217 protein-coding genes, 5 pseudogenes and 1 riboswitch (1 of these 223 cut by a window edge) are annotated in these 223,201 nt (G+C 71.0%); of the genes and pseudogenes, 106 read left to right on the top strand and 116 right to left on the bottom strand.

Going from position 1 to position 223,201, the window contains the following annotated elements:
• Positions 1-182 precede the first annotated feature (182 nt).
• The 3 genes from ACFY1E_RS29910 to ACFY1E_RS29900 all read right to left on the bottom strand — a co-directional run bounded on the left by ACFY1E_RS29910 (position 183) and on the right by ACFY1E_RS29900 (position 3,149).
• Positions 183-1,565 (bottom strand): L-serine ammonia-lyase, encoded by a 1,383-nt coding sequence (locus tag ACFY1E_RS29910; protein ID WP_389081041.1) that lies wholly within the window; start codon positions 1,563-1,565, stop codon positions 183-185.
• A gap of 70 nt (positions 1,566-1,635) precedes the next feature.
• Entirely contained in the window at positions 1,636-1,971 is a 336-nt protein-coding gene (locus tag ACFY1E_RS29905) for a hypothetical protein (RefSeq protein WP_389081039.1), read from the bottom strand.
• A complete protein-coding gene (locus ACFY1E_RS29900; RefSeq protein ID WP_389081037.1) occupies positions 1,968-3,149 on the bottom strand; it encodes an NAD(P)/FAD-dependent oxidoreductase in 1,182 nt (393 codons plus the stop codon). Before ACFY1E_RS29900 ends, ACFY1E_RS29905 begins: the two co-directional genes overlap by 4 nt.
• Positions 3,150-3,465: 316 nt before the next feature.
• Here ACFY1E_RS29900 and ACFY1E_RS29895 point away from each other — a divergent pair, with 316 nt between their 5' ends.
• Positions 3,466-4,263 (top strand): IclR family transcriptional regulator, encoded by a 798-nt coding sequence (locus ACFY1E_RS29895; RefSeq protein WP_389081034.1) that lies wholly within the window; start codon positions 3,466-3,468, stop codon positions 4,261-4,263.
• Between the two features lie 178 nt (positions 4,264-4,441).
• Here ACFY1E_RS29895 and ACFY1E_RS29890 read toward each other — a convergent pair.
• Positions 4,442-4,605, bottom strand: a pseudogene (locus ACFY1E_RS29890) (Rieske 2Fe-2S domain-containing protein); the annotation flags it as partial.
• A gap of 61 nt (positions 4,606-4,666) precedes the next feature.
• Positions 4,667-7,138 (bottom strand): SpoIIE family protein phosphatase, encoded by a 2,472-nt coding sequence (locus tag ACFY1E_RS29885; protein ID WP_389081082.1) that lies wholly within the window; start codon positions 7,136-7,138, stop codon positions 4,667-4,669.
• A gap of 253 nt (positions 7,139-7,391) precedes the next feature.
• Here ACFY1E_RS29885 and ACFY1E_RS29880 point away from each other — a divergent pair, with 253 nt between their 5' ends.
• Both ACFY1E_RS29880 and ACFY1E_RS29875 read left to right on the top strand, forming a co-directional pair.
• Positions 7,392-9,458 carry a SpoIIE family protein phosphatase gene (locus ACFY1E_RS29880; RefSeq protein ID WP_389081032.1) on the top strand — a complete coding sequence of 689 codons (2,067 nt, stop codon included), beginning with the start codon at positions 7,392-7,394 and terminating at the stop codon, positions 9,456-9,458.
• A 76-nt stretch (positions 9,459-9,534) separates the two neighbouring features.
• Positions 9,535-9,789 (top strand): EF-hand domain-containing protein, encoded by a 255-nt coding sequence (locus tag ACFY1E_RS29875; RefSeq protein WP_389081029.1) that lies wholly within the window; start codon positions 9,535-9,537, stop codon positions 9,787-9,789.
• An 11-nt stretch (positions 9,790-9,800) separates the two neighbouring features.
• Here ACFY1E_RS29875 and ACFY1E_RS29870 read toward each other — a convergent pair whose 3' ends face one another.
• From ACFY1E_RS29870 to ACFY1E_RS29860, 3 genes and pseudogenes are all read right to left on the bottom strand, one after another.
• The gene (locus ACFY1E_RS29870) at positions 9,801-10,724 is read right to left on the bottom strand and encodes an RNA polymerase sigma-70 factor (RefSeq protein ID WP_389081027.1); all 924 of its coding nucleotides are present in this window, start codon (positions 10,722-10,724) and stop codon (positions 9,801-9,803) included.
• A gap of 166 nt (positions 10,725-10,890) precedes the next feature.
• Positions 10,891-11,541 (bottom strand): DUF6629 family protein, encoded by a 651-nt coding sequence (locus ACFY1E_RS29865; protein WP_389081025.1) that lies wholly within the window; start codon positions 11,539-11,541, stop codon positions 10,891-10,893.
• 62 nt (positions 11,542-11,603) lie between these two features.
• Positions 11,604-11,798, bottom strand: a pseudogene (locus ACFY1E_RS29860) (MerR family transcriptional regulator); the annotation flags it as partial.
• 124 nt (positions 11,799-11,922) lie between these two features.
• Here ACFY1E_RS29860 and ACFY1E_RS29855 point away from each other — a divergent pair.
• Both ACFY1E_RS29855 and ACFY1E_RS29850 read left to right on the top strand, forming a co-directional pair.
• Positions 11,923-13,155, top strand: coding sequence for a PP2C family protein-serine/threonine phosphatase (locus ACFY1E_RS29855; protein WP_389081023.1), 1,233 nt, complete (start codon positions 11,923-11,925; stop codon positions 13,153-13,155).
• 218 nt (positions 13,156-13,373) lie between these two features.
• Complete coding sequence (locus ACFY1E_RS29850; protein WP_389081020.1) at positions 13,374-14,750, top strand: alpha-lytic protease prodomain-containing protein; 1,377 nt, start codon at positions 13,374-13,376, stop codon at positions 14,748-14,750.
• A gap of 124 nt (positions 14,751-14,874) precedes the next feature.
• Here ACFY1E_RS29850 and ACFY1E_RS29845 read toward each other — a convergent pair whose 3' ends face one another.
• The 10 genes from ACFY1E_RS29845 to ACFY1E_RS29800 all read right to left on the bottom strand — a co-directional run bounded on the left by ACFY1E_RS29845 (position 14,875) and on the right by ACFY1E_RS29800 (position 30,461).
• Positions 14,875-15,477: a sarcosine oxidase subunit gamma gene (locus ACFY1E_RS29845; RefSeq protein ID WP_389081018.1), complete on the bottom strand. Its 603-nt coding sequence runs from the start codon at positions 15,475-15,477 to the stop codon at positions 14,875-14,877.
• Positions 15,470-18,706: a sarcosine oxidase subunit alpha family protein gene (locus ACFY1E_RS29840; RefSeq protein ID WP_389081016.1), complete on the bottom strand. Its 3,237-nt coding sequence runs from the start codon at positions 18,704-18,706 to the stop codon at positions 15,470-15,472. The genes ACFY1E_RS29845 and ACFY1E_RS29840 overlap by 8 nt, the downstream gene beginning before the upstream one ends.
• 12 nt (positions 18,707-18,718) lie before the next feature.
• Positions 18,719-19,951 carry a sarcosine oxidase subunit beta family protein gene (locus ACFY1E_RS29835; RefSeq protein WP_389081013.1) on the bottom strand — a complete coding sequence of 411 codons (1,233 nt, stop codon included), beginning with the start codon at positions 19,949-19,951 and terminating at the stop codon, positions 18,719-18,721.
• Complete coding sequence (gene glyA, locus ACFY1E_RS29830) at positions 19,948-21,234, bottom strand: serine hydroxymethyltransferase (protein ID WP_389081011.1); 1,287 nt, start codon at positions 21,232-21,234, stop codon at positions 19,948-19,950. The genes ACFY1E_RS29835 and glyA overlap by 4 nt, the downstream gene beginning before the upstream one ends.
• On the bottom strand, positions 21,231-22,091 hold the full coding sequence (locus ACFY1E_RS29825; RefSeq protein ID WP_389081009.1) for a bifunctional methylenetetrahydrofolate dehydrogenase/methenyltetrahydrofolate cyclohydrolase: 861 nt from the start codon (positions 22,089-22,091) through the stop codon (positions 21,231-21,233). Before ACFY1E_RS29825 ends, glyA begins: the two co-directional genes overlap by 4 nt.
• A 147-nt stretch (positions 22,092-22,238) precedes the next feature.
• A complete protein-coding gene (locus ACFY1E_RS29820; RefSeq protein WP_389081006.1) occupies positions 22,239-24,677 on the bottom strand; it encodes an FAD-dependent oxidoreductase in 2,439 nt (812 codons plus the stop codon).
• Positions 24,678-24,906: 229 nt separating this feature from the next.
• Positions 24,907-25,869, bottom strand: a complete 963-nt coding sequence (locus tag ACFY1E_RS29815) for an ABC transporter substrate-binding protein (RefSeq protein WP_351479179.1) — start codon at positions 25,867-25,869, stop codon at positions 24,907-24,909.
• A gap of 13 nt (positions 25,870-25,882) precedes the next feature.
• A complete protein-coding gene (locus tag ACFY1E_RS29810) occupies positions 25,883-27,883 on the bottom strand; it encodes an ABC transporter permease (protein ID WP_389081004.1) in 2,001 nt (666 codons plus the stop codon).
• Positions 27,883-28,971 carry a glycine betaine/L-proline ABC transporter ATP-binding protein gene (locus ACFY1E_RS29805; protein WP_389081001.1) on the bottom strand — a complete coding sequence of 363 codons (1,089 nt, stop codon included), beginning with the start codon at positions 28,969-28,971 and terminating at the stop codon, positions 27,883-27,885. The genes ACFY1E_RS29810 and ACFY1E_RS29805 overlap by 1 nt, the downstream gene beginning before the upstream one ends.
• Before the next feature lie 20 nt (positions 28,972-28,991).
• Entirely contained in the window at positions 28,992-30,461 is a 1,470-nt protein-coding gene (locus ACFY1E_RS29800; protein ID WP_389080999.1) for an aldehyde dehydrogenase family protein, read from the bottom strand.
• A gap of 218 nt (positions 30,462-30,679) precedes the next feature.
• Between ACFY1E_RS29800 and purU the strand changes: the two genes are divergently transcribed.
• Positions 30,680-31,552 (top strand): formyltetrahydrofolate deformylase, encoded by an 873-nt coding sequence (purU, locus tag ACFY1E_RS29795; RefSeq protein ID WP_389080997.1) that lies wholly within the window; start codon positions 30,680-30,682, stop codon positions 31,550-31,552.
• A 70-nt stretch (positions 31,553-31,622) separates the two neighbouring features.
• On the opposite strand, the gene ACFY1E_RS29790 is transcribed toward purU, so the two are convergent.
• From ACFY1E_RS29790 to betA, 3 genes are read right to left on the bottom strand one after another with little or no spacing between them, the layout of a single operon-like run.
• Complete coding sequence (locus tag ACFY1E_RS29790; RefSeq protein ID WP_389080994.1) at positions 31,623-32,048, bottom strand: hypothetical protein; 426 nt, start codon at positions 32,046-32,048, stop codon at positions 31,623-31,625.
• 6 nt (positions 32,049-32,054) lie between these two features.
• A complete protein-coding gene (locus ACFY1E_RS29785) occupies positions 32,055-32,891 on the bottom strand; it encodes a methylenetetrahydrofolate reductase (protein WP_389080992.1) in 837 nt (278 codons plus the stop codon).
• 6 nt (positions 32,892-32,897) lie between these two features.
• Complete coding sequence (gene betA / locus ACFY1E_RS29780) at positions 32,898-34,565, bottom strand: choline dehydrogenase (RefSeq protein WP_389080989.1); 1,668 nt, start codon at positions 34,563-34,565, stop codon at positions 32,898-32,900.
• A 202-nt stretch (positions 34,566-34,767) separates the two neighbouring features.
• Here betA and ACFY1E_RS29775 point away from each other — a divergent pair, with 202 nt between their 5' ends.
• Positions 34,768-35,514, top strand: a complete 747-nt coding sequence (locus ACFY1E_RS29775; protein WP_389080987.1) for an IclR family transcriptional regulator — start codon at positions 34,768-34,770, stop codon at positions 35,512-35,514.
• 1 nt (position 35,515) lies between these two features.
• Here the strand turns inward: ACFY1E_RS29775 and ACFY1E_RS29770 are convergent, their stop codons facing one another.
• From ACFY1E_RS29770 to ACFY1E_RS29750, 5 genes are all read right to left on the bottom strand, one after another.
• Positions 35,516-36,646 (bottom strand): aromatic ring-hydroxylating dioxygenase subunit alpha, encoded by a 1,131-nt coding sequence (locus tag ACFY1E_RS29770; protein WP_389080984.1) that lies wholly within the window; start codon positions 36,644-36,646, stop codon positions 35,516-35,518.
• Between the two features lie 166 nt (positions 36,647-36,812).
• Positions 36,813-37,973, bottom strand: a complete 1,161-nt coding sequence (locus ACFY1E_RS29765; protein WP_389080982.1) for an NAD(P)/FAD-dependent oxidoreductase — start codon at positions 37,971-37,973, stop codon at positions 36,813-36,815.
• On the bottom strand, positions 37,970-38,332 hold the full coding sequence (locus ACFY1E_RS29760; RefSeq protein ID WP_030928447.1) for a bifunctional 3-phenylpropionate/cinnamic acid dioxygenase ferredoxin subunit: 363 nt from the start codon (positions 38,330-38,332) through the stop codon (positions 37,970-37,972). The genes ACFY1E_RS29765 and ACFY1E_RS29760 overlap by 4 nt, the downstream gene beginning before the upstream one ends.
• A gap of 199 nt (positions 38,333-38,531) precedes the next feature.
• Positions 38,532-39,161, bottom strand: a complete 630-nt coding sequence (locus tag ACFY1E_RS29755) for an MBL fold metallo-hydrolase (protein WP_389080979.1) — start codon at positions 39,159-39,161, stop codon at positions 38,532-38,534.
• A complete protein-coding gene (locus ACFY1E_RS29750; RefSeq protein ID WP_389080976.1) occupies positions 39,161-40,246 on the bottom strand; it encodes an S-(hydroxymethyl)mycothiol dehydrogenase in 1,086 nt (361 codons plus the stop codon). The genes ACFY1E_RS29755 and ACFY1E_RS29750 overlap by 1 nt, the downstream gene beginning before the upstream one ends.
• 79 nt (positions 40,247-40,325) lie before the next feature.
• On the opposite strand from ACFY1E_RS29750, the gene ACFY1E_RS29745 reads away from it, so the two are divergent.
• The gene (locus tag ACFY1E_RS29745; RefSeq protein WP_389080974.1) at positions 40,326-41,066 is read left to right on the top strand and encodes an amidohydrolase family protein; all 741 of its coding nucleotides are present in this window, start codon (positions 40,326-40,328) and stop codon (positions 41,064-41,066) included.
• A gap of 10 nt (positions 41,067-41,076) precedes the next feature.
• On the opposite strand, the gene ACFY1E_RS29740 is transcribed toward ACFY1E_RS29745, so the two are convergent.
• The 4 genes from ACFY1E_RS29740 to ACFY1E_RS29725 form a co-directional block, all read right to left on the bottom strand.
• Positions 41,077-43,008 (bottom strand): glycosyltransferase family 2 protein, encoded by a 1,932-nt coding sequence (locus tag ACFY1E_RS29740; RefSeq protein ID WP_389080971.1) that lies wholly within the window; start codon positions 43,006-43,008, stop codon positions 41,077-41,079.
• A gap of 94 nt (positions 43,009-43,102) precedes the next feature.
• On the bottom strand, positions 43,103-46,477 hold the full coding sequence (locus ACFY1E_RS29735) for a pyruvate carboxylase (protein WP_389081079.1): 3,375 nt from the start codon (positions 46,475-46,477) through the stop codon (positions 43,103-43,105).
• A gap of 113 nt (positions 46,478-46,590) precedes the next feature.
• Positions 46,591-47,052, bottom strand: coding sequence for a (2Fe-2S)-binding protein (locus ACFY1E_RS29730; protein ID WP_389080968.1), 462 nt, complete (start codon positions 47,050-47,052; stop codon positions 46,591-46,593).
• A gap of 32 nt (positions 47,053-47,084) precedes the next feature.
• Entirely contained in the window at positions 47,085-49,172 is a 2,088-nt protein-coding gene (locus ACFY1E_RS29725) for a molybdopterin cofactor-binding domain-containing protein (protein ID WP_389081077.1), read from the bottom strand.
• A gap of 295 nt (positions 49,173-49,467) precedes the next feature.
• Between ACFY1E_RS29725 and ACFY1E_RS29720 the strand changes: the two genes are divergently transcribed.
• The 5 genes from ACFY1E_RS29720 to ACFY1E_RS29700 all read left to right on the top strand — a co-directional run bounded on the left by ACFY1E_RS29720 (position 49,468) and on the right by ACFY1E_RS29700 (position 53,281).
• The gene (locus tag ACFY1E_RS29720; RefSeq protein WP_389080966.1) at positions 49,468-50,745 is read left to right on the top strand and encodes a YhgE/Pip domain-containing protein; all 1,278 of its coding nucleotides are present in this window, start codon (positions 49,468-49,470) and stop codon (positions 50,743-50,745) included.
• A 306-nt stretch (positions 50,746-51,051) separates the two neighbouring features.
• Positions 51,052-51,225: a GNAT family N-acetyltransferase gene (locus tag ACFY1E_RS29715; protein ID WP_389080964.1), complete on the top strand. Its 174-nt coding sequence runs from the start codon at positions 51,052-51,054 to the stop codon at positions 51,223-51,225.
• A 40-nt stretch (positions 51,226-51,265) separates the two neighbouring features.
• A complete protein-coding gene (locus ACFY1E_RS29710; protein WP_389080962.1) occupies positions 51,266-51,529 on the top strand; it encodes a hypothetical protein in 264 nt (87 codons plus the stop codon).
• Positions 51,530-51,577: 48 nt separating this feature from the next.
• Positions 51,578-51,937 carry a DUF779 domain-containing protein gene (locus ACFY1E_RS29705; RefSeq protein ID WP_389080960.1) on the top strand — a complete coding sequence of 120 codons (360 nt, stop codon included), beginning with the start codon at positions 51,578-51,580 and terminating at the stop codon, positions 51,935-51,937.
• Between the two features lie 192 nt (positions 51,938-52,129).
• Positions 52,130-53,281, top strand: coding sequence for a phosphodiester glycosidase family protein (locus ACFY1E_RS29700; protein ID WP_389080957.1), 1,152 nt, complete (start codon positions 52,130-52,132; stop codon positions 53,279-53,281).
• A gap of 30 nt (positions 53,282-53,311) precedes the next feature.
• On the opposite strand, the gene ACFY1E_RS29695 is transcribed toward ACFY1E_RS29700, so the two are convergent.
• From ACFY1E_RS29695 to ACFY1E_RS29660, 8 genes are all read right to left on the bottom strand, one after another.
• The gene (locus ACFY1E_RS29695; protein WP_115914139.1) at positions 53,312-53,506 is read right to left on the bottom strand and encodes a hypothetical protein; all 195 of its coding nucleotides are present in this window, start codon (positions 53,504-53,506) and stop codon (positions 53,312-53,314) included.
• A gap of 111 nt (positions 53,507-53,617) precedes the next feature.
• Positions 53,618-54,478 (bottom strand): phosphatidylinositol-specific phospholipase C/glycerophosphodiester phosphodiesterase family protein, encoded by an 861-nt coding sequence (locus tag ACFY1E_RS29690; RefSeq protein WP_389080955.1) that lies wholly within the window; start codon positions 54,476-54,478, stop codon positions 53,618-53,620.
• Between the two features lie 181 nt (positions 54,479-54,659).
• Entirely contained in the window at positions 54,660-55,742 is a 1,083-nt protein-coding gene (locus ACFY1E_RS29685) for an acyl-CoA dehydrogenase family protein (protein ID WP_389080952.1), read from the bottom strand.
• Positions 55,739-56,920, bottom strand: a complete 1,182-nt coding sequence (locus ACFY1E_RS29680; RefSeq protein ID WP_389080950.1) for an acyl-CoA dehydrogenase family protein — start codon at positions 56,918-56,920, stop codon at positions 55,739-55,741. The genes ACFY1E_RS29685 and ACFY1E_RS29680 overlap by 4 nt, the downstream gene beginning before the upstream one ends.
• Positions 56,917-57,894 (bottom strand): NADPH:quinone oxidoreductase family protein, encoded by a 978-nt coding sequence (locus ACFY1E_RS29675; protein WP_389080948.1) that lies wholly within the window; start codon positions 57,892-57,894, stop codon positions 56,917-56,919. The genes ACFY1E_RS29680 and ACFY1E_RS29675 overlap by 4 nt, the downstream gene beginning before the upstream one ends.
• Positions 57,895-58,004: 110 nt before the next feature.
• The gene (locus ACFY1E_RS29670) at positions 58,005-58,247 is read right to left on the bottom strand and encodes an Lrp/AsnC ligand binding domain-containing protein (protein ID WP_389081074.1); all 243 of its coding nucleotides are present in this window, start codon (positions 58,245-58,247) and stop codon (positions 58,005-58,007) included.
• Positions 58,248-58,291: 44 nt separating this feature from the next.
• Entirely contained in the window at positions 58,292-59,578 is a 1,287-nt protein-coding gene (locus ACFY1E_RS29665) for an RNA-guided endonuclease InsQ/TnpB family protein (RefSeq protein WP_389080946.1), read from the bottom strand.
• A gap of 306 nt (positions 59,579-59,884) precedes the next feature.
• Positions 59,885-61,600: an IlvD/Edd family dehydratase gene (locus ACFY1E_RS29660; RefSeq protein WP_389080943.1), complete on the bottom strand. Its 1,716-nt coding sequence runs from the start codon at positions 61,598-61,600 to the stop codon at positions 59,885-59,887.
• A 47-nt stretch (positions 61,601-61,647) separates the two neighbouring features.
• Here ACFY1E_RS29660 and ACFY1E_RS29655 point away from each other — a divergent pair, with 47 nt between their 5' ends.
• The 6 genes from ACFY1E_RS29655 (at position 61,648) to ACFY1E_RS29630 (ending at position 67,674) form a co-directional block, all read left to right on the top strand.
• Positions 61,648-62,472 (top strand): IclR family transcriptional regulator, encoded by an 825-nt coding sequence (locus ACFY1E_RS29655; protein WP_389080940.1) that lies wholly within the window; start codon positions 61,648-61,650, stop codon positions 62,470-62,472.
• Positions 62,473-62,527: 55 nt separating this feature from the next.
• Entirely contained in the window at positions 62,528-63,388 is an 861-nt protein-coding gene (locus ACFY1E_RS29650) for a fumarylacetoacetate hydrolase family protein (protein WP_389080938.1), read from the top strand.
• A gap of 11 nt (positions 63,389-63,399) precedes the next feature.
• A complete protein-coding gene (locus tag ACFY1E_RS29645) occupies positions 63,400-64,416 on the top strand; it encodes a zinc-binding dehydrogenase (RefSeq protein WP_389080935.1) in 1,017 nt (338 codons plus the stop codon).
• Positions 64,417-64,549: 133 nt separating this feature from the next.
• Positions 64,550-66,178, top strand: a complete 1,629-nt coding sequence (locus ACFY1E_RS29640; protein WP_389080933.1) for a serine/threonine-protein kinase — start codon at positions 64,550-64,552, stop codon at positions 66,176-66,178.
• 122 nt (positions 66,179-66,300) lie between these two features.
• Positions 66,301-66,444, top strand: a complete 144-nt coding sequence (locus ACFY1E_RS29635; RefSeq protein WP_389080931.1) for a hypothetical protein — start codon at positions 66,301-66,303, stop codon at positions 66,442-66,444.
• Between the two features lie 120 nt (positions 66,445-66,564).
• Entirely contained in the window at positions 66,565-67,674 is a 1,110-nt protein-coding gene (locus ACFY1E_RS29630; RefSeq protein WP_389080929.1) for a LacI family DNA-binding transcriptional regulator, read from the top strand.
• A gap of 124 nt (positions 67,675-67,798) precedes the next feature.
• Here the strand turns inward: ACFY1E_RS29630 and ACFY1E_RS29625 are convergent, their stop codons facing one another.
• Positions 67,799-68,578: a hypothetical protein gene (locus ACFY1E_RS29625; protein WP_389080927.1), complete on the bottom strand. Its 780-nt coding sequence runs from the start codon at positions 68,576-68,578 to the stop codon at positions 67,799-67,801.
• 107 nt (positions 68,579-68,685) lie between these two features.
• Positions 68,686-69,267, bottom strand: coding sequence for a helix-turn-helix domain-containing protein (locus ACFY1E_RS29620; protein ID WP_389080925.1), 582 nt, complete (start codon positions 69,265-69,267; stop codon positions 68,686-68,688).
• Positions 69,268-69,347: 80 nt separating this feature from the next.
• Between ACFY1E_RS29620 and ACFY1E_RS29615 the strand changes: the two genes are divergently transcribed.
• The 5 genes from ACFY1E_RS29615 to ACFY1E_RS29595 all read left to right on the top strand — a co-directional run bounded on the left by ACFY1E_RS29615 (position 69,348) and on the right by ACFY1E_RS29595 (position 74,096).
• Positions 69,348-70,289: an NAD(P)/FAD-dependent oxidoreductase gene (locus ACFY1E_RS29615; RefSeq protein ID WP_389080923.1), complete on the top strand. Its 942-nt coding sequence runs from the start codon at positions 69,348-69,350 to the stop codon at positions 70,287-70,289.
• A gap of 51 nt (positions 70,290-70,340) precedes the next feature.
• Positions 70,341-71,879, top strand: a complete 1,539-nt coding sequence (locus tag ACFY1E_RS29610) for an ATP-dependent DNA ligase (protein WP_389080920.1) — start codon at positions 70,341-70,343, stop codon at positions 71,877-71,879.
• Positions 71,876-72,361: an NUDIX domain-containing protein gene (locus ACFY1E_RS29605; protein ID WP_389080918.1), complete on the top strand. Its 486-nt coding sequence runs from the start codon at positions 71,876-71,878 to the stop codon at positions 72,359-72,361. Before ACFY1E_RS29610 ends, ACFY1E_RS29605 begins: the two co-directional genes overlap by 4 nt.
• Positions 72,362-72,439: 78 nt before the next feature.
• The gene (locus tag ACFY1E_RS29600; protein WP_389080915.1) at positions 72,440-73,834 is read left to right on the top strand and encodes an NADP-dependent succinic semialdehyde dehydrogenase; all 1,395 of its coding nucleotides are present in this window, start codon (positions 72,440-72,442) and stop codon (positions 73,832-73,834) included.
• A 25-nt stretch (positions 73,835-73,859) separates the two neighbouring features.
• Positions 73,860-74,096: a DUF6213 family protein gene (locus ACFY1E_RS29595; protein WP_389080913.1), complete on the top strand. Its 237-nt coding sequence runs from the start codon at positions 73,860-73,862 to the stop codon at positions 74,094-74,096.
• A 61-nt stretch (positions 74,097-74,157) separates the two neighbouring features.
• Here ACFY1E_RS29595 and ACFY1E_RS29590 read toward each other — a convergent pair whose 3' ends face one another.
• Positions 74,158-74,823, bottom strand: coding sequence for a transcriptional regulator (locus ACFY1E_RS29590; protein WP_389080910.1), 666 nt, complete (start codon positions 74,821-74,823; stop codon positions 74,158-74,160).
• A 171-nt stretch (positions 74,824-74,994) separates the two neighbouring features.
• Here ACFY1E_RS29590 and ACFY1E_RS29585 point away from each other — a divergent pair.
• From ACFY1E_RS29585 to ACFY1E_RS29575, 3 genes and pseudogenes are all read left to right on the top strand, one after another.
• Positions 74,995-76,071 (top strand): annotated as a pseudogene (locus ACFY1E_RS29585) (type III polyketide synthase); the annotation flags it as partial.
• Positions 76,072-76,078: 7 nt separating this feature from the next.
• A complete protein-coding gene (locus ACFY1E_RS29580; RefSeq protein ID WP_389080908.1) occupies positions 76,079-77,293 on the top strand; it encodes a cytochrome P450 in 1,215 nt (404 codons plus the stop codon).
• Positions 77,294-77,300: 7 nt separating this feature from the next.
• The gene (locus ACFY1E_RS29575) at positions 77,301-77,822 is read left to right on the top strand and encodes a cupin domain-containing protein (protein ID WP_389080906.1); all 522 of its coding nucleotides are present in this window, start codon (positions 77,301-77,303) and stop codon (positions 77,820-77,822) included.
• A 66-nt stretch (positions 77,823-77,888) separates the two neighbouring features.
• On the opposite strand, the gene ACFY1E_RS29570 is transcribed toward ACFY1E_RS29575, so the two are convergent.
• Positions 77,889-79,118: an acyl-CoA dehydrogenase family protein gene (locus tag ACFY1E_RS29570; protein ID WP_389080903.1), complete on the bottom strand. Its 1,230-nt coding sequence runs from the start codon at positions 79,116-79,118 to the stop codon at positions 77,889-77,891.
• A gap of 184 nt (positions 79,119-79,302) precedes the next feature.
• On the opposite strand from ACFY1E_RS29570, the gene ACFY1E_RS29565 reads away from it, so the two are divergent.
• Entirely contained in the window at positions 79,303-79,947 is a 645-nt protein-coding gene (locus ACFY1E_RS29565) for a TetR/AcrR family transcriptional regulator (protein WP_115914117.1), read from the top strand.
• Between the two features lie 95 nt (positions 79,948-80,042).
• On the opposite strand, the gene def is transcribed toward ACFY1E_RS29565, so the two are convergent.
• Entirely contained in the window at positions 80,043-80,582 is a 540-nt protein-coding gene (gene def / locus ACFY1E_RS29560) for a peptide deformylase (protein ID WP_389080900.1), read from the bottom strand.
• 113 nt (positions 80,583-80,695) lie between these two features.
• Between def and ACFY1E_RS29555 the strand changes: the two genes are divergently transcribed.
• The 7 genes from ACFY1E_RS29555 to ACFY1E_RS29525 all read left to right on the top strand — a co-directional run bounded on the left by ACFY1E_RS29555 (position 80,696) and on the right by ACFY1E_RS29525 (position 88,548).
• Positions 80,696-81,934 (top strand): MurT ligase domain-containing protein, encoded by a 1,239-nt coding sequence (locus tag ACFY1E_RS29555; RefSeq protein ID WP_389080897.1) that lies wholly within the window; start codon positions 80,696-80,698, stop codon positions 81,932-81,934.
• Positions 81,935-81,948: 14 nt separating this feature from the next.
• Entirely contained in the window at positions 81,949-82,677 is a 729-nt protein-coding gene (locus ACFY1E_RS29550; RefSeq protein ID WP_344399302.1) for a glutamine amidotransferase, read from the top strand.
• 180 nt (positions 82,678-82,857) lie between these two features.
• Positions 82,858-83,883 (top strand): 6-phosphofructokinase, encoded by a 1,026-nt coding sequence (locus ACFY1E_RS29545; RefSeq protein ID WP_351479347.1) that lies wholly within the window; start codon positions 82,858-82,860, stop codon positions 83,881-83,883.
• A gap of 120 nt (positions 83,884-84,003) precedes the next feature.
• Positions 84,004-84,954: a cytochrome c oxidase assembly protein gene (locus ACFY1E_RS29540; protein WP_389080895.1), complete on the top strand. Its 951-nt coding sequence runs from the start codon at positions 84,004-84,006 to the stop codon at positions 84,952-84,954.
• 67 nt (positions 84,955-85,021) lie between these two features.
• The gene (locus ACFY1E_RS29535; protein WP_389080893.1) at positions 85,022-86,500 is read left to right on the top strand and encodes a DUF6777 domain-containing protein; all 1,479 of its coding nucleotides are present in this window, start codon (positions 85,022-85,024) and stop codon (positions 86,498-86,500) included.
• Between the two features lie 28 nt (positions 86,501-86,528).
• The gene (locus ACFY1E_RS29530) at positions 86,529-88,364 is read left to right on the top strand and encodes a septum formation family protein (RefSeq protein ID WP_389080890.1); all 1,836 of its coding nucleotides are present in this window, start codon (positions 86,529-86,531) and stop codon (positions 88,362-88,364) included.
• A 13-nt stretch (positions 88,365-88,377) separates the two neighbouring features.
• Positions 88,378-88,548: a hypothetical protein gene (locus tag ACFY1E_RS29525; RefSeq protein ID WP_030928253.1), complete on the top strand. Its 171-nt coding sequence runs from the start codon at positions 88,378-88,380 to the stop codon at positions 88,546-88,548.
• 18 nt (positions 88,549-88,566) lie between these two features.
• Here ACFY1E_RS29525 and ACFY1E_RS29520 read toward each other — a convergent pair whose 3' ends face one another.
• The 4 genes from ACFY1E_RS29520 to ACFY1E_RS29505 are packed head-to-tail and all read right to left on the bottom strand — an operon-like array spanning position 88,567 to position 92,615.
• Positions 88,567-89,781: a sensor histidine kinase gene (locus tag ACFY1E_RS29520; RefSeq protein ID WP_389080887.1), complete on the bottom strand. Its 1,215-nt coding sequence runs from the start codon at positions 89,779-89,781 to the stop codon at positions 88,567-88,569.
• On the bottom strand, positions 89,778-91,490 hold the full coding sequence (locus ACFY1E_RS29515; RefSeq protein WP_389080884.1) for a cation acetate symporter: 1,713 nt from the start codon (positions 91,488-91,490) through the stop codon (positions 89,778-89,780). The genes ACFY1E_RS29520 and ACFY1E_RS29515 overlap by 4 nt, the downstream gene beginning before the upstream one ends.
• A 10-nt stretch (positions 91,491-91,500) precedes the next feature.
• Positions 91,501-91,869, bottom strand: coding sequence for a hypothetical protein (locus ACFY1E_RS29510; RefSeq protein ID WP_389081072.1), 369 nt, complete (start codon positions 91,867-91,869; stop codon positions 91,501-91,503).
• Entirely contained in the window at positions 91,866-92,615 is a 750-nt protein-coding gene (locus tag ACFY1E_RS29505) for a LytR/AlgR family response regulator transcription factor (protein WP_389080882.1), read from the bottom strand. The genes ACFY1E_RS29510 and ACFY1E_RS29505 overlap by 4 nt, the downstream gene beginning before the upstream one ends.
• A 78-nt stretch (positions 92,616-92,693) precedes the next feature.
• Between ACFY1E_RS29505 and ACFY1E_RS29500 the strand changes: the two genes are divergently transcribed.
• The 6 genes from ACFY1E_RS29500 (at position 92,694) to ACFY1E_RS29475 (ending at position 100,237) form a co-directional block, all read left to right on the top strand.
• The gene (locus tag ACFY1E_RS29500) at positions 92,694-93,179 is read left to right on the top strand and encodes an Lrp/AsnC family transcriptional regulator (RefSeq protein WP_389080880.1); all 486 of its coding nucleotides are present in this window, start codon (positions 92,694-92,696) and stop codon (positions 93,177-93,179) included.
• 154 nt (positions 93,180-93,333) lie between these two features.
• On the top strand, positions 93,334-94,146 hold the full coding sequence (gene ddaH, locus ACFY1E_RS29495) for a dimethylargininase (RefSeq protein ID WP_389080877.1): 813 nt from the start codon (positions 93,334-93,336) through the stop codon (positions 94,144-94,146).
• A complete protein-coding gene (gene rocD / locus ACFY1E_RS29490; protein WP_389080875.1) occupies positions 94,143-95,363 on the top strand; it encodes an ornithine--oxo-acid transaminase in 1,221 nt (406 codons plus the stop codon). Before ddaH ends, rocD begins: the two co-directional genes overlap by 4 nt.
• 120 nt (positions 95,364-95,483) lie before the next feature.
• Positions 95,484-97,946 carry a SpoIIE family protein phosphatase gene (locus ACFY1E_RS29485; protein WP_389080872.1) on the top strand — a complete coding sequence of 821 codons (2,463 nt, stop codon included), beginning with the start codon at positions 95,484-95,486 and terminating at the stop codon, positions 97,944-97,946.
• A 69-nt stretch (positions 97,947-98,015) separates the two neighbouring features.
• Positions 98,016-99,245 carry a PP2C family protein-serine/threonine phosphatase gene (locus ACFY1E_RS29480; protein ID WP_389080870.1) on the top strand — a complete coding sequence of 410 codons (1,230 nt, stop codon included), beginning with the start codon at positions 98,016-98,018 and terminating at the stop codon, positions 99,243-99,245.
• Between the two features lie 260 nt (positions 99,246-99,505).
• Positions 99,506-100,237, top strand: coding sequence for a lysophospholipid acyltransferase family protein (locus tag ACFY1E_RS29475; RefSeq protein WP_389080868.1), 732 nt, complete (start codon positions 99,506-99,508; stop codon positions 100,235-100,237).
• Between the two features lie 79 nt (positions 100,238-100,316).
• Here the strand turns inward: ACFY1E_RS29475 and ACFY1E_RS29470 are convergent, their stop codons facing one another.
• The 8 genes from ACFY1E_RS29470 to ACFY1E_RS29435 all read right to left on the bottom strand — a co-directional run bounded on the left by ACFY1E_RS29470 (position 100,317) and on the right by ACFY1E_RS29435 (position 107,389).
• Positions 100,317-101,912: an alpha/beta hydrolase gene (locus tag ACFY1E_RS29470; RefSeq protein ID WP_389080866.1), complete on the bottom strand. Its 1,596-nt coding sequence runs from the start codon at positions 101,910-101,912 to the stop codon at positions 100,317-100,319.
• 139 nt (positions 101,913-102,051) lie between these two features.
• Entirely contained in the window at positions 102,052-102,819 is a 768-nt protein-coding gene (locus ACFY1E_RS29465) for an urease accessory protein UreD (protein WP_389080863.1), read from the bottom strand.
• Positions 102,807-103,484, bottom strand: a complete 678-nt coding sequence (gene ureG / locus ACFY1E_RS29460; RefSeq protein WP_389080861.1) for an urease accessory protein UreG — start codon at positions 103,482-103,484, stop codon at positions 102,807-102,809. Before ureG ends, ACFY1E_RS29465 begins: the two co-directional genes overlap by 13 nt.
• Positions 103,485-103,638: 154 nt before the next feature.
• Complete coding sequence (locus ACFY1E_RS29455) at positions 103,639-104,313, bottom strand: urease accessory protein UreF (RefSeq protein ID WP_389080859.1); 675 nt, start codon at positions 104,311-104,313, stop codon at positions 103,639-103,641.
• On the bottom strand, positions 104,313-106,034 hold the full coding sequence (locus tag ACFY1E_RS29450) for an urease subunit alpha (RefSeq protein ID WP_389080857.1): 1,722 nt from the start codon (positions 106,032-106,034) through the stop codon (positions 104,313-104,315). Before ACFY1E_RS29450 ends, ACFY1E_RS29455 begins: the two co-directional genes overlap by 1 nt.
• Entirely contained in the window at positions 106,027-106,338 is a 312-nt protein-coding gene (locus ACFY1E_RS29445; RefSeq protein WP_389080855.1) for an urease subunit beta, read from the bottom strand. Before ACFY1E_RS29445 ends, ACFY1E_RS29450 begins: the two co-directional genes overlap by 8 nt.
• A gap of 10 nt (positions 106,339-106,348) precedes the next feature.
• Positions 106,349-106,651, bottom strand: coding sequence for an urease subunit gamma (locus ACFY1E_RS29440; RefSeq protein ID WP_133931874.1), 303 nt, complete (start codon positions 106,649-106,651; stop codon positions 106,349-106,351).
• Between the two features lie 87 nt (positions 106,652-106,738).
• Positions 106,739-107,389: a TetR/AcrR family transcriptional regulator gene (locus ACFY1E_RS29435; protein WP_389080853.1), complete on the bottom strand. Its 651-nt coding sequence runs from the start codon at positions 107,387-107,389 to the stop codon at positions 106,739-106,741.
• Positions 107,390-107,502: 113 nt separating this feature from the next.
• Here ACFY1E_RS29435 and ACFY1E_RS29430 point away from each other — a divergent pair, with 113 nt between their 5' ends.
• The gene (locus ACFY1E_RS29430; protein ID WP_389080851.1) at positions 107,503-108,516 is read left to right on the top strand and encodes an ABC transporter permease; all 1,014 of its coding nucleotides are present in this window, start codon (positions 107,503-107,505) and stop codon (positions 108,514-108,516) included.
• 65 nt (positions 108,517-108,581) lie between these two features.
• Here ACFY1E_RS29430 and ACFY1E_RS29425 read toward each other — a convergent pair whose 3' ends face one another.
• On the bottom strand, positions 108,582-108,869 hold the full coding sequence (locus tag ACFY1E_RS29425) for a type II toxin-antitoxin system Phd/YefM family antitoxin (RefSeq protein ID WP_389080849.1): 288 nt from the start codon (positions 108,867-108,869) through the stop codon (positions 108,582-108,584).
• 63 nt (positions 108,870-108,932) lie between these two features.
• On the opposite strand from ACFY1E_RS29425, the gene ACFY1E_RS29420 reads away from it, so the two are divergent.
• From ACFY1E_RS29420 to ACFY1E_RS29410, 3 genes are all read left to right on the top strand, one after another.
• Positions 108,933-109,568, top strand: a complete 636-nt coding sequence (locus ACFY1E_RS29420; protein ID WP_389080847.1) for an ATP-dependent Clp protease proteolytic subunit — start codon at positions 108,933-108,935, stop codon at positions 109,566-109,568.
• Between the two features lie 7 nt (positions 109,569-109,575).
• The gene (locus ACFY1E_RS29415) at positions 109,576-109,884 is read left to right on the top strand and encodes a hypothetical protein (RefSeq protein ID WP_389080843.1); all 309 of its coding nucleotides are present in this window, start codon (positions 109,576-109,578) and stop codon (positions 109,882-109,884) included.
• 338 nt (positions 109,885-110,222) lie between these two features.
• A riboswitch (cyclic di-AMP (ydaO/yuaA leader) is annotated at positions 110,223-110,434 on the top strand.
• 3 nt (positions 110,435-110,437) lie between these two features.
• Positions 110,438-110,911: a C40 family peptidase gene (locus tag ACFY1E_RS29410; RefSeq protein ID WP_389080841.1), complete on the top strand. Its 474-nt coding sequence runs from the start codon at positions 110,438-110,440 to the stop codon at positions 110,909-110,911.
• 101 nt (positions 110,912-111,012) lie between these two features.
• On the opposite strand, the gene ACFY1E_RS29405 is transcribed toward ACFY1E_RS29410, so the two are convergent.
• A complete protein-coding gene (locus ACFY1E_RS29405) occupies positions 111,013-111,471 on the bottom strand; it encodes an ATP-binding protein (protein WP_389080839.1) in 459 nt (152 codons plus the stop codon).
• Positions 111,472-111,684: 213 nt separating this feature from the next.
• Here ACFY1E_RS29405 and ACFY1E_RS29400 point away from each other — a divergent pair, with 213 nt between their 5' ends.
• Positions 111,685-112,545: a helix-turn-helix domain-containing protein gene (locus ACFY1E_RS29400; RefSeq protein ID WP_389080836.1), complete on the top strand. Its 861-nt coding sequence runs from the start codon at positions 111,685-111,687 to the stop codon at positions 112,543-112,545.
• 9 nt (positions 112,546-112,554) lie between these two features.
• Positions 112,555-112,782: a DUF397 domain-containing protein gene (locus ACFY1E_RS29395; RefSeq protein WP_389080834.1), complete on the top strand. Its 228-nt coding sequence runs from the start codon at positions 112,555-112,557 to the stop codon at positions 112,780-112,782.
• Positions 112,783-112,853: 71 nt separating this feature from the next.
• On the opposite strand, the gene ACFY1E_RS29390 is transcribed toward ACFY1E_RS29395, so the two are convergent.
• Positions 112,854-113,990: an 8-amino-7-oxononanoate synthase gene (locus ACFY1E_RS29390; RefSeq protein ID WP_389080831.1), complete on the bottom strand. Its 1,137-nt coding sequence runs from the start codon at positions 113,988-113,990 to the stop codon at positions 112,854-112,856.
• A 147-nt stretch (positions 113,991-114,137) separates the two neighbouring features.
• Between ACFY1E_RS29390 and bioB the strand changes: the two genes are divergently transcribed.
• Genes bioB through bioD form a run of 3 tightly spaced genes read left to right on the top strand, consistent with a single transcriptional unit; the run spans position 114,138 to position 117,328 of the window.
• A complete protein-coding gene (gene bioB / locus ACFY1E_RS29385; RefSeq protein ID WP_389080829.1) occupies positions 114,138-115,331 on the top strand; it encodes a biotin synthase BioB in 1,194 nt (397 codons plus the stop codon).
• The gene (locus ACFY1E_RS29380) at positions 115,324-116,604 is read left to right on the top strand and encodes an adenosylmethionine--8-amino-7-oxononanoate transaminase (RefSeq protein ID WP_389080827.1); all 1,281 of its coding nucleotides are present in this window, start codon (positions 115,324-115,326) and stop codon (positions 116,602-116,604) included. The genes bioB and ACFY1E_RS29380 overlap by 8 nt, the downstream gene beginning before the upstream one ends.
• Before the next feature lie 7 nt (positions 116,605-116,611).
• Positions 116,612-117,328, top strand: a complete 717-nt coding sequence (gene bioD / locus ACFY1E_RS29375) for a dethiobiotin synthase (RefSeq protein ID WP_389080824.1) — start codon at positions 116,612-116,614, stop codon at positions 117,326-117,328.
• Positions 117,329-117,521: 193 nt separating this feature from the next.
• Here bioD and pqqE read toward each other — a convergent pair whose 3' ends face one another.
• From pqqE to ACFY1E_RS29345, 6 genes are read right to left on the bottom strand one after another with little or no spacing between them, the layout of a single operon-like run.
• On the bottom strand, positions 117,522-118,658 hold the full coding sequence (pqqE, locus tag ACFY1E_RS29370; protein ID WP_389080821.1) for a pyrroloquinoline quinone biosynthesis protein PqqE: 1,137 nt from the start codon (positions 118,656-118,658) through the stop codon (positions 117,522-117,524).
• Positions 118,655-118,927: a pyrroloquinoline quinone biosynthesis peptide chaperone PqqD gene (gene pqqD, locus ACFY1E_RS29365; protein WP_389080819.1), complete on the bottom strand. Its 273-nt coding sequence runs from the start codon at positions 118,925-118,927 to the stop codon at positions 118,655-118,657. Before pqqD ends, pqqE begins: the two co-directional genes overlap by 4 nt.
• Entirely contained in the window at positions 118,924-119,676 is a 753-nt protein-coding gene (gene pqqC, locus ACFY1E_RS29360) for a pyrroloquinoline-quinone synthase PqqC (RefSeq protein WP_389080816.1), read from the bottom strand. Before pqqC ends, pqqD begins: the two co-directional genes overlap by 4 nt.
• Positions 119,673-120,572, bottom strand: coding sequence for a pyrroloquinoline quinone biosynthesis protein PqqB (gene pqqB, locus ACFY1E_RS29355; RefSeq protein ID WP_389080814.1), 900 nt, complete (start codon positions 120,570-120,572; stop codon positions 119,673-119,675). Before pqqB ends, pqqC begins: the two co-directional genes overlap by 4 nt.
• Positions 120,573-120,580: 8 nt before the next feature.
• On the bottom strand, positions 120,581-120,721 hold the full coding sequence (gene pqqA, locus ACFY1E_RS29350) for a pyrroloquinoline quinone precursor peptide PqqA (protein ID WP_389080811.1): 141 nt from the start codon (positions 120,719-120,721) through the stop codon (positions 120,581-120,583).
• Between the two features lie 45 nt (positions 120,722-120,766).
• Positions 120,767-121,903 (bottom strand): PQQ-dependent sugar dehydrogenase, encoded by a 1,137-nt coding sequence (locus tag ACFY1E_RS29345; RefSeq protein WP_389080809.1) that lies wholly within the window; start codon positions 121,901-121,903, stop codon positions 120,767-120,769.
• A gap of 326 nt (positions 121,904-122,229) precedes the next feature.
• Here ACFY1E_RS29345 and ACFY1E_RS29340 point away from each other — a divergent pair, with 326 nt between their 5' ends.
• A complete protein-coding gene (locus ACFY1E_RS29340; RefSeq protein WP_389080806.1) occupies positions 122,230-122,388 on the top strand; it encodes a hypothetical protein in 159 nt (52 codons plus the stop codon).
• Positions 122,389-122,593: 205 nt separating this feature from the next.
• Positions 122,594-123,289 (top strand): class I SAM-dependent methyltransferase, encoded by a 696-nt coding sequence (locus ACFY1E_RS29335; protein ID WP_389080804.1) that lies wholly within the window; start codon positions 122,594-122,596, stop codon positions 123,287-123,289.
• 10 nt (positions 123,290-123,299) lie between these two features.
• Here the strand turns inward: ACFY1E_RS29335 and ACFY1E_RS29330 are convergent, their stop codons facing one another.
• Together ACFY1E_RS29330 and ACFY1E_RS29325 are read right to left on the bottom strand one after the other, a co-directional pair.
• A complete protein-coding gene (locus ACFY1E_RS29330; RefSeq protein WP_389080801.1) occupies positions 123,300-123,674 on the bottom strand; it encodes a fic family toxin-antitoxin system, toxin component in 375 nt (124 codons plus the stop codon).
• A gap of 4 nt (positions 123,675-123,678) precedes the next feature.
• Entirely contained in the window at positions 123,679-123,918 is a 240-nt protein-coding gene (locus ACFY1E_RS29325; protein ID WP_389080799.1) for a toxin-antitoxin system HicB family antitoxin, read from the bottom strand.
• 198 nt (positions 123,919-124,116) lie between these two features.
• Here ACFY1E_RS29325 and ACFY1E_RS29320 point away from each other — a divergent pair, with 198 nt between their 5' ends.
• The 4 genes from ACFY1E_RS29320 to ACFY1E_RS29305 all read left to right on the top strand — a co-directional run bounded on the left by ACFY1E_RS29320 (position 124,117) and on the right by ACFY1E_RS29305 (position 128,566).
• The gene (locus ACFY1E_RS29320) at positions 124,117-124,962 is read left to right on the top strand and encodes an ABC transporter ATP-binding protein (RefSeq protein WP_389080796.1); all 846 of its coding nucleotides are present in this window, start codon (positions 124,117-124,119) and stop codon (positions 124,960-124,962) included.
• A 4-nt stretch (positions 124,963-124,966) separates the two neighbouring features.
• On the top strand, positions 124,967-127,534 hold the full coding sequence (locus ACFY1E_RS29315) for an ABC transporter permease (RefSeq protein WP_389080794.1): 2,568 nt from the start codon (positions 124,967-124,969) through the stop codon (positions 127,532-127,534).
• A gap of 46 nt (positions 127,535-127,580) precedes the next feature.
• Positions 127,581-127,829, top strand: coding sequence for a hypothetical protein (locus tag ACFY1E_RS29310; protein ID WP_389080791.1), 249 nt, complete (start codon positions 127,581-127,583; stop codon positions 127,827-127,829).
• Between the two features lie 95 nt (positions 127,830-127,924).
• The gene (locus tag ACFY1E_RS29305; RefSeq protein WP_389080789.1) at positions 127,925-128,566 is read left to right on the top strand and encodes a hypothetical protein; all 642 of its coding nucleotides are present in this window, start codon (positions 127,925-127,927) and stop codon (positions 128,564-128,566) included.
• A gap of 40 nt (positions 128,567-128,606) precedes the next feature.
• On the opposite strand, the gene ACFY1E_RS29300 is transcribed toward ACFY1E_RS29305, so the two are convergent.
• Together ACFY1E_RS29300 and ACFY1E_RS29295 are read right to left on the bottom strand one after the other, a co-directional pair.
• Positions 128,607-129,545 (bottom strand): hypothetical protein, encoded by a 939-nt coding sequence (locus ACFY1E_RS29300; protein WP_389080786.1) that lies wholly within the window; start codon positions 129,543-129,545, stop codon positions 128,607-128,609.
• Positions 129,546-129,732: 187 nt separating this feature from the next.
• A pseudogene (locus ACFY1E_RS29295) lies at positions 129,733-130,056 on the bottom strand (MFS transporter); the annotation flags it as partial.
• A 252-nt stretch (positions 130,057-130,308) separates the two neighbouring features.
• Between ACFY1E_RS29295 and ACFY1E_RS29290 the strand changes: the two are divergent.
• From ACFY1E_RS29290 to ACFY1E_RS29270, 5 genes are all read left to right on the top strand, one after another.
• Positions 130,309-131,955, top strand: a complete 1,647-nt coding sequence (locus ACFY1E_RS29290) for a serine/threonine-protein kinase (RefSeq protein WP_389080784.1) — start codon at positions 130,309-130,311, stop codon at positions 131,953-131,955.
• 114 nt (positions 131,956-132,069) lie between these two features.
• Positions 132,070-132,495 (top strand): GNAT family N-acetyltransferase, encoded by a 426-nt coding sequence (locus ACFY1E_RS29285; RefSeq protein WP_389080781.1) that lies wholly within the window; start codon positions 132,070-132,072, stop codon positions 132,493-132,495.
• Positions 132,496-132,663: 168 nt separating this feature from the next.
• Positions 132,664-134,010 carry a hemolysin family protein gene (locus ACFY1E_RS29280; protein WP_389080778.1) on the top strand — a complete coding sequence of 449 codons (1,347 nt, stop codon included), beginning with the start codon at positions 132,664-132,666 and terminating at the stop codon, positions 134,008-134,010.
• Positions 134,007-135,029, top strand: a complete 1,023-nt coding sequence (locus ACFY1E_RS29275) for a hemolysin family protein (RefSeq protein WP_389080776.1) — start codon at positions 134,007-134,009, stop codon at positions 135,027-135,029. The genes ACFY1E_RS29280 and ACFY1E_RS29275 overlap by 4 nt, the downstream gene beginning before the upstream one ends.
• Before the next feature lie 67 nt (positions 135,030-135,096).
• Positions 135,097-135,879, top strand: a complete 783-nt coding sequence (locus ACFY1E_RS29270; RefSeq protein WP_389080773.1) for an SGNH/GDSL hydrolase family protein — start codon at positions 135,097-135,099, stop codon at positions 135,877-135,879.
• Positions 135,880-136,215: 336 nt separating this feature from the next.
• Here the strand turns inward: ACFY1E_RS29270 and xerC are convergent, their stop codons facing one another.
• Together xerC and ACFY1E_RS29260 are read right to left on the bottom strand one after the other, a co-directional pair.
• On the bottom strand, positions 136,216-137,403 hold the full coding sequence (xerC, locus tag ACFY1E_RS29265; protein ID WP_389080771.1) for a tyrosine recombinase XerC: 1,188 nt from the start codon (positions 137,401-137,403) through the stop codon (positions 136,216-136,218).
• Entirely contained in the window at positions 137,396-138,040 is a 645-nt protein-coding gene (locus ACFY1E_RS29260) for a helix-turn-helix domain-containing protein (RefSeq protein ID WP_389080768.1), read from the bottom strand. The genes xerC and ACFY1E_RS29260 overlap by 8 nt, the downstream gene beginning before the upstream one ends.
• A 52-nt stretch (positions 138,041-138,092) precedes the next feature.
• On the opposite strand from ACFY1E_RS29260, the gene ACFY1E_RS29255 reads away from it, so the two are divergent.
• The 13 genes from ACFY1E_RS29255 to ACFY1E_RS29195 all read left to right on the top strand — a co-directional run bounded on the left by ACFY1E_RS29255 (position 138,093) and on the right by ACFY1E_RS29195 (position 150,126).
• Complete coding sequence (locus ACFY1E_RS29255) at positions 138,093-138,296, top strand: helix-turn-helix transcriptional regulator (protein ID WP_389080765.1); 204 nt, start codon at positions 138,093-138,095, stop codon at positions 138,294-138,296.
• Positions 138,293-138,514 carry a DNA-binding protein gene (locus ACFY1E_RS29250; RefSeq protein ID WP_389080763.1) on the top strand — a complete coding sequence of 74 codons (222 nt, stop codon included), beginning with the start codon at positions 138,293-138,295 and terminating at the stop codon, positions 138,512-138,514. The genes ACFY1E_RS29255 and ACFY1E_RS29250 overlap by 4 nt, the downstream gene beginning before the upstream one ends.
• Before the next feature lie 107 nt (positions 138,515-138,621).
• Positions 138,622-138,792, top strand: coding sequence for a hypothetical protein (locus ACFY1E_RS29245; RefSeq protein ID WP_389080760.1), 171 nt, complete (start codon positions 138,622-138,624; stop codon positions 138,790-138,792).
• Positions 138,789-138,989, top strand: coding sequence for a hypothetical protein (locus ACFY1E_RS29240; protein WP_389080758.1), 201 nt, complete (start codon positions 138,789-138,791; stop codon positions 138,987-138,989). The genes ACFY1E_RS29245 and ACFY1E_RS29240 overlap by 4 nt, the downstream gene beginning before the upstream one ends.
• A complete protein-coding gene (locus ACFY1E_RS29235) occupies positions 138,986-139,864 on the top strand; it encodes a bifunctional DNA primase/polymerase (RefSeq protein ID WP_389080755.1) in 879 nt (292 codons plus the stop codon). The genes ACFY1E_RS29240 and ACFY1E_RS29235 overlap by 4 nt, the downstream gene beginning before the upstream one ends.
• The gene (locus ACFY1E_RS29230; protein WP_389080753.1) at positions 139,861-141,270 is read left to right on the top strand and encodes a phage/plasmid primase, P4 family; all 1,410 of its coding nucleotides are present in this window, start codon (positions 139,861-139,863) and stop codon (positions 141,268-141,270) included. Before ACFY1E_RS29235 ends, ACFY1E_RS29230 begins: the two co-directional genes overlap by 4 nt.
• A gap of 603 nt (positions 141,271-141,873) precedes the next feature.
• Positions 141,874-142,044, top strand: a complete 171-nt coding sequence (locus tag ACFY1E_RS29225) for a hypothetical protein (protein ID WP_389080751.1) — start codon at positions 141,874-141,876, stop codon at positions 142,042-142,044.
• On the top strand, positions 142,041-142,238 hold the full coding sequence (locus tag ACFY1E_RS29220) for a hypothetical protein (RefSeq protein WP_389080749.1): 198 nt from the start codon (positions 142,041-142,043) through the stop codon (positions 142,236-142,238). The genes ACFY1E_RS29225 and ACFY1E_RS29220 overlap by 4 nt, the downstream gene beginning before the upstream one ends.
• Before the next feature lie 549 nt (positions 142,239-142,787).
• The gene (locus ACFY1E_RS29215; RefSeq protein ID WP_389080747.1) at positions 142,788-144,212 is read left to right on the top strand and encodes a phage major capsid protein; all 1,425 of its coding nucleotides are present in this window, start codon (positions 142,788-142,790) and stop codon (positions 144,210-144,212) included.
• Between the two features lie 494 nt (positions 144,213-144,706).
• Complete coding sequence (locus tag ACFY1E_RS29210) at positions 144,707-144,910, top strand: hypothetical protein (protein WP_389080744.1); 204 nt, start codon at positions 144,707-144,709, stop codon at positions 144,908-144,910.
• Complete coding sequence (locus ACFY1E_RS29205) at positions 144,907-145,197, top strand: hypothetical protein (RefSeq protein WP_389080742.1); 291 nt, start codon at positions 144,907-144,909, stop codon at positions 145,195-145,197. Before ACFY1E_RS29210 ends, ACFY1E_RS29205 begins: the two co-directional genes overlap by 4 nt.
• Positions 145,194-145,493, top strand: a complete 300-nt coding sequence (locus ACFY1E_RS29200) for a hypothetical protein (protein ID WP_389080739.1) — start codon at positions 145,194-145,196, stop codon at positions 145,491-145,493. Before ACFY1E_RS29205 ends, ACFY1E_RS29200 begins: the two co-directional genes overlap by 4 nt.
• Positions 145,494-145,608: 115 nt before the next feature.
• Entirely contained in the window at positions 145,609-150,126 is a 4,518-nt protein-coding gene (locus tag ACFY1E_RS29195) for a phage tail tape measure protein (RefSeq protein ID WP_389080737.1), read from the top strand.
• Positions 150,127-150,252: 126 nt separating this feature from the next.
• On the opposite strand, the gene ACFY1E_RS29190 is transcribed toward ACFY1E_RS29195, so the two are convergent.
• From ACFY1E_RS29190 to ACFY1E_RS29180, 3 genes are read right to left on the bottom strand one after another with little or no spacing between them, the layout of a single operon-like run.
• Entirely contained in the window at positions 150,253-150,438 is a 186-nt protein-coding gene (locus tag ACFY1E_RS29190; RefSeq protein ID WP_389080734.1) for a hypothetical protein, read from the bottom strand.
• Positions 150,435-150,665 carry a hypothetical protein gene (locus ACFY1E_RS29185; protein WP_389080732.1) on the bottom strand — a complete coding sequence of 77 codons (231 nt, stop codon included), beginning with the start codon at positions 150,663-150,665 and terminating at the stop codon, positions 150,435-150,437. Before ACFY1E_RS29185 ends, ACFY1E_RS29190 begins: the two co-directional genes overlap by 4 nt.
• Positions 150,662-151,054: a DUF6415 family natural product biosynthesis protein gene (locus ACFY1E_RS29180; protein ID WP_389080729.1), complete on the bottom strand. Its 393-nt coding sequence runs from the start codon at positions 151,052-151,054 to the stop codon at positions 150,662-150,664. Before ACFY1E_RS29180 ends, ACFY1E_RS29185 begins: the two co-directional genes overlap by 4 nt.
• Positions 151,055-151,222: 168 nt before the next feature.
• On the opposite strand from ACFY1E_RS29180, the gene ACFY1E_RS29175 reads away from it, so the two are divergent.
• Positions 151,223-152,074 carry a helix-turn-helix domain-containing protein gene (locus ACFY1E_RS29175; RefSeq protein ID WP_389080727.1) on the top strand — a complete coding sequence of 284 codons (852 nt, stop codon included), beginning with the start codon at positions 151,223-151,225 and terminating at the stop codon, positions 152,072-152,074.
• Positions 152,075-152,097: 23 nt separating this feature from the next.
• On the top strand, positions 152,098-152,652 hold the full coding sequence (cyaB, locus tag ACFY1E_RS29170) for a class IV adenylate cyclase (RefSeq protein ID WP_389081069.1): 555 nt from the start codon (positions 152,098-152,100) through the stop codon (positions 152,650-152,652).
• 227 nt (positions 152,653-152,879) lie between these two features.
• On the opposite strand, the gene ACFY1E_RS29165 is transcribed toward cyaB, so the two are convergent.
• From ACFY1E_RS29165 to ACFY1E_RS29125, 9 genes are all read right to left on the bottom strand, one after another.
• Complete coding sequence (locus ACFY1E_RS29165; protein WP_389080724.1) at positions 152,880-155,006, bottom strand: cell division protein FtsK; 2,127 nt, start codon at positions 155,004-155,006, stop codon at positions 152,880-152,882.
• Between the two features lie 87 nt (positions 155,007-155,093).
• A complete protein-coding gene (locus tag ACFY1E_RS29160) occupies positions 155,094-155,270 on the bottom strand; it encodes a DUF6257 family protein (protein ID WP_389080722.1) in 177 nt (58 codons plus the stop codon).
• Positions 155,271-155,283: 13 nt separating this feature from the next.
• Entirely contained in the window at positions 155,284-155,454 is a 171-nt protein-coding gene (locus ACFY1E_RS29155; RefSeq protein ID WP_389080720.1) for a hypothetical protein, read from the bottom strand.
• A 14-nt stretch (positions 155,455-155,468) separates the two neighbouring features.
• Positions 155,469-155,789 (bottom strand): hypothetical protein, encoded by a 321-nt coding sequence (locus ACFY1E_RS29150; protein WP_389080717.1) that lies wholly within the window; start codon positions 155,787-155,789, stop codon positions 155,469-155,471.
• Positions 155,786-155,959, bottom strand: coding sequence for a hypothetical protein (locus tag ACFY1E_RS29145; protein ID WP_389080714.1), 174 nt, complete (start codon positions 155,957-155,959; stop codon positions 155,786-155,788). Before ACFY1E_RS29145 ends, ACFY1E_RS29150 begins: the two co-directional genes overlap by 4 nt.
• Positions 155,956-156,696 (bottom strand): hypothetical protein, encoded by a 741-nt coding sequence (locus tag ACFY1E_RS29140; protein ID WP_389080712.1) that lies wholly within the window; start codon positions 156,694-156,696, stop codon positions 155,956-155,958. The genes ACFY1E_RS29145 and ACFY1E_RS29140 overlap by 4 nt, the downstream gene beginning before the upstream one ends.
• Positions 156,693-156,890 carry a hypothetical protein gene (locus tag ACFY1E_RS29135; RefSeq protein ID WP_389080710.1) on the bottom strand — a complete coding sequence of 66 codons (198 nt, stop codon included), beginning with the start codon at positions 156,888-156,890 and terminating at the stop codon, positions 156,693-156,695. Before ACFY1E_RS29135 ends, ACFY1E_RS29140 begins: the two co-directional genes overlap by 4 nt.
• Entirely contained in the window at positions 156,887-157,666 is a 780-nt protein-coding gene (locus ACFY1E_RS29130) for a DUF6907 domain-containing protein (RefSeq protein WP_389080708.1), read from the bottom strand. Before ACFY1E_RS29130 ends, ACFY1E_RS29135 begins: the two co-directional genes overlap by 4 nt.
• Positions 157,667-157,781: 115 nt before the next feature.
• Positions 157,782-158,300 (bottom strand): DUF6907 domain-containing protein, encoded by a 519-nt coding sequence (locus tag ACFY1E_RS29125; protein ID WP_389080705.1) that lies wholly within the window; start codon positions 158,298-158,300, stop codon positions 157,782-157,784.
• A 281-nt stretch (positions 158,301-158,581) separates the two neighbouring features.
• Between ACFY1E_RS29125 and purB the strand changes: the two genes are divergently transcribed.
• Positions 158,582-160,024 carry an adenylosuccinate lyase gene (gene purB / locus ACFY1E_RS29120; RefSeq protein ID WP_389080703.1) on the top strand — a complete coding sequence of 481 codons (1,443 nt, stop codon included), beginning with the start codon at positions 158,582-158,584 and terminating at the stop codon, positions 160,022-160,024.
• Complete coding sequence (gene mug / locus ACFY1E_RS29115; RefSeq protein WP_389081067.1) at positions 160,021-160,566, top strand: G/U mismatch-specific DNA glycosylase; 546 nt, start codon at positions 160,021-160,023, stop codon at positions 160,564-160,566. Before purB ends, mug begins: the two co-directional genes overlap by 4 nt.
• 3 nt (positions 160,567-160,569) lie before the next feature.
• Here mug and ACFY1E_RS29110 read toward each other — a convergent pair whose 3' ends face one another.
• From ACFY1E_RS29110 to ACFY1E_RS29100, 3 genes are read right to left on the bottom strand one after another with little or no spacing between them, the layout of a single operon-like run.
• Entirely contained in the window at positions 160,570-160,971 is a 402-nt protein-coding gene (locus tag ACFY1E_RS29110) for a hypothetical protein (RefSeq protein WP_389080700.1), read from the bottom strand.
• A 58-nt stretch (positions 160,972-161,029) separates the two neighbouring features.
• Positions 161,030-161,752: an ABC transporter permease gene (locus tag ACFY1E_RS29105; protein ID WP_389080699.1), complete on the bottom strand. Its 723-nt coding sequence runs from the start codon at positions 161,750-161,752 to the stop codon at positions 161,030-161,032.
• 2 nt (positions 161,753-161,754) lie between these two features.
• A complete protein-coding gene (locus ACFY1E_RS29100) occupies positions 161,755-162,675 on the bottom strand; it encodes an ABC transporter ATP-binding protein (protein WP_389080697.1) in 921 nt (306 codons plus the stop codon).
• Positions 162,676-162,783: 108 nt separating this feature from the next.
• On the opposite strand from ACFY1E_RS29100, the gene ACFY1E_RS29095 reads away from it, so the two are divergent.
• From ACFY1E_RS29095 to ACFY1E_RS29085, 3 genes are all read left to right on the top strand, one after another.
• Positions 162,784-163,941 carry a sensor histidine kinase gene (locus tag ACFY1E_RS29095; protein WP_389080695.1) on the top strand — a complete coding sequence of 386 codons (1,158 nt, stop codon included), beginning with the start codon at positions 162,784-162,786 and terminating at the stop codon, positions 163,939-163,941.
• A gap of 14 nt (positions 163,942-163,955) precedes the next feature.
• Complete coding sequence (locus tag ACFY1E_RS29090; RefSeq protein WP_389080693.1) at positions 163,956-164,618, top strand: response regulator; 663 nt, start codon at positions 163,956-163,958, stop codon at positions 164,616-164,618.
• A 188-nt stretch (positions 164,619-164,806) separates the two neighbouring features.
• Positions 164,807-165,964, top strand: coding sequence for an ROK family transcriptional regulator (locus ACFY1E_RS29085; RefSeq protein ID WP_389080692.1), 1,158 nt, complete (start codon positions 164,807-164,809; stop codon positions 165,962-165,964).
• Positions 165,965-166,031: 67 nt separating this feature from the next.
• Here ACFY1E_RS29085 and ACFY1E_RS29080 read toward each other — a convergent pair whose 3' ends face one another.
• Together ACFY1E_RS29080 and ACFY1E_RS29075 are read right to left on the bottom strand one after the other, a co-directional pair.
• Positions 166,032-166,793, bottom strand: a complete 762-nt coding sequence (locus ACFY1E_RS29080; RefSeq protein WP_389080690.1) for a GntR family transcriptional regulator — start codon at positions 166,791-166,793, stop codon at positions 166,032-166,034.
• Between the two features lie 190 nt (positions 166,794-166,983).
• The gene (locus tag ACFY1E_RS29075; RefSeq protein ID WP_389080689.1) at positions 166,984-167,868 is read right to left on the bottom strand and encodes an RNA polymerase sigma-70 factor; all 885 of its coding nucleotides are present in this window, start codon (positions 167,866-167,868) and stop codon (positions 166,984-166,986) included.
• A gap of 113 nt (positions 167,869-167,981) precedes the next feature.
• On the opposite strand from ACFY1E_RS29075, the gene ACFY1E_RS29070 reads away from it, so the two are divergent.
• Positions 167,982-168,635, top strand: a complete 654-nt coding sequence (locus ACFY1E_RS29070; protein ID WP_389080687.1) for an NADPH-dependent F420 reductase — start codon at positions 167,982-167,984, stop codon at positions 168,633-168,635.
• 107 nt (positions 168,636-168,742) lie between these two features.
• On the top strand, positions 168,743-169,603 hold the full coding sequence (locus tag ACFY1E_RS29065; protein ID WP_389080686.1) for an alpha/beta fold hydrolase: 861 nt from the start codon (positions 168,743-168,745) through the stop codon (positions 169,601-169,603).
• A gap of 63 nt (positions 169,604-169,666) precedes the next feature.
• Here ACFY1E_RS29065 and ACFY1E_RS29060 read toward each other — a convergent pair.
• Positions 169,667-170,455 (bottom strand): annotated as a pseudogene (locus ACFY1E_RS29060) (EamA family transporter); the annotation flags it as partial.
• Positions 170,456-170,502: 47 nt separating this feature from the next.
• Here ACFY1E_RS29060 and ACFY1E_RS29055 point away from each other — a divergent pair.
• The 4 genes from ACFY1E_RS29055 to ACFY1E_RS29040 all read left to right on the top strand — a co-directional run bounded on the left by ACFY1E_RS29055 (position 170,503) and on the right by ACFY1E_RS29040 (position 177,118).
• Positions 170,503-171,924 carry a PLP-dependent aminotransferase family protein gene (locus ACFY1E_RS29055; RefSeq protein WP_389080685.1) on the top strand — a complete coding sequence of 474 codons (1,422 nt, stop codon included), beginning with the start codon at positions 170,503-170,505 and terminating at the stop codon, positions 171,922-171,924.
• Between the two features lie 172 nt (positions 171,925-172,096).
• The gene (locus tag ACFY1E_RS29050; RefSeq protein ID WP_389080684.1) at positions 172,097-173,677 is read left to right on the top strand and encodes an alkaline phosphatase D family protein; all 1,581 of its coding nucleotides are present in this window, start codon (positions 172,097-172,099) and stop codon (positions 173,675-173,677) included.
• Positions 173,678-173,850: 173 nt separating this feature from the next.
• Complete coding sequence (locus tag ACFY1E_RS29045; protein ID WP_389080682.1) at positions 173,851-175,287, top strand: GNAT family N-acetyltransferase; 1,437 nt, start codon at positions 173,851-173,853, stop codon at positions 175,285-175,287.
• Positions 175,288-175,426: 139 nt separating this feature from the next.
• On the top strand, positions 175,427-177,118 hold the full coding sequence (locus ACFY1E_RS29040; protein ID WP_389080681.1) for a DUF885 domain-containing protein: 1,692 nt from the start codon (positions 175,427-175,429) through the stop codon (positions 177,116-177,118).
• Between the two features lie 12 nt (positions 177,119-177,130).
• Here ACFY1E_RS29040 and ACFY1E_RS29035 read toward each other — a convergent pair whose 3' ends face one another.
• The 3 genes from ACFY1E_RS29035 to ACFY1E_RS29025 all read right to left on the bottom strand — a co-directional run bounded on the left by ACFY1E_RS29035 (position 177,131) and on the right by ACFY1E_RS29025 (position 179,127).
• Positions 177,131-177,976: an SDR family oxidoreductase gene (locus ACFY1E_RS29035; RefSeq protein ID WP_389080679.1), complete on the bottom strand. Its 846-nt coding sequence runs from the start codon at positions 177,974-177,976 to the stop codon at positions 177,131-177,133.
• 79 nt (positions 177,977-178,055) lie between these two features.
• A complete protein-coding gene (locus ACFY1E_RS29030) occupies positions 178,056-178,574 on the bottom strand; it encodes an immunity 21 family protein (protein ID WP_389080678.1) in 519 nt (172 codons plus the stop codon).
• A gap of 70 nt (positions 178,575-178,644) precedes the next feature.
• Complete coding sequence (locus ACFY1E_RS29025) at positions 178,645-179,127, bottom strand: rhodanese-like domain-containing protein (protein ID WP_389080676.1); 483 nt, start codon at positions 179,125-179,127, stop codon at positions 178,645-178,647.
• 127 nt (positions 179,128-179,254) lie between these two features.
• Here ACFY1E_RS29025 and ACFY1E_RS29020 point away from each other — a divergent pair, with 127 nt between their 5' ends.
• Positions 179,255-179,701 carry an Lrp/AsnC family transcriptional regulator gene (locus ACFY1E_RS29020; RefSeq protein ID WP_389080674.1) on the top strand — a complete coding sequence of 149 codons (447 nt, stop codon included), beginning with the start codon at positions 179,255-179,257 and terminating at the stop codon, positions 179,699-179,701.
• Here ACFY1E_RS29020 and ACFY1E_RS29015 read toward each other — a convergent pair.
• The 5 genes from ACFY1E_RS29015 to ACFY1E_RS28995 form a co-directional block, all read right to left on the bottom strand.
• Positions 179,695-182,703, bottom strand: coding sequence for an AAA family ATPase (locus ACFY1E_RS29015; RefSeq protein WP_389080673.1), 3,009 nt, complete (start codon positions 182,701-182,703; stop codon positions 179,695-179,697). The two genes, ACFY1E_RS29020 and ACFY1E_RS29015, sit on opposite strands and share 7 nt — an antisense overlap.
• Positions 182,700-183,863, bottom strand: a complete 1,164-nt coding sequence (locus ACFY1E_RS29010) for an exonuclease SbcCD subunit D (protein ID WP_389080671.1) — start codon at positions 183,861-183,863, stop codon at positions 182,700-182,702. Before ACFY1E_RS29010 ends, ACFY1E_RS29015 begins: the two co-directional genes overlap by 4 nt.
• A gap of 107 nt (positions 183,864-183,970) precedes the next feature.
• Positions 183,971-184,597: a YigZ family protein gene (locus ACFY1E_RS29005; protein ID WP_389080670.1), complete on the bottom strand. Its 627-nt coding sequence runs from the start codon at positions 184,595-184,597 to the stop codon at positions 183,971-183,973.
• A gap of 213 nt (positions 184,598-184,810) precedes the next feature.
• A complete protein-coding gene (locus tag ACFY1E_RS29000; RefSeq protein WP_389080669.1) occupies positions 184,811-185,383 on the bottom strand; it encodes a SixA phosphatase family protein in 573 nt (190 codons plus the stop codon).
• Positions 185,380-186,144, bottom strand: coding sequence for a hypothetical protein (locus ACFY1E_RS28995; RefSeq protein ID WP_389081064.1), 765 nt, complete (start codon positions 186,142-186,144; stop codon positions 185,380-185,382). The genes ACFY1E_RS29000 and ACFY1E_RS28995 overlap by 4 nt, the downstream gene beginning before the upstream one ends.
• A gap of 260 nt (positions 186,145-186,404) precedes the next feature.
• On the opposite strand from ACFY1E_RS28995, the gene ACFY1E_RS28990 reads away from it, so the two are divergent.
• The 3 genes from ACFY1E_RS28990 to ACFY1E_RS28980 all read left to right on the top strand — a co-directional run bounded on the left by ACFY1E_RS28990 (position 186,405) and on the right by ACFY1E_RS28980 (position 190,015).
• The gene (locus tag ACFY1E_RS28990; protein WP_389080668.1) at positions 186,405-186,812 is read left to right on the top strand and encodes a CoA-binding protein; all 408 of its coding nucleotides are present in this window, start codon (positions 186,405-186,407) and stop codon (positions 186,810-186,812) included.
• 270 nt (positions 186,813-187,082) lie between these two features.
• The gene (locus tag ACFY1E_RS28985) at positions 187,083-188,720 is read left to right on the top strand and encodes an APC family permease (RefSeq protein WP_389080667.1); all 1,638 of its coding nucleotides are present in this window, start codon (positions 187,083-187,085) and stop codon (positions 188,718-188,720) included.
• 125 nt (positions 188,721-188,845) lie between these two features.
• Positions 188,846-190,015 (top strand): 4-hydroxybenzoate 3-monooxygenase, encoded by a 1,170-nt coding sequence (locus tag ACFY1E_RS28980; protein WP_389081062.1) that lies wholly within the window; start codon positions 188,846-188,848, stop codon positions 190,013-190,015.
• An 11-nt stretch (positions 190,016-190,026) separates the two neighbouring features.
• Here ACFY1E_RS28980 and ACFY1E_RS28975 read toward each other — a convergent pair whose 3' ends face one another.
• Positions 190,027-190,386: an ArsR/SmtB family transcription factor gene (locus ACFY1E_RS28975; protein WP_389080666.1), complete on the bottom strand. Its 360-nt coding sequence runs from the start codon at positions 190,384-190,386 to the stop codon at positions 190,027-190,029.
• Positions 190,387-190,446: 60 nt separating this feature from the next.
• Here ACFY1E_RS28975 and ACFY1E_RS28970 point away from each other — a divergent pair, with 60 nt between their 5' ends.
• Complete coding sequence (locus ACFY1E_RS28970) at positions 190,447-191,544, top strand: cation diffusion facilitator family transporter (protein WP_389080664.1); 1,098 nt, start codon at positions 190,447-190,449, stop codon at positions 191,542-191,544.
• 124 nt (positions 191,545-191,668) lie between these two features.
• On the opposite strand, the gene ACFY1E_RS28965 is transcribed toward ACFY1E_RS28970, so the two are convergent.
• On the bottom strand, positions 191,669-192,223 hold the full coding sequence (locus ACFY1E_RS28965) for a YbaK/EbsC family protein (protein WP_389080663.1): 555 nt from the start codon (positions 192,221-192,223) through the stop codon (positions 191,669-191,671).
• Between the two features lie 32 nt (positions 192,224-192,255).
• A complete protein-coding gene (locus ACFY1E_RS28960) occupies positions 192,256-192,828 on the bottom strand; it encodes a helix-turn-helix domain-containing protein (RefSeq protein ID WP_389080661.1) in 573 nt (190 codons plus the stop codon).
• A gap of 114 nt (positions 192,829-192,942) precedes the next feature.
• Between ACFY1E_RS28960 and ACFY1E_RS28955 the strand changes: the two genes are divergently transcribed.
• Positions 192,943-193,800, top strand: coding sequence for an EamA family transporter (locus ACFY1E_RS28955; protein WP_389080660.1), 858 nt, complete (start codon positions 192,943-192,945; stop codon positions 193,798-193,800).
• Between the two features lie 6 nt (positions 193,801-193,806).
• Here the strand turns inward: ACFY1E_RS28955 and ACFY1E_RS28950 are convergent, their stop codons facing one another.
• Positions 193,807-194,571, bottom strand: coding sequence for an acyltransferase (locus ACFY1E_RS28950; RefSeq protein ID WP_389080658.1), 765 nt, complete (start codon positions 194,569-194,571; stop codon positions 193,807-193,809).
• Between the two features lie 128 nt (positions 194,572-194,699).
• Between ACFY1E_RS28950 and ACFY1E_RS28945 the strand changes: the two genes are divergently transcribed.
• The 3 genes from ACFY1E_RS28945 (at position 194,700) to ACFY1E_RS28935 (ending at position 196,402) form a co-directional block, all read left to right on the top strand.
• On the top strand, positions 194,700-195,311 hold the full coding sequence (locus ACFY1E_RS28945; protein ID WP_389080657.1) for a hypothetical protein: 612 nt from the start codon (positions 194,700-194,702) through the stop codon (positions 195,309-195,311).
• On the top strand, positions 195,308-195,751 hold the full coding sequence (locus ACFY1E_RS28940; RefSeq protein ID WP_389080655.1) for an RDD family protein: 444 nt from the start codon (positions 195,308-195,310) through the stop codon (positions 195,749-195,751). Before ACFY1E_RS28945 ends, ACFY1E_RS28940 begins: the two co-directional genes overlap by 4 nt.
• Before the next feature lie 120 nt (positions 195,752-195,871).
• Complete coding sequence (locus ACFY1E_RS28935; RefSeq protein ID WP_389080654.1) at positions 195,872-196,402, top strand: gamma carbonic anhydrase family protein; 531 nt, start codon at positions 195,872-195,874, stop codon at positions 196,400-196,402.
• Between the two features lie 33 nt (positions 196,403-196,435).
• Here ACFY1E_RS28935 and ACFY1E_RS28930 read toward each other — a convergent pair whose 3' ends face one another.
• From ACFY1E_RS28930 to ACFY1E_RS28915, 4 genes are all read right to left on the bottom strand, one after another.
• The gene (locus ACFY1E_RS28930; RefSeq protein ID WP_389080653.1) at positions 196,436-197,080 is read right to left on the bottom strand and encodes a DedA family protein; all 645 of its coding nucleotides are present in this window, start codon (positions 197,078-197,080) and stop codon (positions 196,436-196,438) included.
• Between the two features lie 85 nt (positions 197,081-197,165).
• Positions 197,166-198,725, bottom strand: coding sequence for a carboxylesterase/lipase family protein (locus ACFY1E_RS28925; RefSeq protein WP_389080651.1), 1,560 nt, complete (start codon positions 198,723-198,725; stop codon positions 197,166-197,168).
• On the bottom strand, positions 198,722-201,187 hold the full coding sequence (locus ACFY1E_RS28920; RefSeq protein ID WP_389080650.1) for a beta-glucosidase: 2,466 nt from the start codon (positions 201,185-201,187) through the stop codon (positions 198,722-198,724). The genes ACFY1E_RS28925 and ACFY1E_RS28920 overlap by 4 nt, the downstream gene beginning before the upstream one ends.
• 314 nt (positions 201,188-201,501) lie before the next feature.
• A complete protein-coding gene (locus tag ACFY1E_RS28915; protein ID WP_389080648.1) occupies positions 201,502-203,286 on the bottom strand; it encodes a ricin-type beta-trefoil lectin domain protein in 1,785 nt (594 codons plus the stop codon).
• Between the two features lie 360 nt (positions 203,287-203,646).
• Here ACFY1E_RS28915 and galU point away from each other — a divergent pair, with 360 nt between their 5' ends.
• Positions 203,647-204,585 (top strand): UTP--glucose-1-phosphate uridylyltransferase GalU, encoded by a 939-nt coding sequence (gene galU, locus ACFY1E_RS28910; protein ID WP_389080647.1) that lies wholly within the window; start codon positions 203,647-203,649, stop codon positions 204,583-204,585.
• A gap of 133 nt (positions 204,586-204,718) precedes the next feature.
• Here galU and ACFY1E_RS28905 read toward each other — a convergent pair whose 3' ends face one another.
• The 5 genes from ACFY1E_RS28905 to ACFY1E_RS28885 form a co-directional block, all read right to left on the bottom strand.
• Positions 204,719-205,171: a DUF4442 domain-containing protein gene (locus tag ACFY1E_RS28905; protein WP_389080645.1), complete on the bottom strand. Its 453-nt coding sequence runs from the start codon at positions 205,169-205,171 to the stop codon at positions 204,719-204,721.
• Positions 205,172-205,306: 135 nt separating this feature from the next.
• Entirely contained in the window at positions 205,307-206,152 is an 846-nt protein-coding gene (locus ACFY1E_RS28900) for a spermidine synthase (RefSeq protein ID WP_389080644.1), read from the bottom strand.
• A gap of 54 nt (positions 206,153-206,206) precedes the next feature.
• Positions 206,207-207,046: a patatin-like phospholipase family protein gene (locus ACFY1E_RS28895; protein ID WP_389081059.1), complete on the bottom strand. Its 840-nt coding sequence runs from the start codon at positions 207,044-207,046 to the stop codon at positions 206,207-206,209.
• A 492-nt stretch (positions 207,047-207,538) separates the two neighbouring features.
• Positions 207,539-208,708, bottom strand: a complete 1,170-nt coding sequence (gene tuf / locus ACFY1E_RS28890) for an elongation factor Tu (RefSeq protein WP_389080642.1) — start codon at positions 208,706-208,708, stop codon at positions 207,539-207,541.
• 280 nt (positions 208,709-208,988) lie between these two features.
• Positions 208,989-209,711, bottom strand: a complete 723-nt coding sequence (locus ACFY1E_RS28885) for a DNA alkylation repair protein (RefSeq protein ID WP_389080641.1) — start codon at positions 209,709-209,711, stop codon at positions 208,989-208,991.
• Positions 209,712-209,760: 49 nt separating this feature from the next.
• Between ACFY1E_RS28885 and ACFY1E_RS28880 the strand changes: the two genes are divergently transcribed.
• A complete protein-coding gene (locus ACFY1E_RS28880; protein ID WP_389080639.1) occupies positions 209,761-210,531 on the top strand; it encodes a TVP38/TMEM64 family protein in 771 nt (256 codons plus the stop codon).
• Between the two features lie 7 nt (positions 210,532-210,538).
• On the opposite strand, the gene ACFY1E_RS28875 is transcribed toward ACFY1E_RS28880, so the two are convergent.
• Entirely contained in the window at positions 210,539-211,708 is a 1,170-nt protein-coding gene (locus ACFY1E_RS28875; protein ID WP_389080637.1) for a thiolase family protein, read from the bottom strand.
• 124 nt (positions 211,709-211,832) lie between these two features.
• Between ACFY1E_RS28875 and ACFY1E_RS28870 the strand changes: the two genes are divergently transcribed.
• Both ACFY1E_RS28870 and ACFY1E_RS28865 read left to right on the top strand, forming a co-directional pair.
• Complete coding sequence (locus tag ACFY1E_RS28870) at positions 211,833-212,303, top strand: winged helix-turn-helix transcriptional regulator (RefSeq protein ID WP_389080636.1); 471 nt, start codon at positions 211,833-211,835, stop codon at positions 212,301-212,303.
• 196 nt (positions 212,304-212,499) lie between these two features.
• Positions 212,500-213,087, top strand: a complete 588-nt coding sequence (locus ACFY1E_RS28865; RefSeq protein ID WP_389080634.1) for a DUF4328 domain-containing protein — start codon at positions 212,500-212,502, stop codon at positions 213,085-213,087.
• A gap of 19 nt (positions 213,088-213,106) precedes the next feature.
• Here ACFY1E_RS28865 and ACFY1E_RS28860 read toward each other — a convergent pair whose 3' ends face one another.
• The 3 genes from ACFY1E_RS28860 to ACFY1E_RS28850 are packed head-to-tail and all read right to left on the bottom strand — an operon-like array spanning position 213,107 to position 215,930.
• The gene (locus ACFY1E_RS28860; protein WP_389080632.1) at positions 213,107-213,826 is read right to left on the bottom strand and encodes a cupin domain-containing protein; all 720 of its coding nucleotides are present in this window, start codon (positions 213,824-213,826) and stop codon (positions 213,107-213,109) included.
• Complete coding sequence (locus ACFY1E_RS28855; protein WP_389080630.1) at positions 213,820-214,746, bottom strand: PmoA family protein; 927 nt, start codon at positions 214,744-214,746, stop codon at positions 213,820-213,822. Before ACFY1E_RS28855 ends, ACFY1E_RS28860 begins: the two co-directional genes overlap by 7 nt.
• Positions 214,743-215,930: a Gfo/Idh/MocA family protein gene (locus ACFY1E_RS28850; protein WP_389080629.1), complete on the bottom strand. Its 1,188-nt coding sequence runs from the start codon at positions 215,928-215,930 to the stop codon at positions 214,743-214,745. The genes ACFY1E_RS28855 and ACFY1E_RS28850 overlap by 4 nt, the downstream gene beginning before the upstream one ends.
• Positions 215,931-216,193: 263 nt before the next feature.
• Here ACFY1E_RS28850 and ACFY1E_RS28845 point away from each other — a divergent pair, with 263 nt between their 5' ends.
• Together ACFY1E_RS28845 and ACFY1E_RS28840 are read left to right on the top strand one after the other, a co-directional pair.
• Positions 216,194-217,069, top strand: a complete 876-nt coding sequence (locus tag ACFY1E_RS28845; protein WP_389080627.1) for an undecaprenyl-diphosphate phosphatase — start codon at positions 216,194-216,196, stop codon at positions 217,067-217,069.
• A 160-nt stretch (positions 217,070-217,229) separates the two neighbouring features.
• Positions 217,230-217,409: a hypothetical protein gene (locus ACFY1E_RS28840; protein WP_030927711.1), complete on the top strand. Its 180-nt coding sequence runs from the start codon at positions 217,230-217,232 to the stop codon at positions 217,407-217,409.
• Positions 217,410-217,433: 24 nt separating this feature from the next.
• Here the strand turns inward: ACFY1E_RS28840 and ACFY1E_RS28835 are convergent, their stop codons facing one another.
• Positions 217,434-218,414, bottom strand: coding sequence for an LLM class flavin-dependent oxidoreductase (locus ACFY1E_RS28835; RefSeq protein WP_389080625.1), 981 nt, complete (start codon positions 218,412-218,414; stop codon positions 217,434-217,436).
• A gap of 152 nt (positions 218,415-218,566) precedes the next feature.
• Between ACFY1E_RS28835 and ACFY1E_RS28830 the strand changes: the two genes are divergently transcribed.
• Both ACFY1E_RS28830 and lnt read left to right on the top strand, forming a co-directional pair.
• Positions 218,567-219,052, top strand: a complete 486-nt coding sequence (locus ACFY1E_RS28830) for a nuclear transport factor 2 family protein (RefSeq protein WP_389080623.1) — start codon at positions 218,567-218,569, stop codon at positions 219,050-219,052.
• 70 nt (positions 219,053-219,122) lie between these two features.
• The gene (lnt, locus tag ACFY1E_RS28825; protein WP_389080621.1) at positions 219,123-220,712 is read left to right on the top strand and encodes an apolipoprotein N-acyltransferase; all 1,590 of its coding nucleotides are present in this window, start codon (positions 219,123-219,125) and stop codon (positions 220,710-220,712) included.
• Here the strand turns inward: lnt and ACFY1E_RS28820 are convergent.
• A complete protein-coding gene (locus tag ACFY1E_RS28820) occupies positions 220,636-221,541 on the bottom strand; it encodes a Gfo/Idh/MocA family protein (protein WP_389081057.1) in 906 nt (301 codons plus the stop codon). The genes lnt and ACFY1E_RS28820 overlap by 77 nt on opposite strands.
• A 394-nt stretch (positions 221,542-221,935) precedes the next feature.
• Here ACFY1E_RS28820 and ACFY1E_RS28815 point away from each other — a divergent pair, with 394 nt between their 5' ends.
• A complete protein-coding gene (locus ACFY1E_RS28815) occupies positions 221,936-222,448 on the top strand; it encodes a DinB family protein (RefSeq protein ID WP_389080620.1) in 513 nt (170 codons plus the stop codon).
• 112 nt (positions 222,449-222,560) lie between these two features.
• Positions 222,561-223,034 carry a hypothetical protein gene (locus ACFY1E_RS28810; RefSeq protein WP_389080618.1) on the top strand — a complete coding sequence of 158 codons (474 nt, stop codon included), beginning with the start codon at positions 222,561-222,563 and terminating at the stop codon, positions 223,032-223,034.
• A gap of 27 nt (positions 223,035-223,061) precedes the next feature.
• Here the strand turns inward: ACFY1E_RS28810 and ACFY1E_RS28805 are convergent, their stop codons facing one another.
• A protein-coding gene (locus ACFY1E_RS28805) for a hypothetical protein (protein WP_389080616.1) crosses the window boundary here: on the bottom strand, positions 223,062-223,201 show its end. 382 nt of this gene lie beyond the right edge of the window; only the last 140 of its 522 coding nucleotides appear in the window; the start codon falls outside the window, past its right edge; its stop codon occupies positions 223,062-223,064.

The following is a 223,201-nucleotide window of genomic DNA, read 5'->3' as shown; positions in this document are numbered from 1 at the left end:
TCACGTGCCGCGAACCCGCAGGTCAAGAGCCCCTTCCATGGGAGCTTCCCAGGGACTTTTCAGGGACTTTTCAGGGACTTTCACGTCTGTCCCAGGGAGTTGCCAGGGACTTTCCACCGCGTAAGAAGGGAAGGCCCCGACAGCGCTGAAAGAAACGAACGCGCAGGTCAGGGCCTGTTCCCTCAGCACTCGATGACGTTGACCGCCAGCCCGCCCCGCGCCGTCTCCTTGTACTTGACCTTCATGTCGGCGCCGGTCTCCTTCATGGTCTTGATGACCTTGTCGAGGGAGACGTGGTGGCGGCCGTCGCCGCGCAGTGCCATCCGGGCGGCCGTGACCGCCTTGACCGCGGCCATGCCGTTGCGCTCGATGCAGGGGATCTGGACCAGGCCGCCGACCGGGTCGCAGGTGAGGCCGAGGTTGTGTTCCATGCCGATCTCCGCGGCGTTCTCGACCTGTTCGGGGCTGCCGCCGAGCACCTCGGCGAGGCCGCCCGCGGCCATCGAGCAGGCGGAGCCGACCTCGCCCTGGCAGCCGACCTCGGCGCCGGAGATGGAGGCGTTCTCCTTGAAGAGCATGCCGATGGCGCCTGCCGCGAGGAGGAAGCGGACGATGCCGTCCTCGTCGGCGCCGGGCACGAAGTTGAGGTAGTAGTGCAGAACGGCCGGGATGATACCCGCCGCGCCGTTCGTGGGGGCGGTGACGACGCGGCCGCCCGCCGCGTTCTCCTCGTTCACCGCCATCGCGTAGAGCGTGACCCACTCCATCGCACGGGCCAATGGGTCGCCCTCGCTGCGCAGTTGGCGGGCCGCCGCCGCGGCCCGGCGCCGCACCCTCAGACCACCCGGGAGGATGCCCTCCAGGGCCAGGCCGCGCGACACACAGCCCTCCATGACCCGCCAGATGTCGAGGAGCCCCGAGCGGATCTCCCCCTCCGTCCGCCAGGCCTTCTCGTTCTCCAGCATCAGCGCGGAGATCGACAGGCCGGTCTCCCGGGCCCGTCGGAGCAGCTCGTCGCCGGTGCTGAACGGGTGGGCGAGCACCGTGTCGTCCACCTTGATCCGGTCCGCCCCGACGGCGTCCTCGTCGACGACGAAGCCGCCGCCCACCGAGTAGTACGTCTTCGACAGCAGCGGCACGCCGTCGGCGTCACAGGCGAAGAGGATCATGCCGTTGGCGTGGTACGGCAGCGAGCGCCGGCGGTGCAGGACCAGCTGGGTCGAGACGTCGAAGGCGATCTCGTGGGCCGGGCCGATCTGGGCGCCGAGGAGGCGGATGCGCCCGGTGGAGCTGATGCGCTCGACATCGAGGTCGGCCTGGGCGACGTCGACCGTGTGCGGCTCGTTGCCCTCCAGGCCGAGCAGCACCGCCTTGGGCGTGCCGTGACCGTGGCCGGTGGCGCCGAGGGAGCCGAACAGCTCCGCCCGTACCGCGGTGGTCTGGGCGAGCAGGCCGTCCTGCTTCAGCCGGGCGGCGAACATCGCGGCGGCGCGCATCGGGCCGACGGTGTGCGAACTGGACGGGCCGATGCCGATGGAGAACAGGTCGAAGACGCTGATTGCCACGCCATACTCCGGTGGATTGGCGGGGCGTGCCGACGCGGGTCACGGGCACGCCCTGCGGGCTGGTTGTCGGTCAGAGACCTGCGTAGAGGGAGTGCTTGTCGGCAAGCTCCTTGACCCGGGCCTTGAGCGCCCCCAGGACCTGGCCCGGGGAGGGGGCGTACAGGTCGCTGACAGCCGTCAGTGACCGGATCTCTCCGCAGCTCTCGCCCGCCTCGACGCGGCTGCCGACCTCGGGCAGCCGCAGGTGGACGACGTCGCCGAGGGCCTCGGCCGCGAACACGGTGATGCCGACGGTGGCGTTGCCCTCGTCCACGGCCAGCCCCTCGTGGTCCCAGGTGTGGCGGAGGTGCCGCCGGACGGCGGTCGTCTGCGCGTCCGTCGGGGGCGGTTGAGGCGTGGGGCTCATGACACGGCGGCCGCGGTGGCAGGGGCGAGGGTGCGGCGGAGCCGGTTGAACAGCTTCGGCTGGTTCAGGGAGAGCACGGCGACTGGGGTGCCCTCGCGGAGATAGACGGAGACGAAGGAGCGGCTGCCGAGGCTGCCCTCGACGAGTTCGGGGCGGTCGCCGGGGGCGACGTGTCCCGCGAGCTGGATGCGCACCTGGTACTGGTCGGACCAGAAGTACGGCGCGGTCACCCGGGCGGGCGCGGCCGACTCGCCGGTGAGCAGCGTGCGGGCGGCGGTCTTCGCCTGCTCGGTGGCGTTGGTCCAGTGCTCGATGCGGGCGTGGCGTCCGGTGAACGGGTTGGGCCAGCGGGCGACGTCGCCGACGGCGACCACGCCCGGGACGCTGCTCGCGCCGCCCGCGTCGCACACGACGCCGTCGTCCACCTGCACCCCGGAGCCGACGAGCCAGTCGGTGGCGGGCCGTACGCCCACCCCGACCACGACGATGTCGGCGGGCAGCAGACGCCCGTCCGCCAGCCGTACCCCGGTGACGCGGTCCTCTCCGGTGAGTCCCACCACGCCCGTTCCGCACAGCAGGCGCACTCCGTGGTCGGTGTGCAGGGAGGAGACCACCAGGCCCATCTCGCGGCCCAGTTGGCGTTCGAGCGGGACGTCGACGGCCTCTACGACGGTGACGTGCAGGCCGAGCCGGTGGGCGGTGGAGGCCACCTCGGCGCCGATGAAGCCGGCGCCGATGATGACGACCCGGGGCAGTCCGTCGCGCAGTTCGGTGCGCAGGGCCTCGGCGTCGTCGAGGGTGCGCAGGGTGTGGACCCCGGCCGGTCCGTCCATGCCGGGGAGCAGGCGGGGACTGGCGCCGGTCGCGACGACGACTCCCTCGCTGCGCAGCCGGCGTCCTCCGGCGAGGGTGACGGAGCGGTCCGCGGGGTCGAGGCGTACGGCGCGCTCGCCGAGCAGCCAGGTGACCTGGAGGGCCTCGTACTCGTCGGTGTCGCCGAGCGCGAGCGAATCGGCGTCGATGTCCCCCTTGAGGAAGTCCTTGGACAGCGGCGGGCGGTCGTAGGGAGTGTGGCGCTCCTCCCCCACGACGACGATCTCGCCGTCGTAGCCCTCTGCGCGCAGCGCGCGGACCGTGCTCAGGCCTGCCAGCGACGCGCCGACGACGGTGATGCTCATGAGGAACCTCCGGGTTGCGGGCGCCCGACCGGGTGTCTCGAATTGCACAACGAAGCTCGCTATACGCAACATGCTTGGGGTGGGGTCGGGCTCTTGTCAATAGACGGACGACATCGGTGCGCAATAGCGCAGAAGGTTGCACGATGCGCAACCTGGAGTCAGGGTTGGATCCAGGCCCGCCCAGCCGCCGACGCCTGGGCCACGGCGCGGCACGTCGCCCCCGGTCTCGACGACGGCCCGAACATCGAGCAGGGCGCGGTCCGCGTGCACCGTCGTCTTCCGCTGACGGCCGCCACGAAATGCGTATAGTTGCGCCATGAGCAACTACCCGGCAGACGGCGAAACAGCTGCTCCCGCGGTGAACGGGGTGCAGTCCGTCGACCGTGCCGTCAGCGTCCTGGAGATCCTCGCCCAGCGCGGCGAGGCGGGCGTCAGCGAGGTGGCCGGCGAGATCGACGTCCACAAGTCGACCGCGTTCCGTCTGCTCGGCGCACTGGAGGCACGCGGTCTGGTGGAGCAGACGGCCGAGCGGGGCAAGTACCGGCTCGGCTTCGGGATCGTGCGGCTGGCCGGTGCCGTCACCGGCCGGCTCGACATCACCCAGCAGGGCCGGCCGGTGTGCGAGCGGCTCGCCGAGGAGATCGGCGAGACCGTCAACATCGCGGTCCTGCAGGAGCATTACGCCGTCAACCTCTACCAGGTACGCGGTCCGGGCGCGGTCGGCACGCACAACTGGGTCGGTCAGCTCACCCCGGTGCACGCCACGTCCAGCGGGAAGATCCTGCTGGCGCATCTGTCGCCGGAGGAACGCGCCGACGTACTCGCGGCGTCCGGGCTGCAGAAGCTCACGCCCCACACGCTGACGGTCCGGGCGAAGCTGGAGAAGGACCTCACTACGGCGCGGGAGCGCGGGTACGCGGTGACGCTGGAGGAACTCGAGCTCGGGCTGCACGCCATGGCGGCGCCGATCCGTTCGCGTGACGGCGAGGTCATCGCGGCGCTGAGTGCGTCCGGGCCTGCGTACCGGTTCACCGAGGAGCGGATGGGTGAGGTGGCGCCGGTGCTGCTCAAGGGGGCGGAGGAGATCAGCCATCGGATGGGGTATCTGGGCTAGGCGCCGCGCTGCTTGGTTGCTGTCAGGCCGACGGCGCCGGGTACCCGGGCCGGACCCGCCGACCGGCCATCCCGGACGCACGACGACACTCGCCGCCAACGGCCGCGCCCCTCGCGGACCGCAACCGAACACCACGTCCGGCGCGAAGGGCGAAGCCCAACCGGCCCCCCGTCGCCACGGACAGCTCGACGTAGATCGTGCCGTCCTCGACGAGGACCCGGTGGGTGCGGACGGGAAGCCGGGCCGGTGGGGCGGCGACGGCGCCGGTGCGCAGGTCGAACTTCGCGGCGTGCAGCGGGCATTCCACCTCGCAGCCCCCAGCCAGCCCTCGGAGAGCGAGGCGTAGGAGCCGCCCGGCGGCTGCCACCACGGAGCACCGTGCAGCGGCCCCCGCCGCACCCCGTCAGGGAATCTCCTGCTCCGCCCAGATGATCTTTCCGTCGGGCGTGTACCGGGCGCCCCAGCGATCGGTCAGCTGGGCGACCAGGAAGAGGCCGCGGCCGCCCTCGTCCGTGCTGCGGGCATGCCGAAGCCGGGGGGCCGTGCTGCTGGCGTCGGCGACCTCGCAGGTCAGGTGGGAGTCGCGGATGAGCCGTAGCCGGATGGGCGGTTCGGCGTAGCGGATCGCGTTGGTGACCAGTTCGCTCACGACGAGTTCCGTCGTCATCGCCAGGTCCTCCAGCCCCCAGGCGGCGACCTGGCGGGTGGCGCGGGCCCGGACGTCGGCCACGGCGGCCGGGTCCACCGGCACCTGCCACGAGGCGACGTGGTCTGCGTCGAGGGCGTGGGTGCGCGCCAGGAGGAGGGCGATGTCGTCGGGCTGCGGCACGGGCACGAGTTGCCGTACCGCGGAGGTGCACAGCGTGGAGAGGTCGAGGTCGGATCGGGCGAGCAGCTCGCCGAGCCGGGACATGCCCAGCTCCATGTCGCCGTCGGCGCCCTCGATGAGGCCGTCGGTGTAGAGGCCGAGCAGGCTGTTCTCGGCGAGTTCGATCTCGGTGGCCTCGAACGCCATCCCGCCGAGGCCGAGCGGCGGCCCGGCCGGCGGCTCCGGGAAGGACACCTGTCCGTCGGGAGTGACGACGACCGGCGGCGGGTGTCCGGCGCGGGCCATCGTGCACCGCCGGGTGACCGGGTCGTAGACGGCGTACAGGCAGGTGGCCCCGAGGAAGGCGGTGCTGCTGCGGTGGGCCGCCTCGTCGCCGTCCCGCTCGGCGCTCAGCCGCAGCACGAGGTCGTCGAGGTGCGCGAGCAGTTCGTCGGGCGGCAGCTCCATGTCGGCGAGGGTCTGCACCGCCGTGCGCAGCCGGCCCATGGTCGCCGCGGCGGTGATTCCGTGCCCCACCACATCGCCGACGACCAGGCCGACCCGGCCCCCGGACAGCTGGATCACGTCGAACCAGTCGCCGCCCACACCGTCCGTCGGATCCGCCGGCAGATAGGCCGAGGCCACCTCCACCGCGTTCCCGCCGGTCAGGGCCTGCGGCAGCAGACTGCGTTGCAGGGTGACGGCCGCGGTGTGCTCCCGGGTGTAGCGGCGGGCGTTGTCGACGCATAGCGCCGCCCGCGCCACCAGCTCCCGGGCCAGCAGGACGTCGTCGGGCTGGAACTGGACGGGATTGAGCGACCGCATGAACGTGGTCAGGCCCAGGATCGTGTTCCGTGCCCGCATCGGCACGGCGATGAAGGAGTGCAGCCCGAACTCCTTGATCTTTGCTGCTCGTTCGGGCTGTTCGGTGATCCACCGCTCGTCGGACGGATCGAGGACAGGCAGCAGGACCGGCTCGCCGTCGACGAGCAGGTTCACGTCGTGCGCGGGAGGCAGGAAACCCGCCAGGTCCCCGACCCGTACCACGGCCTCCGGGCAGCCCTCGCGCACGGAGCTCATTCCGGCGCGGCGCATCACGGGTCCGACGGAGGCCGGCCCGGCGTCGGTCAGCCATGCGCCGTGCCCTTCGGTGCTGAGCACGGGCTCCAGCAGGTCCACGACGACGAAGTCGGCGAAGCGGGGTACGGCGAAGTCGGCGAGTTCCTGAGCCGTCCGCATCACGTCCAGGGTGGTGCCGACGCACGTCCCCGCCTCGTTGACCAGGGTCAGCAGTCGGCGGGCGGTCCACCGCTCGGTGACGTCCTGGACCATGTAGCAGATTCCGGTGACGGACTCGTCGGCGTCCACCAGCGGGAAGAAGGATGTCGAGTAGGCGTGCTGGCGGTGCGGGTCGGCCCAGCTCCAGCCGAGGTACTCGTAGTCGGTGACCGGGACCCCGGTGTCCAGGACCTTGCGCATCAGTCCCTCGATGGCGGCCGCCTGCAGCCCGGGCAGCAGCTCGCTCAGCCGGCGTCCCAGTCGCTGTGCGCGGGGCACTCCGCCGAAGCGTTCCAGGGTGTCGTTGAGCCAGACGTAGCGCAGTTCCTGGTCCATCACGGCCATGCCGATCGGGGAACGGGTCAGGAACCCGTCGAGGACGGACTCGCCGACGGACCACTGCTGCCGCCGCTCCCGCGCCGACAGCAGGAAGCACTCGCCCTCGCCGATCCGGAAGGACGCGGAGACCCGCAGGTCCACCTCGAGGCTCCGGCCGTCGCGGTGCCGCACGGAGATGAGGCCGCTCCAGCCCATTCCGGCGCGGCACCGTTGGGCCACGGCGGCCACCCGGGCCGGGTCGGCGGGCATCGCCACCAGGCGCGCGGCGGAGCCGCCGACCACCTCGGACGCGGGGCGGCCGAGCAGCGCTTCGGCGCCCCGGGTCCAGCCGAGCACGACGCCCGCCGCGGACACGACCGCCGCCGCGTCGGTGGACGCGTCGAGGAATTCGCGCGGCCCTGAGGGCGTCGGCCCGTCGGATGTTTCTCGCGCAGGATCCATGGGTGCCATCCGGGTGCCGTCCTCGTACAGGACCATGTTCCTGCTTGTCCGCCCGATCCGCACGGCCCTGGCGGATCTGCCCCCGCCCCGCTCGCAGCGCTTCCGCCCTTCCCGGACCGGAGGGAGCATGGAAGTGCCGCTGGTCGGAACCCGGAGGGCGCTACTGCACCATTCCGGGAGACGACCCCCGGACCCCGGCAGAAAAGCAGGTCAGCAGCGGCGGACGTCGCGAGACCCCCCGAACGGTGGAGGTGGTTGCGGGATGACAGCCGAATCCTTCCGGTCCGACGGTGATGCGGACGATTTCGAGTCGCCCCCGCCGACCGGTCTGCTGGATGTCCTGAGCGTGGCCGCGACGGTCGTCGACGCCGATGGACGCATCGTGTTCTGGACCCCGCAGGCCGAGGAGCTGTTCGGATACAGCGCACAGGAGGCGCTCGGCAAGTACGCGGCCCGGCTGTTCATCCACCCCGAGCATCTGAAGTCGGTGGTCAAGCTGTTCACGGAGGTGCTGGAGACCGGGCGGAGCTGGGCGGGCGCCTTCCCCATCCGGCACAAGGACGGCAGCACCCGTCTGATGGAGTTCCGCAACATGCGGCTCCAGGACGACCTCGGGGACATGTACGCCCTCGGCATCGCCGCCGACCACAATCTGCTGCAGCGTGTGGAGACCGACCTGGCCCTGTGCGAGCGGCTGATCAACCAGTCCCCGATCGGCCTGGCCCTCCTCGACCCCGATCTGCGGTACCTCCTGGTCAACCCGGCGCTGGAGCGCATCGACGGCATCCCCGCCGAGGACCATGTGGGCCGCGCTCTGCGGGAGACGCTGCCGCTGCCCGACGTGGGCACCATCGAGAGTGCGCTGCTGCAGGTGCTCACCACCGGCACCCCGCTGCTCGACCAGTACCACGTGGGCCGCCCGCGGACCGATCCCGACCACGAGCACGCCTGGTCGCTGTCCTTCTACCGTCTGGAGGACCCCGGCGGGCGGGTGCTGGGTGCGGCGGCCTCGGTCGTCGACGTCACCGAACGGCACCGGGCGGCCGCCGAGGCCGACCGGGCCCGGCGCCGCCTCGCCCTCATCGCAGACGCCTCGGTGCGGGTGGGCACCACGCTGGAGGTGGAGGAGACCGCCCGCGAGCTGGCCGAGATCGCCGTGCCGCAGCTCGCCGACGTGGTCGCCGTGGACGTCCTCGACTCAGCCCTGGCCTGCCGCCGCTCACGCCGGCCGGACGACGGCCCGGAGCTCTTCCGTGCCCTGGCGCTCAAGGCGGCCCAGCCGACCGTGGCACTGCGCGCCGCCGATCCGCCCGGCGGCCTCGCGGCCTACGAGGGGGACCGCCTGGTCACCCTGTGCGTGCACACCGGCCGACCGGTCCTGGTACGGCACGTCGGCGAGCGCGATCTGCCGCGCATCGCGCGGGACGCCGAAGCCGGCTCGCTGCTGGCCCGGGCGGGCGTCCACTCCTATCTGGCCGTACCGCTGATCGCCCACGGCGAGATACTGGGCGCCCTGGACCTCAAGCGCACCACCAACCCGCTCCCCTTCGACGAGGACGACGTCGTCCTCGCGAGCGAGCTGGCCGGGCGCGCGGCCGTGGCCATCGACAACGCCCGCTGGTTCCAGAGCGTGCGCAACACCGCCCTCACCCTCCAGCGGAGCCTGCTGCCCGACCACCCGCCGCAGCACTCGGGGCTCGAACTCGCCTCCCGCTACCAGCCCGCCCAGGCCACCAGCGAGGTCGGCGGCGACTGGTACGACGTCATCCCCCTCAGCGACGACCGGACCGCCCTGGTCGTCGGCGACGTCATGGGCAACGGCATCGACGCCGCCGCCACCATGGGCCGGCTGCGCACCGCCACCTGTGCCTACGCGGACCTCGACCTCGCCCCCGCCGCCGTGCTCCAGCACCTGGACAAGATCACCTGCGATCTGGAGCACTACATCGTCACCTGTCTCTACGCGGTGTACGACCCGCGCACCCGGCGGTGCCAGTTCGCCAACGCCGGCCACATGCCACCCGCCCTGGCCGGCCCCGGCCGCGCCCCCCAGCTGCTCGACCTGCCCTCCGGCGCGCCGCTCGGCGTGGGCGGGATCTCCTTCGAGACCACCACCGCCCGGCTCGCCCCCGGCGACCTGCTGGTCCTGTACACCGACGGCCTCGTCGAGACCCGTCACCACCCCATCGACGACCGCCTCGGCGTCCTGCTCGGCTTCCTCGACGAACCCCAACGACCCTTGGAGGAAACCTGCGACCTGCTGCTCTACGGCCTGCGCCACCCCGACGACCACGACGACGTCGCCCTGCTCGTCGCCCGGGCCCTCTAGGCGGGCACGCCGGCCACCGGGGTGACGGGAAAGGCGTTCTCCTTCGTGATGGGTGAAAGGAAACGGGGGCGACAAGATGAGTGACAAGGCACGGAAGCTGTTCGAGGCGCTCGACCTCGACCACAGCGGAACACTGACCCGCGAAGAGGTGATCATCGCCCTGCGGACCAAGGGCCCGACCCTGGCCGCGTCGGGAGATCTGCCGTTCTGGGCCCTGGGGGACGCCGAGGCCTCCTCCGCCCTCTTCGACGCCGCCGACCAGAACGGCGACGCCATCCTGACCCTGGAGGAGTTCGCGGCCCTGGTGGACCGCCGCTTCGGCTGGCAGTGACACGGCCGAGGTCAGTTGCCCTGGCGGCGGGCCTTCTTCACCTCGCGGTCGACGGCCCAGGCGTCGCCGACCGGGCCGAGGTGGCCGAGTTTGTCGGGGTTGAGCACCGCGCGGACGGTCTGGATCCGGCCGTCGAGGACATCGAGGGTCATGGTCTGCAGGATCCTGCCGTCCCGGTCGCGGAAGATCGCGCCGGGCTGGCCGTTGACCTCGTGCAGCTCGAACGTCACGTCGATCCGGATCAGCCAGGGGAACACGGTGCCCAGCAGCCGGGCCACGTTCTCCGCGCCCGTGACCGCCCTGGCCAGCTGCGGGGCCTTGCCGCCGCCGTCCCCGACCAGCTGGACGTCGGCGGCCAGCAGGTTCTGCAGCCCGCCCACATCGCCGTTCTTCAGCGCGTCGAAGAACCGCGTCGCCAGCTCCTCGCGGTCCTCACGGTCCGCCGCGAACCGGGGCCGTCCGTCCTGCATGTGCCGCCGGGCCCGTACCAGCAGCTGCCGACAGGCCGCCTCCGAACGCCCCACCGCCGCCGCGATGTCGTCGAAACCGAAGGCGAACACCTCGCGCAGCACGAACACCGCCCGCTCCAGCGGGCTGAGCCGTTCCAGCAGCACCAGCGCCGCCATCGACACCGAGTCGGCCAGCTCCACCGACCGCTCCGGATCCTGGTACGGGTCGCTGAGCAGCGGCTCGGGAAACCACGGCCCGACATACTCCTCCCGCCGCACGCGCGCGGAACGCAGCACATCGATGGAGATCCGGGTCACCACGGCCGACAGATACGCCTTGGTCGACGTGGGCCGGGTCGCCGAGCCGTCGAACCGCAGCCACGCCTCCTGCACCGCGTCCTCGGCCTCACTCACGCTGCCCAGAATCCGGTAGGCGATCGAGAACAGCAGCGGCCGCAGCTCCTCGAACTCCTCGACCTTGCTCACGCCGGTCCCCTTCCCCCGTGAGGTGCTCCCCCGTAGCGCGTCCATGGTGTGCTCCTCTGCCGTCGTCACCGACCACACCCTCTGAGACGGCGCGGCCCGACACCCTGTGACATGGCCGAATGTGACCTGCGTCTCCCGGCCGCCGCAGCGTCTTCAGGGCGCCGATTCACACCCTGTCGGGCGTGGGCCGAACGCTGCTGCGAGTCCTCGGCCGCCGGCCCGCCACCCACCCGAACACCACCACCGAGCACGCCGCCGCGAACGCGCACCAGGTCGAGACGAACTCCAGCCGCCACAGCGCCCAGCACACCAGCGCCCCCACCCCGGCCAGCGCGCCGAGCGCCATCAGCCAGCGGTCGCCGGACAGCAGCAACGCGCCGACCGTGGCCAGCAGATAGCCCGCGATGAGCACGCCCGCATACGGCAGCCCGATGACGTAGCCGACGGTGTGCCCGCGGATCTCGGCCCGCACGGGACGGGTGGCGACGGCGTACGCCAGCACGGCCGCGGTCGCGAGGCCGGAGACCACGGGAATCGTCAGCCGGGCTGCGGCATCCCGCGGAACGGCGCCGAGCACGGCCAGCGGCACCCACACCGCAAGCAGAGGAAGTGCGATCACGGCCCAGGCGACGGTGGCCCATCCGGTGCCGCCCCCGACCTGCCAGACCCGTGCCTCGACCAGCTGATGGACGCCGAGCAGCACCGGCAGCGCGGCAAGGGGGAGATCGCCGACCCGGTGCACACGCGTCACACAGGCCACACCGACGCAGGTGATCCCGGCACCCGCCACGAGATCAGCCGTCGCACTCCAGCACATGACACCCACCTTGGCGGCGACCGCTCGCCGATTCCAGCGAGGCCTTCGGCGACCCGGGAGTCTCAGCCACGTGTGCAGAGGTACGCCTCCAGCTCGGCGGCGCCGGTCAGCATCGCCCGCACCTGGGCGATCAGCGGGGCGGCCTGCTCCAGCAGATGACCGCCCCGTCTGAACTGGTGGGTCAGCCGGGTCGCGGGCCGGATCCCGAGCCTGCCCGCCGGCGGACCGATGAGCGTGCCGCCGGGCCCGGCGCCCTCATCCGCCCTGGAGCGCCGCCGCGCCCCGTATGACCGCCTCTCCGCCCTCTGTCTGAACGGCCGCCTGCCGCATTCGCTTCTATCGTGGGAACCCACTGATGGTTGGCGCCAAGGCAGGCAGCACATGAGGAAACCGCAACCGATCGACTACGCGGCGGTCTTCCAGGCCCTGCCCGGCATGGTGGCGCTGCTGACGCCCGAGCTGGTGTACGTCGACGTCAACGACGACTTCGCGCAGCTGGCCGGGCGCCCACGGGAGCAGCTCCTCGGCCGCTACATCTTCGACGTCTTTCCGGAGAACCCCAACGATCCGGCCGCCGCCGGCATGCGGGAGACGAGGGAGTCGATGCTGCGCGTGGTGGCCACGGGCGAGCGGGACACCATGGCGGTGCTCCGCTACGACATCGAGGACGCCCAGCGGCCCGGTCACTGGCAGGAGCACTTCTGGAGCCCGGTCAACGCCCCCGTCCTCGGCCCGGACGGGAAGGTGGTCCTCGTCGTGCACCGGGTGGAGGAGGTCACCGAGCTCCTGCGCGCCCGCGGCAGCCTGACCGACAGCGACCGGGCGAGCGTGCTGGAGGCCGAGCTCTACACCCGCGCCCGGGAACTGCAGGAGGTCAACGAGCGGCTGCGCCGGGCCCACGCCCATGAGCGTGAGGTCGCCCTGGCCCTGCAGACGGCGATGATGCCCACCCCGAGGCATCTCGGTCCTCATCAGGCGGCCGTGCGCTACCGGCCCGCCATCGGTGACCTGAACGTGTGCGGCGACTGGTACGACCTGGTGGACCTGCCGGGCGACCGGATGGCGGTCGCGGTCGGCGATGTCGTCGGCCACGGACTGGCGGCCGCCTGCGCCATGGGGCAGTTGCACAGCGCGCTGAGCGCGGCCACGCGGGTCGCCGACGGCCCGGCGCAGGCCCTTGAGGCCCTCGACATGTACGCCGGCTCCGTCGACGGGGCCGAGTCCGCCACGGTGGCGACGACCATCATCGACTGGGGCGGGCACACCATCACCTACAGCTGCGCCGGCCATCCACCGCCCGCCGTGCTGCACCCGGACGGCAGCGTCTCCTTCCTCGACCAGGCCATCGACCCGCCGATCGACGCCCGACCCGGCCGCTTCGCCCGACCGCAGGCCCGTGTGCCCTTCGCCGAGGGCGACACCCTGGTGCTGTACACCGACGGTCTTATCGAGCGCCGCAGCGAGGACATCGACACCAGCCTGGGCCGCCTCGCCGACTGCCTGGCCCGCCACCGCCGGACCGCTCCCGAGGCCCTGGCCGACGCCCTTCTGGCCGACCTTCTCCCCGCCACGGGCAACACCGACGACACCGCGCTGGTCGTCGTCAGCCTGTAGCCGACAGGCCCGTTCCGCACGAAGCCTTCCCACCGGGACGGCCGCTTTCGCACTGCCTCCGGCCGACGCTCACCCATGCCCGTCGTACTGCACATGGCACCCCAGGCGTCCCCCAAAGCGCGAAAGACCCTCGCCTTTGACATCGTTCCGGGCCTTTGCGGCAAGGCCGCCTACGGATTCGCCTCAGTCTCCCCCGTACTCAGCAGGAGGTACACCGCATGGTCGGCAGACATGCAGCGGGCAGGCACCGCGCCGCCCTGGCCACACTCGGCACCCTCGTCCTCACCGGGATCCCCACGGGCGCGGCGGCCGCCCCGCCGCCCGCACCAGGGCCCCTGCCCGCCGGGGCCCGGTCACTCGGCGCCGACAAACCGTCCGCGCAGATCCTCAGCGCGATGCAGCGCGACCTGCATCTGACGCGGGCGCAGGCGGCCACCCGGCTGGTCAACGAGGAGGAGGCGGGCACCCGTGCGGGCCGGCTGCACAACGCCCTGGGCGGGCACTTCGCCGGCGCCTGGGTGAGCGGGAAGACCTCCGCCGAGCTCACCGTCGCGACCACCCATGCCGAGGACGTACCCGCCATCAAGGCACAGGGCGCCAAGGCCGTGGTCGTCAAGGCGCCGCTCAGCGCCCTCGACGCCGTCAAGGCGAAGCTGGACGCTGCCGCCGTCCGTGTGAAGACGCACGACACCCCGGTCTGGTATGTGGACGTGCCGGCGAACCGGGTCGTCGTCGAGGCGACCAGGCAGTCGGCGGCCGCCGCCTTCCTCAAGGCCGCCGGGGTGGAGGACCGCGGTGTGGCGGTCCGGCTGACGAAGGACCGGCCGCGGCTGATGGCGGACCTCGTCGGCGGCGAGGCCTACTACATCAACAACGCCGCCCGCTGCTCGATCGGCTTCTCCATCACCAAGAGCCAGCAGCAGGGCTTCGTCAGCGCCGGCCACTGCGGCAAGGCCGGCGACAAGACCACCGGCTACAACAAGGCCGACCAGGGCACCTTCCAGGCGTCCACGTTCCCTGGCAAGGACATGTCCTGGGTGGCCGTCAACAGCGACTGGACCGCCACGGCCGACGTCAAGGGGTCGGGCGGCAGGAACACACAGGTCGCCGGCTCGGTCCAGGGGCTCGTCGGGGCCTCGGTCTGCCGCTCGGGCTCCACCAGCGGATGGCACTGCGGCACCATCGAGCAGCACAACGCGTCGGTCGACTACGCCCAGGGCACCGTCGACGGACTGACCCGCACCACGGTGTGCAGCGAACCAGGCGACTCCGGCGGCCCGTTCCTCTCCGGCGCCCAGGCGCAGGGCGTCACCTCCGGCGGCTCCGGCGACTGCACGGCCGGCGGGACCACCTTCTTCCAGCCGGTCAACCCGATCCTCAGCACCTTCGGCCTCACCCTGAAGACGGCGTCCGTGCAGACCGGCCCGCCCGCCCCGCAGGGCGCCGGCACGGCCAACGCCTGGGCCGTCGGCCGGGTCTACGAGGTCGGCGCCACGGTGACCGTCGCGGGCGTGCGTTACCAGTGCCTGCAGACCCACCAGGCGCAGGGTGCCTGGTCGCCGGAGGGCACACCGGCCCTGTGGCAGCGGATGTAGCGGCCGCTTGGGCCCCGGTGCGGGGGCGCGGCCCCCGCACCGCCCGCTCAGCGGACGAGTTCCGCGGCCCTGATCGCCTTGTCCAGCAGCCACTCCAGCCGTCCACGCCGGAATGGGTGTGCATCTAGATGTATTCGGTCGCCGCGTCCAGCAACCAGTCCGTCAGGTAGCCGGCGAAGGACGAACGGACCAGGACCCAGAATCCGGCGCCGGGTTCGTCCCGGGCGACCAGGACGACCTGGGTGCGGCCCAGCGTCGTCTGGGCGCAGCGGCCGGTGCCGAAGGCGCCCGGGTGCAGGTCCAGTGCGCAGCCGTGGGCCAGCAGCTCGCGGGCGCTGGGGCCGGAGACGAGGAGGGTGGTGCGCTGGGCGGAGACGTCGGTGACGGAGACGGGCTCCTCTCCGACGGCCGCCCTGATCCGGGTCTCCAGGTCCCGCTCGCTGCCCGGCGGGCCCACCACCAGCCATTCGTCCGGACCGAGCCACAGCGCGGTCAGCTCGCCGGCACGGATGGCCGTGTTGGGTTCGAGCGGCAGTTGCAGGCCCAGCGCGAGCCCGACCGCGTCGGCCGCTCCGCCCTTGGCGTCGAGGCGGACGTTCACCTGGGCCAGGAAGGGGAGTTCGGCCAGCCGGACCGCACCCCTGGAGGTGCGGGTCGCGGCGGCCAGGCGGTCGGCGTAGGGCGCCAGGGGGCTGCGGGGCGGGGCGGTGAGTGCGGTGTCAGCCATCGCGGCGGGCTCCCTCGGGGTCGTAGAGGACAGGGCTGGCGACGGTCACGGGGACCAGGCGGTCGCCCACGGGTGCGTACAGCCGCTCGCCGATCCGCTCCCGGCCGCCCTTGATCAGGGCCAGCGCGAAGGTCCGGCCGAGGGCGGCGCTGCGGTAGCTGGAGGTGACGTGGCCGAGCATCGGGACGGGCGGAGCGGGCAGCTCGCTGTCGGCGACCAGCTGGGTGCCCTCCGGGAGGAAGGTGCCGGGGTCCTCCGGGAGGAGACCGACCAGGTGCTTGCGGTCGGGGCGGACGGTGTCGGCGCGGGCGAAGGAGCGCTTTCCGATGAAGTCGGGCTTCTTCTTCGACACCGCCCAGCTCATGCCGAGGTCCTGCGGGGTGACCGTGCCGTCGGTGTCCTGCCCGATGATCGGGTAGCCCTTCTCGGCGCGCAGGACGTGCATGGTCTCGGTGCCGTACGGGGTGATGCCGTACGGGGCACCGGCCTCGTACAACGCCTCCCACAGGGCGAGGGCCTGCCACGGCGACACGTTGATCTCGTAGGCGAGTTCACCGGAGAAGCTGATCCGGCAGACGCGCGCCTCGATGCCCGCCACGGTCGTCTCCCGCCAGGCCATGAACGGGAAGTCGTCGTTGGAGACGGCGAGTCGGGGAGCGAGCGAGGCGAGGACGTCGCGGGACTTCGGGCCGACCAGGGCGACGGTGGCCCACTGCTCGGTGACCGAGGTGCAGTGCACCTTCAGCTCCGGCCACTCGGTCTGCAGCCACTCCTCCATCCAGTCCAGTACGGTCGCCGCGTTGCCGGTGGTCGTGGTGACCAGGAAGCGGTCCGGGGCGAGACGGATGACCGTGCCGTCGTCGAAGACCATGCCGTCCGGCTTGCACATCACGCCGTAGCGGATCATGCCGACCTTCAGGGTGCTCATCATGTTGGTGTAGAGCAGGTCGAGGAAGACGCCGGCGTCCGGGCCCTGTACGTCGATCTTGCCGAGGGTGGAGGCGTCCATGAACCCCACGCTCTCGCGGGTGGCCTTGCACTCGCGCAGCACGGCCGTCTCCATGTCCTCGCCGTCCTGCGGGTAGTACCAGGGGCGCTTCCACTGGCCGACGTTCTCGAACAGCGCGCCGTGTTCGACGTGCCATCCGTGCAGCGCGGTGGTGCGGACCGGGTCGCTCAGCACGCCCCGGTCCCGGCCGGCCAGGGCCGCGAAGGAGACGGGCGTGTAGGGCGGCCGGAAGGTGGTGGTGCCTAGCGCGGAGATGTCCACGCCGAGCAGGTCGGCGACCACGCCGCCGGCCAGGACGCCGGAGGTCTTGCCCTGGTCGTTGGCGGTGCCGGCCGTGGTGTAGCGCTTGGTGTGCTCGACCGATCGCATGCCCGCGCCGGTCGCGCGGGCCAGGTCGTCGACGGTGACGTCGCGCTGGAGGTCGACGAAGCGCGGGGCGCCCTCGCGGCCGGGGACGGTGAAGACCTGCATGGGCGGCGTGCCCTGCGGCTGGGCGGGCACGGCCGGGAGCGCCGGGGCGTTTGGGGTGTAGCCCTCGGCCTCGACCGCCCGGGCACCGGCGGCGGCTCCCTGGGCGAGCACGGCGGCCAGGTCGAAGGTGCCGTTGGCGCTGCCCGCGACCTCGACGGCCTGCCGGACGACGTCGGGCACGAAGGTGCCGAGCGCCTCGTCGTAGCGGAGCTTGCCACCCGCCTGGCTGAACAGGTGCGCCACCGGGTTCCAGCCGCCGGAGACCAGCAGCAGGTCCGCGGCGAACTCCCGCTGCGCCACGGTCTCCCCGAACGGCGCCACGCTCACGGCTGTCAGCCGCGCCTCGCCCTCGGTCCCGGTCACCGCGTACCCGGCGAGCACCTCGATGCCCGCGGCGCGGGCGCGGTCCGCCCACTCGCCGGGTGCGGGGCGGGTGTCGACGATCGCCACGATCTGGACGCCCGCCGCGGCGAGGTCCAGTGCGGCGGCGTAGGCGCTGTCGTTGGTGGTGAACACGACCGCGTGACGGCCGGGCAGGACGCCGTGGCGGTGCAGATGGGTGCGGGCCGAGGCGGCCAGCATGATGCCGGGGCGGTCGTTGTCCGCGAAGGCCAGCGAGCGCTCGTGGGCGCCGGTGGCGAGGACGACGCGGCGGGCGCGGATGCGGTGGACGCGTTCGCGGGAGACGTTCTCGGGGGCCGCGGCGCCGAGGTGGTTGGTGCGGCGCTCCACTGCGAGGAGGTGGTTGTCGTCGTAGTAGCCGAAGACGGTGGTACGGCGCAGCACGCGCACCTCGGGGGCGGACTCCAGCCGGGTGCCCGACTCCTCTGCCCAGCCGGGGAGTTCGCCGGTGCCGAGGAGGCTGCCGCCGAGTTCGGGGCGGTCGTCGGCGAGGATGACGCGGGCGCCGCTGCCCGCCGCGGCCGCTGCCGCCGCGAGGCCGGCCGGGCCGGCGCCGACGATCAGCAGGTCGCAGTGGGCGTGTACGGCGTCGTAGCGGGCGGGGTCCGGTCGGGTGGCCAGGCGGCCCTGGCCGGGGAGGCTGGTGGCGACCAGGCCGTCGTAGAGCTCGACGGTCGTCGCCGGGAGCATGGGCTCGGGGAAGGGTTCCTCGATCTGGATGACGGCGTTGGGTTCCTCGACGCCCGACGAGAAGATGCCTCGGGGGCGGCCCAGCTTGATGCTGGTCGACGCCTGGATCACGCCGTTGGCCAGGAGGGCCGAGGCGAGGGTGTCGCCGCGGAAGCCCTGGTATTCGGTGCCGTCGAAAGTGAACGTGAGGGGCTCGGCGCGGTTGATGCGACCGCCGGTCGCGAGGCGGAAGCCCGTTGCCGTGGACGTCACCGGGGGCTCCGCCCCCAGGCCCCCGGTCGGCCCCGAAGGGGCCTCGTCGTCAAACGCCGGACGGGCTGGTTGTGCCGGCCGGGGCTCGACAGTGGCCGCAAGCGAGGCTGGAGTGACCGGCCGGGGCTCGACCGTGGCCGGACGCTTCTCCCCTGCCCGGTATATCGCCAGGATCTCGTTGGTCGACGTGTCCCGTACCGCGTTGAACCAGCGGCGGCAGCCCGCCGAGTGGGTCCAGCGTTCGGCGAAGGGGCCCTTCGGGTTGTCGCGGAAGAACAGGTACCTGGCCCACTCCTCGTCGGTCAACGCCGACGGGTCCTGCGGGTACGCCACATGCGCCTGGCCGCCGTAGTGGAACTCGGCCTCGTCGCGGGGCCCGCACCACGGGCATGAGATCAACAGCATGGTTCGGGCTCCCTAGTGGGCCACCGCGGCAGCGCCGTGCTCGTCGACGAGCGCGCCGGTGGTGAAACGGTCGAGCGAGAAGGGGGCGTTGAGCGGGTGGGGCGTGTCGTGGGCGATGGTGTGGGCGTAGACCCAGCCGACGCCCGGGGTGGCCTTGAAACCGCCCGTTCCCCAGCCGCAGTTGAGGTAGAGACTGTCGACGGGGCTGAGACCGACGATCGGCGAGGCGTCGGGGCTGACGTCGACGATTCCTCCCCAGGTGCGCAGGACGTGGGCGCGGGCGAAGACCGGGAAGAGCTCCAGGGCCGCCGCCATCTGGTCCTCGATGATGTGGAAGGCGCCACGCTGGGTGTAGGAGTTGTACGCGTCGATGCCCGCGCCCATCACCAGCTCGCCCTTGTGCGCCTGGCTGACGTACACGTGGACGGCGTTGGACATGACGACGGTGGGGTGCACCGGTTCCAGGAGCTCCGAGACCAGCGCCTGAAGCGGGTGGCTCTGGACCGGGAGGTCGATGCCGGCCATGGCGGCGAGGACCGAGGTGTGGCCCGCGGAGCAGAGGGCGACCTTGCCGGCCGCGATCGGGCCGAGGTTGGTCTGGACGCCCACGACCCGGCCGCCGACCACGTCCAGGCCGGTGACCTCGCAGTTCTGGATGATGTCGATGCCGGCCGCGTCCGCGGAGCGGGCGAAGCCCCAGGCCACGTAGTCGTGTTTGGCGATGCCGGCGCGGGGCTGGTAGGTGCCGCCGAGGACCGGGTAGCGCACGTCGGGTGAGATGTTGACGATCGGGCAGACCTCTTTGACCTGCTCGGCGTCGAGCCACTCGGCGTCCACGCCGTTGAGCCGGTTCGCCTCGACGCGGCGGACGCTGTCGCGGACGTCCTGGAGGCTGTGGGCGAGGTTGAGGACACCGCGCTGGGAGAAGAGGATCGGGTAGTCCAGCTCCTCGTCCAGGTGCTCCCAGAGTTTGAGCGCGTGCTCGTAGATGCCCGCGCTCTCGTCCCACAGGTAGTTGGAGCGGATGATCGTGGTGTTGCGGGCCATGTTGCCGCCCGCGAGCCAGCCCTTCTCCAGTACGGCGACGTTGGTGATGCCGTGGTTCTTGGCCAGGTAGTGGGCGGTGGCCAGGCCGTGGCCGCCGCCGCCCACGATCACGACGTCGTACGACCGCTTCGGCTCGGGGTTGCGCCAGAGGAAGTCCGGGTGGTCGGGGAGGTCGGCGCCGGGGGTGGTGGGGCTCATCGGGCGTCTCCTGAGGTACCGGAAAGGTGCGGGTAGAGCGGGTGCTTGGCGGCCAGGGCCGCGGTGCGGGCGCGCAGGGCCGCGATGTCGGGCTCCGGCTGGAGGGCCAGTGCGATCACGTCGGCGACCTCCGTGAAGTCCTCCTCCGTGAAGCCGCGGGTGGCCAGGGCCGGGGTGCCGATGCGCAGGCCCGAGGTGACCATCGGCGGGCGGGGGTCGAAGGGGACGGCGTTGCGGTTGACCGTGATGCCGATCTCGTGGAGCAAATCCTCGGCCTGACGGCCGTCGAGCGTCGATTCCCGCAGGTCCACGAGGACCAGGTGGACGTCCGTGCCTCCGGTGAGGACCTTCACCCCGGCCGCCGCCGCGTCCGGCTGCGTCAGACGCTCGGCCAGGATGCGGGAGCCGGCCAGCGTGCGGGCCTGGCGTTCGGCGAACTCCGGGGACGCCGCGACCTTGAAGGACACCGCCTTCGCGGCGATGACGTGCTCCAGGGGGCCGCCCTGCATACCCGGGAACACCGCCGAGTTGATCTTCTTGGCGAGGTCCGCCTCGTTGGTGAGGATGACTCCGCCGCGCGGGCCGCCGAGCGTCTTGTGGGTGGTCGTGGTGGTGACGTGGGCGTGCGGGACCGGGTTCGGGTGGAGCCCCGCCGCCACCAGGCCCGCGAAGTGCGCCATGTCGACCATCAGCAGCGCGCCGACCTCGTCGGCGATCCGGCGGAAGGCCGCGAAGTCCAGCTGCCTGGGGTAGGCCGACCAGCCCGCGATGATCATCTTGGGGCGGTGTTCCTTGGCGAGCTGCTCGACCTCGTCCATGTCGACCAGGTTGTCGGCCTCGGACACGTGGTAGGGCACCACGTTCAGCATCTTGCCGCTGTAGTTGATGCGCATGCCGTGCGTGAGGTGGCCGCCGTGCGCGAGGTCCAGGCCGAGGATGGTGTCGCCGGGCTGGAGCAGCGCGAAGAACACGGCCGTGTTCGCCTGGGCACCGGAGTGCGGCTGGACGTTGGCGTAACCGGCCCCGAACAGGGACTTGATGCGCTCGATCGCGAGCCGCTCGGTGACGTCCACGTGTTCACAGCCGCCGTAGTAGCGGCGGCCGGGGTAGCCCTCGGCGTACTTGTTGGTCGCGACCGAACCCTGCGCCTCCATCACGGCGGTGGGCGCGAAGTTCTCGGAGGCGATCATTTCGAGGGTGGACTGCTGACGGTGGAGTTCTGCGGCGAGCGCTTCGTGGACCTCGGGGTCCAGCTCCGCCAGGGGGGTGTTCAGCGCGTTCATACGGCGTTCGCGTTCCTCTCGGCGGCCTCGACGACGTTGGCGAGCAACATCGCGCGGGTCATGGGGCCCACGCCCCCGGGCATCGGCGCGAGCCGGCCGGCGACTTCGGCGGCCTGCGGGTGGATGTCGCCGACCAGCCCGTTCTCGGTGCGGGTGATGCCGACGTCCAGGACGGCCGCGCCGGGGCGCAGCATGTCCTTGGTGATCAGTCCGGGCGAGCCGGCCGCCGCGATGACGATGTCCGCCTCGCGCACGTGCCAGGCCAGGCCCTTGGTGCCGGTGTGGCAGAGGGTGACGGTGGCGTTCTCGGAGCGGCGGGTCAGGAGCAGGCCGATGGGCCGTCCGACCGTGATCCCGCGTCCGATGACGCACACCCGGGCGCCCGCGAGGGGCACGTCGTAGCGGCGGAGCAGTTCGACGATGCCGCGTGGTGTGCAGGGCAGCGGCGCCTCGGTGCCCAGGACGAGCCGGCCGAGGTTGACGGGGTGCAGTCCGTCGGCGTCCTTGGCCGGGTCCATACGGGCCAGTACGGCGTTGGCGTCCAGGTGCCCCGGAAGCGGCAGCTGGACGATGTAGCCGGTGCAGGCCGGGTCGGCGTTGAGTTCGTCGATGACGTCCTCGACCTGCTGCTGGGTCGCGTCCGCGGGAAGATCCCGGCGGATGGAGGCGATGCCCACCTGCGCGCAGTCCCGGTGCTTGCCGCCGACGTAGGCATGACTGCCGGGGTCGTCACCGACGAGGACGGTACCGAGCCCCGGCGGCCGTCCGCCGTTGGCGGTCAACTTGGCGACCCGCTCGGCGAGTTCACGGCGGATCTTGGCGGCGGTCGCCTTCCCGTCCAGCACTTGGGCAGTCACCGACGGCACTCCTTCCAACGAGGCTCAGCTGCAGCGCCCCAAAGGGGCGCGGGACTGTTTCGATCAGCGGCTCCGCCGCGGGGCGCGACCAGCCACAACGAACCAGCAGCCGATCGACGACCAATCGGGGCACCCCCTACGAACCACTCACCCACGGAGACGGGACATCGTCGGGTCGAACAGAGGCTCCTCGGCCACGACCGCCTCGATGCGCTGATCGAAGTACCCGATCTGCAACGCGGTCCCAGGAGCGGCCAGCTCACTCGGCAGCCACGCATAGGCAATCCCCTTGCCGATCGTGTAGCCGTACGCCGCGCTGGTCACATAACCAACCGCCCGCTCACCGTCGAACACCGGCTCCTTGCCGAGGACGACGGACCGCGGGTCGTCGATGGTGAGACACGTCAGCTTCCGCCGCACGTCGGCCTTACGGCGCTCAAGCGCTGCCTTGCCGATGAACTCACCCTTGTCGAGCTTCACCGCGAACCCGACCCCGGCCTCGTAGGGGTCGTGCTCGTAGGTCATGTCGGTCCCGAAGGACCGATACCCCTTCTCCAGACGGAGGCTGTTGAAGGCGCCGCGGCCGGCGATGATGCCGCCGAGCGGCCTCGCCGCCTCCCACAGGGTGTCCCAGAGCTTCTGGCCCTGGTCGGCGGTGGTGTACAGCTCCCAGCCGAGTTCACCGACGTACGACAGGCGCATCGCGGTCACGGGCACCGAGCCGATGTAGGCGCGCTTGGCGCGGAAGTACTTGAGGCCGTCGTTGGAGAAGTCCTCGTCCGTCAGCGGCTGCAGGACCTTGCGGGCCAGCGGGCCCCACAGGCCGATGCAGCAGGTGCCGGGGGTGATGTCGCGGACCTGGACGGTGCCGTCGGCGGGGAGGTGGCGGGTGAACCAGTCGAGGTCCAGGTTGCCGTTGGCGCCGACCTGGAAGAGGTCGCGGGCCAGGCGGGCGACGGTGACGTCGCTGCGGATGCCGCCGTCGTGGTCGAGCAGGAGGGTGTACGTCACCGAGCCGACGGACTTGGCGACCTTGCCGGTGACGAGCTTCTCCAGGAAGTCGGCAGAGCCGGGGCCGCTGACCTCCAGGCGCTTGAGGGCCGTCATGTCGTACATCGCGACGGTCTCGCGGGTGGCCTGCGCCTCCGCGCCGACGATGGGCGACCAGTACTGCGCCGCCCAGTCGCCCGGAGTGGGGATGTTGCGGCCCTCGACGAGGGAGGCGTTGGCCTCGTACCACTGCGGGCGCTCCCAGCCGTTCGCCTCCAGGAAGAAGGCGCCGTGCTCCTGCTGGCGGGCGTGGAAGGGGCTGGTGCGGATCGGGCGCGGCTTCCCGGACGGCTGGAGGGGGTGGAGGATGTCGTAGACCTCGACGAAGTTCTGGCAGTCGCGGGCCAGGACGTACTCCGGGGAGAGCTGGTGCGGCTCGAAGCGGTTGACGTCGCACTCGTGCAGGTCGAAGGAGGAGCAGTAGCCGTCGACCAGCCACTCGGCCATGGCCCGGCCGACGCCCGCGGAGTGCGTGACCCAGACGGCCTCGGCGACCCAGAAGCCCTTGACGTCGCTCGACTCGCCGAGCAGCGGGAAGTTGTCGGTGGTGAAGGAGAACAGGCCGTTGATGCCCTCCTCGACCTTGGCCTCCTGCGTCGCGGGCAGCAGGGACTGGGTCTCGGCCCAGGCGGGCTCGAAGTCCTCCTCGGTGAACTTCAGGACCGACGGCATGGGCGCGGCCTCGTCGAAGGAGAGGATCTCGTCGGCGGTGACGGGCATGGGGCGGTGGCCGTAGTAGCCGATGCCGATGCCGTCGAAGCGGTCGCGGTAGTAGAGGTCGGCGTCCTGGTGGCGCAGGATCGGGCGGACCGCCTCCTCGGTCTGGCCGGCGAGCGCGGGCACGGGCCCGGTCCATGCGAGCTGGTGGGCCAGCGGGGTCAGCGGGAGGTTCATGCCCACCATGCGGGCGATCTTCGGGCCCCAGATGCCGGCGCAGCACACCACGATGTCGGCCGCGATCTCACCCTGGTCGGTGAGGACGCCGGTGACGCGGCCGTCGGCCTGCTGGACGTCCAGGACCTCGTGGCGGGCCAGGAAGGTGACGCCGCGCTCGGTGGCGCGGCGGATCTGTGCCTCCACCGCGAGGACCGCCTTGGCCAGGCCGTCGGTGGGGACGAGGAGGCCGCCGAGGACCTTGTCCCGGTTGACCAGCGGGTGCTGCTCGACGCACTCGTCGGCGCTCAGCAGCCGGGCCTCGATGCCCCAGGCGGTGATCCAGCCGTGGCGGCGGTGCAGTTCCGCGAGGCGCTCGGGGGTGGTCGCCACTTCGAGGCCGCCGACCTGGAGGAAGCAGGGCTTGCCGTCGACGTCGAGGGAGCAGAACTTCTCGACGGTGTAGCGGGCCAGCTCGGTCATGGTCTTGGAGGAGTTGGTCTGGAAGACCAGGCCCGGCGCGTGTGAGGTGGAGCCTCCCGTGGCGGGCAGCGGGCCCTGGTCGACCACGGTCACTTCGGTCCAGCCGCGCGCGGAGATCTCGTCAGCGAGGGCCGCTCCCACGACGCCCGCTCCGATGATCACCACTCGGGGTCCCGCCATCGCCGCACCTCCGAAATTCAAACCGTCGAGTTGCTTTCTGCGCAACGTGATTCAGGTTGCGCAACTCAGCGTGCCTGTCGCGGGAGGGGGTGTCAAGGGGTCCGTGACGTCGGAAAACGGGCTGGAACACCCGCCGGGACATGGCGATGCCCGGCGGGCGGCGCACATCTGTGCACGCCGCCCGCCGGGCATGTTCGACCGTCCGCCCGGTCCGGCTGTCAGGGCCGGGCTACTTGATCCAGGCGTCCACCTTGTCCTTGTTCGCCTCGACCCACTTCTTGGCCGCCGCGTCGTCCGTCATCTTGTCCTGGGCGATGTACTTGGCGACCTCGTTCTGGTCGTCGTTCGTCCAGTTGAAGTTCTTCACCAGGTTGTAGGCGGGGCTGCCGGCCTTGGCGAACTTCGCGCTGACGATCTTGTTGAGGTTGTAGACGGGATAGTCGCAGGCGACCTTCGCCGCATCCGCGTCGCAGCCCGTCTTGTAGGCGGGCAGGCTGACCTTCTTCAGCGGGACCTCGGACAGGAACCACTGCGGCTCGTAGAAGTAGCCGATCACCCACTGCTTGTTCTTCTCGGCGGTACGGAAGGCCTGGATGAGCGCCGTCTCGCTGCCCGCGTACACCACCTTGAAGTTCAGCTTCAGGTTCTTGACCAGCGCCTCGTCGTTGGTGACGTACGACGGGTCGCCGTCCAGGAGCTGGCCCTTGCCGCCCGACTCGGACGTCTTGAACTTCGAGGCGTACTTGTTGAGGTTCTTCCAGTCGAGGATGTCGGGGTGCGCCTTGGCCAGCCACGGCGGCACGTACCAGCCGATGATGCCTTTGTTGCCGGTCTGGCCGGCGTCCACGGCGGTCTTCTGCTGGTCTATGTACTTCTTCACCAGGTCGGGGTGGCCCCAGTTCTCCAGGACGGCGTCGACCTCGCCGGTGCCGAAGCCCTGCCAGGCGATCTCTTCCTTGAGGTTCTTCTTGGTGACCGTACAGCCGAGGTTGTGCTGGGCGACGTACGCGACGACCGCCGCGTCCGCCTCGTAGCCCACCCACGGGTTGACGGCCAGGTTGAAGGTGCCGCACTTGCCCGAGCTTCCCGAGCCCGCAGAGGAGCTGTCACCGACCTTCGCCCCGCCGCACGCGGTGAGGGTGAGGCCGAGGACGGCCAGGCCGGCCGCGCCGGCTCGCCAGTGTCTTGCCATGGTGTCGTGCTCCTTAAGCGCTGGCGCGGCGCGCCGCGGCCTGAGTGATCCGGTCGAACATGACTCCGAGAAGGACGATGGCCACACCCGCGGCAAGCCCCTTCCCGTACAGCTGCCCCTGTGAGAAACCGGCCACGACGTCGTAGCCGAGAGCGCCTGCCCCTACCAGGCCGCCCACAACAACCATCGACAGCACGTAGATCAGGCCCTGGTTGGTCGCAAGCGTCAGGGCACTGCGTGACATCGGCAGTTGAACCTTGGTGATGATCTGCCAGGTGTTGCACCCGGCGGAGGTGGCCGCCTCCACGGTGGTCTCGGGCACGGCCCGGATCCCGTCCGCGATGATCTTCATGGCGACCGGGGCCCCGTAGACGATCGCGGCGACGATGGCCGTGAAGCGCGTGGGGCCGAACAGCGCGAGGAACGGCACGAGGTAGACGAAGGGCGGCATGACCTGGGCGGCGTCCAGCGTGGGCCGGATCAGCCGGTCCGCCATCATGCTGCGCCCCATCCACACCCCGAAGACGATGCCGAGCACCATCACCAGAACCGTCGCGACGAGCGTCGAGGCCAGCGTGGTCATGGCGTCCGACCACAGACCGGTGCCGACCAGCAGGCCCACGCACACGGCCGTGGTGAGACCGGACTTCCAGCCGCCGAGCACCACGCCCAGCGCCACCAGCACCGCGGCGACGAGCCACCATGGGGAGTCGGTGACCAGCGTCTGGAACGGGTTGAGCAGACCGTTGGTGATGACGTCACGGATGGCGTTGGTGATGCCCGAGAGGCTGTCCTGCGCCCAGTTCGTCGCAGTGTCCGCCGCGCTCGCGATATGGCTGCCGACCGTGCCGTCACCGGGGAACTCGGCCGCCCACAGGTAGGTGTGCGACAGATAGATCAGGACCGCAGTGACCGCGGCGCCGGCTCCGAGCAGAGGCCGCCGCCACTTCGCGAAGTCGTGCTTGGCGTTTCGCGCGTTCTCCTCGCGTGCGGCGGCCGCGGTGGTCACCCGGTCCAGGACGATCGCCATGACGACGATGGCGAGACCCGCATTGAAGGCCGTGCCGACGTCGAGCGACTGCAGCGCCTGGAGGACAACCGGGCCGAGCCCGGGGGCGTTGATCAGGGCCGCGATGGTCACCATGGCCAGGGCGGCCATGATGGTCTGGTTGACGCCCATCACCACGGTCCGCTTGGACATCGGCAGCAGGACCTTCAGCAGCGACTGGCGGCGGGTTGCGCCGAGGGAGTCGGCCGCCTCGACCGTCGTCTGGGAGACGTTGCGGATGGCGTGCGCGGTGATGCGGATCGTCGGCGGGGCCGCGTAGATCACGGTGGCGATGGTGGCGGAGGCGCCGCCGATGAGGAAGAACAGGGTCAGCGGTGCCAGGTAGACGAAGGTCGGCATCGTCTGCATGAAGTCCAGGAAGGGCGCGACGATCCGGTTGAACCGGTCCGACAGCCCCGCCCACACCCCGAGCGGGATCGCGAACAGCAGCGCCACGAACACCGCGGAGAGCGTGAGGGAGAGGGTGTCCATGCTCTGCTGCCACAGCCCCTGCAGCCCGAAGAAGGTGAACCCGGCCACGGCCAGCAGCGCGACCCGCCAGTTGCCCACCGCCCAGGAGACATAGCCGGCGATGCCGACGACACCGAGCCAGCCGATCTCCGGGACCGGGCGGGCCCCGGACGGCTGGGAGATCAGGTGCTGGATGAAGGTCGCCAGGTTGTCGACGACCAGCCGGATCTCGTTGAAGAAGTACAGGAAGAGCGGGTTGGAATTGCGGTTGGCGCCGATCGAGTCGTTGAGGTCGTTGATCCACCGGTGCAGATCGGTAAGGTCGGCCGCCGCCAGCGAGAGCGTCTGCTTGCCGCGCAGCACGGCGAAGAGCACCAGCCAGACGACGAGGATCGCGCCGAGCACCATGGTCCGGCTGATCCTTCGCGCCGCCTTGACGGGCGCGACCGGTTCCACAGCCTCCGTTTTCTCGGGCTTTTCTATGGCGACGGTCATCACGCGCCGCCTTCCTGCCCGGCGACCACCGCGAGGATCTCCTCGTCGCCGACGATGCCGAGCAGCTTGCCGTCCTCGACGACCTTGATCGGCTTGTCGGCCGCGAGCACCGCCCTGGTGGCCTCCTTCACCACGACGTCCGGGCCCAGTTCGGGGCCGTCAAGCTCGTCGCCGTCCTCCGGCGCGCGCATGATCCAGCGCAGGGTGAGGACGTCGCCGCGCGGCACGTCCTTGACGAACTCGCGGACGTAGTCGTCGGCCGGGGCGCCGACCAGTTCGTCGCCGGTGCCGCACTGGACCATCTTGCCGTCGCGCATGATCAGGATGCGGTCGCCCAGCTTCAGCGCCTCGGAGAGGTCGTGGGTGATGAACACCATGGTCTTGCCGACCTCGTGGTGCAGGCGGATGACCTCGTTCTGCATGTCACGGCGGATCAGCGGGTCGAGCGCGGAGAACGGCTCGTCGAAGAAGAGCACGTCCGGGTCTCCGGCGAGCGCCCGGGCGAGGCCCACGCGCTGCTGCATACCGCCGGAGAGCTGATCGGGGTAGGAGTTCTCGTAGCCGGACAGGCCGACCAGCTCGACGACCTCCAGGGCGCGCTTGGTGCGCTCGGCCCTGCTCATGCCGCGGATCTCCAGGCCGAAGGCCACGTTGTCCACGACCCGGCGGTGCGGCAGCAGCCCGAAGTGCTGGAAGACCATGGAGAACTTGCGGCGGCGCAGGTCGCGCAGTCGGGCCGCGTCCGCCCCGCGGATGTCCTGGCCCTCGAAGACGACCTCGCCCGAGGTGGGCTCGATCAGCCGGGTCAGACATCGTACGAGGGTGGACTTCCCGGAGCCGGACAGTCCCATGACCACGAACACCTCGCCCTTGCGGACGTCGAAGTTCACGTCGCGGACCGCGGCGGTACAGCCGGTGCGGTCCATCAGCTCGCGGCGGGAGAGACCGCACAGCTCCTCTGAGCCCGGCACCCGGTCGGCCTTCGGCCCGAACACCTTCCACAGATTGCGCACGGATATGACGGGCGTGTCGTCCGAGTCCTGGGGGGTGCCACGCCGCTGCGGCACCTCTGTCTGTGTGGGGGTCACGATCGACCTCATTTCGGCGTTCAGCCGCGGAACCAGCGCTGCGGCCGGGGTTGGATGTTCTGCCAGATGTGCTTGGGCTCTCGGTACTCGTCAAGGCCGGTCGGTCCCAGCTCCCGGCCCGTGCCCGAGTGCCCGAAGCCACCCCATTCCGCTTGCGGCACATAGGGGTGGTAGTCGTTGATCCAGACCGTGCCGTGGCGCAGCCGCCGGGCGACCCGCTGGGCCTTGCCGGCGTCCTGGGTCCAGACGGCGCCGGCGAGTCCGTACTCGGTGTCGTTGGCGATGCGTACGGCATCGTCCTCGTCGGTGAAGCGTTCGATGGTCAGCACGGGTCCGAAGGACTCCTCGTGCACCACCCGCATGTCCTGGGTGCACTCGTCGAGCACGGTCGGCGGGTAGTAGTGGCCGTTCGCCAGGGTCGGGTCGTCGGGCCGCCGACCGCCGCAGCGCAGTACGGCGCCCTCTTCCAGACCTGCCGCGACATACGCCTCGACCTTCGCCAGGTGCTGCGCGGAGATCAGCGCTCCGGTCTCGGCGTCGGCGTCGAAGGGCCCGCCCAGCCGGATCAGGCGCGCACGCCGCACCACCTCGTCGACGAAGCGGTCGTGCAGCGAGTCCTCGACGATCAGCCGGGCGCCGGCCGAGCAGACCTGCCCGGAGTGCAGGAAGACGGCCGTGAGAGCCATGTCCACGGCCGTCTCGAAGTCGGCGTCGGCGAAGACGACGTTGGGGTTCTTGCCGCCGAGCTCCAGCGCCACCTTCTTCACGGTGGCGGCCGCGGTGGCCATGATCCGCTTGCCGGTCTCCAGGCCTCCGGTGAAGGAGACCATGTCGACGCGCGGGTCCTCGGACAGGGGTGCGCCGACCTCCGGGCCGGTGCCCAGGACGAGGTTGGCGGCGCCGGCCGGGAGTCCGGCCTCCTCCAGTGCCTTCATCAGCAGGACGGAGGTGGAGGGGGTGAGCTCGCTGGGCTTCAGGACGATCGTATTGCCGGCGAGCAACGCCGGGGCGACCTTCCAACTGGCCTGCAGCAGCGGGTAGTTCCAGGGGGTGATCAGTCCGCACACCCCGACCGGCTCGTAGACGACGCGGCTGATGGCATCCTCGCGGCCGGTGTCGATCACCCGTCCGGCGTCGGTGCCGCCGATCCCGCCGTAGAAGCGGAAGCAGGAGACGACGTCGGCGATGTCGTACTCGCTCTCCACCAGCCGCTTGCCGGTGTCCAGCGACTCGGCGCGGGCGAACTCCTTGGCGTCGCGCTCGAGGATGTCGGCGGTGCGCAGCAGCAGGGCGCCGCGCTCACGCTCGGGGGTGCGGGGCCAGGGGCCCTCGTCGAAGGCCCGGCGGGCGGCGGCGATCGCGGCCTCCGTGTCGGCACGCGTCCCCTCCGCCACCGTCGCCGAGAGGGTGCCGTCGGCGGGGCAGCGGATTTCGCGGCGCCCGCCGGCCACCGGCTCGCGCCACTCTCCGTCCACATACAGATCTGCCACGCGCCAAGCCTTTCAGCCGAAATTCGTTGCGCATCGTGCATTCAATTGCTTGTGGTGGAACACCCTGACGAATGTCCAGACAGACGTCAAGAGGTTGACGGATGACGATTTCGCAAGGGGGCCAATGCCCCTTCCTCTCTTGACCGAGGGGCCCACCGGCCCGACCATGTTGCGTATCGCTCACCTTGTTGTGCAATACGCACCGACGGAGGCCGCACATGTCCCCTCGCCCACAACCTGGCCGTGAGTTCGTCCTCACTCTCTCGTGTCCCGACAGCGCGGGACTGGTCCACGCCGTGAGCGGCTTCCTCGTCAGGAACTCCGGCAACATCCTGGAAAGCCAGCAGTTCGATGATCGACTCCAGGGCCGCTTCTTCATGAGGGTGCACTTCGACGTTTCCGATCCAAACGCAGATCTGGAAACTCTGCGTTACCGGTTCGGTCCCGTCGCCGAGGCCTACCGCATCTCCTGGAAGCTGTGGGACGCCTCGACCCCGACCCGGACGCTGATCATGGTGTCCAAGTTCGGCCACTGCCTCAACGACCTGCTCTTCCGCCGCCGCACCGGCGCCCTCAACATCGAGATCCCCGCGATCGTCTCCAACCACCGGGACTTCGAGGGCCTGGCGGAGACCTACGGCATCCCCTTCCACCACGTCCCGGTGACCAAGGAGACCAAGCCGGAGGCGGAGGCGCGGCTGCTGGAGCTGGTGCGCGAGCTGGACATCGACCTCGTGGTGCTCGCCCGCTACATGCAGGTCCTCTCCGACGACCTGTGCAAGCAGCTGGAGGGCCGCGCGATCAACATCCACCACTCCTTCCTGCCCAGCTTCAAGGGCGCACGCCCGTACGTCCAGGCCTACGACCGCGGAGTGAAGCTCGTCGGCGCGACGGCGCACTACGTCACCTCGGACCTGGACGAGGGCCAGATCATCGAGCAGGACGTGGTCCGCGTGGACCACTCCCTGGACCCCGGCGAGCTGGTCACGGTCGGCCGGGACGTGGAGGCACAGGTGCTCGCGCACGCCGTGAAGTGGCACAGCGAGAGCCGTGTGATGGTGGACGGCAACCGGACGGTGGTCTTCCGCTGAGCGGTACCACGACAGTGGGCGGGCTGGATCTCCAGCCCGCCCACTGTCGTATACGGCGATCGTGTACGGCTCAACCGCGCCCGCTTCCGGACTGCCGGGCCCAGCGCCGCAGTCGTGCCAGGCACTTTGCCTTCGCCTCCCGCAGCGACGCGAGCTCGCCCGCACTGCTCATGAACGCCGTCACCGGTGTCCACCGGCTGCGGCCCGCGGCCGTCTGCCAGCGGACCGCCGGAAAGGCCGTGACCGCCCGAATCCGCTGCCGCGGTATCACCCGGGTCCGCAGCAGGCCCCGCACCACCAGCCGGTCGGCCTCACAGCGCACGCCGATCCGGTAGCCGCGGACGGTGAGCATCACGCTGCGCGCGAGGACCGCCCCGGCGGCGCTCCACGACAGCGCATCCGCGCTCCCGGCGCCGAAGACGACCGCGCCCGCCCCGGGCACGACCCACGGCGCCGCGCAGGCCACCCGGGCCGGTCTCGGCGGCAGTATCTCCACGGCGCCTCAGCCTACGAGTCGGTCCAGCAGCGCGCGGCGCCAGGCTTCCGTCTCGGCGATCTGGTTGAAGGTGAACAGGTGCAGTCCCGCCACTCCGGACGCAGGCCCGCGCAGGGCCTCCTCGGTGCGGGTCAGGAGCTTCTCGGGTGAGTAGCCCCCGGGCGTCGCGAACCGCAGGAACCACGACGCGTGCTTGGTCAGGAAGCGCGTCGACTCCCCCACTCCGATCTTCGTGGCCATCGCGAGCAGCTTCGCCCGCTGCACGGGCCCCGCGACACCAAGATGAACGGGCAGCGTGACATCCCGCCGCCGTATCCGCGCCACCCACTCCGCCAGCACCCGCGGGTCGAAGCACAGGTTGCTCACGATGTACGTGGCGTGCGCGCGCTTGTCCCACATCGCCTGGATGGTGAGGTCGTCGTGGATGAGGGGGTGGCTCTCGGGATAGCCGGTGATGCCGACGTCGGCAAACGGCCCGCCCAGTTCGCTCAGGCGGCGCAGCACCGGCAGGGCACCGTCGTAGGACCCGGCCGGAGGGTCCGCGTCGCCCGCGGGAACGAAGACGTCGTCCACGCCCGCCTCGCGGAGTCGGTCGACGACCTCCTTCAGGTGGGCGTCGTCCCGCAGCAGCCGCGCGGGCACGTGCGGCACCACGCGGTAACCGTGCGCCGCGAGCCGCCCCGTCAGCTCGAGGGTCGGCTCCAGGCCCTTGACCGGCGACGCCGTGACGGTGACCACGACGTCGCGCGGGACATGGGCGAGGACCTTGTCCTCGGTGGCCTTCGCGGGCAGCACCTCGTAGCGGACGCTGTCCAGCAGCGCCCTCAGCCCGGTGGCGTCCAAGGCGTGCTACCCGGCCTGCTTCTGGGCGTCGCGGTGCCGGTAGTACGCGGCCTTCGACGGCGCCAGGGGCTCCTTGCCGAGGATCAGGTCGGCGGCCTTCTCGGCGACCATCATCACCGGCGCGTAGATGTTGCCGTTGGTGACGTACGGCATCACCGACGCGTCGACGACCCGCAGGCCCTCCACGCCGTGCACCCGCATGCTGGTGGGGTCGACGACGGACATCTCGTCGGTACCCATCTTGCAGGTGCAGGACGGGTGCAGGGCGGTCTCGCCGTCCTTGGCGACCCAGTCGAGGATCTCCTGGTCCGTCTCCACGGACGGGCCGGGCGAGATCTCGCCGCCGTTGAACGGCGCGAGCGCGGGCTGGTTGAGGAGCTTGCGGGCGACGCGGATCGCCTCGACCCACTCGCGGCGGTCCTGCTCGGTGGAGAGGTAGTTGAAGCGCAGCGCCGGGTGTTCGCGCGGGTCCTTGCTCTTGATCTTCACCGAGCCGATGGCGTCGGAGTACATGGGCCCGACGTGGACCTGGTAGCCGTGGCCGCCGGCGGGCACGGAGCCGTCGTAGCGGACCGCGATCGGCAGGAAGTGGAACATCAGGTTGGGGTAGTCCACGTCCTCGTTGCTGCGGCAGAAGCCGCCCGCCTCGAAGTGGTTCGTGGCCGCGGGGCCCTTGCGGAACAGCCACTGCAGGCCGATGAAGGGGGCCCGCCACTTTGCCAGATACGGCTGCATGGAGACGGGCTGCTTGCAGGCGTACTGGATGTACACCTCGAGGTGGTCCTGCATGTTCTCGCCGACGCCCGGCAGGTGGTGCACGACGTCGATGCCGAGTGCGCGCAGCTCCTCCGCGTTGCCGACGCCGGACAGCTGCAGCAGCTGCGGGGAGTTGATCGCGCCGCCGCACAGGATGACTTCCTTGGCCCGGACCTGCTGCAGGGCGCCCTTGCCGCGCTGGTACTCGACACCGACGGCTTTCTTGCCCTCGAAGAGGACGCGGGTGACCAGGGCGCGGGTGGTGACGGTGAGGTTGGGCCGCTTCCTGGCGGGCTTGAGGTACGCCTTCGAGGCCGAGAGACGGCGTCCGCGGTGGACGTTGCGGTCGAACTTGGCGAAGCCCTCCTGCCGGTAGCCGTTGACGTCGTCGGTGGGGGCGTAGCCCGCCTCCTGGGTGGCCTTGAGGAAGGCGCCGAAGAGGGGGTTGTCGGCGGGGCCGCGCTCCAGGACGAGGGGGCCGTCGTGGCCGCGGAACTCGTCGTCCGGGTCGGCGGCCAGGCAGTTCTCCATCCGCCGGAAGTAGGGCAGACAGTGCGCGTAGTCCCAGGTCTCCATGCCGGGGTCGGCCGCCCAGCGCTCGTAGTCCATGGGGTTGCCGCGCTGGAAGATCATGCCGTTGATGCTGCTGGAGCCGCCGAGCACCTTGCCGCGCGCGTGGTAGATGCGCCGGCCGCCCATGTGGGGCTCGGGCTCGGACTCGTACTTCCAGTCGTAGAAGCGGCTGCCGATCGGGTACGTCAGTGCCGCGGGCATGTGGATGAAGACGTCCCAGGGGTAGTCGGAGCGGCCTGCCTCCAGGACCAGCACCTTGTTCGCCGGATCAGCCGAGAGTCTGTTCGCCAGTGCACTGCCGGCCGAACCGCCGCCGACGATGACGAAGTCGTATTGGGGAGCCATGGTGCCTCGTCTCGCTCGCGCCGTAGATACGCGAGGCATGCTAGTACCAGTAGCGCTATACGCACTAGGTTGCGAGCCACGCAACTTACGGGCTGTTGATTTCGCCACGGTTACTTGCAGCGGTGTTGTTTACTGCGCGTATAGTTTCGGAGTGAGCAACCACAGCCAACACACCGAAACGTCAAATTCGCAGGCCGGCGGAGTGCAGTCGGTCGACCGAGCCATCAGCGTCCTGGAGATCCTCGCGCAGCGCGGTGAGGCGGGCGTCAGTGAAGTGGCCGCCGAGATCGATGTTCACAAGTCCACCGCCTTCCGCCTGCTCGGCGCCCTGGAGGCGCGCGGTCTGGTGGAGCAGGCGGGCGAGCGCGGCAAGTACCGGCTCGGCTTCGGCATCGTACGCCTGGCCGGCGCGGTGACGGGACGCATCGACATCACCCAGCAGGGCCGCCCGGTCTGCGAGCGGCTCGCCGAGGAGATCGGTGAGACGGTGAACATCGCGGTGCTGCAGGAGCACTACGCGATCAACCTGTACCAGGTGCGCGGGCCCGGAGCGGTCACCGCGCACAACTGGGTCGGCCAGCTGACGCCGCTGCACGCGACGTCGAGCGGCAAGATCCTGCTGGCGCACCTGCCCGCCAAGGAGCGCGCCGCGCTGCTGGCCGAGGCGGGCCTGAAGAAGGTGACTCCGCACACCATCACCTCGAAGGCCAAGCTGGAGAAGCACCTCGCCGAAGCGCGGGAGGCCGGCTACGCCTGGACCATGGAGGAGCTGGAGATCGGTCTGCACGCCATGGCCGCCCCGGTCCTGGACCGGGACGGAGAGGTCATCGCGGCGGTCACCGCCTCCGGACCCTCGTACCGCTTCACGGAGGAGCGGATGCGCGAGCTCGCGCCCGTGCTGATCAAGGGTGCGGAGGAGATCAGTCACCGCATGGGCTACCTGGGCTGAGTCACCCCTGGGAGAGGCCCAGGCGCTCGTTCACCCAGTCGTGGAACGCTCCGATGTGGTGCTCGCTGGGCACCAGCACGCCGCCCTTGGCGTACATCCGGGAGCTCATGCCCGGCTGTGTGCGCTCGCAGGCGTCGAAGTCCTGGCGGTTGACGCGGTCGAAGAGCTCCACGGACCGGCTGACGTCCTTGCCGCTCTCGACGACGTGCGGGAGGTAGAGCCAGTCGCACTCGACGATCGTGCGGTCCACGGCCACCGGGTACATCCGGTGGAAGATCACATGGTCGGGGACAAGGTTGATGAAGACCTGCGGCTTGACCGTGATCGCGTAGTAGCGGCGGTCCTGGTCCTCGGCGACCCCGGGAATGCGGTCCAGGCCCTCGGAGCCGTCGACGGTGAAGCCCTGCACCTCCTCACCGAACTCGGCGCCGTGCCCGACGTAGTACTGGGCGGCGTAGCCGTCGGCGAACTCCGGGAGCACCTCGGTGAGTTCGGGGTGGATCGTGGCGCAGTGGTAGCACTCCATGAAGTTCTCGATGATGAGCTTCCAGTTCGCCTTCACGTCGTAGACGATCCGCTTGCCCACGGAGAGGTTCTCGATGTCGTAGTGCTCGATCGACTCCACGTCGCCGAGTCGGGCGACGACCTCGCCGATGACGTCCTCGTCGAAGGAGGGCGGGTTCTCCGCCAGGCACACCCAGACATAGCCGAGCCATTCCCGCACGGCCACGCTGACCAGGCCGTACTCGGTGCGGCCGACGTCGGGCATCTTGGTGAGGTTGGGGGCCGCGACCAGCTTGCCGTCCAGGCCGTAGGTCCAGGCGTGGTACGGGCACTGGAAGGCTCGCTTGACCTCGCCGGTCTCCTCGGTGCAGAGCTTGGCGCCGCGGTGGCGGCACACGTTGAAGTAGGCGCGGATCGAGTTGTCCCGGGCGCGGGTGACGAGGATGCTCTCGCGGCCCACGTCGACGGTGCGGAAGGCACCGGGCTTGGCCAGCTCGGAGGAGCGTGCGACGCAGAACCACATGGTCTCGAATATGCGCTCCTGCTCCTGGGCGAAGATCGCCGGATCCGTGTAGGAGGAGCCGGGAAGGGTGGCGATCAGGCTGTCCGGCAGGCTGGTCGAGGTCACGGTGCACTCCTCGGGAACGTCGTGGTAGGGGCGCCCCGAAGGGGCGCGGGCCTGTATCGATATGCGGCTCCGCCGCGATGGGGGTCCCCCCGCTCGAGCGAAGCCGAGAGTGGGGGAGCGACAAGCCACAACGGTGCCGCGGACGAACAACAACCCATCTCGGTGCTCACAGCGGAGCGCCAAGCTGCTTGCGCCAGCGGGTGAACAGCCGCGGCTGGTTCATCCCGAGCACGGCGACCGGCTGTCCGGCACGCCGGTAGACGGCCAGGACGTTGCGGTCGTCCGCAGCGCCCTCCTCGACCGTCACGCTGTCGGCGCCGGCCGCATGACCGGCGAACTGGATCTTCACTCCGTACTGGTCGGACCAGAAGTACGGCGGCCGGGGCACACCCGGCTCCACCGCACCGCCCGCCAGCAGGGTGGCGACGGCCGCGTCGGGGCGCTCGCGCGCACCGGTCCAGTGCTCCACGCGGCGGTGGGCGCCCGCGCGGGGGTCGTACCAGTTGGCGCAGTCGCCGACCGCGACCACGCCGGCGAGGCTGGTGCGGCCGTCCGCGCCGCACTTCACGCCGTTGTCGAGCGTGACGCCGGAGCCTTCCAGCCACTCGACGCACGGGCGTGCACCCACGCCGACGACCACGATGTCGGCGGGGACGCTGCGGCCGTCCTCCAGCAGGACGGCATCCACCTGCCGCTCACCGCTGAGCCCCTTGACGCCCACCCCGCACAACAGCCGTACGCCGTGATCCGCATGGAGCGCGGAGACGATGGCGCCCATGGTCTCGCCGAGCGGCCCTGCGAGCGGCGTCGGAGCCGCTTCGATCACCGTCACGTCGAGCCCGAGGGCGTACGCCGTGGAGGCGACCTCGGCGCCGATGAAGCCGCCGCCGATCACCACGAGGCGTCCGCCGCGGGCCAGTTCGTCCCGCAGGGCGCGGGCGTCGTCCAGGGTGCGCAGGGTGTGCACTCCGGAGAGGCCCTCCGCACCCGGCAGGGTGCGTGCGGCGGCGCCGGTCGCGATGACGATGCCGTCGGCGCGGAGCTCACCGCCGCCGGCGAGCCGCACGGCACGGCGGTCGCGGTCGAGACCGCTCGCGCGGGCGCCCAGCAGCCACTCGGCCTGCAGGTCCTCGTCGTCCGTCTCCAGCACGAGGTCGGCCTCGCCGATCGTGCCGGCCAGGAACTCCTTGGACAGCGGGGGCCTGTCGTACGGGCGGTGGGTCTCGTCGCCGATGACGACGAGCCGCCCGTCGTAGCCCTGCTTGCGCAGTGAGCGCGCCGCCGACAGGCCGGCCAGCGAGGCGCCGACCACGGCGACCGTTCTCACGCGGGACCTCCGGCGAGGCGGGAGGCGATGCAGGGCGGCAGGTTGGGCGCGTCGGTCGACACCTGGACGTAGATCATGCCGTCCTCGACGACCACCTCGTGCGTCCGCACCGGCAGCTTGGCCGGCGGGGCGTCGACGGCGCCGGTGCGCAGGTCGAACTTGGAAGCGTGCAGCGGGCATTCCACCTCGCAGCCCTCCAGCCAGCCGTCGGCGAGCGAGGCGTCCTGGTGGGTGCAGGTGTCGTCGATGGCGAAGACCTCGCCGTCATCGGTATGGAACACCGAGACCGGCGGATCGATGTCGAGCCGGAAGGCCTCACCTCGCGGGAGATCCGCGAGACGGCACACGGGAATCATCATGACACCTCGGTGCGTATAACGAAACGGATTGCGGTAAGCGCAACATCAGTCTGAGGTCGCCCTGAACCCTTGTCAAGGAGTTCAGGGGCCCCGATGACCCCTGCCTGATGTTGCATTCCATGCAACAGAGAGCACATTGAGCAACTCTTCATGGGCAGGGGTCGACACCGGAATCAGTGCCTTCGAGCAGGTCAGCAGGTCAGTGACCGCGTGCGATCCAGTCCTGCAGATGCGGGGCCTCCGCACCGATGGTGGTCGTGTCCCCGTGACCGGTGTGCACGACGGTGCCGCCGGGCAGGGACAGCAGCCGTTCCCGGATGGACTCGATGATGGTCGGGAAGTGGCTGTACGACCTTCCCGTGGCCCCCGGTCCGCCCGCGAAGAGCGTGTCACCGCTGAAGAGCGCGCCGAGCGCCGGCGCGTACAGGCAGACCGCGCCGGGGGCGTGGCCGGGTGTGTGCAGCACGGTCAGGTCGACGCCCGCCACCGTCAGGACCTGGCCGTCGGCCAGCTCCGCGTCCGGCGTCCTCTCCGGGTGCGTCTGCTTCCACAGCGGCAGATCCTCGGGCTGGAGGAGGACGGGGCCGCCGGTGCGCGCCGCGAGGTCGGGCGCGGCGTCGATGTGGTCGTTGTGGGCGTGGGTGCACACGATCGCCCGCAGGGTCCGGCCGCCGACGGCCTCGGCGATGGCGTCGGCGTCGTGGGCCGCGTCGATCACGATCACCTCGTGGTCGTCGCCGACGATCCACACGTTGTTGTCGACGTCCCAGGTGCCGCCGTCCAGCGAGAACGTGCCCGAGGTGACGAGGTGTTCGATGCGGGCGGCCATCAGAACACCACCACCGAGCGCAGGACGTCGCCGCCGTGCATCCGCTCGAAGGCCTTCTCGACCTCGTCCAGGGCGATGGTCTCGGTGACGAAGGCGTCCAGGTTCAGACGGCCCTGCAGATAGAGGTCGATGAGCATCGGGAAGTCGCGGGAGGGCAGGCAGTCGCCGTACCAGGACGACTTCAGCGATCCGCCGCGTCCGAAGACGTCCAGGAGCGGCAGCTCCAGTTTCATCTCCGGGGTCGGCACTCCGACCAGCACGACCGTGCCGGCGAGGTCGCGGGCGTAGAAGGCCTGCTTGTACGTCTCCGGGCGGCCGACCGCCTCGATGACGACGTCGGCGCCGTTGCCGCCGGTCAGCTCGCGGATCGCCTCGACGGGGTCGGACTCCTTGGAGTTGACGGTGTGGGTCGCGCCGAGCTTGCGGGCGGTCTCCAGCTTCCGGTCGTCCAGGTCCACCGCGATGATCTTCGCGGCGCCGGCCAGGTTCGACCCGACGATCGCGGCGTCGCCGACGCCACCGCAGCCGATGACCGCCACGCTGTCGCCGCGGCCGACGTTGCCGGTGTTGATCGCGGCGCCGATGCCCGCCATCACACCGCAGCCGAGCAGGCCGGCGGCCGCCGCAGAGGCGGACCGGTCGACCTTGGTGCACTGCCCCGCCGCGACCAGCGTCTTCTCCGCGAAGGCGCCGATGCCCAGCGCCGGGGACAGCTCGGTGCCGTCCTCCAGGGTCATCTTCTGCTTGGCGTTGTGGGTGTTGAAGCAGTACCAGGGGCGCCCGCGCAGACAGGCCCGGCACTGCCCGCACACGGCACGCCAGTTGAGGATCACGAAGTCACCGGGGGCGACATCGGTGACGCCCTCCCCCACCGACTCCACCACGCCCGCGGCCTCGTGGCCCAGCAGGAAGGGGAAGTCGTCGTTGATGCCGCCCTCGCGGTAGTGCAGATCGGTGTGACAGACCCCGCAGGCCTCGACCTTCACCAGCGCCTCGCCCGGTCCGGGGTCGGGCACGATGATCGTCTCCAGGCTGACGGGGGCGCCCTTGCCCCGCGCGACGACTCCACGGACCTGGTGCGTCATGGCCACTCCTCGGCTGGTACGAGACTGAGTCAGATGTTGCTCAATACGGCACACATCTCATGTGTCGCAACACAGCATCGTGGAGCACAGACCCCGGGTCAAGGCTCTCGGAGGCGGGCGGTCGACATCGGCGATCCCAGGGATTGACGCCTTCTCCGCCGCACTCGCCGCCGAGCACCCCGGGCGCTTCGGGTACTTCGCGACCCTGCCCATGCCGGACGCCGCGGCCTCAGCGGCAGAGGCCTGGCGGGCGCTGGACGAACTGGGCGCCGACGGGGTCACCCTGCTCGCCGACAACCAGGGCGCGTATCTCGGCACGGGCGGCCAGGAGAACGTCCAGCCATTCGCCGCGGACTTCCTGCTGGACTCGACCCGCGCCGCCTACCTCCTGGTCCGCAGCGGCATCGTCCGGCGCCACCCGTGCGGCTTCGCGCCGTACGCCTCGCACCGGACGGCCGTCGCGATCGCTGGCGAGACCGGACGCAGCCCGCTGGACATCCTGGACGACCTGCGCGGCCCTGCTTCGGCACCGCCCTGCCCACCCTGCCGGCCTCCACCCGCCCCGGCCACGTCCTCTTCGGCAGCGACCGACCCTTGGCCCCGACCGCGGTCGGGCGGTACTTCGCGAACGGCCTGGACGGCGGGGCCGATCCCGGCACGCTGGCGGGCGTCAACCGCACCAACGTCGAAGCCTGTTCCCGCCCCTGGGCGGCGCCCGGAGTCGGCTCCGGTTCGATTCGCCGCCGTCCGCCTGCGTCAATCCGCCCAGCGAGCCGGGGCGCGGCTCTTCTTCAGGCTCGTCCAGTCGGGCACCCGGTAGAGCCGGAGACTCAGCGGCCCAACCGTCGCCGTACCCGCCGTATCTGACCGTTGTCCGCGACCGAGTCGAGGAGTCGACGGCCGGTGCCGGGCTCGTACGCCGGGCCCTCCAGGCGGAGCAGGGCGCCGTCGCGGACCACGGCGTGAGCGAGCGGGGTGTCCGTCTTCGGGAGGGTGACCGGGTGGCGGCCGGCCGGGAGGGCGAGACGGGCGGGCAGGCGCAGCTCGGCCGTTGTGCCGTCGGGGGCGGGGATCAGCTCGGCGTCCAGGGTCAGGGAGGAGACCGTGACCTTGATGCGGGCCGGGGCTCCGCCTGCCCCCGCCGCCACGTACGGCAGCGGGAGCGAGCGTCCGCCGCGTGCCGTGTTCGCCGCGGCGGCGCCGGCCGTGTCGGGGCCCAGCCTGCGCTGCCGCTGGTCCACGTCGAGAGCGAGCTGGCCGGCGGCCGTCCAGTACGGGAGCGCGAGGCGGCCGCCGGTCAGTGCCGGGCCCGTGGCCGGGGCGCCCGGGGTGCCGTCGCCGGTCACGCGGACCATCCGGTCGATGCCGAGGAGCTGGACGTATGCCCACACGTCGTGCACCCCGCGCTCCAACGGACGGCCGCCCGCCAGGCGCTCGGGGTCGAGGAGCAGCCGTCCGGAGGCGACCAGCCGCGAGCGGCCCTCGCCGAGCGGCTCCAGGCGCACCTCCAGGTCACCCTCGGGGTACCACCAGTCGTCGCGGTCACGGTCCTTGACCACCAGTTCCGCGTACGCCAGCCGGAACGGGTCGCGGACCTCCCAGCCCTCCTCCGTGCCGGGCACGCCGGCCAGCAGCTCGGGGTCCAGCCATCGCTTGCCGTCCCGCTCGACGAGGGCCAGGGGCTCGCCGTCCCCGCGCAGCAGGTCGAGGGTGACGTCGGCAACCAGCCGGCCGCCCTCCCAGCGCAGTGCGCCGACCTCGCTGCGGGCCTTCACCTCGCGGACCCGCTCGGCCAGAGCCGACGCGCCGTCGAAGTCGCCGCGCTCGAGGAGTTCGGCACGTAGCCGGGACACGGTGGGCAGGCCTTCGCGTACGGCCGCCGGGAACTCCGTCAGCGCCAGTTCGCGGGCCGCCTCGAAGCGCTGCCGCTGCTCGGCCGGGTCCTCGCGGAGGATCTCGGGCTCGCGGGTGCGGGAGAGAATCTCGACGTGGTAGAGGCGGTGCAGGAGCCGGTTCTGCAGAGCGTCGATGTCGTCGGAGGCCTCGGTGCCGTCCTTGATCTGACGGACGATGGTGCGGCAATTGGCCCAGAAGCCGTGCCGGGGGCTGAACCGGTGCTGGGTGTTGTTGCCGCCGTCGTCCCGCTTCATCCAGTAGTAGCAGGGGTAGTCGGCGAGGATCGAGATCCGCTCCGCCTTGAGGTAGGCGGCGCTGACGAAGAGCAGGTCCTCCAGGATCCAGGGGCCCTCCGGAAAGCGCAGGCCGTGCTCCTCGACGAAGGCGCGCCGGAACATCTTGTGCGGCGACATGCTCTGCATGAGCTCGTCGTTCTCGATGGTGCAGGCGTCCACCGTGTGCCGGAACAGCCGTCGGGGCCGGACCATGGTGGTGGACATCTTGCCGAGCACCACGTCGGCGTCGTTGCGCTTGGCGAACTCGTAGAGCCGCTCCAGCGCCTCGGGGCCGAGGGTGTCGTCGTGGTCGACGAACTGGATGTACTCGCCCCGGGCGTGGCTCATGCCCAGGTTGCGCGGTGCACCCGGCCAGCCCGAGTTGGGGCGGGTGTGCACCTGCACGTTCGGGTGCTTTGCCGCGATCTTCTCCAGGCGGGCCAGGGTGTCGTCCGTCGAACCGTCGTCGACGTAGATGACCTCGTACTCGTCGGCGGGCAGGGACTGCCCCAGCAGCGACGGCGCGCACTCGTCGACGTACTTCCCGGTGTTGTACACGGGCACGACGACGCTGACCTTGACTCTCGGCATCCCAGAGACTTTACCCGCCTCCTGACCGGACAGCACCGGGGCTGGGGGCGACGCCGTCGCTGTCGACCCCGGCCCCACCGCGCGGGTATCCGGCTCAGCGGATCTCGACGAGCAGGTCGCCGCCCTCCACCTGCTGGATCTTGTTGATGGCCAGCCGGCCGACGGTGCCCGCCTTGGAGGCGGTGATCGCGGCCTCCATCTTCATCGCCTCGATGGTGGCCACCGTCGCACCGGCGTCCACCTCGTCGCCCTCGGCGACCGCGAGGGTGACCACGCCGGCGAACGGGGCGGCGACATGGCCCGGGTTGGTGCGGTCGGCCTTCTCCGTCACCGGGACGTCGGAGGCGGCCGCCTTGTCACGCACCTGGATCGGGCGGAGCTGGCCGTTCAGCGTGGACATCACGGTCCGCATGCCGCGCTCGTCGGCCTCGCCGACCGCCTCCAGCTCGATCAGCAGCCGGACACCGGGCTCGAGGTCGACGGCGTACTCCTTGCCCGGGCGCAGCCCGTAGAAGAAGTCCTTGCTGTCCAGCACGCTGGTGTCGCCGTAGGCCTGGCGGTGGGTCTCGAAGTCTCGGGTCGGCCCCGGGAACAGCAGCCGGTTGAGGGTGGCGCGGGGCTCCTTGGCCAGGCCCTCGCGGTCCTCCGCGCTCAGCTCCTGCACGGGCCTGGGCTCGGCGCGGCCCTCGAGTGCCTTGGTGCGGAAGGGCTCCGGCCAGCCGCCGGGCGGGGTGCCCAGCTCGCCGCGCAGGAAGCCGATGACGGAGTCCGGGATGTCGTACCGGTTCGGGGTCGCCTCGAAATCGGCCGGGTCCACCCCGGCCCCCACCAGGTGCAGGGCGAGGTCGCCGACCACCTTCGAGGACGGGGTGACCTTGACCAGGCGGCCCAGCATCCGGTCGGCTGCGGCGTACAGATCCTCGATCTCCTCGAAGCGGTCGCCGAGGCCGAGCGCGACGGCCTGGGTGCGCAGGTTGGAGAGCTGGCCGCCGGGGATCTCATGGTGGTAGACGCGGCCGGTCGGGGAGGCGAGGCCCGCCTCGAAGGGGGCGTAGACCCTGCGGACGCTCTCCCAGTACGGCTCCAGGTCGCCGACCGCCTGGAGGTCGAGGCCGGTCGGCCGGTCGGAGTGGTCGGTCGCGGCGACGATCGCCGAGAGGGAGGGCTGGGAGGTCGTGCCCGCCATCGACGCCACCGCGCCGTCCACCGCGTCCGCGCCCGCCTGGATCGCCGCCAGGTAGGTACCGAGCTGGCCGCCCGCCGTGTCGTGGGTGTGCAGGTGGACCGGGAGGTCGAATTCGCGGCGCAGCGCGGACACCAGCTTGGCGGCGGCCGGGGCGCGCAGCAGGCCCGCCATGTCCTTGACGGCCAGGACGTGGGCGCCCGCCTCGACGATCTGCTCCGCGAGGCGAAGGTAGTAATCCAGCGTGTACAGGCGCTCGTTCGGGTCCGACAGGTCCGAGGTGTAGCAGAGGGCCACCTCGGCGATCGCCGTGCCCGTCTCGCGAACGGCGTCGATGGCGGGGCGCATCTGGCCGACGTCGTTGAGGGCGTCGAAGATGCGGAAGATGTCGATGCCGGTGGCGGCGGCCTCCTGCACGAAGGCGTCGGTCACCTCGGTCGGGTACGGGGTGTAGCCGACGGTGTTGCGGCCGCGCAGCAGCATCTGCAGACAGATGTTGGGGACGGCCTCCCGGAGAGCGGCCAGGCGCTCCCAGGGGTCCTCGGCGAGGAAGCGAAGTGCGACGTCGTACGTCGCTCCGCCCCAGCACTCCAGGGACAGCAGCTGCGGCAGGGTCCTGGCGACCATCGGGGCGACCGCCAGGAGGTCCTTGGTGCGGACGCGGGTGGCGAGCAGCGACTGGTGGGCGTCGCGGAAGGTGGTGTCGGTGACGCCGATGGTCGGCGACTCGCGCAGCGCGCGGGCGAACCCCTCCGGGCCGAGCTCGACCAGCCGCTGACGCGAACCGGCGGGCGGCTCACCCGCGGGCAGCACCGGCAGCTTGCTCACGGGCTCGATCAGCTCGGGGCGCTCGCCGTTCGGCTTGTTCACGGTCACGTCGGCGAGGTACGTGAGCAGCTTGGTGCCGCGGTCGGCGGAGGAGCGGGAGGTGAGCAGGTGCGGGCGCTGCTCGATGAACGAGGTCGTCACCCGCCCGGCCTGGAAGTCCGGGTCGTCGAGCACCGCCTGCAGGAACGGGATGTTGGTGGCCACACCGCGGATGCGGAACTCGGCGACCGCGCGCCGGGCCCGCCCGATCGCGGCCCTGAAGTCCCGGCCCCGGCAGGTGAGCTTGACCAGCATGGAGTCGAAGTGGGCGCTGATCTCCGTACCGGCGTGGGTGGTTCCGCCGTCCAGGCGGATGCCGGAGCCGCCGGGCGAGCGGTAGGCGCTGATGCGGCCGGTGTCCGGGCGGAAGCCGTTGGCCGGGTCCTCGGTGGTGATACGGCACTGCAGGGCCGCGCCGTGCAGCTTCACCGTCTCCTGGGACAGCCCGAGGCCGGCGAGGGTCTCGCCCGAGGCGATGCGCAGCTGCGACTGGACGAGGTCGACGTCGGTGACCTCCTCGGTGACCGTGTGCTCGACCTGGATGCGCGGGTTCATCTCGATGAAGACGTGGTTGCCGTCGCGGTCCAGCAGGAACTCGACGGTGCCCGCGTTGCGGTAGCCGATCTCGCGGGCGAAGCGGACCGCGTCGGCGCAGATGCGGTCGCGCAGCTCCGGGTCGAGGTTGGGCGCCGGGGCCAGCTCGATGACCTTCTGGTGGCGGCGCTGCACCGAGCAGTCGCGCTCGTAGAGGTGGATGACGTTGCCCTCGCCGTCGGCGAGGATCTGCACCTCGATGTGACGGGGGTCGACCACGGCCTTCTCCAGGAAGACCGTGGAGTCGCCGAACGCGGAGGCCGCCTCACGGGACGCCGCCTCGATGGACTCGCGCAGCTGCGCCGGGTTCTCGACGCGGCGCATACCGCGCCCGCCGCCGCCCGCGACGGCCTTCACGAACACCGGGAAGCCGATCTCGTCGGCCGCACGGACGAGTTCGTCGACATCGGTGGAGGGCTGGGAGGAGCCGAGCACCGGGACACCGGCCGCGCGGGCGGCGGCCACGGCGCGGGCCTTGTTGCCGGTCAGCTCCAGGGTCTGCGCGCTCGGCCCGACGAAGGTGATGCCCGCTTCCTCGCAGGCCTTGGCCAGCTCGGGGTTCTCGGACAGGAATCCGTAGCCGGGGTAGACGGCGTCGGCGCCCGCCTGGCGCGCCGCACGGACGATCTCCTCGACGGAGAGGTACGCGCGGACGGGGTGGCCCGGCTGGCCGATCTCGTACGCTTCGTCGGCCTTGAGCCGGTGCAGTGAATTTCGGTCCTCGTGCGGGAAGACGGCGACGGTCCTTGCGCCCAGCTCGTAGCCTGCGCGGAACGCCCTGATCGCGATCTCACCACGGTTGGCTACCAGCACCTTGCGGAACATCGCCGCTCCCTTCAGCCTGCGGATGACGTCCCCCATGGTGTCGGTGCCATGCCCTTCTGGCCATGTGAGCCGGGCCACTCACCCCGCGTGTCGTCCTGCAGACCGAAGAATCGTCAGGAATGCAGGTCGGCCGCCGCCTTTTTGATGGCTTCTCGGATGCGGGAGTAGGTGCCGCAGCGGCAGACGTTCTCGATGCCGTCGATGTCGGCGTCGGTCGGCTCGGGCGTCTTCTTCAGCAGGGCCGCGGCGGCCATGATCTGGCCGGGCTGGCAGAAGCCGCACTGCGAGACGTCGCAGTCGATCCAGGCCTGCTGCACGGGGTGCAGCGTCTCGCCGTCGGCCAGGCCCTCGATGGTGGTGACCCTGCGGTCCGCGCAGTCCTTGACCTTCACGACGCAGGGCTGGATTTCCTCCCCGTCGAGATGGCTGGTGCAGGCGCGGCAGACGCCGACGCCGCAGCCGTACTTGGGGCCGGTGACGTGCAGCAGGTCGCGCAGCACCCACAGCAGCGGCATGTCGGCGGGGGCCTCGACGGTGACCGGCTTGCCGTTGAGGGTGAAGGAGTAGGAGGGCATCGATACCTTCTCGGAGGCTGGTCCGGCGGCGGTCAGAAGTTGAGCGGGAAGCGGCGGGGCTTGGTGCCGGTGGCGCGGGCGTAGGCGTTGGCGACGGCTCCGGAGGCGGCCGGGACCCCGAGTTCGCCCGCGCCGCCGGGCTCCCCCGTGGACGGCATGATGTGTGCCTCGAAGTGCAGTGAGGCATGGCGTTGGCGGGCCCACTGGAAGTCGGCGAAGCTGCCCTCCCGCACGGCGCCGCGGTCGATGTGCAGGCCGGCCTGCAGCACGGTGGAGATCCCGTCGACGGCGGTGCCCATGAGCTGGGCCTCGAGGCCACGCGGATTGACGGCGGTGCCCACGTCGGCCGCCATCACCACCTTGGTCACCCGGGGGTGCTTCGGATCGGTGGCGTCGATCTCGGCGAGACAGGCCACGCAGGAGCCGTACTCCTCGTGGACCGCGACGCCCTGCGCGTGCCCGTCCGGCATGGCCCGCCCCCAGCTCCCGGCGGCGGCCACCTTGTCGAGGACCGCTTTGACGGCCTTGCTGCGCAGTGTCGAGCGGCGGAAGGCGACGGGATCCTTGCCGAGACTCCTGGCGACCTCGTCGACGACGATCTCCTCGGCGGCGCGCACCATCCCGGAGTCCACCGACCGCCAGGCGCCCAGCGGCATCGCCAGTTCGATACCGCCTGCATCTCTGGAGATGCGCCCGAAGTTGTACAGCCCGGAGTCGCTGGGCCGCGGCCCCGCCGTCCGCACGCGCCCCGGCCGTACGAAGGCCGCCTGGCTCGCGGTTCCCTTGTTGCCGGACGACTCGCCCACCCCGGCCATCGCATGGCTGAAGGCGACCACCCTGCCGTCGGCGTGGCTGGCGCGGAAGCGGTGGTGGGTGGCGGGGCGCATCCGGCCGTGACGGGTGTCGTCGTTACGGCTCCACATCAGCTTGACCGGCCGCTTGGCCGCCTTCGAGATCAGCGCCGCCTCGATGGCCGCGTCGAAGTTCAGCCGCCGTCCGAACGAGCCGCCGCCGCGCAGCACATGCACGGTCACCGCGGACGCCGGCAGTCCGGTCGCCGAGGCGATGCTGTCCCGGGCGTCCGTGGGCGTCTGCGAGGAGAACCAGATCTCGGCCTTGTGGGCGCGTACGTCGGCGATCGCGGTCAGCACCTCCATCGGGGCGTGGCTGACGAAGGCGAACTCGAACTCGGCCTCGACCTGCGTCGATCCACGCGGCGGAGACCCCAGGTGCGGTACCGCAGCCTTCAACCGGGAGCGGATCTGCGCGTCGGACAGCGAGGCCAGCGGGCCCGGCGCCCACTTGATCTTCAGGGCGTCGCGGGCCTGGAAGGCGTGGTGGAAGGACTCGGCGACCACGGCGACCCCGCCGGGGACCTTGACGACGGCGTGCACACCGGGCAGGGCGCGGGCCGCCCGGTCGTCGACCGAGACGAGCCTCCCGCCGAGCGTCGGCGGCCTGGCCACCACGCTCGGCTTCGCCCCTGCCACGGACAGGTCCCCGGTGTACTGCGCCTTGCCGGTGACGATGTCCCGGGCGTCGACACGGGTCGTGGGCCGGCCGATCAGCTTGTGCCGGGAGGCCGGTTTGGGCTCGGCGGAAACGGCCGTACGGCGGATCCGGGCGGCGCTCGCGCTCAGTGAGCCGAAGGTGGCGGTGCGGCCGTCCGGGGCGATCACCGTCGTGTTCCCGGTGCGCAGGCTCCAGGCGGGCAGATGCCAGCGTCTGGCGGCGGCGGTGACCAGCCTGGCCCGTGCGGTGGCCGCGAGCCGGCGGGCCGGGCCGTACAGGGAGACGACCGAGTTCGAGCCGCCGGTGTACTGATTGCCCTTGGTCCGGGCGTCCGCCAGGGGGATGTCGACGTCGGCGAGGCGGGCGTCCAGCTCCTCGGCGATCATCATGGCGACGGCGGTCGTGATGCCCTGGCCGACCTCGACCCGCGGCAGCCGTACGACGATCCTGTTGGCGTGGGTGACCTCCAGGACGAGCATCTCGGCGTCGGCACCGGTCACCAGGACGTCGGAGGGGCCTCGCGTGGGCTCGGAGCCCTGCGCCGGGGAGGTGTCGCAGGCGAGCGGGGCGGCGATGGTGAGCGTCGACGCCGCCAGGGAGTACACCATGAACCGGCGGCGGGACACCGCGTGCCGTGGGGCGCCCGTCTCCTGGGCCGGGCCGGTGGGTGCGGCGGAGGACTCGATGCCGTCCAACAGACACTCCTCGCGGGTCGTCCGACTGATGGGTCAACAGGTATGAGGGGCCGGTGGGGCCGTGGGTTGCCTGCGAGCCGTCACGCCGCCGTGCGTCACGGCCTGTCGCGCGCGGCCTGGCCGCCCCCGCGCCCGCTCCTCCGTAGGCTCTGCTTGCAGTACAGGAGCCGTGAGGTGGACGTCCCGTCCCCACAACCTACGGAGAACCATGGCCGACGCCAGCCCCCGGGCCCGTGCCGTCACACTGCTGGGCCGCCCCAAGCTGTGGCTCATGCCCACCGTCCTGACCGGACTGCTCGCCTTCCTGCTGGCCCTGCTCTACATGGGCGGCATCGTCAACCCGCAGCGCGATCTGCACCATCTGCCCATCGCCCTGGTCAACGCCGACACCGGCAAACCGCCGGCCGGGCAGCAGCAGAACGCGGGCACGCAGATCGCCGCGGCCATCACCGCCGACAAGTCGAACGACAAGGCCCGGTGGCGCATCCGCAGCCTCGCCCAGGCCCAGGACGACCTCGACTCCGGCAGGGTCTACGGCGCCCTGGTCATCCCCTCCGACTTCACCGCGTCCATCACCGCGCTGACCACGCCCGGAGCCACCGCCCGGCCGACGATGACGGTGCTCACCAACCCCGGCAAGGGCAGCCTGGGTTCGTCCCTCGCCAGTCAGATCACCACGGCGGCGGCGCACCAGGCCTCGCAGACCATCGGCAAGCAACTGACCGCGGCCGTGGGGACGCGGGCCAACTCCACGACCAAGCTGCTGCTGGCCGACCCGGTGAACGTCGTCACCCAGGTCGGCCACCCGATCGGCAGCCACAGCGGCCTCGGGCTGAGTGCCTTCTACTACACGCTGCTGCTCGTGCTGGCCGGCTTCCTCGGCGGCAACGTCATCAGCAACGCCGTCGACACCGCCCTGGGCTACGCCGACAACGAGATCGGCCCCTGGCACACCCGCCGCCCCACCGTCCCGATCAACCGCACCCAGACGCTGCTGCTGAAGATGGTCATGACCGCGGGCATCACCGTCATCAGCGTCTCCCTGATCATGCTCGCGACCATCAGCGTCCTCGGCATGGACGCCGGCCACATCCCGCTGCTATGGATCTACTCCTACTGCGCCTCGCTCGCGGTCGGCCTGGGTGTACAGGCCATCAACGCGGCATTCGGCGGCATCGGCCAGCTGGTGTCCATGTTCGTGTTCATCGTCCTGGGCCTGCCGTCCTCGGGCGCGACCGTCCCCCTCCAGGCCGTGCCCGGCTTCTACCGCTTCCTGTCCCACTTCGAGCCCATGCGCCAGCTCAGCGACGGGGTCCGCGCCATCCTGTACTTCGAGGCCCGCGGGGACGCCGGCCTCACCCGCTCCTGGATCATGATCGCGATCGGCGCGGCCCTTGGCCTGCTCTTCGGCTTCGCGATGACGCGGTACTACGACCGCACGGGCCACGAACGGCTGACGCCGCAGCCGGCCCGAGCCCATACCTGATACCGGCTGATCATGAGGACCACCGACCCGTCCCATCTCGTCCGGCCGCGAACGGACGCTGACCTCGCCGCCTGCGTCGAGGTGTTGGCCGCCGTGCACCGGCACAGCGGCTCTCCGTCAACTGGCCCGACCACCCGGCCGACTTGCTGACCACACGCTCTCAGCCGACGTCCTGGTTGGCCGAGCTCGACGGCTCCGTGGTCGGCCATCTCAGCCTGTCCCGGGCCACCGAGGGGGAGGCGGCGGCCGCGGTGTGGGCCCACCCGCAAGGGGGTCGGCGTCGATGTCACCGCCGTGGTCGGCCGGTTGTTCGTCCCACCGGCCGCACGCGGACACGGGCTGGGCGCCGCGCTGATGGCGCGGGCCGTCGGGGAGGCCCGGTCGCCGGGGCTGCACCCCGTGCTGGACGTCGTCGAACAGCGCTGGGCACCGGAACAGGTGGTGTCACTGCGCCGCCATGCGGCGCCTGGGCAGCCGTAATCGTCTTGCTGCGGTGAGGGGCGCCGACGATGCTGGTCCGATGCCAGGGCAGCGAAAGCGAAAACACCGGCAACGGGAAGAACAGCGGCGCGCCGCCGAACGTCTCGCCCTCGAGGCCGGCCACTGGAAAGCCGTCTTCGAGACCCACGACGAGTCCGAATGGCGGACGCATCTCCGGCATCTGCAGGCCACGGACCGGCGGATCGACTGGTCGACAGTACGCCTGGACATGCTCTGCGGACGGCTGAGGCAGCCGACCACCTACCGGCTCAGTGTGTTCGTGCCGGATCGCCGCCCCAAGTGAGGGCCGCGTGCAACCCTCTCGCAACCTCCGCCGTGCTGCCCTGAACGCATGCATGAGGAGACCCCGCGCGTCGAACTCACCCCCGCCGCCGCCGACCTGCTGCGCCGGCTGCGTGCCACGCACGGTCCGTTGATGTTCCACCAGTCCGGAGGCTGCTGCGACGGCAGCGCGCCCATGTGCTACCCGGCGGGCGAGTTCCGCACCGGCGGCTCGGATGTGCTGCTCGCGGAGCTGCAGGTCGACGGGGTGCCGGAGCAGGTGACGTTCTGGATGTCGCGCAGCCAGTACGAGGCCTGGAGCCACACCCGGCTGATCGTGGACGTCGTAGCAGGCCGCGGCAGCGGTTTCTCGCTGGAGGCACCCGAGGGGGTGCGTTTTCTCACTCGTTCTCGCGTAGTCGGCGCATAGCCGTCCCGCGGACCACCACGATCTGGTGCACTTCCCCTGAGACCCGAGACAGTTGACGATCCCTCAGGGGGAACTGTGACGCGTCATCAGAAGCGTTTCGCAGCAGGCAGATCCGAGGCAACGGTTCGGACGTCGGTCAGATCGACACTGGCGTTTCTCACGGCATTCGGCGCGCTGGCCGGTGCGGCCCTGGTGGGGGCGGCACCGGCCAGCGGTGTGGAGAGCGGCACCGCGCTCGCGCCGGGGGTCACCTACAAGCAGTTCGACGTCCAGGGGGCGAAGGGCGTGACCCACGCCCATCTGCTCACCGTGGACCTGCGCAACAAGCACGTACGCCTCGGTCTGCTGTATCCGGGAGCCGTGGCCGCACGTGCCGCCGTCTCCAGGATGGCCGACGCACAAGGGGCCGTCGCGGGCATCAACGGCGACTTCTTCAACATCTCCGAGTCCCAGCACCCGGGCGTCGAGGTGACGGGCTCGACCGACGGTCCGGCGATCGTGAACGGCCATGTGCTCAAGGCGTCGGTGCCGGACGGCCAGCGCTTCGGGCCGGCCCTGCCGCCCGGGACCACCACCCGGGACGTGTTCGGCGTGGGCGTGGACCGCAGGGCCCGGCTGGACCGTCTGACCCTCGCCGGGTCGGTCCGCACTCCGGCGGGACGGCTGCCGCTCGGCGGGCTGAACCAGTACGCGCTGCCGGAGAACTCGGTCGGCGCCTTCACCTCCGACTGGGGCAGCGTCTCCCGGGTCCGCGCCACCTGCGGCACGGACACCGACCGGGCGGCCGCCTGCAGCACGGACACCTACGAGGTGACGGTCCGCAGGGGCCGGGTCGTCGCCATGTCCGGCACCCCCGGCAAGGGCGCCATCGCCGCGGGGACCACGGTGCTCGTCGGCCGGGAGGCGGGCGCGCAGCGGCTGCGGAAGTTCTTCAAGGGCGAGCCGGTGACGGTGACGCACCGGCTGGTCTCCGCCACCACCCGCAAGGCGTACCGCTTCGCGCTCGGCGGCTATCCCGTCCTGAAGGGCGGCCAGCCCCTCTCGGGCCTGGACGACGCGACCGGGGCCGTGCGCACGGCCGTCGGCATCGCGGGCGGCGGAAAGCGGCTGCTGCTGTTCGCCCTGGACGGTGCGCCCGCCTACCGCAAGGGCCTGACGATCGCCGAAGTGGCCGACACCATGCGGGCGTTGGGCTCGACCGACGCCTTCAGCCTGGACGGCGGCGGATCGACGACCCTGGTCGCCCGCGTGCCCGGGGAGGCCACCGTCTCCGTACGCAATCATCCGTCCGGCGATGCGGAACGGCCGGTCCCGAACGGCATCGGGGTTTTCTCGGCGTCATGACCGGCGTCAGCAGCCTCAGGCCCGTGAACCTCAGGGGCGGAGGCTGCTGACGATGCCCGCCGTCGCCGTCACGCCACTGTGAATGGTGGGCGCGATGTTCGTGCCCGCCAGGTAGAAGCCCAGCAGTGTGCACACCAGGGCGTGGGAGATCTTCAGCCCGCCGTTGCGGGTGAAGATCACCGCCAGGACCAGCAGCAGCACCACCACTGAGATGGAAATCGCCATTGTCAACCTCCTCCGCTGCGCCGCCACTTCCGGTTCGCGGCGTTCGGCCGCAAGTGTGGCGTAGCGGAGGGTTCGTCCGTGCGGCTGACCTGTCCGCCGAACGTGTGGTGTCTACGCCACCCGGTGGGCGTCCAGGAACGCCTCGAGGCCGGCGAGGTCGTCGGTGTTGAAGTAGTCGACACCGGCGTCGAACAGTTCGGCCCACAGGGCGTCCCGGGCGGGACCGGCCAGGTCGGGGGTGTTCCAGAAGCGCACCGTCTGCCCGCGTGCGTGCGCCTGGCCGATGATTCCGCGCAGCTTCTGCCGCTCGGCGTCGGGGAACGTGCCCTCACCGAGCCAGGTGAAGTTGAGCTGCCAGTTGTCGCTGATCAGCGGGATGAAGGAGGCGGGCGCCGAGGTGCCGAGGTCGCTGAGCCGGCCGTCGTAGAAGGCCCGCCGTACGGTCTGGGTCTCCATGGGGACACGGGCGGCACGGTCACCGGAGATCACGTTGGTGACCGCGCCGGGGACCACACGGCCGTGGGCATACGTCGTGAACAGGTGCTTGTAGCGGCGGAGATGGCGGTCGAGTTCGAGGTAGGTCGACGAGCCCTCGGTCTTGATGTCGATGAGCAGCTGGAGCGGCCTGCGGTAGCCGCGGTACACGGAACCGTGGTTGGCCTTCACGAGCGCGGCCAGGGGGTCGAGGTAGAGGGACTCCAGGGTCCGCTTCGGGTCGAGCTCGTCCGCGGTGTGGCCGACGAGGAGCTGGTCGCCGACGAGGAAGATGTCGGCCTCGACGCTGCCGAAGCGGTGGTCGAGGGCGTCGAAGAGGGGGCGCGGATGCTCGTAGTCGTTGTGGGCGTGGGCGCGCCACAACGGGGCAGGGTGCTTGTGTTCGTCGGCGAACGCGCTGCCGGCGGGCGGGGCGAGCACTGCCGCGAGCGTGGCGCCGAACGCGGTGAGGGCGCTGCGACGGGTGACGAGGGCCATGTTCTGCCTCCCTGTGGGGCGGGTCTGAACCACAGGGAGTATCGGACGGAAAAAGCCCCAATGGACCTGCACATGCCAGGAGTTGGCCGGACTGCCGTTGTCCGTTCACTCCTGCCGCACGGCGGCATGGAAAAGCCCGCCCCAGGTGGGGCGGGCTTCACCGGGTGACCGTCAGGGGGCGTCAGGGTGCCTGGAGGTCGACCAGTTCGGCCACGGCGGACCGGTGGGCGCCGGCCGTGCCGTACGCGATCGAGTCGGCCTTGGCCCGCTTGAGGTTGAGGTGGATGGGGTGCTCCCAGGTCATGCCGATGCCGGCGTGCAGCTGAAGCGCCTCCTCGGCGGCGTGCACCGCGACCGGCGCCGCGTAGGCCTGCGCCACGGCCACCGCCACCTCGACATCCTCTCCTGTGGCGAGCGCGTCTGCCGCGTTGCGGGCGGCCGCGCGGAGGTTGACGACCTCCAGCCACAGCTGGGCGAGGCGGTGCTTGAGCGCCTGGAAGCCGCCGACTGGCCGGTTGAACTGCTTGCGCTCCTTCAGATAGCGCACGGTCTCCGTCAAAGCCCAGTCGGCGAGCCCGAACTGCTCGGAGGCGAGCAGCCCGGCCGCGGCCCGCAGGGCACGTCGTACGGCGGGTTCGGCGTCACCGAGCCTGCGCGCCCGCGCCCCGTTCAGGGTGACGCTTGCGAGCGGCCGGGTGAGGTCGAGGGACACCTGAGGGGTGATGGTGGCCTCGGAGGCGTCCACCGCGTACAGCCCGCCGTCCTCGGCCGGTACGAGCAGCACGTCCGCGGCAGCCGCGTCCGCGATGCCGGTCAGCTCCCCGTGCAGGGTGCCGTTCTCCAGTCGTACGGCGGGAAAGGCCGTGCCGGGGGCGCGGTGCAGCGCCACCGCGAGCACGCCGATGGCCCGCCCGGAGGCCAGCCGCCCGAGCAACTCCTCGTCCCCGCACTCCAGCAGGGCCTCGGTGGCGACGACGGCGCTGGAGAGGTAGGGCACGGGGGCGACCGCGCGTCCCAGCTCCTCCAGTACGACGGCGACTTCGCGGTGCGTGGCGCCCTGGCCGCCCTGCGCCTCGGGCACCAGCAGGCCCGCCAGGCCCATGCCGTCGGCGAGGGCCTTCCAGGCGGCGAGGTCGTGCGGGGCGTCGGACTCGGTGCGCGCGATGACGCCGGGGGCGTCGCAGTGGTCGGCGAGGAGGTCCCGTACGGCGGACCGCAGCGCCTCTTCCTCCTCGGAGTAGAGAAGATCGGGCTGTGCGCTCATCGGGCGAGGTCCTTCCATGCGACGTCCTTGTCGGTGCGCGGCTCGGACGGGAGGCCCAGGACGCGTTCGGCGACGATGTTCAGCAGGACCTCGCTGGTCCCGCCCTCGATGCTGTTGCCCTTGGCGCGGAGGTAGCGGTAGCCGGCCTCGCGGCCGGTGAAGTCCACCAGTTCGGGGCGGCGCATGGTCCAGTCGTCGTACAACAGGCCCTCCTCGCCGAGGAGTTCGACCTCCAGGCCGCTGATCTCCTGGTTGAGACGGGCGAAGGCGAGCTTCATGCCGGCACCCTCGGGGCCGGGCTGCCCGGCGACGAGCTGCTGGCGCAGGCGTTCGGCGGTGAGCCGGGCGACCTCGGACTCCACCCACAGCTTCAGCAGCCGCTGGTGCAGGTCGTGGGTGCGCAGTTCGGGGCGCTCGCGCCAGGTCTTCGCGACCGGCGCGATCATGCCGCCCTCGCGGGGCAGCCGCATACCGCCGATCGCGACACGCTCGTTGTTCAGCGTGGTCTGCGCGACCCGCCAGCCGTCGCCGATCTCGCCGAGGCGGCGGGAGTCGGGGATGCGGACGTCGGTGAGGAACACCTCGTTGAACTCGGCCTCACCGGTGATCTGACGCAGCGGACGGACGTCGACACCCGGGTCGGTCATGTCGCAGATGAAGTACGTGATGCCCGCGTGCTTGGGCACGTTCGGGTCGGTGCGGGCGATGAGGATGGCCCAGCGGGCGTTGTGCGCGCCGGACGTCCACACCTTCTGCCCGTTGACGACCCACTCGTCGCCCTCCCGTACGGCCCGGGTGCCGAGGGCTGCGAGGTCGGAGCCGGCGCCGGGCTCGCTGAACAGCTGGCACCACACCTCCTCGCCGATCCACAGGGGCCGCAGATAGCGCTGCTTCTGCTCCTCGGTGCCGTACTTGAGGATCGTCGGGGCGGCCATGCCGAGCCCGATGCCGTTGCGGCGCGAGTCGTTGTCGGGGGCGCCGGCGGCCTCCAGCTCGGCGTCCACGACGGCCTGGAGGGAGCGGGGTACGCCGAGGCCGCCGAGGCCCTCCGGGTAGTGCACCCAGGCCAGACCCGCGTCGAAGCGGGCCCCCAGGAAGTCCAGGCGGTCGGTGGTCGCCGGTGGGTGGGCGGCCAGCAACTCCTGTGTGCGGCTGCGCAGTTCGGCTGCGTCGGTCATGCGGCGGCTCCGTTCTCCAGGGACGGCAGGACGGCCACCCGGCCGGTGGTCACGCCGTCGGCGACACGCTGCACGGCGGCCGCGGCCCCGGCCAGCGGCACGCGCTCGCTGACCAGCGGCTTGATGGCCCCCCGGGCGGCCAGCTCGGTGAGCTGCTCGTGGCAGTGCGCGATCAGCTTCGGGTTCTTGGTGCCGTACAGGCCCCAGTGCAGTCCGAGGATCGAGTAGTTCTTCACCAGGGCGTGGTTGAGCCCCGGGCTGGGGATGACCCCGCTGGCGAAGCCGACGACCACGATCCGGCCCTCGAAGGCGACGACCTTGGTCGACTGGGCGTAGGCCTCGCCGCCGACCGGGTCGTAGATGACGTCGGCGCCGCGGCCGCCCGTGGCCTCCTTGACGGCGGCGATGACGTCCTCGCTCTTGCGGTCGATGACGACGTCGCAGCCCGAGTCCCGGGCCGCGGCCACCTTGTCGGCCCCGCCGACGACCCCGATCACGGTGGCCCCGGCCGCCTTGCCGAGCTGCACGGCCGCGCTGCCGACCCCTCCTGCGGCAGCGTGGACGAGCAGCGTCTCGCCCGCTTCCAGGTGAGCGCGACGGTGCAGACCGAACCAGCCGGTCTGGTAGCCGATGTGCAGGGCGGCGGTCTCGGCGTCGTCAAGCGAGTCGGGCGCGGGCAGCAGGGTGGCGGCGTCCGCGAGGGCGTACTCGGCGAAACCGCCGTGCGGCAGGGCGGGGTTGGCGATGACCCGACGCCCGTCCTCGGTCTCCCCGCAGATCTCCACGCCCGGCGTGAACGGCAGCGGCGGGCGTACCTGGTAGTGGCCCCGGCACATCAGCACGTCCGGGAAGTTGATGTTCGCGGCACGCACCTTCAGCAGCACCTGGCCGTCGCCGGGCGTGGGGCGCTCCACCTCCTCGAGCCGCATCACCTCGCTCGGCTCGCCGTTCTCGTGCACTTGCCATGCCTGCATGCGGTGCCTCCAGGGGACTGCTCTGTCTGACCGGGGTCCATCGCATACTAAGCGGTCGCTTGCTCATGAGGAAACACTTCACACGGACAAGACTCTCGGTAGCCCTGGGCTCACCCGGGCAGCACGCCGCGGCCGTCGCGGACCTCGAAGACCAGCTGGGTCTCGGTCTGCCGGACCATCGGATGGACGGTCACGTGCTCCAGGATGAGGTCCCGCAGCTCCTCCGGGCTCGCCACAGCCACATGCAGAAGAAAGTCGTCGTCACCGCCGACGTGCCACACCGTCAGGGCTCCCGGCACCTTGACCAGCCGGTCGTAGAGGTTGCGGACATGTTCGCGGCTGTGGCTGCCCAGGCGAGCGCGGGCGGACCTTGATGATGGCTTGACATCCTCCCCCTCTAAAAGAGGGAGATTCCAACCCAGGTGAGTTGAGGTTCACGGACGTTCGAGCGGCCGGTGGCCGCTGTCGTCCCTCCGGCACCGGCTGACCGCCAGGGGCGGGGACACCCGCCCTGTCCTGCCGCGACATTGGTTGCTGCATTGTGATCGGCGTTGCAGGTGAACCCGCAGGACACGCAGACGAAGTCGGCTTGGCTCTTGCGCGACTTCTTCTCGATCCACCCGCAGGCGGAGCAACGCAGAGACGTAAAGGGTGCGGGGACGTCCTCGACCCGGCCCGGAGCCTTGTGCTCCGTGCGCTGCCGGAGAAAGCCCCAGCCCTGGGCGAGGATCGCCCTGTTCAACCCGGCCTTCTGCCTGACCTTCTTGCCAGGCTGCTCGACCGTCCCCTTCGCGGAGGCGGTCATGTTCTTGATGTTCAGTTTCTCGAACCGCACCAGGCGATAGGTGCGGGCAAGCATCGTGCTGGTCTTCTCGCACCAGTCCTTACGCCGGTCGGCTTCGCGCGCCTTGAGCTTGGCGATCTTGGCGTACTCGGCAGTCTTGGCCTCGCTGGCCTTCGGTGCGCGGGCGGCCCGCCGCTGGTGCTTGCGGATCTGCGCCCGTTCCTTCGTGGTGAGCTGCGGGCAGTTCAGTTTCCGGCCGTCCGAGAGGGCGGCGGTGATCTTGACGCCCCGGTCGATGCCGATGACCTCACCCGTGCCGGGCGCGTCGATCGGCTCGGGGACGACGGCGAACGCGATGTGCCACTGGCCGTTGCGGAAGGTGACCCGGAACGTCTTCGCACTGGGCAGCTCGGCGCGGGTGAGCCGGAAGCGCACCCAGCCGCAGCCGGGCACCTTGACCTGGGCCCATCGCCGGTTGAGCTTGTGCACCACCACCGAGCGGCCCATGACCTGCTTGCCCTTGGCGTTCAGCTGCGGCGAACCGTCCGCCTCGAACTCCGGTACTCGGTCGGTGCCGATGACGCGGAATCCCTCGTGCACGTACTTCTTGCGCCAGGTCGGCTCACCGAAGCCGGAGATGAACTTGGCATTCTTGGCCTTGGCGAAGTCCTTCAGGGCCTGCTGTTGCACGTCGGCGTTTCCGGCACGCAGCCATTCGTTGTCACGCCGGGCTCCGGTGAGCTGGCGGCACTGCTCGGCGAACCCGGGCGCTGCCTTGCGGCCCTTGTACCAGTGCGAGTGCTGCTCCACGGCGAGGTTCCACACGTACCGGGCGTGCGCGCAATGGCCGAGCATGATGCTCGCCTGCTCGCTCGTCGGGTACATCCGAAACCGTGCCATGCCGTGAATCTAGCTCGCGCGTTCCCCGGCCGCGCACGCCATCGATCAACATCACCCGGGTGAGTGACCGCTCCCGGTCGCCGACCAGGCCGGCCACCGGTTCACAGGCCCTCAACACCCGGTCACCATCGCGTGTTTGCGGTCGCCCTCAGCGCCGTACCTTTCGGAAGGCTGAATCGCCCTGGCGGCGATTCGGCTTCGCCTGCTCCGCTCCCCGGGAGCGGGCATCAACCCCGGCCCTGAAGGACCGGGCACCTTGGCCGCAAAACCGGTAGACCGCTCAGGAGAGCCGATCCGAGGCACGGCTCAGTGCGACTCGCGGCTCACCTCCGAGCCGCTGGAGCCGACGAGGAAGTCAAGGTCGGCGCCCGTGTCGGCTTGCAGGACGTGGTCGACGTAGAGGCGTTCCCAGCCGCGGCGGGGGTTGGCGAAACCGGTGACGGTGGCCTTGTTCGGCGTGCGGCGGGCGAGTTCGTCGGCGGGTACCTCGACGTCGATGCGGCGGGCTTCGACGTCGAGGGAGATGACGTCCCCGGTGCGCACCAGCGCGAGGGGGCCGCCGGCCGCGGCTTCCGGGGCCACGTGCAGGACGACGGTCCCGTACGCCGTGCCGCTCATGCGGCCGTCGCAGACGCGGACCATGTCGCGGACTCCCTGTTCGAGGAGCTTCTTCGGGAGCGGCATGTTCGAGACCTCGGGCATGCCGGGGTAGCCCTTGGGGCCGCAGCCGCGCAGGACCAGCACGCTGTCGGCGTCGACGTCGAGGTCCGGGTCGTCGATACGGGCATGGAAGTCCTCGATCGAGTCGAAGACGACCGCCCGGCCGCGGTGGCGCAGCAGGTGCGCTGAGGCGGCGGCCGGTTTGACGAGGGCACCGTCGGGGGCGAGGTTGCCGCGCAGGACGGCGATCCCGCCCTCGGCGACGAGCGGCTGGGCACGGGGGCGGATGACGTCCTCGTCCCAGATCGGGGCGTCGTCGAGGAATTCGACCAGGGGGCTGCCGGTGACGGTCAGGGCGTCGGGGTCGAGCAGGTCGCGGACTTCGCGCAGGACGGCGAGGAGGCCGCCGGCGCGGTGGAAGTCCTCCATGAGGAAGCGGCCGGCCGGCTGGAGGTCGACGAGGACCGGTACCCGGGAGCCGATGCGGTCGAAGTCGTCGAGGGTCAGGCCGATGCCGAGGCGGCCCGCGACGGCGAGGAGGTGGACGACCGCGTTGGTGGAGCCTCCGACGGCGGCGAGCGCGACGATCGCGTTGTGGAAGGAGGCCTTGGTGAGGAAGGAACTGGGCCGCCGGTCGTTGCCCACCATGTCCACCGCCAGCCGGCCGGTGCGGTGCGCGGCCTTCAGAAGCCGGCTGTCGGGGGCGGGAGTTCCGGCCGTGCCCGGCACGATCGTGCCCAGGGCCTCGGCCACCACCGCCATCGTCGAGGCGGTGCCCATGGTGTTGCAGTGGCCCCGGCTGCGGATCATCGACGACTCGGAGCGGGTGAACTCCTCCTGGGAGAGCGTGCCCCCGCGGACCTCCTCGGACAACCGCCACACATCGGTGCCGCAGCCCAGAGGTGTGCCGCGGAAGGTTCCGGTGAGCATCGGACCGCCGGGTACGACGACGGCGGGCAGGTCGACGGAGGCGGCGGCCATCAGCAGCGAAGGGATCGTCTTGTCGCAGCCGCCCAGCAGGACGACGCCGTCGACGGGGTTGGCCCGCAGCATCTCCTCGGTGGCCATCGCCGCCATGTTGCGCCACAGCATGGCCGTGGGGCGGACATTCGTCTCGCCGAGCGACACCACGGGCAGGTCCAGCGGGATCCCGCCCGCCTCGTACACGCCGTTGCGCACGGACGCCGCCACCTCGTTCAGGTGGGCATTGCAGGGGGTCAGGTCCGAGGCGGTGTTGGCGATGGCGATCTGCGGCCGCCCGGTGAAGGCGTCGTCCGGTGCGCCCCGCCGCATCCAGGCCCGGTGGATATAGGCGTTGCGGTCCTGGCCCTCGTACCACTGCGCGCTGCGGAGCGTCACCATGGAGCCTCTTCCAATAGTCGGTACGCCGCTCTAGAGTCCGGAACATCATGAAGCGTACGCAGACGTACGAGGGTGCGACAGACCCCGGCGCGGACGGCTCGACCGGCGTCGACGGCGGCCGGCTCGTGGGGTCGGACCGGGTGCTCGCCGTCCTCAAGGAGCTTGCCCGGTATCCCGAGGGCGTGGGTCTGGAGGAGTTGACCCGGGTGATCGGCAGTCCCAAGCCGACCGTGCACCGGGCGCTCGCGGCCCTGCGCCGGGCGGGGCTCGCCGGGCAGGACGCCCGCGGCCACTACGCGCTCGGGGACGAGTTCCTGCGGATGGCCTTCGCCCACCACGAGGCCCGGCCCGACCATGTCCGCGTCCGCCCGGTCCTGGAGGCGCTGGCGCAGCGGTTCGGTGAGACCGCGCACTACGCGGTCCTCGACGGCCGTGAGGTCGTCTACCGCGCCAAGGTCGATCCGCCCAGCGGTGCCGTCCGGCTCACCTCGATGGTGGGCGGCCGCAACCCCGCGCACGCCACCGGAGTCGGAAAGCTGCTGCTGGCCCGCCACTTGGAGACCTTGGCGGAGGTCGAGGCATGGATCGGCGGCTCCGCCCTGGTGCGCCGCACCCCGCGGACGTTGTGCACCGCCGACGCCCTGCACCGCGAGCTGCAGTCCATACGGGAGCGGGGATACTCCCTCGACGACCAGGAGAACGAGCCGGGCGTCAACTGCCTCGCCCTGCCCGTGTACGCGACCTCGCCGAGGACGCCTTCCGGAGCCGTCAGCGTGAGTGCGCTGACCTACCGGACACCGCTGAGCACCCTGGTCGAAGCGGCCGACGAGATCCGTGCGCTGCTCGGTCCCCTCGGCGAGCCCCACCGCTGAAGGCCCGCCGGGGCCGCCCACCCACCCCGCCGAACCCACCCTGGAGACTGAGCTCGTGTACCTCATGCGCATCGGCGCCGTCGGCGCCGAAAAGCCCGTCGCCCGCCTCGACGACGAGACCTATGTGGACCTCTCGGACGTCGTCACGGACTTCGACGAGGCGTTCTTCGGCGCAGGCGGCCTGGACCGCGTCCGCCCTCTCGTGACGGAGCGGGCGGCGGCCGGGCAGGTGTCCCGCTTCGCCGGGGAGCGCATCGGCGCGCCCGTCGCCCGCCCGCACCAGATCCTGTGCATCGGCCTCAACTACCGCGACCACGCGGCCGAGAGCGGTATGGTCGTGCCCGACGAGCCGATCCTGTTCACCAAGTCGCCCAACACCCTGGTAGGCCCGAACGACGACGTGCGGATCCCGCGCGGGTCCACCAAGACGGACTGGGAGGTGGAGCTCGGCATCGTCATCGGAAGGCGCACGAGCTACCTGGACTCGGTCGAAGAGGCGCGCGAGGCCATCGCCGGCTATGTGGTCGTCAACGACGTCAGCGAGCGCGCCTTCCAGCTGGAGCGGGGCGGGCAGTGGGCCAAGGGCAAGTCCGCGGAGACCTTCAACCCCGCGGGCCCGTGGCTGGCCACCACCGACGAGATCGAGGACGTCCTCGCGCTCGACATGTGGCTGGACGTCAACGGGGTGCGCCGGCAGACCGGCAACACCAAGACGATGATCTTCGACCCGTACTTCATCGTGCACTACCTCAGCCAGTTCCTCGTCCTGGAGCCAGGCGATCTGATCAACACCGGCACCCCGCCCGGCGTCGGCATGGGCCTCACCCCGCCTGTGTATCTCCGGCCGGGCGACGTGATGGAACTCGGGATCCAGCAGCTCGGCGCCCAGCGTCAGCGCGTCCTCGGGCCCCGGTGAGCAGTCGCCCCATGCGCGCCTTCGTCCTGACCGGCCCGGGCAAGTACGCCGTGCAGGAGGTCCCCGCGCCCATGGCGGCACCCGGCGAAGTCGTCGTCGAGGTCGAACGGGTCGGCGTGTGCGGCACCGACGTGGAGTTCTTCACCGGCGCGATGGCCTACCTCCACCAGGGCCACGCCGCCTACCCGATGCGGCTCGGTCATGAGTGGGCGGGGCGGGTGGCGGCGCTCGGCGAGGGTGTCGACCCCGGCTGGCTCGGGCGCCGCGTCATGGGCGACACCATGCTCGGCTGCGGGGTGTGCCGCCGTTGTCTGCGCGGCCACCAGCACGTGTGCGAGAAGCGGCAGGAGGTCGGCATCCGCGGGAACCGGCCCGGGGCCCTGGCCGAGCAACTCGCGGTCCCCGCCTCCTCGTTGCACACCCTGCCCGACTCCGTCGACGCCGTGCTCGGGGCGCTGGTGGAGCCGGGCGGCAATGCCCTGCGGGCCGCCGAGGCCGCCGCCCCACGCCCCGGGGACCGGGCGCTGGTCCTGGGACCGGGGACCATCGGACTGCTGGCCGCGATGTTCCTCCGTACGACCGGTGCGGAGGTCCACCTCATGGGCAGCACCGACAGTTCCCTCGCCTTCGCCCGCGCCCTGGGCTTCGCACACGTCTGGGCCGAGGACTCTCTGCCGGACCTGCCCTTCGACGCGGTCGTCGACGCCTCGAACGCCGCCCATCTGCCGGAAAGAGCACTGGAGTTGGTCGAGCCGTCCGGCCGGGTCGTGTACATCGGGCTGGCCGGCGAGCCCAGCAGGATCGACACCCGCACGCTCGCCCTCAAGGACGTCACCGCGGTGGGCATCCTCTCCGCCTCCCCCGGCCTCGACGCCGCCATCCGCGCCTACGCCACCGGATCGGTCGACCCCAGGCCGCTCGTCGCCGCCACCGTGGGCCTCGACGAGGTGGGCCCGGTACTCGCCGGCGAGCGCCCGCCCGGCTCCGGGCCAGGCCCCAAGATCCATGTCGATCCCCGCTCGGGCTGAGGCATGAAACCCGGACACTCGGGCTGAGGCATGAAACCCGGACAAGAGCCCTGTCACGGCCCAAGTGGGCCGATACGCTGGAGAACGGCCATGGACCGGGGGCGGGGCTGGGGGCGGGGGCATGGATCCACGGATGCAGCTGTCGGTGGGCGGATACGTCTGCGAGCGTGAGCTGGGCCGGGGCGGGCAAGGGGTGGTGTGGCTCGCCCGGGACCGGGCCGGGCGGCAGGTGGTGGTGAAGTTCCTGCTGCCGGGCAAGGAGTACGACGAGGTCGCGCTCGCCCGCGTACGGCGGGAGTTCGGTGCGGCGAGCCGGGTCGGCGAGCTGGCCACCGCACGGGTCCTCGATGCCGACCTGACCGGGCGGAATCCGTACATCGTGAGCGAGTTCGTGCCGGGCCCCACGCTCCACCAGCATGTGACCGCGGGTGGCCCGCTGTCCTCCGGGCGGCTGCAGTCCGTGGCGCTGGCCGTCGCGCACGCGTTGGCGCAGGTGCACCGGGTGGGTGTCGTGCACCGGGACATCAAGCCGTCCAACATCCTGCTCTCCCCGGACGGGCCGCGGATCATCGACTTCGGTATCGCCCGCGACGACCGGCTGCTCGAGTCGGCGCTCACCACCCCGGGCAGTGTGCTCGGCTCACCCGCGTACATGTCGCCCGAGCAGGTCAGATCGATGCGGGTCAGCGGCGCCACCGATGTGTTCTCCCTCGGCGGCACGCTGTACTTCGCCGCCACGGGGCGGCATCCCTTCGAGGGGGAGAGCGGCTACGAGGTGCTCGTCGCGGTGTGCGAGCGCGACCCGGATCTTTCGGCGGTGCCGGAGCCGGTCCGTTCGGTCATCGCCGACTGTCTGCGCAAGGACCCGGCCGAGCGGCCCACCGCCGCCCAGCTCGTCACCCGGCTCGCAGGGACGGCGGAGGGCGCGCAGTCGCAGTCGCGGACGCCACAGCCGCCGCTGCCGGCGGCCGGAGGCGGGAAGGGCGGCTCCCGCCTGGGCACGAGCGCCAGGCAGCTGCGGCTGTGGGGGTTCGCGGCCGGCAGTGCCGCGGCGGCCGTGCTGCTCGCCGTCGTGCTGAGCACCACCTCCTCGGGGGGAGCCCATGGCTCCAGCTCCCCGTCCTCGCCCGGCAGGCCGAACAGCTCCGCGGGCTCCCCACCCCTCTCGTACACCGACGACCTGACCGATTCGGGCGACTGGACGCACAAGGACCCCGCCCTGGCGAGCATCACACACCAGGGCGGAACCATGCTGGTGGACCCCAGGACCGAGCTGGAGGTGTGGCCGCAGGCGCCCTTCGAGCCGTCGTCGTTCGCGGTACGGCTCAGCACCCAGACGGAGTGGTACGGGGGCGAGGGCGGGGTCGGGCTGTGGTGCAACGGCTCGGGGGACTACCGGAAGGGCTCTCGCTGGGCGACCTACCTGACAACAGGACAGGAGGCCCTGATCGTGCGGGAGTTCCGGTTCAAAGGCGCTTTCCAGCATGACCGGGTCGTCGAGGTCGACCTCGCGGATGCGGGCCTGAAGGTCACGACCCGGCGGCAGGTCGACATGTCGATGACCTGTTCCCCGGCCGGTGCGGGCCGGATCAGGGTCGAGCTCGGCGTGGACGGCACCCGGGTCGCCTCGTACACCGGAGCCGCCTTCGACGCCCGGGGCTGCGGTGTGGCCGCCTTCCACTACAGCGCGACCGACCCGCGGGGCACGGCCTTCCACGCGGGATTCGAGCGCTTCACCGCCTCCGAGCTGTCGGGGAGCTGACGGCCGGCGAGAGCGGTGCCGCCACCGAGCGGCTGATTCCTCGGGCCGCGCGGCGTGTCCGGAGCGGCGCGGCTGCCGGTCCGGAGCAGGGTGGGCGGCACTGCCGTAGCGGAGGAGGAACCGTGAAGCGTCGTGTCGCCGCCGTCCTGACCATCGCCGTCGCCGGGCTGATGCTGTGTGCGGGACCAGCTACGGCTCAGGACGGCCGTGGTGACGTCGAGAGCAACGACTGGAACATCCCGCTCACCAACATCGGCATCCTGTAGAGGTCGGGAGGCGTTCCGGACCCTTGACGCCGCTTCTATGACTACGTAGACGTGACAGCGCTGTCAGCCGATCTGCGAAGGGCATGACGGCGCTCGACCGAACGGCCGCCGGGAGGCACCATGACGCGAGGGACAGGGCGGGGCGCAGGCTCCGCCGCACCGCGCAGCGTGGACGTCGCCCGGCTCGCGGGGGTCTCGCAGAAGACGGTCTTCCGGGTCTTCAACGACGAACCGTACGTCTCGGCAGACGTACGCCGACGGGTGCTCGACGCCGCCGGGCAACTCGGCTACCGGCTCAACAACGCCGCCCGCGCGCTGGCCTCCGGACGCACCCGCTCGATCGGCGTGGTGACGCCGGGCACGGCGCTGTACGGACCTGCCTCGCTGCTCATGGGTGTCGAGAGGATCGTCCGGGACACCGGTTACGCCCTTCGCGTGGTCAATACGATGGAGGGCGACCCGGCGGGCGTCGCTGGTGCCATGGACGCGCTCCTCGATCAGGGCGTGGACGGCATCGTCATCTCGGAACCGATCGACGAGCAGGCCGACGGCAAGGCACCCTCGCTCCGCCTCGGCGTTCCGGTCCTCGTCTTCGGCGCACCGCCGCCCGTCACGGGGCCCACGGCGCTGACCGCGGGTCACGGCGCCGACCTGATGGCCCGGACCGCCACCGAACACCTGCTGGACCTCGGCCATATGACGGTCCATCACCTCGCCGGTCCCCAGCGGTGGTACGCCGCCAGGGACCGGCTGGAGGGATGGCAGGCGGCCCTCACCGCGCAGGACCGGGAGGTGCATCCGGTCGTCAGGGGCGACTGGTCGGCCGCCTCCGGCTACCGGGCGGGACGGGAGCTGGCCGAGGACGGCGGCGTCACCGCTGTCTTCGCCGCCAACGACGACATGGCGATCGGACTGATCCGCGCGCTGACGGAGGCCGGCCGGCGTGTGCCGGAGGACGTCAGCGTCGTCGGCTTCGACGACATCCCGGTCGCCGCCTATGTGACTCCTCCCCTGACCACCGTGCGGCAACCGTTCGACGCGGTGGCCCAGGAGGGGCTCAAGCGCTTGGTGCATGCCATCGAGAACCCGGAGGCAGAGCCCTTGCCGCCGAGTGACCCGCCGGTCGACCTCGTCGTCCGTGCCTCGACCGCGCCGCCACCGCCGAGCCGGAAAACCCCGGCCCGCGGACGGCGCACCGCCTCCCGTGCCGCGAAGAGCCAGCAGGAGTGACCGCCGAGCACGACCCGGCGCCGGTCCTCGCAGGCCGCGGCCCGCACGACGGTGCGCAGATCGCCACGGTCCTGGCCGGCCCCCGGCCCCGTACGACGGCAGCCGGCAGGCGACGGACGCCCCGTCATGAGCCGCAACCGCCGATCCGCTCGCTGCTCAGCGCCACGTCGTCCATGTGCATGTCGTAAGAGGAGGGGGTGGGGTCGGCCTGGTACAGCTGCCAGCCCAGCTTGAGCTTGTCGAAGTGCGGGAAGACGAAGTCGTCCGCCGTGCCGCCGTGTTGCTTCGTCGACACCGTCAACTCGGGCTGCTCCGCGCCGTCCAGGTAGACGGTGACGCGGTTGTCGGTCGCGTCGAGGTGGAATTCGACGCACTGCCAGGTTCCGGCCGTGGCGGGAGCGCAGGTCTTCCAGGCGGTCCAGTCGCCGGTGGGGCCGAGATCGGAGCCCACCCCCCAGAAGTTGCCCTTCGAGCTGGGAACGTACTGGCCGCCCAAGGGCCGTACCAGCGTGGGGACATCGGATCCGGAAGCCTCCGCGATGGTCCAGTGCGCCCAGTCGGGAGCCGTGGGGAGGCGGTCCACACGCAGTCGCAGCCTGGCCCAGAAGCTGTTGCCGACGGGTGCGAGACCGGACAGGGCGAGGAAGGCGCGGCCGTTGCCTTCCGTGTGGAGCCGCAGTTCGTGCCCGTGGCCGGTGGCGCCGGGCTCGACGGTCAGCGAACCGTCGGAGGTATCGGCACTCCAGTCGCGGCCCGCGGTGACCGGCCCGAGGGGAAGACGGTCGAAGTTCTCCCTGAAGAAGGTCTTGTGCGCGGTGGGGGTGGCGGAGGCGGTGGGGGGTATCGCGAGCAGCGTGGCCGATGCGGCCAGCAACGCGGCTGCGATCTTCCTCATGCGTGTCATGGGCTCAGTGTGCAACACCCGTCACAGCAGGCACACAGGCCGGGGCGGACGAGATGAAACGGCCAACCTCCATACGGGTTCGTGGAGTTGACGTATCAGTGTCACCGTCATGACCGCTTCGGCCGGGCCCGCACATGCATCCGCTCCCCTTGCGGCCCGAACAGGCTCAGGAACTCCACCGGCCCCTCTCCCGTCGACCCGAACCAGTGCGGCACGCGGGTGTCGAACTCGGCCGCCTCGCCCGCCGCCATGACGACGTCGTGCTCGCCCAGCACCACCCGCAGCCGACCGGACAGCACGTACAGCCACTCGTAGCCCTCATGTGTGCGCGGTTCGGGCTCCTCGGTGCTTTGCGGCACCAGCACCTTGAAGGCCTGGAGGCCGCCGGGCTGGCGGGTGAGCGGCCAGAAGGTGCGGCCGTGGAGCACCAGGGGCTTGCCGCGTACCCGCGGGTCCCCCGCCGGTGGGGCGCCGACCAGCTCGTCCAGCGGCACCTGGTGCGCCCGCGCGATCGGCAGCAGCAGCTCCAGGCTGGGCCTGCGCAGTCCGGATTCCAGCCGGGACAGCGTGCTGACCGAGATGCCGGTCGCCGCCGACAGTCCGGCGAGCGTGGCACCCCGTTCCTTGCGGATCCGGCGCAGCCGGGGGCCGACCTCCGCGAGGACCTCGTCCGTGGCGTCGTGATTCATGGACGTCATTGCAGTTTCGGCAAACAGGTTTGTCAATGCGGCAGGGGTGGGGCGACCGTCGGTCGTGGAGGTGGTCTTCCATGACCGAGAAGCACAGCGAGCAGTACGAAGTGATCGTCGTCGGAGGGGGCGCGGCCGGACTCTCCGCCGCGCTGGTCCTGGGCCGGGCCCGGCGCCGCACGCTCGTCGTCGACGCGGGCGAACCGCGCAACGCGCCCGCCGCGCATATGCACGGCTATCTGTCGCGGGACGGCATGCCACCCGCCGAGTTCCTGGCGATCGGCCGGGACGAGATCGCACGGTACGGCGTGGAATTCGTCCGCGACCGGGCCGTGGACGTCACGAAGGGCGAGGAATTCGCGGTCGCCCTCGCGAGCGGCCGGACCGTGCGCGCACGGCGCCTCGTGATCGCCACGGGCCTGCGGGACGAACTGCCTGCCGTGCCCGGCGTGGCCGAGCGCTTCGGCCGGGACGTGCTGCACTGCCCGTACTGCCACGGCTGGGAGGTCCGCGACCAGGCCTTCGGCGTACTGGCCACGACCGCGCTGAGCGTCCACCAGGCCCTGATGGTGTCCCAGTGGTCGAAGGACGTGACGCTCTTCCTGCACACCGTCGCCGAGCAGGAACTGTCGGACGACGACCTGCGCAGGCTCGCGGCGGCCGGGGTGAAGAGGGTGCCCGGCGAGGTCGCGGAGCTGGTGGTGGAGGACGACCACCTCTCAGCCGTACGCCTCACGGACGGCACGACACACGCCCGCGAGGTCGTCTTCACGGCACCCCGCGCTGTCCCGCAGACGGACCTGTTGCAGCGGCTCGGCGCCGAACTCCACGAGACACCGTTCGGCGCGTACCCCGTGGTCGACCCGACCGGCCTGACGACCGTCCCCGGCGTCTGGGCGGTCGGCAACGCCATGGGCTTCGCCGAGCAGGTCGTGAACGCGGCGGCGGGCGGCTACCGGGCGGGGGCCTTCATCAACGGTGAGCTGCTGATGACCGACCTCGACGCGGCCGTACCGGCATAGAACCCCCGCCGTCCGGGTGTGGAGCGCCCACCTCCGTTGGAGGATGGCTGCATGCTGCTCGTCCGCCTGGCCCAAGTCTCCCAGGAGGTCGCCGCCACCTCGGCGCGGTCCCGGAAGATCGCTCTGCTCGCCGAGCTGTTCCGGGACGCCGAGGCGGACGACGTGCCGATCGTGATCCCCTATCTGGCAGGACGGCTGCCGCAGGGGCGGCTCGGTGTCGGCTGGAAGGTGCTCAGTCGCCCTGTCGCCCCGGCCGCCGAACCCACGCTCACCGTGCGGGAGGTGGACGCCCTCCTCGGCGAGCTGGGCAAGGTCTCGGGCACCGGCTCGCAGGCCGAACGGGCCCGGCTGGTCGGCGAGTTGATGGGCGCGGCCACCGAGGACGAGCAGCGGTTCCTGCTCGGGCTGCTCACCGGTGAGGTGCGGCAGGGCGCCCTGGACGCCGTCGCCGTCGAGGGCCTGGCACAGGCCACCGGGGCGCCGTCCGCGGACGTACGCCGGGCGGTGATGCTCGCGGGCTCCCTGCAGACGGTGGCGCAGGCGCTGCTCGCCGAGGGCCCGGCGGCCCTGGACCGCTTCCGGCTCACCGTCGGCCGCCCGGTCCTGCCGATGCTGGCGCACAGCGCCTCCTCGGTGGCCGAGGCGGTCGACAAGCTGGGCGCGTGCGCGGTCGAGGAGAAGCTGGACGGCATCCGGGTGCAGGTCCACCGGGACGGCGACAGCGTACGGATCTACACCCGCACCCTCGACGACATCACCGACCGCCTCCCCGAACTCACCACGGCCGCCCTGGAGTTGAAGGTCCGCCGGTTCATCCTGGACGGCGAGGTGATCTCCTTCGGGGCGGACGGGCGGCCCCGGTCCTTCCAGGAGACGGCCGGGCGGGTCGGGTCGCGTGTGGACGTGGCGACGGCCGCCGAGACCGTCCCCGTCTCCCCCGTCTTCTTCGACGCGCTGTCCGTCGACGACCGCGACCTGCTCGACCTGCCCTTCGCCGAGCGGCACGCCGAACTGGCCCGGCTGGTCCCCGAGCCGATGCGGGTACGGCGCGCCCTGGTCTCCAGGCCGCAGGACGTGCGCGCGGCCGAGGACTTCCTCGCCGAGACCCTGGAGCGCGGCCACGAGGGCGTCGTCGTCAAGGCCCTCGACGCCGCCTACAGCGCGGGACGGCGCGGCGCGTCCTGGCTGAAGGTCAAGCCCGTCCACACCCTCGACCTGGTGGTGCTGGCCGCCGAGTGGGGCCACGGCCGGCGCACCGGCAAGCTCTCCAACCTCCACCTCGGAGCCCGCAACGCCGACGGCTCCTTCGCCATGCTCGGCAAGACCTTCAAGGGCATGACCGACGCGATGCTCACCTGGCAGACCGAGCGCCTCCAGGAGCTCGCCACGGGCACCAACGGCTATGTGGTGACCGTACGCCCCGAACTCGTCGTCGAGATCGCCTACGACGGCCTGCAGAAGTCCACCCGCTACCCGGCCGGTGTCACCCTCCGCTTCGCCCGCGTGGTCCGTTACCGCGAGGACAAGCGCCCGGAGGAGGCGGACACGGTCGAGGCGCTGCTCGCGGCGCACCCGGAGGTGAGGCCATGAGCGGCAGGCGCAGCGCAGGCCTGCTGTTGTTCCGGCACACCGGTGACGGTCTGGAGGTCCTGCTCGGCCACATGGGCGGGCCGTTCTTCGCCAAGCGGGACGCAGGAGCGTGGACCGTCCCCAAGGGCGAGTACGAGCCCGAGGAGGAGACCGCCTGGGAGGCGGCCCGGCGCGAGTTCCAGGAGGAGCTGGGTCTTGAGCCGCCCTACGGGGAGGCGGTGGCACTGGGCGAGGTCCGGCAGACGGGCGGCAAGACCGTCACGGCCTGGGCGGTCGAGGCCGACCTGGACCCGGCGACGATCTCCCCCGGCACCTTCCGGATGGAGTGGCCGCCGAGATCCGGGCAGACCCAGGAGTTCCCCGAGCTGGACCGGGTGGAGTGGTTCGGGCTGCAGCGCGCCCGGGATGTGATCGTCAAGGCGCAGGCCGCGTTTCTCGACCGGCTGGCGGAGCACTCGGAGGACTCCGAGCAATCGGATTAACCGCACAGCCGCCCACGCGTTGCGGTCACAGGCAGCGCGCGGGAAGGTCGAATCAAGCCCGCCCCCAGGAGGTCAGCCATGCCCATCGCGACGGTGAACCCGGCGAACGGCGAGACGCTCAAGACATACGAGGCCATGGGCGAGGAGGAGCTCGAGCGCCGGCTCCAGCTCGCGGAGGCGACGTTCCGCACGTACCGGACGACGCCCTTCGCCGAACGCGCCCGCCTCATGCACAGGGCCGCCGGTCTCCTCGACGACATCCAGCAGGACATCGGCCGCGTCATGACCACCGAGATGGGCAAGCCGATCAAGCAGGCGCGCGCGGAGGCCGCCAAGTGCGCCAAGGCGATGCGCTGGTACGCCGACCACGCCGAGGAACTCCTTGCCGACGAGGAACCGTCCGAGTTCGACGTCAAGGACTCGGGTGCCTCCCGTGTCCGGGTCCGCTACCGGCCGCTCGGCCCCGTTCTCGCGGTGATGCCGTGGAACTTCCCGCTGTGGCAGGTGATCCGGTTCGCGGCGCCCGCGCTGATGGCGGGCAACGTGGGCCTGCTCAAGCACGCCTCGAACGTCCCGCAGACCGCCCTGTTCCTGGAGGACCTGTTCCACCAGGCGGGCTACCCGGAGGGCTGCTTCCAGACCCTGCTGATCGGCTCCGGCGCCGTCGACGACATCCTGCGCGACGAACGCGTCAAGGCGGCCACCCTCACCGGCAGCGAACCCGCCGGACGGGCGGTCGCGTCCACCGCCGGGGACATGGTCAAGAAGACGGTGCTCGAGCTGGGCGGCAGCGACCCGTACGTCGTCATGCCGTCCGCCGACCTGGACCGGGCCGCGCAGATCGCGGTCACCGCGCGCGTGCAGAACAACGGGCAGTCGTGCATCGCCGCCAAACGGTTCATCGTGCACACGGACGTCTACGACGCCTTCGCCGAGCGCTTCGTCGAGGGCATGAGGGCACTGAAGGTCGGCGACCCGATGGAGGAGGACACGGACGTCGGGCCCCTCTCCAGCGAGCAGGGGCGCGACGACCTGGAGGAGCTGGTCGAGGACGCGCGGCGGAGCGGGGCCCAGGTGCTGTGCGGCGGCCATCGGCTGCGCCGGCCCGAGCTGCCCGGCTGGTACTACCCGCCGACCGTGCTCACCGGGATCACCCGTGAGATGCGCATCCACCGCGAGGAGGCCTTCGGGCCGGTCGCCACGCTGTACCGCGCGTCCGATCTCGACGAGGCCGTGCTCATCGCCAACGATTCGCCGTTCGGGCTGAGTTCGAACGTATGGACGCGGGACGAGGCGGAGGTGGACCGCTTCGTACGGGACCTGGAGGCGGGCGCCGTGTACGTCAACGGGATGACCGCCTCCCACCCGGCGTTCCCGTTCGGCGGGGTCAAGCGGTCCGGTTACGGGCGTGAGCTGTCCGGGCACGGAATCCGGGAGTTCTGCAACATCACGACGGTTTGGCACGGTGCGTGAGTGCTGCGCGGCTAACATCCCGGTTGTGAACCGCGAAGTGACTCTGCCTCTGATCGTCGATGACCGCGGTGTCTTGCAGGTGGCTGCGGCCGATGTGAGCAAGTTGTTGCGGACGGTGGGCGGACGATGGCTGCACCTTGTCGAGGCCGGGGAGGGCGGGCTCGATGAGGACACGGTTGCGGCGCTGACGATCGAGCTTGCGAAGCTCGCCGATCGGATCGATGTGGCGTGTATTGCTCACAGCAGCGGGACTGCGCCGTAGGGGTTGCGTTTTGACGCCGTCTGCGGGCCGGATGTGGTTGCTCGTGCAGTTCCCCGCGCCCCTAAGAGGCCAGCTGCAGCAACGTTGACCAGAAAAGGGACTCGTAGCTTTGGAGTAGGCGGCCGTAGCCGTGTGCTCGGTCCTCGCTCAGGAACCCCGAGTCCAGGCCCGCCTGGACTGCCTCCGTCGCCCTTCGTTCCAGCTCCGGGGCCGGCTGGGCGAAGAAGTCGAAGAAGGCGCAGGCATCGTCACTGAAGCCGTAATGGACGCGCAGGGACTGGGCAATGGTGGCGCAATAGCCGCCCCACGCCGAGAAGTTGGCGGTGATCGCCAGGACCGCGTCGGTCGGGGAGGCGTTGAGGGCGAGCCAGGCGACGTAGGACGGATAGGCCTGGCAGCCCGGCAGCGGCTCGTAGGCGAGCGTCCTTGGCTCGTCGATGCCGCATGCTCGCGCGAACGGCTGCAGCCGTTCGGCTGCCAGCGCCTCGCCGTCGGCGAGCAGCTCGAAGAACGCGGCGGCCTCCGGTTCTTCCGTGGCCCGTTGGGCCAGATGGAGGAACGCCCGGCGGTCCGCCGGGATCACCCGGTGCTGCTCCAGTGCCAGCGTGGCGAGTGTGTCGCCGGAGGCCTCGCCCCGGGCGATGAGGGGCACGAGCGGGTTGGCCTGCGGGTCCGGGGCGAGCTTCGCGGTGGTCGTCTCCAGCAGTTCCGTGGCCGTACGCGTCATTGCGTCCTCCATGGGATCGGATGCGGGGCTCCTGCTTCGACCTTGGCACGGGGTCCCCGATACGGAGTAGTCCGGCGCGAGATCGTCGCCTCGTCGGGTGATCGTGGGTGAACCACCCCCAGAGGTGAACCCTTTTCGACCCGGGGGCCGAAAGCCTTCCGGACGGCGAAAGCAGGACGGTTCATGGCGACTTTGTGCAGACCCTCGGTGTCCGTCCCAGAGCATGTGATCACGATGGAGGAGACGCTGGAGCTCGCACGCTCCCGCCACGCCGACCATCCACAACTGCCGCTGGCCCTCCGGCTGATCGCGAACACCGGCGTTCGCACCCGGCACATCGTGCAGCCCATCGAAGAGACCCTCAAACATCCCGGTTTCGAGGAGCGCAACAAGGTCTACCAGGCCGAGGCGAAGGCCCGGGTCCCCGCCGTCGTACAGCGGGCGCTCGACGACGCGGAGCTGCTGACCAAGGACATCGACGTGATCATCTACGTGTCGTGCACGGGCTTCATGATGCCCTCGCTCACGGCCTGGCTGATCAACGAGATGGGCTTCGACAGCACCACCCGCCAGATACCCATAGCCCAGCTCGGTTGTGCGGCAGGCGGAGCCGCGATCAACCGGGCGCACGACTTCTGTTCCGCCTATCCCGACGCCAATGCGCTGATCGTGGCCTGCGAGTTCTGCTCGCTCTGCTACCAGCCCACCGACCTGGGCGTCGGATCCCTGCTCTCCAACGGCCTGTTCGGCGACGGGATCGCCGCCGCGGTGGTGCGCGGACGGGGCGGCGAGGGCATCGAGCTGGTGCGCAACGGCTCGTACCTGATCCCCAAGACCGAGGAGTGGATCATGTACGACGTCCGGGCCACCGGATTCCACTTCCTGCTGGACAAGCGGGTGCCGGGCACCATGGAGCCGCTCGCGCCGGCGCTCCAGGAGCTGGCAGGTCTGCACGGCTGGGACGCCTCCGACCTCGACTTCTACATCATTCACGCCGGCGGCCCCCGCATTCTCGACGACCTCAGCAAGTTTCTGCAGGTCGATCCGCACGCGTTCCGGTTCAGCCGGGCCACGCTCACCGAGTACGGCAACATCGCCAGCGCCGTCGTCCTCGACGCGCTGCGCCGGATGTTCGACGAGGGCGGAGCGCAGCACCGGGCGCGCGGGCTGCTGGCCGGGTTCGGGCCCGGCATCACCGCGGAGATGGCGCTGGGCCACTGGCACAGCCCCCACGACAGGACGGCATGAGTACGGCATGACTGAAGAAACCCTCACCGAGACCCTCCCCCCGATCCGGCACTGGCCGGCCCTCGACCTGACCGGCGTCGACTTCGACCCGGTGCTCGCCGAGCTGATGCGTGAGGGCCCCGTCACCCGCATTCAGCTGCCCAACGGCGAGGGCTGGGCCTGGCTGGTCACGCGCTACGACGATGTGCGCATGGTGACCAACGACCCCCGCTTCAGCCGCGAGGCGGTCATGGACCAGCCGGTCACCCGGCTCGCCCCGCACTTCATCCCGCAGCGCGGCGCGGTCGGTTTCCTCGACCCGCCGGACCACACCCGGCTGCGCCGCTCGGTGGCCGCCGCGTTCACGGCGAAGGGCGTGGAACGGGTGCGCGAGCGGTCGCGGCGGCTGCTGGACGAACTCATCGACGAGTTGTTGCAGGACGGACCGCCTGCGGACCTCACCGCGACCGTCCTCAGCCCCTTCCCCATCGCGGTGATCTGCGAGCTGATGGGCGTCCCGGCCGCCGACCGGCACGGCATGCACACCTGGACCCAGCTGATCCTGTCCTCCTCGCACGGCGCCAAGGTCAGCGAGAAGGCCAAGAACGAGATGGGCGCCTACTTCGCCGATCTCATCGGCCTGCGGGAGGGCAGCTCCGGCGAGGACGTGACGTCCCTGCTCGGTGCCGCCGTCGGCCGCGAGGAGATCACCCTGGAGGAGGCCGTGGGTCTTGCCGTGCTCCTGCAGATCGGCGGCGAGGCGGTCACCAACAACAGCGGCCAGATGTTCTACCTCCTGCTGACCCGCCCGGACCTGGCCGAACGGCTGCGTACCGAGCCGGAGATCCGTCCGCAGGCCATCGACGAGCTGCTGCGCTACATCCCCCACCGCAACGCGGTCGGTCTCTCGCGCATCGCGATGCAGGACGTGGAGATCAGAGGTGTACGGATCCGCGCGGGCGACCCGGTCTATGTCTCCTACCTGGCCGCCAACCGCGACCCGGACGTCTTCCCGGACCCGGAGACGATCGACTTCACCCGCGCCCCGAACCCCCATGTGTCGTTCGGCTTCGGCCCGCACTACTGCCCGGGCGGCATGCTGGCCCGACTGGAGTCCCAGCTGCTCGTCGACGCGCTGCTGGACCGGGTTCCGGGCCTGAAGCTCGCCGTACCGCCGGACCAAGTGCCCTTCAAGAAGGGGGCGTTGATCCGCGGTCCCGAAGCACTGCCGGTCACCTGGTGAGCAGCCGGTGACGGCGACGGAGGGGCTGCTGGTACCGCCGGGCCACGGCCGGGTCGTGGAGACGCCGGCCCAGCGCGTGACGTTCAAGGTGACCGGCACGCACTCACGCACGGCGTCCACCTTCGAGGTGGAGGTACCGCCCGGCTTCGACGTGGGCGCCCATGTGCACACGCGCAGCGAGGAGTTGTTCTACGTGCTCGAAGGCGAACTGGACGTCCTCGCCTTCGAGCCACGGGTACGGACACCCGACAACTGGCAGCACTGGGAGTCCGGTTCGGGCAGCCGCGTGGTCCGGGCAACCCCCGGCACGGTCATCGTCGTACCCCCGGGCTGCCCGCACGCGTTCGCCAACCCGACGGACACCCCGGCAAAGATGTTCTTCCAGGCATCCCCGCCCCCGGACCACGAGCGCTACTTCGAGGAACTGCTCGAGATCCTGGGCGGCGGGGGCCCACCGGACCACCAGGCCATCGAGGACCTGCGGCGCCGCTACGACATCGAACAGCTGACGCCGTTGAAACACCGGTGAGGGAAGCGCCCCTATTCGGGCGCGGGGAACGGCGCGACCAGCCCCCACATGCCCGCAGCCCGCGTACTACCGAATAGACATTCCTGAGAGCGTCCTGGCGATGACCAGGCGCTGAATCTCACTCGTCCCCTCAAAGATCGTGTAAATCGCAGCATCCCGATGCATCCGCTCCACGGGGTACTCCCGCGTATAGCCGTTCCCACCGAGAATCTGCACCGCCTGGGCGGTCACCTTCTTCGCCGTCTCGCTCGCGAACAGCTTCGACATCGACCCCTCGGCGGCCGTGAACTGCTTGCCGTTGACGGCCATCCACGAGGCCCGCCACACCAGCAGCCGCGCCGCATCGATCGACGTCCGCATGTCCGCGAGCTGGAAGGCAACACCCTGGTTGTCGATGATCGGCCGCCCGAACTGCTCACGCGTCTTGGCGTAGTCGAGAGCCACCTCGTACGCGGCGCGGGCGGTACCGACCGCCATCGCACCGACCGCCGGACGCGAAGCTTCGAACGTGGCCATGGCGGCGTTCTTCACGCGCTCGCCGTTGCCCGCCTTCGCCCGCTCCCGGGCCCGGGCGAGGCGCTCGTCGAGCTTCTCCTTGCCGCCGAGCAGGCAGGAGCCGGGAACCCGGACGTTCTCCAGGACGACCTCGGCGGTGTGCGAGGCGCGGATGCCGTGCTTCTTGAACTTCTGCCCCTGGGACAGGCCCGGCGTGTTCGGCGGGACGATGAAGGACGCGTGGCCCTTGGAGCCGAGTTCCGGGTCGACGACCGCGACCACGACATGGACGTTGGCGATACCGCCGTTGGTCGCCCAGGTCTTGGTGCCGTTGAGCACCCACTCGTCCTTGGCCTCGTCGTAGACGGCACGCGTACGCATGGAGGCCACGTCGGAACCGGCGTCGGGCTCGGAGGAGCAGAACGCGGCGACCTTGACATCGTTCACATCGCCGTACATCTGCGGGATCCAGGTGCCGATCTGTTCCTCGGTTCCGTTGGCAAGAACGCCCACGGCGGCGAGCCCGGTGCCTACGATCGACAGGGCGATGCCCGCGTCGCCCCAGAACAGCTCCTCCATGGCCATCGGAATGCCCAGGCCGGTGGGGTCGAAGTACTGCTGGGCGTAGAAGTCGAGGGAGTAGATGCCAACCTTCGCGGCCTCCTGGATGACCGGCCAGGGAGTCTCCTCACGCTCGTCCCATTCGGCGGCCGCAGGGCGGATGACATCGGCGGCGAAGCCGTGCAGCCAGTCCCGGACCTCCTTCTGTTCGTCGTTGAGCTCCATGGTGAACTCGGCCATGTCCCCTCCAGCGGCGGCGGTGCTCTTGCATGTTACTAGCGGTAACTCCAGTGTGTTACTCGCGGGTAGGGAAAGTCAACTCCTGATGACGGTCGGGACGGGTCGGCAGCCTGTTCGATGCAGGGGCCATGTTGAGTGTTAGTTTGCGCAGGCGTCACCGAACAAGCACGGGTGGGGAGAGCTCATGGACACCACACAGCGGACCGAGCAGCAGCGGTCCGCCGACCGACGTCGGCGCGAGCTGCTGGAGGCCGCCGACAGGGTGGTGCTGCGCGACGGACCGCAGGCCTCGATGAACGCCATCGCCGCGGAGGCCGGCATCACCAAGCCGATCCTGTACCGGCACTTCGGCGACAAGAGCGGACTGTACGCCGCGCTGGCCAAGCGGCACACCGACGCGCTGCTGAACTCGCTCCGCGCGGCTCTGGACGCCCCGGCGGACCGGCGGGAGCGGGTAGAGGCCACCCTCGACACCTACCTCGCGGCGATCGAGGCACGTCCGCAGGTGTACCGGTTCCTGATGCATCCGGCGGAGGGCAGCCCCGGCGGGGAGCAGGGCTTCGACGTCGGCAAGCATTCGATTCCGCTGCTTCGGCGTATGGGCGAGGAGTTGGCACAGGTCATCGAGGACCGGCTGGATCTCGGGCCCGGGGGGCAGCAGCTGGCTCGGGTGTGGGGGCACGGGATAGTCGGCATGATGCATGCCGCCGGGGACTGGTGGCTGGGGGAACGGCCTTGTTCCCGGGGGGAGTTGGTGCGGAGTCTTGCCGACCTGCTGTGGGGGCGCCTGGCTGCCGCCGGCGACAGGATAGGTGGGCCTGGGTTCTGACGGTTGTGTCCCGTCCTCGGGCCGGTGGGGGTTGATCGCGCCCGCGCGGCGGAGCCGCCGATCGACACCGCCCCGCGCCCCTGGGGAAGCCGAAGTCACCGGCGCCACGACGCTCGCGTCACCTGGCGCATCAAGCGTCGGTGGCGCCATCCGGTCAAGTGGTCCGCGTACACCCTGCCGTCCACGTGGTCGCACTCGTGTTGCAGGCAGCGTGCAAAAAAGCCCGTGCCGTGCACCGTCACCGGCTCTCCCGTCACCGTGACCCCCTCCACCACCGCATGGTCGTAACGCTCCGTCCCCGCCTCCAGCCCCGGCAGGGACAGACAGCCCTCCGGGCCGCGTACGACCACGCCGTCCTTCTCGACGAGTCGGGGGTTCACCACATGGCCCACGTGGCGGACGTCCTCGTCGTCGGGGCAGTCGTACACGAACACGCGCAGAGGTTCACCGATCTGGTTCGCTGCCAGACCGACGCCCTGCGCCGCGTACATCGTCGCGAACAGGTTCTCCACGAGAGCGGCGAGTCCGGGGCCGAAGTCGGTGACCTCCTCGCACGGGGTGTGCAGGACCGGGTCCCCGAGCAGGGTGAGGGGCCGGACGCGCCCTCGGGCGCCCGGAATGGAGCTGTTTCGCATGGCCGTCAGGGTACGGCGGTTCGGGACTGTGAATGGATCTCGATAGGCTGAGGTCCACACCACGTTGCCGTCAGGCAGAGGCGCGGCGCGTACGCAAGGAGGATCGAGAACTCATGGCAGGCAACTCGGACCCGCTCACGCCGCGGGCCAAGCTGGCCGTGACCGCGGGCAAGGCGGTCGCGGCGGCATCGCGCGCCGCGGGGCGCGGGAGCGGTTCGGTGATCGGTGGCCGGGTGGCGCTCAAGCTCGACCCCGACCTCCTCGCGCGGCTCGCCCAGAACCTGGACGTCACGCTGGTCTCGGCGACCAACGGCAAGACCACCACCACCCGGCTGATCGCCGAGGCGCTGCGCGCCGCGGGCCCGGTCGTCTCCAACGCGCTCGGCGCCAACATGCCGGCCGGCATCACCTCGGCCCTCGCGGGCAGCTCGGACGCCCGTTTCGGGGTCATCGAGGTCGACGAGAAGTACCTCGCAGGGGTCGCCCGGGACACCGACCCGAAGTGCATCGCGCTGCTGAACCTCTCTCGCGACCAGCTCGACCGCGCCGCGGAGACCCGCATGCTCGCGGAGAACTGGCGCGAGGGTCTTGCCGGGTCGAAGGCGGTCATCGTCGCCAACGCCGACGACCCGCTGGTCGTGTGGGCCGCGTCCTCCTCCCCCAATGTGATCTGGGTCGCCGCCGGGCAGATGTGGAAGGACGACGCCTGGTCCTGCCCGTCCTGCGGTGGCGTGATGCAGCGCCCGGGCGACGACTGGTTCTGCGGTGAGTGCGGTTTCCGCCGGCCCACGCCGAGCTGGGCGCTCTCCGGGGACCACGTCCTCGACCCGCACGGGTCCGCGTGGCCGATCCACCTCCAGCTGCCCGGGCGTGCCAACAAGGCCAACGCGGCCAGCTCCGCCGCCGTGGCCGCCGTCTTCGGTGTGCCGCCGCAGGTCGCCCTGGAACGCATGTACCAGGTGCAGGCCGTCGCCGGCCGCTACGACGTGGTGCAGTTCCAGCAGCGCGACCTGCGGCTGCTGCTCGCGAAGAACCCGGCGGGCTGGCTCGAAACGTTCAGCCTGATCGATCCTCCGCCCACCCCGGTGATCCTCTCCGTGAACGCGCGCAGCGCCGACGGCACCGACACCTCCTGGCTGTGGGACGTCGACTACACGCGTCTGACCGGCCACCCGATCTGTGTGATCGGCGACCGGAAGCTGGACCTCGCGGTACGTCTGGAGGTCGCGAACCAGCACTTCCAGGTCTGCGACGACCTCGACCAGGCGGTGCAGATGAGCCCGCCGGGGCGGATCGAGGTCATCGCCAACTACACCGCCTTCCAGGACCTGCGCCGCCGCGTCGGCAACTGACCCAGGGGACTTTTGTGAGCGACAACCAACTGCGGATCGTCTGGATCTACCCCGACCTGCTCAGCACGTACGGCGACCAGGGCAACGTCCTCGTCGTGGAGCGCCGCGCCCGGCAGCGCGGCCTCGACGTGGCACGTCTCGACGTGCGCAGCGACCAGGCGATCCCGACCTCCGGCGACATCTACCTGATCGGCGGCGGCGAGGACCGTCCGCAGCGGCTCGCGGCAGAGCGGCTGCGCCGGGACGGCGGACTGCACCGGGCCGTGGAGAACGGCGCGATCGTCTTCTCGGTCTGCGCCGGCTACCAGATCCTCGGCCACGAGTTCATCAACGACCTCGGCCAGCGCGAGCCCGGCCTCGGTCTGCTGGACGTGGTCTCGGTACGGGGTGAGGGCGACCGCTGCGTCGGTGACGTGCTCGCCGACATCGACCCGCGCCTCGGCCTGCCGCCGCTGACCGGCTTCGAGAACCACCAGGGCGTCACCCACCTGGGCCCGACGGCCCGCCCGTTCGCCAAGGTCAAGTTCGGCAACGGCAACGGCACGGGGGACGGCACGGAGGGCGCGTTCAACGACACCGTCTTCGGTACGTACATGCACGGGCCGGTGCTGGCGCGCAACCCGCTGATCGCCGACCTGCTGCTGAAGCTGGCGCTCGACGTGAACGCGCTCCCCCCGACCGACGACCGCTGGTACGAGGCGCTGCGCAACGAGCGCATCGCGGCAGCCCAGCAGCCTGCCTGACACCTGGCCGCAAGGTCCGCTCCAGCAGCCCGTCTGACGCCCCGTCCGCACAGGTGAGCGGGGCCGTCCAGCAGGCGGACGCACGGTGCGATCCCGCCCCCTTCTGACGCTAGGGTGGCGGGGTTCGTGCCGGACGACGGGGTCCGGTCCCGGCCCACGTTGAGAAGGTTCTTTCGGGCTATGCGCATTGGTGTCCTCACGTCCGGCGGCGACTGCCCCGGCCTGAACGCCGTCATCCGGTCCGTCGTGCACCGCGCCGTCGTCGACCACGGCGACGAGGTCATCGGCTTCCGGGACGGCTGGAAAGGCCTCCTGGAGTGCGACTACCTCAAGCTCGACCTCGACGCGGTGGGCGGCATCCTGGCCCGCGGCGGTACCATCCTCGGCTCCTCCCGGGTCCAGCCCTCGCATCTGCGCGACGGGGTGGAGCGGGCCAAGGGCCATGTCGAGGAGCTCGGCCTCGACGCGATCATCCCCATCGGCGGTGAGGGCACGCTGAAGGCGGCCCGGCTGATGTACGACAGCGGGCTGCCGATCGTCGGCGTCCCGAAGACCATCGACAACGACATCGCCGTCACGGACGTGACCTTCGGCTTCGACACGGCCGTCGGGGTCGCGACCGAGGCCCTGGACCGGCTCAAGACCACCGCCGAGTCCCACCAGCGCGTCCTGGTCGTGGAGGTCATGGGCCGGCACACCGGCTGGATCGCACTGCACTCCGGGATGGCGGCCGGCGCGCACGCCATCGTCGTCCCCGAACGGCCCTTCGACATCGAGGAGTTGGCCAGGAGGGTCGGCGAGCGGTTCGAGGCGGGCAAGCGGTTCGCGATCGTCGTGGCGGCGGAGGGCGCCAAGCCCAAGGCCGGATCCATGGAGTTCGACGAGGGCGGCAAGGACATCTACGGCCACGAGCGCTTCGCCGGGATCGCCCGCCAGCTCTCCATCGAGCTGGAGGAGCGGCTCGGCAAGGAGGCACGGCCGGTCATCCTGGGTCACGTCCAGCGGGGCGGCACGCCGACGGCGTACGACCGTGTGCTCGCCACCCGCTTCGGCTGGCACGCGGTGGAGGCGGTGCACCGGGGTGAGTTCGGCAAGATGACCGCGCTGCGGGGGACCGACATCGTCATGGTCCCTCTGGCAGAGGCCGTCGAGACGCTGAAGACGGTTCCGTCGGAGCGGTACGACGAGGCGGAGTGCGTTCTGTAGTGCGCATTTGATCTCGTACGGAATTGAAGAGTCCGCCCCCGGTCGCAGCAGCGGCCGGGGGCGGTTCTACTCTGGGTCCGGACAGACAGCGCACAACCCCCACGAATCAGGAGCCGTTGGATGGATCACAGCGGGCACGGCATGACCATGGATCTGCCGCCGTTCACGCTGGGGCGGGGTCTTCAGTGGTCGGCGGACCCGTTCTTCCTCGTGGCCTGCGTGGTGGGGCTCGGACTCTACGCGTACGGCGTGGTGCGGCTGCGGCGGCGCGGTGACAAGTGGTCGGCGGCGCGGACGGTGTCGTTCGTCCTCGGTGTGCTGACCATCGGGCTCGTGATGTGCACGAAGCTCAACGACTACGGCATGGTCATGTTCAGCGTGCACATGGTGCAGCACATGGTCATCAGCATGCTGTCGCCCATCCTGATCCTGCTGGGCGCGCCCGTCACGCTCGCCCTGCGCGCACTGCCGACGGCGGGCAACGGCCGCAAGGGGCCGCGCGAGCTGCTGCTGATGCTGCTGCACAGCCGGTACATGCGGATCATCACGCATCCCGCGTTCACCATTCCGCTGTTCATCGCGAGCCTGTACGCGCTGTACTTCACACCGATCTTCGACTTCCTGATGGGCTCCAAGACGGGGCACATCGCGATGATGGTGCACTTCCTCGCCGTGGGTGTCGTGTTCTTCTGGCCGATCATCGGGGTGGACCCCGGGCCACAGCGGCCGGGCTATCTGATGCGGATGCTGGAACTGTTCGCGGGCATGCCGTTCCACGCGTTCTTCGGCATCGCCCTGATGATGGCGTCGACGCCGATGGTGGAGACGTTCAAGAACCCGCCCGCCTCGCTCGGCATCGAGGCGCTCTCCGACCAGACGGCGGCCGGCGGAATCGCCTGGGCGTTCAGCGAGATTCCCTCCGTGCTGGTGCTGATCGCCCTGCTGTTCCAGTGGTACGGCTCCGAGCAGCGGCAGGCCCGGCGCAAGGACCGGGCCGCCGATCGTGACGGCGACAAGGAACTCGAGGCATACAACGCCTATTTGGCCTCATTGAACGCACGCGGGCAATAAAGGCTTCGCCATTCGGAAGCATTCAGTAGCATGAAGTGCATCGGGGGAACCGCCGGGGGGAGCGGTGATGACACTTCGCGCATTTATGCAAGGTGCCGGGAAATCGGCGATTCGCAAGGTCGCCGTCCTGCTCGTTTTCGTACTGGCGCTCAGCGGTTGTGATCGAAGTACACCGCTGCTCGTCGTGAAGGCGGTGGCCGCGGGGGTTCCTTCTCTCGCGCCTTTCTTCGACGAGGACAGCGGGCTGGGCCACGACGCCGCGATCAGGCCGCAGACGGTGCGGGGCAGTCTGCAGCAGGGTGACACGCCCGGTCTGTACGGGGGCACGAGGAAACCGACCATCTGCGACATCAAGCAGCTCAAGGAATTCCTCACGGATCCCAGGAATCATCAGAAGGCGCAGGCGTGGGCGACTGCGCTGAACATGACCACGGATGAGATCCCGGGATACCTGGACCGGCTCACTCCAGTGCTGCTGCGTCACGACACGCTCGTGCAGAATCACGACTACAAGAAGGGAAAGGCTGTTCCCTTCGACTCCCTGCTGCAGGCGGGAATCGCCGTACTCGTCGATGAACAGGGACTTCCGGCTGTGAAGTGCTCGTGCGGAAATCCACTGCGTCCCTTCACGGGTGACACGAACAGGATTTCGGTCAAGTTCGGGGACGGGAACAAGAAGTGGAGGGGATATCAGCGTTCCTCCGTGGTGGCCGTGCAGCCGGCGCCCCGGAAAATGCAGCGGCTCGTTCTGGTCGACGTCGGCGATCCCGCCCTGGGCATCGAGCGGCCGGTCGGCACGGCGGGGGCGCACGACAGGACCTTCGACACACGTAAGCAACGAGCCGTGCCCCGGCTCACCGGGACGACGTTCGGGGACGCGAGCCGACGGCTGAGCGACGCGGGGCTCGCGGTCGGGTACGACGGGACAGCGCGACCGCCCGAGGACGCACGGGTGACGGCGTCGGACCCGCCGGCCGGGAGCAGTCTGGGGTTCGGGGCGTACGTGACGCTGAGCGTGGCCGGGGGGACGTCCCACGAGGCGACCGCTCCCCCGCCGCCCTCGACGTCCGGGCCGTCCACAGCGCCGCCGTCCTCAGCGTCGCCGTCCCGGTCGTCACCAGCGTCGCCGTCGCCGTCGTCGCCGTCGTCGCCCCCGTCGGGCATCGGCCCCGGGCCGTCGTCCTCCGCGCCGTCGTCGAGTGCGCCGCCCGGTTCCAAGGTGCCCCCGTCGAGTGCGCCGCCCGGTTCGCCTTCGACGACGACCGGTTCGCCCGCGCCGACCAGCGCCCCCGTCACCAGCAGCGCCCCAACGCCCAGCAAACCGGTGACCAGCAGCGCCCCACCGCCCAGCAAACCGGTGACCAGCAGCGCCCCACCGCCCAGCAAACCGGTGACCAGCAGCGCCCCACCGCCCAGCAAACCGGTCACCACGAGCGCCCCGCCGCCCGGGACCACGAGCGCTCCCGCCACCGGCGCGCCGGTGAGCAGCGCACCTGTCACCGGTGAGCCCGCGAGCACCGGGCCGGCCTCGATCGCGATCACGTAGCGCCTCCCCAGAACCCGGGAGTCACCGGATGCATTCAGGATCACCCACGTCGGGAGTGGGCCGGGTCATCGCCGGCCGTTATCTGCTGCTGAACCGGCTCGGCGGCGGTGGCATGGGCCATGTGTGGCTCGCCCACGACCAGAGACTCGCCTGCGAGGTCGCGCTCAAGGAGATCGTGTTCCGCGACCCGGACCCGACCGGGGACGAGCGGGAGGCCAGGGTCGCGCGGGCGCGCGCGGAGGCCCGGCACGCGGCGGGGCTGCGCGGCCATCCGCATGTGGTGACGGTGCACGACGTGCTGGAGCACGAGGGGCTGCCGTGGATCGTCATGGAGTACGTGGCGGGCGCCGTCGACCTGAAGGAGCTGGTCGAGACGCGCGGCCCCCTCGCGCCCGCGGAGTGTGCCCGCATCGGGCTGGCGGTGCTGGACGCGCTGACCGCCGGGCACGAGCGGGGCGTCATGCACCGGGACGTGAAACCGGCGAACATCCTGCTCGCCCCGGACCGCTCCGGGGCGCCGTACGGACGCATCCTGCTCACCGACTACGGCATATCGGTGCAGCCGGACGGCGGCGAGACGCGGTACACGCTGGCGTCCGTGCTGGTGGGGACGTCCGGCTATCTGGCGCCGGAACGCGCCACTGGCGGGCCGCCGACCCCGGCCGCCGACCTGTTCTCGCTGGGCTGCACGCTCTACCACGGCGTCGAGGGCCACGGCCCCTTCGAGCGCGAGTCGCATCTCGCCGAGGTCACCGCGGTGGTCATGGAGGAGCCGCGTCCCGCCGTGCGCGCCGGTGCGCTGGGCCCCGTGCTGCAGGCGCTGCTGGTGAAGGACCCGGGGCGGCGGCCGTCCGCGCCGGAGGCCGAGGCGGCGCTGTCGCGGATCGTCACACCGCAGGCCGAGGGGTACGCCCGTACCCGGTCCGACCCGGGTTCGCAGCCGCCCTGGGCCGGGCCTGCGGCCGCTCCCCCGCCGCCCGGGCCCGGCACGGACGGCTTCGGGCCGGTCGTCGCCTCCTCGTCCGGTCCCGCCCACCGTCGCCGTGAGCTCCCGCGGGCGCTGCGGGCCGTCCTTGCCGTCTCGCTCGGTCTGGTCCTGGCGCTGGGAGGGGTCTGGTACGCCATGGCGCACCAGAAGAGCGGCGGCGACGGGGCGGCCTCGCCGTACGGTTCGGCCGTGGGGCTTTCCGCGCCGCTCAAGGACGGGGAGTGCGTGCTCGCGGACTGGCCGGGCGACCGTTTCCAGGGGGTACCGCGGCTGACGCCGGATCCGTCCTGCCGGGGCCAGGCCCCCGACGGGCAGGTGATGGCGCTCGTACCGGCCGCATCCGCCGACGAGGCCCGCAAGCTGGGGCCGGCCCGGTGCGAGGAGCGGACGCAGGAGATGCGGGAGCGGCTGGCGGACGTCCGCAGCGTCGCCGTCGTGCCGACCGGGTCCGGGTTCGAGGCCGCGGGACGGCGCACCGCCTGTCTGGTGCTGGGCGCGCACGGGCCGGTGTACGGGCCGCTCGGCGATCGGCGCAAGGTCGGCTCGGACTTCACGGACACGGCGAACATGCAGCGCCGTGACTGCCTGGAGACCCGTTCCGACCGGGACGCCCGGCTGGTGTCCTGCAGCGGCCCGCACGACGAGCAGGTGCTCGGATTCACCCGGCTGGGCGACGACGTCACGCTCACCGAGGCCCGTACGAAGTCGGATGCGGCCTGCGCGAAGGACGTGCCGCCGCGGGACTACGGCTTCGACCCGTCCGTCTACACCTCCGGTTCCTGGAGCAGTCAGGGCGCCTGGAGGTCGGGCACGCATTTCGTCGTCTGCACCGTACGGAAGCAGAACGGGGGCACCATGGAGGGGGACGAATCCTGAGGAGGGTGTTGCGATGCCCGGTTCTACGGACGGTTCTACGAAGGCGATGGGGGCGATCACGGTCGGCGGCCTGGTCGTGGTGACCGCCTACACGGTGGCCCTCGGCTCCAACGGCTGGCTGTGGTTCGGCTGGGTCGTGCTGGGTCTGCTCACCCTCGGGATGGTCGCCTCCCGCAGCACGTGACGCATCCGCACGTGTCGTTCATTCCTCGCTCAGCCGCCCGGCCGAGTGCACCCCCGGCTGGTATTTCGGCAGCCGGGCGGTGATCTTCATGCCCGCTCCCACGGCGGTCTCGATGACGAGCCCGTAGTCGTCGCCGTAGACCTGGCGGAGGCGGTCGTCGACGTTGGACAGTCCGATGCCGCCCGAGGGGCTGACCTCGCCGGCGAGGATACGGCGCAGCAGGCCGGGGTCCATTCCGGCGCCGTCGTCCTCGATGACGACCAGGGCCTCGGCGCCGGCGTCCTGCGCGGTGATGCTGATGTGGCTCTTGCCCACGGGCGCCGTTTTCCCCTCCAGGCCGTGCTTGACGGCGTTCTCGACGAGCGGCTGCAGGCACAGGAAGGGCAGGGTGACCGGGAGGACCTCGGGGGCGATCTGCAGGGTGACGGAGAGGCGGTCGCCGAAGCGTGCCCGCACCAGCGCCAGGTAGTGGTCGATGGCGTGCAGTTCGTCGGCCAGGGTGGTGAAGTCGCCGTGCCTGCGGAACGAGTAGCGGGTGAAGTCGGCGAACTCCAGGAGGAGTTCCCGGGCGCGCTCGGGGTCGGTGCGCACGAAGCTCGCTATCACCGCGAGCGAGTTGAAGATGAAGTGCGGGGAGATCTGGGCGCGCAGTGCCTTGATCTCGGCCTCGATCAGACGGGTGCGGGACTGGTCGAGATCGGCCAGCTCCAGTTGGACGCTCACCCAGCGGGCGACCTCCCCGGCGGCCCGGACCAGGACGGCGGACTCGCGGGGCGCGCAGGCGACCAGTGCGCCGTGCACACGGTCGTCGACGGTGAGCGGGGCGACGACCGCCCAGCGCACCCGGCAGTCCGGGTCGGGGCACTTGAGGCGGAAGGCCTCGCCGCGGCCGGTCTCCAGCGGTCCGGCGAGGCGTTCCATGATCTCGCCGCGGTGGTGGCCGCCCACGCCGTCCCAGACGAGGACCTCCTTCTGGTCCGTCAGACACAGGGCGTCCGTGCCGAGGAGGGTGCGCAGCCGGCGGGCGGACTTGCGGGCGGTCTCCTCCGTCAGCCCGGCCCGCAGCGGGGGTGCGGCCAGGGAGGCGGTGTGCAGGGTCTGGAAGGTGGCGTGCTCGACGGGGGTGCCGAGGCCGCCGAGGCTCTCGGGGCGTGCCGTGCGCCGGCCGAGCCAGAACCCGGCGGCCAGCAGCGGCAGGACGGCCACGCACAGCCCGGCGAGGAATCCGCTCATGTCTTCACCTCCGCGCGCAGTTCCTCCGGCAGATGGAACCTCGCCAGGATCGCCTCGGTCCCGCCCGGCACGCGGCCCGGGGTGGCCAAGGACACCAGCACCATCGTGAGGAAGCCCAGCGGCACCGACCAGAGGGCGGGCCAGGCCAGTAAGGCGTGCAGCGAGCCCGTGCCCGGGAAGCCGGCCATCGTCGCGGCCACCGCCAGGAACGCCGAACCGCCGCCGATCAACATCCCGGCGGCCGCGCCCGGCGGGGTCAGCCTGCGCCACCAGATGCCGAGGACGAGCAGCGGGCAGAAGGACGACGCGGACACCGCGAAGGCCAGCCCGACCGCGTCGGCGACGGGAAGCCCGCCGACGATGAGGCTGGCGGCGAGCGGCACCGCCATGGAGAGCACGGTGCCGAGCCTGAAGTGCCGTACGCCGCGCGTCGGCAGGACGTCCTGGGTGAGCACTCCGGCCACCGCCATGGTCAGTCCGGACGCCGTGGACAGGAACGCGGCGAAGGCGCCGCCCGCCACCAGCGCACCCAGCAGGTCGCCGCCGACACCGCCGATCATGCGGTCGGGCAGCAGCAGGACGGCGGCGTCCGTGTCGCCGGTGAGGGTGAGTTCGGGGGTGTACAGGCGGCCGAGGGCGCCGTACAGGGGCGGCAGGAGGTAGAAGGCGCCGATCAGGCCGAGCACGGCGACGGTGGTGCGGCGGGCGGCGACGCCGTGCGGGCTGGTGTAGAAGCGGACGACGACGTGCGGCAGGCCCATGGTGCCGAGGAAGGTGGCGAGGATCAGCCCGTACGTGGCGTACAGCGGGCGTTCCTCACGGCTCGAGGCCAGCGAGGTGGACATGCCGCCGTTGGTGCCGCGGTCGGCGGTCGGGACGGTGGCGCCCTTGGCGAAGGTCAGCCGGGTGCCCCGCTCGACGTGGTGGGTGCCGGAGGGCAATTGGATCCGCGCTCCGTCGTGGGGGCGGCCGTCGACCGTGCCGGTCACGGTGACGGTCAGCGGCCGGTCCAGTTTCAGGTCGAGGCTGTCGTCGACGCGTACGACGCGCTGCTCGCGGAAGGTCGCAGGCTCCTCGAAGGCGCGGCGCGGCGCGCCGTCGCCCTGCCAGGCGAGGACCAGGAACAGCGCGGGCACCAGCAGGGCGGTGAGCTTGAGCCAGTACTGGAAGGCCTGGACGAAGGTGATGCTGCGCATCCCGCCGGCGGCCACGGTGGCGACCACGACGACGGCCACGATCAGCCCGCCGAGCGAGCCGGGCGCACCGGTCAGCACCGTCAACGTCAGCCCCGCGCCCTGTAGTTGGGGCAGCAGATACAGCCAGCCGACGCCGACGACGAAGGCCCCGGCCAGCCGCCGTACCGCCTGCGAGGCCAGCCGGGCCTCGGCGAAGTCGGGCAGGGTGTAGGCGCCGGAGCGGCGCAGGGGGGCGGCGACGAACAGCAGCAGGACCAGATATCCGGCGGTGTAGCCGACCGGGTACCAGAGCATGTCGGGGCCCTGGACCAGGACCAGGCCCGCGATGCCCAGGAAGGAGGCGGCGGAGAGGTACTCGCCGCTGATGGCGGCCGCGTTGAGGCGGGGGCCGACGGTGCGGGAGGCGACGTAGAAGTCGGAGGTGGTACGGGAGATGCGCAGACCGAAGGCGCCGACCAGGACGGTCGCCACGACCACGAGGGCGACGGCGGGGACGGCGTAACTGGAGTTCATCGGTCCTCGTTCATCGGTCTTCCACGAGCCGCACGAAGTCCCGTTCGTTGCGCTCGGCGCGCCGGACGTACCACAGGGCGAGCAGGACCATCGGGGCGTAGAGGCAGAAGCCGAGGATCACCCACTGCAGGCGGCGGGCGTCCGGTGTGGCGGCGAAGACCAGGGGCAGCGGGCCGATCAGCAGGCCGAGGAACGCGAACACCGCGAGGGCGGCGCGGAGTTGGGTGCGCATGAGGGAGCGGACGTAGGTGTGGCCGAGGGTGGTCTGCTCGTCGATCTCGGTGCGCGGGCGGTAGTAGCCGGAGGCGCGGCGGGTGCGGCGCGGCGGGCCGGTGACGACGACGCGCCGCTCGGCGGGGTCCTGGTGGGGCACGGTCAGGGCCTCCTCATCAGCAGGTCCCGCAGTTCGCGTGCGTGGCGGCGGCTGACCTGCAGTTCCTCGGCGCCGACGAGGACGCTCACCGTGCCCGCGTCCAGGCGCAGTTCGCCGACGTGCCGCAGGGCCACCAGGTGGCGGCGGTGGATGCGGACGAAGCCGCGGGAGCGCCAGCGTTCCTCCAGGGTGGACAGCGGGATCCGTACGAGGTGGCTGCCCCTGTCCGTGTGCAGACGGGCGTAGTCGCCCTGGGCCTCGACATGGGTGATGTCGTCGACGGCGACGAAGCGGGTCACACCGCCGAGTTCGACCGGAATCTGGTCGGGGTCGGGCTCGTGCACAGGGATGAGCGGGGTGTTGCCGGTGAGTTCGGCGGCCCGGCGGACCGCCTCCGCGAGGCGTTCCTTGCGGACGGGCTTGAGGACGTAGTCGACGGCCTTGAGGTCGAAGGCCTGGACGGCGAAGTCCTCGTGGGCGGTGACGAACACGACCAGCGGCGGCTTGGCGAACCCGGTCAGCAGCCGGGCCAGGTCCAGTCCGTCGAGGCCGGGCATGTGGATGTCGAGGAAGACGACGTCGATCGCCTCGGGACCGCCCGGACCGGACTGGAGCGCCCGGTTGATGCGGCGCAGCGCCTCGGTCGCGTCGCCTGCGCCCTCCGCGCTGCCGATGCGCGGGTCCGCGTTCAGCAGATACAGCAGTTCCTCCAGCGAGGGGCGTTCGTCGTCGACGGCGAGGGCGCGCAGCATGAACCCGGAGTGTAGGTGGAATCCGCACGGGTGGACATGTGCCGTGGTGTGGACGTCCGTGCTGGATACAGTGCCGACATGAGCAGCAGGCCGGCCCCCTTCGACGAGCTCGACCGGAAGATCATCACCGCGTTGATGGCGAACGCCAGGAAGAGCTTCGCCGAGATCGGCGCGGCCGTGGGGCTGTCGTCGACGGCGGTGAAGCGGCGGGTGGACCGGCTGCGGGAGACCGGCGTGATCACCGGGTTCACCGCGACGGTGCAGCCGGCCGCGCTGGGCTGGCGCACGGAGGCGTACGTCGAGGTGTACTGCGAGGGGGCGGCTCCGCCACGGCGGCTCGCGGAGGTGGTCCGCAACCATCCGGAGATCACGGCGGCGATGACGGTGACCGGCGGCGCGGACGCGTTGCTGCACGTACGGGCGCGGGACGTGGAGCACTTCGAGGAGGTGCTGGAACGCATCCGTGTGGAGCCCTTCATCCGCAAGACGATCAGCGTGATGGTGCTGTCCCATCTGCTCCCGGAGAGCCCGGAGGCGGGCGCCACCCAGCCCGCCCCCGAATAAACATCCGAACACGCAGCAGCACTGCGCGGAACCCGCTCAAGACGCAGCATTCCTGCGCGGACACGCAATTCTCGTTCCTTGTCGCCCTACTCCGTCACTTCCTACCTTGGTGTCAACCCACCCTCGACACCGCAGGAAGCGGAGGAACCCCTCTGTGTCCGATTCCCGTGTGCCGCGCCGGCGGCGCTTCCTCGTCTGCGAACCCAGACATTTCGCCGTGCAGTACGCGATCAACCCCTGGATGCACCCTGATGTCCGCGTCGACGTGGATCTGGCCCAGGAGCAGTGGCAGGCGCTGATCGGCGCCTACCGGGCCCATGGCCACACCGTCGACACCCTGGAGCCGGCCCCCGGTCTCCCGGACATGGTCTTCGCCGCGAACTCGGCGGTCGTCGTGGACGGCCGCGTCTTCGGCTCCCTCTTCCACGCGCCCGAGCGGCGCCCGGAGTCCACCCACTACGACACCTGGTTCAAGGCGGCCGGCTTCGACGTCCACCGTCCCGAGGCCGTCTGCGAGGGCGAGGGCGACCTGGTCTGGACGGGCCGTTACGTCCTGGCCGGCACCGGGTTCCGTACGACCCGCGAGGCGCACCGCGAGGTGCAGGAGTTCTTCGGCCACCCGGTGATCAGCCTGACGCTGGTGGACCCGCGCTTGTACCACCTGGACACCGCGCTGTTCGTCCTGGACGACGACAACATCTCCTACTACCCGGAGGCGTTCTCACCGGGCAGCCGCGAGGTGCTGGCCCGGCTGTACCCGGACGCGGTGATCGCCACCCTGGACGACGCGCTGGCCTTCGGCCTCAACTCCGTCTCCGACGGCCGCAACGTCTTCATTGCGCCCCAGGCCGAGTCCCTCGCCACCGCTCTCGCCGACCGCGGCTATGTCCCCGTGCCCGTCGACCTGTCCGAGTTCCGCAAGGCAGGCGGCGGCATCAAGTGCTGTACTCAGGAGATCCGTTCATGACCGCTCCCGTGACCACGCGTTCGTCCGCCGAGCTGATCCGCGCCGAGGAACCGGTCCTGGCGCACAATTACCACCCGCTGCCCGTGGTCGTCGCCCGCGCCGAGGGCACCTGGGTGGAGGACGTCGAGGGCCGCCGCTACCTCGACATGCTGGCCGGCTACTCGGCCCTCAACTTCGGCCACCGCCATCCGGCGCTCGTCCAGGCGGCCCACGACCAGCTGGACCGCCTCACGCTCACCTCGCGCGCCTTCCACAACGACAGGCTCGCGGAGTTCGCCGAGCGGCTGGCTGAGCTGACCGGCCTGGACATGGTGCTGCCGATGAACACGGGCGCCGAGGCGGTCGAGTCCGGCATCAAGGTGGCCCGCAAGTGGGCGTACGAGGTCAAGGGCGTCCCTGCCGACCGGGCGACGATCGTGGTCGCGGCGGAGAACTTCCACGGCCGTACGACGACGATCGTCAGCTTCTCCACGGACGAGACCGCACGGGCGGGCTTCGGCCCGTTCACGCCGGGCTTCCGGATCGTGCCGTACAACGACCTGGCGGCGCTGGAGGCGGCGGTCGACGAGACCACGGCCGCGGTGCTGATCGAGCCCATCCAGGGCGAGGCGGGTGTCGTCATCCCCGACGACGGCTATCTGAGCGGGGTGCGCGAGCTGACCCGCCGCAAGGGCTGTCTGTTCATCGCGGACGAGATCCAGTCGGGCCTCGGCCGCACCGGCCGCACCCTCGCCGTCGAGCACGAGGGCGTCGTCCCGGACGTCCTGCTGCTCGGCAAGGCGCTGGGCGGCGGCATCGTCCCGGTCTCCGCGGTGGTCGCTCGCCGGGACGTGCTCGGCGTGCTGCGCCCGGGCGAGCACGGTTCGACGTTCGGCGGCAACCCGCTGGCCGCCGCGGTCGGCACGGCCGTCGTGGAGCTGCTGGAGACGGGCGAGTACCAGCGCCGGGCGGCCGAGCTGGGCGTGATCCTGCGCGGTGGTCTGGCCGCCCTGGTGGGCAAGGGCGTCGCCGGCTTCCGCGCCCGCGGCCTGTGGGCGGGCGTCGACGTCGACCCGGCGATCGGCACCGGCCGCGAGATCAGCGAACGCCTCCAGCGCGAGGGGGTCCTGGTCAAGGACACCCACGGCTCCACCATCCGGCTGGCGCCGCCGCTGACGATCACCGGCGAGGAGCTGGAGTCCGCGCTCGGGGCTCTGGAGAAGGTCCTGGGTTCCTGACCGGCGTGGGGGGCGGCCGGATCCCGCCCCCCACTTTTCTCTGCGCCCTCACCGGTTGCCCGGAGGGTGAAGATGGGGACAAGAGGTGGTAGACCACTCTCAGCGACAGAGAGGTCGGCCGTGGGCACTGACGAGGAGCAGGACCTTGCCCGGCAGCGGTTCGACGTGGCCGATGCCGCGCCTCTGCTGCTCGACGCCCAGGGCGTGGTGACCAACTGGACCCGGGACGCCCGGCGGCTGCTGGACTACACCGCCTCCGAGGTGGTCGGCACCCCGGTGGCCGGCCTGCTGGCCACGGAGGACGCCGCGCGGGTGCCCGAGGTGGCCGAGCGGTGCCGTCGGGACGGCGGCTGGGCCGGGCTGCTGACCGCCCGGCACAAGGACGGGCACCAGGTCCGGGTGATGGTCCGGATCACTCCGGCGGTGGGGACGGGCGGCGGGGCGCACTGGCTGGTGCTGCTCTCCGACATGGCCGGGGCACGCGGCTGGGACATGAGCCGTGCGGTGCTGGAGCAGATGGTGACCGGCTCGCCCGTCGGCATAGCGGTCGTGGACGCGAATCTGCGGTGCGTCTGGTCGAACGCGGCCCTGGAGCGGTTCGGCGGCGGCTCCCCAGGGGAGCGGCTGGGCCGGCGGCTGGCGGAGATCCAGCCGGGCCTCGACTCCGAGGGCATCGAGGCACAGATGCGGCGCGTGCTGGAGACCGGACAGCCGGTGGTCGGCTACGAGCACGTCGGCCATGTGCGCTCCGCACCGCTCCGGGAGACGGCGCACATGATGTCGTTCACCCGTCTCGAGGACGACAACGGCCACCCGATGGGCGTCTACTACACGGTCGTCGACATCACCGAGCGGCACCGCGCCCGGCAGCGGCTGGCCCTGCTCGACCGGGCCGGCGAACAGATCGGCCGCAGCCTGGACATCGTGCGGACCGCTCAGGAGCTGGCCGACGTGGCCGTGCCGGGCTGCGCCGACTTCGTCTGCGTCGACCTGCTGGAGTGGGTGCTGCGCGGCGCGGAGCCCCCGGCCGGACCGCTCAGCCCCGCGGAGGCGGTGCCCCTGCGGCGGGCCGGACACCAGTCGGTGAACCCGGGCGTCCCCGAAGCCGTCGTGGAGATCGGCGCGGTGGCCCACTATCTGCCCGGATCGCCCCCGATCCGCTGCCTGGCCACCGGCCTGTCCTGGCGCGAGGAGCGGCTCGACCCGCTGGCCCGGGAGTGGGCCACCGACCTGCCCGGCGACCGGACGGCCACGTTCCTGGAGCTGGGGCTGCACACCGTGATGGTCGTGCCGATCCGCGCGCGGGGCGTCACCCTCGGCGTCACCACGTTCTTCCGGCGCCGGCGTCAGGAGCCCTTCGACGAGGACGACCTCAGCCTGGCCGAGGACCTGGTCTCACGGGCCGCGGTCTGCGTGGACAACGCCCGCCGCTACGCCCGCGAACGCAATGCGGCGCTGGTGCTGCAGCGCAGCCTGCTCCCGCACCGGCTGCCCGAACAGGACGCCGTGGAGGTGGCAGCCTGCTACCGGCCGGCCGACGAGCTCACCGGCCTGGGCGGCGACTGGTACGACCTCATCCCGCTGTCGGGCGCCCGCGTGGCGCTCGTCGTGGGTGAGGTGCCGGGGCACGGCATCGACGCGGCCGCTGCCATGGGGCGCCTGCGGACTGCCGTACGCACCCTGGCGGCGCTGGATCTGCCGCCCGAGGAGGTGCTTGCGCACCTGGACGACCTGGCCGCACTCACCGGCCGCGAGGAGGGCGGCGACCCGGACACTCCGGAGGACGTCGACGTGCAGGTCGCGGGGTCCGGCTGCGTGTACGTCGTCTACGACCCCGTCGACGGACAGTGCACGATGGCCGCCGCGGGCCATCCCGCGCCCGCCGTCGTCATGCCCGACGGCACCGTCACCTTCGTGAACCTGCCGCAGGGCCCGCCTCTCGGCGTGGGCGGGCGGCCCTTCGAGGCGGTGGAGCTGGCCCTCGCCGAGGGCAGCATGCTCGCCCTGCACACGGACGGGCTGCTGGCCCGCGAGGCCGACGACCGTCCGGTCGACGCGGACCGCGAGCGGCTGCGCCGGGCCCTGGAACGGATCGCATCCTCCCTCGACCTGCGCTGCCGGGCCGTGGTCGACGCACTGATCCCGGACCGTCCGGACGACGACGTGGCGCTGCTGATGGCACGCACCAAGCTGCTGGGCGCCGACCAGGTCGCCGACTGGGACCTGCCCGCCGACCCGGCCGTCGTCGCCGACGCCCGCAAGGAAGCCGCCCGGCAGCTGACCGAGTGGGGCCTGGAGGAGCTGGCCTTCACCACGGAACTCGTGGTCAGCGAGCTGGTCACCAACGCCATCCGGCACGCCGAAGGCCCCATCCGGCTCCGCCTGATCAGGGAACGCGCCCTGATCTGCGAGGTCTCCGACGGCGGCGCCACCGCTCCCCATCTGCGCCATCCGCGCACCACCGACGAGGGCGGGCGCGGGCTGCTGCTGGTGTCGCAGTTCACCCAGCGGTGGGGCACCCGCTTCGTCCCCGAGGGGAAGGTCATCTGGGCCGAGCAGTCCCTGACGGATCCCCCGGACTGACACACCAATACCGCACATACGACGCATCGCGTGGGAAAATTGCGTGAACCCGGCGGTGAGGCGGCAGCCATGAACGATGGGGCGATCGACTACGCGGCAGTGTTCCAGTGCCTGCCGGGGATGGTGGCGCTGCTGACGCCCGAGCTGGTGTTCGCGGACGCCAACGAGGAGTTCCTGCGGTTGGCCGGGCGCGCCCGCGAGCAGGTCGTCGGCCGCTATCTGTTCGACGTCTTCCCCGACAACCCGAACGACTCCACCGCCTCCGGCATGCGCAATCTGGAGGCGTCGCTGCAGCGGGTGCTGGAGACCGGTGAGCGCGACGCCATGGCCCTGCAGCGCTACGACGTCGAGAACCCCGACCGGCCCGGCGAGTGGGAGGAGCGCTACTGGAGCCCGGTCAACGCTCCGGTGCTCGGCCCGGACGGCAAGGTGGTGCTGATGGTGCACCGCGTCGAGGAGGTCACCGAGCTGATCAAGGCCAGGGGCAGCCCACGCAGCAGCCGGGCCCGGGTGCTGGAGGCCGAGCTGTACACCCGCGCCCGCGAACTGCAGGACCTCAACGAGCGGCTGCGGCAGGCCCACGCCCGCGAGCGCGAGGTGGCCATCGCACTGCAGGAGGCGATGCTGCCCGCCCGCCGGCAGGCCGGCCACCAGCATGCGGCCGTGCGCTACCGGCCCGCCGTCGGCTCGCTCAACGTGTGCGGGGACTGGTACGACCTCGTCGACCTGGTGGGCGGCCACCGCATCGGCGTGGCGGTGGGCGACGTGGTCGGGCACGGGCTCGCGGCCGCCGGGGTCATGGGCCAGCTGCGCAGCGCGCTGAGCGCCGCCTCCCGGGTCGCCGAGGGCCCGGCCGAGGCGCTGAACGTGCTGGGCCGCTATGCGCACGTGGTCGACGGCGCCGAGTCCGCCACCGCCGTCACGACGTTCATCGACTACGACGAGCACACCATCACCTACAGCAGCGCCGGGCACCCCCCGCCGGTCCTCGTCCACGCCGACGGCCGTATCGAGTTCCTCGACCAGGCCACCGACCCGCCGCTCGACGCCCGCCCCGACCCGATCCCCAGACCCCAGGCCTGCACCCGGTACGCCGCGGGCGCCACGCTCGTCCTGTACACCGACGGCCTGATCGAACGAAGACGGGAGGACATCGACACCGGCCTGGCCCGCCTCGCCGACTCCCTGGCCCGCCACCGCACGGAGGACCCCGAACGGCTGGCCGACGCGGTCCTGCTGGAGCTGCTGCCGCCGGGGGGTGCGACCGACGACACCGCCCTGGTCATCGTGCGGCTGTGAGCGAGCAGAAGGCGCGGTGCGCCGCAAGGGCCGGGCGTTCGCCAGCAGTTGAACGCGATCGCGCCATGATGTGTCATCAGGTTGCTGTCTACCAGTCGGTAACTGGAGGCTGGTGCGGCAGTTGTCCCCACGCGCGCGACGCGGCGTCCGCCGTGTTCCGGCGAACTGCGCCTGCACATAGACTGGCGATCCCACGACACGCCGGTTGACCTGCTGGAACGCGGCGGCACAGGCGATCCGCCGGAGTGAGGAGCGACCCTTTGTTCTACTACGTGCTCAAATACGTGTTGCTGGGACCTCTGCTGAGACTGGTCTTCCGGCCTCGCATCGAAGGCCTCGAACACGTGCCGGCCGAAGGCCCGGCGATCGTCGCCGGCAACCATCTGTCCTTCTCGGACCACTTCCTGATGCCGGCCATCCTCAAGCGCCGCATCACCTTCCTCGCCAAGAAGGAGTACTTCACCGGTCCCGGCATCAAGGGCCGCCTCACCGCGGCCTTCTTCCGCAGCGCCGGGCAGATCCCGGTCGACCGCACCGGCAAGGAAGCGGGCCAGGCCGCCATCCGCGAGGGCCTCGGCGTGCTGAGCAAGAACGAACTGCTCGGCATCTACCCGGAGGGCACCCGCTCGCACGACGGCCGCCTGTACAAGGGCAAGGTCGGGGTGGCGGTGATGGCGCTGCGGGCCCAGGTGCCCGTCATCCCCTGCGCGATGATCGGCACCTTCGAGGCACAGCCGCCCGGCAAGGTCATCCCGAACATCCACCCCGTCGTCATCCGCTTCGGCAAGCCCCTCGACTTCTCGCGCTATGCCGGAATGGAGAACGAGAAGGCCGTCCTGCGCGCCATCACCGACGAGATCATGTACGCGATTCTGAAGCTGTCCGAGCAGGAGTACGTCGACGAGTACGCGGCCGTGGTCAAGGCACAGCAGGCCGAGGCGGCCGGGGCCGCGGAGAAGGAGCGCCGCTTCCCGCGGATGCCGCTGGGTTAGGACAGGCCTGAGCCAAGGTGAGCACGAGGAAGGGGCGGCCGGAGTGTTCCGGCCGCCCCTCACTTCGTAGCGCTGCCGGTTACGGCTTGGGCGTGGCGTGCGGGGTGCAGGTCACGTCCGCGGCGTCCAGCTTGCCGCTCAGGAGGTAGTCGTCCACCTTCTGGTTGATGCACGGGTTGACCAGGCCGGTCACACCGTGCGAGCCCGCGTCCTTCTCGGTGATCAGGCGGGAGCCCTGGAAGCGGTTGTGCAGTTCGACGGCGCCGTCGTACGGGGTGGCGGCGTCATGCGTGGACTGCACGATCATGACCGGCGGCAGACCCTTGTGGGTCTTGACGTTCACCGGGGTCCGCTGCTTGACCGGCCAGGTGGCGCACGGCAGGTTCATCCAGGCGTTGGCCCAGGTCATGAACGGGTAGTTCTTGTTGAGCTCGGTGTTGTCCTTGTCCCACTTCTTCCAGCTGGTGGGCCACTTGGCGTCGGTGCACTCGACGGCCGTGTAGACGGCGTTGCCGTTCTCCGCGGTGATGTTGCCCGCGGTGTCGGACATGTCCGGGGCGGCCGCGTCGACCAGCGCCTTGGTGTCGCCGGCGAAGTACTTGCTGAACGCCGTGGCGACCGGCACCCACGAGGAGTCGTAGTACGGGGCGCTCTGGAAGAAGGAGATCAGCTCGGCCGGGCCGACGACCCCGCCGAGCGGGCTCTTCTTGGCGGTGGCGCGCAGCTCGAGCCACTTCGCCTGGACGGCGTCGCGCGTGGTGCCGAGGTGGAAGGCGGCGTCGTTGGCGGCGACCCAGTCCTCCCAGTCCTTCCAGCGGCCCTCGAAGGCGACGTCCTGGTCCAGGTTGGCCTGGTACCAGATCTTCTCCCGCGACGGGTTGACGACACTGTCCACGATCATGCGGCGCAGATGGCCCGGGAACATGGTGCCGTAGACGGCGCCGATGTAGGTGCCGTAGGAGACGCCCAGGTAGTTGAGCTTCTTCTCGCCGAGCGCGGCACGGATCACGTCCAGGTCGCGCACCGTGTTGGGCGTGGTCATCTGCGAGAGCATCGCCTTGCCGGTGCGCTCGGCGCAGCCCTTGGCGTACTCGGCGGCCAGCTTGCGCTGGGCCAGCTTGTCGGCCTCGGAGTCCGGCACCGGGTCCGCCTTGGGCGCCTTCACGAACTCCTGCGGGTCGATGCAGGAGATCGGCGCGGAGTGGCCGACACCACGCGGGTCGAAGCCGACGAAGTCGTACGCCTTGGCCACGTTGGCCCACACCGGGTTCTTGGTCGTGACCCGGCGCGGGAAACGCATACCGGAGGCGCCGGGGCCGCCCGGGTTGTAGACGAGGGCGCCCTGGCGCTCCTCCTTCGTCCCCGTGTTGCCGATGCGGTCGACGGCCAGCTTGATCTGCTTGCCGTACGGATGCGCGTAGTCGACCGGGACGCTGACGTACCCGCACTGGATGGGCTTCTCGAAACCCCAGTCGGCGGGGCAGTCCTGCCAGTCGATGCCGGCCTTCGCCGCCCGCTCGGCCGCGATGGCGGCGCCGCGGGCCTCGCGGTCCTTGGCGGGCCGCGCGCCGGCGGTCGCGCTGGCACTCGGCGCCGCGACCGCGCCGGCTATGAGCGTCGCCGCGGCGAGCACTCCGGCCGAGCCGAGCGCGGTGGCCCGCTTCTTTCGTCTCATATCCCTCAAGTGGGACCTCCCCCAACGTCATTGCGATTGTCAGGGGCGATCCTTTCGGCTGTGTACATGCCGAGAACAGGGGTCGTTGACCTTCTTTACCAATCCGATAAACGGTGACCTTGTTCCGCTCAGCGGAACCTCACGCCACGGCGGCCAACGCCTCGTCCAGTACCCGCCGCAGCCGCAGGGCATCGGCCGCCACCGCGCTGACGAGCACGGCGGGCCCGGCGAGCGGCATCACCACGGCGCCCTCCCGCACCACCCGGGCCGCCACGGGCTCCACCCCGAACTCGGGCCGTACGACGACCAGTTGCCCCACGGCCCGGTGCCCGCCCAGCACGGCCGGACCGTCCCACCCGCCCGGCGCTCCGGGCCCGCAGGCCAGCTCCTGGTCGAGGACCACCCGCCCCTCGACACAGACCGTAAGACGACTGGTCAGCCGCCCGGGTTGCTCGCCGACCCGTCCGAGCACCTGTTCCTCGCGCAGCACGAGCCGAGCGGTACCGCCGAGCTCGACCCGCGTCCTGACATGGAGGTCGCTCCCGTGCGCGGAGATCAACTGCTCGGGGAGCCACTCCAGTTCACCGCCGTCGGCGACGTCGAGCCGCACGTCGTAGCGTGCCTCGCCCTTGGCCTGCCCGGGCAGCGCGATGGTGGCGGCGGCCGACCCGACCCGCAGCCGTGCCCCGCTCCCCACCTCCGCCTCGACGGCGAACTCGTCGCCGCCGAGCGGTCCGCTCATCGCCCCGACGAGCATGACCCGCGCCTCGGCAGCACCGCTGCGCGTCCGCCGCAGCGCGAGCGGCCCCTCCCCCTGGAGCACCGGCAGGGCCGTACCGCCCCTGCCGTCCTCGCGGGCGACGATCCGAGCGGTGGCCCGCACCCCGCTCACCGTCACGCCGTCCACGCGGCGAGCTGCGCCCGCACCCACCCGGCGACGTCGGTCACCCCGGCCTCGCTCCTGAGCGACTGGAAGACGACGGGCAGTTCGGCACGCTGCGCCTTGGCGTCGGCGGCCATCCGCTGGAGATCGGAGCCGACGTACGGCGCGAGGTCGGTCTTGTTGACGACGAGCAGATCGGCCGTGGTCACCCCCGGCCCGCCCTTCCGCGGAATGTCGTCACCACCGGCCACATCGATGACGAAGATCTGGGCGTCGACGAGCCCCTTGGAGAAGGTCGCGGTGAGATTGTCCCCACCGGACTCGACCAGGATCAGATCCAGCGGCCCGACCTCGTCCTCCAGGTCCTCCACCGCCTCCAGATTGGCGGAGATGTCGTCCCGGATCGCGGTGTGCGGACAGGCCCCCGTCTCCACGGCGGTGATCCGCTCGGGAGGCAACACGGCTTCCCGGAGCAGAAACTCGGCGTCCTCGCGGGTGTAGATGTCGTTGGTCACGACGGCGAGGGACAGCTCGTCACGCAGGGCCCGGCACAACGCCGCAACGGTGGCGGTCTTGCCCGAGCCGACAGGCCCCCCGAGCCCGATCCGCAGGGCCCGCCGCGATCCGTCGGGACGGCGAGCGTCGGCGCTGACGGCGGCAGGCCCGTCGTGGCTGTGATCCAGATGCATGACTACGGCTCCAATACTTCAGCACGATTTCAGCCCGTCCGGCGCATCTCAGCCCGTCCGGCGTTTGAGGACGAGGCCGTTCAGGCCGAAAAGGGGGTCTGGGGGAAAAGCCCCCAGGTTCGGGAACGGGAAGGGGCGGCGGGGGCGAAGGAAACTACGAGGCGAACAGCCGCACAGCCCATGCGGCATGCACCTCCGCGGAAATCTCCAGCAACGGCCCGGAAGCCGCAGGCACCGCATCGACTCCCTCGTCGACAACGACCCGCGCCGCCTCCACCGCCCGATCCGCGACACGATCGACCTCCGGCGCCAGCCGAGCCAGCACCCCCGTCGCATCGAACGGATCAAGACTCAACAACCGCACCGTCGCACCGGCCGGCCCACTGACGCTCTCGTACGCCGCACAGTAGGCCGCATCCACGGCCTCCAAGCCCGCCGCCCGAGCGGCCACCCCGAGCACCACCGGCTGATGCGCGCCCTTGGGAAACTCCCGTGCCAGGGCGTCGAGTTCACCCGAGGGCCAGGCAGCGCGAGCGGCCCGCATCAACTGCCGGCCCAGCTTCCGCCCGGCGACCCGCAAGGCAGGCGACGGCGTCCGCGCATCCGCCGCCGCATCCAGGGCCACAGGATCCACGCCGAGCACGGCGGCGGCCGCGAGCGAGGCCGCGACCAGCCCCGCCGTGTGCAGCCGCCCCCGGCAGAAGGACTCCAGGCTCGCGGCCCCACTGATCCGCCCGGCCTTCACGGCCGCCTCGGCCCCGCCGGAGTGCGCATGCCCTCCGGCGGGAAAGCGCCCGTCGGCCAGAACGAGAAGAGCTGCCCTGGACATCAGAAGAGGAAGTACCGCTGAGCCATGGGCAGTTCGGCGGCCGGCGTAGCCTCGACCAGCTCCCCGTCGATGTGCACGGCGAAGCTGTCGGGGTCGACCTGCACCCGGGGCCGCGCGTCGTTCTCCCGCATGTCGGCCTTGGTGACCCCGCGCGTCGACTCGATCGCGACGAACCGCTTGCCGAGCGAGAGCCGCTCCGGCAGCCCGTCCTCGATGGCGAGGGGCGCCACGAAGTTGAAGGAGTTCGAGGCGGGCGCCCGCCCGATCGCCCCGTACATCGGCCGCGGAAGGATCGGCTGCGGCGTCGGGATGGACGCGTTGGCGTCGCCCATCTGCGCGTAGGCGATCTGCCCGCCCTTGACGACCAGTTGCGGCTTGACCCCGAAGAACGCGGGCTCCCACAGCACGAGGTCGGCGAGCTTGCCGGTCTCCACCGAGCCGATCTCCCGCGCAAGTCCCTGCGCGAGCGCCGGATTGATCGTGTACTTGGCCACGTAACGCCGCACCCGCCGGTTGTCGGCGCGCCCGTCGCCCGGCAGCGCTCCACGCCGCCGCTTCATCACGTGTGCCGTCTGCCAGGTCCGCATGATGACCTCGCCGACGCGCCCCATGGCCTGGGCGTCGGACGAGATGATCGAGATGGCGCCCAGGTCGTGCAGGATGTCCTCGGCCCCGATGGTGGACGGCCGGATCCGCGACTCGGCGAACGACAGGTCCTCGGGCACCGCCGGGTTGAGGTGGTGGCACACCATCAGCATGTCGAGGTGTTCCTCGGCGGTGTTGACGGTGAACGGCCGCGTCGGGTTGGTCGAACTCGGCAGCACATGCGGCTCGGAGACGACGGTCATGATGTCCGGCGCGTGCCCGCCGCCCGCACCCTCGGTGTGGTACGCGTGGATGCCGCGCCCGGCGATCGCGGCGAGGGTGTCGCCCACGAACCCGGCCTCGTTGAGCGTGTCCGTGTGAATGGCGACCTGGATGCCCGTCTGGTCCGCCACGGTCAGCGAGGCGTCGATGACGGCGGGCGTCGAGCCCCAGTCCTCGTGCAGTTTGAGGCCCAGCGCCCCGCCGCGGATCTGCGACAGCATCGCCTCGTGCGAGACGGTGTTGCCCTTGCCGAGGAAGCCGATGTTGAGCGGGTACTGCTCCATCGCCTCCAGCATCCGCGCGAGGTGCCAGGGGCCGGGCGTGACCGTGGTGGCCTTGGAGCCCTCGGCGGGTCCGGTGCCGCCGCCCACCAGCGTGGTGATACCGGCGGACAGCGCCTCGTCGGCGATCTGCGGACAGATGAAGTGGACGTGCGCGTCGATGGCGCCGGCGGTCAGGATCCGCCCGTTGCCCGCGATGACCTCGGTCTCGGGGCCGATGACCAGGTCGGGGTGGACGCCGTCCATGGTGTCGGGGTTGCCGGCCTTGCCGATCCCGGTGATCCGGCCGTCGCGGATGCCGACATCGGCCTTGACGATGCCCCAGTGGTCGATGATCACCGCACCCGTGATGACCGTGTCCGGGGTGCCCTCCGCGCGCGTGGCACGCGACTGGCCCATGGACTCCCGGATGACCTTGCCGCCGCCGAACACGGCCTCGTCACCGGCGAGTCCGGGTCCGCCGGAACGATCCTCCTCGATCTCGACGACCAGATCGGTGTCGGCGAGCCGGATGCGGTCGCCGGTGGTGGGGCCGAACAGGTCGGCGTACGCGGCACGCGAGATCTCAGGCATCGAGGGCACCTCCGGTCTCCCCGCGCAGCCCGGGCACCACACGGGCGCCGGCCAGCGGGACGAGTTCGACGTCGACGGGGATCCCGGGCTCGAAGCGCACGGCCGTACCCGCGGCGATGTTGAGCCGCTTGCCGCGGGCGGCTGCGCGGTCGAAGTCCAGGCCGGGGTTGGCCTCGGCGAAGTGGTAGTGGGAGCCGACCTGGACGGGCCGGTCGGCGGCGTTGAGGACGGTCAGCCGGGTGACCTCGCGGCCCTCGTTGTACACAACGGACTCGTCCGCGAACAGGATCTCGCCGGGAATCATCGAGGCCCCCTCAGACGATCGGGTCGTGGACGGTGACGAGCTTGGTGCCGTCCGGGAAGGTCGCCTCGACCTGGACGTCGTGGATCATCTCGGGAATGCCCTCCATGACGTCGTCCCTGGTCAGGAGCTTGCGCCCGGAGGCCATGAGCTCGGCGACCGTACGGCCGTCACGGGCGCCTTCGAGGATGTGCGCGGTGATGAGGGCGATCGCCTCGGGGTGGTTGAGCTTGAGCCCGCGGGCCCGGCGCTTCTCGGCGACGTCGGCCGCCACATGGATGAGCAGCCTCTCTTGCTCGTGCGGGGTCAGTTGCACGTCCCACCTCACAGTCCTCGCCCGGACCGTGCGGGGTCCGGTTGCCGCAGCCACGGGGCAAAGTCCCTGGTGGCGTGGATCGGCAGGCTAGTTGGACCGAGTTTCAAGCAAGTTAACCGAGCTGTGATCCTGCACGCTCATCAACGCCCGTAGACCGTCTCGCAGGACGTCGCTCGAAGCCGGCCCGAACAGCGCCTGCTGCGCGAGGAAGCCCATCGCGGCGGCCATCATCGTGCGGGCCACGTCGTCCGGGGACACGTCCGACCGCATCATTCCGGCTTCCTGGTACGACTCGGCGATCCGCCCCCAGGTCTCCCGCACCGCGCCGTAGCCCTCACGCAGCAGGGCCGCGAGCTCCTCGTTGCGGAGGGTCTCCGCCCATACCTGGACGACGAGCCCCGGAAAGGCGGGCCGCCCGTCCACGGTCAGCGACTCCTTGGCCGCGAGCACGCGGCCGAGCACCGACGACACCAGGAGGTCCGGAGGCGGGGGCGGGCTGTTGCGGGCCTCCTCCTCGAAGGCCTTGTGCACCTGGCCGAGCACCTCCGCGACGATCGCGGCGATCAGCTCCTCCTTGCCGCTGAAGTAGCGGTAGACGGCACCCGCGGACAGGTCCACCTCCTTCAGGACGTCCTGCATGGACGTGGCGTGGAAGCCGTTGCGTGCGAAGCACAGCGCGGCGCCGTCGAGGATCTGCCGGCGGCGGGCGTCGAGGTGTTCCTGGGATACACGGGCCATGGTCACAAAGTAAAACGAACGTTCCTTCTTGACAAGCACCCCCGGACGGCAGGACGGTGGTGACACACCTAAAACGAACGATCCTTCTTTTTACTCCGTCTGGAGAGGAAGCCATGTCCGCCACGTCCGCCACCCCCGCAAGGACACGGACCCGCCGCCTGATCGCGGTCGTCGTCCTCGTCCCGCTGCTCGCCGCCCTGGCACTGTGGGCCTTCGCCTGGCCCGCCGCGCGCACCGCGCCCCGCGACCTGCCGCTCGGCGTGGCCGGCCCCACGGCCGCGACGGCCCAGGTGGAAAGGCAGCTTGAGCAGAAGAAGGGCGCGTTCGAGATCCACCGCTACGCCGACGAGGCCGCCGCCCGGAACGCCATCGAGGACCGGACCGTATACGGCGCTGTCGTCGTCACGGCCCAGGGCCCCGAGCTGCTCACCGCCTCGGCCGCGAGCCCGACGGTCGCCCAGCTGCTGCAGCAGGCAGTGGCCCGGCAGGCGTCCGCCGAGGGCGCACAGATCCGTACGGTCGACGTCGTGGCCACCCCGGCGAACGACCCTCGCGGCGCCGCCCTCAACGCCGGCGTGCTGCCGCTGGCGCTGGCCGGGATCGCGGCCGGCTCGGTGGTGACCATGACGGGACTGCGCGGTCCGCGTGCCGTGGCCGCGCTGATCGGGGCCGCCACGCTGGTCGGCGCGACCGCGGCCGGTATCGCGCACAGCTGGCTCGGGGTGCTCACCGGCGACTGGTGGGCGGAGGCCGGCGTACTGGGCCTGGCGACGCTGGCCGTGAGTGCCGCGGTCGCAGGGCTCGGCGCCCTGTTCGGACGGGCGGGCACCGGGATCGCGGCGGGCACCGTGATGCTGTTCGGCAACCCCTTCTCCGGCGCACCCTCGGCCCCGCAGATGCTGCCCGAGCCGGTCGGCACCATCGGCCAGTGGCTGCCGCCGGGCGCGGGGACGACCCTGCTCCGCTCGGTGTCGTTCTTCGACGGCGCGGCGGCGACCGGCCCCGCCCTGACCCTCACCTGGTGGGCCCTCGTGGGCCTGGGCGCCGTGCTGCTCGGCCATGCACTCAGGTCGCGGGCGAAGACCACCGAGCCCGCCGCCGAGCGGACCCTCGCCGCGGTCGGCTGATCCGGCGCAGCGAACCGACCGTGCATCCCCGCCGTAGCGGACGGGGGTGCACGGTCTTTGCGTTCCTACGAGGCGCCGGTCCCGCGGTGGTGCGCCGCGATGCCGAAGCGCTGCTGTTCGCGGGGAGCGGACGCCACCTCGCGGACGGTGGAGACCGAGCTGATCACCTGCTCCTCGGCGGGCTCCGGGACTTCCTGCAGCTCCTCCAGCCGCTCCAGGTCGGCGGCGGAGACCAGGGCGACGAGGGGCTTTCCGTGCCGTGTCACGACGACGCGCTCACCGCCGTACACCACCCGGTTGATCAGATCGGCGAGCTCAGCCCTGGCTTGCGTCACCGGAATCTCGTAGGCCATACCCCCATCATAACGTCATGTACGTCCTGTACATTTTTTACAGACGCAGAAGGAGGGGTACCGATGACCCGACCGTCCGCCCGTTACGTCCTGCCCGAGTTCACCGAACGCACCAGCTCCGGCACCAAGACGATGGATCCGTACTCCAAGCTGCTGGAGGAGCGGATCGTCTTTCTCGGGACGCCGATCGACGACACCTCGGCGAACGATGTGATGGCCCAGTTCATGCACCTCGAGTACCAGGCGCCGGACCAGGACATCTCGCTCTACATCAACTCCCCCGGCGGCTCGTTCACCGCCATGTCGGCGATCTACGACACGATGCAGTACGTCGGCTGCGACGTGGAGACGATCTGCCTGGGGCAGGCCGGCTCGTCCGCCGCGGTGCTGCTCGGGGCGGGCACGCCCGGCAAGCGGTTCGCGCTGCCGGGCGCGCGCATGGTGATCCACCAGCCGCTCCTGGCCGAGCCCATCGAGGGACAGACCAGCGATCTGGCCATCCAGGCCGAGGAGTTGGGCCGGATGCGGGCCCGGCTGGAGCAGATGCTCGTACGGCACACGGGACGCAGCCCGGAGCAAGTCGCGGCGGACATCGAGCGGGACAAGATCCTGAACGCCCAAGAAGCCGTGGAGTACGGCCTGGTGGACCGGATCATCCCCAGCCGCAAGGCCACCCTCGCCCCGCCCACCGGGCGGTGAGCGGCCGGTGCTCCCACCCGAACTTCCGCCGCTGCCCGCCCTCACCCGCGCCGAGGGCGAGTTGATCGACCGTTACCTCGACGTGGTCGACCTGCTCGGCCGCATCAATCCGGCGCAGCCCGGCGACACGTATCGCGGGCTGCGGGCGGCGCAGGCGCTGGTGAGCAAGGCGGCCCTGCTGCGCGACGCCCTGGCGCTGATGCACCAGCGGGGCGAGACCGAACTGCACGCCCCGACACTGGGACGCGCCCTTCGGGTGCTCGACGGGGAGCGGCGCACCGCCCGGGTCACGGTGCCGCCGCAGTCCGAAAGTTGACGCACGTACAACCGGTCCGGACCTTCCGTCCTGTGGGCGCAACGTCCGGACCGGAGTTCAAACGGACCAAATGAGGTACCCCCATTCGGCGTAGTCGCGGCTCCTTTTTCGCGACCGTCAGGGTTGCGCAACGCGCCTGCCCCGAGGGCGGTTTCCGGTGCTCCGGTGCTGGTCCGAGCCTCCTCGGGGGCCTCAACGCTCCCTCGAACACAGGGGTGTCCACCCGAACGGGTGAGTGGTGAGTAACGACACAAACCCCCGGTTCCATTGGGATTTTCGGACTTGTATGGGTGAAGATCCCTGTCTGACGACAAGCCCCCGCCGCAGCGGCGGGGCGATCCGGGCGGACGCCGAGTCCTGCCGCCGCCCGGATGACCGGTCGACAGGAGTGGATCGGCAGGAGTGGAGGACCCAAGCAAGACGGGTCGCCGGAACGGTCACGCCATGACCGGGTCGAGCAGCCCTTGGGGTGAAGCCGCGTCAGCGGCCGGGCAACTTCGCCAGCCCGAATCCGACAGGTCATCCTTCACAGGCGGCTGACGAAGGGTTGCGCATGACTGCGCTCAATCGTGTCCCGTCGCTGATGGTCCGGGCCGGTACGGCCTCGGCCCTCACCATCGCCGCAGTGGGCGGCTCCATCGTGGTCCCGGGTGTCGCCTCCGACGCCTCGGCAGCCACCATGGCGACGAAGGCACTTCAGATCGCGGCTTCCAAAAAGGGTTCCCCGTACAAGTGGGGCGCCTCGGGACCGCGCCGGTTCGACTGCTCCGGGCTCACGCTGTACTCGTTCAAGAAGGCGGGCAAGACCCTGCCCCGTACGGCGGCCCAGCAGTACAACAAGACCAGGCACATCTCCGCGAAGAGCCGGAAGGCCGGAGACCTGGTGTTCTTCCACTCGGGCTCCAACGTCTACCACGTCGGCATCTACGCCGGGAAGGGGAAGATCTGGCACGCCCCGAAGACCGGGGACGTCGTAAAGCTGCAGAAGATCTGGACGTCCAGCGTCTGGTACGGCCGGGTCAGCTGACTCTCCCGCGGGGGCGACGGCAACCTGACACGCCGCCGCCCCCGCGGGGCATTACGCGGCACCAGAGCGCCCCGGCGCGGTTGCGCGGCACGGTTGAGCGACTACGGCTCCTGCTGCCCCGCTGCCGGCACCGGCTGGGCCGGTACGGTCCACGGGAGCTCGATGGTGACCGTCTTGCCGCCCTCACGGGTGGGGCGGACATGCAGTCGGCCACCGCATTCGGCGGCCAGCCAGCGGATGATCACCATGCCCCGGCCGTTGTCCTGCTGCACGGCGGCGGGCAGGCGCTTGGGGAAGCGGGGGTGGCTGTCGGTGACACCGATGCGGAGCTGCTCGTCACGGTGGAGTTCGATGTCCACCGTGAAGGTGGGTGACTGACCGAAGGTGTGCTGTACCGAGTTGGTGGCGAGTTCGGAGACGATGAGGCGGATGGTCTCGGCGGCCTCCGTGTCCGCAGGCAGTCCCCACTCGGCCAGCGTGGTGACCACGAAGCCGCGGGCCGCGGAGACCGAGGCGGGATCGCTCGGCAGAGTGACGGATGCTTCCAAATGGTCTGCCATGGCGCGGTCGTCCCTTTCCCACGGGACCGGAGTCCGACACGGAGCGGTTGGTTCGAGTACGGTCCCGGACTGGTGCTTCGTCGCCAGACTGCCATTACCGCGCCCGTCACGGGTGGCGATCCACCAAGATATGCATATATCTGTCGCTCAAAGCGGTGAACTCTGCGACGGGAGACCGTATTTGGGTGGCACGGAAGGAGTAAGGAGAAGCGCATGCAACACGGTCCCGCGGTGCGCCGCCGTAAGCTGGGCGCCGAACTGCGTGCGCTGCGCACGAGCGCGGGGCTCACCAGTGGTGAGGCCGCCCGGCTCGTCGGCTGGCACCAGTCGAAGGTGAGCCGGATCGAGACCGGCGCCAGCGGGGTGAAACCGGCCGATGTTCGGTTACTCCTGGACGCCTACGCCGTGTCGGACGCCCAACTCCGTGAATTGCTGCTGGTGTTGGCGGGCTCCGACGAGGGAGGCGGCCGGCATCACTGGTGGCACGCCTATCGTGGCGTACTGCCGCCGACCTACCGCGATTTCATCAGTCTGGAGTCCCAGGCGAGAGCGATGAGCACGCTGGAGACGTCTGTCGTACCCGGCCTTCTGCAGACGCCCGCTTACGCACGAGCGGTGACCCGGGCAGCGGTCGGCGGACTGGACGACGAACGGCTCGACGCCCTGGTCGAGGTGCGGCTGGCCAGGCAGGACGTGCTGCGTTCGGACCCGCCGCTGGAGCTGAGCGCGGTACTGGACGAGGCGGTACTACGCCGGGAGATCGGCGGACCCGACGTCATGGAGCAGCAGCTCGAACGGCTCCTGGAAGCGGCGCGGCTGCCTCAAGTGCGGCTTCAGGTACTGCCGTTCGCTGCCGGGGCGCACGTCGGTGTCACCGGACCTTTCGTAATCTTCTCATTTTCGAGCACTTCTGATCTGGACGTGGTTGTTCTCGACCACTTGACGAGTAGCCTCTACCTCGAACGGAAAGAAGACCTCCGGGCCTACACCGAGGCCTTCAACGCCCTTCAGTTCCACGCCCTTTCGCCCGAGGACTCGTTGGATTACATCGCCGGGATAGGTGACGGCGCGTAAGGAGGCACCATGTCAGCACTGCCTCGGAACGTACCTTCCAGTACCGATCTGCACGGCGTGCAGTGGCTGCGCAGCAGCTACAGCACGGGTGCGAACAACTGCGTCGAGACGGCTCGGCCGCACTGCGGCCCCTGGGCCGGGCTGCTCGCCGTGCGCGACTCCAAGGACCCGGCCGGGCCCGCCCTGCTCATCTCCCCCGAGAGCTGGACGGACTTCACGGCCACATTCAGGTCCTGATCAGTCCCGATCGGCCCTGACCAGTTCCGATCAGTTCCGCATCGTGCGGCACACGGCCGTGTCACGCCGACTCATGGTCGCGTCTCGCCGATCACTCGTACAGCGCGTTCGATCTGCGCCTCGGAGAGGTCCGCGCGCGCGGTCAGCCTGAGCCTTGAGATGCCGTCGGGCACGGAAGGAGGACGGAAGCAGCCCACGGCGAGGCCTGCCGTACGGCAGTCGGCCGCCCATTGCACGGCCCCCTCCGGGGACGGAGCCCGCACGGAGACCACCGCGGCGTCCGGGCGCACCGCCTCGTGACCCGCGGCGGTCAGGCGTGCGTGCAGTTCGGCGGCGACCGCACGCGCGCGTGCCGCACGCTCCGGCTCGCGGCGCAGCAGTCGCAGCGCCGCCAGGGCCGCGCCCGCCGCGGCGGGGGCGAGGCCCGTGTCGAAGATGAAGGTGCGGGCCGCGTTGACGAGGTGGTCGATGACCCGGGCGGGGCCGAGGACGACTCCGCCCTGGCTGCCGAGCGACTTGGACAGCGTGGCGGTCACGACCACGTCGTCGGCGCCCGCGAGGCCCGCCGCGTGCGGGGCGCCGCGGCCGCCGTCACCGAGGACGCCGAGGCCGTGCGCGTCGTCGACCAGCAGTCCCGCGCCGCGCTCCCGGCAGGCGGCGGCCAGTTCGGCCAGCGGGGCCGCGTCGCCGTCGACCGAGAAGACCGTGTCGGAGACGACGACCGCGCTCGCCGCGCTGTCCTCGTGGGTCTGCAGCGCCTTGCGCACCGCCTCCGGGTCGGCGTGCCCGACGACCTGGGTGGTGCCCCGGGCCAGCCGGCAGCCGTCGATGAGGGAGGCGTGGTTGCCCGCGTCGGAGACGATCAGCGAGCCGTGCGGGGCCAGTGCGGTGACCGCGGCGAGGTTGGCCGCGTAGCCGGAGGAGAAGACGAGTGCCGCCTCGAAGCCGCAGAAGCCGGCCAGCTCGTGCTCCAGTTCGGTGTGGAGTTCCGTCGTGCCGGTCACCAGTCGAGAGCCGGTCGAGCCGCCGCCCCAGGTCCGCGCGGCCACCGCCGCGCCCTCGGCGACGGCCGGATGGTGGGCCAGCCCGAGGTAGTCGTTGCTCGCGAGGTCCAGCAGCGGGGAGTCGGCCGGGCGCGGGCGCAGGGTCCGTACGAGTCCGGCGCGACGGCGCAGCCGCGCCTGTTCGTCGATCCAGCCGAACGCCATGGCTCCTCCGGGGCTTTTGTAGGCAGTGGACAGACACTAGCCGGACGAGCCGCACCCCATGGTGTGGCAATACACACACGACGAAGTGTCCCTGTTGTTCATTCTCTCCTTGGCCGGGAGCGCTTCCGTAAGACAGGATCGGCTTTCATGGACCTGCTGAACACGCTGGTGGACAAGGGGCTTCGGCGCGAGCTGCCGACCCGCGAGGAAGCTCTGGCCGTCCTCGCCACTTCCGACGACGACGTGCTCGATGTGGTGGCCGCGGCCGGAAAGGTGCGCCGGCACTGGTTCGGCCGACGGGTGAAACTCAACTACCTCGTCAACTTGAAGTCCGGACTGTGTCCGGAGGACTGCTCGTACTGCTCCCAGCGGCTCGGCTCCAAGGCCGACATCCTGAAGTACACCTGGATCAAGCCGGACGAGGCCTCGCAGGCCGCGGCAGCCGGTCTGGCGGGTGGCGCCAAGCGGGTGTGCCTGGTGGCGTCCGGGCGCGGGCCGACCGACCGGGACGTGGAGCGGGTCGCCGGCACCATCAAGGCGATCAAGGAGCAGAACGAGGGCGTCGAGGTGTGCGCCTGTCTCGGTCTGCTCTCCGACGGCCAGGCCGAGCGGCTGCGCGAGGCGGGCGCGGACGCCTACAACCACAACCTGAACACGTCCGAGGCGACGTACGGGGACATCACGACCACGCACACGTACGCCGACCGGGTGGACACCGTGACCAAGGCGCACGCGGCCGGTCTGTCCGCCTGCTCCGGTCTGATCGCGGGCATGGGTGAGAGCGACGAGGACCTGGTGGACGTGGTCTTCTCGCTGCGTGAGCTGGACCCGGACTCGGTGCCGGTGAACTTCCTGATCCCGATGGAGGGCACCCCGCTCGCCAAGGAGTGGCACCTCACCCCGCAGCGCTGTCTGCGGATCCTGGCGATGGTGCGGTTCGTGTGCCCGGACGTCGAGGTCCGCATCGCCGGCGGTCGCGAGGTCCACCTGCGGACCATGCAGCCCCTGGCGCTGAACCTGGCCAACTCGATCTTCCTCGGCGACTACCTCACCAGCGAGGGCCAGGCCGGCAAGGCCGACCTGGAGATGATCGCGGACGCCGGCTTCGAGGTGGAGGGCGCCGGCGAGGTGACGCTGCCGGAGCACCGGGTCACCTCGGGCGGCGGCTGTGGTTCGCACGCCGGGACCGGCTGCGGCTCCCACCAGGACGGCGGGTGCGGTTCGCACGCGGACGGCGGTGTCTGCGGTACGGCGGCGCCGGCGCCGTCGGCCGAGCCCCGCACCGACCTGGTCGCCATGCGCCACCGCGGTGTCGGCACGGATCTCGCGCCCAATGCCTGACCTGCCCGTGTCCGAGCTGCTGGAGCTCGACCGGCGGCATGTCTGGCATCCGTACGGGCCCATGCCCGGCCGGGTCGAACCGCTCGTCGTCGAGTCGGCGAGCGGGGTGCGGCTGCGGCTCGCGGACGGCTCGGGCGAGCTGGTCGACGGCATGTCGTCCTGGTGGTCGGCCATCCACGGCTACAACCACCCGGTGCTCAACGAGGCGGCGCGCGAGCAGCTCGGCCGGATGAGCCATGTGATGTTCGGCGGGCTCACCCACGAGCCTGCTGTCCGGCTCGCAAAGCACCTTGTCGACATGTCGCCCGAGGGTCTGGAGCATGTCTTCCTCACGGACTCCGGGTCGGTGTCGGTCGAGGTCGCGGCGAAGATGTGTCTGCAGTACTGGCGTTCGCTGGGCCGCCCCGGCAAACAGCGGCTGCTGACGTGGCGCGGCGGCTATCACGGCGACACCTGGCAGCCCATGTCGGTGTGCGACCCCGAGGGCGGGATGCACGAACTGTGGAGCGGGGTACTGCCGCGCCAGGTGTTCGTGGACGCGCCCCCGGCCGGGTACGAGGAGTCGTACGCGGAGCAACTGCGCTCGGCGATCGAGCGGCACGCCGGTGAACTGGCCGCGGTGATCGTCGAGCCGGTGGTGCAGGGCGCGGGCGGGATGCGCTTCCACTCCCCCGCATATCTGCGGGTGCTGCGGGAGGCGTGCGACGCGCATGACGTGCTGCTGGTGTTCGACGAGATCGCGACCGGGTTCGGCCGCACGGGCGCCCTGTTCGCGGCCGACCACGCGGCCGTGACGCCGGACGTCATGTGCGTGGGCAAGGCGCTGACCGGCGGCTATATGACGATGGCGGCGACCTTGTGCACATCCCGCGTGGCCGACGGCATCTCGCAGGGCGAGGTGCCGGTCCTGGCCCACGGCCCGACCTTCATGGGCAACCCCCTGGCCGCGTCCGTGGCCTGCGCCTCGATCGAGCTGCTGCTCGGCCAGGACTGGCTGGGCGAGGTCAAACGGATCGAGACGGGACTGCAGGAGGGGCTCGCACCGGCTCTCGACCTCCCGGGCGTGCAGGACGTACGCGTCCTCGGCGCCATCGGGGTCGTGCAGCTGGACCACTCCGTCGACATGAAGGCGGCGACGGACGCGGCCGTGCGCGAGGGCGTGTGGCTGCGGCCGTTCCGCGATCTGATCTACACGATGCCGCCGTACGTCACCGGGGACGCCGACGTGGCACGGATCGCGCGCGCGGTGTGCGCGGCGGCGCGAGAGGGATGACAACGGCATGACGATCCTGGTGATCACGGGCACCGGCACGGAGGTCGGCAAGACGGTCACGACCGCCGCGGTCGCCGCCTGCGCGCTCGCGGCCGGCCGGTCGGTGGCCGTGCTGAAGGCCGCGCAGACGGGCGTGGGGCCGGACGAGCCCGGGGACGCCGCCGAGGTCGCCCGCCTCGCGGGTGGCGTGACGGCGACCGAAATCGCCCGTTATCCCGAGCCGTTGGCGCCGGGGACGGCGGCCCGGCGGGCGGGGCTGCCCCCGGTGCGCCCGCAGGACGTCGCGGAGGCCGCCGCCAAGCTGGCCGCCGAGCACGACCTGGTGCTGGTCGAGGGGGCGGGCGGGCTGCTCGTCCGCTTCGACCCGGCGGGCGGGACGCTCGCGGACGCGGCGGAGCTGCTGAAGGCGCCGGTGCTGGTGGTGGCGTCGGCGGGCCTGGGGACGCTGAACACGACGGAGCTGACGGCACGTGAGCTCCGTTCCCGCCGGCTCGACCTGGCCGGAATCGTGATCGGCAGCTGGCCCGACTCCCCCGACCTCGCCTCCCGCTGCAACGTGGCGGACCTGCCGGACGTGGCCGACGCGCCACTCCTGGGCGCCCTGCCCGCCGGGGCGGGTTCACTGCCGGCCACCGACTTCCGCGCGAGTGCGACGAGTTGGCTGGCACCCCGACTGGATGGGGTCTGGGACACGGAGGCGTTCCGGCGACGGCAGGCACCGTAGGCGTTTTTCGCCCCCGCCGCCCCTACCCGTCCCGACCCGGGGGCCGGCCCCCGGACCCCCGCTCCTCAAACGCCGGAGGGGCTGAGTTTTTCAGCCCGTCCGGCGTTTGAGGACGAGGCCGTTCAGGCCGAAGCGGGGGTCTGGGGGCGGAGCCCCCAGGGGACGGGAATGGGAAGGGGCGGCGGGGGCGAGATCACGTTCTTGCCCCTGGGCGGACCGGTGCCCGCCGTCTGATCGCCGGTCGGCCGTCCGTGCGGTCGTCGGTCAGTGCGCGGATCAGTGCGTGGTCCGGGGAGAGCCGGCAGGCGGGGTCCGTGCGGGCGGCGTCGCCCGTGAGGGCGTACGCCTGGCAGCGGCAGCCGCCGTGGTCCTCCTCTCGGCGGGAACAGCTGCGGCAGGGGTCGGCCATCCAGTCGGTGCCGCGGTAGCGGCTGAAGGCCGGGGAATGGTCCCAGATCCAGGCCAGCGGATGGTCCCGGACGTTCGGCGGGTCCAGGTCCGGCAGCGAGGCCGCGGCCGGGCAGGGCAGGACGGTGCCGTCCGGGGCGACGGTGAGCGAGATGGCGCCCCAGCCGCCCATGCACGGCTTGGCCGCACCGTCGAAGTAGTCGGGGACGACCCAGACCAGCTCGGGGCCGTCCGGCGTGAGCCGCTCCCGCCACCGCTCGACGGCGTCCCGGGCCCGGGCCAGCTGCTCGCGCGTGGCGAGCAGGGCGGCGCGGTTGAGCAGGCCCCAGCCGTAGAACTGTGCGTTGGCCAGTTCGATGCGGTCCACGCCCCAGGACAGGCCCAGTTCGACGACGGCGTCGACGGCGTCGAGGTTCTCGTGGTGCAGGACGACGTTGAGGCCCAGGGGCAGGCCCGCGGCCCGTACGAGTGCGGCGGCCCGTTCCTTCTCGCCGAAGGAACGGCGTCCGGCGATCCGGTCCGAGACGCGCGGGTCGGCGTGCTGCACGGACAGCTGGACGCTGCGCAGCCCGGCCGCGGTGAGCGCGCCGAGCCGCTCCCCATCCAGGCCCACACCGCTGGTGACCAGCTGCGTGTAGATCCCGGCTGCCTCGGGCGCGGCGACGATCTGCTCCAGGTCCCGGCGCAGCAGCGGCTCACCGCCCGAGAGATGGGTGTGGACCACGCCGAACTCGCCCGCCTGGCGCATCACGTCCGCCCACTGCCCGGCGGTCAGCTCGCGTGAACGCCGGGTCAGCTCCAGCGGGTTGGAGCAGTACCCGCAGTGCAGCGGGCAGGCATGGGTGAGCTCGGCCAGCAGCGCCCAGGGCCGGGCGGGCGCGGGCGCCGGAGGGGCGGGTGCGGTCGGATCGGTGAGGGTCATCGCAGCCAGCCCTCCTTGCGGAGCCGTTCGAGGAACGGAGGGACGTCGGCGGCCACGGCGGCGCCCGGGAATCGTTCGGACAGTTCATCGACGATGTCGCGCACGCTCCGGGCGCCGTCGCACAGCGCGACGACCGCGCCGGCCCCGCCCTGCAGCACGACGACACGTTCGGGAAGGAGCAGCAGATCCATGTCCCGGGTGTGGTCGTGCCGCAGGAGAACGGCTGATGCCGGCACGGGCCGCCAGTCGGTCACCGACGTCGTACTCACCCCTGCTCCCGGCGTCCCGCCTGGTCCACGGCGTCCAGCAGCGACCACAGGACGTCGCACTTGAAACGCAGCGCCGCCAGGGCCCGCTCCTGGTCCTCCCGGCTGCGGGCCCAGCCGAGCACCAGGTCGAGTGCCTCGCGGCTGTCGCGCCGGCCCTGGGAGACCCGGGTGCGGAAGTAGGCGAGGCCCTGGGGTTCGATCCACCGGTAGTGGCGCTGGAAGGCCTCGATGCGGGTGCGCATCAGATCCGGAGCGGACAGTTCCGTCAGCGACGCGGCGACGGCTTCGAGGGGCGTGCGCAACCTGCAGAAGTTGACGTATCCGTCGACCGCCAGTCGTACGCCCGGCAGTACGCCGTCTCCGGCGAGCAGCGTCTCACGGGGCAGGCCGGCCGCCTCACCGAGCCGCAGCCACCGGTCGAGGCCGCCCTCGCGGTCCTGCTGGCCGTCGTGGTCCTGGATGCGGCGCAACCACATCCGGCGCAGCACCGGGGTGTCCAGCTTGGCCGTGATCAGGGCGTCCTTGACGGGGATGTGGCGCTGGTAGTGGAAACGGTTGACGATCCAGCGGCGCAGTTCGTCCTGGCTGAGATCGCCGCTGTGCATACGGAGGTTGAAGGGGTGGCTGTCGTGGTACCGCTCCTCCCCCACCGCGCGCAGTCGTGCCTCGAACTCGGCGGGGCGCCAGGGCTCCGCGAGCGGGTCGGGTGCCGTGTTCCGTGCGGTCGTGTTCAGTGCTGCCGTGGTCATAGGTCGATCACCATCCCGTCGTACGCCACCTCGAGGCCCAGCCGTGCGAGCCGCTTGTGCTGGGGCGCGGCCGGGTCGACGAGGGGGTTGGTGTTGTTGAGGTGGGTGTAGAGGCACCGGGCGGAGAGGCGTGCCAGGCGTTCGGCGGTTCCGTCCGGTCCCTCGATGGGCAGATGGCCCATGCCGGTGGCGGTGCGTTCGGAGATTCCCGTGCGGCGGGGCTCCTCGTCGTCCCAGAACGTGCCGTCCACGATGACGCAGTCGGCCTCGGCGGCCGCTTGCTGGAAGCGGTCCGGCCAGGCGGCCAGGGCGGGTGCGTAGAGCGCGGTGGCGCCGGAGGCCGGGTCATACAGACGCAGCGCCACCACCCATGCGTCGTCGTCCGGGGCGTCGGCGGCGTACCGCGGGCGCTTGCCCGACACCGGGATGCCGCTGATCTGCAGGCCCGAGGCGTCGCGGTCCAGCGGTTCGGCACCGCGCGGCGGTAGCTCCCGCCAGGTGAGGGAGGTGTACGGGGCCAGTACGTCGCCGAGGTGCAGTCGGTCCAGGAGCGCCCGCCGGACCGGGGCCGTGGAGATCACCTGGAGGGCGTCCGCCTCGCGCAGCCGTGCGATGCCCAGGGTGTGGTCGAGTTCGGCATCGGTGAGGACCAGTCCGGCGAGCGGTGTCTGCCGGGGGCCCGGCCCCGGGTGGAGTTCGGGCCGGGCTTCGATCTGGTCGCCGAGGTCGGGGGTCGCGTTGACGATGTACCAGCGGCCGTCGTCGGTCCGTACGGCGAGGGAGGCATGACGGCGGCGGCGGCCGGGGTGGGCGCGTGCCCCGGAGCATCCGGGGCACGCGCAGTTCCACTGGGGGATGCCGCCGCCGGCGGCGGTGCCGAGTACCAGCAGTTGCATGGCGTCGGTCAGCGGGAGCTGAGCGAGTAGGCGGTGACCTCGAGCGCGGTGTCGACGACCTCGTAGGCGGGCGTCTGCCAGATGACCCCGTCCGTGTCCTGCGAGGCGATCTGCTCGACCGGCTTGAGCTGTTCCGTGGCTTCGTTCATGGGTGATACGTCCTCTCCGGTGGGATTTCTGGGGGGCAGGGAGGGTCACTTGAGGGAGACGCGGAGGATTTTGTCCTTGCCGTATCCGAGGTCACTGGTGCCCACCCACAGTTCGTCCGCGCCGGGCACCTTGGCAATGGCGCGCAGGCGACCGAACCGGCCCGGGTAGAAGTCGACCGGCGTGCCGGTGAACTCGCTGTCCCCGTCGATCGGGATGCGCCACAGCCGCTTGCCGCGCAGTGACGTCACGTACATCACGTTGTCCACGATGGTGAGTTGGGCGGGCACGCCCCACTCCGGGTGGAACACGACCCTCGGGGTGGTCATGCCCTTGACGTCGCAGGCGCCCTCACAGGCGGGAAAGCCGTAGTTGGCGCCCGGTTTGATCAGGTTGATCTCGTCCCAGGTCTGGTCGCCGACCTCCGTCTCCCACAGGCGGCCGGTGCGGTCCCAGGCCAGGCCCTCCGGGTTGCGGTGACCGTAGCTGTAGACGCGGGTGCCGAACGGGTTGCCGGGGGCCGCGGCGCCGGACCTGGTGATGCGGAGGATCTTTCCGTTGAGCGACTTCTTGTCCTGCGCGAGCTTCGGCTGGTAGGCGTCGCCGGTGGAGACGTAGAGGTAGCCGTCGGGGCCGAAGGCGATCTGGCCGCCGTTGTGGTTGCCGACCCGTTTGATTCCGCCGAGCACCACCTTGTAGTTCGACAGCGAGCTGCCGTCGTAGTCCATGCTGACGACCTGGGTCCGGGTCCTGGTGGTGTGCACGAAGAACACCTGCTTGTCGGTCGTGCCGTTCCAGGTCGGGGACGGGGCGACGCCCAACAGGCCGCCGGGGCCGTCGTCATAGGGCTCGGGGACAGTGTTCGGCACTTCGCCGACCCGTGTCTTACGCCCGTCCCGGTCGAGGCGGTAGACCTGGTAGGTGAGCCGCTCGGTCACCAGCGCCGAGCCTCCGTCCGGCATGAACTTGATCTCCCAGGGCGTCTGCCATCCGGTGGAGAGCGTGCTGACGTCGTCCGTCGGATTACCGCCGTCCGCGGCGGCAGCCGTGAGCGCGGAGGTGGACGGCGCCGCGGCGGCGGGCGCCGACGGCGGCAGGCCGGCCGCGAGCAGTGCGGCCGCAGCGGCGAGCGAGCCCAGAACGATCCGGGATGGACGCCGCAGTGAGCGGCCTGGGTCTGTCATGTCGACGCCCTTCGTCGTTCCTCGAGTGAACCGTCGTCACGCGGCGTGTCCACACGCTCGCGAAGGGCAGCGTATTTCGCGGACATGGCCACAGCCTGTATTGAAATCATGACAATTGGCATCTTGTAGGCCATTCGGGTGAGCCTTGGGTGCGCGGGCCGAGGGTGCGGTGCAGGGCACGGCTGCGGGACGGGCCGACTGCTGCGGTGCTGCCCCACCGCGGGTCCGGACCAAGCAAATGCCATACAGCTCACGGGACTTGACGATGATCTGGAAGGCCGCGGCGGCAGCGGTCGTCATGGACCTGGACGCGCGGGTCCGGGTCGGTGCCGACCTGGACGGCGCCTTGTCCGGGCCGGGTGGTCGAGCGCGGTCTCGACCGGCCGTTCCTGCTGATGGACACGGCGGTCCACGAGGGCCTGAACAAGGACGCGTCCTGGTCCGCCTTCTGGGACTACCTAGCTGCTGGGCCGTCAGGCGTGTGACGGGATCGTCGGCGCGGCCGCGAGCGGGCGTGGCGGGAGATGCAGACCGGCAGCTCGTACCCGACCGCGCTGAACTCGGGCGACGAGACACCGGGCGCAAACAGGTGTGCGCCTTCGTCTCGTGAGCCGCGCCTGAACCGCGGGGGGTGCGCGGGGCCCGTACGGGGGAGAATCGCGGTAGGCCCGTCCTGCCGAGGAGGTCCTCATGCCGCTACGGTTCCCCGGTGCCGCCAAGCCGGCGCGGGATCCCGTGCACCATCCGCTGTTCGCCCGCTACTACGCCCGGATCGGTGTGACCGCCGAGACCCGGATGGGCATGGGCGGTGTCCGCGACCGGCTCCTGTCCGGACTGTCCGGGCGGGTGATCGAGATCGGCGCGGGCAACGGACTGAACTTCGCGCACTATCCAAGGACCGTCTCGGAGGTCGTGGCGATCGAACCGGAGCGCCGGCTGCGGCAGTTGGCCCTCGACGCCGCCCTCCGCTGCGAGGTGCCCGTGGATGTCGCTCCGGGCGCCGCGGAGGCACTGCCCGTCAAGAGCGAGGCCTTCGACGCGGTGGTGATCTCGCTGGTGCTGTGCAGCGTGCGGGACGTGCCGCGGGCGCTCGCGGAGATACGGCGGGTGCTGCGGCCCGGCGGCGTGGTGCGGTTCTTCGAGCACGGCCGCGGCGGCGGACCGGCGATGAGCTTCACCCAGCGCGCCCTGGACCGCACCTTGTGGCCGCCCCTGAACGGCGGCTGCCATCTGGCCCGCGACCCGATCGCCGCGCTGCGTGAGGCCGGGTTCGAACTCGGCCCGTACCGGCGGATGCTGATGCCTCAGAAGGGGCCGAGGCTGCCCACCTCGTACTGCGTGCTGGGCACGGCGTGGCGGCCGGACACCGGCGGGGCGGCCACCTGAAGCGCCCTGCTCACATGGTCCAGCCGCGCAGTTCCGCCGCGATGTCGTACACCGTGGCGTTGCCCCTCTTGACCAGGCGGGCCAGATCGCGCACCTGCACCGGCGAAGTGGTGACCCTGAGACCGCTGGCGACGAGGTAGGCGTACGCGACGGCCGAGGCGAAGAGGGCGTTCGAGCGCTCCAGCGCGGGGACGTGGATGAGGAGTTGGAGCAGGGCCGCCGCGCGTGCGTGCGGGTTGTCGTAGACGGGGACGTCGAAAATCTCGGCCTCGTGGCGCGCGACGGCCGCGACGAGGGCACCCCAGTCGGTGACCTGCGGGTCTCCGGGCGTCTTCTGTTCGGCGAGCATGAGAAGCCAGGCGAGATCGATGCTGAGGTTGCTCAAGGGATCAGTGGCGGGCTTCTCGGGTGTTGTCGTCCTCGCTGCCGAACTCCTCGGCGAAGACCGTCTCGTACTGCTTCATGAAGTCTGCGGCGGCCTCGACGAAGGTCTGGCCGACCTCTCCGGTGTCCTGTTTCACGAGTTCCTCGATGTAGCGGTTGACGCTCATGCCACGGGCGAGGGCGCGCTCGCGGGCGGCGCGGGCCGTGCCCTCGTCCACTCTCACGTTCAGCTGGGTCTTCGCCATACTTCGAAGCTAGCGCCGAAGTGCTAGCACGACAAGGGCTCCTCCCCCGGGTGGAGTGTGTCCCTTACATCGGAATCGGGGACCCGACCTGCGACGGAGACCGTCCCCGACCTTCGGCGGATATCCGGTGTGGGCGGTATCACACTACGCTCGGCCGGGACGGAGGAGTCGACACTCCATGCGAGCGAGGAGGCAGCGTTGTCCACAGCAGCTGCGGAGCACGCCCCCGGCCATGCGTCGGCCGACGGGATCGCGGCCCGCGCCCGCGGTCTGACCAAGGCCTACGGCTCGGGCGAGACGACCGTGCTGGCCCTGGACTCGGTGGACGTGGACATCGCGCGCGGCCGTTTCACCGCGGTGATGGGGCCGTCGGGCTCCGGGAAGTCCACCCTGATGCACTGCCTGGCGGGACTCGACTCGGTGTCGGCCGGCCAGGTGTGGCTCGGCGACACGGAGATCACGGGGCTGAAGGAGCGCGAGCTGACCCGGCTGCGCCGGGACCGGATCGGGTTCATGTTCCAGTCCTTCAACCTCATCCCGACACTGAACGCGGCCGAGAACATCACCCTGCCCATGGACATCGCGGGCAAGAAGCCCGACGAGAAGTGGCTGGACCAGGTCATCGACACCCTCGGGCTGCGGGACCGGCTCAAGCACCGGCCCTCGCAGCTGTCCGGCGGACAGCAGCAGCGCGTGGCGTGCGCCCGGGCGCTGGCCTCCAGGCCGGAGCTGATCTTCGCGGACGAGCCGACCGGCAACCTCGACTCACGGGCCGGACTCGAAGTGCTCGCCTTCCTGCGCGAGGCCGTCGACAGCCTCGGCCAGACCGTCGTCATGGTCACCCATGACCCGGGCGCCGCCGCCCACTCCGACCTGGTGCTCTTCCTAGGGGACGGACGGATCGTCGACGAGATGGAGCGCCCGACGGCGGAGGCGGTACTCGAACGAATGCGCCTCTTCACTGGGGGAAACACCCAGGCCCCCGGCTTCGACGTGATCCGCAGCCAGTTCGACGAGAGCGCCGCTCCCACCGAGGAGGACTGACACCGTGCTCAAGGCGACGCTCCGCAGCTTCCTCGCCCACAAGGGACGGCTGCTGCTCTCCGCGCTGGCGATCATCCTGTCCGTGGCTTTCGTCGCGGGCAGTCTGATCTTCTCCGACACGGTCACCCGCACCTTCGACCGGCTCTTCCACTCCACCTCCGCCGATGTGACGGTGGAGCCGAAGCAGGACCTCAAGTCCCGCGTGCCGACGGGCGCAGCCGAGACCGTGCCCGCCTCGCTCGCGGCGCGGGTCGCGAAGGTCGACGGGGTCGCCTCTTCCCACGCGGACGTCAGCGTCCAGAACATCACCGTCGTCGACAGCAGGAACAAGTCGGTCGGCCCCACCACCGGGGCGCCCACGATCGCCTCCGACTGGTACCTCACCGACCGCAGCCCCGTGAAACTGACCTCGGGCCACGCCCCGCAGGGCGGGGGCGAGGCGCTCCTGGACGCCGACACCGCCGACAAGAAGCATGTGAAGATCGGGGACACCCTGACGGTGCTCGCCCAGCCGGGCACCTTCAAGGTCAGGGTCGTCGGTATCGCGACCTTCACCACGACCAACCCGGGCGCGGCGCTGGTCTTCCTCGACCCTAGGACGGCGGCGACCCAGCTGCTCGGCTCTGCGGACAAGGCCACCAGCATCCAGGCCGACGCGGCGAAGGGCGTGAGCGACGCCCAGCTGAAGAGCCGTGTCGCAGCCGTGGTCGACACCGGAGCCTACGACGTGAAGACCGCCGACGAGCAGGCCAAGTCGGCCGCCTCGGACCTCGGCGGCTTCCTCGACGTCATCAAGTACGTGATGCTCGGCTTCGCCGGGATCGCCGTCCTGGTGGGCATTTTCCTGATCGTCAACACCTTCTCCATGCTGATCGCCCAGCGCACCCGGGAGCTGGGCCTGCTGAGGGCCCTCGGCGCCGACCGCCGGCAGGTGCGGCGCTCCGTGCTCACCGAGGCGATCCTGCTCGGCCTGGTCGGCTCGACGCTGGGCCTGGCGGCGGGCATCGGGCTCGCGGCCGGGCTGATCAAGCTGATGAGCGTGTTCGGGATGAACCTGAAGACCACGGAGATGGTCGTCGGGTGGGGCACCCCTGTGGCGGCGTACGTCGTCGGGGTCGGCGTCACGTTCGTGGCCGCGTATCTGCCGGCCCGGCGCGCGGCGGCCGTCTCCCCGATGGCCGCGCTCGCGGACGCCGAGATCGCCGGGATCGGCAAGCCGCTCAGGACGCGGGCGATCGTGGGCTCGGTCGTGGGAGCGCTCGGTGCGGCGGCCCTGGTCGGCTGCGCCACGGCGACGAAGACCGCCTCGTCGGCCTCGCTGCTGGGGCTCGGCGTCGTCCTGACCCTGATCGCGACGGTGATCGCGGGCCCGCTGCTCGTCCGCCCCGTCATCCGGGTCCTCGGCGCGGCCTTCCCCGCCCTGTTCGGCTCGGTCGGCCGCATGAGCCAGCGCAACGCCCTGCGCAACCCCCGCCGTACCGGCGCCACCGCGGCCGCCCTCATGGTGGGCCTCGCGCTGGTCGGGGGCATGTCCGTGGCCAGCGCCTCCATGTCGAAGTCCTTCGACCAGCAGATCGACAAGACGCTGGGCGCCGACTTCATCGTCCAGAACACCAACTTCGTGCCCTTCAACAAGGAGGTCACCGACGCGGTCCGCGCCACGCAGGGCGTCGGCCTCGTCGTACGGCAGCGGTTCGCACCGGTGGCCGTACGGCTTCCGGACGGCAAGCGCATCGAGACCACCGCCGCGGGTTACGACGACGGGGTCGACGACGTCGCACACGTGACGTACGCGGCCGGGGACACGGCGGCGGCTTTGGCCGGCGGCAACATCGGCATGGACGTCAAGTTCGCGAAGAAGCACGACGTCAGGATCGGCAGCACGATCCCCGTCGAGTTCCCGGCCGGACGGAGGACCACGCTGAAGGTCGGCGCCCTCACCGACCAGGACCAGGCCGAGGGCTTCGGCATGCAGGGCGGGCTGTTCTTCGGCATCGCGACGGTCGAGAAGTACGTACCCGGCGGACAGGACTCCGCGCTGTACGTCAACAAGGCCGCCGGCACGAGCGCCGACCAGCTGCGCAAGAACCTGGAGCACACGCTCAAGCCGTATCCCCAGGTCCAGGTCCGCGACCAGGCCGACTACAAGAAGCTGGTGCACGACCAGATCGCCGTGCTGCTCTACCTCGTGTACGCGCTGCTGGGGCTGGCGATCATCATCGCGGTGCTCGGCGTGGTCAACACCCTCGCCCTGTCGGTGGTGGAGCGGACCCGGGAGATCGGGCTGCTGCGGGCCATCGGGCTCGCCCGGCGGCAGTTGCGCCGGATGATCCGGCTGGAGTCGGTGGTGATCGCGGTGTTCGGCGCGGTGCTCGGGCTCGCGCTCGGTCTGGTGTGGGGTGTGTGCACCCAGCAGGTGCTGGCGCTGCAGGGCATGAAGGCGCTCGCGATCCCGTGGACCACGATCGTCGCGGTGGTGATCGGCTCCGCGGTGGTGGGCATCGTGGCGGCCCTGCTGCCCGCGTTGCGTGCATCTCGCATGAATGTGCTGGCAGCCATCGCGCACGAGTGACGGAATCGCGGCAGAGGCTCAAGTCCCGTGCAGGTGAGGAGAGTTCATGCCGCGTCCGTTCCGTTTCGGTGTCAATCTGCAGGCCGAACACGACCGGGCGGGGCTGCCGTTCGGCTCCCGCGGAAGCGCGTGGACCATCTGCAGCGCACGACCGAGGAGTTGGACCGGCTGCCCGGCTCCGACGGACTCCCCCACTCGGGCCGAACTGAACCTGCTCATCCAAAAGGTGCTGACGGTTCTGGAGCCGTACATGGAGGCGTTCGCGCCGGTCGTCGCGGAGCTGGGCGGGCACTGACCTGAAAACGTCCATGCCGGACGTACAGCCACCCGCCGTCAACTGCCCATATCATCGGCCCGGTTCGCGCGTGCCGCGTGCGGGGAGGGGTGGGGATGAGAGAGCTGGAGCTGCTGGGTCTGGTCGTGGTGCCCTTTGCCACCTACTACGGTGTGGCCCGGCAACGCCGCTGGCGCATCCTGGTGTCGGCGTTGTACTCCCTGGTCGGCGTGCTGCTTTACGCCAACGACGACATGCACGGCTGGCGCATGGCGTGGTATCTCGCCGACCTGGTCGCGATGCTGCTGATACTGCGCTTCCTGAACAGCCCCGAGCGGGTGGACCGGCTGGTGGAGAGAATCTGGGCGCTGACACCGCCCGAGGAGTCCGACAGAACCCGGGTGGAGCAGGAGCTGCACCGTCTGTCCCACGAACCTCGGCTGCACTGGATGTGCCTGGAACTCGACACCGGTGGCGACCTTTTGGTCACCACGAACCTGAACGGCCGGTCGGCGCGGCGCCGGTTCCGTGTGGCGGAAGAATGCCCCCATTGCCTCCTGGAAGGGCTTGTCGCGTCATTCGTCGCCGTCGAGCCGGTCGAAGAAATCGCGTTCTACCGCACCGGAACTTCTCAGGGCGAGGGATACGCCGCGTACGTCTACTTCGACAGGTCAACGGCAGGCGTACGCATCGACGTCGCTCAGACCACCCGTATGGTGGCCCTGCCGGCCGGCGAGTGTTCCGTTCACGCCCTGTGAGCCGCGCAGCGCCGCGGCGGCCGGTTTCCGGGCGCCGGTGTCAGCTGCCGCCGAGAGTCCGGTGCCGGTGCGCGAGGTGCCGCAACCGGGCGACCTCGACCTGCTCCCGCAATCGGGCCTCGACACGCTCTCGGGCGGCCGGGTCCTGGTTCTCCTCCCACCACGCCTCGCCTGTCTCGAGCCGCCGCTCCTCCGCTGCGTCCGGCTGTGCCCCCAGACGAAGACGTTGGCAGCGGCAAGGGCGGTAGCGCAACCGGTCGGCATGGTCCGTGTCCGGATCCCATCGGGCCAGGAGGAGGGCGACGTCCGTTGCGTCGTGGTGCTCGGCCAGACCGCGCACGCGATCGGCGTACCTCAGCACCTCCAACTCCCGGCACAGCGCGCAGCACCGGCACCAGGGCACCAGTTCCCCGTTGGCGCGGACCAGGTCTGCGATGGCGTCGGCCAGTGGCCGGGGCAGATGGCTGTGCGCAGCGAGGTGGGCCAGTTGCAGGAGGTCCCTGACGGGATGGGGTGCCTCCCAGGCCGCTGTGATGTGTCCGGCGGCCAGGACCGTCTCGTCGGCGTCGCGGCGGCGGGCCAGGAGACGAACGTCGAACAGGGCCCGCTCCTCCCCCGCGGCCCCGGCCTCCCGTTCCGACGGATCCATGTCCCACCAGAGGTGATACTCCAACGCGTCGTCGGCAGCTGACCCGGCTTCGAGCGGCAGATGGAGGACGTGTGACGACTCCGCACGCAGGTGTGGGGCCATGTCCTCCCACAGGCCACCGGGCGGCAGAGCCGACGAAGGTGGCAACCGGCGGCGCAGTGAGGTGATGCGAGCGCGGAACAGCCGCAGCCGCAGCCGCAGAGCGGTCTCGGAGGCGGGGGCGAGGTCGGCCGGGGGCCGCACGACGATCACGGCGTGCCCTGCCAGGACACCGGCCGGCTGCTCCGACTCGAATCGCAGGTCCAGCACCCCGGCTCCGCTGTCGGACATCACGGGCACACCCTCCTCGGTCGGAACGCGCCATCGGAACACCTGGTACACCCGTGTTCCCTCCGGGCGAAGCTACGGGTCGGCTGCCCGGGTCGGCAATGCCGCGACAGCGCCCGGGGGTTGCCGCGGTCCATGAGGCCGGCGGTTCGGCGCCGGCGCCGCAACAGGACCCCACAGCACGTGATCGTCAGCCCGCGCTACACGCCCGGACACCGGGTCGTGTTCCTTGGTCCTTCTCGGTGGCGACGGCGGACGCGGACAGGAGCGTCGCAGCCGCGAGGCTGCCCCAGAGCGCGGTCGGGCCGAGCGGTGCGAGAGCCGTCATGACCGCCGGGGAGACGGCGAGGCCGAAGCTCGTGGAGAGCTGGAAGCGAGCGAGGGCGCGTCCCAGGACACGGGCCGGGGCGAGCGCGGTGACGAGCGCGGTGGCGCTGCCGGCGTAGATGATCTCGCCGATCGTTCAGACCACGGCCACCATGGCCACTGCCGGGGCACCCCAGTCGTGTCCCATCCGCTCACGACTCGGCGGCACGGCCGTTACGTCCGGTACACCCTCAGCCTGCCCGCTCTGACGACGTGGGCGCCGACCTGCCGGCGGCCGTACTGCGCTGATCGACCGGTCAGGCCCGCTCCGCCCACCGCATCGGAACTGATGTGAACGTGTCACGCTTGGCTTAAACTCACGGCGATACGGGGCGGGTTCGTGTGCTCTCCGCCCAAGATGTCCCGCCCTGCTGCGGCCCGAGTACCGCCCGGAGACAACATGAGGCCCCTGGATCCCGGGGATCCGTCGGCCGTCGGCGGCTACCCGCTGCTGGCGCTGCTCGGCGCCGGCGGCATGGGACAGGTCTTCCTTTCCCGTACGGCTTCCGGGCGGCTGCTGGCGTTGAAGACGCTGCGGCCCGAGTTCGGCCTGAACCCCGGCTTCGAGGAGCGGTTCGCCCGCGAGATCGCCAGCAGCGACCAAGTGCGCTCCGCCTGGACGGTGTCGGTCGTCGACTACAGCCCCGCCGGGCAGCGCCCGCAGTGGCTGGCCACGGAGTACGTCGCCGCCCCCTCCCTCGCCGACTGGGTCGGGCGAACGGGACCCTTGCCCGAAGGCACCGTCCGGGCCCTGGCCGCGGAACTCGCCGAAGGGCTGCGGGCCGTGCACCGGGCCGGCCTCGCCCACCGTGACGTGAAGCCGTCCAACGTGCTCCTGGCCCGCCGTCACCCCCTGCTCATCGACTTCGGCATCGCCCGCGCCGCCGATGACACCCGCCACACAGGCACGGGCGGCGTCATCGGGTCGCCGGGATACATGGCGCCGGAGCAGGCGACCGGCGGGATATCGGCCGAGCCCGGCGACGTCTTCTCGCTGGGGGCGACGCTGGTGTACGCCGCCACCGGCATCGGCCCCTTCCTGCACCCGGGCGAAAACCCCTCGGCGGCGCAGCTGCTGTACCGGATCGTGCACGAGGAGCCGACGCTGCACGGCGTGCCGGAGACGCTCGCGCCACTGCTCGCCGCCTGCCTTCACAAGTCGCCGCAGGCCCGCCCGACCGCGGGCGAGCTGTTGGACCGCGTCGGCGCCTGTCCCGGCGGCTGGGCAGCGGCCCTGCCGCCGGACCTGTCCGCGGACATCGCCGCGAGGGAAACCGCGGCGCAGGCGGTGCTGCAGCGCCCGGTGCCGCCGCCCCCGCACCCCGCGCAACCGGCCGGGTTCGGACCGCCAGGTGAGGGCATCGGTTCCCCGTCGCCCGCCGCCTACGGGCCGCCCGCCGCCCCCATGCACGCCCCGGCCTCTACGGCCGGAACCGCTCGTGGCCTCGCCCCGGACGGGGCCGCCCCCGCGCGCGGTCGGCGTGCCGCACGGCTGCGCACGGCCGCCGTGGCCGCGGGCGTGGCGGCGACCGCAGCCGTCGTCGCCGCCCTGTCCTGGCCGCACGGCACCGACGACGGGACGGGCGGCGGGCACACCTCCGCACCGACATCCCCTGCTCCGTCCTCGTCCGGCGCGACCGCCACGGACGCCCTGCCCACCTCCTGGGTCGGCACCTGGAAGGGAACAGGGCCCGGCAGTGCCTCCGGCGACGGCGTCGTGAACGCACGCACGAGCAAGGTGTCCGTGACCGTCACCCTGCACGCCGCTTCCCGGGGCGACATCGTCGGCCGACAGGTCAGCCACGTGACCGACGCCGACAACGGCCAGGACATCGGCTGCACCGAGACCCTGCGCCTGCGGGAGACGCACACGTCGTCGATGGTTTTCGAGGCAGCCACGAGCACTCCTACGGACCCGTCCAACGCCGTGCTGTGCGTGCGGGGCAACATCTACACCCTGACGAAAACGGGCGCGAACACCCTGTCCCTGGGCGACGAGGGCAGCCAGACTGCGGGCGCACCCTCACGGCTGACCCGCTCCTCCTGATCCACGGCCGGCACCGACCGAGTCGGCAATCCGAAGGGCCAGCGCGTCGGAATGCCGACTCCCCGGCACAGAAACCGATCGCCAGAGAGGCGAACCATCTGCTTGGCTCGCCCCATGAGTGATCTTCGCATTCGTAGCGCGACGCCGGACGACCTCGACGACGTCCTGGCCTTCTGGAAGACGGCCGCCGAGGGCACGAGCATCAGTGACGACCGGGACGGGGTGGAGCGGCTGGTGGCGCGCGACCCGGAGGCGCTACTGCTGGCCGAGCAGGACGGGCAGCTGGTGGGCACGGTGATCGCGGGCTTCGACGGCTGGCGCTGCCATCTGTACCGGCTGGCGGTACGCCCGGACCGCCGCCGCCAGGGCATCGGCTCGGCACTGCTGGCTGCGGCCGAGGAACGCTTCGTACGGCTCGGAGGGCGCCGCGGGGACGCGATGGTGCTGGTGCGCAACGAGACCGGGCAGCATGCCTGGCGGGCGGCCGGGTACACGCCCGAGGAGCACTGGCGGCGGTGGGTGAAGCACCTCACACCCTGATCACCTTTGCCGATCCTTTACCATTGGAGGACCGTGTCCGGATCCCTTCCGGCCCTCCGATGAAAGGTGTGAGCGTCCGCCCATGGGCGAGCCTCCCAGTAGTGCGCGCAGTAGACGACATCGCGCGTTCCTCCCGCCCCTGTCCGACGATGGGACGGAGGTGACCCGATGACCGAAGTGCTCCTCCTGCTGGTGGCGATCCTGCTCTCGCTCGCCTGCGGCGCCTTCGTCGCGGCCGAGTTCTCGCTGACCACGGTCGAGCGGGCTGAGCTCGAACGGGCCGTGGAGCGCGGCGAGCGGGGCGCGGCGGGCGCCCTCAAGGCCGTCCGGAGCCTGACCTTCCAGCTCTCCGGCGCGCAGCTCGGCATCACCGTCACCAACCTGGTCGTCGGCATGCTCGCCGAACCGTCGATCGCCAAGCTGATCGCGGGCCCGCTGGAGGCCCTCGGCATCTCGTCCTCGGCGGCGAGCTCGCTCGCCCTGGTGCTGGGTACGGCCCTGTCGACCGTCTTCCTGATGGTCGTCGGCGAACTGGTGCCCAAGAACTGGGCGATCTCCTCGCCGCTGGCCGTGGCCAAGCGGGTGGGCAATGCGCAGCGCCTGTTCAGTGCGGTCTTCCGCCCCTTCATCAGCCACCTCAACAACACGGCGAACCACGCGGTGCGCCGCTTCGGCCTGGAGCCCACCGAGGAACTGGCCTCGGCGCGCGGCCCCGAGGAGCTGGCCGCTCTCGCCCGGCACTCCGCCAAGGAGGGCGCCCTGGAGGCGGACACCGCGGAGCTGTTCGTACGGACCCTGAACCTCGCCGACCTGACCGCTGAGAACGTGATGACGCCCCGCGTCCAGGTCATCGCCCTCGAGGTCCAGGCCACCTGCGAGGACGTGGCGAACGCGACCCGGGCCACCGGGCTGTCCCGCTTCCCGGTCTTCCGCGGCAGCCTCGACTCGGTCGTGGGCACCGCGCACATCAAGGACGTCCTGGCGATACCTGCCCACCGTCGCACCCACACCCGGGTCGCCGAGCTGATGCGGGAGCCGCTCCTCGTCCCCGAGACCCTCACCGTCGACCGGCTGCTGGACCGGCTGTCCGGCAAGCGCACCATGGCCGTCGTCATCGACGAGTACGGCGGCACCGCGGGCGTGGCCACCCTGGAGGACATCGTCGAGGAGGTCGTCGGCGAGGTGCGGGACGAGCACGACCCGCACGAGACGCCCGACCTGGCCCCCGCGGGCAGCGACGACGCGGGTCGCGCCCTGTACTCGGCCGACGGCTCGGCCCGGGTGGACCAGCTCGTGCGCGTCGGTCTCAGGGCGCCGGAGGGGCCGTACGAGACGCTGGCCGGACTCGTCGCGACGGAGCTCGGCCGCATCCCGGCCGTGGGCGACTTCGTCGAGGTCGGCGGATGGCGGCTCGACGTGGTGGACGCCTCGGGGCGCAGGGCCGCACGGGTGCTGATGCACGCGCCCTTCGATGACCAGGCGGACGGTACGACGAACCGGGAGGCCACGAAGTGACCGCCGTACAGCTGCTGATCGGCCTTGCGACCCTCGTCGTCAACGCCTTCTTCGTCGGCGCCGAGTTCGCGTTGATCTCCGTACGACGTTCGCAGATCGAGCAGTATGTGGAAGGGGACGCGGAGGGCGACCGGCGGGCCAAGAGCGTGCTGTGGGGCCTGGAGCACGTGTCCGCGCTGATGGCGGCCGCGCAGCTCGGCATCACGCTGTGCACGCTGGTCCTGGGTGTGGTCGCGGAACCGGCCATCGCGCATCTGCTGGAGCCGGTGTTCCACGCCGTGGGCGTGCCCGAGTCGGCGGGACATGCGGTGTCCTTCGTGATCGCGCTGACCCTGGCGACGTATCTGCACATGCTGCTCGGCGAGATGGTGCCGAAGAACATCGCGCTCGCGGAGCCGGTGCGCAGCGCGCTGCTGCTCGGGCCGCCGCTGGTCGCCCTGGCGCGGGCACTGCGCCCGGTGATCTTCGCGATCAACGCCTTCGCCAACGCCCTCCTGAAGCTGTTGCGGGTGGAGACCAAGGACGAGGTCGCGGCCACCTTCTCGGACGCCGAGCTGGCCCGGATCGTGCGGGACTCGGGCGAGGCGGGGCTGATCGACGACCGCGCGCTGGAGCGGCTGCACGACGCGCTGGAGCTGGGCCGCCGTCCGGTGCGCGACGTGGTGCTCCCGCTGGAAGGCGTCGTCTACGCGCGCGTGGGCGTCACCCCGGAGGAGCTGGAGCGGCTGTCGGCCCAGTCGGGCTTCTCCCGCTTCCCGGTGGTGGACGAGGGCCGTCGTATTGTCGGCTATCTGCACGTCAAGGATGCGCTGGACGCCTCGCCGCGGGATGTGCCGTTCCGGGTGCGGGACATGCGGCCCATCGCGCGCGTGCGGGAGGGCACACCGCTGGACGACGTGCTCACGGCGATGCGCGGCAGCCGCACACACCTGGCGGCCGTGCTCGGCAGGGACGGCCGGCTGGCCGGTCTGGTGACCATGGAGGACGTGCTGCAGGAGCTGTTCGGACAGCGGGCCTGAGCCGTCCGGCGGGAGCGCAGGGCCGACCGACCGGCGGGTATGGAACCGGGATACCATCTCTTCCGCCATGCACAAGAACCCCATACACACCAGCCTGGTCGCGGTCGGCGACTCCTTCACCGAGGGCATGTCGGACCTGCTGCCCGACGGCTCCTACCGGGGCTGGGCCGATCTCCTCGCCGGCCGGATGGCGGCCGTCACCCCCGGCTTCCGGTACGCCAACCTCGCGGTGCGCGGCAAGCTGATCGGGCAGATCGTCGACGAGCAGGTCGACGTGGCGGCCGCCATGCAGCCCGACGTGATCACGCTGGTGGGCGGCCTCAACGACACCCTGCGGCCCAAGTGCGACATGGGGCGGGTACGGGGGCTGCTCACCGAGGCCGTGGAGCGGCTGGCCCCCGCCTGCAAGCAGCTCGTGCTGATGCGCAGCCCGGGCCGCCAGGGGCCGGTCCTGGACCGCTTCCGGCCGCGCATGGAGGAACTGTTCGCCACGGTCGACGAGCTCGCGGCGCAGCACGGCGCGGTCGTCGTCGACCTGTACGGGGCCCCGTCGCTCTCCGACCCGCGCATGTGGGACGTCGACCGGCTGCACCTGACGGCGGAAGGGCACCGCAGGGTCGCCGAGGCCGTCTGGCAGACGCTCGGCTACGACCCCGAGGACGCCGACTGGCACGCGCCCATGGCGGCGACGCCGCCTCCGGGCTGGACCGCGCGGCGGGTGGCGGACGTCCGCTTCGCCCGGCAGCATCTGCTGCCGTGGATCGGCCGCCGCCTCACGGGCCGCTCCTCGGGCGACGGCCGCCCGGCCAAGCGCCCGGAACTCCTGCCGTACGAGGGCCCGGCGACGTAGGGTCTCGCCCCCGCCGCCCCTTCCCGTCCCGATCCGGGGGCCAGCCCCCGGACCCCCGCTCCTCAAACGCCGGAGGGGCTGAGTTTTTCAGCCCGTCCGGCGTTTGAGGACGAGGCCGTTCAGGCCGAAAGCGGGGGTCTGGGGGCGGCAGCCCCCAGGATCGGGACGGGTAGGGGCGGCGGGGGCGAGAACATTCGTAGGTTCCGCCGAACGCACCCGCGGCGCTGGCCTGCATGAATCGCCAGTAGAATCCGTACACTGTTCTACAGTGCCACAGATCTGTGCAGGTCATGCGGCATGAGCGACGTTCCAAGAGAGATCGAATCTCACAATTTCTCACCCCAGGGCTTTTTGATCTAGGCCATGGAACGCGTCCAGGGCCGCCGCCGCGCCTCTCATGTCCTCGGCCTCGATGGATACGTATTTCCGCTTGGTGAAAGCCGCGTTCGTGTGGCCCGCCCAGGCCGCCAGGATGACGTCAGGGACTCCGCTCAGGGCGAGCGCCTTGAGCACAGCATGCCGGGCGTCGTACAGACGCACCTGACGCAGCCCGAGCCGGCGCATGAGCCGGTAGGCGTGCTCCCGCAGCTGGCGCGTGTTCAGCGGGATACCGAGCTCGTTCACGACGACGTACCCGGTGTCGGTGTACGCCTCCCCCGCAGCCTCCCTCTCGGCCAGCTGGCGCCGCTGGAACGCCAGCAGGGCGTCCCATGGGCCGCGCGGGAGCGGCAGTGAGCGCTCGCCGGATGCGGTCTTGGTGTCCTTCTCCAGTACGCGCACGTTGCCGATCATCGTCCGGGTGATGGTGATGGAGAGCAGACCAACCTCGAGGTCGAGATCCTTCCAGCGCTGCCCGCACACCTCCGCAGGCCTTAGCCCCATCAAGCTCAGCAGGAGGGGCGCGAACAGGCGGTCGCCCTCGATGCCCCGGATGTACGTCTGCACCTCTGGGACCGTCCACGGCTTCGGCCGGTCCCGCTCACGCTTGTCGGTCTTCTTGTCGGCGAGCGACGGCCGCACCTGGGAGGCGACATTGACGCTGACCAGCTTGCGGACGACGGCCCGCGCGAGGGCGCCGCGCAGACGGATGAGGACTCCCTCGACCGTCGATATCGCCAGCCGGGTGCCCTTCTCGCCGCCCGCGCGCCGGCCGCTGGCTACCAGCTCGTCGACGAACTCGCGGACGTGGTCCTCGCTGAGCTCCTGCAGCCGGATGTGCCCGAGCCCTTCGTAGACGTGCACCAGGGCGAGCCGGTAGGAGCGGATCGTCGTTTCCTCGACGTCCCGCCGCTTGTACTCCAACCACTGGTCAAGCCACTCCCCCACCGTGATCTTGTTGGGGACGATCAGCGTGCCAGCGGCCCGCTGATGCAGGATCCGGTCGCGTTCCTCCCGGCACTCCCTCGCCGTGTTCCTGGTGACCGTGATCTGGATACGCTTGCCGTTCTCGTCCCGGCCGGCCTCAACCATCAGCCGGTAACGAACCTTCCCGCTCGCCAGGACAATCCGCTTCGGCTCAGCCATCGGTACTCCTGGCCGGCGGGTACTTCCACACCGGCTCGCCCTTCTCGTCCCAGTTGAACGAGCCCTGCACCTTGCCTTCTTCGCGGTACGCCTTCATCTGCTCGGCGCTGTACTGCTCACCCCCAGGCCGGAGCGGGCGCAGCCATGCCGGCCGCCCATACAGGGTGTACTCCATCCACTGATCCTCGGGATGGCGAGAGGGGTCGAACTTCAAGGGAGTGCGGCCATCTGCCCACTCCCAGGCCGCTAGCGCCGGCACATCACCGGCGCCCGTGACGGCGACTGGACTGTCGGGCCCATCCGTGAAGGGGAGCATCAACGCTGACGGACTGACGCCGAGCACGATGGCAAGAGCGGCCAGCTCATCGACGGTCACCTGTCGCTCGCCACGCTCGATCTTCGAGACCGCAGAGGGCGCGATCGGACGCCCCACCTTGGTCAGTCGGCCCGCCAACTCGTAGGTAGACCATCCACGGACGTCGTCCCGAATGCGGCGGACGTTGGCGGCCACCGCCAGCGCCGTGGGTCCCATCTCTACGGCGCCCCGGCGCCTCTTCTGCTCCTCAGCCATGCGCAACAGAGTACGGGTCAGATGAATCTTTCCTGACCCCGAACTGTCTGATACTTTCGTCTCCATGGGAGAAGTCTAGGTTCACGTGAACCTAAATTCAACGCGCATGGAGGTATAAATGACCGAGGAGTTCCTAACTCCACGGCAGGTGGCAGAGCAGTACCCGTTCACCCCGAGCCAGCTCGCCACCTGGCGCTGGATGGGGCTGGGGCCGGACTACATCAAGACCACGCCCGGCAGGGGTGGCCGCATCAAGTACCGCCGCAGCGCCATCGAGCGCTGGCTGGACGAGCACACCATCAGCCCTCAGGAGGCCGCGTGAGCAAGTCATCTCAGCCCACGCTCGCCGAAATCCGGAAGTGGCCAGCCACGGTCAGTGTGCCGCTCGCCGCTCAGGCCCTCGGCTGCAGCAAGAGCCACCTGCACGAGCGCATCAAGGCTGGCGACAGCCCCGTAAAGATCATCCCGTTCGGTAGCCGCTACGTCGTCATCACCGCCGACCTCGTGCGCCTGCTCAGCGGAGGAACCGAGGCCGCCTGATGACCCAGAACGCAGAAACGCCCCGGGCGGAATCCGGGGCGTTTCCAGAAGACCGAACGGCGGCACGCAGCAGGTCTGTCCATGCCACCGTAGCGCAGCCCTCAGACATGCCGGTAGCTCGCCCCGTTCCCGTACAGACCTCCGGCCGGACCGAATTCGCGGCCCGCTGCCCCAACTGCCGCGATTGGCACCGGCACGTCGGCCTCGGCGAACGCCGCGCCCCCTGCGGAGTCGTCTACCTGCTCGAATTCGCCAGCAAGGCCAAGGGGGCGGCATGAACGACAGCACCACGCCGCCGAACACCCAGTGCGGCCACTGGATCGGATCCGAACAGCGGTACTGCCGCAGCGATGACACCATCCGCCGGTACCTCCAGGGCTGCCGCTCCCCGATGCACACGCCTCGCGCGCTGCAGGGACTCCCCGAGATCCCACCCGGGCCCGGAATCCCCGCACTCCGGGAGGCGACCGCATGAACAACTGGCAGAACGCCCTCGACAACGCCCTGCAAGCCGCAGAGCGCGGCTTCGGTGTCTTCCCCTTGTCCCGCAACAAGGTGCCCGCCATCCCGTCCCCGCACGACAAGGACCACCGCTGCAGCGGCCTGCACGAGTGCGGAGCCTTCGGCCACGGCGTCGGCGACGCCAGCACCTGCCCCGACATCATTCGCATGGGGTTCGAACAGGCCCGCCACGCAGCCGGATACGGCGTCGCCTGCGGCGCCGGACCGCTCCCGCTCATCGGCATCGACCTCGACCGGAAGAACGGCGTCGACGGAGTCGAGCAGCTGCTGCAGCTGGCAGCCAAGCATGGGTTCACGATCCCCCAGACCGTGACCGTCTGCACCCCGTCCGGCGGCCTGCACCTCTGGTTCACGGGTCCCGCTGGGACCTCTGTCCCGAACTCGGCAAGCAGAGTCGCCCCCGGAATCGACGTCCGCGGCACCCGCGGATATCTCGTCGGACCCGGCAGCCGAGGCAGGACCGGCGAGTACGTCATCCACCACATCACCACGACGGAGCCGACCGTTCACCCCATCCCCGAGCAGCTGCTACAGCTGCTCATCCCTCCGCCAGCACCCACCTTCCGGCAGCCACTCCCACGGCGCGTAGCCAGCCCGCGCGGCAGCGTCCTCGACGGCCTGGTCAACTTCGTCGCCACATCCGCCCAAGGGGCCCGGAACGACCGCCTGTTCTGGGCTGCCTGCCGGGCATGGGAGCACGTGCGGAATGAGCATCTCGCGGCCGACGAGGTGGAGGGTGCCCTCATCTCGGCGGCTGTCGGGGTGGGACTGGGTGAGCGCGCGGCAGAGAACACCGTTTCGTCAGCCCGAAAGAAGGTGGGCGCGTGACCGAGCCGTACACCCAGCCGGCCGCAGCCCCCAGGCTGCGCGTCGTACCGCTGCCGAGAAACTCCCACGGAGGACACCTCGGCATGGCTGAACGCTTCCTGGAGCAGCACTCCGACGCCCTGCGGTACGTCCACGGAATCGGCTGGCACCACTGGGACGGTGCCCGCTGGAAGCTCGACGAGGAACGCATCGACGTCGAGGCCGCCATCAGCACCACCAAGCGAGCCCTCGCCGAAGTCCTCCGCATGGACAAGTCCCCGCAGCGGGACGCCCTGTACGCCGACGTGAAGAAGTCGGAGAGCGCCTCCGGCATCGAAGGCATGCTGAAGCTGGCCAGCGCGCTAAAGCCGATCTCAACTGCCTCGCGGGCGCTGGACGCTGACCCGTACTTCTTCAACACGCCGGCCGGAACGGTCGACCTGCAAGAGGGCACGATCAAGGACAACGACCGCAACGACCTGATCACCAAGGTCGCCGGTGGCGCCATGGGCGAGGACCGCAACGAGGAGTGGGAAGCGTTCCTCAAGCGGATCCTGCCCGACGAGGACGTCCGGGCCTTCGTGCAGCGGCTGTTCGGCTACGCCATGCTCGGCAAACAGACCGAACACGTCATGCCGATCTTCACCGGCACCGGAGCCAACGGCAAAGGCACCCTCCGCGACGCCCTCATGGCCGCGTTCGGCGACTACTGCATCGAGGTCGACCCCGCCCTGCTCATGGAGTCCAAGCACGAGCGGCACGGAGCCTTCAAAATGCGGCTCCGAGGCGCCCGCCTGGCCTTCTGCTCCGAGACGGAGAAGGGCCGCAAGTTCGCCGAGGCCACCATGAAACGCCTCGTCGGCGGCGACCAGATCGAAGCCAACCTCATGCACAAGAACCCGATCACCTTCGACCCGTCACACACCCTGGTCATGCTGACGAACCATCTGCCGGCCGTCAGCGGCGACGACCCCGCTGTATGGCGGCGCATCCTCGTCGTCCCCTTCGACGTCGTGATCCCGGAGGAGGAGCGCGACGGCGAACTCCCCGAGCGGCTGAAGCGGGCGACGGAGGCCGTACTCGCATGGGCCTACGCCGGATGGATCGACTACCAGAAGCAGGGCCTCAACCCGCCCGAGGCGGTACGGGTCCGCACCGAGCAGTACAAGGCCGACAGCGACACCCTCGGCCGCTTCCTGAACGAGCGGACCATCCCCGGAGCGCACGGCTACGTCCGCGCCAGGGAGCTCTTCCAAGCGTGGTCCAAGTGGTGCCACGACAGCGGCATCAAGCCCGACGAGATCGGCTCCGAAGTCGCATTCGCGACGTCCATGAAGGCCCGCGGCTTCGAGAAGAAGGCCCGCAACATCGGGGCCGTCTGGCTCGGTCTGATGCTCGCGGGCGACGAGGAGGACGAAGCGGCGTGACCTGCGGAAACGTGGTGAGAGTGGTGGGTTGTTGTGGGTCTCCCTAAAACCTTCCATGTGTGCGCGTATAGGAGTTTCGGAAAACCCGCCACAACCCACCACCCACCACCCGGCAACCGGCCTCGGGCCACCCCACCCCTCGCCCGTAGATGCTCAACCCCACCCACCCCAGCCACCCACCGGGAGCAACTGTGGTCAGTCACGTCGAGCAGGCGGTCGCGGCGCGGATAGCCGCGGCCAGGCGCCGGACCGAGGACATGCGACGGCAGCGCGCCGACCTCGCCGCCGCACGCAGGCGCGGGCTAGCAGCACGCCACGCACAGAAGCTCGCCAACCTGCGTGGTGCAGACGGCAACGCAGGTACGGGGCAGAGCCCCACGGCTGAGCCGAACCGTGGCGATACGACCACGGTTGCCGAGGATCAGGCGTGAAGCGCGTACAGCGGCGCTGCGCCGTATGCGACCGCCCACTGCCGTCAGGCAAGGGCCGGCCCTGCGTGCGCGGGTGCGGCGCCTGGCTCTGCCGCATCCGACGACAGCCCCAGTGCAGTGACGTACACGGTGGGCAGTGCGCCCACCTCCAACTACCAGAGGACACGGCAGCATGACGAACCAGCAGCGCATGCGCGCCCTACTCGACCAGCGGGCGCAGCAGAGCAGGCGACGAGACGAGCAGCGCAGCAGCAGGCAGGCCAACGCCCTCGCCCGAGGGCAGTGGTGGGCAACGAGGCGCAGCAGCAAGATGCGCAGCCGAGTACGACGGACCGCGACATGAAGCGCCGGCACGTCGACGTCGAGATGGCCGGCAGGGACATCCTCGCCGCCGTCGCCAGCATCGCCATCGACCCGCGATGCCCGGAGTGCGGAGGACCCGCGCAGCTGGACACCGACGACCGCGGGCACGTCCTGGTCGCCATCGAGCACAGGGCGGACTGCGAGCACGCCCGGGATGGGCAAGAGCGCAGGTGAACGCACCACAATGGAGCGAATTGGGCATTTTTGACATAGGTCTCTTTTGACCCGCCCACACCTAAAAATCCTCTCCCCCCGCGCAAAAAACGCCACGGGCGGATGATCATGAACATCGGAATTTTGCTGGTGGATCTTCCCTGACCCCGCCCACACGCCGCTCGCAACCTGTACGGGTTTGAGAATGCGGCTGGAGCCCTTCGGGGCTTCTCGGGGATCTTCGGGAGGGATTCGCTGGAAGTCGCTCTCATCCGGTGGCTTTCGCCTCGCCGGGGGCGTTCTCTTCCTTGCTGAATAGCCTCTCACCTGCGGGTTTTCCCGTCAAGCGGTTCGGCGGAACGGTTCGCACTTCCGTTGTTGCGATCTCGGGCGTACCTTGATCTCAGCTCCATCTGAGCAACTCCCCTGGCACTGGGGGTTGCTGGCAGGCCTGGCACTGGCCGCACGGATGTTGAGCGAGTCCTGGCACTGGACGACGAATCCGTCTATCCAGCATCACCGAAGCCCTGGCACTGGGAACCGCGATGCGCGTCCCATCTGGGGTTTTCCGTGCCTGTCAAGAATGACCCGTACACCGACGCGATGTTCAAGCGGCTCGTCGCGAAGCGCGAGCAGACCGCGAAGAACCGCGAACGCGCCCTCGCGAAGCGCAAGGCCATCACGGACCTGGCGGAGGAGGAGCGCCGCGACTACCTGCACCCCGAAGAGGATGCCGAGTTCCGCGAGTTCACCGTGCACATCAAGCACCTCGACTCCGAACTCAAGCACCTCGACGAGCGTATTCAGGAGCTGTCCGAGGAGGCGGAGCGGTCCGCCACGCTGACGGACGGCGCACTCGCGGTGCAGCGTGCCCGTACCCGTGTGGAGTCGGTTCGTGAGGGCCGCACCTACGAGCAGGGCAACGGCCGCAGCTACCTGCAGGATCTGGCTCGCCTGCAGCTCAACATGGACACGACCGGGGAGGCCCGGGAGCGTCTGATGCGGCACGCCCGCGACGTCGCCGAGGCCGCTGCGAGCCCCGAGTACCGCGACCTGTCCCGCACCGACGGGGCTGGCGGCTACGCGGTTCCGCCGCTGTGGCTGATGAGCCAGTACGTCGAGCTGGCGCGCGCCGGCCGCGCCTACGCGAACCTGTGCAACACGCAGCCCCTTCCGGCCGGTACGGACTCCATCAACATTCCGAAGATGGCGACTGGCACGGCGACGGCGATCCAGACGGCCGACAACGGCGCGGTCGCCGAGACCGACCTCACCGACACTTCGGTGACCGCTCCGGTCCGCACGATCGCCGGTCAGCAGGACGTGGCGATCCAGCTGCTCGACCAGTCGCCGATCTCGTTCGATCAGATCGTGTTCCGTGACCTGGTCGCCGACTACGCGACGAAGCTGGATCTGCAGGTCATCAGCGGCAGCGGAAGCTCCGGCCAGGTGACTGGTGTCCGGAGCACGTCCGGGATCACGACGATCACGTACACCTCGGCGACGCCGACCGTGTCGCAGCTGTATTCGAAGATCGCCGATGCGGTGCAGCGGATCCACACCCTGCGGTTCGCCCCGCCGTCGGTCATCGTGATGCATCCGCGCCGGTGGGCCTACCTGCTCGCTGCGTCCGACTCCAATGGCCGGCCCCTCGTCGTCCCCGACAGCGGCAACCCGCAGAACGCGGCGGCCACGCTCGGCGCGGTGGCGGCCCAGCAGGTCGTTGGCCAAATGCACGGCTTGCCCGTGGTGACGGACCCGTCGATGCCGACGGCGCTCGGCGCGGGCACCAACGAGGACGTCGTGCACGTCGTGCGTGCGAGCGACCTGCTGCTCTTCGAGTCCGGTATCCGCTCCCGCGTCCTGCCGGATGTGGGCTCCGGGACGCTGACTGTACGACTCCAGTGCTACGGCTATCTGGCCTTCACCGCTGCGCGCTATCCCGCAAGCGTAGTTGAGATCACTGGCTCCGGATTGGCGGCTCCGAGCTTCTGACCTGCGGGTTTGGGTGTCGAGGATTGGGCATTCTCGCGCCGCTGGCGTGCCCCCGGGATGGCACTTCTCGGGTCCGGCGGCAGCACCCGTTCCCGTATGGCCGCGACGCCTTTCGCGCGGCCTGTGCCGGCCGGGTTTCTCGTCCTGGCGGGATCCCCGGCCGGCACCCACCCAACTGAATTTGCGCATGTTGTCGGAGTGACGGGGCGTGTTACCGTCAACTCAGTTAGGCGTTCTCGGTCTTGGACCGCGTAGCCGAATTGCCACGGCACCGACTTGGGGCACCGGTCGGTAGCCGCTCTGGATTCGGTGAAGCACACAACGGACTGTGGCGTAACGCGGAAGTTGATATTGCTCGGCCGCCGGTAGCGACAAGGCGCCGGCCGGCAGGTGAAACCTTTGGTTCACCTGAGGCACCTTCGGGTGTGGTGGCGAGCGGGCTCCCGTCGAGACAGCAGCGCACATTGCGCGGTCTTCGATGAGGAGCCTTTCTCATGTCCGACGTTCCCCGAACAGCAGCAGCCACGGCGGCCGTACAGCGGCACGCCGCAGAGCGCGCGCTCGACAACCCCGCCAAGCTCGACAGGGCCGTCCGTGTCGTGCGCCTGGCCCTCGAGCGCGGCCGTCTCCGCATCCCCGACGTCCTGCCCGCCGCCGCTCCCGTGGAGCTGCGTTCCTGCGATGGGGGGCGGCCGTGACGGAATGGCAAGAGTTCCTCGACGCGTGCCGAGCGTGGGAGGCCGCCCGGAAGAAGGCGGTGTCCGAGGCCCACATGGCCATGCGCTACAAGGCGGGAAACACCAATCACGTCCTGGAGTACGAGGACTTGGGCCGCCGGGCCGGGATTGCCGCGGGTGCGGAGTTCGAGCGGACGGTTGTCCGTCCGGCGTGGGAGGGCGTTCCCGGGTTCGGCAACAACTGCCGTCTCTGGTACGTCAGCGAGGCGGATCTGCCGCCCGCCGCACGATCGGACGCAGTGTCATGAACCGGGTCGAGTACGCGGCCGGCGACGACCCTTTGTACGGGCCGAACCCGCTCACGCTGCGCGGCATGTTCCCGCCGCACTGGGGCGAAGCGCCCGACAGTCCTGCGGCTCTGCCCGACTGGATCCAGGCGAATGCGGTCCGGGACGGCGCCGCCAAGGGTCATCCGTCCGCCGTTCAGGTCGTGCTGGAGAAGCGCCGTGAGGATCCCTCGGCTGTGCGGGAGCGTGCGGCGGTCGCCGAGGCCCACCGGCAGCGCCGCGACCACCTTCAGCAGCTCCGTCTGAACTGCCCCTGATCTTGGGGCGGGTGTCAAACGCGCTTCAACCATCGCGCGCAAGGTCCGCCAAGACCCCGTTCTCGGCGAGCGGTACCTGCACCCGCCCCTCACAGACTTCCGAAAGTGAGGCGGCATGGCTTCCACGGCCATCGTCTACAGCGTCATAGCCCGTGATGCGGCGTCGAGGACGTTCCACAGCATCGGCCGGGCCGCGGGCCGAACGGACAGCACGCTGGCCAAGCTCGGTCGTACCGCGAAGATTGCCGGCGAGGCCCTCGCGGTGGGTCTGGCCGTGGGGTTGGGCGAGTCGGCGAAGCAGGCGGCTGAATTCCAGTCGTCGATGACGAAGATCTCCACGCAGGCGGGCGGCACTGCGAAGGACGTCAAAGTCCTCTCCGATCAGGTGCTGAAGCTGGGAAGGGTCACCCAGCAGGGCCCGCAGCAGCTGTCGGAAGCCCTGTACCACCTGAAGTCGGTCGGCATGGACAACGTCGACGCGATGAAGGCGCTGAAGCAGGCCTCGGATCTGGCGGCGGTGGGCGGTTCGTCGTTGGAGGAGACGACGAACGCCTTGGCGGGCGCCTGGCGGACGGGCATCAAGGGCGCGGGCAGCTTCCACGAGGCCGTGTCCACCGTGAACGCCATCATCGGCGCCGGCAACATGCGCATGGAGCAATTCACTGAGGCCATCGGCACGGGCATCCTGCCGTCGGCCAAGACGTTCGGTCTCAGTCTGAAGCAGGTCGGTGCCGCTCTCGCCCTCATGACCGACGAGGGAATCCCCGCCGTTGACGCGGCGACCCGGCTGCGCATGTCGTTCTCGCTGCTGGGTGCCCCGTCGGGGGCGGCGGAGAAGCAGCTGAAGAAGATCGGCCTCAGCGGTATCCAGCTGGCGAATGCCATGCGGTCGAAGGACGGTCTGATTGGCGCCATTTCCCTGCTGAAGACCCACCTCGACAAGTCGGGGATGTCCGCCGCGCAGCAGTCTCAGGTGCTCTCGCGGGCGTTCGGTGGCGGCCGTTCCTCGTCGGCGATCCTCACCCTCATCAACAACTTGGACGTGTTGCGCAAAAAGCAGGACCAGGTCAACCGGACAACGGGCCGGTTCGACGACGCGGTGAAGATGCAGCGGAGGACAGCGGAGGCTCAGTGGCACCTGCTCACCTCCAATCTTGAGGTGATGGGCATTCGGGTCGGCACGAAGGTGCTGCCGCCGCTGACGCGCTTCGTGCAGTTCCTGTCCGGCACGGCGATGCCCGCGGCCGGCAGGTTCGGCCGGGCGATCGGCAAGCTGATCCCGGTCGAGGACATCAAGCGCCGTTTCGGCGAGGCGAAAGGCCTCGTCTCGGACTTCTTCGGCGGTCTGCACGGCCAGAAGGCGGCGGTGCTGCCGACGCCGATGCTGAAGGCGCCCGCAGTGCCGAAGATGCTGGCCGCGCCGAAGTCGGACGCCGCGCAGCTCGGTTCCCAGGTTCACGACGCGATCGCGGGCGGCTTCAAAGACATCGACTGGAGCCATCTCGGCTCCGTGCTCGGCAAGGGCCTCGGCTCCGCCTTTCAATGGATCGTCTCGCACGGCGCCGAACTGGCGAAGAAGCTGGGTCAGGCCATCGGCGCCATCGACTGGGTCGACGTCGGCAAGCAGTTCGGCACGATCGCCCTGCCCCTGGCGATCGGCTTCGTCAACAACCTCTTCGAGCCCCTGTTCCACAAGGACTTTTGGAAGAAGCACTGGCTCGACACGATCCTCGCCGCGATATCGGTTGTGCCGATCGGCAAGGTCGTCGGCGTCACCGGCAAGCTCCTGTCGAAGGTGCCCTGGGGCAAGGTGGGCGAGGCGCTCGACCACATCCCGTGGGGCAAGCTGATCCCGTTCGCAGAGAAGCTCGCCAAGGCGGCCGGACCCATCTTCCTGAAGATCAACGAGTTCGTGGGCAAGCTGGCCCTGCGGTTCATCGAGGCGTTCGCCCGCAGGTTCCCGCGGATCGCCCGGTTCTTCTATGAGCAGATGCTTCTGCTGCCCGTCCGCCTCGGCGACCTCGGCCGGCTCCTGGCCCGCAAGGGCGCCCAGGCAACCGCGAAGATGGGCCAGGCCCTGATCGAGCACATCCCCGGCATGGGCAACCGGTTCATCCGGTTCACGCTGAAGGTGTTCGGCCGCTTCACCCTGTGGCACACCGGCCTCAACCTGGCCAAGTCGCTGCTGTCCGGCATCTGGTCTCGCATGAAGGACGTCGGCAGCTGGCTCAAGAGCCACGTGGTCGATCCCGTCGTGAACTGGGTGAAAAGCGGGTTCGGGATCGCGTCCCCCTCGAAGGTGTTCATCGGGATCGGCCGCAATCTGATCTCCGGTCTCAAGGGCGGCATCGTCGGCGCAGTGAAGGGGATCGGCGGCTGGATCGTCGACCACATCATCAGCCCGGTCCGGGGCCCCTTCTCGCATAGCGGTTCGTGGCTGCCCGGCCGGGGAAGCGCCATGGTGGCGGGCCTCAAGTCCGGCGTCTGGTCTGTCGGCAAGACCATCGGCGGCTGGATCGGCTCGCACGTCATCAACCCCCTCAAGGGCCCGTTCGCCCACAGCGGCAGCCTCCTCGTCTCCAAGGGGCGGGCGCTGATCATCGGCCTGCGGACTGGCATCACCGGCGCTATGAAAGGCATCGGGAGCTGGGTCAAGGGTGCAGTGGTTGACCCGATCGTCAGTTGGGTCAAACGGCACTTTGGGATCAACTCGCCGTCGAAGGTGTTCATCCGGATCGGTAAGTCGCTCACCAAGGGCCTGGTCATGGGTATGGCCAAGACCCACCCCAAGGAGATCGCCCAGAAGGTGTTCGGGAGCCTGCCCAACGCGCTGGGCGGCTTCATCAAGCATGGGCTCATCTCGGCGAAGAACCTCGGCTCAAAGGCTCTCAAGGCGCTCGGCGGCCTTGGGGGAGACCTGCTCGGCCTGCTCGGGCTGGGTGGCGGCGGGGGCGGCTCGTCGAAGAATCAGCAGATCGGCCAGCTCCTCGCTGCTGCACGCGGCTGGTCGGGCCCGCAGTGGGCTGCCCTGAAGCAGTTGTGGAACGGTGAAAGCGGCTGGTCCGAGACGGCCCTGAACAAGAGCTCGGGCGCCTTCGGCATCCCGCAGGCGCTCCCGGCGAGCAAGATGGCGTCGGCGGGCTCCGACTGGAAGACCAACCCTTCCACGCAGATCAAGTGGGGCCTCAGCTACATCGCGTCCCGCTACGGCAACCCGATGAACGCCTACAGCGCGTGGCTCTCGCGCTCTCCGCACTGGTACGCGAAGGGAACCGGCGGCGCCGCCAGGGGCCTGGCCTGGGTGGGCGAAAAGGGCCCGGAGCTGGTCAACTTCAAGGGCGGCGAGGACGTCCTGTCGCACCCGCAGTCCATGGCGTTCGCCAAGACGCACGGGATCAAACTGCCCGGCTACGCGTCTGGCACCCTGATGAACGCCGCGGACCGCGTGCACCGCGACAAGCAGCGGGTGGAGGACGCCAAGGACGCCCTCGCGAACGCCAAGCGCCGGCACAAGGGTGTGGCCGCAGCCGAGAAGCGGCTGGAGGCGGCACGGAAGGAACTGAAGGCCGCCGAGATCGCCCTGCGCAACGCCCAGCGGTCGGCGAAGACGTCGATCAGCAACACCATCGCCACCGGCCTGCTGAAGAAGCTGGAGACCGGCACGTCATCGGCTATCGCCTCAGCGATCAAGTCGCTGGCGACGAAACTGTTGAATGCCGGGTTCAACCGGACCGCGGCGAGCATCCAGAAGCGGGGCGCCAAACTGGAGTCGCTCGCCGACAAGCGGGCCGCCATCCAGAAGCGCATCGCTGAGGCCAACCAGTATGCCGCCGACCAGGCCTCGAACATCCGCGACTTCCTGAGCATCTCCGGTACGTCAGCCACGGACGTCAGTAGCCTCATCTCGCAGGCCACCGCACAGCAGAAGACTGCCTCGGGCTTTGTCGCTCTGTCGAAGTCGCTGAAGGCGCGGGGCGCCAGCAAGGACTTGCTGCAGCAGCTCTCCGACGCGGGTCCGGGCAGCCAGCTCGCGACCATCCTCGGCGCGAAGAACGTCACCACAACGGACATCGACAAGCTGAACAAGCTGATGGCGTCCGGCGGGAAGCTGGCCACGTCGTTCGGCAAGGACATGGCCGACATGATGTACGACAGTGGCAAGGATGCTTCGAAGGGCTTCCTGGCGGGCCTGAAGAGCCAGGAAAAGGCCCTGGGCAAGCAGATGGCGAAGCTCGCCAAGGATCTCATCGCCGCCATCAAGAAGGCCCTGAAGATCAAGAGCCCGAGTGGTGTCTTCCGCGACGAGGTCGGCAAGCAGGTGGTGCTCGGCTGGGTCGCCGGCATGGATGCTCACGGGCACCTCGTCGGATCCTCCGCGCAGCGGCTCGCGGACACGTCCATGGGTGTCTCGCTGCGGCGCCGCTACGTGCCCACCGCGGGCCGTTCAGGCGCTCGGCAGGATGACGGTCTGTGGGAGCGGGTGGCGACTGCGCTGGAGTCCTTCGAAGGCACCGATGTGCACGTCCACTTCGACGACGAGCGGCTGAAGGACCTGATCGACGTCCGGGTCACGCCGAAGGTGAAGGCCTCGGAGCGCACGCAGGCCTTCCGGGCAAAGGTCGGCCGGCGCTGATGGGAAAGCCCCGGCCGGGATCGGCGTCCGGCCGGGGCCTGGTCCCGCCCGCCCCCGGAGATCACGGGGTATGAGGACGGGCGGGCTGTCCCGTGCCCGGCACACCGTCGCGCCGGGTACGGGCGTCTAACGCCACTCGGTGTGCGCGTACACGTCCTTGTGCGAGCCCGAGCTGTGCGGCGGCCAGGTGCAGCGGCCGGGACCGTGCGGGTTACGGGTCCAGCAGTAGCCGGCGGCCCTGCCGGCCGCCAGGGACGCCTGCTCTCCGCGTGGCTTGTCGGTGTCGGTCCGGCGTTCGGTGGACGAGGTCACGAGGTGCCTCCTGGTGCTTTGGGGTGCCGCGTGGCGTGGTGGATCAGGATTCGGGCGAGCACGCGGATCGGGGCAGGGTCCGGCACGACGAGTTCGGCGTGCTCGCGGTGCGCCCATACGTCCCAGCCGGGGCCGCTGTTGCCTGCCTCGTAGCCGACCAGGACGGCGTCATCCGGGTCGGTGATCGGCTCGTCGCAGGCCCGGCAGATGTGCAGGGCGGGCGTCATCGCCGGCCGCCGAACTGCTCGTAGTGGTCGCACAGCGCGTTGAGGACCCGGGCCAGGCGCCGAGCGTGACCGACCGGACCGCCGTACCTGCGGCAGGGCTCGGCTTCGAGCCTGCTGCGCGCCTCCCACACCACCCCGAGCGCGCCGTAGCGGACGACGCTCCCCGGATTCAGCTTCCGGGCCGCTTCCTCGACATCCGGGATGATCAGTTCGAGATGGCCGCGCACCGTTTGGGTGACCGTCTCCAGCTCGGCGCCGACCGGCGGCAGCACATCCGGGATCCCGTCCGGATCCAGCAGACGGCTCACGGTCTCGCGCATCGTCTCGATATCCGGCGGGGCTTGCTCCTGTCCTGCCGCCGCGGGCGGGTGCGTGGTACTTGTAGCCATGTCGGCGCTCCCTCAAAGCGTTGGCCACGCCCGGGGCCGTTCGCGCGGCCGCCGGGGTTATGTCATCTGGTCAGGATCTTGTGACGCATGGTGTTCGCTCGATCCCCCACCGGTAATCTCACTGTGGGATGGCTTTCCATCCCGTCCGCGATACCGGGGGGCCGCGCCATGGGAACAGCACTCCAGCCGATCGAACTGCCTGACTGGGCATGGGAGCGCGCCGAGGTACGGCAGGCGCTGCGGGCGCGGGACATGGGCGCCGTGTTCCGGTGCGTGCAGCAGTACGCCGGTGCGAGTCAGGCGCGTATCGCCGCTGCGGCCGGGATGACGCAGGCCCGCGTCAACGAGATCATCAATGGCCGCCGTGAGGTATCCCGCCTCGACGTGTACGAGCGGATCGCGGACGGCCTTCACATGCCCGACGACGCCCGGCATCTGCTCGGCCTCGCCGCCAGCAGGGAGAAGCGTGCGGGCGGTGTGGCCTTCGATCTCGCCGCGTTCCCGGAAGTCGTGCGTGTGTACGCCGCGCAGACCTCTGCGGCTGAGGAGATTCAGCAGCACGCCCGTGAGGCACAGGAGTTGGATGTCCTCGCCGTGCGCGGCCTCGGACTGATCGGGTTGAACGACAGCCTGCTACGCGCCTGTCTCCCACGCGAACAGGGCGGCAAGGGGCTCCGCGTCCGGATCGCTCTCCTCGACCCGGACAGCGACGCCCTGGTACGCCGGGCGGCCGAGATCGGCGAGTCTGCCGAGTCCCTTGCGTCCGGTGTCCGGCTGGCCGAGGCGCGACTGCGGGAGCTCGCCGACTCCTGCGACATCGGCGTGTGGCGATACAGGATGCTGCCCACCTGGCGGCTCATCCACACCGACGACACGATGTTCGTCGGTGCCTTCGACTCGGGATGGGAAGGCCACGAGTCGGCCACCTACAAGGTGATGGCGACGCCGCACGGCCCCCTGTACCGGGGCTTTCGGCGCATGTTCGAGGCGGTCGTCGACGGAGCGGAACGCTCGGTGTGACCAGGAGAAGGGAAGACCGGCCGGTGATCGAAGCGGAGTTGAAGGCACGCGTGCACGCCCCCGAGGCGGTGCTGCGGCAGCTGGACGAACGGGCGACGGCGCGCGTCGAGGTCTACCAGGACACCTACTACGACCGCGGTGACGGGGCTCTGGAGAAGGCGGACCAGGAGCTGCGGGTGCGCACCGTGCACGGCGCTGACGGCCGCCGCACGGTCCTCACCTTCAAGGACGCGGCCGTTGACGAGGAGTCTGGGTCGAAGCCCGAGCACGAGACGCAGGTCGCCGACTCGGAAGCCGCGCACGCCATCCTGCAGGGCCTCGGCTACGTGCCGGTCATCGCCTTCCAGAAGCGCTGCCGCAACTACGAGTTCGAGGCACACGGCCGGCAACTGCTGGCCACGCTCGTGCAAGTGCCCGAGCTCGACGGCACTTTCCTCGAAGTCGAGACCCTCGTCGACGAGGACCAGGTGAACGCGGCCCTCGATGATGTCCGCGCTGTGCTCGCGGACCTCGGGATCGGCCCGGAGGATCTAACGCGGGAGTTGTATACGGACGCGGTCGCCGCACAGCGCCGCTGACCTCACAAACACGAAAGGCCCCCGTACCGTGCCCGGTGGAGTGCGGGCGCGGGCCGGAGGCCTGGTCGTGAAACGAGCAGGGAGGGAGGCATCAGAGGGGAGGCCAACACCCCGTTTCCGGGGGTCTGGACGTCTCTCTGACGGTGCCTCCCTTGCCTCCCTGAATGGCCATTTCCGCAGGTCATGTACAGGGAGGCAGGGTGGGGAGGCGGGTAGGGAGAACTCCCTCAGTCCTCGGCCCCTCCCTCGTCGTCGGGAGCGTCCTCGTCGCGGGCGGCGATGGCTTCGAGGATGCGGTCGAGGCTGACGTGCTGGCGTCCGCCGGTCTTGTACTCGCCGTGGCCGGCCTCGTCGAGGACGCTCCGCAGGTTCCTGAACGACCAGCTGCCGTACTCGACCGGGTTGAGATCCTGCAGGCCGCGCAGCACGTCCTGCGTGAGCATCTTCGGGTCGTGCCCGAGCACCTTGGCGATGTCGGCGAGATGGTCGGCGGGGGCGAAGGTGGGCACCTCCCACGTGCCGCCGTCGTTCTTGTACGCCTTCAGGGCGCGCTCGACGACCGGGGTGATCTCGTCGATGCCTGCCTCTTTCCGCACGAAGTACGAGCGGATCAGGCCCGGGGTCTTGCCGAAACCGGCCGCCATCGCGGTGCCCTGGTCCTCGCCCGCGACCAGCGTCGTCGCCGAGTACCCGTTCTTGTGCATGCCGGTGCCGAGGATCGCGTCGTTGCCCTGGTGATCGTTGATGGCGAACGCGACCCGGTGGGACACGGTCTTGGAGATCCCGCGCGGGAGGCTCGCCGCATCTGCATCGGGGGTGATCCACAGCAGCGTGATGGCCGTTTTCCTGGCCTTCTTGGTGACCTTCAGCGCCAGTTCCTTGGCTTCCTTGCCGTGCTCCTTGTTGGTGAACAGCTCGTGGACCTCGTCGAATACGACGATCCGGGGACGCATGGACGGGTCGCGTTCCGCCATCTCGCGAGTGACCTTGGTGTCCGTACCGATGCGTTCCAGCTCCTGCCCGCGGCGGGACACCTCTCCGGCCAGGGCACGCAGCGTGTCCATGGCCGCAACGACATGCTCGGGGTCGTCGCCCTTGACCAGGCTCCGCAGCCGGGGCCGCATCGCGTCGTAGTCGTTGTTGAACGCCAGGACGTGCACGTCGATCTCGACCAGCGGGTCAAGCATCGCGCCGAGCAGCAGGGCGATAACCAGCGACGACTTACCGGATCCCATGATCCCGGCGATCAGATAGTTCGCCGCCATCAGCCGGCCGATGACCTGCTCGCCGCGGGCGTTGAGTGCGACGGGCACACCGCGGAAGAAGTCGGTCGTTCCCTCCTTCAGGAGCGGCCAGGGCGGTACCGGCTTGGTGAGGACGCCAGGGTCGGCGACCCACAGGTCCAGCACGCCGGCCTGGTCGCGCGGCTCCGTCGGCCACACCTCGATCGGCTTGCGCATCAGGTTGTGCGCCAGCGTCGACTTCTTGTCGGCGACCATCTCGACGGGCACGCCCTCGGGCAACTGCAATTGCGCATGCCAGCCGTTCCCCGACCGGGTCGACGGCTGCACCCAGCGCGGCTTCCAGCCCTCCTTGAGGGCCTTGTTCAGCGGCGGAAGGTTCAGGTTCTGCAGCGCGCGCATGATGGCGTTCTCATCAGGCACGACGTCCCGCTCGTCGCCGTCGACGGGAAGCGCCCACGTGGGCGCGGTCCGCTGGGCACGACCCACGGACCACACGCCGAGCAGGGCAAGCAGCGGCGCCGAGTACAGCAGCGGCTCCCAGATGACGCCGGCCAGGAACGCCACCCAGCCGACGAACTCGATCGCCGCGTTCAGCGGGGCCAGCACGTCACGGACGTCGTGCCGGTACCAGGCGAGCATGATGCCCAGCATCAGCAGCAGCCCACCGGCGGACACGACCGCGCTGAACACGGCCTTCGGCAGGTTGATGGCCAGCTGCAGCAGGTCCATGCGCCTCTTGTGCCGGGCGAACCGGTAGGCATAGGCCCGCTGTTCCCACTTGGTCACCATCTCCTCGTTGCCGGCCGCCTCGGCGATCCTCATGAACCGGTGGTGCATGGCGGTGGTGCGGGCCTCCCAGGTACGGCGGGCGAGGACGCGAGTACCGCCCCACACGTAGGAGCCGTGCCGGACTGTGAAGCGGTATGTCGGGTGCTGGCGGGCGTCGACGAAGATGCGGCGCAGCGAGTCGATACGGATACGACGCCGGGGGCGTACCTCAGTCTCGGCAGCCTCGGGTACGGGTGTACCCGGCGTACCTGTCTTGTCGAGTACGACGGGTACAGGCGTACCTGGCTCCTCGACGTTGGCGGGGGCGTGAAGGTCGGTCATGATGTGATCTCCGGTTGCTCCAAGGGGTGATCGGGTGCACGGGGCGGCCGGTGTACCTGTGCCGGGTACGGCCGCCCCGTGGCGTACCTACTTCTTGTTCTTGCGGCGCTCGGCCTGCTGCTCGATGCGTCGGACCTTGCGCTGCAGGTCGCTCAGGTCGACCGTGGGGCCGGCGATCCCGCGCTTTGCCATCCGGGCGTGCAGGGCGACGAGGTGCAGCTGCTCGCCGCGGGTGAAGTCGGAGAACTTCAGGTCATCCGCCATGGGTTCCTCCTGGTCAGCGGGTCTGCTGGTCGGCGGCAGCGTTCATCTGCTGGAGCGTGGCGGTGAGGTTGCCGTCGTTCTCCAGGAGGGCTTCCTTGATGGCGTTGGCGACGCCCTGCACGTCTCCGCGCTCCTTGGCGGCGAGGACTTCGGCGACCTTGTCGTTGATGAACTTGCTGGTCATTGGGGTCTCCCTAGTCAGTGGTTGTTGAGGTAGTCGCGCCACATCGAGCGCAGGATGATCAGGCAAGCCGTCGCGCACGGGGCGGCGATCGCCACGGCGAGGAAGCCCAGGGCGAGGCCGATGGAGCCGACCCCCACGGCCAGGGCGAGGCCGATCCACTTGCCGACGTTCACCGGCTCACGGTGCTGGTGCTGGCAGGCGGCCGGCTGCTGCGGCTGCATCGCCTGAGCGATGGCCTGGCCGATCAGGACGGCCTGCGCAATCTCCAACTGCTTGGAGTCCTTGGATGCTTCGGAGACGGCCTCAAGGGCCTTCTTCAGGGCGTCGTCGCTCATCGCGCCCACCTGCGCAGCCGGGGAAGGTGCGGGCGGAGGGCGAGGCCGGCGGCGAATGCCAGCAGGATGGGCTTGGCGAGGAGCCAGGCCACGACTGCGGCCACGACGGTCAGCGCGGCCGGGTAGAGCAGCAGGGCGGCCAGGACGGCACCCAGTAGCAGCCACTTCATGACGACACCCCCTGACCTGCCAGCTTCGGCAGAGCCTCACGGAACGCTTCCTGGAACTCCTTGGCCTTGGGCTGGCCGACGCTCAGCCGCTCCTTGATGACGCGGATGGACGGCAGTTCTCCAGCGGTCAGTTCGTCCTTGAACTGCTCGGCCGCCCAGCCCACTTCCATCGCCGTATACCGGTCCGTGAGGGACGGCTCAGGTACGTCCTCGGGCTCAAGCTCGGGGCGGGTACGCAGGGCGCGGTGCAGCTCTCCCGGGCACTCGAAAACGGGAAGCAGGCGGACGCCTTCAGGTACGGCCTCGGGTACGGCAGGTACAGGCTCCGGCAGCGCCGGGTACGTCTCAGGTTCGGCGGGTACGCGCTCGACCTCGACGGCCGCCGCGTACTCGACGAGGGTGTCGGTAGTGGCGACCTCCTCGACGCGCAGAGCGTGCACCCGCCACAGGACGAGCGGGGCGATTGCCGACACAGCGACGACGAGCGGCACGTTCACCGGCAGCAGGCCGGCCGTGACGAGATGGCTCGCCGCGTTCACGCCGATCATGGCCACGACCGCGGCAAGCACGTCCCTGTGGGCGCGCATCGCCCGGACCGTGTAGACGTCGAGGGCGCCCGGCACGGCCGCGGCAACCCACTCGTTGAAGCCGACCGCGCGCGCCAACTCGTACTCGGCGGACGCGGTGGCGACCAGGGCCGCCGCGAGGGCGGCCCACTTCAGAACGTCGTTCTTCACTGCCCAACCTCCAGTTGGGACACTCGGGCGGCGCGACACGCGAGCAGGCAGATGCCTTCGTGGTCGCCGAGCCGTTGCGCGGTGAGCAGGTCGGCGAGGATCGCCGGCATCGAGGGAGTCGGCCGCGGCGTGCGCTCGCAGGCCCGTAAGGCTGCGTGCTCCGTCGGCCGCGGAATCTGGACGTAGCGGCTCACGACTCCGCCCTCCGCAGCCGGTCCAGCTCGTTGGCCTTGGAGTAGAGGCGGCCGGCGTGCAGGCCGACCTCGGCGCCCAGCTCACGCAGCTCGTCAGGGGTCATGCCGGGGAACTCGTCGACGTCGACGAGAATCTCCGACTGGCGGACGGCGAACGGCGCCCAGGCGATCCGGGCGGGCAGGAACTCGACGCCCGCGTACTCGCCGGTCACCGTCACACCGACGTGCGTCACATCGACGCGGTCGACGATCTGCTCGCCGTCGTGACCCGTGCACCAGACCGGCTCGTCGACGGTGATCCGGCCGGCGTCGAGCGTGTCGAGCGTGACCGTGCCGTCCCCGTACTCCGGGCGCTGCACGGGCCGCTCCTCCGGCTCCCACCGCAGCGGGTACGCGCGGTCCATCGCCCGCCGCAGGGCCTGCATCTGCTCCGGATGGTCGCCCCGCTCGATCTGGCCGGCCACCGTCTCGACGAGGGCGTCCAACTCCAGCGAGGAGATGCCCGCGCAGGCCGCCTCGACGTCGGACCGGATCTGCTCGACCGTCATGTCGTCCGGACTGCGCTCGATGTTCGTCGTCGCGTAGCCGTCCGCCAGGAGCGCGAACAGCTCAAAGCGAGACATCAGGAAATCGACGCGCACCACGACGTGAGGCTTCGGCTGGTCATCGTGCACGTTCTGCCTCTCCGTCGGCCCGTACAGCGGGGCCGGGCCCTCGCCGCGCTCGGCGGCGAGGAACCTGGCGGCAGCAGGGAAGCGGCGCTCGACAGCGCTCACGCGGTCCACCCCCGGCGGCGGGCCTTCACGGCGAGACGGCGAGCGTCACGCTTCGGCAGCAGGTCGACCGTGAGACGGACGCGCCGGGTGTCGACGTTCTGGTTACGCCTGGGCATCAGACGGCACCACCCTGGCGGACCTGGCGCAGCGCCTCGTCCATGTCCGGGTCCGAGTCGCCGACCGTCTGGTTCGCCAAGCGGGCGATACGCGCCTGGTGGCGCAGCTCCGACGCGAATCCGATCGCCTCGTCCGCCAGCTTCTCCGCCATGTCCGGCGTGAGGTGGCAGAACTCGTTACCCCCGGCGTCCTGCACCTCGATGTGGGCCTGCCGGTACTCGATGTCCGAAGCCACCGGGTCGGCCTCGACCCAGGCGTGCAGCTGGACCGGGTAGGCGCCGTACCCGAACGTCGGAACGTTCACGGAGGCCACGGGGCCGCGGTGCATGACGTCCGACAGCTCACGTACCGGCTCGCTGAGGTGCTCCTCCGACGAGCACCACGTCGGGCACTCGATCAGGACGATCACGGACGTGTCGTTGGTGGCGCCGACCTTCGCCGGCACGAACCGGTGACCCGGACGCGGCTTCGGCAGCTCGTAGCAGTTGGCGGGCGTGCTCATGGGAAGCTGTCCCATAGCGGTCTCCTGGTAGCTCAGGTAGATCCGTCAGGCCCCGTATCGGTGTTGCGAGCACCGATGTGGGGCCGCTTCCGTTTCGGAAGCCGATGCTTCGACTATAGGTTGAAGCGAACCTAATTTCAACTCATCGATCGAAGGGGATTCTGACCGCACCGACGTCTCACATCCGTCTCACGGACGCGCGTGGGGGTGCACGGTTCAGCGAGCCGTGACCTGCGGTTTCTCACACTCTGTGGACGGTGCGAGCCCCTCACGGACGGCAGGTAAACTCCGTACACGTGACTTCTGCTCCCGCCAAGCCCCGCATCCCGAACGTCCTCGCCGGACGCTACGCCTCCGCCGAGCTCGCCACGCTCTGGTCGCCCGAGCAGAAGGTGAAGCTGGAGCGGCAGCTCTGGCTCGCCGTGCTCAAGGCCCAGAAGGACCTCGGCATCGAGGTGCCGGACGCGGCGATCGCCGACTACGAGCGTGTCCTCGACACCGTCGACCTGGCCTCGATCGCCGAGCGCGAGAAGGTCACGCGCCACGACGTGAAGGCGCGGATCGAGGAGTTCAACGACCTCGCGGGGCACGAGCACGTGCACAAGGGCATGACCTCCCGCGACCTCACCGAGAACGTGGAGCAGCTGCAGATCCGGCTCTCCCTGGAGCTGATGCGCGACCGCACGGTGGCGGTCCTGGCGCGGCTCGGCAAGCTGGCGGGCGAGTACGGCGAGCTGGTCATGGCCGGCCGCTCCCACAATGTGGCAGCGCAGGCCACCACACTCGGCAAGCGCTTCGCGACCGCCGCCGACGAGCTGCTCGTCGCGTACGGCCGGGTCGAGGAGCTCCTGGGCCGCTACCCGCTGCGCGGCATCAAGGGCCCGGTGGGTACGGCGCAGGACATGCTGGACCTGCTGGGCGGCGAGGCGGGCAAGCTGGCCGACCTGGAGAACCGGATCGCCCGGCACCTGGGCTTCTCGCAGGCGTTCACCTCGGTCGGCCAGGTCTACCCGCGGTCGCTGGACTACGAGGTCGTGACCGCGCTGGTGCAGCTGGCGGCGGCCCCCTCCTCGCTCGCGAAGACGATCCGTCTGATGGCCGGTCACGAGCTGGTGACCGAGGGCTTCAAGCCGGGCCAGGTCGGCTCCTCGGCGATGCCGCACAAGATGAACACCCGCTCCTGCGAGCGCGTCAACGGCCTGATGGTCGTCCTGCGCGGCTACGCGTCGATGACCGGCGAACTGGCCGGCGACCAGTGGAACGAGGGCGACGTGTCCTGCTCGGTGGTGCGCCGGGTCGCGCTGCCCGACGCGTTCTTCGCGCTGGACGGTCTGCTGGAGACCTTCCTCACCGTGCTGGACGAGTTCGGTGCGTTCCCGGCGGTCGTGGCCCGTGAGCTGGACCGCTACCTTCCGTTCCTGGCCACGACCAAGGTGCTGATGGGTGCGGTGCGCGCGGGAGTGGGCCGTGAGGTGGCGCACGAGGCCATCAAGGAGAACGCCGTCGCCTCCGCCCTCGCGATGCGCGAGCAGGGTGCCGAGCGCAACGAGCTCCTGGACAAGCTGGCCGCCGACGAGCGCATCCCGCTCGACCGCGCCCAGCTGGACGCGCTGATGGCCGACAAGCTGTCCTTCACAGGCGCCGCCGCCGACCAGGTCGCCGTGGTGGTCGGCCGTATCGAGGAGATCGTCAAGCAGCACCCGGAGGCGGCGGGCTACACGCCGGGGGCGATCCTCTGACCCGCTTCACCCCGGCGGAACTGGAGGCCGCCCGCGACCGTCTCGTCCCGGACGTGGTCGCGGACGGCCTTTCTGTACTCTTTTGCGGCATCAATCCTGGTTTGATGACGGCAGCGACGGGCCATCACTTCGCCCGCCCCGGCAACCGCTTCTGGCCGGTGCTGCATCGCTCGGGCTTCACGCCCCGGCTCTTGAAGCCGTCGGAGCAGAGCGAGTTACTGTCGTACGGGCTGGGCATCACGAACGTCGTGGCCAGGGCGACGGCGCGGGCCGACGAGATCGGTCCGGAGGAGTACCGCGAGGGCGGGCGGCTGCTGGCGCTGAAGGTGGCACGGCTGCAGCCGCGCTGGCTGGCGGTGGTGGGAGTCACCGCGTACCGGGTGGCGTTCGACGACCGCAGGGCCCAAGTGGGGCCGCAGGGGCGGACGTTCGGGGAGACACGGGTGTGGGTGCTGCCCAATCCGAGCGGGCTGAACGCGCACTGGACGGTGGAGACGATGGCGGAGGAGTTCGCGCGCCTGAGGGCGGCGGCGGGCTCCTGAAGATCAGACGGGGTCTATGTCCGAGGCCACGGCGAGCAGGGGGGCCTCGTCGGTTTCACCCCGGTCGGCGATGCCGAGGGCGATCCAGCGTTCGGTGCCGGGCGGCTGCCACAGGTTCAGCTGCTGCGTGAGGATGCTCGTCGCCAGCCAGGGTTCCGGTATGTCCTCGCCGCGGTCGATGCGCACGCGGAGCGTGGGCATGCCCCATGGGTGGTGCTGCTCGCCCCAACGGGCGTTCAGCACCTGGGAGATCCACTCTCCGAGCACATGCACGTCGTCCCCGTCCACTAACCGCACGATGCGGTAACCGGATCCCGCCAGGAACAGATCCGACCCGCTGTACTCCGCGGAGAGATCCGCAGTGCACAGCGCATCGATCGTGGCGAGGTGCTTGTCCATGTCCATGTGATCCAGTATTGCGGCCGCCACTGACAATTGGCGGCGCGTCAACCGCCTTCAGTCGTCAGGCATCGCGCCGCCGTACGCTCCACGCCCCCGCGAGCAGCGCGGCCGCCGTCCACAGTCCCGTCACCGCAAGCCCGGTCCACGGCCCGAGGGCGCCGTCCCACCTCCCGTGGAACACCACCTGCCCCGCCCGGTCCGGCAGGACGTCCGCCACGGAACCGGACACGTCCCCGATGACGAAGGACACGGTGAGCAGGAACGGGATCAGGATGCTCAGCGTGGCGACACCGCTGCGCAGCACGGCTGTCAGGCCTGCCGCGAGCAGCGCCATCAGCGTGAGATAGAAGGCGCAGCCGGCGACTCCACGCAGTTCCTCGCCCCAGGTCAGCCCGTCCGCCTTCGTCCCGAGCACCGCCTTGCCGACAGCGAGGCTCACCCCTCCCGTCGCCAGACCGACCCCTAGCACGGGCAGGGCGATCGCCACCGCCTTGGCGACGAACCACCGGCCGCGCCGCGGCACCGCGGCCAACGTGACGCGCAGGGCGCCGCCCCGGAACTCGGACGACACGGCGGTCGTGCCGAAGGCGATCGCCGCGATCTGCCCGAGACTGACGCCGAAGAACACCGAGAACAACGGGTCGAAGTCCGCGCCTTCGGTGTCGCTTCCGGCAAGCGCCGAGAACGCGGTGGTGGCGAGCAGGACGGCGGCCAGGCTGCCGACGAGCGAGCGCAGCGTACGGATCTTGAGCCACTCCGAGTGGAGCAAGGGCGTGAATTCCATGGTCAGGCCTCCTGGTGCGGTGCGGTGAACTCGGTTTCTGCGCCGGTCAGGTCCAGATAGGCCTGCTCCAACGTGCCCTCTTCCGCCGCCAGTTCGAGCAGCGGCACACCGGCGGCGGAGGCGAGGCGACCGATGTCGTCCACGCGTGCGTGGTCCACGATCCAGCGCCCGTCCCCGTGCTCGACGGCGTCGTGGCCGTGCCGGGCGAGAACGCTCTTGAGTGCCGTGGGGTCCGTCGTCCGGATCCGCACGCGAGGCTGCACGCGTGCGTCGATGAACTCCCGCATCGGGGTGTCGGCCAGCAGCCGTCCGCGTCCCAGGACGACGAGGTGGTCGGCGAAGGACGCGGTCTCGTTCATGAGATGGCTGGAGACCAGGACCGTACGGCCCTCGCCCGCGAGCCGGCGCAGCAACGCGCGGATCCAGATGATGCCTTCGGGGTCGAGGCCGTTGGAGGGTTCGTCGAGCATGACCACCTGGGGCTCGCCCAGCAGCGCGGCGGCGATGCCCAGGCGCTGGCGCATGCCGAGGGAGTACGTCTTCACCTGGCGTCGCGCCACCGATGCGAGCCCGGTCTCCGCGAGCACCTCGTCGACCCGGCGCTGCGGGATGCGGTTGCTCGCCGCCAGGATGCGCAGGTGGTGGCGGCCGGTACGGGAGCCGTGGGCGGCCCGGGCGTCGAGCAGGGCGCCGACGTGGCGCAGCGGTTCGTGCAGCGCGGCGTAGGGGCGGGCACCGATCGTGGCGGAGCCGGAGGTGGGCCGGTCGAGGCCGAGGACGAGCCGCATGGTGGTGGACTTTCCGGCGCCGTTGGGGCCGAGGAAGCCGGTGACACGGCCGGGGCGGACGCTGAAGGTCAGGTCGTCCACGGCGCGCAGGTTGCCGTACTCCTTGGTGAGGTTCTGGACGTCGATGCTGGTCATGGCAGCAGCGTCGCCGCTCGGGCGGGGTGTTCTCCTCCCCCGCCGGTGGAGAGCGGCTCCCCCACGCGGGGGAGGCCCGTTGTCAGTGGCGGCTGGCACGATGACGAAATGGCCCGCTTTCTGCGCCCGTTGCTCCGGGGGACGACATACACGCGACTGCTGCACCTGTGGGTGCCGATGCTCGTCGTGAGCGTGTGGCTGTTCATCGACATGTCGACACCCTGGGTGCCTGCGGCCGTCCTGGTCCCGGTCGGGCTCATCCCTGCCGTACGCATGGGCGAGGGCGTGCAGGCGCGGCTGCTGCTGACGCCCGGCGAGCAGGATTCGAGGATCTCCGTGAACCCGTCCGCCACCTGGCGGGACCGGCTGCGCACCGTGATGTGGCTCGAGGTGCGGATGGGGCTGGGCGCGGTGGCGATGGCGAGCTGCGTCTGGCTGCCGGCGCTGGTCTACGAGCTGGTCCGCGTCGCGCTCGGACACGCACCGGACGCCGCCGTCCCCGTACTGAGCGCGTTCCAACCACACTGGGTGTACGCCCTGTTGGTGCCGTTTCCGCTGCTCGCGCTCTACGGGGCCGTGGTCGGCCTGGGCGAGCTGATCACCGCGGTCGCCCGCCGGCTTCTGGGCCCGTCCGCGGCCGAGCGTCTCGCGGCTCTGGAGGAGCGCACGGATCAGCTCCTGGAGCGCAACCGCATCGCCCGCGAGCTGCACGACTCCATCGGCCATGCCCTGACGGTGGCGGTCGTGCAGGCGGGCGCGGCCCGCGCGGCGGGCAATCCCGAGTTCACCGACCGGGCGCTGGGGGCCATCGAGGACACCGGCCGCGCCGCGCTGGAGGACCTGGAGCGTGTGCTCGGTGTGCTGCGCGAGGCGGAGCGGCCGGTGAGCAGCCGTCCGACGCTGGCCGAGGCGGACCGGCTCCTGGAGTCCGCGCGCGCATCCGGCGCGAAGATCGACATGGAGGTGTCCGGTGCGCTGGAGTCGATACCCGGCCCGGTCTCACGGGAGGGCTATCGCATCCTCCAGGAGGCCCTGACCAATGTGCTCCGGCACGCGGGATCCGTCCCGGTGCGCGTCCGTGTCGACGTCACGGACAGCGCGCTCGCCCTGGAAGTGCGCAATCCGCTGACCGCCGACATACCCGGGCCCGGACGGGGCAGCGGGCTGCGCGGCATACGGGAGCGCGCGGCGCTGCTCGGCGGCCGCGCGCGAACCGGACCGGACGAGGGTGACTGGCAGGTACATGTAGCACTCCCGTTGAGTTGATCTACGCTGGCCGGATGCCGGTGACCGTTCTCCTCGTCGACGACGAACCCCTCGTACGCGCCGGTCTGCGGGCCGTCCTGGAGGCACAGCCCGACATCGAGGTCGTGGGGGAGGCAGCCGACGGGGCAGCTGTGATCCCACTTGTGCGGCAGCTGCGACCGGACGTGGTCGCCATGGACGTGCGGATGCCGCTGATGGACGGCATCGAGGCCACGCGTGCGGTGCTGCGGACGGTCGACGATCCGCCGAAGATCCTCGTCGTGACGACGTTCGAGAACGACGAGTACGTGTACGAGGCACTGCGGGCGGGCGCCGACGGGTTCCTGTTGAAGCGGGCGCGTCCGGCCGAGATCGTGCATGCGGTGCGCCTGGTCGCCGAGGGCGAGTCCTTGCTGTTCCCGGCCTCCGTACGGCAGTTGGCCGCCGACTACGGCGACAGCGGCGGAAACCGCGCCGCCCGCGCAGCCATGGAGCGGGCCCGCCTGACCGAACGGGAGGGAGAGGTACTGCGACTGATGGCCCGGGGCCTGTCGAACGCGGAGATCGCCACCCGTCTGATCGTCGGCACGGAGACGGTGAAGTCCCACGTCAGCGCCATCCTGGCCAAGCTGGGAGCGCGGGACCGGACGCAGGCGGTGATCGCAGCGTACGAGTCGGGCTTCGTGGCGCCCGGGTGACCCTGGCTGGCAAGGTGGCGGTTCGGCACCGCCCTTAGGGGCGCGGGGCTGTGACATCAGCGGCTCCGCCGCGGGGCGCGACCAGCCACGACGGCGCAGCAGACAAAACACGGCCCATCGCGGCCCAACCCAGCGGAGCGACCCGGTACGATCCGGCCAACACGCGCACGAGCTGGGAGGACGGGACGTTGGGGCGGCTGACCGGCGGGGATCCCTCGCTGCTGCGAAGGATCAACTCCGCGGTGGTCCTGCACGCGCTGCGTGCCACGGACGCGGCGACACTGACGGAGATCACCCGGGTGACCGGGCTGTCCCGGCCGACCGTCGAGGGCGTCGTCGAGGGCCTCATCGAGGCGGGCTACGTCGTCGAGAAGGCGGCCGACGAGAGCGTGGTGCGACGCCAGGGGCGGCCCGCGCGGCGCTTCCGGTTCCGGGCGGAGGCGGGGCATCTGCTGGGCCTGGACATCGGCTCCCACCGGGTCGCCGCGCTCCTCGCAGATCTGGACGGCCGGGTGCTCGGCTCGGTCGCCAAGGACGTCGACGAGACGGCTCCGGCCGACGAGCGCCTGGAGCGGCTGCGCACCGCGGTGGCGGAACTGCTGCGCCGGGCCGGGGTCGCCCGCGGCTCGCTGCGGGCGGTGGGTGTCGCCTCACCCGGCATCGTCGAGGCCGACGGCACGGTGCGGCTGTGCGCGGCGCTGCCCGAGTGGACGGGGCTGCGTCTCGGCGAGCGGCTGAGCCGGTCCTTCAAGTGCCCGGTGCTGGTCGAGAACGACGCCAACGCTGCGGCCGTCGCCGAGCACTGGAAGGGCGCGGCCACCGAGTCCGACGACGTGGTGTTCGTGCTCGCAGGGCTGAGCCCTGGCGCCGGTTCGCTGATCGGCGGGCAGCTGCACCGGGGGTACGGCGGGGCGGCCGGCGAGATCGGCGCGCTGCATCTGCTGGGCCGCGAGGTGACCCCGGAGACGCTGCTGTCGACCACGGACGAGCCGCTGCACCCGCTCGACGAACAGGCCGTCGCCGAGGTCTTCGCACAGGCCCGCGAGGGCGACCAGCGGGCCCGCGCGGCCGTCGACCGCTTCATCCAGCGGCTCGTCCACGACGTGGCCGCCCTGGTCCTCGCGCTCGACCCGGAACTCGTCGTCATCGGAGGCTGGGCGGCCGGCCTGGACGGCGTACTGGAGCCCCTGCGCCGCGAGTTGGCCCGCTACTGCCTGCGACCGCCGAAGGTGGCCCTGTCGCTGCTGGGCGAGGCGGCGGTGGCGACGGGTGCGCTGCGGCTCGCCCTGGACCATGTGGAGGAGCAGCTGTTCGCGGTCGAGGGCACGGTGACGGCGCGGCGCTGAGGCGCGGCGCCGCAATGCGCTGTGCCCCGGAGCAGTTCCGGGGCACAGCGGGTCCGGGGGCCGGAGCTCAGGAGGCCTGGCGCTCGGGTCCCTGGTGGATCTCCACGCCGCCCGAGTCGCCGAAGGTCAGCCGGCAGGTGTCCGCACGGTACGTGGCGACGGAGAGCGCCGCGGTGCGGCCCTCGGCGAGGAAGCGGGTGGTGACCACGAGGACGGGCGCCCCGGGGAGCCGGTCCAGTTCCTTGGCGTCGTCCGCGCGGGCGGAACCGAGCTCGACGGCGCTCTCGCGGCCCTCCAGCTCAAGGCGCTGCAGCTCGCGCAGCACGGCACGCGCGCGTGCGGGACCCGACGGCGCGTCTATGGCGGAGAGGTCCGGCACCGAGGACGCCGGGACGTAGAGCAGCTCCGCGGCGACGGGCTGGCCGTGGGAGACGCGCGAGCGGCGCACCGTGAAGACGGTCTCCTCCGGGCCCGTCCCCAGTGCGGCGGCGACCGCCGCGGGCGGGGCCGCGGACGTGCAGTCGACGGCCTGCCAGACGTCCCCGGAGGCCCCCGGCCAGGCGTGCTGCTCGGTGCCGACCGCGACGCCCACGCGCGGCGGGGCGACGGTCGTCCCGACACCGCGGCGGCGCTGCAGCCTGCCTTCCAGTTCGAGCTGCTCCAGGGCCTGCCGAAGCGTGGCGCGCGCGACGCCGAAGCGGGCCGCCAGGTCGCGTTCGTTGGGCAGGATCTCGCCCACGGAGAACTCGGAGTCCAATGCCTCACTGAGCACGGTCTTGAGGTGCCAGTACTTCGGTTCCGGCACCGATTCCAACTGCGTGGTCCCCACCCTGTCCTCCGCAATCGCCGTGGTCCGGCGGCGTTTTAGCGCCCTTGTTTATTAAAGGTTGTTGCACTTATCTGCGACCATAGGGCGGCCCAAACCCTTGGTCAAGACCAATCCTGGATCCCTTGGGCGCGACACAGGACGCTCGCCGCACAGGGTTCACACGGTGTTCGTACGGAACCGTCCTCGTCGCCTACGCGGACGGCAGCGAGAGCAGCTTGTCCGGGTTGCGGATGATGTAGAGCGACTGGATGCGCCCCTCGAAGACGTCCACCTGGAAGACGCTGTCCGGCTTGCCCGCGGACAGCACGACGACCGCGAGGCCGCCGTTGAGCTCCATGAACCGGAAGGACTGGTCCGGTACGCCCTTCTGGGCGGCCCCGACGAGGAAGCGGCCCACCTTGTCGGCGCTCTCCAGGACCCGTAGCGGTGCCCTGGACTTGCCGCCGCTGTCGCCCACCAGTCGTACGTCGGGCGCAAGCAGCGCCATGAGACCTTCCAGGTCCCCCTCGGCCGCGGCGGCGAGGAATCGTTCGGTCAGCTCACGGCGCCGCCCGGGGTCGACCTCGTAGCGCGGCCGCCGCTCCTCGACGTGCTTGCGGGCCCGCCCGGCGAGCTGGCGGACCGCCGCCTCACCGCGGTCGAGCATCACGGCGATGTCGGCGTACGGGTAACCGAAGGCCTCGCGGAGCACGAACACCGCCCGCTCCAGCGGCGACAGCGACTCCAGGACGACGAGGACGGCCAGCGAGACGGAGTCGGCGAGCACGGCCCGCTCGGCGGTGTCCGGGACGGTGTCCCCGAAGTCGGTCACATAGGGCTCGGGCAGCCACGGACCGACGTACGCCTCGTTGCGCGCCTTGATCTGGCGCAGCCGGTCGATGGCGAGGCGGGTGGTGATGCGCACCAGGTAGCCGCGCGGTTCGCGCACCTCGCTGCGGTCGGCGCCGGACCAGCGCAGCCAGGCCTCCTGGACGACGTCCTCCGCGTCGGCCACCCGCCCGAGCATGCGGTAGGCGACCCCCAGCAGGACGGGGCGGTGCTCTTCGAAGACGTCGGTCTCGGTGTCGGTGGTCACGGTCCCATCCCATGCGACGCGTCCGGACATGTCCAGGAGAAATCCGGGGTGTCCCGGAGCAGAATGACCCGCAGGCCGTCGGCGGTCGGCGGCCGGATGGTGCGGAGGTGGCGATGCGGTACGCGGTTCTGGGCACGGGCGACGTCGGCCGCACGCTCGGCGGCAGGCTGACGGAGCTGGGCCACGAGGTGACGCTGGGCTCGCGCACGAAGGACAATCCCGCGGCCCTGGAGTGGGCGCGCAGCGCGGGCGCCGGGGCGCGGGCCGGCACGTTCGCGGAGGCGGCCTCGTCCGCCGAGGTGGTGGTGGTCGCCGTCGGCGGGCGGGTGGCGCTCGCCGCGCTGGAGGCGGCCGGGGCGGCGAATCTGGACGGGAAGGTCGTCGTCGACGTCTCGAACCCGATGGCGTTCGAGGACGGGGAGATGCGGCTGTCGCCCGTGGAGTCGGACAGCGTGGGCGAGCAGATCCAGCGCGCCTTCCCGCACGCGCGCGTGGTGAAGACGCTCAACACGGTCAACTGCAAGGTGATGGTCGATCCCGCGCTGGTGCCGGGCGAGCACCAGGTCTTCGTCTGCGGTGAGGACGCGGAGGCCAAGGAGCAGGTCCGGGGCATGCTCGGGGAGTTCGGGTGGCCGCCGCACCGGGTGCTCGACCTGGGCGGCATCCGCTCGGCACGCAGTGTGGAGATGCTGCTGCCGCTGTGGCTCGATCTCTTCCGGCATCTCGGGCATGCGGAGTTCAACCTGGAGGTGCGCAGGGGCCATTGAAAGCGGTGCGGCCGGGGAGGCCGACGCCAAGGGCTACCCGTCGGTAGCAATTGCTGACAAGCTGTCTACACGGCGTCCGCCGGCGAGCCCAGACGAGGAGCACCCCCATGTCCGCCACCGTCTCCTTCAAGGTCCCCTCCCCAGGGGGCCCGCAGCCCGTGACCGTCTCCTACGCGCGCGTGGGCAGCGGCGAACCGCTGCTCCTGCTGCACGGCATCGGTCACCACCGGCAGGCCTGGGACCCCGTGGTGGACATCCTGGCGACCGAACGCGACGTGATCGCGGTGGATCTGCCCGGCTTCGGCGCCTCCCCGGCCCTGCCGGACGGGCTCGCCTACGACCTGCCCACGACCACGGCCGTCTTCGGTGCGTTCTGCGAGGCGCTGGAACTCGACCGTCCGCATGTGGCGGGCAACTCGCTCGGCGGTCTGCTCGCCCTGGAGCTCGGCCGCGAGCAGCTCGCGCGGTCCGTGACCGCTCTGTCCCCGGCCGGGTTCTGGTCCGAGGCCGAGCGGCGCTACGCCTTCGGTGTGCTGCTCGCCATGCGGCACATCTCCCGGCGGCTGCCGCTGCCCCTGGTGGAGCGGCTGTCCCGCTCGGCGGCCGGCCGCACCATGCTGACGAGCACGATCTACGCCCGCCCGGGCCGCCGCTCACCCGAGGCCGTGGTCGCCGAGACGCTGGCCCTGGCACAGGCGACCGGCTTCGACGCGACCCTGCGGGCCGGCAGCGCCGTGCGGTTCACCGACGACATCCCCACCGTCCCGGTCACCGTGGCCTGGGGCACCAGGGACATGCTGCTCGTACGCCGCCAGGGGGTGCGCGCCAAGCAGATCGTCCCCCGGGCCCGGCTGGTGCGGCTGCCCGGCTGCGGGCACTGCCCGATGAGCGACGATCCGGCGCTGGTCGCCCGCGTCATCCTCGACGGCAGCCGCCGCTCCGGCACGCCGCAGGCTCAACGCGCCTGATCCGAGGGCGACTCCGACGCCGACCAGCGCACTGCCGACGGCCTGGGCGGCCCCGTAGGAGCCCGTGTCGACGAGCGGGGCCGTGCAGGCGGCGGCGACCGGGATGAGGCCGGAGAACAGCGTGGCGCGCTCGGCCCCGAGCCGCTGCATGCCCATGTACCAGCAGACGAAGCCGACGACGGTGACGACCGCCGCCTGCCACAGCAGAGCGGCGGTCTCGCCGGCGTCGGGGCGCCGCAGCCACGCCGTGCCGTCCGCGAGCAGTCCGGCCGCCGCGGACTCGGCCGCTGCCAGGCCGCACACCGTGGCGGACAGCAGCCGGGGCCCCAGGGGCCGCAGAACGGGCACGGCGAGTACGGCGAAACCGACCTCACCGGCCAGCGCGCAGGCCGAGAAGGCGATCCCCGTGCCGTCCGTACGCCCCCACCCCTGAACCGTGAAGGCGCCACAGGCGACCAGCAACGCGCCGCACAGAACCCGGCGTTGAGGTCGGCGGCCCTCCAGGAGGGGGACGACGACGGCCACCACCACGGGCGCACATCCCACGAAGACGCCGGGCACCGCCGGTTCCGCGGAGCGCTCGGCCGCGATGACGGCCAGGTTGAAGCCGACCATCCCGACGGCGGCGAGCAGGACGAGGCGGGCCCACTGGCGGGGCGCGAGCAGCCGCAGCCGCGCCGGCGCTCCCCGGCCGGCCGGCGGGAGCAGCAGCAGACAGGCGAGGCCGTAGCGCAGGAACTGGCCACCCGCGTACGGGTAGTGGCCGAGGACGCTGTTCGCGGTGAAGGAGCCGCCGACGAGTACGCAGGCGAGGGCGGCGAGGAGGGCTCCACGGGTGGTGGTGGCGTTCATGGCAGCGACGCTAGGCAGCGGTGCGGTCCGGTTTAAGGTCCATTTCCATGACGTCATCGGAGACCAATCGGGACGGCACTCCCGCCTGGGAGCTGCTCCTGCCGGCCGCCTCCGCACCTGCACGCACGCGTGGACGTTCGCTGCAGGCGGCGCTGCGTGAGGCGGTGCGCACGGGGAGGCTCGCGCCGGGGACCCGGCTGCCGTCGAGCCGGGATCTCGCCGCCGATCTCGGGGTGTCACGGGGGCTGGTCACGGAGGCGTACGAGCAGTTGACCGCGGAGGGCTATCTGCGCAGCGGGCGCGGTGCGGGTACCTGGGTGGGGGGCGCGGTGCGGGCCGCGCCGCCCCGCGCGCGTGACCTCGCCCCGCGCTCCCCCGGTGCGCGCGCCGACTTCGTGCCCGGCACACCGGATCTGTCGCTGTTCCCGCGCGCCGCCTGGGCCGCCGCGCAGCGTACGGTCCTGGCCGAACTGCCCCACCAGGACCTCGGCTACCCCGACCCGCGCGGGCTGCCCCAGCTGCGTACCGCCCTGGCGGAGCTGCTGGCGCGCCGCCGGGGTGTGGTCGCGGATCCGGAGCGGATCGTGGTCGTCTCCGGGGTGGCGCAGGCGACGACGCTGCTCGGATTCGCCCTCCACGCGCGCGGGTTGCGCACGGTCGGCGTCGAGGATCCCGGCAGCCCCCAGCACGACGCGCTGTATGCCTCGGCCGGTGTCACCACCGTGCCCCTGCCCCTGGACGGCGACGGAATCGTCGTCGGAGCACTGCGGGACTCGGACGTGCGGGCCGTCGTGACGACGCCCTCCCACCAGTTCCCCACCGGGATCGCCTACTCGGCGCGCCGCCGCACCGAACTGCTCGACTGGGCGCGGTCCGTGGACGGGCTCGTCCTGGAGGACGACTACGACGGCGACTTCCGCTACGACCGTGCCCCCGTGGGCGCGCTGCAGGGACTGGACCCGGAACACGTGGCCTACACGGGCTCCGTCAGCAAGTCACTCGCCCCGGGCCTGCGGCTGGGCTGGCTGATGGTGCCCGAGGCGCTGGCCGGGGAGGTCGTCGAGCGCAAGCGCACCATGGACCTCGGCCATCCCACCCTCGACCAGGCGCTGTTCGCCCGCTTCGTGGAGCGCGGCGACTACGACCGCCAGCTCCGCCGCTGCCAGCGGGCGTACCGCGAACGGCGTGATGCGCTCGTGGCCGCGCTGCAGGAGCACTTCCCGGGCGCACAGGTCGCCGGGATCGCGGCGGGACTGCACGTCATCGTCCGGCTGCCGGAACGGTACGGACCCCTGGAGCGGTTCCTCGACCGGGTTACGGCGGCCGGGGTGGCCGTACGCGGGCTGGCGGACTACACCCACAGGCACGTCGAGACCGGGGACGTACAACTGGTTCTGGGGTACGCGCATCAGCCACCCGCGCGAATCCGGGAGGGCATACGGCTGATGGCCCAGGCCACCGCCGTATGACCACCGGCTGACCGGCAGATGGCTCATTCCTTGCGTCGACGGGGCCACTGGTGCCTCACACCAGTTCCCCTGCCTCGGTGGTCAGTTGTTCACTTCTGGTTTCCGTGTGCGCTGCGGCGCGCGAGTAGTTGTGGCACCGCACACTGGCCGGATCCCGTCCTGGAGGCCCCCTATGTCCCTTTCGCTCCCTGGTCGTCGCAGCGTCCTGCGCGGCTCCCTCGCCGCGTCCGCGGCCCTGACCCTGCCCACCTCCCTCGGCGCTGCACCGGCGTTCGCCCTGTCCGGCCGGCCCAGCGCGAACTGGGGTGTACAGGCGGGAGACGTGACCTGCGACTCGGGGCTGGTGTGGGTGCGCTCCGACCGTCCGGCCCGGATGATCGTCGAGACGTCCGCGACCGAGTCCTTCCGCAACCCGCACAGATGGCACGGTCCGCTGCTCGGCGCCGACTCGGACTTCACCGGCACCACGCGGCTGCGCGGGCTGCCGTCCGGGGAGCAGATCCACTACCGCGTGCTGCTGGCCGACCCGGACGACCCGCGCCGCACCGGCGAGCCGGTGACCGGCACGTTCCGTACCGCCCCGGCGAAGCGCCGCCAGGGCGTGAAGTTCGTGTGGTCCGGCGATCTGGCGGGACAGGGCTGGGGCATCAACGAGTCGATCGGCGGCTACCGCATCTTCGACGCGATGGCGAAGGTGGACCCGGACTTCTTCCTGTGCAGCGGCGACAACATCTACGCCGACGGCGTCATCTCCGCGACGCAGGCGCTGCCCGACGGCAGCCTCTACCGGAACGTCACCACCGAGGAGAAGTCGCACGTCGCGACCACCCTGGACGACTACCGGGGCAACTTCCGCTACAACCTGCTCGACCGGGCGCTGCGCCGGTTCAACGCCCAGGTGCCGAACATCATCCAGTGGGACGACCACGAGGTCCGCAACAACTGGTACCCGGGCGAGGTCATCGGCACCGGCACGCCCTACCCGGCCGGCACCAGGCTCGACGACCTGGCGCTGCGCTCCCGGCAGGCCTTCTCCGAGTACTTCCCGATCTCGACCATCAGCGGACGCCCGGACGGCCGGATCTACCGCAAGGTCAGCCACGGCCCGCTGCTGGACGTGTTCGTGCTCGACATGCGCACCTACCGCAACGCCAACTCGCCGGACAACCAGACCACGGACCCGGTGGGCATCCTCGGCCGGGAGCAGCTGGAGTGGCTCAAGCGGGAACTCGCCCGGTCCCGCGCGGTGTGGAAGGTGATCGCCAACGACATGCCGCTCGGCTTGGTCGTGCCGGACCCGGTCGAGGGCAAGCCGAACTTCGAGGCGGTCGCGCAGGGCGACCCGGGCGCCCCGCTGGGCCGCGAGCTGCAGATCGCCGAGCTGCTGCGGTTCATCAAGCACCGTCGGATCACCGGCACCGTGTGGCTGACGGCCGACGTGCACCACACCTCCGCGCAGCACTACGACCCGTCACGGGCCGCGTTCAAGGACTTCGAGCCGTTCTGGGAGTTCGTCTCCGGCCCGCTCAACGCCGGTGCCTTCCCGGCCAATGCGCTGGACGGCACCTTCGGCCCGGACCGGGTGTTCGTGAAGGCGCCGACGACCGCGAACGTGTCGCCGGCCGAGGGCTACCAGTTCTTCGGCGAGGTCGACATCGACGGGGACAGCGGCGAGTTGACGGTACGACTGCGCGAGTACGACGGCACCGTGCTCTTCACCCAGGTGCTGCAGCCGGGCCGGGTCGGCCAGTAACTCCCGTACCCTTTCCGGTGGGCCGCGCACCGGCGTCATCCCCCGGTGCGCGGTGCCGATTCGCACACGTGTCCGCAGCCATAAATGGCACATAACGACACTTTACCCATCAGTCACAAAGCGTTCGTGATCACGCAACACCTTTCCTTCACAGTGGTTGCATGAGTCGAGAAATGTCTGATGTGACCCGTGCGAGGAACGGCCGTCCTGTGCACCACTGGCGGCGCGACGTCGTGGAACTCGCCGCCCTGTTCACGTCCGTCGCCGTGGCCGACGGGGTGGCCAACCTGGTCGGGCACGGGCCCGACGGTCCGGCGCTGCTGGCGATCTCGGCGGTCGCCCTGGCCGCCACGGCGGCGTTCCACACCTGGTGGACACGCCGACACGGTCATGCGCCTCCGGCCGGCGATACCGACGCCCGGTCGCTGCCGCAAGGGCAGCAGACCGGGCCGTCCGACGAGTCGTCGGCGACGCCGGAGACCGAGCCCGGTCAGAGCGCGCTGTGGCGGATGCGGACGACGGTGAAGGACGAACCGGGGTCGCTTGCCGCGCTGTGCACGGCGCTGGCCGGGCGACAGGTCGACATCCTGAGCCTGCAGACGCATCCGCTGGCCGAGGGCACGGTGGACGAGTTCCTGCTGCGGGCCCCCGGCGGGCTCATGGCCTCCGAGCTCACCAAGGTGGTCTCGCTGGCCGGGGGTACCGACACCTGGATCGAGCGGGCCGACGCCCACGATCTGGTGGACGCCCCCACCCGGGTCCTGGGTCTGGCCGCCCGCACCGCCCTCGACGCGGCCGAACTGCCGCTCGCCCTGAGGCAGTTGCTCGGCCGGTGCACCATCCGCCAGCTGCCCGCCACGCCGGTCGGCGGCGGCCGGGGTCCGGCAGGTGTGCCCGTGGAGGGTGTCCTGGAGGACACCGTGATGCGGCTGCGGGCACCGGAGGGCGGAGTGATCACCGTGGAGCGGCCGTATCTGCCGTTCACCCCGACCGAGTTCGCCCGGGCGCGGGCCCTGGTGGAGCTGGACGCCCGGCTCGGTCCGCGCGTGCCGCACAGCCAGCACGTGCTGACGCTGCCCGAGGGCAACGAGATCACCGTACGGCGGGCCGACGCACGTGACCTGGAGGCCGCGAAGGCGATGCACGAGCGGTGCTCGGCGCGGACACTCGGCATGCGCTACCACGGGCCGGTCGGCGACGCGGACCGCTACCTGAACCATCTGCTCAGCCCGCGCTTCGGCCGTACCCTCGCCGTCCAGACCGCGTCGGGACGCCTCGTCGGCCTCGGCCATCTGCTGTGGGACGGGGACGAGACCGAGGTCGCGCTCCTCATCGAGGACAAGTGGCAGCGCCGCGGCGTCGGCGGTGAACTGCTGGAGCGGCTGGTGGCGATGGCGGCCGAGGCGGGCTGCGAGAGCGTCTACGCCGTGACCCAGGCCTCCAACACCGGCATGGTCGCGGCGATGCGGGGCCTCGGGCTCCCCCTCGACTACCAGATCGAGGAGGGCACCCTGGTCATCACGGCCCGCCTGCAGACGGGCCAGGCCGGTGCCCGGCTGCCGTACGAGGTGGCGCAGGAGCAGGTCGGCGAGCGGATCGCACGGGACTAGCTCCCGGCACAGGACATCGGGGGACGGCCCGGCGGGAACGCCGGGCCGTTCGGCGTACGGAGGTTCCCCCGGAGCGCGTCCTACGCCCTCGGCTCAATCCGGATGACGTGCGGCGGCCACTCGTATGAGGATGGACCGCATGTCACAGACCACTGCCCCGCTGCCCCGCGAAGTCGCCGACACATACGTCGACGAGCTCATCGCCCTCGACCCGGTGACCGGAACGTACCTCGGTGTGAAGGAGAGTTCGAGCAGGCTGCCCGACCTTTCACCAGCGGGCCAGGAGGCCCTCGCGGAACTGGCACGGCGGACCCTGGCGCGGCTCGACGAGGCCGAGCGGCAACCCGGCGCGGACAGTGACATCGAGCGCCGCTGCGGCCGGCTGCTGCGTGAGCGGCTCAATGCCGAACTGGCCGTGCACGAGGCCGAGGAGGGCCTGCGTCGCGTCGGGAACATGGCGACGCCGGCGCACTCGGTGCGCGAGGTGTTCACCGTGACGCCGAACCAGTCCGAGGAGGACTGGGCGGCGATCGCCGAGCGGCTGCGTGCCGTGCCGGCCGCGTACGCCGGTTACCGCGAGTCCCTCTCCCTCGGTCTGGAGCGCAAGCTGTACGCGGCTCCGCGCCCGACGGCCACGTTCGTCGAGCAGCTCACCGAATGGTCCGACACGGACGGCAAGGGCCGCGGCTGGTTCGAGGACTTCGTCTCGGCGGGCCCCGAGTCACTGCGCGAAGAGCTGGACGAGGCGGCCCGCGCTGCGACCGCGGCCGTCGTGGAGCTGCGCGACTGGATGCGCGACGTGTACGCGTCGGCCATCGAGGGCGCGCCGAACACGGTGGGCCGAGAGCGCTACGGGCGCTGGACGCGCTACTTCAACGGCACGGACCTCGACCTGGACGAGGCCTACGCGTACGGCTGGGCCGAGTTCCACCGGCTGCTCGGCGAGATGAAGCAGGAGGCGGAGAAGATCCTGCCCGGCGCCGAGACACCCTGGGTGGCGCTCGCACACCTCGACGAGCACGGCAAGCACATCGACGGCGTCGACGAGGTCCGCGACTGGCTGCAGGGCCTGATGGACCAGGCGATCGACGAGCTGGACGGCACCCACTTCGAACTCGCCGAGCGGGTACGGAAGGTGGAGTCCTGCATCGCCCCGCCCGGCGGCGCGGCAGCCCCGTACTACACGCCCCCGACGGAGGACTTCTCCCGCCCGGGCCGCACCTGGCTGCCGACGATGGGGCAGACCCGCTTCCCGGTCTACGACCTCGTCTCGACCTGGTACCACGAGGGCGTCCCCGGTCATCATCTGCAGCTCGCGCAGTGGGCGCACGTCGCCGCAAACCTCTCCCGCTACCAGGCCACCATCGGCGGGGTCAGCGCCAACGTCGAGGGCTGGGCGCTGTACGCGGAGCGGCTGATGGACGAGCTCGGCTACCTCACGGACGCGGAGCAGCGGCTCGGCTACCTCGACGCGCAGATGATGCGGGCGGCCCGGGTCATCGTCGACATCGGCATGCACCTGGAGCTGGAGATCCCCGCGGACTCCCCCTTCCACCCCGGCGAGCGCTGGACCCCCGAGCTGGCCCAGGAGTTCTTCGGCGCCCACAGCAGCCGGCCGGCGGACTTCGTGGAGAGCGAGCTGACCCGCTACCTGACCATTCCCGGCCAGGCCATCGGCTACAAGCTCGGCGAGCGGGCATGGCTGCAGGGCCGGGCGAAGGCGCGCGAGCGGCACGGCGACGCCTTCGACCTCAAGGCCTGGCACATGGCCGCGCTCTCGCAGGGCTCGCTCGGCCTGGACGACCTGGTGGACGAGCTCGCCCAGCTCTGACGGCCGGGCAGGTCAGCGGCGGAAGCCGCCCTCCGAGTCGATCACCTGGCCGGTGATCCAGTCCGCCTCGTCCGTGGCGAGCCACGCGATGAGGCGGGCGGGATCGTCGGGCATGCCCCAACGCCCCGACGGGAAACGGGAGGCGACCGCCTCGTACGTCTCCCCGGTCGCGTAGTCCGTGTCCACCGGGCCGGGGTTGACGGTGTTCACGGTGATCGCCTGCTCGGCGAGCGTGGTCGACAGCGAGCGGGTGATCGAGGCGAGGGCGCCCTTCTGGAGGGCGTAGGCGATCTCGCCGGGCATGCCGCCCGCGATGTCCTGGCTGGAGGTCATCATCACGACGCGTCCGCCCGGGGTGCGCGGCGGCAGTGCGGCGCGGTGCCGGGCGTAGGCCTGGACGAGGAGCAGCACCGAGCGGGTGTCGACCGACCAGTGCGCGTCCAGCATCGTGACGTCGATGGTGTCGAGGGTGCCGTCGCTGCCGCTGAGGGCGTGGTTGGCGACGAGGATGTCGAGCCGCCCGCCCAGCGCGGAGGCGGCCGTGGCGACCAGTTCCGCGGGGGCGGCCGGGTGCGCGAGGTCGCCGGGGCCCGCGAGGATCCGGGCCGCGGGATCGCCGAGTGCCGCGCGCACGGAGGCGACCACGTCCTCGGTACGGTCGGCGCCCCAGGGCATGGCGGTGTCGTGCGGGACGTGGTGGTGCAGATAGACGCTCGCCCCGTACGCGGCGAGCCGCCGGGCCACGGCGTGGCCGATGCCGGCGCGTCTGCCGGCCCCGGTCACCAGGGCGGTACGGCCGCGCAGAGGCAGTAGCTCACGGCGAAGGTCTTCGGGAGCGGGATGCGGCAGTCGGGGCACGGACGACCATGATGGGCAACGCTTCGAATCGGCGCACGCGATTATTCGTGCTCGACCGTCGGTGCCCGTTCGCGCTCTGCTATCCCTGCTCGATGCGCCGCAGTTGGACGAGGCCCAGCCAGGTCTCCGGGCCCGGCTGGACATTGGCTGCGCGCACGGCGTAACGCCCCGGTTCCAGCACGACCCGCAGGCAGTCGGTCCGTTCCGTTTCGGATCCGGGCCAGGCCGAGTCGAACAGCACGACCGTACCGGGCACCTCCCAGCGCACCTCGTGTCCCCAGTCCGCCGTGGCGAGGGCCGCGGGGACAACCTCCAGGAGTTCGGCCTCGGAGTTCGCCGCCCACCACCGTACGAAGGTGGCGTGCTCGGGCAGGAACGCGGTGGAGGCGGGTTCGTCGCCCAGGACCAGGGCGGCCGAGTCGCCGACCGGGAGCAGCCCCACGAATCCGTCGACCTCGCACGCCCGGTCGTAGTCGGAGGCGGTCTCCTCGCCGTCGGCGCCCGACCAGAACGGCAGCACCGTCTCCGGCACCGCTATGAGCGGCCCGCCGCCCGACTCGACCCATTCCAGCGCACCGGGTTCCGCGTATCGCACCATGGCGCGAACCGTACACGGCCGCGGAACCGATGAATCCGCCGTCCCCGTCCCTCCCCGTCCACGGTCCGGTTCAGCAGCCGCAGTCCTCCGCGTCCACCGGCGCCGTCAGCGGGTCGGCGGGGCGGCGCTCGCGGCCCTCCCAGGTCTCGTACTCGAAGCCCTCGCGCGCCCAGTACTCGAAGCCGCCGAGCATCTCCTTGACCTGGTAGCCGAGTTCGGCGAGGGCCAGCGCGGCACGGGTGGCGCCGTTGCAGGCGGGGCCCCAGCAGTACGTGACCACCGGCACCGCCTTGTCGAGGAGCTGTTCGGCCTGCTCGGGGATGAGCGCGGTCGGCAGGTGGACCGCGCCGGGGATGTGGCCCTGGTCCCAGGACTCGGTGGAACGGGAGTCCACGACGACGAACCCGGGGTGGCCGCCGGAGGCGAGCGCGGCGGCGACGTCCGACACATCGGCGTGGAAGGCGAGGCTCGCGCGGAAGTAGGCGGCGGCCTCGGCCGGGGCCGCCGGGGCCACGCGCAGGACAGGGTTGACGGCGGTCGCGGTGCTGCTCATGGTCCGGCCTGCTTTCTCCGACGTTGTCGCTACGGCCAGAAATCTACGGGCGCGGATGATCTCCTAGAAGGGGCATTCACCGGCCTGTGCCTTGCCCGGCCGTGGATTCCCCTGCTATTCCTGCGCCATGACCACGTTTTCCCCGGACGCCACCGACTGGCGCATCCTCGACGTCCTCCAGCGCGAGGGCCGGGCCAGCTTCGCCGAGCTGGCACGCGCCGTCTCCATGTCGCCGAGCGCGGTCACCGAACGGGTGCGCCGCCTGGAGGAGGCGGGCGTGATCCAGGGGTACGCGGCCGTGGTGGACCCCGAGCGGCTGGGGCTGCCGATCCTCGCGTTCGTACGGCTGCGCTATCCGAACGGCAACTACAAGCCCTTCCACGACCTGGTCGCCGTGACACCCGAGATCCTCGAGGCCCACCATGTGACGGGCGACGACTGTTTCGTCATCAAGGTCGCCGCCCGCTCGATGCGTCACCTGGAGGAGGTCTCGGGCAAGATCGGCGCGCTCGGCTCGGTGACCACGAGCGTCGTCTACTCGTCCCCGCTGCCCCGGCGGCCCCTCGGTCACTGACCTCGCTGCCGGACCACCGAGCCCGATCTCCCCTTGACGACCTCCAGTTGGGCGTGGATACGGCGTCTCAGGTCGGCGACATGGCTGACGATACCGACGCTGCGGTCGCGCTCGCGCAGCGAGTCGAGCACGTCGAGGACCTCGTCGAGGGTCTGGTCGTCGAGGCTGCCGAAGCCCTCGTCGATGAAGAGCGTGTCCAGGCGGACTCCGCCGGCCTCGTCGGTGACGACGTCCGCGAGGCCGAGGGCGAGCGCCAGGGAGGCGAAGAACGTCTCGCCGCCCGACAGCGTCGCCGTGTCCCGCTCGCGTCCGGTCCATGCGTCGACGACGTGCAGTCCGAGACCGCTGCGACCGCGTCCGGTCCGGTCGTCGGAGTGGACGAGCGTGTAGCGGCCGGACGACATGCGCTGCAGCCGCACCGTCGCGGCGGCGGCCACCTGTTCCAGCCGGGCCGCCAGCACATACGACTCCAGGCGCATCTTCCGCTCGTTGTCCGCGGAGGTGCCGGCGGCGAGGGAGGCCAGCCGGGCCACCCGGTCGTACTCCTCGCGCAGCGGTGCCAGCCGCCGTACGCCCGCGGCGGACCGGGCGGAGAGCCGGTCGAGTTCGGTGCAGCGGCGGGCGGCCGCGTCCCGTGCGGAAGCGGCCTCGCGCAGCCGCTGGGCCGCGACGGCGGCGGTCCGTTCCGCCGAGGCGAGGTCGGCCGGCGGCTGCTGGGCCGCGGCCGCGGTGTCCGCCTCGGCGAGAACGGCGCGCACGGCGGCCTCCTCGGACTGCCAGGCGTCCAGACGGCGTTGGAGCTCACGGTGGGCGGAGTCGTCCAGGAGCGCGGCGGCCGCGGCCTGCGGGGTGTCGAAGCCGGCGCGGAAGGCGGCGTCGGCGAGCCGGGCGTCGGCGTCCTTGAGCCGCTGGGCGGCGTCCTCGACGGCGCGGGCGGTGTCGGCGGCGTCGGTGAGCAGGGCGGCCCTGCGTTCGAGTTGGGCTGCGCGGGCGGCGACGCTCCCGGCGGCACCGCTGGCCTGTGTCAACTCCGCTTCGAGAGCGGCCCGTTCCTGGTCCAGGGCGTCCCGGCGGGCGACCCGGGAGGCGGCGCGCACGGCGGCCGCCTGCTGGGCGGAGACACGCCGGTCGCGTTCCTCCTCGGCCTGCCGCAGCCGTTCGTGGGCGCCGGACAGCGCGGACGCTCCGGCGCGGGCCTGCGTGTACCGTCGCTCCAACTCGTCTGCCTCGAGCGCCAGTTGCTCGGTGGGTGTGTCGCCGGCCTCGCCCTGGGCGGCGGCCAGGGCGCGCTGTACTACACCCAGGCGTCGCTCGGCCTCGGTGCGCTGTTCGTCGGCGTGCTGATAGGCGGCGAGGGCACGCTCCTCGGTCTCCCGGCCGACGTGCCCGGCGTCCTTGCGGGCGGGCGCGGGGTGTTCGACGGCGCCGCAGACCGCGCACGGTTCACCTTCCGTGAGCTGGGCGGCCAGCTCTGCGGCGATGCCGTTCAGCCGCTGTTCCTTGACGTCGAGCCATTCGGCACGCGCCTTCTGCGCGGACTCCGTGGCAGCCAGGACCTGGCGCTGGGCGTCGTCGACGTCCCGGCCGAGCTGGTCGCGTTGCCGGGCGGCGGCGAGGCGCCTGCGGGCGGGGTCCCGCTGCACCGCCAGCTGTTCGGCCCGGGTGGCGGCTTCCCGCGCGGACTCGACACCGCCCTGGAGTGACGTGCGCGTCCGGTCCCACCCGGCGAGCCACGCCTCGGCCTCCTGCAGGACCTCCTCGTCGGCCCGCTCCTGCCGCTCCAGCCCCTCCCGCTCCTTCAGCAGCTCGGCCAGCCGCTGTTCGGCCCGTCGCGCGGACTCCAGACCACCCAGCTCCTCGGCGGCACGGCGGGCGGCGGCGGCGAGACCGACGGCACCGGCGTCGATGAGTCCTTCCCCCGGCTCCAGGATGTTCCGCAGCAGCGCACGCGCGCGTGCCTCCGCCTCCGCCGCCCTGCGGTGCTCGGCGTCCGTGGCATCCCGGAGGTCCAGCGCCGGTGCCACCGCTTCGGCCTTGCGGGAGCGTTCCATGCGCGCCTGGGCCTCCCGGTGCGCGTCGGTGCGCTCCTCCAGCCGCGCGGCACGCTCGCGTGCCTCGGTGTACCGGCGCTGCAGCCGGTCCAGTTCGCGTGCCTCGTCGAGCACCCGCTCGGCTGCCGCATGGGCCGACTCCGCGGAGGTGAGGCGGAGGTGGGCGATGGTCAGCTGTTCCCGCGCGGTGCTGCGGGCGACGGCCGCGGCACTGATGACAGCTTCTGCCAACCCCGGCTCCCCCGGCGCCAGTTGAGGCAGTTCCATCGCGCCGTCCGCCGCCTGCTGCATGCGGTGTGCGTCGGCCAGCAGCGCGGCGTCCCCCTCGCGCACCTGCGCCTCGGCCGCGCGGCGGCGCTCCGCCAGCCGCTTCTCGACCTCGGCGAAGCGATGGGTGTCGAAGAGGCGGCCCAGCAGCTTGCCGCGCGCCTCGGCGTCGGCGCGCAGGAAGCGCGCGAAGTCGCCCTGGGGCAACAGCACGACCTGGCAGAACTGCTCGCGGCTCATGCCGAGCAGCTGGGTGATCTCCTCGCCGATCTCCTGGTGCGAGCGGCTGAGGTCCTTCCAGGCGCCCGCCGTTGCGTCGTACTCGCGAAGCGAGCTCTGGGCCTTCTCCAGTGTCGTGCCCGAGCCGCGCTTCTTGGGGCGCTCCCACGGCGGCTGCCGGGTGACCTCCAACCGGCGTCCGGCCACGGTCAGTTCGAGGGTCACCCCGGTGCGCGTACCGGATGCCGCGTGATCGCTGCGCAGGGCCAGGCCCTGACTGCTCTGGCGGGCGCCGGGGACGGAGCCGTACAGGGCGTAGCAGACCGCGTCGAGGACGGACGTCTTGCCCGCGCCCGTCGGCCCGTGCAGCAGGAAGAGCCCGGCGGCCGACAAGTCGTCGAAGTCGACGGTCTGGGAGCCGCCGAACGGCCCGAACGCCGTGATGTCCAGCCGGTGCAGCCTCATCGCGCCACCTCCCGCACGGCCTCATCGGCACGCACCGCGTCGAACGCATCCCGCAGCACGGCCTGTTCGCGCTCGTCGGGCCCGGCGCCGCGCACATGGGCGACGAAGTCCTCGGCGATCTCCTGGTCGCTGCGGCCCGCGAGCCGCCTGGCGTACGACAGGTCCGGGTCGTCCGGTGCCCGCTCGGGGTCGAAGACGAGGCTCAGGGTGTGCGGGAAGCGTTCGGTGAGCCGGGCCATGGGATCGGCCGGGCGGACCGGGTCGGTGAGGGTGGCCTCGACCCATGCCTCCTCGTGCCGGGCGAGCCCGGGATCGGCGAGCAGTTCCTCCAGGGTGCCCCGGATCCTGGCCAGCGCGCGCGGCACGGGGCAGTCGACGCGCTCGGCGGTGACGGAGCCGTCGGCGTCGAGGTCGACGAGCCACATGGTCTTGCGGTGGTCGGTCTCGGAGAAGGAGTACGGCAGCGGGGAGCCGGAGTAGCGCACCCGCTCGGTGATCGTCTGGCAGCCGTGCAGATGGCCGAGTGCCGCGTAGTCCACACCGTCGAAGACCCCGGCGGGCACGGCGGCGACCCCGCCGACTGTGATGTCCCGCTCGCTGTCGCTGACCTCGCCTCCGGCGACGAAAGCGTGCGCGAGGACGACGGAGCGCGTGCCCCGCGCGCGTGTGGCGAGGTCGGCGCGGACCCGCTCCATGGCGGCGGCGAGCACCGCCTCGTGTCCCGCCTTCTCCACCCCGAACTCGTCCTTGACCAGGGCCGGTTCGAGATACGGCAGCCCGTAGAACGCCACGTCCCCGTGGGCGTCGGACAGCACCACCGGTGTTCCGCACGCCGACGGCTCGGTGCGCAGATGGATGCCGGCCCGCCCGATGAGACCGGCGCCGACACCGAGCCGACGGGCCGAGTCGTGGTTCCCGGAGATCATCACCGTGGGCACACCGAGGTCGGCGAGGCGGTGCAGCGCGTCGTCGTACAACTCGACCGCGGCCAGCGGTGGCACCGCCCTGTCGTACACGTCCCCCGACACGACCACCGCGTCCACACCGCGCTCACGCACGGTGGTGACGAGGTGACCGATGAACTCGGCCTGGGCCCCGAGCATGTTCACCCGATGGAACGCCCGGCCCAGATGCCAGTCGGAAGTGTGCAGCAGCCTCATGATCCCCGACCCTAACGGCCGGGTCTGACATCACGGTCGGTTACTCCCGTATCGGCCCGTCATGAACCATCCCATACCCGTCCGTTACGCCCTTTTCGTACCGACCCTCATGCGTCCCCGTAGGCCTCCCCGCCCAGTTCGAACCTGGCCGTCCCGGCGGTCGCGTCGGCGAGCCAGGCCCGGAAGGCGTCCACGTCGGAGTCCGGCAGGCCGACCTCGATGGTGACCGCCTCGCCGTAGCGCACGTCGCGCACCTCGCGGCCCGTCGCATGCAGGTCGTTCTGGACCTTGCCGGCGCGCTGGTGGTCGACGGTCACCGTGGCCAGCCGGAACCTGCGGCGGGTGAGAGTGCCGAGGGCGTCCAGGGCCTCGCCGACGGCGCCGCCGTACGCCCTGATGAGTCCGCCCGCGCCGAGCTTGACGCCGCCGTAGTAGCGGGTGACGACGGCGACGACGTACCGCATGTCCCGGCGCAGCAGCATCTGCAGCATGGGGACGCCCGCGGTGCCGCCCGGTTCGCCGTCGTCGCTCGCCTTCTGCACGGAGGCGTCGGCGCCGATGACGTAGGCCCAGCAGTTGTGCGTGGCGTCCGCGTGCTCCTTGCGCACGGCGGCGATGAAGTCCTGGGCCTCCTGCTCGGTGGCCGCCGGCGCCAGGGCGCACAGGAAGCGCGAGCGGTTGACCTCGGTCTCGTGCACGCCCGCGTGGGCGACCGTGCGGTACTCGTCCTGCATCCGGCCAGCCTATGCGGCGCGCGTGCGCTCGCCCGCGCCGGAGGGGCGAGCGGCTGACCCGACGGGAGGACCGGCTGCATCACCGTCCGCTGCGACGTCGAGCCCTCGCCCCCGGGACGACTGCCTGAGCGGTGTGGAGAAGGCGGTGCGGCCGCTGAGCCCGGTCGGTGCCCACGACGAGTACGGCGGACCGCTCGGCGCACCGGGCCCGGCTCAGTCCTGCTTGCCGCCGTCCCTCTTCCTGCCGTCCTTTCTGCCCCGCGGGACGAGCATGCTCGTCAGCAGTGCCGTGCCCGGGGCGAGCGCCTCCCAGGCAGGTCCGTGCCAGGCCAGTACCGCGATCGCCGAGGTCGGGAACTTCAGCCGTACCTCGTCCAGGGCGTTGTCGAGGCTGTCCCCGGCCAGTTCCAGGACGAGTTCCTCAAGACCGGGGTTGTGCCCGACCAGGAGCAGCGTCTCGACCTCGGCGGGCACCTCGTGCACGGCGGTCAGCAGGTCGGACACGTCGGCGGCGTACAGCCGCGGGTCACGGCGCACCGGCGGCGGTGTACCCCACTGGGCCGAGGCCAGTTCCCAGGTCTGGCGAGCGCGCAGGGCGGTGGAGCACAGGGCGAGGTCCGGCAGGCAGTCGGCCTCGGCGAGGGCGCGTCCTGCGGCCGGCGCGTCCCGGAGGCCGCGCGGCGCGAGCGGGCGTTCATGGTCGGGGACGCCCTCCGGCCAGGCCGACTTGGCGTGCCGCAGCACCACCAGGCGGCGCAGTGGGCCGGCTCCGGCACGCGCGATCACGCCGGCGATCCGAGGTCGCGGGTGAGCTCCAGGCCGAGCAGTCGGTCCGCGTAGGCGTACGTCTCGAACCTGGCGCCGTCCGGCAGCTCCGACTCGGTCTCCACCCAGGTCAGCACGTCGAGCACGGAGGGGACGTCCAAGTCGTCCTCCCAGGCGGTACGCAGGCGTGCGCGCGCCTCGTCGGGAATCGGCCGCGACGGCTGTCGTGCCCAGGCGGCGACCGCCAGGCGCCAGCGTGCGAGGGTGTCACGGGCCTCGTCCAGGGCTGCCGCGTCGAGCCGCAGGGGCGTGCTCCGGCTCCGGGAGAGCAGGGCGAGGCGCAGGGCGGCCGGGTCTGCGCCCTCGGTGGTGCCGGGTGCCTCCGGGTCGACGGGGGCGACCGCGACCCGGACGCCGTCGGGTGTCGCACCGCCCTCCCCCACGACGTGCAGGACCTGGGCCTCGCCCAGTCCCGGACCGACGTCCCGCCGGTCCTCGAAGGGCCGGATGCCGAGCGCGGCCGCCCCGGACCTCAGTTCCGCCTGGCCCCGTTCAGCGGTCAGCACTCCCCACACCGGGGTGCCGCCGAGTTCCAGGGCCCGCACGAGGAGGTCGGCGACCAGCAGCACCCGCAGGGCGCCGGTGTGGAAATCCGGCACATGGGCTTCGACCCGGGTCAGCCCCCGGCGGACCGGGGCGGCGTCGACGGACTCGCCGGTTCGGGCGTCGGTGATGCGCAGCACGGGCTGAGCGTAGGCGGGCGGGCGGCCGCGCGCAGGCATCCGGCGCGAATTCCGCCCACGGCGGCGGATTTCCACCACGCGCGCGTGCCGCCGCCCCGCGCGGATGGGACGTACGCGCGCGTGCGAGCCGGTGCCCACCCGCTCGCGCCTCTCACTCATACGTGAGGCTCACTCGTCCGCGCACGGTGCAACAGCCGGCCGGACAGGCCGTCAGGGCGCGGCGGGAACCGGGGAATCATCGTGAACTCCCGGCCGTTGTGGGACAGAAGGGCATGTCCACGAGGTGCAGGGAGGCTGCGGTGTACGGCGACGAGGCAACGATCCGCAGGATCCTCACCGAGTCCGGCGACACCTGGGCCGTGGTGGGCCTCTCGTCGAACCGAGGCCGCGCCGCCTATGGCGTCGCCCAGGTGCTGCAGCGCTTCGGCAAGCGCATCGTGCCCGTCCACCCCAAGGCGGAGACGGTGCACGGCGAGCAGGGGTACGCCTCCCTCGCCGACATCCCCTTCGACGTGGACGTCGTCGACGTCTTCGTCAACAGCGACCTCGCCGGACCGGTCGCCGACGAGGCGGTCGCCAAGGGCGCGCGGGCCGTCTGGTTCCAGCTCGGCGTGATCGACGAGGCGGCGTACGACCGTACGCGGGCGGCGGGCCTCGACATGGTGATGGACCGCTGCCCCGCCATCGAGATACCGCTGCTCGGCTGAACCTGTCGGGCCCCACACGCCCCCACATGTGTCACAGGTCACACAGCAAACGCTCCCAGCCAGCCGGCCCCCTACCGCAGATTTTGCGGTGGCTCCAGGGATGACTGCGCTTTCCACCGCGTACAGATCCCCTGAAGGACTGTCCAGGAAGCTCCCGGCCATTGGTCAAAACTTCACCATGAGTCTTCTGCTCGACCCCTGGTGTTTCCTAATCTGCGACGTCGCATGGTCTGAAAACATGTATTCATCTCGTGAGAGGTCGCTGAAAATATGGTGAGCGTCGAACAGACCTCCCTGGAGGAAACCCGGGGCCCAACAGGCCTCAGGCGTGACGTCGGACTGATCGGTCTGATGTGGGCCTCCGTCGGTTCCATCATCGGCTCCGGCTGGTTGTACGGCGCCGAGAAGGCCGTCACGGCCGCCGGTCCCGCGGCGATCATCTCGTGGGTGATCGGCACGGTGGCCATCGTCCTGCTGGCCCTCGTGCACGCCGAACTCGGCGGCATGTTCCCCGTGGCCGGCGGCACGGCCCGCTACCCGCACTATGCCTTCGGCGGCCTGGCCGGCCTCTCCTTCGGCTGGTTCTCCTGGCTGCAGGCGGCCACGGTGGCGCCGATCGAGGTGGAGGCGATGATCGGCTACGCCGGTCACTGGAAGTGGGCACAGGGCCTCCAGCACCCGGACCAGACGCTGACCGGCCCCGGCATCGTCACGGCCGTCCTGCTCATGGCCGTCTTCGTGGCGGTCAACTTCTTCGGTGTCCGCGCCCTGGCGCACACCAACAGCGCTGCCACCTGGTGGAAGATCGCCGTCCCGCTGGGCGCGATCTTCGTCATCGCCATCGGCAACTTCCACCCGGCGAACTTCACTTCGGAGGGCTTCGCCCCGTTCGGCGCCAAGGGCGTGCTCACCGCCATCAGCGGGAGCGGCATCATCTTCGCGCTGCTGGGCTTCGAGCAGGCGATCCAGCTGGCGGGCGAGAGTCGCAACCCGAAGCGTGACCTGCCCCGGGCGACCCTCGGCTCGGTCGCCATCGGCGCGGTCATCTACATCCTGCTGCAGGTCGTGTTCATCGGCGCCCTGCCGCACAGCACGTTCGCCAAGGGCTGGGCCCACCTCGACTTCCCGGGCATCAGCGGCCCCTGGGCCGGCCTCGCCACCCTGGTGGGCCTGGGCTGGCTCGCCGTCGTGCTCTACGCGGACGCCATCGTCTCCCCCGGCGGCACCGGCCTGATCTACACCACCGCCACCTCGCGAGTCTCCTACGGCCTGGCCAAGAACGGCTACGCACCGAAGATCTTCGCCCGCACCGACTCGCGGGGGGTGCCGTGGTTCGGCCTGATCATCTCCTTCGTGACCGGCGTGGTCTGCTTCCTGCCCTTCCCCAGCTGGCAGGAACTGGTCGGCTTCATCACCTCCGCGAGCGTCCTGATGTACGCGGGCGCACCGCTGGCGTACGGCGTCTTCGCGGACAAGCTGCCGAACCACGAGCGGCCGTACCGGCTGCCCGCCGGCAAGGCGATCGCCCCGCTGTCGTTCGTCGTGGCCAACCTGATCATCTACTGGTCCGGCTGGGACATCCTGTGGCGCCTGGGCGTCGCTGTCGTCCTCGGCTACCTGCTGCTCGGCGGATACGCCTGGTGGGCCAATGCCACCAACCAGCCCGACGCGCCCCGCATGGACTTCAAGGCCGCCCAGTGGCTGCCGGTCTATCTGCTGGGCATCGGCCTCATCTCCGCACAGGGCAGCTTCGGCGGCACGGGCAACATCGGCCTGTGGTGGGACATGCTGGTCATCGCCGGCTTCTCGCTGGTCATCTACTACTGGGCCCGGGCGACCGCCTCGCAGCCCGAGGCGATCGAGCGGAGCATCGAGGAGGTCGTGGTCACCGACGCTCCCGCGCACTGACCGAACACCTCTGACGGTGGCCCGTCGGCCGCGGCTCCCTGCCGTGGCTGACGGGCCACCGTCATAATGTGCCGGTGAATCCCACCACGCCGCACCCCAACTCCCCGTCCCCACAACACTTTCCGATGGTGATCGTGGGCGCCGGCCCCGCCGGTCTCACCATCGGGAACATCCTGCGGGCCGCGTCGGTCGACTGCCTGGTCCTGGAGGCCGAGGCACGGGAGTTCATCGAACAGCGGCCGCGGGCCGGTGTGCTCGAGGAGTGGGCCGTGCGCGGGCTCCAGGAAAGGGGCCTCGCGGACCATCTGCTGGAGAGGGCGCAGCTGCACACCCAGTGCGAGTTCCGCGTCGAGGGGCGACGGCACCGGTTCTCCTACACCGACCTGACAGGGCATCACCACTTCGTCTACCCGCAGCAGTTGCTGGTGACGGACCTGGTGCGCGAGTACGCCGACGTGCGCGGCGGCGCCGTCCGCTTCGGCGTGCGGGACGTGCAGCTGCACGGCCTGGACACGGACCGGCCGGCGGTGTCGTATCTCGACCCCGAGACCGGTCGACGCACCCTCGTGCACTGCGACTTCGTGGCGGGCTGCGACGGAGCACGCGGGGTGACCCGGACCGTGCTTCCGCAGCAGGCCCGTATCTCCCGGCACGACTACGGCATCGGCTGGCTGGCGCTGCTCGCGGAGGCGCCGCCGTCCAGCGACTGCGTGGTGTTCGGCATCCATCCGAACGGCTTCGCCGGGCACATGGCCCGCAGCCCCGAGGTCACCCGCTACTACCTTCAGTGCCCGCCGGGCGACGATCCGGATAACTGGCCGGAGGACCGCGTCTGGGCCGAATTGCAGGAGCGGCTCGGCGCCGCGGACCGGCCTCCGCTCACGGAGGGCAGGCTGATCGAGAAGCGCGTCCTCGACATGCACAACTACGTGGTCGAACCCATGGTGTTCGGCCGTCTCCTCCTGGCCGGGGACGCGGCCCATCTCACCGCGCCCATCGCGGCCAAGGGCATGAACCTCGCCCTGCACGACGCCTTCCTGCTCGGCGACGCGCTCGTCACGTACCTCACCAAGGGCGACACCGGAGGCCTCGACGGCTACTCGGAGGCCTGCCTCGGACGGGTGTGGGACTACCAGGAGTTCTCGCAGTGGCTGTCGGAGGTGTACCACGGCGCGTCGTCGGGCGACGCCTACCGCGCGGGCACGACGCTGGCCCGGCTGCGCCGCATCTTCGAATCCCCGGCTGCCGCGGCGGCGTTCGCGGAGCAGTACCTCGGCAAGAGCTCCGCGTCCTGAGCCCCGTGCCCTCAGTCGTGCAGCGGCCGGTCGCTGAGGCGATGGTCCGCCACGTTCAGCGCCTCGTCCACGAGCCGCCGCAGATGGCCGTCGCGCAGTGAATAGACGACCCTGCGGCCCTCCTTGCGGGTGTTCACCAGGCCCGCCAGCCGCAGCCGCGCCAGATGCTGGCTGACCGCCGGCCGGGCCGCCCCGCTCGCCTCCGTGAGGGTCGTGACGTCTGCCTCGCCGCCGGTCAGGGCATGCAGCAGCGCGAGGCGGGTGCGGTCGCCCAGCAGGGCCAGGAGTTCGGCGGCGAGTGCGAACTGCTCCTCGCCCGGGGTGCGCGGGTGCGCATCCTTCGCAGTTGATAGGTGCATGCGTGCGCTCATACGCACATAATGGTCCCGTGGGCGTCCCGCGTCCACCACCGCGCACCGGAAGGGGCCCACGTGAGCGACCGGCACCACCACCATGACGAGCACCACGACCACGGGCACCACGGACACCACGGACACCATGGCCACCACGACCATCACGGGCACTCGCACGACCACCGTCCGACGGGTCTGCGGCACCGCCTCGGCCACCTCTTCACCCCGCACTCCCACAAGACCGCGGACAAGCTCGACTCCGCACTGGAGTCCTCGGCCCGCGGCATGCGTGCACTCTGGGTCTCGCTGGCCGTCCTCGGCATGACGGCCGTGGCGCAGGCGGTGGTCGTGGTCCTGTCCGGTTCGGTGGCGCTGCTCGGCGACACGGTGCACAACGCCGCCGACGCGCTGACCGCCGTACCGCTGGGGATCGCGTTCGTGCTGGGGCGACGGGCGGCCACGCGCCGCTTCACCTACGGCTACGGCCGTGCCGAGGACCTGGCGGGAATCGCGATCGTGCTGACGATCACCGCGTCCGCCGCGTTCGCCGCCTGGGCGGCGGTGGAGCGGCTGCTCGATCCGCGTCCCGTCGCGCACATACCGGCGGTGGCGGTGGCCGCGCTGGTCGGCTTCGCCGGGAACGAGTGGGTGGCCCGCCACCGGATCCGGGTGGGCCGGGAGATCGGCTCGGCCGCGCTGGTCGCCGACGGACTGCACGCCCGCACGGACGGCTTCACGTCACTGGCCGTGCTCCTGGGTGCCGGCGGCTCGGCGCTCGGGTGGCAACTCGCCGACCCGCTCGTGGGGTTGGCGATCACCGCGGCGATCGCGCTGGTGCTGCGGGACGCCGCACGGGAGGTGTTCCGGCGGGTGATGGACGCCGTCGACCCGGAACTGGTGGACCGGGCCGAGCAGGCGCTGCGCGAGGTGCCGGGCGTGCGGGAGGTCGGTGAGCTGCGGCTGCGCTGGATCGGACACCGGCTGCGCGCCGAGGTGGCGGTGGTCGTGGACGGCGAGGCGACCGTACGTACGGCGCACGGGATAGCGGTCGAGGCCGAACACGCCCTGCTGCACGCCGTGCCAAAACTGACGGCGGCCCTGGTCCACGCCGACCCGGCACCGACACCGGGCGAGGAGGACCCCCACCTGGCCTTGGCGCATCATGCGACGCACTAGGTGACCTCAGCTGATTACGGTGCGGTCCTGGAGCGCCCCCGAAGGGGCGCGGGGAACGGCGCGACCAGCCACAACGAATGCCGCAGATGGAAAACGGCAGGTTCCTGCAGGGGACGCGGCGCCGTCAGACGCCAAGCCCCTCCAGCACCACCGCCCCCGGCAGTTCCGCGAACGCCTTCCCCGGCACCAGCAGCTTCCCCCGGCGCCGCCCGCTGCCGACCAGCACGTAGGAGAGTTCGGTGACAGCCGAGTCCACCAGCACCGGCCAGCCGCCCGGGAGGCCGATCGGAGTGATGCCGCCGTACTCCATCCCGGTCTCCCCCGTCGCGATGTCCATGGACGCGAACGAGGCCTTACGGGCGCCGAGTTGGCGGCGGACGACGCCGTTGACGTCGACCCGTGAGGTGGAGAGCACGAGGCACGCGGCGAGTGTCGTCTCCCCGCCCCGCTTGCCGGCCACCACCACGCAGTTCGCCGACTGCTCGAGCAGCTCCTGCCCGTAGTGCTCCACGAAGACGGCGGTGTCGGCCCACTGCGGGTCGGTGTCGACGTAGACGATCTGGTCGGCGGGAACGCTGCCGCTCCAGTGGCGTACGGCCTCGGCGACCGGGCCGGTGAGTTGGTCGAGAGCGTCGGGGGCCGGGATCGCGATGTCGAAGTGTCCGATGGGTGGGCGCATGGCCGCACGGTAACAGGGCGTCCCGGGCCGCCTCAGCGCACGAGCGGAACGGACACCGCCAGCACGAACTCCATCGGCACGTCGCCCTGGTTGCCGTAGCTGTGCGGGGCGTTGGCCTCGAAGGTGACGCTCGCGCCGGCCGGGACGCGGTACTCCGCGCCCTCCACCGTGAGGGTCAGTTCACCCGCCGTCACATGGGCGATCTCCACCGTGCCGGCGGGGTGCGGGTCCGAGCCACTGCTGTCGCCCGGCATCAGCCGCCAGTCCCACATCTCCAGCGGCCCCGGCGCCTCGGTCCCGGCGAGCAGGCGGCTGTAGCTTCCCGCGTCGGTGTGCCACAGCCGTACCACCTGCTCGGCCGGGACGACCCGCACCTTCGGCCCCTGCTCGTAGTCGAGCAGAGTGGTCACGCTGACGCCGAGCGCGTCGCCGATCTTGACGACCGTGCCGATGCTCGGGTTGGTGCGGGCCTGCTCGATCTGGATGAGCATGCCTCGGCTGACCCCGGCGCGGGCGGCGAGCGCGTCCAGGGTGAAGCCCCGCTCGCCTCGCCAGCGCTTGACGTTGCGGGCCAGGGACTGGGTCAGCAGATCGAGGTCCGACACGTTCCGTCCATATCCATGTACTGCGAGGTCAATATCCTGGATGACAGGGTTCACTGCGTTGAACTACGGTGTTGTGCACCCGATCGTTCACCGAACTGTACTGCGAGGCGACCCGTGACAGCATTCTTCGCCCTGGCCACCAGCCTGCTGTGGGGCCTTGCCGACTTCGGCGGCGGACTGCTGACCCGGCGCACTCCGGCGCTCACGGTGGTCGTCGTCTCGCAGGGGATCGCCGCGACCGTGCTCGGGGCGATCGTGCTGGCCACGGGCGGCTTCAGCGAGGCGGGTCCCCGGCTGTGGTTCGCCTTCGCCGCGGGACTGGTGGGACCGGTCGCCCTGTTCTCCTTCTACAAGGCCCTGGCGCTGGGTCCGATGGGCGTCGTCTCCCCGCTCGCGACCCTGAGCGTGGCGGTCCCGGTGGGCGTGGGCCTCCTCCTCGGCGAACGTCCGGGCCTGACGCAGGTCGCAGGGATCGCGGTCGCAGTGACCGGCGTCGTCCTCGCGGGCGGACCACAGCTCAAGGGCGCCCCGGTGCAGCGTCAGGCCATCCTGCTCACCCTCGTCGCGGCCCTCGGCTTCGGCACGGTGTTCGCGCTGATCACCGAGGCGTCCAGGAGCGTCACCGGCCTCTTCCTCGCCCTCTTCGTCCAGCGCCTGACGAACGTGGCCGCGGGCGGCATCGCGCTCCACACCTCCGTGAAGCGGGGCGGCGAGGCCCTCCCGGTCGGCGGTTTCCCCTGGGCGTCCCTCCCGGCGCTCGCCTTCGTCGGTCTCGCGGACGTCGCGGCGAACGGCACGTACTCGGTCGCCGCCCAGCACGGCCCGATCACCGTGGCCGCCGTCCTCGCCTCGCTCTACCCCGTGGTGACCGCACTCGCCGCACGCGGCTTCCTGCGGGAGCGCCTCCGCGGCATCCAGGCGGCGGGCGCGGGCCTCGCCCTGGTGGGCACCCTGCTCCTGGCAACGGGCTAGGACCGGCTAGGGCTCCGGTTCCAGCTCGGCCAGCCTCGCCACCGTCTCCTCGTCCAGCTCCGAGAGGGCCCTCAGCTGTTCGGGCGTGATCCCGTCGGGGATCGGCACCGGCGCGGGCGTCCTGAGCGGCGGCTGCCATCCGTCGGCAGCCGTCCAGCGGCGTACCACGCGGGCGGGCGCACCCGCCACCACGGCATGGTCGGGCACCTCTCCCCGGACCACGGCACCGGCGGCCACCACCACGTTCCGCCCGATCCGCGCGCCCGGAAGGATCACCGCACCGGTGCCGATCCAGCAGCCCGGACCGATCTCCACGGGCTCCATGCGCGGCCACTGCTTGCCGATGGGCTCGTGCGGATCGTCGTACGAGTGGTTCGTGGACGTCACATAGACATAGGGCCCGAAGTAGCAGTCGCTGCCGATGGTCACCGTGGTGTCGGCGATGACGTGGCTGCCGCGGCCCAGCACGACACCGTCGCCGATGCGCAGGATCGGGTCGGGGCCGAGGTCCAGGTCGGGCATCAGGCCCGCGGTGAGGGTGACCTGCTCGCCGACGATGCAGTGGGAGCCGATGTGGATCCAGGCTTCGCCGAAGACGGTGCCGAGCGGGAAGGCGAGCCGGGTGGCTTCGCCGATCGAGCCGAAGCGGAAGCGGCCGGGGCGCTCGGCCGTCACCGAGCCCGTGCGCTGCACCCAGGCCCAGCCCGAATGGACGGCGCGCTGCGCGAGGCTTCGCCGCCAGGATGAGAACGTGTTCTTGCTCTTCGGCACGGAGTCACCGTACTCAGCGTGCGGGGCGCCGATGCGCTGCGGAAGCTGTGATCTTCACCCCACCGAGCGTGCGCGCATCACCCGTGACGGATGAGGCGAAGGCGCCCGGGCTGTGGTGCGATGGTGGGATGAGCTGGCGCAGCTTGGTGGATCCCTTCGACGTCGCCGGACGGCTGACGCGATATGCGCTGGAGACCGCCGCCCCGCTCGTCGACCGTCTGGTCCGCGCGAGCGCGACGGCCGTTGTGGACCGGCTCGACCTCGACGGCCTGGCGGGCCGTATCGACGTCGACCGGATCGCCGACCGACTGGACGTGATGCGGGTCGTGCGACGGGTCGACATCGACCTGATCGCGGACCGGGTCGACGTGGACCGCATCGCCGACCGCTTGGATGTGAACCGGGTGGCGGCCCGCGTGGACGCGGACGAGATCGCGGCCCGGCTGGACCTGGACCGGATCGCCGCACGCATCGATGTCGACCGCATCGCCGGCCGGCTCGACCTCGACGCAGTGATCGCCAGGATCGACCTCGTCTCGCTCACCAGGGCGGTGCTGGAGGAGATCGACCTGGGGCGGATCGTCCGGGACACCAGCGGCGGGATGGCCGAGGAGACGGTGGACGCGCTGCGGCTGCGCAGTATGCGGGCGGACCGGATGGTGAATCGCGTCGCCGACCGGCTGCTGCACAGACCCGGCGTGGCTCCGGCACACCCCGACGGGCAGGGGCAGCCACCGTGACTCAGCGGGACCCTGACTCCGGGAGCGACATCGCGGGAGTCGTGTCGCGGTGCCTCGCGGCGCTGGTCGACGTGATCGTGGTGGCCGGCATCGGGCTCGCCGTGCAGCTCGCATACGGCGGTCTGAGGCTGCTCGTGGATGGGCCGCCGTTCCGTATGCCCGACCTGTCCGACTGGCTGACGGGGGTGCTCGGCTGGGCTGTCGCCGTTCTCTATCTCGGCGTGAGCTGGGCATCGACCGGCGGCACCGTCGGCGACTGGCTGCTCGGCCTGCAGGTCACCGGCCGCACCGGGCGGCTGCTCGGCATCCCCCGCGCGCTGCTGCGGGCCGTGCTGTGCATCGCTCTCCCCGTGGGACTGCTCTGGATTCCCTTCAGCCGACGCCATGCCTCGGTCCAGGACGTCGTGATGGCCAGCGCCGTGCGGTACCACCGGTTCTGACAAGCGGCCTGCACCGTGCCGTCCGGCGAGGGACCGCAGCTCGTGACGCGCGGCCCCGGCGTCCGGCACCGGGCGGTCATCGCCTACGGTGCGTGCTGTGTCGACGACGAGGAGAGGGCGATGACGCACAAGGCGTTGATCACGGGTATCGGCGGTCGGGAACCGAAGATCGACGGGGAGGCCTTCGTGGCGCCGACGGCCTCCGTGATCGGGGACGTGACGCTCGAGGCCGGGGCGAGCGTCTGGTACGGGGCGGTGCTGCGGGGGGATGTCGAGCGGATCTCGGTCGGTGCTCAGGCCAATATTCAGGACAACAGCACGCTTCATGCCGATCCGGGGTTTCCCGTCAGCATCGGTGAGCGTGTGTCCGTGGGGCACAACGCGGTGGTGCACGGGGCGACCGTCGGGGACGACTGCTTGATCGGCATGGGGGCGACCGTGCTGAACGGGGCTGTGATCGGGGCAGGCTCGCTGGTGGCCGCGCAGGCCCTGGTGCCTCAGGGGATGCAGGTGCCGCCGGGATCGCTGGTGGCGGGGGTGCCGGCGAAGGTGAAGCGGGAGCTGACTGCGGAGGAGCGTGAGGGTGTCACGCTGAACGGCACCCTGTATGCGGAGCTCGCCAAGTCGCACAGGGAGATCCATCAGGCATAGTGCGGGCCGGTAGGGGCTGGTCGCGGCGGCGCTTCAGTCCCCGGCGGGTACGGGTTCCGGCTCCTGACGAGCCGCCTGTGCCTTCTTGGCCTTGCGCCTGATGACCAGCATCGACGTGAGACCGATGAGCACCGCGATCGCCAGTCCCAGATACGAGAACCTCTTCAGCCAGTCCTCGGCGACCACGCCCACGTAGTAGATGACCGCCGTCGTGCCGCCCGCCCAGCAGATGCCGCCGAGGACGTTGGCGGTCAGGAACTTCCAGTACGGCATGTGGAGGACGCCCGCGAGGGGGCCGGCGAAGATGCGCAGGAGGGCGATGAAGCGGCCGAAGAAGACCGCCCACATGCCCCACTTCTCGAAGGACTTCTCGGCGGTGGCGACATGGCCCTCGCTGAAGTGCCTGGGGAACTTCCTGCCGAGCCAGGCGAGCAGTGGGCGGCCGCCCTTGCGGCCGATGGCGTAGCCGATGGAGTCTCCGACGACGGCTCCGGCGGTCGCGCACGCGCCGAGCACGATCGGGTTGATGGCGGAGTGCTGGGAGGAGAGCAGGGCGGCCGAGACCAGGACGATCTCGCCCGGCAGCGGGATGCCCAGGCTCTCCAGACCGATGACCAGTGCCACCACGGCGTAGACGGCTGCCGCGGGCACCGTGTCGAGCCACTCCTGGACGTGCAACGCCGGTTCCTCCCGATTCGTAACCCTTTGGTTCTTTGTTCCCGGCGTGCGCCGCACGGGGGCGCACGCCGGGAAGCCTACCGGGTCACCCTGCCGAGGCGGCGTCCCACAGATCGCACTGGTGTTCCTGATGGACAGTGGTGCTCAGGGTGTTTCCCCCCTTGGACGCGGTCTTCAGGGAGAGGACCACGCCCGGGCCGGCGGGCATCGGGGGCTGCCCCGCCGCCCGCGGCACACCGTCCCGTACGAAGGATCCCCAGTACTGGACCATCTGCCGCGACAACGCCTTCTGCTCGGCGTTCAGCGGGCTCTCCAGTCCGAAGTGCTTGAAGAGGTACTGGATCTCGTCGACGTGCGTCGCACCGAAGTCGAAGTCCGTGTGCAGGTTGCGCAGGGAGGCGAAGGGCGGGGAGGTGCGGTCGGCGAACTCGTACGAGTAGACCGGGCCCCGGGTGGCGAGCAGCCCGTCGAGCCGCAGCGCCGGGCAGCTGAACAGGACGTCGCCCAGTGCGGTGGCGTAGCCGATGGTCGGCGTCGGGTAGGCCGACACCGGATAGCGCTGCAGCGCCTGCTCGCCGAAGTCGTTCCGCATGACCTGCGGGTACTGCTCTGCGGTGAGCGGTGTGCCGTTCAGGTCGAAGCTGGAGAAGGCGAACAGCCGGCCCTCGTCCTTGTTCGAGCCGTTGATCACCGGCACCCGGGCCGCGGTCCCTTTCGCGACCGCCTGTTCGGGCTGGACGGGCAGGAAGGCACCCCCGACCACCGGGTTCCAGTCGAAGTCGCCCTGCGCCTCGAGGATCTCGCGGGCGGACTTGCCGCGCAGACAGGCCACGGTGGTGCAGCCGAGCTTCTTGGCGAAGTCGGCTCCCTGGGCCACCGCGTCCTGGTGGGTGCGGGCGTTGCAGTCGTCGTAGGCGCCGCTCTCGATGATCGCGCCGCGGAACAGGCCCCTGGCCGTGGGCGATGCCAGCTGGCTGCAGACCGAGCGGCCGCCCGCCGACTCGCCCGCGATGGTGACACGGCCCGGATCGCCGCCGAAGCGGCCGATGTTGGCGCGCACCCAGCGCAGCGCGGCCTGCTGGTCGAGCATGCCGAAGTTGCCGGAGACCCCGTCGTGCGTCTCGCCGTCGAGACCGGACGTGGCGAGGAAGCCCATCGCGCCGAGGCGGTAGTTGACCGTCACGACGACTGTTCCGGTCTGCCGCGCGAAGGTGTCGGGGACGACGTCCTGGCCGGCCCCGGCGGTCAGTCCGCCGCCGTGGAACCAGACCAGGACCGAACGTCCGGCGGAGCCCTGGGGGACGTACACATTGAGGTCGAGACAGTCCTCGGTGTACGAGGGTTGCTCGTAGCCGGGGTCCCAACTCGACGTCTGTACGCACTTGTTGCCGAAGCCCTGTGCGGAACGCACCCCTTTCCAGGGCCGTACGGCGACAGGCTCGCGCCAGCGGAGCCTGCCGACCGGTGGCTGGGCGTACGGGATGCCGAGGAACTGGTGTCCCTCGGCGGTGGTTTCGCCGCGCACCAGCCCCGCGTCGGTGCGGACGACCGGGTCGCCGCCGGACGGTGCGGCCTGCGCTGCCGGGACGGGTGCGACGAGGGCCGCCGCGAGGGCCGTCAGGCCGATGACGATGCGTCGTATCACGTGCCCACCTCCACGTTCGTACGCAACCGGAGATCACGCGAGGACGCCCCGACCCACAGGGTGCGCCGGCCGGTCCCGAGCACCCAATCGTGACGCTTCGGATCCCATGAGGACAATGTGCGCGCGGTGACTTCCACGGCGATCCGCCGTCGCTCCCCCGCCCGCAGGGTCAGCCGCCGGTAACCGCCCAACACCCGTACCGCCTGGTCGAGTCGGAGGTCCGGAGACGGCCCGACGTACACCTGCGGCACCGCCACGCCCTCGCGCCGGCCGGTGTTGCGGACGGTGAAGGAGACCTCGATGCCGTCTTTCGTGCCGCGGGCCCGCAGGTCCTCGTACGAGAAGGAGGTGTACGAGAGCCCGTGCCCGAAGGGGAACAGGGGCCGCACTCCTTCGGCGTCGTACCAGCGGTAGCCGACGTGGATGCCTTCGGAGTACTCCTCGGTGCCGTCCACGCCCGGGTAGCGGCGCGGGTCCCCGGCAACCGGGTGGTGCTCGTCGTCGACCGGGAAGGACTGGGTGAGGCGGCCTCCGGGGTCGCACTCGCCGTACAGGACAGCGGCGGTGGCGGCCGCACCCTCCTGACCGGGGTAGTACATCTGGAGCACGGCGCCGGTGCGCCGCAGCCAGGGCATCGAGGTCGCGGACGAGGTGTTGAGGACGACTGTGGTGCGCGGGTTGGCCGCGGTGACGGCCTCGATCAGCTGCCGCTGGTGGCCGGGGAGGGCGATCGTGGTGCGGTCCTGGCCCTCGGTGGCGTCCTCGTAGGCGAAGAGGACGACGTCGCGGGCGGCGCGGGCGGCCCTGACGGCCTCGGCGACGTCCTGTGCGCGGGTCGCGCCGGTGCTGCGCCGCAGCCGGAACAGCAGACCGTCGGCTCCTCCCTGGGCTGTGATCTTCAGCGTGTGGGCGCCCTTGGCGAGGGTGAGGGTCTTGCGGCGCACCGACAGGCCGTCGGGGGCGGCCGAGACCAGCCCGCCCGTGAAGAACTCGCCGTATCCGGAGGCCTGCGGGAAGAGCTCCGTGCCGTCGAGGAGGACCTTGGGGCGGGCCGTGGGCGCGGACGAGAAGTGCAGGACGAAGGTCCACTCGTCGTCCTCGGGGACGGTGAGCGTCCCGTCGTACGTCCAGATCTTGCCCGCGTCGACCCCCTGCCCCTCGCTGTCGAAGGCGGGGCTCAGCGCGGACGCCGGGATCGCCTTGCCGAACAGATCCTCGCCGAGGGAGTAAGAGACCTTCCTCGCACGGGACTTGATGGCGTCCAGGGGGCTGTCGGCGTGGTCCGGCACGACGTGTGCGCTGCCGCCGCCGCTGACGAAGGGCAGGGTGCCGGTCGGGCCGATCACCGCGACGGTGCCGCCGCGGGCCAGGGGCAGCGTGTGGCGCTCGTTGCGCAGGAGGGTCGCGCCGGCCTTGGCGACCTCCAGTGCTACGGCGGCGCCCGCCGCCGCATCGCGGTCGGGGCGCGGTGGGGCACTGCCGTCGAGGAGGCCGAAGCGGTCCATGACGGTGAGGATGCGGCGTACGGAACGGTCGACATATCGCTCGGGGACGCTGCCGCTCCGCACGGCCGACTTGAGCGCCGTACCGAAGTGGGTGCCGTCGGGCATCTCCATGTCGAGGCCGGCGGTGATCGCCGCGACGGTGCTGTGCGCGGCGAACCAGTCGGTCATCACCCACCCGTCGAAGCCCCACCGGTCGCGCAGGATGTCCGTGAGCAGGGTCTTGTTCTCGCAGGAGAACGTGCCGTTGACCTTGTTGTAGGCGCCCATCACGGCACCCACGCCGGCGCCGACGGCCGCCTCGAAGCCGCGCAGTTCGATCTCGTGCATGGTCTGCTCGTCGACGCGCACGTCGATCGACATGCGGTCCTTCTCCTGGTTGTTCAGCGCGTAGTGCTTGACGGTGGCGATGAGGCCCTCGCCCTGGATGCCCCTGATTTCGGCGGCGACCATGCCGGAGGCGAGCAGCGGGTCCTCGCTGAAGGTCTCGAAGTTGCGGCCCGCGTACGGGGTGCGGATCAGATTGACCATCGGGGAGAGCAGGACGTCCTGGCCGAGGGCGCGGCCCTCGCGGCCGATGACCTGTCCGTAGCGGCGGGCCAGGTCCGGGTCGAAGGCGGAGGCCAGCAGGACGGGGGCGGGCAGGGCGGTGGCATGCCGGGTGACGCGGACGCCGGCGGGGCCGTCGGCGAGACGGAGCGAGGGGATCCCGAGGCGCTCGACGGCGGGGACATAGCCCGCCTGGCCGAGCGACTTGGCGTCGGTGGCGCCGTGCAGGAGGGAGATCTTCTCGTCGAGCGTGAGCTTGCCGATCAGGCCTTCGACGCGGGAGCCGGCCCCCGCCTCGGGTCTGTCCAGCGCGTGCGCGGGGGGTGTGAGACCGCTGGTGGCCGCCGCGGCGACGGCGATCGCGCCGCCGAGCAGACGCAGTGCGGATCTCCGCGAGACAGTGTCGGTCATGGGCCGTCACTCCTTCGGTGTGCGGGCACGACGTTGTGAACCGCAGGCACGCCCGGCGGCCCGGACTGCGTTCGGCATCTGAACGCAGTCTGCTTCAGGACCGACCTGACACCCCGTAGGGCACCGTGGGCGCGGCGGGAAAACTATGACCGTTGGTGACTCGTGTCAATGAAGCGAACAAGAAACACTCTGACGCCGACAAGAAACGAAGCTGGGGCCGCTCCGAAGAGGCAGCCCCAGATGAGTTGTATGTCGCTGTGTCTGCGTGGACATGTCCCTATGTCTGCGTGGACATGTCCCTATGGCTGCATGGATCAGTGCAGGGTGGTCCCGAGCTTTGCGGCCCGGCCCGCGACGGAGGTGACCGTGCCCAGTGCGTCAGCCGGGAGCGTGCGCACCCGGTCAAGGGGCGCCGGCGGGCCGGAAGGCTCGGTTTCCCTGCTGACCTGGGCGAACCGCTCCTCGTACTGCCCGTGGTAGGACTCGCTCCCGGACTTCGGCTGCAGGGCCGGAGAGCCGGGCCGCTCGGTTACGCCGCGGGGAGAGTTCCGGCCCGCGGGGCGACCGCTGTCCTGCGATCCGTCCTGCTTCTCCGTACGGCCGTCGAGGCCGACTTCAAGCGTCCACCGCTGCCCGCCCGAACCGTCCCGTGCGGTGACGAGGACGTCCGTCCGCCTGCCCGGTGCCACGAGCAGTCCCTTGCCGCCGCGCAGCAGGAGCTCCCCGCGGACCGTGAGGTCGTAGCGCACCTCGCCCGCGTGTGCCACGCAGTCGGCCAGGGTCACCGAGTTCCTGTCGGCGTCCGAGTCGAGGCACAGGGTGGGGTCGGCGTCGCTGCGCAACAGACCGTCGTCCTGGTACGACCACTGCTGCGACCCGGCCGCGGAGCAGGCCGCGAGCACGGCCGCGGCACCGGGCCTCGGCCGGCCGCCCTGGACGTCGAGGCAGAGTCCGGCCACCGGGTTGCGGAGCCTGCCGCGTCCGACCTCGACGGGCCGCCCCGCGGACGCGGGCGAGGGGGAGTGCACCGACGAGGTGCCGGCCGCGGGGGGCGAGGGGTGCAGGGTGCTGCTGCTGGGCGCTCCCCAGGTGACTCCGGAGTCGGGGACAGCGTTGTCGTCGGACCAGCCCTTGCTGACGAGCACCGTGGCCAGCAGGACGAGCGTCGTCAGACCGACTCCCACGGCGACGGCCTTGGTGTGCTTGCGCGACGAGTCGGGCCGGTGCCGCCCGCCGCCGGGACGCGCGCTGCCGCGCCCGGGCGTGACCGCCAGGTCTCCGCCGCGGCCGGGGCGGGAGTCGAGATAGCGCCGGGCGCCCCAGCCGAGCACGGTCTCCGCGAGCAGCACCTCCAGGCCGTCCTCGAAATGACTGAGCTGTTCGGCGGCGTGACGGCAGTACCGGCACTCCATCAGATGCTGCTGGACATCCGGGAGCAGGGCACCGCCGCGGCGTATCGGGACGTCGAGGAGGCGGTTGTAGAAGCGGCATTCCTTACCGGGTGCGAGTTCCCGGTGGGCGCGCACACAGCCCACCCGGAATTGCTCGCGCGCCTGCTCCAGAGCGGCCGACGCGGTGGGCGCATCCACTCCCAACAGACCAGCCGGTACGGTTATGGGTTCGGCCTCGACCTCCGAGTGCCACAGGAGGCATTGCGAGGCTCCCGGAAGGGCCTGGAATGCCCGCTCGGCGATGTGCCGCCTTTCGGGCGTCGCGGACCGCGCGGCACGCAGTCCACGCCCGCCGGTCGGTTTGCGGAGTTCCGGCAGAAGAGCGGAAATACCGTCATCCGCGGCCCACTCCTTGACGGTGTCCCGTACGGCCACGAGGAGTTGGGGTCGCAGGGCGCCGCCGCCCGGCCGGCCCAGCACCCGGTGGAACGCGGCGGCCGCGGCCATGGATGCCGGACTCTCCCCGGAGGCAAGGCATATGACTGCGTAGTCGTATGTGGCCCGCCAGTGCCGGGCCAGCAGCAGTGCACCCGCACGGGCTCCCGCGGCACCCGGGCCCAGCTGTGCGATGAGGTTGCGGTCGGACTCGGCAGGCCCCGATCCGGGACGGGGCGGGTACGGCGGTCGTGGGGGGTTGGGGGATTGCACTGAACCATTTCCTTCCAAGCCGCAGGACGGTAGGCGGATTTCGCGTCCATCGGAAAGCAGGCGCCTCTTTGGTGCATACCTATGTCGGGTCAGGTTCTGGGACCGCTACAAGGCCGCTCACTTTCGCACAATTGACGGACAGGAAACAAGAAGTTCGAGTGACGAAAGTTCAAAACGCGGCAACTTCAAATAAGTTACCGGCGGTATCCGCACCCGTATTCGAAACACCGTAGGGCGGCCGACGCGTTGTGCACACCCCCGGGAGCTTGGTACACGAAACCTCCACTGCCGGGCGGACCCACAGCGGGATCCCATGTTTCTCTCTGCGGGCTCTCATCCGTGCGCGCCAGCATGGGCCGCATGATCGTCCCCCACGCCACTTCCCCCCGTGCGGTCACCAAGGCCGTGGTTCCCGCCGCCGGCCTCGGCACCCGTTTCCTGCCCGCGACCAAGGCGACCCCGAAGGAGATGCTGCCGGTCGTCGACAAGCCGGCCATCCAGTACGTCGTCGAGGAGGCCGCCGCGGCCGGGCTCGAGGACGTCCTCATGGTCACCGGACGCCACAAGCGCGCCATCGAGGACCACTTCGACCACGCCTTCGAACTGGAACAGGCGCTTGCAGCCAAGGGCGACGCGGTACGTCTGGACGCCGTGCGCAACCCCGCCCGCCTGGCCGACATCCACCACATGCGCCAGGGCGAGCCCCTGGGTCTCGGCCATGCCGTGCTGTGCGCCCGCCGCCACGTCGGCGACCAGCCCTTCGCCGTCCTGCTCGGCGACGACCTGATCGACCCCCGCGAAACCCTCCTCAGCCGCATGCTCGACGTGCGGGACCGGTACGCGGGCAGCGTCATCGCCCTCATGGAGGTCCCGCCGGAGCAGATCCACCTCTACGGCTGCGCCGCCATCGAGGCGACCGGCGAGGACGGCGTGGTCCGCGTCACCGGCCTTGTCGAGAAGCCGTCCCGCAAGGACGCCCCCAGCAGCTACGCCGTCATCGGCCGCTACGTCCTCGATCCGGCCGTCTTCGACACCCTGGAGCGCACCCCGCCCGGCCGCGGCGGCGAGATCCAGCTCACCGACGCCCTCCAGGAACTGGCCGCGGGCGGCACGGTGCACGGCGTCGTCTTCGACGGTCTGCGCTACGACACCGGCGACAAGGCCGACTATCTGCGCACCGTGGTCCGCCTCGCCTGCGACCGCGACGATCTCGGCCCCGAATTCACCGCCTGGCTCAAGGAGTTCGTCGCCGGGCTGGAAGAAAGCACCGGCTCCGGACGGCGTCCGCTGGCGGCCTGAGACCGCGCTCCCTCGGGGGCTGTGACCTCAGCCGTCTTGCCCCGGGGTAACAGAACCTGGAAGCACGCCGGGCCCGGAGGCGAGGCGCCTCCGGGCCCGGTGTGCAGGCAGCGCTCAGCTGTGCAGGCAGCGCTCAGCCGTTGGGGCGCAAGGTCCACACCACGGTCATCTCGCCGGTGACGGCACCGTCCGCGCGCCGGATCTCGATCGACACCGGGAACTCGGGCCGCTCCCCGGCATCCAGCTCCGCGACGACATCGGCCACCGGGCGGCCGAGGGTCGCGGTGGCGGTGACGGCTCCCATCGCCAGCTTCTTGTACGCGATCTCGGCACGCACGGCGAGCGGCACGGCCCGCGCGAGCTGCTCCCCGAAGGCGGCCAGCACGATCGACCCGCTCGCGGTCTCGCCGAGGGTGAACATCGCGCCGGCGTGCGGCCCGCCGACGTGGTTGTGGTACTCACCCTGGTCCGGCAGGGCCACCACGGCCTTCTCGGGCGTGGTCTCCAGGAACTGGAGGTTCAAGGTCCGGGCCATCGGCACCGTCGCGGCGAGCATCTCGCCGATCGACATCTGGTCTGCGCTCATGACGAGCATGTTACCCACGAGTAGTCTTCGCTGGCCAGGGGGCTGTCGGGCAGCGGTGGTACGCGTGCCGGACGTGCCCAACCCGCGGCGGAGCCCAGACCCGCGGTGCCGGGTTTGCCGAGCGCCCCGGACGGTTCAGCCGATTCCGAACGCCCCGGCGGGCGGCTCGGGTGACGGCACGGCGTCCTCGTCCCGCACCGGGCGCGCACCCGCGATGAAGCCGCGGATCCCGGGCCCGTGCTCGACCCGTGCCGGAAAGGGGTCGGCTGCCGTGAGCCGGGCCAGGGCGGCCGCGTCGACGGGGTGGTGTGCGGCGACGAGTACGGCGTTGCCGAAGCGCCGCCCGCGCAGGACGGCCGGTTCGGCGATCATCGCCAGCTCCTCGAACTGAGTGGCAAAGGTGGCGAGTTGGGAACGGAGAAAGGCGAAGGGCGCGGCGTCGGCGAGGTTGGCCAGGTAGACGCCCCCGTCGCGCAGCACCCGGGCGGCCTCGTGGGCGTAGGCCACGGAGGTGAGGTGCGCCGGCACGCGGGAGCCGCCGAAGACATCGGCGACGATCACGTCCGCCGAGTCCGAGGGGGCCGCCTCCAGCCAGGTGCGGGCGTCGGCGGTGTGCAGGGTGACGGCCGAGCCGTCCGGGAGCGGCAGGTGCTCCAGGACCAGTTCCAGCAGGGCGCGGTCCGCCTCGACGACCACCTGTCGCGAGCCGGGCCGGGTGGCGGCCAGGTACCGGGGCAGGGTGAGCGCGCCGCCGCCGAGGTGCAGCACGTCCAGCGGGCTGCCCGGTTCGGCGACGGTGTCCAGGACGTGCCCGAGCCGTCGTGCGTACTCGAACTCCAGGTGGGCCGGCTCGTCCAGGTCCACGTACGACTGCGGCGCCCCGTCGACCGTCAGCAGCCAGGCCCGCTTCCGGTCGACGTCGGGCATCAGCTTGGCGGTGCCGTGATCGACGTCTCGGGTCACGGGTATCGGCTCGTCCACGGGTCCATTCTGCCGGGAGCGGGGGCCACGGGCGTGCGGTCCGGGCTCGCGGGTTCAGGCGCCCCAGACCTCCCCCACCTGTCTTGCGTGCTCCTTCGCCTGTTCGCGTCCCGCCCGTGCCGAGGCCGCCCGGACCGCAGGGTCCAGTGCGTTGGGGCCGATCGCGTCCTTCGCGGTCGCCGAGGGTGTGACGACCGCGACCCGGGCGCCCTGCTCGGTGAGCCGTCTGCCCTGGTCGGCCGCCGAGGCGAGGGGGCCGCCGCCCGAGGCGATGGGGGCCAGGACGACGACGCGTTCGTATCCGCTCGCCAGGTGGGCGTTGGCCGGTGAGTACACGCCGCCGTCCGTCCAGCGGCGGCCCTCGATGGGCCAGGTCGGCCAGACGCCCGGTACCGCGCAGCTCGCGGCGACGGCGTCCGCCAAGGGCACGCCGCTGTCCCTGTCGAACACCCGGAGCGTCCCGGTGGCCGTATCGACGGCGGTGATCCGGAGCGGACCGTCCGGCCACCCAGGAGACACCAGGCGGCTCTCGATCACTGCCCGGCGGGTCGCTTCGGAGGGTGTCCGCGCACGCAGCGCCATCCGGCCGAGCTTGCGGCCGTAGGCCTCGGGTGTGCGTGAGGTGAGGGCGGCCCAGACGAAGCGGGCGAGCACACCGGGGCCCATGCGTGCGGGTATTTCGCCCTCGGGTTCGGCCAGTTGACGCTCGTAGAGCTCCTGGGGCGTGCGCAGCGCCAGGAGTTGGGCCGCCACCGTCGATCCTGCCGACGTGCCGAACACCGCGTCGGCGTCGCCGAGATCGACGCCCGCCTCGGACAGCCCGTACACCATCCCGGCCAGCCATCCGATGCCGCCGACGCCCCCGCCGCCGAGTACCAACGCCCTGCCCGCCATGGTCTCCCCCGGTCTCTCCACCACCCACGACTGCGTGTGCGATCAAGTCTTGCGCACGGCACTGACAATCGGCTCCGGACGGCCGGATGCGCGGCGCCCGCCCCCGAGGAGGCGAGCGCCGTGCACATTCAGCCGACCGACGTCACAGTGCCCGCGCCCGCGTGCGGCCCCGCTCACCGAATCACGAAACCGAACCGCCCCCGCAAACACGACACCACCCAGCCCCACCGCCGCATCAACGGCCCCCGGGCACCCACAACTCAGCACACAGCGCCCGCCCCCGAAGAAGCGAGCCCCGCACGTGCTCAGCCGACCGACGCACCGTGCCCGCGCCCACCATGCAGCCCCCTCACCGACTCGCGAAACCGAACCGCCCCCGCAAACACGACGCCACCCAGCCCCACCGCCGCATCACCACACCCCACAACCGCCCCCGGCACCCACAACTCAGCACACAGCGCCCGCTCCCGAAGAAGCGAGCGCCGTGCACATTCAGCCGACCGACGTCACCGTGCCCGCGCCGACCGTGCGGCCGCCCTCGCGGATCGCGAAGCCGAGACCCGGCTCCAGCGGCACGTCGCGGCCGAGCTCGACCGTCATGGTCACGGTGTCGCCGGGCCGGGCGAGGGCCGTCTCGCCGAGGTCGACGTCGCCGACCACGTCCGCGGTGCGGATGTAGAACTGCGGCCGGTAGCCGCTCGACACCGGGGTCGAGCGTCCGCCCTCGCGCGTCGACAGGACGTACACGCGCGCGGAGAAGCGGCGGTTCGGTGCCACGCTGCCGGGCGCCGCCACGACGTGTCCGCGCCGGACCGCGTTCCGCGGGACCCCGCGCAGCAGCAGCGCGACGTTGTCGCCGGCCTGCGCCTCCTCCATGGGCTTGCCGAAGGTCTCCAGGCCGGTGACGACACTCTCCAGCCCGGCGCCGAGCACTTCGACCCGGTCGCCCAGGCGGACGACACCGCGCTCCACCGCGCCCGTGACGACAGTCCCACGGCCGGTGATGGTGAGGACGTTCTCGACAGGCATCAGGAACGGCGCGTCCACGTACCGCTCGGGCATGGGCACATACGTGTCCACGGCGTCGAGCAGCGCCGCGATGGACGCCGTCCACCGCGGGTCGCCCTCCAGGGCCTTCAGCCCCGAGACCCGTACGACGGGTACGGCGTCGCCCCCGTAGCCATGCGCGGTGAGCAGCTCACGGACCTCCAGTTCGACGAGTTCCACCAGCTCCTCGTCGGCCGCGTCCGCCTTGTTCAGGGCCACCACCACGTGGTCGACGCCGACCTGCCGGGCGAGCAGCACGTGCTCGGCGGTCTGCGGCATGATCCCGTCGAGCGCGGAGACGACGAGGATCGCCCCGTCGAGCTGCGCGGCGCCGGTGACCATGTTCTTGACGTAGTCGGCGTGACCCGGCATGTCCACGTGCGCGTAGTGGCGGGTGTCGGTCTCGTACTCGACGTGCGCGATGTTGATGGTGATGCCGCGCGCGGCCTCCTCCGGGGCGCGGTCGATGCGGTCGAACGGCACGAAGGTGCCGGTGCCGCGCTCGGCCAGCACCTTGGTGATGGCGGCGGTCAGGGTGGTCTTGCCGTGGTCGACGTGGCCCATGGTGCCGATGTTCAGATGCGGTTTGGTGCGCACGTACGCCGTCTTGGGCATGGCGATACCTCGAAGCCTCTTCGTAGAGCGGTGCAGAGAGATGGGGACCCCAGAGGACTCGCCGACCCTCCCCCTGCGGGGTCCGCCGGACGATCCGGAGAGGGTCAGCTTCGGGCGCCGTCGACTGCGGCGACGAAAGTCGGAACGGCAGCCTTCGGGGCATCCGCGACTGCGGATGCTGCGAGGTGGAAGGCGTACCGGAACATGACGCCGATCATTGCCGACGCTCTGCCCGGCGTCGAATGATTTTTCAGGTCATGGGAGTTCGGGCCGAAACGGCTCAGGCCCCGATGTTCTTCAGTGCCTCCCGGACCGACAGCGGCGCGAACCGGCCGCGTTCCCTGACCAGGAAGGCCCGTACGGCCTCCGGGTCGGTCTTGGCGTACTCGCGCAGGCACCAGCCGATGGCCTTGCGGATGAAGAAGTCGGGGTGCCCGGACTGGCGCAGGCAGTAGCCGAAGAGCCGCTCGGCGTCGGTGCGTTCCTTGTAGCGCAGCTGGTGGAGCAGGGCGGTGCGGGCGATCCACAGATTGTCGTCGGTGATCCAGCGGTCCATGTCCGCGGTTAGCTTCGGGTCGGCCGCGACCAGGGCGCCCACGACATGGGCTGCGAGGAGGTCGACGGTGTCCCACCAGGGGACCGTGGCGACGAGGTGCCGGGCCACCGGCAGGAAGCCGGAGGTGCACACGCGCGCGTGGCGGCGCAGATAGTCGACGGCGAAGTACTGGTACTCGCGCTCGGGCAACTGCCAGCAGCGCAGGGCGATCGCCGTGCAGTCGCCTTCGTCGGGGCGCGGCAGGCCCGCCACGACGGTGCGGGACAGGGTCCGGCGCACCGGCGTGATGAGACCCAGGAAGGGGGCCACATCCTTCATGTACGCGCGCATGGACTCGGCACGCTCCGGGTCGGCAGCGGCGGCGTAGGTGGCGGTGAGCCGCTCCAGCACGGTGTCGGCGAGTGTGCTGAACGGCACATGCGGTGTGACCTCACCTGTGACGCTCATGGGACGAACCATACGGCGATCACACACATTTGTCGGTTAGTGTCACCGGATGCTCGATGCCACCACCCGCTCTGGGGGCACCGCCACGGCCTCTCCCCGGGCCGCCGCCACGGAGCTCGCCGTCGCCGTACCCGTACCACCGACGAGTCTCGGCGCGCGCTGCACGCGCGTGCTGCTCTCGCCGTGGTCGCGGCTGTCCCTGCTCGTCGTCCTGCTCGCGAGTGCCGCCGGTGCCGTGCTGCTCTTCCAGCCACAGCGGATGCTGGCGAACGGCTGGCCGCCGCAGCTCGGCGGGGCAGCGGCGGCCATGGTGTTCGCGGCGGCGTACGGGCTGTGCACCGTGGCGTTCGTGCCGCGGCCGCTGCTGAACCTCGGGGCGGGCGCGCTCTTCGGCTCCCAGCTGGGGACCGGGACGGCCCTTGCGGGTACGGTGCTCGGCGCCGGGGTCGCCTTCGGACTGGGCCGGATGCTGGGGCAGGACGCGCTGCGCCCGCTGCTGCGGGGCCGGCTGCTGAAGGCGGCGGACGGGCAGCTCAGCCGGCACGGGTTCCGTTCGATGATGGCGGCCCGGCTGTTCCCCGGGGTGCCGTTCTGGGCTGCGAACTACTGCGCCGCCGTCTCCCGCATGGGCTGGGTGCCCTTCGTTCTCGCGACGGCGCTCGGCTCGGTACCGAACACCGCCGCGTACGCCGTCGCCGGTGCCCGCGCCTCCGCACCGACCTCCCCCGCCTTCCTGATCGCCATGGCCTGTATCGCCGTACCGGCCCTGGTGGCCGCGGTGGTGGCCTGGCGCAAGCGGCATCAGCTGCGCGGACGCTGAGGGCCCGCTACACGCCTTCCAGGATCATCGCGTTGGCCAGTCCGCCCGCCTCGCACATGGTCTGCAGGGCGTAGCGTGCGCCACGCGCGCGCATGGCGTGCACCAGGGTGGTCGTCAGACGGGTGCCGCTGGCCCCGAGCGGGTGGCCGATCGCGATCGCGCCGCCGTGCACGTTGACCTTGGCGAGGTCGGCGCCGGTCTCCTGCTGCCAGGCCAGGACGACGCTGGAGAACGCCTCGTTGACCTCGAACAGGTCGATGTCGTCGAGGGTCAGGCCGGCCCTGCGCAGCACCTTCTCGGTCGCCGGTATGACGCCCGTGAGCATCAGCAGCGGGTCCGAGCCGGTGACGGCGAAGCTGTGCAGCCGGGCGAGCGGGCGCAGGCCGAGGCGGGCCGCGGTCTCGCTGGAGGTGATCAGCACGGCGGAGGCGCCGTCGTTGACGGGGCTGGCGTTGCCGGCGGTGACGTTCCACTCGATCTGCGGGAAGCGCTCGGCGAAGGCCGGGTCGTGGTAGGCGGGCTTGAGGCCGGCGAGGATCTCGGTGGTGCTGGACGGCCGTACGCACTCGTCGCGTGTGACGCCCTCCAGGGGCGCGACCTCGGCGTCGAAGAGCCCGTTGGCCCAGGCCTGGGCGGCCTTGCGGTGCGAGGAGACCGCGAAGGCGTCCATCTGGTCGCGGGTGATCGACCACTTGGCGGCGATGAGTTCGGCGCTGATGCCCTGTGGGACCAGGCCCTCCGGGTAGCGCTCGGCGACGCCGGGGCCGAAGGGGTCCTTGCCGGGCGGCACGTTCGACCACATCGGCACCCGGCTCATCGACTCCACGCCACAGGCGACGACGAGGTCGTAGGCGCCCGAGATGACGCCCTGCGCGGCGAAGTGCACGGCCTGCTGGGAGGAGCCGCACTGGCGGTCCACGGTGGTCGCGGGGACGGTCTCCGGGAAGCCCGCCGACAGCACGGCGTAGCGGGTGGTGTTCATGGCCTGCTCGCCGACCTGGTCGACGGTGCCGCCGATGACGTCGTCGATCAGTGCCGGGTCGACGCCGGAGCGGTCGACGAGGGTGCGCAGGGTGTGAGCGAGGAGCTCCACGGGGTGGACGTGCGCGAGGGAGCCGCCCGGCTTGCCCTTGCCGATCGGGGTGCGTACGGCTTCGACGATGACTGCGTCACGCATGTGCATGCCTCCACGGCGGATCGACGGGAACTACTCGCGAGCAGGAACTACTCGTGAGTAGGAAATCCAAACTCACCATAACTCTGAAGGTTGGAAAAACAAACCCTCCACTAGACTGGGCGTCATGGCCGCCACCAAAGACCCGCGCCCCTGTTCCATCGCCGACGCGCTGGCGGTGGTGGGCGAGAAGTACTCCCTGCTCGTCCTGCGTGAGGTGTGCCTGGGCAACGGGCGCTTCGACCAGCTGGTGCGCAACATCGGTGCCCCTCGCGACGTCCTCGCCGCCCGGCTGCGCCGCCTGGTGGACGCCGGGATCCTGACGAAGCGCGCCTACAGCGAGCGGCCGCAGCGCTTCGAGTACCGGCCCACGCAGGCGGGGCTGGAGCTGGAGCCGGTCCTGATGACCCTCAAGGAGTGGGGCGACCGCCACCTCCGGGGCGGGGTCGACCTCCCCATGGTGGTCGAGCACATCTGCGGCAACGAACTGGTCCCGGTCGTCACCTGCCGGGCCTGCGGCGATCCGGTGCACCACCAGGACCTCACCGCGCACCCGCAGGCCGAGGGGTGGACGGTGGCGGGACCCACGGCGGCCTGACCCGAACGAACCGAGATCAGCAAGCGCCTTGCCCGGCGGCTGCCGGGGTTGCGACAACGCCCGCCCGCGAGAGCGCGGGGCGATCTATGATCCGAGTCGCCCGTTCCCGCTGCTGCGCCGCCACAGTGCGTGCCGCCCGCGAAAAAGTAGGTCCCTCACTGTGAACAGCCCGGTCGGCACCTTGAGCAGCCCTGTCATGAACGCACCATGGCTCCTCGCCCGCTTCGCGCAGGCCGCGATAGTTGCGGCAGCCGTCGCGGACGTGTTCCGGGCACTGGCCCTGAGAGCTCATCAGCTGCATCCCACGAACGCGTCGCTGAACAGATTCGGCTTCAGATCGATGGTGTTCGTGAACCTCATGACCGCGGCGGCCGTGCTCTTCCTGGTGTGGTTCAGCCGCTGCCGGCGAAACGCACGGGTCCTTTCTCCCGGTGCCGCCTCGGAACCCGGCGTATGGGCCGTTGTGGCCTGGCTGATACCGGTGGTCAACCTGTGGGTCCCGCGCGGACTCGTCCTCGACGTCCACCGTGCGAGCAGCCTTCGGACGGCGGAAAAGGGCCGCGACGAGATCCTGGTGAACGTCTGGTGGGCAGCGTGGGCCGGGCACACCGTGACCGCCCTGGCATCCCGGTTCGGGGGCGGGACCTCGATGCCCCTCCTGGTGGTTTCGGAGGCGCTGAACCTCGCCGCGGCCGTCCTTGTGCTGTTCGTGATCCAGCGCATCACGGGGCAGCAGAGCGCAGCGCTCCGCGCCGCATCAACGACAGCCATTGCAACGCCGTGAGGCGCAGCAGCGCCAGGGCCTAGTCGGCCCGGTACACGTCCAACCGCCCGCACATCCCGAACTTCCCGTACACCGAAGGGAGTTCGGCCCGTACGACGGCCTCCGCGAGATGGCCGGCGTCGCCCTTTTCCAGGCGGTCGAGCTGCTCCCCCGTGGCTGCGGCGGCCGCCTCCGCACCCTGCCGCCAGCGTTCGCGCCACTCGGCGAGCCGGGGGCGTACCAGTGCCGCGGCGGCGCGGTGGAAGGCCGCCAGCGCCTCGGAGCCGTCAGCCTCGCGCAGCGCCCGGTAGCCCTCCAGGGCGAGGTCCCGGCGGGCGCGGGCGAACCGCTCCTGCTCCTCCTGCGGCACATCCGTCGGAATCCTGGTCGCGGCGGCGTACGTCTCCGCGTCCGTCAGGTACTGCGGCGGCAGCGTCAGGACCGCGTCGCCCGCCTCCGGAAGGCCGCTGTTCTGCATCAGCACCGTGATGCGCAGGTCGTCCTCGTTGACCAGGCGGTGGATGGTGCCCGGCGTGAACCAGGCGACCGTTCCGGGTACGAGGGGCGTGACCTCGTACCCGGACGTCGTGAGGGTCTGCACCGCACCCCGGCCGCCGGTGACGACATACGCCTCCGAACAGGTCAGGTGCATATGGGGAGTCCCGCCGCAGACACCGTCGACGGCCGGCCAGTCGTAGACGGACAGGTGCGAGACGGCGACCCCGCCCGGCAGTCCCGTGAACTCCCCTGTGCTCACCACGGATGCGCCTCCAGGTACTTGGTGATCTCCTCCCGCTCCCACCGTCCGTCGGCCACCACGATCCGGTAGCGGCGGGTGAGGGTGTCGCCGGGAGCGAGTTCCAGTTCGTCGTAGAACGCCCAGGACGGGGCGACGGCGGCGAACGGCTCGTTGCGTACGAACCAGTGGGCGGGGTGCGTACCGCGCTCGCCCAGGTGGTCGTTCTCGGGGGCGTGCGCGAAGACCAGGGTCGCGTGGCCGTCGCTGCCGTCGTGTTCGCCCGAGAAGGCGAGCCACGGCGCCTGCTCGCCCATCAGGCCGGGGCCCTCGGCGTCGGGGCCGATGATCCGGCCGTCACGGAAGGCGCGCGGGCCGCGCCAGAACAGGCCGGTGTAGCCGGCCATCTCACGCCCCGCGGTGGTCGGGCTGCCGAAGCTCAGCGGCTCGTCCCGGCGGTTGGTGACGGCGCTGGTCCAGGTCAGCGCCCAGGAGCCGGACTCCGCGTCGAGGTCGTGGATCTCGATACGGCGCTCCTCGTCGGCCCACAGCTCCCCGCTGTACGGGTGCCAGGTCAGCCGTTCCGCGATGACCGCGCGGTCGTCGTGAACCGCCACCTCGTCGAAGGCGACGTGCGCCATCGAGCCGACGCGTTCGGGAAGTTCGAGGTAGCCCTCGCCGTGGACGTAGGAGTTGCCGCCCCACAGGTTGGCGCCCGACAGGTGCGAGGCCGTCAGCTGCAGGCCCTTGTGCCAGCGGTGGTCGTTGGGCCGGTAGTCGGTGACGACGTCGCCCGCCAGGGTGCGCAGGGGGTGGATGTACGGCTTCGGGGACTCCCAGGCCGCTTCCGGGGCGTACACATAGCTCAACAGCTCGACGCCACCGGCCCGTTCGGTGATCGTGATGCGGTCGCCGAGGGCGTGCACGACTCGCAGCCAGGTCATGCGGACACCTCCTCGGCCGCCACGGGAGTGACGGGTGCCCAGCCGGGCGCCCCGCCGTGCATCGCCGTGTGGAACGGGTCTCCGGGGCCGATCTCGCCGGCCTTCACCGTGGTGTCCGTGAAGGCCGCCTTGTAGATCGCGGCGATCAGCTCCAGGCTGGTGCGCCCGTCGGCGCCGCTGCTGCGCGGACGCTCCCCCGCGCGCATGCTCGCGACCAGCTCCCGCAGCTGCTCCAGGTGCGAGCTTGGCACGTCCGCGCCGAAGTCCTGCCAGGCGGCGGCCTCCTCGCCGGACACACCGGGGGCCGGGGTGATGCGCCAGTTCGCGTTGGAGTGGCCGTAGAGGTGGGTGAGCTCGACCGTGGCGCGCTCGCAGTCGATGCGGATGCGGCTGACCTCGTCGGGGCTGAGGACGCTGTTGACCACCGTCGCCATCGCGCCGTTCTCGAAGCGGATCAGGGCGGTGGAGACGTCCTCGGTCTCCACGTCGTGTACCAGGCGCCCGGCCATCGCGCGCACCTCGCGCCACGGGCCGAGCAGGTCCAGCAGGAGGTCCATCTGGTGGATGCCGTGGCCCATGGCGGGGCCGCCGCCCTCGGTCGCCCACCGGCCGCGCCAGGGCACGGCGTAGTAAGCGGTGTCGCGGTACCAGGTGGTCTGGCAGTGTGCGACCAGCGGCCGGCCCATGGCCTGCTCGGCGAGCAGCCGCCGTACGTGGCGCGAGCCGGAGCCGAAGCGGTGCTGGAAGACGATCGACGCGTACGGGCCGCCGTCCTTGCCCTCCTCGGCCTCCACCGCGTCGTAGTCGGCGAGCGTCGGCACCGGCGGCTTCTCGCACCACACCCACGCCCCGGCGCGCAACGCGGCGATGGTCTGCTCGCGGTGCAGCGTCGGCGGGGTGCAGATGCTCACCAGGTCGGGGCGCTGCTCGCGCAGCATCTGCTCCAGGTCGGTGTAGGCGTGCGGGATCCCGGTCGCCCGGCAGAACTCCTCGACCGCGGTGGCATCGATGTCGACGGCGGCGACGACCTCCGTCTCGCCCTCCTCGGCGAGCCTGGCCAGGGCGGGCAGGTGCGAGCCCCGCCCGATGGCGCCGGTACCGATGACGGCGGCCCGGATGCGCCGGCCGGCGAGCGGGGCGGCGGGGGCCCGGGAGGTTCCGGGATGGGTCTCGGACGTGGACATGGACCTGATCAGCACTCCTCCGGGAAACGAAAAGCTACGAGGAGGAGCAGCGTCAGCAAGCGCTTTCTCCTCCCAGAAACGTAAGCTCCGCCCCCACACCTGGTCAACCACCCACCACCCAAGGCCGCCGACTGCCCCGAAACCCCTGTGCGGGGCCTGGCGGCGCCGGAGGTTAGGCTGCCCTTCACACCCGTGATCACGACGCCCGCCGGCGTGACGTCCCGTCGCGCCTGCCACGATCAGCACTTGGACGCCGTACATCCATGTCTTGGTTTGAATCCCTCGTCCTCGGACTCGTCCAGGGGCTGACCGAGTTCCTCCCCGTCTCCTCCAGCGCGCATCTGCGGCTGACCGCCGCCTTCTCCGGCTGGAAGGACCCCGGCGCGGCCTTCACGGCGATCACGCAGATCGGCACGGAGGCCGCCGTGCTGATCTACTTCCGCCGGGACATCGGGCGGATCGTCTCGGCCTGGGCGCGCTCTCTGGTGAACAAGGAGATGCGCCGCGACCACGACGCGCAGATGGGCTGGCTGGTGATCGTCGGCTCGATCCCGATCGGCGTGCTCGGGCTGTTGTTCAAGGACCAGATCGAGGGCCCGTTCCGCGATCTGCGGATCACCGCGACGATGCTGATCGTCGTCGGTGTGGTGATCGGCGTCGCCGACCGGCTCGCGGCACGCGACGAGACGGGCGGCCGGCACCGGGCGCCCAAGCAGCGCAAGACGCTCGAGAACCTGGGCGTGAAGGACGGCCTCGTCTACGGCCTGTGCCAGTCGGCAGCGCTCATCCCGGGCGTCTCCCGCTCCGGAGCCACCATCAGCGGCGGCCTGTTCATGGGCTACAAGCGGGAGGCCGCGGCCCGCTACTCCTTCCTCCTCGCCGTTCCCGCGGTACTGGCCTCCGGCCTGTTCGAGACCAAGGACGCTCTGGAGAGCGGCCATGTCGCCTGGGGCCCCACACTGTTCGCGACGGTGATCGCCTTCGCGTCCGGGTACGCGGTCATCGCCTGGTTCATGAAGTTCATCTCGACCAAGAGCTTCATGCCCTTCGTCTGGTACCGCATCGCGCTGGGCATCGTCATCATCGCCCTGGTCACGGCGGGCGTCCTGAGCCCGCACGCGGCCGAGTCGGCGGGCTGACCAGGGCCCGGCGCTCCGGCGGGAGTGCGGACCTCAACGCTCCGCCGCCATACGGAAGTTGCAGCTCCGGGCGGTGCCGTGAAAATCCGTGACCAACGACATACGTCATGGGTAGCCGTCCGGTAGCGCAGTGTCAGTGCTTGCCCCTAGGCTTGTGCGCATGTCCCCCCATTCCTCAACCCCTGGTTCCGTGCGCTCCGCCGCCGAGGTCAACGAGCAGATCCGTGCGCTGTGGATGCGCGCGGGCGGCTCCCTGTCGGCCCAGGAGCGCGCGGAGTACGAGCTGTTGGTGATCGAGTGGGCGGCGGCGATCCAGAGCGACGTCATCGAGGCGGCCTGACCGGCAGGCATCCTCCTTCGCGCCTCACACGGCCGGGGCGGCGTACGGCCTGACGAGTTCGTACGAGCGCAGGCGTGCGGCCAGGGCGTAGACCGGCGTGACCAGCATGAGTTCGTCCGCGCGGGTCACCTCCGCCAGGTCCGCCAGCTGCTTCGCGACGAAGTCCGGTGAGCCGTGGGCCTGTTGGGCGCGGAAGCTCGTCAGTGCCCGCTCTTCCTCCGCAGTGAACGAGTGGGCGGCCGCCTCTTCGGGAGTGGGGAAGGGGATGTCGCCCCGCCCCTTGAGCAGACCGGCCTTGACGACATCCATCGGGCCCGCCAGCCGGGCCGCCTCCTGCTGCGTCTCGGCGCACACCGTTTCCACGCAGACCAGCACCCGGGGGCGCTCGCACCAGCGGGACGGCGAGAACTGCGCCCGGTAGTGATCGAGTGCGGCGAGGGTGTTGTCCGGGCGAATGTGGTGGGCGAAGGCGAGCGGCAGCCCGAGTTCCGCGGCGAGCGCCGCACCGGCCGTGCTCGACGCAAGCAGCCACGGTTCCGGGAGGGGGCCGAGCGCGACCTCGTCCAGCAGGAAACGCAGGGTCGCCGCCACGTCGTCCCGGTACTCGTCGTCCGTCGTCGGCCCGGCCCCGCGCCGCAGGGCCCGCGCCGTCGGCTCGTCGAACGTCCCCGGACCGCGGCCGATACCCAGGTCGATCCGGCCGGAGTGCAGAGCGGCCAGCGTGCCGAACTGTTCCGCCAGCATGATCGGGGCGTGGTTGGGGGCGAGGACGCCCCCGGAACCGAGGCGTATGGACGAGGTCAGCGCGGCCGCGTGCGCGGTCAGCACGACGGGAGGGAACGCCCCGATGGCCGGGGAGTGGTGGTGCTCGGCGTACCAGAGGCGCAGGTAGCCGAGGTCTTCGACGCGTCGGGCGAACTCGGCGGTGTCCCGTAACGTGTCCGCGGCACGGGCGCCTGACTGGACCATGGCCACTTCCAGCGCGCCGATCGGAACGGTGATCATCCGGTCAGTATAGGAATCGCCAGCCGCCATGCGGACGCGCCGGACGTCGAACGGCAGGCACGGACAAGGAAGTTGGACGGCGCTGACAACGAAGTTGTGTCGCCGCCGCACACCCCCTTGGCCCGGCACGTCCCATGCCCAACACTGAGCCGATGACGCAGCGCGTGGAGCTCGCGACCGTGATGGACCGGCTGGCCGTCGACGAGGTGGTCACCGACTACGCGGGGGCCGTGGACGACGGTGACTGGACGGCGTACTTGGGGCTGTTCACACCCGACGGGCGCGCGGACTACCGCTCGGCCGGCGGCATCGAGGGGGCTGCCGGGCAGGTCGCCGCGTGGCTCGCCGAGAGCATGCTGCTGTTTCCGATGCGGCAGCATCTGATCGTCAACCGGCGGGTGCGGTTCGGGAGGCTGGAGCAGGACATCGGCGACACCGCGCGCGTACGGGCGGACTACGTCAATCCGATGCGGTTCGCGGCGGACGGGGAAGGGGCGGCCGCTCCCGACTTCGTGTGCGGCGGCCGGTACGCCTTCGGGTTGCTGCGGACGTACGACGGCTGGCGGCTGCGCGAGGTCGTCGTGGAGGAGAAGTGGCGGCGTCTTCCCGAGCCTCGTGTGGCGCCCGCGGCCGAGTGACCCGGGGCCATCTGTCCACGATCAGCGAAAGAACGCACACTGGAGCCACCACCGGGTAGGGAGGAGCCGTATGAAGACCTTCGGTCAATGGCTCGCTTCCCCGTGGCGGCGCTCGGCGATCGCCGCTCTGGCGGGCGCCCTGCCCGTGTTCGCGTTCCCCGCCCCTTCGCTGTGGTGGTTCGCCTACGTCGCCCTGGTTCCCTGGATCGTGCTGGTCCGCTCCGCGCCCACCGGGAAACGGGCGGCCTACGACGGCTGGTGCGGCGGGTTCGGCTACATGGTGGCCGTGCACCACTGGCTGCTGCCGAGCCTGAACGTGTTCATCTTCCTCATCGCCGCGCTGCTGGGCGCGCTGTGGGCGCCGTGGGGCTGGCTGGTGCGGCGCTTCCTGGGCGGGGTGCCCGGGACCAGGCCCGGCCTGGCAGCCCTCTTCGTGCTGCCGTCGGCCTGGCTGATGGTCGAGCTCGTGCGTTCCTGGCAGGGGCTGGGTGGCCCGTGGGGCGTGCTCGGCTCCAGTCAGTGGCAGGTGGAACCCGCGCTGCGGCTCGCCTCGGTCGGCGGCGTGTGGCTGCTCAGCTTCCTGGTGGTGGCCGTCAACGTCGCCGTCGCCGAGGTGGTGGGGTCGTGGGCCGGTGGCATGTCACGGACCACCGTGGTCTGGGTTCCGGCCGTGGCGGGCCTGGTCGCGACGACCGCCGCCACCTCGGCGGCCTGGGTGTGGTCACCGCGTCCGGACGTCGACGGCCGGGTGCGGATCGCCGTCGTGCAGCCGGGCGTCATCGACGGCGCCGACAAGCGCTTCGACCGCGAGGAACAGCTCACCCGCCGGCTCGCCGGGCAGCACCCGAACCTGATCGTCTGGGGCGAGAGCAGCGTCGGGTTCGACCTCGGCCAACGGCCCGACCTGGCGAAGCGCATCGCGGCCCTCTCTCGGGAGACGGGGGCCGACATCCTGGTCAACGTGGATGCCCGGCGCTCCGACAAACCCGGCATCTACAAGAGTTCGGTGCTCGTCGGCCCGGACGGGCTGACCGGCGACCGCTACGACAAGATGCGGCTCGTGCCCTTCGGCGAGTACATCCCCTTCCGTTCGGTGCTGGGCTGGGCGACCTCCGTCGGCAAGGCGGCGGGCGAGGACCGCAGGCGCGGCTCGGAGCAGGTGCTGATGAACGTCGGGCACGGGCTGCGCATCGGCCCGATGGTCTGCTTCGAGTCGGCGTTCCCCGACATGAGCCGCCATCTCGCACAGGACGGCGCCGGGGTGCTGATAGCGCAGTCGGCGACGTCGACGTTCCAGCAGAGCTGGGCGCCCGAGCAGCACGCCTCGCTGGCCGCACTGCGTGCCGCGGAGACCGGGCGGCCGATGGTGCACGCGACGCTGACAGGGGTGTCGGCCGTGTACGGGGCGAGCGGGCAGCGGCTGGGGTCCTGGATGGGGACGAGCTCCAGCGCGGCAGCGACATACGACATTCCACTGGCCCACGGCACCACCCCCTACGTCCGCTACGGCGACTGGCCGGTGCACGGCGCCCTGCTGATCCTCGCCGTGTGGTGCGCGGCCGAGGGCGTACGGGCGGTCCGGCTCAGGCGGCCCGGTCCTCAACCGCACGTACCACCCGCTCGCACAGTTCATGAGTCGCCAGTGCGTCCCGGGCGCTGAGCACCTTCCCCGCCCGTACCGCGTCCAGGAAGGCCAGCACCGCCTGCTCGATGCCGCGCTGCCGGGCCACCGGCACCCAGTCGCCGCGCCGCCGCACGGTCGGCTGGCCCTTGTGGTCGATCACCTCGGCGAGGTTGAGGACCTGCCGCTTGGTGTCCTGCCCGGACACCTCGAGGATCTCCTCCGCCGAACCGCTGAGCCGGTTCATCACCCCCAGCGCGGTGAACCCGTCCCCGGCCAGCTGCAGCACCACGTGGTGCAGCAGACCGTCCTGCACGCGCGCGCGTACCGTCACGTCGTCGACGGGCCCCGGCACCAGGAAGCGCAGCGTGTCCACGACGTGGATGAAGTCGTCGAGGATCATCGGGCGCGGCTCCTCCGGCAGCCCGATGCGGTTCTTCTGCATGAGGATCAGCTCGCGCGGGTGCTCGGCGCACTGGGTGTACCCGGGTGCGAAGCGCCGGTTGAAGCCGACCGCGAGCGAGACGTCGTGCTCTTCGGCGAGCGCCACCAGGCGCTCGGACTCGGCGAGTTCGTAGGCGAGGGGCTTGTCGACGTAGGTGGGCACGCCCGCCTCCAGCAGCCGGGTCACGATCTCCGGGTGCGTGAGGGTGGGCGCGTGCACGAAGGCGGCGTCGAGGTCCTGGGCGAGCAACGCGTCCAGGGTGGCGTGCCGGTGGTCGACCGGGAGGTGCAGGCTGTCGCCGACCCGGTCGAGCGTCGCGGGCGTACGCGTGTGCAGCTGCAGTTCGATCCCGGGCAGGGCCGCGAGCACCGGAAGGTAGGCCTTCCGCGCGATGTCACCGAGTCCGATGCAGCCGACCTTCACGGGGTGGTCTCCTCTGGCGCGTGCCTGCCGGGTCCTGCCGGAAGCATACGGCTGCCGCTGCGGCCACCGGCCGGCGAGGGAGACGAATCTGCGCAGGAGGAGCGCCGGCCGCGCCTTGCCGGTGCGGCGGTGGCGGTGCTGCGTACGGCCCGCCGCGACCCGGCTGCTCATCGTGTGGGCACGGACGATCGCCTCCTCGGCGGACTTGCCGGCGGCATGGCGTGCGCGGGGGCGGCGGCTGGGCAAGGTGGTGCGTGCCGTGACGCAGGGCGTCCTCGGGTCCGGTGGCGGCGCGGACCGACCCCGTACTACGGCGGAGTGATCCCGTCCGGGGCACGACCGGGCCGCCGAAAAATCGTGGTGGGTTCTGATGCCGTCGGGAAAGGATGCGGTCATGACGACCGAGCGCCATGAACCCGCGACCACCGCCGACGAACGCACCATGCTGGACGGCTGGCTGGACTATCACCGCCAGACCCTGGCCTGGAAGTGCGAGGGCCTGACCGACGAGCAGCTCAGGACCGCTGCCGTGGAGCCGTCCACGCTGTCCCTGATGGGACTGGTGCGGCACATGGCCGAGGTGGAACGCTCCTGGTACCGCCGGGTCCTCGCGGACGAGGACGCGGGCCCGATCTACTTCACCGACGAGGACCCGGACGGCGACTTCCATCTCACCGAGGCCGACACCTGGGCGGAGGCGTACGCCACCTGGCAGGCCGAGATCGAGGCCGCCCGGCGCAACGCGGCCCGCTTCGCCCTGGACGACACCTCCAAGGGCCGGCACCGGCGCACCGGCGAGCGTTTCAACCTGCGCTGGATCCACACCCACATGATCGAGGAGTACGCCCGTCACAACGGCCACGCAGACCTGCTCCGCGAACGCCTCGACGGCAGCAGGGGCGACTGACGTCACCCGGAGCGCGGCCCCTGCCCCCGTACGGGGCGGGAGATCACCCGCGCGGGGCATCCTTCGCTCGGACGCCGCCCCCGGGGCCTGTCGACCCGACATCGTTGCGCGGGTGCATCGAACGACGACCACCGCAACGCTCCTGGTCACCGTGGCCGTCTCGGCCCTCGCCGGCTGTGTGACGATCCAGCGCCCGCCCGCGTCCGGCCCGCCGCCGGCAGCGTCCCCGCCGTCGGCGCCGTACCCGGACGACCAGGGCACTCCGCAGATCGTGCAGGCGCCGGTCCGTGAGGCGCTGGAGGAGACCGCCCCGTCCGGGCGGCCGGAGCGCAAGCCACCCGAGCGGCAGGAACCGCCGCCCGCGCCGCACCCACACCCGCGCCCGCACCCGCACCCGCACCCGCGGTCCCGTCCCCGGCCGCCACACCCGGAGCCCGGGCACCACGGGCGGCCGCGCGTCGAGCTCCCGGACGTGCCCGAACCGGTCCCGAAGCACACGGACGTGTGCGCCCTCGGCCGGACGTACGGGGGCTGGCGGCCCGACAGCCCGGAGGCGGATATCTGCCGACAGGCGTACGGGCGTTGAGACGGCCGTAGCCGCTCCGGAGAGGCTCTACGGCCGCTGCCGTGGCGGCCCCAACCGTCCGTCGCCGTCGGGGCCCTTCTCCCCCAGCCGCAGCTCCAGTCGCCCGATCGCCGCCCGCACCCCGTCCCCGTAGCTGTCGTCCGCCAGTGCCTCGGCCGCGCTGCGGG

This window comes from Streptomyces sp. NPDC001604 (genome assembly GCF_042893475.1).
Taxonomy (GTDB): Bacteria; Actinomycetota; Actinomycetes; order Streptomycetales; family Streptomycetaceae; genus Streptomyces.
This window is presented reverse-complemented; position numbering and strand designations above follow the sequence as displayed.

Excerpts from the sequence above, each read along its gene's own strand:
- ACFY1E_RS29905 (WP_389081039.1), bottom strand. The coding sequence starts at position 1,971 with ATGAGCCCCACGCCTCAACCGCCCCCGACGGACGCGCAGACGACCGCC.
- ACFY1E_RS29900 (WP_389081037.1), bottom strand. The coding sequence starts at position 3,149 with ATGAGCATCACCGTCGTCGGCGCGTCGCTGGCAGGCCTGAGCACGGTC.
- ACFY1E_RS29895 (WP_389081034.1), top strand. The coding sequence starts at position 3,466 with ATGAGCAACTACCCGGCAGACGGCGAAACAGCTGCTCCCGCGGTGAAC.
- ACFY1E_RS29885 (WP_389081082.1), bottom strand. The coding sequence starts at position 7,138 with ATGGCACCCATGGATCCTGCGCGAGAAACATCCGACGGGCCGACGCCC.
- ACFY1E_RS29880 (WP_389081032.1), top strand. The coding sequence starts at position 7,392 with ATGACAGCCGAATCCTTCCGGTCCGACGGTGATGCGGACGATTTCGAG.
- ACFY1E_RS29875 (WP_389081029.1), top strand. The coding sequence starts at position 9,535 with ATGAGTGACAAGGCACGGAAGCTGTTCGAGGCGCTCGACCTCGACCAC.
- ACFY1E_RS29865 (WP_389081025.1), bottom strand. The coding sequence starts at position 11,541 with ATGTGCTGGAGTGCGACGGCTGATCTCGTGGCGGGTGCCGGGATCACC.
- ACFY1E_RS29855 (WP_389081023.1), top strand. The coding sequence starts at position 11,923 with ATGAGGAAACCGCAACCGATCGACTACGCGGCGGTCTTCCAGGCCCTG.
- ACFY1E_RS29850 (WP_389081020.1), top strand. The coding sequence starts at position 13,374 with ATGGTCGGCAGACATGCAGCGGGCAGGCACCGCGCCGCCCTGGCCACA.
- ACFY1E_RS29845 (WP_389081018.1), bottom strand. The coding sequence starts at position 15,477 with ATGGCTGACACCGCACTCACCGCCCCGCCCCGCAGCCCCCTGGCGCCC.
- ACFY1E_RS29840 (WP_389081016.1), bottom strand. The coding sequence starts at position 18,706 with ATGCTGTTGATCTCATGCCCGTGGTGCGGGCCCCGCGACGAGGCCGAG.
- ACFY1E_RS29835 (WP_389081013.1), bottom strand. The coding sequence starts at position 19,951 with ATGAGCCCCACCACCCCCGGCGCCGACCTCCCCGACCACCCGGACTTC.
- glyA (WP_389081011.1), bottom strand. The coding sequence starts at position 21,234 with ATGAACGCGCTGAACACCCCCCTGGCGGAGCTGGACCCCGAGGTCCAC.
- ACFY1E_RS29820 (WP_389081006.1), bottom strand. The coding sequence starts at position 24,677 with ATGGCGGGACCCCGAGTGGTGATCATCGGAGCGGGCGTCGTGGGAGCG.
- ACFY1E_RS29815 (WP_351479179.1), bottom strand. The coding sequence starts at position 25,869 with ATGGCAAGACACTGGCGAGCCGGCGCGGCCGGCCTGGCCGTCCTCGGC.
- ACFY1E_RS29810 (WP_389081004.1), bottom strand. The coding sequence starts at position 27,883 with ATGACCGTCGCCATAGAAAAGCCCGAGAAAACGGAGGCTGTGGAACCG.
- purU (WP_389080997.1), top strand. The coding sequence starts at position 30,680 with ATGTCCCCTCGCCCACAACCTGGCCGTGAGTTCGTCCTCACTCTCTCG.
- betA (WP_389080989.1), bottom strand. The coding sequence starts at position 34,565 with ATGGCTCCCCAATACGACTTCGTCATCGTCGGCGGCGGTTCGGCCGGC.
- ACFY1E_RS29760 (WP_030928447.1), bottom strand. The coding sequence starts at position 38,332 with ATGATGATTCCCGTGTGCCGTCTCGCGGATCTCCCGCGAGGTGAGGCC.
- ACFY1E_RS29755 (WP_389080979.1), bottom strand. The coding sequence starts at position 39,161 with ATGGCCGCCCGCATCGAACACCTCGTCACCTCGGGCACGTTCTCGCTG.
- ACFY1E_RS29750 (WP_389080976.1), bottom strand. The coding sequence starts at position 40,246 with ATGACGCACCAGGTCCGTGGAGTCGTCGCGCGGGGCAAGGGCGCCCCC.
- ACFY1E_RS29740 (WP_389080971.1), bottom strand. The coding sequence starts at position 43,008 with ATGCCGAGAGTCAAGGTCAGCGTCGTCGTGCCCGTGTACAACACCGGG.
- ACFY1E_RS29735 (WP_389081079.1), bottom strand. The coding sequence starts at position 46,477 with ATGTTCCGCAAGGTGCTGGTAGCCAACCGTGGTGAGATCGCGATCAGG.
- ACFY1E_RS29730 (WP_389080968.1), bottom strand. The coding sequence starts at position 47,052 with ATGCCCTCCTACTCCTTCACCCTCAACGGCAAGCCGGTCACCGTCGAG.
- ACFY1E_RS29725 (WP_389081077.1), bottom strand. The coding sequence starts at position 49,172 with ATGGTGTACTCCCTGGCGGCGTCGACGCTCACCATCGCCGCCCCGCTC.
- ACFY1E_RS29720 (WP_389080966.1), top strand. The coding sequence starts at position 49,468 with ATGGCCGACGCCAGCCCCCGGGCCCGTGCCGTCACACTGCTGGGCCGC.
- ACFY1E_RS29710 (WP_389080962.1), top strand. The coding sequence starts at position 51,266 with ATGCCAGGGCAGCGAAAGCGAAAACACCGGCAACGGGAAGAACAGCGG.
- ACFY1E_RS29705 (WP_389080960.1), top strand. The coding sequence starts at position 51,578 with ATGCATGAGGAGACCCCGCGCGTCGAACTCACCCCCGCCGCCGCCGAC.
- ACFY1E_RS29695 (WP_115914139.1), bottom strand. The coding sequence starts at position 53,506 with ATGGCGATTTCCATCTCAGTGGTGGTGCTGCTGCTGGTCCTGGCGGTG.
- ACFY1E_RS29690 (WP_389080955.1), bottom strand. The coding sequence starts at position 54,478 with ATGGCCCTCGTCACCCGTCGCAGCGCCCTCACCGCGTTCGGCGCCACG.
- ACFY1E_RS29685 (WP_389080952.1), bottom strand. The coding sequence starts at position 55,742 with ATGAGCGCACAGCCCGATCTTCTCTACTCCGAGGAGGAAGAGGCGCTG.
- ACFY1E_RS29680 (WP_389080950.1), bottom strand. The coding sequence starts at position 56,920 with ATGACCGACGCAGCCGAACTGCGCAGCCGCACACAGGAGTTGCTGGCC.
- ACFY1E_RS29675 (WP_389080948.1), bottom strand. The coding sequence starts at position 57,894 with ATGCAGGCATGGCAAGTGCACGAGAACGGCGAGCCGAGCGAGGTGATG.
- ACFY1E_RS29665 (WP_389080946.1), bottom strand. The coding sequence starts at position 59,578 with ATGGCACGGTTTCGGATGTACCCGACGAGCGAGCAGGCGAGCATCATG.
- ACFY1E_RS29660 (WP_389080943.1), bottom strand. The coding sequence starts at position 61,600 with ATGGTGACGCTCCGCAGCGCGCAGTGGTACGAGGGCCAGGACCGCAAC.
- ACFY1E_RS29655 (WP_389080940.1), top strand. The coding sequence starts at position 61,648 with ATGAAGCGTACGCAGACGTACGAGGGTGCGACAGACCCCGGCGCGGAC.
- ACFY1E_RS29645 (WP_389080935.1), top strand. The coding sequence starts at position 63,400 with ATGCGCGCCTTCGTCCTGACCGGCCCGGGCAAGTACGCCGTGCAGGAG.
- ACFY1E_RS29640 (WP_389080933.1), top strand. The coding sequence starts at position 64,550 with ATGCAGCTGTCGGTGGGCGGATACGTCTGCGAGCGTGAGCTGGGCCGG.
- ACFY1E_RS29630 (WP_389080929.1), top strand. The coding sequence starts at position 66,565 with ATGACGCGAGGGACAGGGCGGGGCGCAGGCTCCGCCGCACCGCGCAGC.
- ACFY1E_RS29625 (WP_389080927.1), bottom strand. The coding sequence starts at position 68,578 with ATGACACGCATGAGGAAGATCGCAGCCGCGTTGCTGGCCGCATCGGCC.
- ACFY1E_RS29620 (WP_389080925.1), bottom strand. The coding sequence starts at position 69,267 with ATGAATCACGACGCCACGGACGAGGTCCTCGCGGAGGTCGGCCCCCGG.
- ACFY1E_RS29615 (WP_389080923.1), top strand. The coding sequence starts at position 69,348 with ATGACCGAGAAGCACAGCGAGCAGTACGAAGTGATCGTCGTCGGAGGG.
- ACFY1E_RS29610 (WP_389080920.1), top strand. The coding sequence starts at position 70,341 with ATGCTGCTCGTCCGCCTGGCCCAAGTCTCCCAGGAGGTCGCCGCCACC.
- ACFY1E_RS29605 (WP_389080918.1), top strand. The coding sequence starts at position 71,876 with ATGAGCGGCAGGCGCAGCGCAGGCCTGCTGTTGTTCCGGCACACCGGT.
- ACFY1E_RS29600 (WP_389080915.1), top strand. The coding sequence starts at position 72,440 with ATGCCCATCGCGACGGTGAACCCGGCGAACGGCGAGACGCTCAAGACA.
- ACFY1E_RS29590 (WP_389080910.1), bottom strand. The coding sequence starts at position 74,823 with ATGACGCGTACGGCCACGGAACTGCTGGAGACGACCACCGCGAAGCTC.
- ACFY1E_RS29580 (WP_389080908.1), top strand. The coding sequence starts at position 76,079 with ATGACTGAAGAAACCCTCACCGAGACCCTCCCCCCGATCCGGCACTGG.
- ACFY1E_RS29570 (WP_389080903.1), bottom strand. The coding sequence starts at position 79,118 with ATGGCCGAGTTCACCATGGAGCTCAACGACGAACAGAAGGAGGTCCGG.
- ACFY1E_RS29565 (WP_115914117.1), top strand. The coding sequence starts at position 79,303 with ATGGACACCACACAGCGGACCGAGCAGCAGCGGTCCGCCGACCGACGT.
- def (WP_389080900.1), bottom strand. The coding sequence starts at position 80,582 with ATGCGAAACAGCTCCATTCCGGGCGCCCGAGGGCGCGTCCGGCCCCTC.
- ACFY1E_RS29555 (WP_389080897.1), top strand. The coding sequence starts at position 80,696 with ATGGCAGGCAACTCGGACCCGCTCACGCCGCGGGCCAAGCTGGCCGTG.
- ACFY1E_RS29545 (WP_351479347.1), top strand. The coding sequence starts at position 82,858 with ATGCGCATTGGTGTCCTCACGTCCGGCGGCGACTGCCCCGGCCTGAAC.
- ACFY1E_RS29540 (WP_389080895.1), top strand. The coding sequence starts at position 84,004 with ATGGATCACAGCGGGCACGGCATGACCATGGATCTGCCGCCGTTCACG.
- ACFY1E_RS29535 (WP_389080893.1), top strand. The coding sequence starts at position 85,022 with ATGACACTTCGCGCATTTATGCAAGGTGCCGGGAAATCGGCGATTCGC.
- ACFY1E_RS29530 (WP_389080890.1), top strand. The coding sequence starts at position 86,529 with ATGCATTCAGGATCACCCACGTCGGGAGTGGGCCGGGTCATCGCCGGC.
- ACFY1E_RS29525 (WP_030928253.1), top strand. The coding sequence starts at position 88,378 with ATGCCCGGTTCTACGGACGGTTCTACGAAGGCGATGGGGGCGATCACG.
- ACFY1E_RS29520 (WP_389080887.1), bottom strand. The coding sequence starts at position 89,781 with ATGAGCGGATTCCTCGCCGGGCTGTGCGTGGCCGTCCTGCCGCTGCTG.
- ACFY1E_RS29515 (WP_389080884.1), bottom strand. The coding sequence starts at position 91,490 with ATGAACTCCAGTTACGCCGTCCCCGCCGTCGCCCTCGTGGTCGTGGCG.
- ACFY1E_RS29505 (WP_389080882.1), bottom strand. The coding sequence starts at position 92,615 with ATGCTGCGCGCCCTCGCCGTCGACGACGAACGCCCCTCGCTGGAGGAA.
- ACFY1E_RS29500 (WP_389080880.1), top strand. The coding sequence starts at position 92,694 with ATGAGCAGCAGGCCGGCCCCCTTCGACGAGCTCGACCGGAAGATCATC.
- rocD (WP_389080875.1), top strand. The coding sequence starts at position 94,143 with ATGACCGCTCCCGTGACCACGCGTTCGTCCGCCGAGCTGATCCGCGCC.
- ACFY1E_RS29480 (WP_389080870.1), top strand. The coding sequence starts at position 98,016 with ATGAACGATGGGGCGATCGACTACGCGGCAGTGTTCCAGTGCCTGCCG.
- ACFY1E_RS29470 (WP_389080866.1), bottom strand. The coding sequence starts at position 101,912 with ATGAGACGAAAGAAGCGGGCCACCGCGCTCGGCTCGGCCGGAGTGCTC.
- ureG (WP_389080861.1), bottom strand. The coding sequence starts at position 103,484 with ATGCATCTGGATCACAGCCACGACGGGCCTGCCGCCGTCAGCGCCGAC.
- ACFY1E_RS29455 (WP_389080859.1), bottom strand. The coding sequence starts at position 104,313 with ATGTCCAGGGCAGCTCTTCTCGTTCTGGCCGACGGGCGCTTTCCCGCC.
- ACFY1E_RS29450 (WP_389080857.1), bottom strand. The coding sequence starts at position 106,034 with ATGCCTGAGATCTCGCGTGCCGCGTACGCCGACCTGTTCGGCCCCACC.
- ACFY1E_RS29445 (WP_389080855.1), bottom strand. The coding sequence starts at position 106,338 with ATGATTCCCGGCGAGATCCTGTTCGCGGACGAGTCCGTTGTGTACAAC.
- ACFY1E_RS29435 (WP_389080853.1), bottom strand. The coding sequence starts at position 107,389 with ATGGCCCGTGTATCCCAGGAACACCTCGACGCCCGCCGCCGGCAGATC.
- ACFY1E_RS29430 (WP_389080851.1), top strand. The coding sequence starts at position 107,503 with ATGTCCGCCACGTCCGCCACCCCCGCAAGGACACGGACCCGCCGCCTG.
- ACFY1E_RS29425 (WP_389080849.1), bottom strand. The coding sequence starts at position 108,869 with ATGGCCTACGAGATTCCGGTGACGCAAGCCAGGGCTGAGCTCGCCGAT.
- ACFY1E_RS29420 (WP_389080847.1), top strand. The coding sequence starts at position 108,933 with ATGACCCGACCGTCCGCCCGTTACGTCCTGCCCGAGTTCACCGAACGC.
- ACFY1E_RS29410 (WP_389080841.1), top strand. The coding sequence starts at position 110,438 with ATGACTGCGCTCAATCGTGTCCCGTCGCTGATGGTCCGGGCCGGTACG.
- ACFY1E_RS29405 (WP_389080839.1), bottom strand. The coding sequence starts at position 111,471 with ATGGCAGACCATTTGGAAGCATCCGTCACTCTGCCGAGCGATCCCGCC.
- ACFY1E_RS29400 (WP_389080836.1), top strand. The coding sequence starts at position 111,685 with ATGCAACACGGTCCCGCGGTGCGCCGCCGTAAGCTGGGCGCCGAACTG.
- ACFY1E_RS29395 (WP_389080834.1), top strand. The coding sequence starts at position 112,555 with ATGTCAGCACTGCCTCGGAACGTACCTTCCAGTACCGATCTGCACGGC.
- ACFY1E_RS29390 (WP_389080831.1), bottom strand. The coding sequence starts at position 113,990 with ATGGCGTTCGGCTGGATCGACGAACAGGCGCGGCTGCGCCGTCGCGCC.
- bioB (WP_389080829.1), top strand. The coding sequence starts at position 114,138 with ATGGACCTGCTGAACACGCTGGTGGACAAGGGGCTTCGGCGCGAGCTG.
- ACFY1E_RS29380 (WP_389080827.1), top strand. The coding sequence starts at position 115,324 with ATGCCTGACCTGCCCGTGTCCGAGCTGCTGGAGCTCGACCGGCGGCAT.
- bioD (WP_389080824.1), top strand. The coding sequence starts at position 116,612 with ATGACGATCCTGGTGATCACGGGCACCGGCACGGAGGTCGGCAAGACG.
- pqqE (WP_389080821.1), bottom strand. The coding sequence starts at position 118,658 with ATGACCCTCACCGATCCGACCGCACCCGCCCCTCCGGCGCCCGCGCCC.
- pqqC (WP_389080816.1), bottom strand. The coding sequence starts at position 119,676 with ATGACCACGGCAGCACTGAACACGACCGCACGGAACACGGCACCCGAC.
- pqqB (WP_389080814.1), bottom strand. The coding sequence starts at position 120,572 with ATGCAACTGCTGGTACTCGGCACCGCCGCCGGCGGCGGCATCCCCCAG.
- pqqA (WP_389080811.1), bottom strand. The coding sequence starts at position 120,721 with ATGAACGAAGCCACGGAACAGCTCAAGCCGGTCGAGCAGATCGCCTCG.
- ACFY1E_RS29345 (WP_389080809.1), bottom strand. The coding sequence starts at position 121,903 with ATGACAGACCCAGGCCGCTCACTGCGGCGTCCATCCCGGATCGTTCTG.
- ACFY1E_RS29335 (WP_389080804.1), top strand. The coding sequence starts at position 122,594 with ATGCCGCTACGGTTCCCCGGTGCCGCCAAGCCGGCGCGGGATCCCGTG.
- ACFY1E_RS29325 (WP_389080799.1), bottom strand. The coding sequence starts at position 123,918 with ATGGCGAAGACCCAGCTGAACGTGAGAGTGGACGAGGGCACGGCCCGC.
- ACFY1E_RS29310 (WP_389080791.1), top strand. The coding sequence starts at position 127,581 with ATGCCGCGTCCGTTCCGTTTCGGTGTCAATCTGCAGGCCGAACACGAC.
- ACFY1E_RS29305 (WP_389080789.1), top strand. The coding sequence starts at position 127,925 with ATGAGAGAGCTGGAGCTGCTGGGTCTGGTCGTGGTGCCCTTTGCCACC.
- ACFY1E_RS29300 (WP_389080786.1), bottom strand. The coding sequence starts at position 129,545 with ATGTCCGACAGCGGAGCCGGGGTGCTGGACCTGCGATTCGAGTCGGAG.
- ACFY1E_RS29290 (WP_389080784.1), top strand. The coding sequence starts at position 130,309 with ATGAGGCCCCTGGATCCCGGGGATCCGTCGGCCGTCGGCGGCTACCCG.
- ACFY1E_RS29285 (WP_389080781.1), top strand. The coding sequence starts at position 132,070 with ATGAGTGATCTTCGCATTCGTAGCGCGACGCCGGACGACCTCGACGAC.
- ACFY1E_RS29280 (WP_389080778.1), top strand. The coding sequence starts at position 132,664 with ATGACCGAAGTGCTCCTCCTGCTGGTGGCGATCCTGCTCTCGCTCGCC.
- ACFY1E_RS29270 (WP_389080773.1), top strand. The coding sequence starts at position 135,097 with ATGCACAAGAACCCCATACACACCAGCCTGGTCGCGGTCGGCGACTCC.
- xerC (WP_389080771.1), bottom strand. The coding sequence starts at position 137,403 with ATGGCTGAGCCGAAGCGGATTGTCCTGGCGAGCGGGAAGGTTCGTTAC.
- ACFY1E_RS29260 (WP_389080768.1), bottom strand. The coding sequence starts at position 138,040 with ATGGAGACGAAAGTATCAGACAGTTCGGGGTCAGGAAAGATTCATCTG.
- ACFY1E_RS29255 (WP_389080765.1), top strand. The coding sequence starts at position 138,093 with ATGACCGAGGAGTTCCTAACTCCACGGCAGGTGGCAGAGCAGTACCCG.
- ACFY1E_RS29245 (WP_389080760.1), top strand. The coding sequence starts at position 138,622 with ATGCCGGTAGCTCGCCCCGTTCCCGTACAGACCTCCGGCCGGACCGAA.
- ACFY1E_RS29240 (WP_389080758.1), top strand. The coding sequence starts at position 138,789 with ATGAACGACAGCACCACGCCGCCGAACACCCAGTGCGGCCACTGGATC.
- ACFY1E_RS29235 (WP_389080755.1), top strand. The coding sequence starts at position 138,986 with ATGAACAACTGGCAGAACGCCCTCGACAACGCCCTGCAAGCCGCAGAG.
- ACFY1E_RS29225 (WP_389080751.1), top strand. The coding sequence starts at position 141,874 with ATGACGAACCAGCAGCGCATGCGCGCCCTACTCGACCAGCGGGCGCAG.
- ACFY1E_RS29220 (WP_389080749.1), top strand. The coding sequence starts at position 142,041 with ATGAAGCGCCGGCACGTCGACGTCGAGATGGCCGGCAGGGACATCCTC.
- ACFY1E_RS29210 (WP_389080744.1), top strand. The coding sequence starts at position 144,707 with ATGTCCGACGTTCCCCGAACAGCAGCAGCCACGGCGGCCGTACAGCGG.
- ACFY1E_RS29200 (WP_389080739.1), top strand. The coding sequence starts at position 145,194 with ATGAACCGGGTCGAGTACGCGGCCGGCGACGACCCTTTGTACGGGCCG.
- ACFY1E_RS29195 (WP_389080737.1), top strand. The coding sequence starts at position 145,609 with ATGGCTTCCACGGCCATCGTCTACAGCGTCATAGCCCGTGATGCGGCG.
- ACFY1E_RS29185 (WP_389080732.1), bottom strand. The coding sequence starts at position 150,665 with ATGACGCCCGCCCTGCACATCTGCCGGGCCTGCGACGAGCCGATCACC.
- ACFY1E_RS29180 (WP_389080729.1), bottom strand. The coding sequence starts at position 151,054 with ATGGCTACAAGTACCACGCACCCGCCCGCGGCGGCAGGACAGGAGCAA.
- ACFY1E_RS29175 (WP_389080727.1), top strand. The coding sequence starts at position 151,223 with ATGGGAACAGCACTCCAGCCGATCGAACTGCCTGACTGGGCATGGGAG.
- ACFY1E_RS29165 (WP_389080724.1), bottom strand. The coding sequence starts at position 155,006 with ATGACCGACCTTCACGCCCCCGCCAACGTCGAGGAGCCAGGTACGCCT.
- ACFY1E_RS29160 (WP_389080722.1), bottom strand. The coding sequence starts at position 155,270 with ATGGCGGATGACCTGAAGTTCTCCGACTTCACCCGCGGCGAGCAGCTG.
- ACFY1E_RS29155 (WP_389080720.1), bottom strand. The coding sequence starts at position 155,454 with ATGACCAGCAAGTTCATCAACGACAAGGTCGCCGAAGTCCTCGCCGCC.
- ACFY1E_RS29150 (WP_389080717.1), bottom strand. The coding sequence starts at position 155,789 with ATGAGCGACGACGCCCTGAAGAAGGCCCTTGAGGCCGTCTCCGAAGCA.
- ACFY1E_RS29145 (WP_389080714.1), bottom strand. The coding sequence starts at position 155,959 with ATGAAGTGGCTGCTACTGGGTGCCGTCCTGGCCGCCCTGCTGCTCTAC.
- ACFY1E_RS29125 (WP_389080705.1), bottom strand. The coding sequence starts at position 158,300 with ATGGGACAGCTTCCCATGAGCACGCCCGCCAACTGCTACGAGCTGCCG.
- ACFY1E_RS29110 (WP_389080700.1), bottom strand. The coding sequence starts at position 160,971 with ATGGACATGGACAAGCACCTCGCCACGATCGATGCGCTGTGCACTGCG.
- ACFY1E_RS29105 (WP_389080699.1), bottom strand. The coding sequence starts at position 161,752 with ATGGAATTCACGCCCTTGCTCCACTCGGAGTGGCTCAAGATCCGTACG.
- ACFY1E_RS29100 (WP_389080697.1), bottom strand. The coding sequence starts at position 162,675 with ATGACCAGCATCGACGTCCAGAACCTCACCAAGGAGTACGGCAACCTG.
- ACFY1E_RS29095 (WP_389080695.1), top strand. The coding sequence starts at position 162,784 with ATGGCCCGCTTTCTGCGCCCGTTGCTCCGGGGGACGACATACACGCGA.
- ACFY1E_RS29090 (WP_389080693.1), top strand. The coding sequence starts at position 163,956 with ATGCCGGTGACCGTTCTCCTCGTCGACGACGAACCCCTCGTACGCGCC.
- ACFY1E_RS29070 (WP_389080687.1), top strand. The coding sequence starts at position 167,982 with ATGCGGTACGCGGTTCTGGGCACGGGCGACGTCGGCCGCACGCTCGGC.
- ACFY1E_RS29065 (WP_389080686.1), top strand. The coding sequence starts at position 168,743 with ATGTCCGCCACCGTCTCCTTCAAGGTCCCCTCCCCAGGGGGCCCGCAG.
- ACFY1E_RS29055 (WP_389080685.1), top strand. The coding sequence starts at position 170,503 with ATGACGTCATCGGAGACCAATCGGGACGGCACTCCCGCCTGGGAGCTG.
- ACFY1E_RS29050 (WP_389080684.1), top strand. The coding sequence starts at position 172,097 with ATGTCCCTTTCGCTCCCTGGTCGTCGCAGCGTCCTGCGCGGCTCCCTC.
- ACFY1E_RS29045 (WP_389080682.1), top strand. The coding sequence starts at position 173,851 with ATGTCTGATGTGACCCGTGCGAGGAACGGCCGTCCTGTGCACCACTGG.
- ACFY1E_RS29040 (WP_389080681.1), top strand. The coding sequence starts at position 175,427 with ATGTCACAGACCACTGCCCCGCTGCCCCGCGAAGTCGCCGACACATAC.
- ACFY1E_RS29030 (WP_389080678.1), bottom strand. The coding sequence starts at position 178,574 with ATGGTGCGATACGCGGAACCCGGTGCGCTGGAATGGGTCGAGTCGGGC.
- ACFY1E_RS29025 (WP_389080676.1), bottom strand. The coding sequence starts at position 179,127 with ATGAGCAGCACCGCGACCGCCGTCAACCCTGTCCTGCGCGTGGCCCCG.
- ACFY1E_RS29020 (WP_389080674.1), top strand. The coding sequence starts at position 179,255 with ATGACCACGTTTTCCCCGGACGCCACCGACTGGCGCATCCTCGACGTC.
- ACFY1E_RS29015 (WP_389080673.1), bottom strand. The coding sequence starts at position 182,703 with ATGAGGCTGCACCGGCTGGACATCACGGCGTTCGGGCCGTTCGGCGGC.
- ACFY1E_RS29010 (WP_389080671.1), bottom strand. The coding sequence starts at position 183,863 with ATGAGGCTGCTGCACACTTCCGACTGGCATCTGGGCCGGGCGTTCCAT.
- ACFY1E_RS29005 (WP_389080670.1), bottom strand. The coding sequence starts at position 184,597 with ATGCAGGACGAGTACCGCACGGTCGCCCACGCGGGCGTGCACGAGACC.
- ACFY1E_RS28995 (WP_389081064.1), bottom strand. The coding sequence starts at position 186,144 with ATGCCTGCGCGCGGCCGCCCGCCCGCCTACGCTCAGCCCGTGCTGCGC.
- ACFY1E_RS28985 (WP_389080667.1), top strand. The coding sequence starts at position 187,083 with ATGGTGAGCGTCGAACAGACCTCCCTGGAGGAAACCCGGGGCCCAACA.
- ACFY1E_RS28980 (WP_389081062.1), top strand. The coding sequence starts at position 188,846 with ATGGTGATCGTGGGCGCCGGCCCCGCCGGTCTCACCATCGGGAACATC.
- ACFY1E_RS28975 (WP_389080666.1), bottom strand. The coding sequence starts at position 190,386 with ATGAGCGCACGCATGCACCTATCAACTGCGAAGGATGCGCACCCGCGC.
- ACFY1E_RS28965 (WP_389080663.1), bottom strand. The coding sequence starts at position 192,223 with ATGCGCCCACCCATCGGACACTTCGACATCGCGATCCCGGCCCCCGAC.
- ACFY1E_RS28945 (WP_389080657.1), top strand. The coding sequence starts at position 194,700 with ATGAGCTGGCGCAGCTTGGTGGATCCCTTCGACGTCGCCGGACGGCTG.
- ACFY1E_RS28935 (WP_389080654.1), top strand. The coding sequence starts at position 195,872 with ATGACGCACAAGGCGTTGATCACGGGTATCGGCGGTCGGGAACCGAAG.
- ACFY1E_RS28920 (WP_389080650.1), bottom strand. The coding sequence starts at position 201,187 with ATGACCGACACTGTCTCGCGGAGATCCGCACTGCGTCTGCTCGGCGGC.
- galU (WP_389080647.1), top strand. The coding sequence starts at position 203,647 with ATGATCGTCCCCCACGCCACTTCCCCCCGTGCGGTCACCAAGGCCGTG.
- ACFY1E_RS28905 (WP_389080645.1), bottom strand. The coding sequence starts at position 205,171 with ATGAGCGCAGACCAGATGTCGATCGGCGAGATGCTCGCCGCGACGGTG.
- ACFY1E_RS28895 (WP_389081059.1), bottom strand. The coding sequence starts at position 207,046 with ATGGCGGGCAGGGCGTTGGTACTCGGCGGCGGGGGCGTCGGCGGCATC.
- tuf (WP_389080642.1), bottom strand. The coding sequence starts at position 208,708 with ATGCCCAAGACGGCGTACGTGCGCACCAAACCGCATCTGAACATCGGC.
- ACFY1E_RS28885 (WP_389080641.1), bottom strand. The coding sequence starts at position 209,711 with ATGAGCGTCACAGGTGAGGTCACACCGCATGTGCCGTTCAGCACACTC.
- ACFY1E_RS28880 (WP_389080639.1), top strand. The coding sequence starts at position 209,761 with ATGCTCGATGCCACCACCCGCTCTGGGGGCACCGCCACGGCCTCTCCC.
- ACFY1E_RS28875 (WP_389080637.1), bottom strand. The coding sequence starts at position 211,708 with ATGCGTGACGCAGTCATCGTCGAAGCCGTACGCACCCCGATCGGCAAG.
- ACFY1E_RS28870 (WP_389080636.1), top strand. The coding sequence starts at position 211,833 with ATGGCCGCCACCAAAGACCCGCGCCCCTGTTCCATCGCCGACGCGCTG.
- ACFY1E_RS28865 (WP_389080634.1), top strand. The coding sequence starts at position 212,500 with ATGAACGCACCATGGCTCCTCGCCCGCTTCGCGCAGGCCGCGATAGTT.
- ACFY1E_RS28855 (WP_389080630.1), bottom strand. The coding sequence starts at position 214,746 with ATGACCTGGCTGCGAGTCGTGCACGCCCTCGGCGACCGCATCACGATC.
- ACFY1E_RS28850 (WP_389080629.1), bottom strand. The coding sequence starts at position 215,930 with ATGTCCACGTCCGAGACCCATCCCGGAACCTCCCGGGCCCCCGCCGCC.
- ACFY1E_RS28845 (WP_389080627.1), top strand. The coding sequence starts at position 216,194 with ATGTCTTGGTTTGAATCCCTCGTCCTCGGACTCGTCCAGGGGCTGACC.
- ACFY1E_RS28840 (WP_030927711.1), top strand. The coding sequence starts at position 217,230 with ATGTCCCCCCATTCCTCAACCCCTGGTTCCGTGCGCTCCGCCGCCGAG.
- ACFY1E_RS28835 (WP_389080625.1), bottom strand. The coding sequence starts at position 218,414 with ATGATCACCGTTCCGATCGGCGCGCTGGAAGTGGCCATGGTCCAGTCA.
- ACFY1E_RS28830 (WP_389080623.1), top strand. The coding sequence starts at position 218,567 with ATGACGCAGCGCGTGGAGCTCGCGACCGTGATGGACCGGCTGGCCGTC.
- lnt (WP_389080621.1), top strand. The coding sequence starts at position 219,123 with ATGAAGACCTTCGGTCAATGGCTCGCTTCCCCGTGGCGGCGCTCGGCG.
- ACFY1E_RS28815 (WP_389080620.1), top strand. The coding sequence starts at position 221,936 with ATGACGACCGAGCGCCATGAACCCGCGACCACCGCCGACGAACGCACC.